At 67.2% G+C, this 225,671-nt stretch carries 216 protein-coding genes and 3 tRNA genes (1 of these 219 running past the window's edge); 89 read left to right on the top strand and 130 right to left on the bottom strand.

Annotated elements, in window-relative coordinates:
• On the bottom strand, positions 1-1,050 hold the 5' portion of the coding sequence (locus LOS78_RS12925) for an acyl-CoA synthetase (RefSeq protein WP_230378494.1). It extends 582 nt beyond the left edge of the window; 1,050 of the gene's 1,632 nt are visible here — the first part of the coding sequence; it begins with the start codon at positions 1,048-1,050; its stop codon lies beyond the left edge, outside the window.
• A gap of 188 nt (positions 1,051-1,238) precedes the next feature.
• On the opposite strand from LOS78_RS12925, the gene LOS78_RS12920 reads away from it, so the two are divergent.
• The 18 genes from LOS78_RS12920 to LOS78_RS12835 all read left to right on the top strand — a co-directional run bounded on the left by LOS78_RS12920 (position 1,239) and on the right by LOS78_RS12835 (position 18,974).
• Positions 1,239-2,627, top strand: coding sequence for an efflux RND transporter periplasmic adaptor subunit (locus tag LOS78_RS12920; RefSeq protein WP_371824723.1), 1,389 nt, complete (start codon positions 1,239-1,241; stop codon positions 2,625-2,627).
• 37 nt (positions 2,628-2,664) lie between these two features.
• Positions 2,665-5,787 carry an efflux RND transporter permease subunit gene (locus tag LOS78_RS12915; protein ID WP_230378493.1) on the top strand — a complete coding sequence of 1,041 codons (3,123 nt, stop codon included), beginning with the start codon at positions 2,665-2,667 and terminating at the stop codon, positions 5,785-5,787.
• Between the two features lie 121 nt (positions 5,788-5,908).
• Positions 5,909-7,306, top strand: coding sequence for a LapD/MoxY N-terminal periplasmic domain-containing protein (locus LOS78_RS12910; protein ID WP_230378492.1), 1,398 nt, complete (start codon positions 5,909-5,911; stop codon positions 7,304-7,306).
• The gene (locus LOS78_RS12905) at positions 7,303-7,977 is read left to right on the top strand and encodes a response regulator transcription factor (protein WP_230378491.1); all 675 of its coding nucleotides are present in this window, start codon (positions 7,303-7,305) and stop codon (positions 7,975-7,977) included. Before LOS78_RS12910 ends, LOS78_RS12905 begins: the two co-directional genes overlap by 4 nt.
• 3 nt (positions 7,978-7,980) lie before the next feature.
• Positions 7,981-9,267 carry a helix-turn-helix transcriptional regulator gene (locus LOS78_RS12900; protein ID WP_230378490.1) on the top strand — a complete coding sequence of 429 codons (1,287 nt, stop codon included), beginning with the start codon at positions 7,981-7,983 and terminating at the stop codon, positions 9,265-9,267.
• Positions 9,268-9,325: 58 nt separating this feature from the next.
• Positions 9,326-9,688 carry a response regulator transcription factor gene (locus LOS78_RS12895; RefSeq protein WP_028712126.1) on the top strand — a complete coding sequence of 121 codons (363 nt, stop codon included), beginning with the start codon at positions 9,326-9,328 and terminating at the stop codon, positions 9,686-9,688.
• Positions 9,689-9,696: 8 nt separating this feature from the next.
• Positions 9,697-9,939: a hypothetical protein gene (locus tag LOS78_RS12890; RefSeq protein WP_036698152.1), complete on the top strand. Its 243-nt coding sequence runs from the start codon at positions 9,697-9,699 to the stop codon at positions 9,937-9,939.
• The gene (locus LOS78_RS12885) at positions 9,929-12,586 is read left to right on the top strand and encodes an ATP-binding protein (protein WP_230378489.1); all 2,658 of its coding nucleotides are present in this window, start codon (positions 9,929-9,931) and stop codon (positions 12,584-12,586) included. The genes LOS78_RS12890 and LOS78_RS12885 overlap by 11 nt, the downstream gene beginning before the upstream one ends.
• 179 nt (positions 12,587-12,765) lie before the next feature.
• Positions 12,766-13,827: a FliM/FliN family flagellar motor switch protein gene (locus LOS78_RS12880; protein WP_230378488.1), complete on the top strand. Its 1,062-nt coding sequence runs from the start codon at positions 12,766-12,768 to the stop codon at positions 13,825-13,827.
• Positions 13,828-14,011: 184 nt separating this feature from the next.
• A complete protein-coding gene (gene infA / locus LOS78_RS12875; protein WP_010397442.1) occupies positions 14,012-14,230 on the top strand; it encodes a translation initiation factor IF-1 in 219 nt (72 codons plus the stop codon).
• Between the two features lie 43 nt (positions 14,231-14,273).
• Positions 14,274-14,900, top strand: a complete 627-nt coding sequence (locus LOS78_RS12870) for a nucleoside triphosphate pyrophosphatase (protein ID WP_230378487.1) — start codon at positions 14,274-14,276, stop codon at positions 14,898-14,900.
• Positions 14,897-15,958, top strand: a complete 1,062-nt coding sequence (locus LOS78_RS12865; protein WP_230378486.1) for a ribonuclease E/G — start codon at positions 14,897-14,899, stop codon at positions 15,956-15,958. Before LOS78_RS12870 ends, LOS78_RS12865 begins: the two co-directional genes overlap by 4 nt.
• Complete coding sequence (locus LOS78_RS12860; protein ID WP_084637785.1) at positions 15,955-16,104, top strand: DNA gyrase inhibitor YacG; 150 nt, start codon at positions 15,955-15,957, stop codon at positions 16,102-16,104. Before LOS78_RS12865 ends, LOS78_RS12860 begins: the two co-directional genes overlap by 4 nt.
• A 76-nt stretch (positions 16,105-16,180) precedes the next feature.
• Positions 16,181-16,256: transfer RNA gene (locus LOS78_RS12855), tRNA-Phe, on the top strand.
• Positions 16,257-16,605: 349 nt separating this feature from the next.
• Entirely contained in the window at positions 16,606-16,872 is a 267-nt protein-coding gene (locus LOS78_RS12850) for a hypothetical protein (protein ID WP_230378485.1), read from the top strand.
• Positions 16,873-16,888: 16 nt separating this feature from the next.
• Positions 16,889-16,980, top strand: a tRNA-Ile gene (locus LOS78_RS12845).
• A gap of 18 nt (positions 16,981-16,998) precedes the next feature.
• On the top strand, positions 16,999-18,507 hold the full coding sequence (locus LOS78_RS12840; protein WP_230378484.1) for an AAA family ATPase: 1,509 nt from the start codon (positions 16,999-17,001) through the stop codon (positions 18,505-18,507).
• Between the two features lie 14 nt (positions 18,508-18,521).
• The gene (locus LOS78_RS12835) at positions 18,522-18,974 is read left to right on the top strand and encodes a hypothetical protein (protein WP_230378483.1); all 453 of its coding nucleotides are present in this window, start codon (positions 18,522-18,524) and stop codon (positions 18,972-18,974) included.
• 402 nt (positions 18,975-19,376) lie between these two features.
• Here the strand turns inward: LOS78_RS12835 and LOS78_RS12830 are convergent, their stop codons facing one another.
• From LOS78_RS12830 to LOS78_RS12820, 3 genes are read right to left on the bottom strand one after another with little or no spacing between them, the layout of a single operon-like run.
• On the bottom strand, positions 19,377-19,688 hold the full coding sequence (locus LOS78_RS12830; protein ID WP_230378482.1) for a hypothetical protein: 312 nt from the start codon (positions 19,686-19,688) through the stop codon (positions 19,377-19,379).
• Positions 19,685-19,927, bottom strand: a complete 243-nt coding sequence (locus LOS78_RS12825) for a hypothetical protein (protein WP_230378481.1) — start codon at positions 19,925-19,927, stop codon at positions 19,685-19,687. Before LOS78_RS12825 ends, LOS78_RS12830 begins: the two co-directional genes overlap by 4 nt.
• A 5-nt stretch (positions 19,928-19,932) precedes the next feature.
• The gene (locus LOS78_RS12820) at positions 19,933-20,514 is read right to left on the bottom strand and encodes an N-acetylmuramoyl-L-alanine amidase (protein ID WP_230378480.1); all 582 of its coding nucleotides are present in this window, start codon (positions 20,512-20,514) and stop codon (positions 19,933-19,935) included.
• Positions 20,515-20,887: 373 nt separating this feature from the next.
• Between LOS78_RS12820 and LOS78_RS12815 the strand changes: the two genes are divergently transcribed.
• Together LOS78_RS12815 and LOS78_RS12810 are read left to right on the top strand one after the other, a co-directional pair.
• Complete coding sequence (locus LOS78_RS12815) at positions 20,888-21,514, top strand: hypothetical protein (protein ID WP_230378479.1); 627 nt, start codon at positions 20,888-20,890, stop codon at positions 21,512-21,514.
• A gap of 74 nt (positions 21,515-21,588) precedes the next feature.
• Positions 21,589-23,037, top strand: a complete 1,449-nt coding sequence (locus LOS78_RS12810) for an AAA family ATPase (protein ID WP_230378478.1) — start codon at positions 21,589-21,591, stop codon at positions 23,035-23,037.
• Positions 23,038-23,092: 55 nt separating this feature from the next.
• Here the strand turns inward: LOS78_RS12810 and LOS78_RS12805 are convergent, their stop codons facing one another.
• The 18 genes from LOS78_RS12805 to LOS78_RS12720 all read right to left on the bottom strand — a co-directional run bounded on the left by LOS78_RS12805 (position 23,093) and on the right by LOS78_RS12720 (position 40,470).
• Positions 23,093-24,001: a hypothetical protein gene (locus tag LOS78_RS12805; protein ID WP_230378477.1), complete on the bottom strand. Its 909-nt coding sequence runs from the start codon at positions 23,999-24,001 to the stop codon at positions 23,093-23,095.
• A gap of 1 nt (position 24,002) precedes the next feature.
• Positions 24,003-24,950: a hypothetical protein gene (locus LOS78_RS12800; protein ID WP_230378476.1), complete on the bottom strand. Its 948-nt coding sequence runs from the start codon at positions 24,948-24,950 to the stop codon at positions 24,003-24,005.
• The gene (locus LOS78_RS12795) at positions 24,947-27,022 is read right to left on the bottom strand and encodes a hypothetical protein (RefSeq protein ID WP_230378475.1); all 2,076 of its coding nucleotides are present in this window, start codon (positions 27,020-27,022) and stop codon (positions 24,947-24,949) included. Before LOS78_RS12795 ends, LOS78_RS12800 begins: the two co-directional genes overlap by 4 nt.
• On the bottom strand, positions 27,022-27,609 hold the full coding sequence (locus LOS78_RS12790; RefSeq protein ID WP_230378474.1) for a hypothetical protein: 588 nt from the start codon (positions 27,607-27,609) through the stop codon (positions 27,022-27,024). The genes LOS78_RS12795 and LOS78_RS12790 overlap by 1 nt, the downstream gene beginning before the upstream one ends.
• Complete coding sequence (locus tag LOS78_RS12785) at positions 27,606-29,858, bottom strand: hypothetical protein (RefSeq protein WP_230378473.1); 2,253 nt, start codon at positions 29,856-29,858, stop codon at positions 27,606-27,608. The genes LOS78_RS12790 and LOS78_RS12785 overlap by 4 nt, the downstream gene beginning before the upstream one ends.
• Positions 29,855-30,001 (bottom strand): hypothetical protein, encoded by a 147-nt coding sequence (locus tag LOS78_RS12780; RefSeq protein WP_230378472.1) that lies wholly within the window; start codon positions 29,999-30,001, stop codon positions 29,855-29,857. The genes LOS78_RS12785 and LOS78_RS12780 overlap by 4 nt, the downstream gene beginning before the upstream one ends.
• Positions 30,002-30,057: 56 nt before the next feature.
• Positions 30,058-30,534 carry a hypothetical protein gene (locus LOS78_RS12775; protein ID WP_230378471.1) on the bottom strand — a complete coding sequence of 159 codons (477 nt, stop codon included), beginning with the start codon at positions 30,532-30,534 and terminating at the stop codon, positions 30,058-30,060.
• A gap of 67 nt (positions 30,535-30,601) precedes the next feature.
• Positions 30,602-31,342, bottom strand: a complete 741-nt coding sequence (locus LOS78_RS12770) for a hypothetical protein (RefSeq protein WP_230378470.1) — start codon at positions 31,340-31,342, stop codon at positions 30,602-30,604.
• A complete protein-coding gene (locus LOS78_RS12765; RefSeq protein WP_230378469.1) occupies positions 31,339-31,767 on the bottom strand; it encodes a hypothetical protein in 429 nt (142 codons plus the stop codon). Before LOS78_RS12765 ends, LOS78_RS12770 begins: the two co-directional genes overlap by 4 nt.
• A 224-nt stretch (positions 31,768-31,991) precedes the next feature.
• Positions 31,992-32,339 carry a hypothetical protein gene (locus tag LOS78_RS12760; RefSeq protein WP_230378468.1) on the bottom strand — a complete coding sequence of 116 codons (348 nt, stop codon included), beginning with the start codon at positions 32,337-32,339 and terminating at the stop codon, positions 31,992-31,994.
• Entirely contained in the window at positions 32,339-33,412 is a 1,074-nt protein-coding gene (locus LOS78_RS12755; RefSeq protein ID WP_230378467.1) for a hypothetical protein, read from the bottom strand. Before LOS78_RS12755 ends, LOS78_RS12760 begins: the two co-directional genes overlap by 1 nt.
• Before the next feature lie 462 nt (positions 33,413-33,874).
• On the bottom strand, positions 33,875-34,189 hold the full coding sequence (locus LOS78_RS12750) for a hypothetical protein (RefSeq protein WP_230378466.1): 315 nt from the start codon (positions 34,187-34,189) through the stop codon (positions 33,875-33,877).
• Positions 34,190-34,268: 79 nt separating this feature from the next.
• Entirely contained in the window at positions 34,269-34,613 is a 345-nt protein-coding gene (locus LOS78_RS12745; protein ID WP_230378465.1) for a DUF2190 family protein, read from the bottom strand.
• 81 nt (positions 34,614-34,694) lie between these two features.
• Positions 34,695-36,899 (bottom strand): Mu-like prophage major head subunit gpT family protein, encoded by a 2,205-nt coding sequence (locus tag LOS78_RS12740; RefSeq protein WP_230378464.1) that lies wholly within the window; start codon positions 36,897-36,899, stop codon positions 34,695-34,697.
• A gap of 74 nt (positions 36,900-36,973) precedes the next feature.
• Positions 36,974-38,455 (bottom strand): phage portal protein, encoded by a 1,482-nt coding sequence (locus tag LOS78_RS12735; protein ID WP_230378463.1) that lies wholly within the window; start codon positions 38,453-38,455, stop codon positions 36,974-36,976.
• A 1-nt stretch (position 38,456) separates the two neighbouring features.
• Positions 38,457-38,957 carry a hypothetical protein gene (locus tag LOS78_RS12730; protein ID WP_230378462.1) on the bottom strand — a complete coding sequence of 167 codons (501 nt, stop codon included), beginning with the start codon at positions 38,955-38,957 and terminating at the stop codon, positions 38,457-38,459.
• Complete coding sequence (locus LOS78_RS12725; RefSeq protein ID WP_230378461.1) at positions 38,957-39,199, bottom strand: phage head-tail joining protein; 243 nt, start codon at positions 39,197-39,199, stop codon at positions 38,957-38,959. The genes LOS78_RS12730 and LOS78_RS12725 overlap by 1 nt, the downstream gene beginning before the upstream one ends.
• Before the next feature lie 119 nt (positions 39,200-39,318).
• The gene (locus LOS78_RS12720) at positions 39,319-40,470 is read right to left on the bottom strand and encodes a hypothetical protein (RefSeq protein WP_230378460.1); all 1,152 of its coding nucleotides are present in this window, start codon (positions 40,468-40,470) and stop codon (positions 39,319-39,321) included.
• A gap of 258 nt (positions 40,471-40,728) precedes the next feature.
• Here LOS78_RS12720 and LOS78_RS12715 point away from each other — a divergent pair, with 258 nt between their 5' ends.
• A complete protein-coding gene (locus LOS78_RS12715) occupies positions 40,729-41,499 on the top strand; it encodes a hypothetical protein (RefSeq protein ID WP_230378459.1) in 771 nt (256 codons plus the stop codon).
• A 9-nt stretch (positions 41,500-41,508) separates the two neighbouring features.
• Here LOS78_RS12715 and LOS78_RS12710 read toward each other — a convergent pair whose 3' ends face one another.
• The 5 genes from LOS78_RS12710 to LOS78_RS12690 form a co-directional block, all read right to left on the bottom strand.
• Complete coding sequence (locus LOS78_RS12710) at positions 41,509-43,614, bottom strand: phage terminase large subunit family protein (protein ID WP_230378458.1); 2,106 nt, start codon at positions 43,612-43,614, stop codon at positions 41,509-41,511.
• Positions 43,598-44,242, bottom strand: coding sequence for a helix-turn-helix domain-containing protein (locus tag LOS78_RS12705; RefSeq protein WP_230378457.1), 645 nt, complete (start codon positions 44,240-44,242; stop codon positions 43,598-43,600). Before LOS78_RS12705 ends, LOS78_RS12710 begins: the two co-directional genes overlap by 17 nt.
• Positions 44,243-44,634: 392 nt before the next feature.
• Positions 44,635-45,459, bottom strand: coding sequence for an abortive infection family protein (locus LOS78_RS12700; protein ID WP_230378456.1), 825 nt, complete (start codon positions 45,457-45,459; stop codon positions 44,635-44,637).
• 54 nt (positions 45,460-45,513) lie between these two features.
• Complete coding sequence (locus LOS78_RS12695; RefSeq protein ID WP_230378455.1) at positions 45,514-46,170, bottom strand: hypothetical protein; 657 nt, start codon at positions 46,168-46,170, stop codon at positions 45,514-45,516.
• 542 nt (positions 46,171-46,712) lie between these two features.
• A protein-coding gene (locus LOS78_RS12690) for an IS5 family transposase (RefSeq protein ID WP_085999836.1) occupies positions 46,713-47,494 on the bottom strand; the annotation gives its coding sequence in 2 pieces (ribosomal slippage) (positions 46,713-47,152 and positions 47,152-47,494; 783 coding nt in all).
• Positions 47,495-48,435: 941 nt separating this feature from the next.
• Between LOS78_RS12690 and LOS78_RS12685 the strand changes: the two genes are divergently transcribed.
• From LOS78_RS12685 to LOS78_RS12670, 4 genes are all read left to right on the top strand, one after another.
• Complete coding sequence (locus LOS78_RS12685; RefSeq protein ID WP_230378454.1) at positions 48,436-48,765, top strand: hypothetical protein; 330 nt, start codon at positions 48,436-48,438, stop codon at positions 48,763-48,765.
• A 279-nt stretch (positions 48,766-49,044) separates the two neighbouring features.
• Positions 49,045-49,548 carry a hypothetical protein gene (locus LOS78_RS12680; protein ID WP_230378453.1) on the top strand — a complete coding sequence of 168 codons (504 nt, stop codon included), beginning with the start codon at positions 49,045-49,047 and terminating at the stop codon, positions 49,546-49,548.
• A gap of 33 nt (positions 49,549-49,581) precedes the next feature.
• Positions 49,582-49,986, top strand: coding sequence for a hypothetical protein (locus LOS78_RS12675; protein WP_230378452.1), 405 nt, complete (start codon positions 49,582-49,584; stop codon positions 49,984-49,986).
• Positions 49,987-50,320: 334 nt separating this feature from the next.
• Positions 50,321-50,590, top strand: coding sequence for a hypothetical protein (locus tag LOS78_RS12670; RefSeq protein ID WP_230378451.1), 270 nt, complete (start codon positions 50,321-50,323; stop codon positions 50,588-50,590).
• Between the two features lie 43 nt (positions 50,591-50,633).
• Here the strand turns inward: LOS78_RS12670 and LOS78_RS12665 are convergent, their stop codons facing one another.
• Positions 50,634-51,167: a hypothetical protein gene (locus LOS78_RS12665; RefSeq protein ID WP_230378450.1), complete on the bottom strand. Its 534-nt coding sequence runs from the start codon at positions 51,165-51,167 to the stop codon at positions 50,634-50,636.
• Positions 51,168-51,232: 65 nt separating this feature from the next.
• Between LOS78_RS12665 and LOS78_RS12660 the strand changes: the two genes are divergently transcribed.
• Positions 51,233-51,829 (top strand): hypothetical protein, encoded by a 597-nt coding sequence (locus LOS78_RS12660; RefSeq protein WP_230378449.1) that lies wholly within the window; start codon positions 51,233-51,235, stop codon positions 51,827-51,829.
• On the opposite strand, the gene LOS78_RS12655 is transcribed toward LOS78_RS12660, so the two are convergent.
• Entirely contained in the window at positions 51,826-53,079 is a 1,254-nt protein-coding gene (locus LOS78_RS12655) for a DNA methyltransferase (RefSeq protein ID WP_230378448.1), read from the bottom strand. The genes LOS78_RS12660 and LOS78_RS12655 overlap by 4 nt on opposite strands.
• 417 nt (positions 53,080-53,496) lie before the next feature.
• Here LOS78_RS12655 and LOS78_RS12650 point away from each other — a divergent pair, with 417 nt between their 5' ends.
• Positions 53,497-53,772: a hypothetical protein gene (locus LOS78_RS12650; protein WP_230378447.1), complete on the top strand. Its 276-nt coding sequence runs from the start codon at positions 53,497-53,499 to the stop codon at positions 53,770-53,772.
• Between the two features lie 7 nt (positions 53,773-53,779).
• On the top strand, positions 53,780-54,262 hold the full coding sequence (locus tag LOS78_RS12645) for an RRP1 family protein (RefSeq protein WP_230378446.1): 483 nt from the start codon (positions 53,780-53,782) through the stop codon (positions 54,260-54,262).
• Here the strand turns inward: LOS78_RS12645 and LOS78_RS12640 are convergent.
• The 4 genes from LOS78_RS12640 to LOS78_RS12625 all read right to left on the bottom strand — a co-directional run bounded on the left by LOS78_RS12640 (position 54,249) and on the right by LOS78_RS12625 (position 58,549).
• On the bottom strand, positions 54,249-55,580 hold the full coding sequence (locus LOS78_RS12640; RefSeq protein WP_230378445.1) for an integrase family protein: 1,332 nt from the start codon (positions 55,578-55,580) through the stop codon (positions 54,249-54,251). The two genes, LOS78_RS12645 and LOS78_RS12640, sit on opposite strands and share 14 nt — an antisense overlap.
• A gap of 549 nt (positions 55,581-56,129) precedes the next feature.
• Positions 56,130-56,720: a DUF1176 domain-containing protein gene (locus tag LOS78_RS12635; RefSeq protein ID WP_230378444.1), complete on the bottom strand. Its 591-nt coding sequence runs from the start codon at positions 56,718-56,720 to the stop codon at positions 56,130-56,132.
• A 123-nt stretch (positions 56,721-56,843) separates the two neighbouring features.
• Positions 56,844-58,052: a Hint domain-containing protein gene (locus tag LOS78_RS12630; protein ID WP_230378443.1), complete on the bottom strand. Its 1,209-nt coding sequence runs from the start codon at positions 58,050-58,052 to the stop codon at positions 56,844-56,846.
• 413 nt (positions 58,053-58,465) lie between these two features.
• A tRNA-Tyr gene (locus tag LOS78_RS12625) sits at positions 58,466-58,549 on the bottom strand.
• A 164-nt stretch (positions 58,550-58,713) separates the two neighbouring features.
• Here LOS78_RS12625 and rlmB point away from each other — a divergent pair.
• The 3 genes from rlmB to LOS78_RS12610 all read left to right on the top strand — a co-directional run bounded on the left by rlmB (position 58,714) and on the right by LOS78_RS12610 (position 60,660).
• Positions 58,714-59,511: a 23S rRNA (guanosine(2251)-2'-O)-methyltransferase RlmB gene (rlmB, locus tag LOS78_RS12620; RefSeq protein WP_230378442.1), complete on the top strand. Its 798-nt coding sequence runs from the start codon at positions 58,714-58,716 to the stop codon at positions 59,509-59,511.
• 153 nt (positions 59,512-59,664) lie between these two features.
• On the top strand, positions 59,665-60,024 hold the full coding sequence (locus LOS78_RS12615) for a YHS domain-containing (seleno)protein (protein ID WP_230378441.1): 360 nt from the start codon (positions 59,665-59,667) through the stop codon (positions 60,022-60,024).
• 183 nt (positions 60,025-60,207) lie between these two features.
• On the top strand, positions 60,208-60,660 hold the full coding sequence (locus tag LOS78_RS12610; protein ID WP_028712150.1) for a CoA-binding protein: 453 nt from the start codon (positions 60,208-60,210) through the stop codon (positions 60,658-60,660).
• A gap of 71 nt (positions 60,661-60,731) precedes the next feature.
• Here LOS78_RS12610 and LOS78_RS12605 read toward each other — a convergent pair whose 3' ends face one another.
• Positions 60,732-61,751 carry a ribose-phosphate pyrophosphokinase gene (locus tag LOS78_RS12605; protein ID WP_230378440.1) on the bottom strand — a complete coding sequence of 340 codons (1,020 nt, stop codon included), beginning with the start codon at positions 61,749-61,751 and terminating at the stop codon, positions 60,732-60,734.
• 81 nt (positions 61,752-61,832) lie between these two features.
• On the opposite strand from LOS78_RS12605, the gene LOS78_RS12600 reads away from it, so the two are divergent.
• A complete protein-coding gene (locus tag LOS78_RS12600) occupies positions 61,833-62,432 on the top strand; it encodes a 2-hydroxychromene-2-carboxylate isomerase (protein WP_230378439.1) in 600 nt (199 codons plus the stop codon).
• Entirely contained in the window at positions 62,429-63,199 is a 771-nt protein-coding gene (locus LOS78_RS12595; protein WP_028716621.1) for an alpha/beta fold hydrolase, read from the top strand. Before LOS78_RS12600 ends, LOS78_RS12595 begins: the two co-directional genes overlap by 4 nt.
• 8 nt (positions 63,200-63,207) lie before the next feature.
• On the opposite strand, the gene LOS78_RS12590 is transcribed toward LOS78_RS12595, so the two are convergent.
• The 7 genes from LOS78_RS12590 to LOS78_RS12560 form a co-directional block, all read right to left on the bottom strand.
• The gene (locus tag LOS78_RS12590; protein ID WP_230378438.1) at positions 63,208-63,558 is read right to left on the bottom strand and encodes an H-type lectin domain-containing protein; all 351 of its coding nucleotides are present in this window, start codon (positions 63,556-63,558) and stop codon (positions 63,208-63,210) included.
• A 96-nt stretch (positions 63,559-63,654) separates the two neighbouring features.
• Positions 63,655-64,101 carry a F0F1 ATP synthase subunit epsilon gene (locus tag LOS78_RS12585; RefSeq protein ID WP_028712155.1) on the bottom strand — a complete coding sequence of 149 codons (447 nt, stop codon included), beginning with the start codon at positions 64,099-64,101 and terminating at the stop codon, positions 63,655-63,657.
• Between the two features lie 9 nt (positions 64,102-64,110).
• Positions 64,111-65,535, bottom strand: coding sequence for a F0F1 ATP synthase subunit beta (gene atpD / locus LOS78_RS12580; protein WP_028716622.1), 1,425 nt, complete (start codon positions 65,533-65,535; stop codon positions 64,111-64,113).
• A 17-nt stretch (positions 65,536-65,552) separates the two neighbouring features.
• Positions 65,553-66,425 carry a F0F1 ATP synthase subunit gamma gene (locus LOS78_RS12575; RefSeq protein ID WP_028712157.1) on the bottom strand — a complete coding sequence of 291 codons (873 nt, stop codon included), beginning with the start codon at positions 66,423-66,425 and terminating at the stop codon, positions 65,553-65,555.
• A gap of 12 nt (positions 66,426-66,437) precedes the next feature.
• Positions 66,438-67,973, bottom strand: coding sequence for a F0F1 ATP synthase subunit alpha (atpA, locus tag LOS78_RS12570; protein ID WP_028712158.1), 1,536 nt, complete (start codon positions 67,971-67,973; stop codon positions 66,438-66,440).
• Positions 67,973-68,533: a F0F1 ATP synthase subunit delta gene (locus LOS78_RS12565; RefSeq protein WP_198021811.1), complete on the bottom strand. Its 561-nt coding sequence runs from the start codon at positions 68,531-68,533 to the stop codon at positions 67,973-67,975. The genes atpA and LOS78_RS12565 overlap by 1 nt, the downstream gene beginning before the upstream one ends.
• A gap of 438 nt (positions 68,534-68,971) precedes the next feature.
• Positions 68,972-69,754, bottom strand: coding sequence for a methyltransferase domain-containing protein (locus LOS78_RS12560; RefSeq protein ID WP_230378437.1), 783 nt, complete (start codon positions 69,752-69,754; stop codon positions 68,972-68,974).
• Positions 69,755-69,805: 51 nt separating this feature from the next.
• Between LOS78_RS12560 and gloB the strand changes: the two genes are divergently transcribed.
• Positions 69,806-70,552, top strand: coding sequence for a hydroxyacylglutathione hydrolase (gloB, locus tag LOS78_RS12555; RefSeq protein WP_028712161.1), 747 nt, complete (start codon positions 69,806-69,808; stop codon positions 70,550-70,552).
• Between the two features lie 262 nt (positions 70,553-70,814).
• Positions 70,815-73,136 carry an ATP-dependent Clp protease ATP-binding subunit ClpA gene (gene clpA, locus LOS78_RS12550; protein ID WP_028712162.1) on the top strand — a complete coding sequence of 774 codons (2,322 nt, stop codon included), beginning with the start codon at positions 70,815-70,817 and terminating at the stop codon, positions 73,134-73,136.
• Positions 73,137-73,298: 162 nt separating this feature from the next.
• On the opposite strand, the gene mfd is transcribed toward clpA, so the two are convergent.
• Together mfd and LOS78_RS12540 are read right to left on the bottom strand one after the other, a co-directional pair.
• Positions 73,299-76,763, bottom strand: coding sequence for a transcription-repair coupling factor (gene mfd / locus LOS78_RS12545; RefSeq protein WP_230378436.1), 3,465 nt, complete (start codon positions 76,761-76,763; stop codon positions 73,299-73,301).
• A 42-nt stretch (positions 76,764-76,805) separates the two neighbouring features.
• Positions 76,806-77,372, bottom strand: a complete 567-nt coding sequence (locus LOS78_RS12540; protein ID WP_230378435.1) for a hypothetical protein — start codon at positions 77,370-77,372, stop codon at positions 76,806-76,808.
• Positions 77,373-77,533: 161 nt separating this feature from the next.
• On the opposite strand from LOS78_RS12540, the gene hemB reads away from it, so the two are divergent.
• Both hemB and LOS78_RS12530 read left to right on the top strand, forming a co-directional pair.
• Positions 77,534-78,532 carry a porphobilinogen synthase gene (hemB, locus tag LOS78_RS12535; RefSeq protein WP_230378434.1) on the top strand — a complete coding sequence of 333 codons (999 nt, stop codon included), beginning with the start codon at positions 77,534-77,536 and terminating at the stop codon, positions 78,530-78,532.
• Positions 78,533-78,620: 88 nt separating this feature from the next.
• Positions 78,621-79,190, top strand: coding sequence for a YSC84-related protein (locus LOS78_RS12530; protein WP_198019317.1), 570 nt, complete (start codon positions 78,621-78,623; stop codon positions 79,188-79,190).
• 58 nt (positions 79,191-79,248) lie between these two features.
• Here LOS78_RS12530 and LOS78_RS12525 read toward each other — a convergent pair whose 3' ends face one another.
• Positions 79,249-79,896: a lytic transglycosylase domain-containing protein gene (locus LOS78_RS12525; protein ID WP_028712167.1), complete on the bottom strand. Its 648-nt coding sequence runs from the start codon at positions 79,894-79,896 to the stop codon at positions 79,249-79,251.
• A gap of 214 nt (positions 79,897-80,110) precedes the next feature.
• On the opposite strand from LOS78_RS12525, the gene ssb reads away from it, so the two are divergent.
• The gene (gene ssb / locus LOS78_RS12520) at positions 80,111-80,611 is read left to right on the top strand and encodes a single-stranded DNA-binding protein (protein WP_028712168.1); all 501 of its coding nucleotides are present in this window, start codon (positions 80,111-80,113) and stop codon (positions 80,609-80,611) included.
• Positions 80,612-80,670: 59 nt separating this feature from the next.
• Here ssb and LOS78_RS12515 read toward each other — a convergent pair whose 3' ends face one another.
• The 8 genes from LOS78_RS12515 to LOS78_RS12480 all read right to left on the bottom strand — a co-directional run bounded on the left by LOS78_RS12515 (position 80,671) and on the right by LOS78_RS12480 (position 88,775).
• Positions 80,671-81,441, bottom strand: a complete 771-nt coding sequence (locus tag LOS78_RS12515; RefSeq protein ID WP_230378433.1) for a FadR/GntR family transcriptional regulator — start codon at positions 81,439-81,441, stop codon at positions 80,671-80,673.
• A gap of 8 nt (positions 81,442-81,449) precedes the next feature.
• Positions 81,450-82,934 (bottom strand): M81 family metallopeptidase, encoded by a 1,485-nt coding sequence (locus LOS78_RS12510; RefSeq protein WP_230378432.1) that lies wholly within the window; start codon positions 82,932-82,934, stop codon positions 81,450-81,452.
• Positions 82,931-84,190, bottom strand: a complete 1,260-nt coding sequence (locus LOS78_RS12505) for a Zn-dependent hydrolase (RefSeq protein ID WP_230378431.1) — start codon at positions 84,188-84,190, stop codon at positions 82,931-82,933. The genes LOS78_RS12510 and LOS78_RS12505 overlap by 4 nt, the downstream gene beginning before the upstream one ends.
• Before the next feature lie 9 nt (positions 84,191-84,199).
• Complete coding sequence (locus tag LOS78_RS12500; protein WP_028712172.1) at positions 84,200-84,904, bottom strand: ABC transporter ATP-binding protein; 705 nt, start codon at positions 84,902-84,904, stop codon at positions 84,200-84,202.
• Complete coding sequence (locus LOS78_RS12495; protein WP_230378430.1) at positions 84,901-85,668, bottom strand: ABC transporter ATP-binding protein; 768 nt, start codon at positions 85,666-85,668, stop codon at positions 84,901-84,903. Before LOS78_RS12495 ends, LOS78_RS12500 begins: the two co-directional genes overlap by 4 nt.
• Before the next feature lies 1 nt (position 85,669).
• Complete coding sequence (locus LOS78_RS12490) at positions 85,670-86,641, bottom strand: branched-chain amino acid ABC transporter permease (protein ID WP_230378429.1); 972 nt, start codon at positions 86,639-86,641, stop codon at positions 85,670-85,672.
• A 2-nt stretch (positions 86,642-86,643) separates the two neighbouring features.
• Complete coding sequence (locus tag LOS78_RS12485; RefSeq protein ID WP_082657992.1) at positions 86,644-87,498, bottom strand: branched-chain amino acid ABC transporter permease; 855 nt, start codon at positions 87,496-87,498, stop codon at positions 86,644-86,646.
• 65 nt (positions 87,499-87,563) lie between these two features.
• Positions 87,564-88,775 (bottom strand): ABC transporter substrate-binding protein, encoded by a 1,212-nt coding sequence (locus LOS78_RS12480; RefSeq protein ID WP_028712176.1) that lies wholly within the window; start codon positions 88,773-88,775, stop codon positions 87,564-87,566.
• 329 nt (positions 88,776-89,104) lie between these two features.
• On the opposite strand from LOS78_RS12480, the gene tpa reads away from it, so the two are divergent.
• Together tpa and LOS78_RS12470 are read left to right on the top strand one after the other, a co-directional pair.
• Positions 89,105-90,484: a hypotaurine--pyruvate aminotransferase Tpa gene (gene tpa, locus LOS78_RS12475; protein ID WP_230378428.1), complete on the top strand. Its 1,380-nt coding sequence runs from the start codon at positions 89,105-89,107 to the stop codon at positions 90,482-90,484.
• A gap of 62 nt (positions 90,485-90,546) precedes the next feature.
• Positions 90,547-92,013, top strand: a complete 1,467-nt coding sequence (locus tag LOS78_RS12470; RefSeq protein ID WP_028716626.1) for a PLP-dependent aminotransferase family protein — start codon at positions 90,547-90,549, stop codon at positions 92,011-92,013.
• Positions 92,014-92,041: 28 nt separating this feature from the next.
• On the opposite strand, the gene LOS78_RS12465 is transcribed toward LOS78_RS12470, so the two are convergent.
• Entirely contained in the window at positions 92,042-93,370 is a 1,329-nt protein-coding gene (locus LOS78_RS12465) for an MFS transporter (RefSeq protein ID WP_230378427.1), read from the bottom strand.
• A 231-nt stretch (positions 93,371-93,601) separates the two neighbouring features.
• Here LOS78_RS12465 and cyoA point away from each other — a divergent pair, with 231 nt between their 5' ends.
• The 5 genes from cyoA to LOS78_RS12440 are packed head-to-tail and all read left to right on the top strand — an operon-like array spanning position 93,602 to position 98,535.
• Positions 93,602-94,804: a ubiquinol oxidase subunit II gene (cyoA, locus tag LOS78_RS12460; RefSeq protein WP_230378426.1), complete on the top strand. Its 1,203-nt coding sequence runs from the start codon at positions 93,602-93,604 to the stop codon at positions 94,802-94,804.
• 13 nt (positions 94,805-94,817) lie between these two features.
• The gene (gene cyoB, locus LOS78_RS12455; RefSeq protein ID WP_028712181.1) at positions 94,818-96,824 is read left to right on the top strand and encodes a cytochrome o ubiquinol oxidase subunit I; all 2,007 of its coding nucleotides are present in this window, start codon (positions 94,818-94,820) and stop codon (positions 96,822-96,824) included.
• A 3-nt stretch (positions 96,825-96,827) separates the two neighbouring features.
• A complete protein-coding gene (cyoC, locus tag LOS78_RS12450) occupies positions 96,828-97,445 on the top strand; it encodes a cytochrome o ubiquinol oxidase subunit III (protein ID WP_230378425.1) in 618 nt (205 codons plus the stop codon).
• Positions 97,445-97,825 carry a cytochrome o ubiquinol oxidase subunit IV gene (gene cyoD, locus LOS78_RS12445; protein ID WP_028712183.1) on the top strand — a complete coding sequence of 127 codons (381 nt, stop codon included), beginning with the start codon at positions 97,445-97,447 and terminating at the stop codon, positions 97,823-97,825. The genes cyoC and cyoD overlap by 1 nt, the downstream gene beginning before the upstream one ends.
• Entirely contained in the window at positions 97,822-98,535 is a 714-nt protein-coding gene (locus LOS78_RS12440) for an SURF1 family protein (RefSeq protein WP_230378424.1), read from the top strand. The genes cyoD and LOS78_RS12440 overlap by 4 nt, the downstream gene beginning before the upstream one ends.
• 76 nt (positions 98,536-98,611) lie before the next feature.
• Here the strand turns inward: LOS78_RS12440 and LOS78_RS12435 are convergent, their stop codons facing one another.
• Positions 98,612-100,267: an acyl-CoA dehydrogenase family protein gene (locus tag LOS78_RS12435; protein ID WP_230378517.1), complete on the bottom strand. Its 1,656-nt coding sequence runs from the start codon at positions 100,265-100,267 to the stop codon at positions 98,612-98,614.
• A 144-nt stretch (positions 100,268-100,411) separates the two neighbouring features.
• Here LOS78_RS12435 and LOS78_RS12430 point away from each other — a divergent pair, with 144 nt between their 5' ends.
• From LOS78_RS12430 to LOS78_RS12410, 5 genes are read left to right on the top strand one after another with little or no spacing between them, the layout of a single operon-like run.
• Positions 100,412-101,206 carry a sulfite exporter TauE/SafE family protein gene (locus LOS78_RS12430; RefSeq protein ID WP_230378423.1) on the top strand — a complete coding sequence of 265 codons (795 nt, stop codon included), beginning with the start codon at positions 100,412-100,414 and terminating at the stop codon, positions 101,204-101,206.
• 27 nt (positions 101,207-101,233) lie between these two features.
• Positions 101,234-102,382: a succinyl-diaminopimelate desuccinylase gene (dapE, locus tag LOS78_RS12425; RefSeq protein ID WP_156929433.1), complete on the top strand. Its 1,149-nt coding sequence runs from the start codon at positions 101,234-101,236 to the stop codon at positions 102,380-102,382.
• Entirely contained in the window at positions 102,379-102,795 is a 417-nt protein-coding gene (locus LOS78_RS12420) for a GNAT family N-acetyltransferase (protein ID WP_230378422.1), read from the top strand. The genes dapE and LOS78_RS12420 overlap by 4 nt, the downstream gene beginning before the upstream one ends.
• The gene (locus LOS78_RS12415) at positions 102,795-103,310 is read left to right on the top strand and encodes a hypothetical protein (RefSeq protein ID WP_230378421.1); all 516 of its coding nucleotides are present in this window, start codon (positions 102,795-102,797) and stop codon (positions 103,308-103,310) included. Before LOS78_RS12420 ends, LOS78_RS12415 begins: the two co-directional genes overlap by 1 nt.
• A gap of 49 nt (positions 103,311-103,359) precedes the next feature.
• Positions 103,360-104,739 (top strand): glutamate--cysteine ligase, encoded by a 1,380-nt coding sequence (locus LOS78_RS12410; RefSeq protein WP_230378420.1) that lies wholly within the window; start codon positions 103,360-103,362, stop codon positions 104,737-104,739.
• Positions 104,740-104,799: 60 nt separating this feature from the next.
• On the opposite strand, the gene LOS78_RS12405 is transcribed toward LOS78_RS12410, so the two are convergent.
• The 6 genes from LOS78_RS12405 to LOS78_RS12380 form a co-directional block, all read right to left on the bottom strand.
• Complete coding sequence (locus LOS78_RS12405) at positions 104,800-105,222, bottom strand: DUF2852 domain-containing protein (RefSeq protein WP_230378419.1); 423 nt, start codon at positions 105,220-105,222, stop codon at positions 104,800-104,802.
• Between the two features lie 128 nt (positions 105,223-105,350).
• Positions 105,351-105,962, bottom strand: coding sequence for a TetR/AcrR family transcriptional regulator (locus LOS78_RS12400; RefSeq protein WP_230378418.1), 612 nt, complete (start codon positions 105,960-105,962; stop codon positions 105,351-105,353).
• A 9-nt stretch (positions 105,963-105,971) separates the two neighbouring features.
• On the bottom strand, positions 105,972-106,262 hold the full coding sequence (locus LOS78_RS12395) for an HPr family phosphocarrier protein (protein ID WP_028712192.1): 291 nt from the start codon (positions 106,260-106,262) through the stop codon (positions 105,972-105,974).
• Positions 106,259-106,684: a PTS sugar transporter subunit IIA gene (locus LOS78_RS12390; protein ID WP_028712193.1), complete on the bottom strand. Its 426-nt coding sequence runs from the start codon at positions 106,682-106,684 to the stop codon at positions 106,259-106,261. The genes LOS78_RS12395 and LOS78_RS12390 overlap by 4 nt, the downstream gene beginning before the upstream one ends.
• A 24-nt stretch (positions 106,685-106,708) precedes the next feature.
• A complete protein-coding gene (rapZ, locus tag LOS78_RS12385) occupies positions 106,709-107,668 on the bottom strand; it encodes an RNase adapter RapZ (protein ID WP_028712194.1) in 960 nt (319 codons plus the stop codon).
• An 8-nt stretch (positions 107,669-107,676) separates the two neighbouring features.
• On the bottom strand, positions 107,677-108,105 hold the full coding sequence (locus LOS78_RS12380) for an HPr kinase/phosphorylase (RefSeq protein WP_230378417.1): 429 nt from the start codon (positions 108,103-108,105) through the stop codon (positions 107,677-107,679).
• A gap of 232 nt (positions 108,106-108,337) precedes the next feature.
• Between LOS78_RS12380 and LOS78_RS12375 the strand changes: the two genes are divergently transcribed.
• Positions 108,338-109,936 carry a phosphoenolpyruvate carboxykinase gene (locus tag LOS78_RS12375; RefSeq protein ID WP_230378416.1) on the top strand — a complete coding sequence of 533 codons (1,599 nt, stop codon included), beginning with the start codon at positions 108,338-108,340 and terminating at the stop codon, positions 109,934-109,936.
• Between the two features lie 214 nt (positions 109,937-110,150).
• Here the strand turns inward: LOS78_RS12375 and rnr are convergent, their stop codons facing one another.
• From rnr to purC, 9 genes are all read right to left on the bottom strand, one after another.
• Positions 110,151-112,415: a ribonuclease R gene (gene rnr / locus LOS78_RS12370; protein ID WP_230378415.1), complete on the bottom strand. Its 2,265-nt coding sequence runs from the start codon at positions 112,413-112,415 to the stop codon at positions 110,151-110,153.
• A 44-nt stretch (positions 112,416-112,459) separates the two neighbouring features.
• Positions 112,460-112,681 carry a formate dehydrogenase subunit delta gene (locus LOS78_RS12365; RefSeq protein WP_036697700.1) on the bottom strand — a complete coding sequence of 74 codons (222 nt, stop codon included), beginning with the start codon at positions 112,679-112,681 and terminating at the stop codon, positions 112,460-112,462.
• Between the two features lie 6 nt (positions 112,682-112,687).
• Complete coding sequence (gene fdhD, locus LOS78_RS12360; protein ID WP_028712198.1) at positions 112,688-113,503, bottom strand: formate dehydrogenase accessory sulfurtransferase FdhD; 816 nt, start codon at positions 113,501-113,503, stop codon at positions 112,688-112,690.
• A gap of 4 nt (positions 113,504-113,507) precedes the next feature.
• Entirely contained in the window at positions 113,508-116,387 is a 2,880-nt protein-coding gene (gene fdhF, locus LOS78_RS12355) for a formate dehydrogenase subunit alpha (protein WP_230378414.1), read from the bottom strand.
• On the bottom strand, positions 116,384-117,910 hold the full coding sequence (locus LOS78_RS12350) for an NADH-ubiquinone oxidoreductase-F iron-sulfur binding region domain-containing protein (RefSeq protein WP_230378413.1): 1,527 nt from the start codon (positions 117,908-117,910) through the stop codon (positions 116,384-116,386). The genes fdhF and LOS78_RS12350 overlap by 4 nt, the downstream gene beginning before the upstream one ends.
• Positions 117,907-118,386 carry a formate dehydrogenase subunit gamma gene (locus LOS78_RS12345; protein WP_028716634.1) on the bottom strand — a complete coding sequence of 160 codons (480 nt, stop codon included), beginning with the start codon at positions 118,384-118,386 and terminating at the stop codon, positions 117,907-117,909. Before LOS78_RS12345 ends, LOS78_RS12350 begins: the two co-directional genes overlap by 4 nt.
• A gap of 75 nt (positions 118,387-118,461) precedes the next feature.
• Positions 118,462-119,334 (bottom strand): LysR family transcriptional regulator, encoded by an 873-nt coding sequence (locus tag LOS78_RS12340; RefSeq protein WP_230378412.1) that lies wholly within the window; start codon positions 119,332-119,334, stop codon positions 118,462-118,464.
• Positions 119,335-119,433: 99 nt separating this feature from the next.
• Entirely contained in the window at positions 119,434-119,673 is a 240-nt protein-coding gene (purS, locus tag LOS78_RS12335; RefSeq protein WP_024843653.1) for a phosphoribosylformylglycinamidine synthase subunit PurS, read from the bottom strand.
• Positions 119,674-119,684: 11 nt separating this feature from the next.
• Positions 119,685-120,449: a phosphoribosylaminoimidazolesuccinocarboxamide synthase gene (gene purC / locus LOS78_RS12330; RefSeq protein WP_028716635.1), complete on the bottom strand. Its 765-nt coding sequence runs from the start codon at positions 120,447-120,449 to the stop codon at positions 119,685-119,687.
• A gap of 147 nt (positions 120,450-120,596) precedes the next feature.
• On the opposite strand from purC, the gene LOS78_RS12325 reads away from it, so the two are divergent.
• The gene (locus LOS78_RS12325) at positions 120,597-120,911 is read left to right on the top strand and encodes a DUF1476 domain-containing protein (protein ID WP_028712203.1); all 315 of its coding nucleotides are present in this window, start codon (positions 120,597-120,599) and stop codon (positions 120,909-120,911) included.
• 39 nt (positions 120,912-120,950) lie between these two features.
• Here the strand turns inward: LOS78_RS12325 and LOS78_RS12320 are convergent, their stop codons facing one another.
• Genes LOS78_RS12320 through LOS78_RS12310 form a run of 3 tightly spaced genes read right to left on the bottom strand, consistent with a single transcriptional unit; the run spans position 120,951 to position 123,229 of the window.
• On the bottom strand, positions 120,951-122,288 hold the full coding sequence (locus tag LOS78_RS12320; RefSeq protein ID WP_230378411.1) for an MATE family efflux transporter: 1,338 nt from the start codon (positions 122,286-122,288) through the stop codon (positions 120,951-120,953).
• Complete coding sequence (locus tag LOS78_RS12315; protein ID WP_028712205.1) at positions 122,281-122,784, bottom strand: PaaI family thioesterase; 504 nt, start codon at positions 122,782-122,784, stop codon at positions 122,281-122,283. Before LOS78_RS12315 ends, LOS78_RS12320 begins: the two co-directional genes overlap by 8 nt.
• A gap of 1 nt (position 122,785) precedes the next feature.
• Positions 122,786-123,229, bottom strand: a complete 444-nt coding sequence (locus tag LOS78_RS12310) for a PaaI family thioesterase (RefSeq protein WP_028712206.1) — start codon at positions 123,227-123,229, stop codon at positions 122,786-122,788.
• A gap of 128 nt (positions 123,230-123,357) precedes the next feature.
• Here LOS78_RS12310 and LOS78_RS12305 point away from each other — a divergent pair, with 128 nt between their 5' ends.
• The 6 genes from LOS78_RS12305 (at position 123,358) to LOS78_RS12280 (ending at position 130,372) form a co-directional block, all read left to right on the top strand.
• A complete protein-coding gene (locus tag LOS78_RS12305) occupies positions 123,358-123,783 on the top strand; it encodes a MerR family DNA-binding transcriptional regulator (RefSeq protein WP_036697707.1) in 426 nt (141 codons plus the stop codon).
• 80 nt (positions 123,784-123,863) lie between these two features.
• On the top strand, positions 123,864-124,253 hold the full coding sequence (locus tag LOS78_RS12300) for a MerR family DNA-binding transcriptional regulator (protein ID WP_230378410.1): 390 nt from the start codon (positions 123,864-123,866) through the stop codon (positions 124,251-124,253).
• Between the two features lie 24 nt (positions 124,254-124,277).
• The gene (locus tag LOS78_RS12295) at positions 124,278-126,056 is read left to right on the top strand and encodes an acyl-CoA dehydrogenase C-terminal domain-containing protein (RefSeq protein ID WP_230378409.1); all 1,779 of its coding nucleotides are present in this window, start codon (positions 124,278-124,280) and stop codon (positions 126,054-126,056) included.
• 277 nt (positions 126,057-126,333) lie between these two features.
• Complete coding sequence (locus LOS78_RS12290; protein WP_230378408.1) at positions 126,334-126,975, top strand: glutathione S-transferase family protein; 642 nt, start codon at positions 126,334-126,336, stop codon at positions 126,973-126,975.
• A complete protein-coding gene (locus LOS78_RS12285; RefSeq protein ID WP_230378407.1) occupies positions 126,972-128,183 on the top strand; it encodes an acetyl-CoA C-acetyltransferase in 1,212 nt (403 codons plus the stop codon). Before LOS78_RS12290 ends, LOS78_RS12285 begins: the two co-directional genes overlap by 4 nt.
• Before the next feature lie 11 nt (positions 128,184-128,194).
• Positions 128,195-130,372 (top strand): 3-hydroxyacyl-CoA dehydrogenase NAD-binding domain-containing protein, encoded by a 2,178-nt coding sequence (locus tag LOS78_RS12280; protein WP_230378406.1) that lies wholly within the window; start codon positions 128,195-128,197, stop codon positions 130,370-130,372.
• 159 nt (positions 130,373-130,531) lie between these two features.
• On the opposite strand, the gene LOS78_RS12275 is transcribed toward LOS78_RS12280, so the two are convergent.
• Together LOS78_RS12275 and nth are read right to left on the bottom strand one after the other, a co-directional pair.
• A complete protein-coding gene (locus LOS78_RS12275) occupies positions 130,532-131,539 on the bottom strand; it encodes an adenosine kinase (protein WP_230378405.1) in 1,008 nt (335 codons plus the stop codon).
• Positions 131,536-132,204 (bottom strand): endonuclease III, encoded by a 669-nt coding sequence (gene nth / locus LOS78_RS12270; RefSeq protein WP_230378404.1) that lies wholly within the window; start codon positions 132,202-132,204, stop codon positions 131,536-131,538. The genes LOS78_RS12275 and nth overlap by 4 nt, the downstream gene beginning before the upstream one ends.
• Positions 132,205-132,305: 101 nt before the next feature.
• Here nth and LOS78_RS12265 point away from each other — a divergent pair, with 101 nt between their 5' ends.
• Both LOS78_RS12265 and LOS78_RS12260 read left to right on the top strand, forming a co-directional pair.
• Positions 132,306-132,902, top strand: coding sequence for a methylated-DNA--[protein]-cysteine S-methyltransferase (locus LOS78_RS12265; protein WP_230378403.1), 597 nt, complete (start codon positions 132,306-132,308; stop codon positions 132,900-132,902).
• A 162-nt stretch (positions 132,903-133,064) separates the two neighbouring features.
• Positions 133,065-133,712 carry an OmpA family protein gene (locus tag LOS78_RS12260; RefSeq protein WP_028712215.1) on the top strand — a complete coding sequence of 216 codons (648 nt, stop codon included), beginning with the start codon at positions 133,065-133,067 and terminating at the stop codon, positions 133,710-133,712.
• 216 nt (positions 133,713-133,928) lie between these two features.
• Here the strand turns inward: LOS78_RS12260 and LOS78_RS12255 are convergent, their stop codons facing one another.
• The 5 genes from LOS78_RS12255 to LOS78_RS12235 all read right to left on the bottom strand — a co-directional run bounded on the left by LOS78_RS12255 (position 133,929) and on the right by LOS78_RS12235 (position 136,602).
• Positions 133,929-134,483, bottom strand: coding sequence for a F0F1 ATP synthase subunit B (locus LOS78_RS12255; RefSeq protein ID WP_028712216.1), 555 nt, complete (start codon positions 134,481-134,483; stop codon positions 133,929-133,931).
• Complete coding sequence (locus tag LOS78_RS12250) at positions 134,480-135,142, bottom strand: F0F1 ATP synthase subunit B' (protein ID WP_028712217.1); 663 nt, start codon at positions 135,140-135,142, stop codon at positions 134,480-134,482. The genes LOS78_RS12255 and LOS78_RS12250 overlap by 4 nt, the downstream gene beginning before the upstream one ends.
• Before the next feature lie 77 nt (positions 135,143-135,219).
• Positions 135,220-135,453, bottom strand: coding sequence for a F0F1 ATP synthase subunit C (locus LOS78_RS12245; RefSeq protein ID WP_010394077.1), 234 nt, complete (start codon positions 135,451-135,453; stop codon positions 135,220-135,222).
• Positions 135,454-135,511: 58 nt separating this feature from the next.
• The gene (locus LOS78_RS12240) at positions 135,512-136,258 is read right to left on the bottom strand and encodes a F0F1 ATP synthase subunit A (RefSeq protein WP_230378402.1); all 747 of its coding nucleotides are present in this window, start codon (positions 136,256-136,258) and stop codon (positions 135,512-135,514) included.
• 2 nt (positions 136,259-136,260) lie between these two features.
• A complete protein-coding gene (locus LOS78_RS12235) occupies positions 136,261-136,602 on the bottom strand; it encodes an AtpZ/AtpI family protein (RefSeq protein WP_028712219.1) in 342 nt (113 codons plus the stop codon).
• A gap of 186 nt (positions 136,603-136,788) precedes the next feature.
• Between LOS78_RS12235 and LOS78_RS12230 the strand changes: the two genes are divergently transcribed.
• Positions 136,789-137,145: a helix-turn-helix transcriptional regulator gene (locus LOS78_RS12230; RefSeq protein WP_028712220.1), complete on the top strand. Its 357-nt coding sequence runs from the start codon at positions 136,789-136,791 to the stop codon at positions 137,143-137,145.
• Positions 137,146-137,290: 145 nt separating this feature from the next.
• Positions 137,291-138,421 carry a Hint domain-containing protein gene (locus LOS78_RS12225; RefSeq protein WP_230378401.1) on the top strand — a complete coding sequence of 377 codons (1,131 nt, stop codon included), beginning with the start codon at positions 137,291-137,293 and terminating at the stop codon, positions 138,419-138,421.
• Positions 138,422-138,511: 90 nt separating this feature from the next.
• On the opposite strand, the gene LOS78_RS12220 is transcribed toward LOS78_RS12225, so the two are convergent.
• Positions 138,512-140,113 (bottom strand): bifunctional UDP-sugar hydrolase/5'-nucleotidase, encoded by a 1,602-nt coding sequence (locus tag LOS78_RS12220; protein ID WP_230378400.1) that lies wholly within the window; start codon positions 140,111-140,113, stop codon positions 138,512-138,514.
• Between the two features lie 117 nt (positions 140,114-140,230).
• On the opposite strand from LOS78_RS12220, the gene LOS78_RS12215 reads away from it, so the two are divergent.
• Together LOS78_RS12215 and LOS78_RS12210 are read left to right on the top strand one after the other, a co-directional pair.
• Positions 140,231-140,563, top strand: a complete 333-nt coding sequence (locus LOS78_RS12215) for a DUF952 domain-containing protein (protein ID WP_230378399.1) — start codon at positions 140,231-140,233, stop codon at positions 140,561-140,563.
• Positions 140,560-141,618 (top strand): quinone-dependent dihydroorotate dehydrogenase, encoded by a 1,059-nt coding sequence (locus LOS78_RS12210; RefSeq protein WP_230378398.1) that lies wholly within the window; start codon positions 140,560-140,562, stop codon positions 141,616-141,618. The genes LOS78_RS12215 and LOS78_RS12210 overlap by 4 nt, the downstream gene beginning before the upstream one ends.
• Here LOS78_RS12210 and cysE read toward each other — a convergent pair.
• The 21 genes from cysE to fabF all read right to left on the bottom strand — a co-directional run bounded on the left by cysE (position 141,615) and on the right by fabF (position 159,849).
• Entirely contained in the window at positions 141,615-142,454 is an 840-nt protein-coding gene (gene cysE, locus LOS78_RS12205; protein WP_028712225.1) for a serine O-acetyltransferase, read from the bottom strand. The genes LOS78_RS12210 and cysE overlap by 4 nt on opposite strands.
• Positions 142,455-142,517: 63 nt before the next feature.
• Positions 142,518-143,240, bottom strand: a complete 723-nt coding sequence (locus tag LOS78_RS12200) for a DUF2793 domain-containing protein (RefSeq protein ID WP_028712226.1) — start codon at positions 143,238-143,240, stop codon at positions 142,518-142,520.
• On the bottom strand, positions 143,233-147,123 hold the full coding sequence (locus tag LOS78_RS12195; protein ID WP_230378397.1) for a glycoside hydrolase/phage tail family protein: 3,891 nt from the start codon (positions 147,121-147,123) through the stop codon (positions 143,233-143,235). The genes LOS78_RS12200 and LOS78_RS12195 overlap by 8 nt, the downstream gene beginning before the upstream one ends.
• An 18-nt stretch (positions 147,124-147,141) precedes the next feature.
• Positions 147,142-147,579 (bottom strand): NlpC/P60 family protein, encoded by a 438-nt coding sequence (locus LOS78_RS12190; protein ID WP_230378396.1) that lies wholly within the window; start codon positions 147,577-147,579, stop codon positions 147,142-147,144.
• Positions 147,576-148,394 carry a DUF2163 domain-containing protein gene (locus LOS78_RS12185; protein ID WP_230378395.1) on the bottom strand — a complete coding sequence of 273 codons (819 nt, stop codon included), beginning with the start codon at positions 148,392-148,394 and terminating at the stop codon, positions 147,576-147,578. The genes LOS78_RS12190 and LOS78_RS12185 overlap by 4 nt, the downstream gene beginning before the upstream one ends.
• A complete protein-coding gene (locus LOS78_RS12180) occupies positions 148,391-149,023 on the bottom strand; it encodes a DUF2460 domain-containing protein (protein WP_230378394.1) in 633 nt (210 codons plus the stop codon). The genes LOS78_RS12185 and LOS78_RS12180 overlap by 4 nt, the downstream gene beginning before the upstream one ends.
• Before the next feature lie 3 nt (positions 149,024-149,026).
• On the bottom strand, positions 149,027-149,689 hold the full coding sequence (locus LOS78_RS12175; RefSeq protein WP_230378393.1) for a phage tail tape measure protein: 663 nt from the start codon (positions 149,687-149,689) through the stop codon (positions 149,027-149,029).
• Between the two features lie 24 nt (positions 149,690-149,713).
• A complete protein-coding gene (locus tag LOS78_RS12170; protein WP_036760250.1) occupies positions 149,714-149,923 on the bottom strand; it encodes a phage tail assembly chaperone in 210 nt (69 codons plus the stop codon).
• The gene (locus tag LOS78_RS12165) at positions 149,920-150,237 is read right to left on the bottom strand and encodes a gene transfer agent family protein (protein WP_036760252.1); all 318 of its coding nucleotides are present in this window, start codon (positions 150,235-150,237) and stop codon (positions 149,920-149,922) included. The genes LOS78_RS12170 and LOS78_RS12165 overlap by 4 nt, the downstream gene beginning before the upstream one ends.
• Position 150,238: 1 nt before the next feature.
• The gene (locus LOS78_RS12160) at positions 150,239-150,652 is read right to left on the bottom strand and encodes a phage major tail protein, TP901-1 family (protein ID WP_024843686.1); all 414 of its coding nucleotides are present in this window, start codon (positions 150,650-150,652) and stop codon (positions 150,239-150,241) included.
• 12 nt (positions 150,653-150,664) lie between these two features.
• Positions 150,665-151,084: a DUF3168 domain-containing protein gene (locus LOS78_RS12155; protein WP_230378392.1), complete on the bottom strand. Its 420-nt coding sequence runs from the start codon at positions 151,082-151,084 to the stop codon at positions 150,665-150,667.
• Positions 151,081-151,431 carry a head-tail adaptor protein gene (locus tag LOS78_RS12150; protein ID WP_230378391.1) on the bottom strand — a complete coding sequence of 117 codons (351 nt, stop codon included), beginning with the start codon at positions 151,429-151,431 and terminating at the stop codon, positions 151,081-151,083. The genes LOS78_RS12155 and LOS78_RS12150 overlap by 4 nt, the downstream gene beginning before the upstream one ends.
• Positions 151,428-152,045, bottom strand: a complete 618-nt coding sequence (locus LOS78_RS12145; protein ID WP_230378390.1) for a hypothetical protein — start codon at positions 152,043-152,045, stop codon at positions 151,428-151,430. Before LOS78_RS12145 ends, LOS78_RS12150 begins: the two co-directional genes overlap by 4 nt.
• 136 nt (positions 152,046-152,181) lie before the next feature.
• A complete protein-coding gene (locus tag LOS78_RS12140; protein WP_230378389.1) occupies positions 152,182-153,348 on the bottom strand; it encodes a phage major capsid protein in 1,167 nt (388 codons plus the stop codon).
• A 22-nt stretch (positions 153,349-153,370) separates the two neighbouring features.
• The gene (locus LOS78_RS12135; RefSeq protein WP_230378388.1) at positions 153,371-153,928 is read right to left on the bottom strand and encodes an HK97 family phage prohead protease; all 558 of its coding nucleotides are present in this window, start codon (positions 153,926-153,928) and stop codon (positions 153,371-153,373) included.
• Positions 153,909-154,142 carry a hypothetical protein gene (locus LOS78_RS12130; protein ID WP_019352420.1) on the bottom strand — a complete coding sequence of 78 codons (234 nt, stop codon included), beginning with the start codon at positions 154,140-154,142 and terminating at the stop codon, positions 153,909-153,911. The genes LOS78_RS12135 and LOS78_RS12130 overlap by 20 nt, the downstream gene beginning before the upstream one ends.
• 1 nt (position 154,143) lies before the next feature.
• Positions 154,144-155,325: a phage portal protein gene (locus LOS78_RS12125; protein ID WP_230378387.1), complete on the bottom strand. Its 1,182-nt coding sequence runs from the start codon at positions 155,323-155,325 to the stop codon at positions 154,144-154,146.
• Between the two features lie 118 nt (positions 155,326-155,443).
• The gene (locus LOS78_RS12120; RefSeq protein ID WP_230378386.1) at positions 155,444-156,835 is read right to left on the bottom strand and encodes a DNA-packaging protein; all 1,392 of its coding nucleotides are present in this window, start codon (positions 156,833-156,835) and stop codon (positions 155,444-155,446) included.
• A complete protein-coding gene (locus tag LOS78_RS12115) occupies positions 156,735-157,022 on the bottom strand; it encodes a hypothetical protein (RefSeq protein ID WP_036697761.1) in 288 nt (95 codons plus the stop codon). Before LOS78_RS12115 ends, LOS78_RS12120 begins: the two co-directional genes overlap by 101 nt.
• 389 nt (positions 157,023-157,411) lie before the next feature.
• Positions 157,412-158,590 carry an endolytic transglycosylase MltG gene (mltG, locus tag LOS78_RS12110; RefSeq protein WP_230378385.1) on the bottom strand — a complete coding sequence of 393 codons (1,179 nt, stop codon included), beginning with the start codon at positions 158,588-158,590 and terminating at the stop codon, positions 157,412-157,414.
• Entirely contained in the window at positions 158,587-159,849 is a 1,263-nt protein-coding gene (fabF, locus tag LOS78_RS12105; RefSeq protein ID WP_028712243.1) for a beta-ketoacyl-ACP synthase II, read from the bottom strand. Before fabF ends, mltG begins: the two co-directional genes overlap by 4 nt.
• A gap of 249 nt (positions 159,850-160,098) precedes the next feature.
• Between fabF and LOS78_RS12100 the strand changes: the two genes are divergently transcribed.
• The 5 genes from LOS78_RS12100 (at position 160,099) to LOS78_RS12080 (ending at position 165,968) form a co-directional block, all read left to right on the top strand.
• Entirely contained in the window at positions 160,099-161,274 is a 1,176-nt protein-coding gene (locus tag LOS78_RS12100; RefSeq protein ID WP_028712244.1) for a toxic anion resistance protein, read from the top strand.
• Complete coding sequence (locus tag LOS78_RS12095) at positions 161,271-162,302, top strand: DUF2927 domain-containing protein (RefSeq protein WP_028712245.1); 1,032 nt, start codon at positions 161,271-161,273, stop codon at positions 162,300-162,302. The genes LOS78_RS12100 and LOS78_RS12095 overlap by 4 nt, the downstream gene beginning before the upstream one ends.
• A gap of 278 nt (positions 162,303-162,580) precedes the next feature.
• Positions 162,581-163,711, top strand: coding sequence for an SPFH domain-containing protein (locus LOS78_RS12090; protein ID WP_028712246.1), 1,131 nt, complete (start codon positions 162,581-162,583; stop codon positions 163,709-163,711).
• Between the two features lie 9 nt (positions 163,712-163,720).
• Positions 163,721-165,028 carry a zinc ribbon domain-containing protein gene (locus LOS78_RS12085; RefSeq protein WP_230378384.1) on the top strand — a complete coding sequence of 436 codons (1,308 nt, stop codon included), beginning with the start codon at positions 163,721-163,723 and terminating at the stop codon, positions 165,026-165,028.
• 19 nt (positions 165,029-165,047) lie between these two features.
• Positions 165,048-165,968: a carbohydrate kinase gene (locus LOS78_RS12080; protein WP_230378383.1), complete on the top strand. Its 921-nt coding sequence runs from the start codon at positions 165,048-165,050 to the stop codon at positions 165,966-165,968.
• A gap of 266 nt (positions 165,969-166,234) precedes the next feature.
• Here the strand turns inward: LOS78_RS12080 and hflX are convergent, their stop codons facing one another.
• From hflX to dusB, 9 genes are all read right to left on the bottom strand, one after another.
• Positions 166,235-167,542, bottom strand: a complete 1,308-nt coding sequence (gene hflX, locus LOS78_RS12075) for a GTPase HflX (protein ID WP_230378382.1) — start codon at positions 167,540-167,542, stop codon at positions 166,235-166,237.
• Entirely contained in the window at positions 167,543-167,776 is a 234-nt protein-coding gene (gene hfq, locus LOS78_RS12070; RefSeq protein ID WP_017999735.1) for an RNA chaperone Hfq, read from the bottom strand.
• 75 nt (positions 167,777-167,851) lie between these two features.
• Entirely contained in the window at positions 167,852-169,474 is a 1,623-nt protein-coding gene (locus tag LOS78_RS12065; protein WP_028712250.1) for a potassium transporter TrkG, read from the bottom strand.
• 9 nt (positions 169,475-169,483) lie between these two features.
• A complete protein-coding gene (gene trkA / locus LOS78_RS12060) occupies positions 169,484-170,860 on the bottom strand; it encodes a Trk system potassium transporter TrkA (protein WP_028712251.1) in 1,377 nt (458 codons plus the stop codon).
• Between the two features lie 360 nt (positions 170,861-171,220).
• Complete coding sequence (locus LOS78_RS12055; protein ID WP_230378381.1) at positions 171,221-172,609, bottom strand: sigma-54 dependent transcriptional regulator; 1,389 nt, start codon at positions 172,607-172,609, stop codon at positions 171,221-171,223.
• Positions 172,606-174,864: an ATP-binding protein gene (locus tag LOS78_RS12050; protein WP_371824725.1), complete on the bottom strand. Its 2,259-nt coding sequence runs from the start codon at positions 174,862-174,864 to the stop codon at positions 172,606-172,608. Before LOS78_RS12050 ends, LOS78_RS12055 begins: the two co-directional genes overlap by 4 nt.
• Before the next feature lie 85 nt (positions 174,865-174,949).
• Complete coding sequence (locus tag LOS78_RS12045; RefSeq protein WP_028712254.1) at positions 174,950-176,428, bottom strand: sigma-54 dependent transcriptional regulator; 1,479 nt, start codon at positions 176,426-176,428, stop codon at positions 174,950-174,952.
• 9 nt (positions 176,429-176,437) lie between these two features.
• Positions 176,438-177,595 (bottom strand): nitrogen regulation protein NR(II), encoded by a 1,158-nt coding sequence (locus LOS78_RS12040; protein ID WP_036697727.1) that lies wholly within the window; start codon positions 177,593-177,595, stop codon positions 176,438-176,440.
• Complete coding sequence (gene dusB, locus LOS78_RS12035) at positions 177,592-178,641, bottom strand: tRNA dihydrouridine synthase DusB (RefSeq protein ID WP_230378380.1); 1,050 nt, start codon at positions 178,639-178,641, stop codon at positions 177,592-177,594. The genes LOS78_RS12040 and dusB overlap by 4 nt, the downstream gene beginning before the upstream one ends.
• 228 nt (positions 178,642-178,869) lie before the next feature.
• Here dusB and LOS78_RS12030 point away from each other — a divergent pair, with 228 nt between their 5' ends.
• The 4 genes from LOS78_RS12030 to LOS78_RS12015 all read left to right on the top strand — a co-directional run bounded on the left by LOS78_RS12030 (position 178,870) and on the right by LOS78_RS12015 (position 184,236).
• Positions 178,870-180,252 (top strand): L-serine ammonia-lyase, encoded by a 1,383-nt coding sequence (locus LOS78_RS12030; RefSeq protein ID WP_230378379.1) that lies wholly within the window; start codon positions 178,870-178,872, stop codon positions 180,250-180,252.
• Between the two features lie 127 nt (positions 180,253-180,379).
• The gene (locus LOS78_RS12025; RefSeq protein WP_230378378.1) at positions 180,380-181,297 is read left to right on the top strand and encodes a hypothetical protein; all 918 of its coding nucleotides are present in this window, start codon (positions 180,380-180,382) and stop codon (positions 181,295-181,297) included.
• 93 nt (positions 181,298-181,390) lie between these two features.
• Positions 181,391-183,595: a YjbH domain-containing protein gene (locus tag LOS78_RS12020; protein WP_230378377.1), complete on the top strand. Its 2,205-nt coding sequence runs from the start codon at positions 181,391-181,393 to the stop codon at positions 183,593-183,595.
• The gene (locus LOS78_RS12015) at positions 183,592-184,236 is read left to right on the top strand and encodes a YjbF family lipoprotein (RefSeq protein ID WP_036697730.1); all 645 of its coding nucleotides are present in this window, start codon (positions 183,592-183,594) and stop codon (positions 184,234-184,236) included. The genes LOS78_RS12020 and LOS78_RS12015 overlap by 4 nt, the downstream gene beginning before the upstream one ends.
• A gap of 388 nt (positions 184,237-184,624) precedes the next feature.
• On the opposite strand, the gene LOS78_RS12010 is transcribed toward LOS78_RS12015, so the two are convergent.
• The 4 genes from LOS78_RS12010 to LOS78_RS11995 all read right to left on the bottom strand — a co-directional run bounded on the left by LOS78_RS12010 (position 184,625) and on the right by LOS78_RS11995 (position 187,105).
• A complete protein-coding gene (locus LOS78_RS12010) occupies positions 184,625-184,849 on the bottom strand; it encodes a hypothetical protein (protein WP_371255972.1) in 225 nt (74 codons plus the stop codon).
• 214 nt (positions 184,850-185,063) lie between these two features.
• Positions 185,064-185,846, bottom strand: coding sequence for a metal ABC transporter permease (locus tag LOS78_RS12005; RefSeq protein ID WP_230378376.1), 783 nt, complete (start codon positions 185,844-185,846; stop codon positions 185,064-185,066).
• Positions 185,847-185,852: 6 nt separating this feature from the next.
• The gene (locus LOS78_RS12000) at positions 185,853-186,614 is read right to left on the bottom strand and encodes a metal ABC transporter ATP-binding protein (protein ID WP_230378375.1); all 762 of its coding nucleotides are present in this window, start codon (positions 186,612-186,614) and stop codon (positions 185,853-185,855) included.
• Positions 186,611-187,105 carry a Fur family transcriptional regulator gene (locus tag LOS78_RS11995; protein WP_028712264.1) on the bottom strand — a complete coding sequence of 165 codons (495 nt, stop codon included), beginning with the start codon at positions 187,103-187,105 and terminating at the stop codon, positions 186,611-186,613. Before LOS78_RS11995 ends, LOS78_RS12000 begins: the two co-directional genes overlap by 4 nt.
• A gap of 80 nt (positions 187,106-187,185) precedes the next feature.
• Here LOS78_RS11995 and LOS78_RS11990 point away from each other — a divergent pair, with 80 nt between their 5' ends.
• Both LOS78_RS11990 and hemP read left to right on the top strand, forming a co-directional pair.
• Positions 187,186-188,232, top strand: a complete 1,047-nt coding sequence (locus LOS78_RS11990; protein WP_230378374.1) for a zinc ABC transporter substrate-binding protein — start codon at positions 187,186-187,188, stop codon at positions 188,230-188,232.
• Positions 188,233-188,400: 168 nt separating this feature from the next.
• Positions 188,401-188,577, top strand: a complete 177-nt coding sequence (gene hemP, locus LOS78_RS11985; RefSeq protein ID WP_084637789.1) for a hemin uptake protein HemP — start codon at positions 188,401-188,403, stop codon at positions 188,575-188,577.
• Between the two features lie 142 nt (positions 188,578-188,719).
• On the opposite strand, the gene LOS78_RS11980 is transcribed toward hemP, so the two are convergent.
• Positions 188,720-190,081 (bottom strand): pseudouridine synthase, encoded by a 1,362-nt coding sequence (locus tag LOS78_RS11980; RefSeq protein WP_230378373.1) that lies wholly within the window; start codon positions 190,079-190,081, stop codon positions 188,720-188,722.
• Positions 190,082-190,310: 229 nt separating this feature from the next.
• On the opposite strand from LOS78_RS11980, the gene LOS78_RS11975 reads away from it, so the two are divergent.
• On the top strand, positions 190,311-190,760 hold the full coding sequence (locus LOS78_RS11975) for a nucleoside deaminase (protein ID WP_230378372.1): 450 nt from the start codon (positions 190,311-190,313) through the stop codon (positions 190,758-190,760).
• A 95-nt stretch (positions 190,761-190,855) separates the two neighbouring features.
• On the top strand, positions 190,856-194,290 hold the full coding sequence (locus LOS78_RS11970) for a pyruvate carboxylase (RefSeq protein ID WP_230378371.1): 3,435 nt from the start codon (positions 190,856-190,858) through the stop codon (positions 194,288-194,290).
• Between the two features lie 104 nt (positions 194,291-194,394).
• On the opposite strand, the gene LOS78_RS11965 is transcribed toward LOS78_RS11970, so the two are convergent.
• From LOS78_RS11965 to LOS78_RS11945, 5 genes are all read right to left on the bottom strand, one after another.
• Entirely contained in the window at positions 194,395-195,366 is a 972-nt protein-coding gene (locus LOS78_RS11965) for a tripartite tricarboxylate transporter substrate binding protein (RefSeq protein WP_230378370.1), read from the bottom strand.
• 202 nt (positions 195,367-195,568) lie between these two features.
• The gene (locus LOS78_RS11960; protein WP_230378369.1) at positions 195,569-196,504 is read right to left on the bottom strand and encodes a tripartite tricarboxylate transporter substrate binding protein; all 936 of its coding nucleotides are present in this window, start codon (positions 196,502-196,504) and stop codon (positions 195,569-195,571) included.
• A gap of 159 nt (positions 196,505-196,663) precedes the next feature.
• Complete coding sequence (locus LOS78_RS11955; protein ID WP_230378368.1) at positions 196,664-198,190, bottom strand: tripartite tricarboxylate transporter permease; 1,527 nt, start codon at positions 198,188-198,190, stop codon at positions 196,664-196,666.
• Positions 198,191-198,195: 5 nt separating this feature from the next.
• Complete coding sequence (locus tag LOS78_RS11950; RefSeq protein WP_230378515.1) at positions 198,196-198,702, bottom strand: tripartite tricarboxylate transporter TctB family protein; 507 nt, start codon at positions 198,700-198,702, stop codon at positions 198,196-198,198.
• Positions 198,703-198,928: 226 nt separating this feature from the next.
• Positions 198,929-201,247, bottom strand: coding sequence for a molybdopterin-dependent oxidoreductase (locus LOS78_RS11945; RefSeq protein ID WP_230378367.1), 2,319 nt, complete (start codon positions 201,245-201,247; stop codon positions 198,929-198,931).
• A 280-nt stretch (positions 201,248-201,527) separates the two neighbouring features.
• Here LOS78_RS11945 and LOS78_RS11940 point away from each other — a divergent pair, with 280 nt between their 5' ends.
• From LOS78_RS11940 to LOS78_RS11920, 4 genes are all read left to right on the top strand, one after another.
• Positions 201,528-202,220: an RraA family protein gene (locus LOS78_RS11940; protein WP_230378366.1), complete on the top strand. Its 693-nt coding sequence runs from the start codon at positions 201,528-201,530 to the stop codon at positions 202,218-202,220.
• Positions 202,221-202,242: 22 nt separating this feature from the next.
• Positions 202,243-203,013: an HpcH/HpaI aldolase/citrate lyase family protein gene (locus tag LOS78_RS11935; protein ID WP_230378365.1), complete on the top strand. Its 771-nt coding sequence runs from the start codon at positions 202,243-202,245 to the stop codon at positions 203,011-203,013.
• Positions 203,014-203,138: 125 nt separating this feature from the next.
• Positions 203,139-203,831 (top strand): GntR family transcriptional regulator, encoded by a 693-nt coding sequence (locus tag LOS78_RS11930; RefSeq protein ID WP_230378364.1) that lies wholly within the window; start codon positions 203,139-203,141, stop codon positions 203,829-203,831.
• Between the two features lie 197 nt (positions 203,832-204,028).
• Entirely contained in the window at positions 204,029-204,946 is a 918-nt protein-coding gene (locus tag LOS78_RS11920) for a LysR substrate-binding domain-containing protein (RefSeq protein WP_084648076.1), read from the top strand.
• Positions 204,947-204,995: 49 nt separating this feature from the next.
• On the opposite strand, the gene LOS78_RS11915 is transcribed toward LOS78_RS11920, so the two are convergent.
• Positions 204,996-205,781: an HpcH/HpaI aldolase/citrate lyase family protein gene (locus LOS78_RS11915; RefSeq protein ID WP_230378363.1), complete on the bottom strand. Its 786-nt coding sequence runs from the start codon at positions 205,779-205,781 to the stop codon at positions 204,996-204,998.
• A 343-nt stretch (positions 205,782-206,124) separates the two neighbouring features.
• On the opposite strand from LOS78_RS11915, the gene LOS78_RS11910 reads away from it, so the two are divergent.
• Positions 206,125-207,111: a tripartite tricarboxylate transporter substrate binding protein gene (locus LOS78_RS11910; RefSeq protein ID WP_230378362.1), complete on the top strand. Its 987-nt coding sequence runs from the start codon at positions 206,125-206,127 to the stop codon at positions 207,109-207,111.
• A 77-nt stretch (positions 207,112-207,188) separates the two neighbouring features.
• Here the strand turns inward: LOS78_RS11910 and LOS78_RS11905 are convergent, their stop codons facing one another.
• Positions 207,189-208,928, bottom strand: coding sequence for a GMC family oxidoreductase (locus LOS78_RS11905; RefSeq protein ID WP_230378361.1), 1,740 nt, complete (start codon positions 208,926-208,928; stop codon positions 207,189-207,191).
• A 151-nt stretch (positions 208,929-209,079) separates the two neighbouring features.
• Here LOS78_RS11905 and LOS78_RS11900 point away from each other — a divergent pair, with 151 nt between their 5' ends.
• The gene (locus LOS78_RS11900) at positions 209,080-210,030 is read left to right on the top strand and encodes a LysR family transcriptional regulator (protein ID WP_230378360.1); all 951 of its coding nucleotides are present in this window, start codon (positions 209,080-209,082) and stop codon (positions 210,028-210,030) included.
• Between the two features lie 54 nt (positions 210,031-210,084).
• On the opposite strand, the gene LOS78_RS11895 is transcribed toward LOS78_RS11900, so the two are convergent.
• From LOS78_RS11895 to LOS78_RS11875, 5 genes are read right to left on the bottom strand one after another with little or no spacing between them, the layout of a single operon-like run.
• On the bottom strand, positions 210,085-210,942 hold the full coding sequence (locus tag LOS78_RS11895) for an EamA family transporter (protein WP_230378359.1): 858 nt from the start codon (positions 210,940-210,942) through the stop codon (positions 210,085-210,087).
• A 42-nt stretch (positions 210,943-210,984) separates the two neighbouring features.
• Positions 210,985-211,653: a TetR/AcrR family transcriptional regulator gene (locus LOS78_RS11890; RefSeq protein WP_198021806.1), complete on the bottom strand. Its 669-nt coding sequence runs from the start codon at positions 211,651-211,653 to the stop codon at positions 210,985-210,987.
• A gap of 32 nt (positions 211,654-211,685) precedes the next feature.
• Positions 211,686-212,531: a sugar phosphate isomerase/epimerase gene (locus tag LOS78_RS11885; RefSeq protein ID WP_230378358.1), complete on the bottom strand. Its 846-nt coding sequence runs from the start codon at positions 212,529-212,531 to the stop codon at positions 211,686-211,688.
• The gene (locus LOS78_RS11880) at positions 212,531-214,267 is read right to left on the bottom strand and encodes a hydantoinase B/oxoprolinase family protein (RefSeq protein WP_230378357.1); all 1,737 of its coding nucleotides are present in this window, start codon (positions 214,265-214,267) and stop codon (positions 212,531-212,533) included. The genes LOS78_RS11885 and LOS78_RS11880 overlap by 1 nt, the downstream gene beginning before the upstream one ends.
• A gap of 11 nt (positions 214,268-214,278) precedes the next feature.
• A complete protein-coding gene (locus LOS78_RS11875) occupies positions 214,279-216,363 on the bottom strand; it encodes a hydantoinase/oxoprolinase family protein (protein WP_230378356.1) in 2,085 nt (694 codons plus the stop codon).
• 220 nt (positions 216,364-216,583) lie between these two features.
• Here LOS78_RS11875 and LOS78_RS11870 point away from each other — a divergent pair, with 220 nt between their 5' ends.
• The 6 genes from LOS78_RS11870 to LOS78_RS11845 all read left to right on the top strand — a co-directional run bounded on the left by LOS78_RS11870 (position 216,584) and on the right by LOS78_RS11845 (position 222,558).
• The gene (locus tag LOS78_RS11870) at positions 216,584-217,564 is read left to right on the top strand and encodes an ABC transporter substrate-binding protein (RefSeq protein ID WP_230378355.1); all 981 of its coding nucleotides are present in this window, start codon (positions 216,584-216,586) and stop codon (positions 217,562-217,564) included.
• 10 nt (positions 217,565-217,574) lie between these two features.
• Positions 217,575-218,372, top strand: coding sequence for an ABC transporter ATP-binding protein (locus tag LOS78_RS11865; RefSeq protein WP_230378354.1), 798 nt, complete (start codon positions 217,575-217,577; stop codon positions 218,370-218,372).
• Positions 218,369-219,160 (top strand): ABC transporter permease, encoded by a 792-nt coding sequence (locus LOS78_RS11860; protein WP_230378353.1) that lies wholly within the window; start codon positions 218,369-218,371, stop codon positions 219,158-219,160. The genes LOS78_RS11865 and LOS78_RS11860 overlap by 4 nt, the downstream gene beginning before the upstream one ends.
• A gap of 51 nt (positions 219,161-219,211) precedes the next feature.
• Complete coding sequence (locus LOS78_RS11855) at positions 219,212-220,300, top strand: phosphotransferase (protein WP_230378352.1); 1,089 nt, start codon at positions 219,212-219,214, stop codon at positions 220,298-220,300.
• Positions 220,297-221,643, top strand: a complete 1,347-nt coding sequence (locus LOS78_RS11850) for an aspartate aminotransferase family protein (RefSeq protein WP_230378351.1) — start codon at positions 220,297-220,299, stop codon at positions 221,641-221,643. The genes LOS78_RS11855 and LOS78_RS11850 overlap by 4 nt, the downstream gene beginning before the upstream one ends.
• Before the next feature lie 126 nt (positions 221,644-221,769).
• Entirely contained in the window at positions 221,770-222,558 is a 789-nt protein-coding gene (locus LOS78_RS11845; protein ID WP_230378350.1) for a shikimate dehydrogenase, read from the top strand.
• 34 nt (positions 222,559-222,592) lie between these two features.
• Here LOS78_RS11845 and LOS78_RS11840 read toward each other — a convergent pair whose 3' ends face one another.
• The 3 genes from LOS78_RS11840 to LOS78_RS11830 form a co-directional block, all read right to left on the bottom strand.
• Positions 222,593-223,606 carry an Ldh family oxidoreductase gene (locus LOS78_RS11840; protein WP_230378349.1) on the bottom strand — a complete coding sequence of 338 codons (1,014 nt, stop codon included), beginning with the start codon at positions 223,604-223,606 and terminating at the stop codon, positions 222,593-222,595.
• Positions 223,607-223,621: 15 nt separating this feature from the next.
• Positions 223,622-224,587, bottom strand: coding sequence for a proline racemase family protein (locus tag LOS78_RS11835; RefSeq protein WP_230378348.1), 966 nt, complete (start codon positions 224,585-224,587; stop codon positions 223,622-223,624).
• A 284-nt stretch (positions 224,588-224,871) separates the two neighbouring features.
• Complete coding sequence (locus tag LOS78_RS11830; RefSeq protein ID WP_230378347.1) at positions 224,872-225,579, bottom strand: GntR family transcriptional regulator; 708 nt, start codon at positions 225,577-225,579, stop codon at positions 224,872-224,874.
• Positions 225,580-225,671: the final 92 nt, after the last annotated feature.

Below are 225,671 nucleotides of genomic sequence, written 5' to 3'. Positions count from 1 at the left end.
GCGGGCGTCCCATTCCTCCTTCCAGGCGCAGACCACCGAGGGGCCGTAGGTCTCGGTCAGGCCGTAGACATGGGTGACCGAGATGCCCATGGCCTCCATCGCCGCGATCACTGCGGCGGGCGGCGCGGCGCCGGCGGTCATCACCCTGATCTCGTGGTCGAAGTCCTTCATCTCGTCCGGGGCGTTCGCCAGCATGTTCAGCACGATCGGCGCGCCGCAGAAATGCGTCACCTTCTCGTCGCGGATCAGCCGCCAGATCGGCTCGGCCCGGACGGCGCGCAGGCAGATGCAGACCCCGGCATTGGCGGCGATGCTCCAGGGAAAGCACCAGCCGTTGCAGTGGAACATCGGCAGCGTCCACAGGTAGCGCGCATGGTGCGGCATGCCCCAGGACACGATGTTGGCCATGGCGTTCAGCGCCGCGCCGCGATGGTGATAGACCACGCCCTTGGGATCGCCCGTCGTGCCCGAGGTATAGTTCAGCGAGATGGCGTCCCATTCGTCCTCCGGCATCTGCCAGTCGTATTCCGGATCGCCCTCGGCCAGCAGCTCGTCATAGGTCAGGCTGCCGACCCGGTATCCGCCCGCGAAGGACGGGTCGAGGATGTCGACGACCAGGATCTCGCGGCCGCGCGCGATCTTGACGGCGCGGTCGGCGAGCTCGGCGAATTCGGGATCCACCAGCAGCACCTTCGCCTCGCCATGCATCAGGATGAAGGCCACCGCCTCGGCGTCCAGCCGGGTGTTGATGGCGTTCAGCACCGCGCCGGTCATCGGCACGCTGAAATGGCTCTCGAACATCTCGGGGATGTTGGCGGCCAGGATCGCGACCGTGTCACCCTTGCCGATGCCGCGGCCGGCCAGCGCGCCGGCCACGCGGCGGCAGCGGGCATAGGTCTCGGCCCAGCTGCGGCGCACGCCCTCGTGCACCACGGCCAGCGCGTCGGGATAGACATGCGCCGTCCGCTCCAGATAGCGCAGCGGCGACAGCTGCTCGTAATTGGCCGGGCAGATGTCCAGCCCCTGGCTGTAGATGTCATAGCTGGGCATGATCGGTTCCCCCTTTTCGTCCGGCGCGGGCCCCCGCGCCACTCCGCGGGCGAGACTATGCAGTCATCCGGCGCTTTGCCATGGCTATCGGCCGCGATGCGACGATGGGGCGCGAAGCGATTTGGGGATTGATCATCCGGACCTAAACTGTTCGTTATGCTTCGTCAGCACATCTCCGGAGCACAACGATGTTCGCGCTATCGCGCCGCTTGGCGATTACCGTGATCCTCCCGCTCGCGGCGGGGCTCTGTCCCGCGGCCGCGATGGCGCAGGACCCGTCGCAGATGCCGCCCCCGCCCGTGACCGTGGTGACGCTGCACGCGCAGGACGTGGCCCTGACCACCACCCTGCCCGGCCGGGTCACCGCCTCGGCCGAGGCCGAGGTGCGGCCGCAGGTCAACGGCATCGTCACCGAGCGCCTGTTCGAGGAAGGCAGCCACGTGCAGATCGGCGCCCCGCTGTTCCGCATCGACGCGACCACCTATCAGGCGGCGGTGGCACAGGCCGAGGCCGCCGTGGCCCAGGCCCGCGCCCAGGCCGAGGCGGCGCGCCGCGAAGCCGAGCGCGTCGGCGCCCTGCGCGACCGCCGCGTCGCCAGCGAAAGCTCGACCGACAATGCCATCGCGGCGCGCGACGCCGCCGAGGCCGCGGTCAAGGTCGCCGAGGCGCAGCTGCAGACCGCCCGCATCGAGCTGGACCGCACCACGATCCGCGCCGAGCTGGACGGCGAGATCGGCCTGGCGCAGACCAGCCAGGGCGCGCTGGTGACCGCAAGCCAGCAGACGCCGCTTGCCGTGATCCGCAAGCTCGACCCGGTGCATGTGGACGTGACGCAATCGGCGGCCGAGCTCATCCGCTTTCGCCGCGAGATGGCGGCGCAGGACGCCGCGGGCCAGCCGGACCGCAAGGTGACGCTGCGCCTGGCCGACGGCACCGAATTCGACCAGGAGGGGACACTGACCGCCGCCGAGCCCTATGTGAACGAGACGACCGGCGTGGTGACGCTGCGGCTGTCCTTCGCCAATCCCGACCGCACCCTGCTGCCGGGCATGTATGTGCAGGCGGTGGTGCAGCAGGCGACGGCGCGCAACGTGGTGCTGGCCCCGCAAGAGGGCGTCACCCGCGACCGGCGCGGCCAGCCCATCGCGCTGGTGGTCAATGCCGAGAACGTGGTCGAAAGCCGCGCGCTGACCATCCTGCAGGATCTGGGCAACAAATGGGTGGTCAGCGACGGGCTGGCCGACGGCGACCGCATCGTCGTCGAGGGCCTGCAGAAGATCGGCCCCGGCATGACCGTCGCCCCCGAAGAACGCCAGGCCGGCGCAGAGGCCCCCGCAGAAGGCGCCGCAGCAGAGGGTGAATCCGCCGCGGACGCGGACGCGGCCCCAGAGGCAGGGGCCGAGCCGGGCGCAGAAGGCGCCGATGCGCCGCCGGCGGCGCAAGCCGGGGATGCGGGACAGGCCGCCGCGCAACCGGAAGCCGAGTCCGCGGCCCAGCCGCCGGCCTCCGGGACCGAAGCCGAATCCGCGGCCGCCGCGCCGGGCGAACAGGCCGAAACCGGGCAGCCGGCGGACTGACCCCGAACGCCGCGAGGGAACAGCACAGGAACAGCACATGGCCCGCTTCTTCATCGACCGTCCGGTCTTTGCCTGGGTGATCTCGATCCTCATCATGGGGCTCGGGCTCCTGTCGATCGCGTCCCTGCCGGTGGCGCAATATCCGCAGATCGCGCCGCCCTCGGTCACCATCCGCGCCACCTATCCGGGCGCCTCGGCCGACACGGTGGCCAATACCGTCACCCAGATCATCGAGCAGCAGATGACCGGGCTGGACGGGCTGCGCTATTTCTCGTCCAGCTCGACCTCGGCCGGGACCTCGACCACGACTCTGACCTTCGAGACCGGCACCGATCCCGACATCGCCCAGGTGCAGGTGCAGAACAAGCTGGCCCAGGCCACCGCGCTTCTGCCCGAGCCGGTGCAGCGCCAGGGCATCACGGTCGAGAAATCCGCCTCGGGCTTCCTGATGGTCATCGGCCTGACCTCGACCGACAACCGCTACGAGCAGGTGGACCTGGCCGACTATCTGATCTCGAACCTCGTGAACGACCTTTCGCGGGTCGAAGGCGTGGGCTCGGTGCAGGTCTTCGGCGCGCAATACGCCATGCGCATCTGGCTCGATCCCTCGAAGCTCGCCGCCTACGAGCTGACGCCCTCGGACGTGGTGGCGGCGGTCTCGTCCGAGAACGCGCAGATCTCGGCCGGCTCCTTCGGCAGCCAGCCGGCGCCGCAGGGGCAGATGCTGAACGCCACCATCACCGCGCAATCGCTGCTGTCCACGCCCGAGGATTTCGAGCAGATCGTGCTGCGCGCCGAACAGGACGGCGGGCTGATCCTGCTCAAGGACGTGGCCCGGGTCGAGATCGGCGCCGAGGACTACATGACCAATGCCCGCTACAACGGCCAGCCGGCCTCGGGCCTGGCGATCAGCCTGGCCTCGGGGGCGAACGCGCTGGACACGGCGGAGCGGGTCAAGGACCGGATGGAGGAATTCGCCCGCTTCTTCCCCGAGGGCATGGATTACGTGATCCCCTTCGACACCACCCCCTTCGTGCTGATCTCGATCGAAGAGGTGGTCAAGACGCTGATCGAGGCCATCGTGCTGGTGTTCTTCGTCATGCTGCTGTTCCTGCAGAACTGGCGCGCGACGCTGATCCCGACGCTGGCGGTGCCGGTGGTGCTGCTGGGCACCTTCGGCGTGCTGGCGGCGCTTGGCTTCACCATCAACACGCTGACCATGCTGGCCATGGTGCTGGCCATCGGCCTGCTGGTGGACGACGCCATCGTCGTGGTCGAGAACGTCGAGCGCATCATGGAGGAGGAAGGGCTGGAGCCGCGCGAGGCGACGCGCAAGTCCATGGGCCAGATCACCGGCGCGCTGATCGGCATCGCGCTGGTGCTTTCGGCGGTCTTCGTGCCGATGGCCTTCTTCGGCGGCTCGACCGGGGTGATCTACAAGCAGTTCGCCATCACCATCGCCTCGGCCATGGGCCTGTCGGTGCTGGTGGCGCTGACGCTGACGCCGGCGCTCTGCGCCACGCTGCTGAAGAACGAGCACGGCCACAAGACCCGCGGCTTCTTCGGCCTGTTCAACCGCGGCTTCGACCGCACCATGCAGGGCTATGGCAATTCGGTGAACTGGCTGATCCGCCGGCCGCTGCGGATGATGCTGATCTATCTGTGCATCGGCGCGGCCATGGTCTTCCTGTTCCTGCGCACCCCCACCGGCTTCCTGCCCGACGAGGACCAGGGCATCATGTTCGTGCTGGTGCAGGGCCCGACCGGCGCCACGACCGAGCGCACCGATGCGGTGATCGACCAGATCCAGCAGTATTTCGCGGCAAACGAATCCGAGAACGTCGAGTCCTTCTTCGGCGTCTCGGGCTTCAGCTTCGCCGGATCGGGCCAGAACATGGGCATCGCCTTCCTGCGGCTCAAGGACTGGGACGAGCGGCCGCGCGCCGACCAGTCGGTGCAGGCCATCGCCGGGCGCGCCTTCCCGGCGCTGATGGGCATCCGCGACGCCATGGTCTTTCCCATCGTGCCGCCCTCGGTGATCGAGCTGGGCAACGTCTCGGGCTTCGACTTCTACCTGCAGGCCCGCGCCGGGCAGGCGCATGAGCAATTGCTGGACGCCCGCAACCAGTTGCTGGGCATGTCCGGTCAGGACGACCGCATCGCCTCGGCGCGTCCCAACGGGCTGGAGGATGCGGCGCAATACAATCTCGACGTCGACTGGCGCAAGGCGGGCGCGATGGGGGTCTCGGCCACCGATGTGGGCAGCCTGCTCTCGGTCGCCTGGGCGGGGCGCTACGTGAACGACTTCATCGACCGCGGTCGCATCAAGCGCGTCTATGTGCAGGGCGAATCCGAATCCCGCGCCGTGCCGACCGATATCGACAAGTGGCGGGTGCGGAACAGTTCGGGCGGGCTGGTGCCCTTCTCGAACTTCGCCGAGGGACGCTGGAGCTACGGGCCGCAGGGCCTGGACCGCTATAACGGCGTGCCGGCCATGCAGATCCAGGGCAGCCCGGCGCCGGGCGTCTCCTCCGGCCAGGCCATGGCGGCGGTCGAAGAACTGGCGGCGCAGCTGCCGGCGGGCTTCGCCGTGGCCTGGACCGGGCTCTCGCTCGAGGAGCAGCAGGCCGGCAACCAGACCATGCTGCTCTATGGCCTGTCGCTGGCGGTGGTGTTCCTGTGCCTGGCGGCGCTTTACGAAAGCTGGTCGATCCCCTTCGCGGTCATGCTGGCCATGCCCATCGGCGTGCTGGGCGCGCTGGTCGGGGCCTGGCTGGGCGGCTTCGACAACGGCGTGTTCTTCCAGGTCGGCCTGCTGACGGTGATCGGCCTGACCGGCAAGAACGCCATCCTGATCGTCGAATTCGCCCGCGAACAGGCCGAGATGGGCAAGCCGCTTTATGCCGCGGTGGTCGAGGCGGCGCGGCAGCGGTTCCGGCCGATCATCATGACCTCGGTCGCCTTCTCGCTGGGCGTGCTGCCGCTGGTGCTGTCGACGGGCGCCGGCGCAAACGGCCGCAACACCATCGGCGCCACGGTGCTGGGCGGCACGGTCGCGGCCACGGTGCTGGGGGTGCTGTTCGTGCCGCTGTTCTTCGTGCTGGTGCGGCGCGCGCTCGGCCGGCCCGAGGCGCCCGAGCCCGCCGGCTCGCGCGCCTGAACCGGAAGGGGGCGGGATGCCGCGCCCCGCCCCTTTCGCATGGCGCATCGCGCCCGCTTGCCCCGCCCCCATCCGCGTCCTAGTCTTTCCCCGAGGGGCCGCCGCGGCGGCAGGGAGGATCATGGACGCAACCGGCCATATCGCGGCTGTGGGGGACGCGCCGGCCCGACGCGGGCGCGGCGTGGCGCTGCGGTCGCTGGCGCTTGGCGGCTCGGCGCTGGCCTGGCTTGCCATGGTCGCCATCGTCGCCTCGGTGCTGATCCTGAACGCCCGCGGCTCGGTCCGGGACGAGACCGGATCGGCCTTCCGGCTGGCCAATGCCTTCGCCACCCTGCACCTGCCCACCGCCTTCGAGCGGCGCGACATGATGGCCGAGGCCGCCCGCATCGCCGCCGAGATCGAGGCGCAGCGCCACCTGTCCGCCGAGCTGCGCGATGCCGGGGGCCGGCCGGTCGCGCTGGCCCTGCCGCCGCGCCTGCCGCCCGAGCGGGTGCCGGAATGGTTCGCGGGGCTGATCCGCCCCGAGCCGCTGCGCGAGATGATCGCCGTCGCGCAATATCCCAACGTGCTGGGCGTGCTGGAGATCCGCACCGACCCGCAGGACGAGATCGCCGAGGCCTGGGAGAATTCCCGGCTGATCCTGCCGCTGCTGGCGGCGACGGCGCTGGCGGCGATCGGCGTGACCATGGCCATCACCGCGCTGGTGCTGCGCCGGCTCGGCCTGCTGGGCGCGGCGCTCGACCGGATGCGGGCGGGCGATCTGGACCACCCCGCGCCGCAGACCGGGCTGGCAGAGCTGGCGGTGCTGACCGACGGCGTGAACGCGCTGGCCGCGCATCTGGCCGAGGAACGGGCCCGCAACCGCCAGCTGCAGGGCCGGATGCTGACCCTGGCCGAGGCCGAGCGCGCCCGCATCGCCAGCGACCTGCATGACGGCATCGGCCCGCAGCTTTTCGCGCTGCAGGCGGCGGCGGGCCAGGCCGGCCGCGCCGCCGGGGCCGCGCGCGACCCGGCGCTGGCCGAAGCGCTTTCCGCCGTCGCCCGCCACGCGCAGGCGATCCGGCAAAGCGCCCGCGCCGCCATCGACGACCTGCGCCTGGCCCCGGCCGAGGACACAAGCCTGCCCGAGATGCTGCAGGAATTGCTGGTCGAGTTCGCCGAGATCGCGCCCGATACCGCCATCGCGCTGGACTGCCCGCCCGATCTGCCCGAGCCGGGCGAGGCCGGACGGATCGCACTTTACCGCTTCGTGCGGGAAAGCGTGCTCAACGCGTTGCGCCATGCCGCGCCCGGCGCGATCCGGATCCGGCTTGCATGCAAGGACGGGGGCATCGCCGCCCGGATCGGCGACGATGGCGGCGGCCCCGCCGCCGCGGGCCGCCCCGGGCTGGGCCAGACCGGGATGCGCGACCGCGCCAGCGCGCTTGGCGGGCGCTACCTGCCGCCCCGGCGCGAAGGGGGCTGGACCCTCACCGAATTCCACCTGCCCTGCCCGCCCGACCAAGGAACAGCCCGATGACCGCCACCGCCCCCTGCTTGACCCCGCCGCTGCGCGTGCTGATCGTGGACGACCACCCGGTGGTGGCGGAAGGCTGGGAATGGATCACCCGCGGCCGGCTGGATTGCGAGGTGATCGCCGCCGCCACGCCCTCGCAGGGCTGGCGGGCCTGGCGACGCCAGGCGCCGGACGTGATCGTCGTGGACCTGACCATGGGCGAGACCAGGCTGGCCGGGCTGCGGCTGATCGAGCGTCTGCGCGCCGCCGGGGCCAGCCAGCCGATCCTGGTCTTCACCATGCATCGCAGCCCGATCATCGCGCGGCGGGCGCTGCAGGCCGGCTGCAACGGCATCACCATGAAGGACTCGCCCTCGGAGGAGATCTGCGAGGCGCTGCGCGCGGTGGCGGGCGGCGGCGACTACGTCCCGGCCGATCTCGCGCGCCGCATCGCCCTGCTGGAGCGGCCCGGCGCCGCGCCGCCGCGCCCGCGCCTGACCCCGCGCGAGCTCGACATCCTGCGCGCCATCGCCGAGGGGCTCAGCTATCGAGAGATCGCCGAGCGGGCGAATATCAGCTACAAGACGGTGTCGAACGTCAGCCAGACGCTGAAGGACAAGCTGTCGGCGCAAAGCTTCGCCGATCTGGTCGTCAAGGCGATCCGCCATCTGGAGGAGACCCGCGACGGGATCTGAGCCATGCCACGTTCCTTGCCCCGCCACCCCGTCGCCCGGCCGCTGATCGGCACCCGCATCCGCGAGCGCCGGCTGTCGCTCGGCCGGCGCCAGACCGAGGTGGCGCGGCGGGCCGAAATCTCGGCCGCCTATCTGAACCTCATCGAGCACAACCGCCGCCCGGTCGGAGAAGAGCTGCTGTCGCGGCTGGCCGAGGCGCTGGAGATCGACGCGACCGAACTGGCCTCGGACCGCGAGGAGGCGCTGATCGGCGCGCTGCGCGAGGCGGCGGCGCGCGCCGCCGAACAGCCCGGCGCCCCGGTCGAGCTGGACCAGATCGCCGAATTCGCCGCCCGGTTTCCCGGCTGGGCCTCGGCCCTGGCCGGGACGACGCGCCGCGCCGACGCGCTGGAGCGGCGGCTGGTCGCGCTGTCGGACCGCATGACCCGCGACCCCTATCTGCTGGCGACGCTGCACGAGGTGCAATCGGCGGTGACGGCGCTGCGCTCGACCGCCTCGATCCTGGCCGAGACGCCCGAGATCGAGCCGGAATGGCGCGACCGCTTCCACGCCAACCTGGACACGGACAGCCAGCGCCTGTCGCGAACGGCGCAGTCGCTGGTCGCCTATCTCGACAGTTTCGAGGACGAGGCGGTGCCGATGTCGCCGCAGGAGGAGGTCGAGGCTTGGATCGCCGCCGGCCAACCCGAGCCCGGCGAGGCGGCGGAGCTCGTCTCGGACGCGGCGCGGGTCATCGCGCAGGAGCTCTTGACGGCACAGGCGCGCGACCGCGCCGCCCTGCCCGACGCGGCGCTGGCGGCGGTGGTGGACGAGGCGGGCGAGGCGGCCTGCGACCCGGCGCTGGTCGCCGCGCGGCTGGGCCGGCCGCTGGATCTGGTGCTGCGCCGGCTGGGCATGCTGCGCCCCGGCCCCTGGGCGCAGGCCGGGCTGATCGTCTGCGACGGTTCGGGCGCGCCGCTGTTCCGCCAGGCCGCGCCGGGCTTCGAACTGCCGCGCCCGGGCGAGGGCTGCGCGCTCTGGCCGCTGTTCGAGGCGCTGGCCCAGCCGCAGCTGCCGGTGGCCCGGCTGATCGAGACCACGAACGGCAACCGTTTCGCCGCCTGGGCCGTGGCCGAACGCCTGCTGCCGATGGGCTTCGACGGCCCGGCGCTCAGCCGCGCGCAGATGCTGGTCCGCCCCGCCGCCAGCCGCGACCCCCGCCCGGCGCTGGGGGTGGGGCCGGCCTGCCGGATCTGCCCGCGCCCGGCCTGCGCGGCCCGGCACGAGCCCTCGATCCTGGGGCCGGTCTGATTTTGACAACGCCCCCGCCCCCCGCCATGATCGCCGCAAAGCTTCAGGAGTGCCGCCCGTGACCGCAACCGTCGATGTGCTGCTGATCGAGGACGAACCCAGCATTGCCGAAGCGGTCCGCTTCATCCTGTCGCGCGAGGGCTGGCGATGCGAGCAATGGCCCGAAGGCAACGGCGCCCTTCAGCGCATCCGCGCCCTGGCGCCGCGGCTGGTGATCCTGGACCTGATGCTGCCCGGCCGCAGCGGCGCCGAGGTGCTGGCCGATCTGCGCGCCGATCCCGGGCTGGCGGCGCTGCCGGTGCTGCTGCTGACGGCGCGCGGCATCGCCAACCTGCCCGAGGGTGCCGACCGCATCCTGGCCAAGCCCTTCGCCAATGCCGATCTGCGCGCCGCCGTGCGCGAGCTGCTCGGCCCGGAATGAGAGCGCGGATGCGCCGCCTGTTCCTGGGCCGGGACGCCTATCGCAAGCGGCGGCTGGGCGATGCCACCCGCGTCCTGCCGGTGCTGTTCGCGCTGCTGGCCGTGCTGCCGCCGATGTGGCTGCCGCAATATTTCAGCTATGCCCGCGGTGCGGTCTGGCTGGCCGCCAGCTGGGCGCTGACCATCGCCGTCACCGCCGCGCTGCATGGCGCGATCGGGGGCGGAGGGGCGGAGGACGAGGATGACGCCTGAAACCCTCGGCGCCGCCTCGGTCGCCTATGTCGCGCTGATGTTCCTTCTGGCCCATGCCGCCGACCGCGCCGCCGCGGCCGGCCGCTGGCGCTGGATGAACCGCCCGGCGATCTATACGCTGTCGCTGTCGGTCTATTGCTCGGCCTGGACCTTCTACGGCGCCGTGGGCTACGCCACCCGCTCGGGTCTGGAATTCCTGACCATCTACCTGGGCCCCGGCATCGTCTTCGCCGGCGCCTGGTGGGGCCTGCGGCGGCTGGTCCGCGTGGCGCGGCTGCATCGCGTGACCTCGATCGCCGACCTGATCTCCAGCCGGTTCGGCAAATCCGCCGGGCTGGCGGCGCTGGTGACGCTGATCGGGGTGCTGGCCTCGACCCCCTATATCGCGCTGCAGCTGCAGTCGGTCTCGATGGCGCTCTCGGCCTTTGCCGTGCCGGGCCATCCGCTGCCCGGCAACGTCGCGCTGTGGGTGGCGCTGGGGCTGGCCGCCTTCGCCATCCTGTTCGGCACCCGCCACCTGGCCGCCAACGAGCGCCATCACGGCGTCATCATGGCCATCGCGGTCGAGGCGGTGGTCAAGCTCGCCGCCTTCGTCGCGGTCGGGGCCTATGTGCTCTGGGGCATCGCCGACGGGCCTGCCGACGTGCTGGCGCGCATCGACCGCATGGCGGTCTCGGCCGGGGGAGAGGGCTGGCTGATCCGGCCCGACCGCTGGTTCGCGCTGATCATGCTTTCGGGCGCGGCGGTCATGGTGCTGCCGCGCATGTTCCACGTCCTGGTGGTCGAGGCCAGCGACGAGGACCGGCTGCGCCAGGCCGGCTGGGCCTTTCCCGCCTATCTGGCCGCCATGTCCTTTCTGGTGCTGCCCATCGCGGTGGTCGGCGCGGACCTGCTGCCCCGGGGCTCGAATCCCGATCTCTACGTGCTGGCCCTGCCCCTGTCGCAGGGGCGCGACACCTTGGCGGCGCTGGTGTTCCTGGGCGGCTTTTCCTCGGCCATGTCCATGGTGGTGGTCAGCGCCATCGCGCTGTCGACGATGATGGCGAACCATTGGCTGGTGCCGCTGTGGCTGTGGCTGCGCCAGGCGGCGCTGTCCGAGCCGGCCGCGGCGCGCGAGGATCTGGGCGCGCTGATGCTGAACGCGCGGCGGCTGGCCATCGTCTCGGTGATCGGCGCCGGCTGGCTCTATCACCGCAGCACCGGCGGCACCACGGCGCTGGCGGCGATGGGCACGGTCGCCTTCTCGGGCATGGCGCAGGTGCTGCCGGCCATGGTGGCGGGGCTGATCTGGCGCGGCGCCACCCGGCGCGGCGCCATCGCCGGCATCCTCGCCGGGGCGCTGATCTGGGGGCGGATGATCTTCCTGCCCTCGCTGGGGCTGGCCGCGCCGCCGGCGATGCCGGCCGGGATCGACCCTTTCGCCGGGGCGGTGCTGCTGGCGCTGGCGGTCAACCTTCTGCTCATGACCATGATTTCGCTGATGGACTTCCCCGATCCGACCGAGCGGCTGCAGGCGCTGTCCTTCGTCCATGCCATCGCGCCCGACGCCTCGGCCAGCGAGGCCGGCGCCGCCGTGCAGGCCGAGGCGCTGCTGACGCTGGCCGGGCGGATCTGGGGCAACGAACATGCGCTCGACGTGTTCCGCCGGGCGGCCGAGGACCAGGGGAAATCCGGCTATCTTCCCGACCTGACCCCGCGCTTCCTCGCCGATTACGAACGCCATCTGGCCGGCACGGTCGGCGCGGCGACGGCCTCGGCCCTGATGACCCGCGTGGGCGGGCGCGGCGGCGTCACCGTGGCCGAACTCATGGAGGTCGCGGACGAGGCGAGCCGGGCGCGCGAGGACAACCGCCGCTTGGAGCAGACCTCGTCAGAACTGGCAAGAACCGCCGCCATGCTGCGGGAAAGCAACGAAAAACTGACCGCGCTGTCCGAGCAGAAGGATGCGTTCCTCGGCCAGATCAGCCATGAGCTTCGCACGCCGATGACCTCGATCCGCGCCTTTTCCGAGATCCTGATGGAGCCGGACCTGCCGGCCGAGGATCGCGCCCGCTTCGCCGGCATCATCCAGGACGAGGCCGGGCGCATGACCCGGCTGCTGGACGATCTGCTGGACATCTCGGTGCTGGAATCCGGCCGCGCGCAGCTCAAGCCCGGCGTCGCCAACCTGCACGACCTGATCGAGCGGGCGCTGGCCGCGGCCGGGGCGAATGCCGCGGGGCGCGATTTCGCCATCCGCCGCAACCCCCTGGCCGAGCATCTGCCGGTCATCACCGACCCGGACCGGCTGTTGCAGGTGCTGATCAACGTCATCGCGAATGCGCGGAAATATTGCGACGCCGCAGAGCCGGCCATCCGCATCGACGCCCGCCGCACGGCGAGCGGCGGGACCGAGATCGACATTCACGACAACGGATCGGGCATCGGCCCGGAAGACCGGGCGCTGATCTTCGAGAAATTCGCCCGGCTGGACGATCCGTCGCGCGCCGGAGGCGCCGGGCTGGGCCTGGCGATCTGCAAGGAAATCATGGGCTTCCTGGGCGGTTCGATCAGCTATCTGCCGGGCCAGGGCGGCGCCTGTTTCCGCATCGCCCTGCCGCCGCGACCGCCGCGCCGGGCGGAAAATCCGGAAAATGCCGCGGGTTAAACCTTTCCGCAACCAGTCCGTGCCATCCTGCGCCAAAGGCAGTATCGATTCGGTCGGGTATGGAAAGCGCAGCAACGGAACAGGCGGGCGGCCCGGAACATGCCGGGACGGGACGGAACGGACCCGCGACGGCGGCATCCGGCCGGGTCCTGCGCCGCTGGATCGCGGAACGGGAAAGAATGCGCGACGTCCCGGCCGGGCAGCCGCAGGCCAGCGCCGGATTCCGGCTGGAACGTGCCGCCGCCACCGCCCTCGCCCGCGCGGCCGAGAAACAGGCACGCCTGCCGGTCTTTGTCGAAAGGATCGAACTGGCGCGCATGACCCTCTCCGAATTGCCCGAGCTTTTGCCGGAACGCGCCCTGCTTGCGGTGGTGCAGGGGCGCGGCGACGCCCTGGGCGTGGTCGCCATCTGCCCCGGCCTGCTGGCATCGCTGATCGAGATGCAGGCCATCGGCCGCGTGACGTCGCGCCCGGCGCCGCCGCGAAAGCCCACGCGGACCGATGCGACGATCTCGGCCGATTTCGTGAATGCGCTGTTGGCCGAACTGGCCCGGGAATGCGCGGCGCGGGACGGCTGCCCCGATTTCGGCGCCTTTCGCTATGCCACCTATATGGACGACCCGCGCCCGCTGGCGCTGATGCTGGAGGATGGCGAGATGACGCGCCTGACCTTCCGGTTCCGCATCGGTCCCGGCGGGCAGCGCGACGGCACGGTGACCATCGCCCTGCCGGCCGAAGCGGGAATGCTGGCGGGGCCGCCGCCCTCTTCCGGGATGGACCCGATACAGCCGCCGGAGCGGGCCGCCGGGCCGCATCCCGCCAAGGCGTCGCTGGCCGAGGCGGTGCAGGCCGCGCCGATCCGGCTGGCCGGCATCCTCTGCCGCCGCAGGCTCAGCCTGCACCAGCTGCGCGGCCTGACGCCCGGATCGCTGCTGCCCCTGCCGCAGAACGTGCTGGACGAGGCCAGGGTGGAAACGGTTCGGGGCCAATTGCTCGCCCGCGGGCGGCTGGGGGAAAAGGACGGCTTCCACGCCATCCGGCTGCGCGATATCGGCAGCGGGCCGGCGGCCGCCGCGCCCTCCGGGACGCCCGGCGAGGCGGGCTTCGCCTCGCCGCCCGCCGGCCCGCTGCCGATCTTGCCGATCCTGCCGGACCAGGCCGAACCGCCGCTCGCCGATCTTGGCCATCCGGATGCCTTTCGCGCGCTGGATCCTTCCGCGCCGGCGGCCAGGGCGGGCTGAATGTCCTGCCTTGCCCACGCGCGGACCGTCGCAATCCCGCAACTTTTCCACGATATTAACCGCCGCAATGCGCCATCAAGCCGCAGAAACCCCGGCCAAGTCCAGATTCCCCTTGAAAAACGCCCCGTCTGGACGCATGTAGCTTGCGCCCGCTGCAGCGCGGGTCACCCCTACAGGAGAGAACATGGCCAAGGAAGAAATGCTCGAATTTCCCGGCGTCGTGAAGGAACTCCTGCCGAATGCGACATTCCGGGTCGAGCTAGAAAACGGCCATGAGATCATCGCACATATGGCAGGAAAGATGCGCAAGAACCGCATCCGCGTCCTCGCCGGCGACAAGGTTCAGGTGGAAATGAACACCTACGACCTCACGAAGGGGCGGATCAATTACCGCTTCAAGTAAGACCGCCGGCAATCCGGACCGCGACCCGACGGCGCCGGATGTCATGCCGGATGCGACAGGACGCCCCGCATCCCTGGCGGCAGAGAGGGAGAGGGTGCCGGCCTTGGTCCTCGGCTCGGCCAGTCCGCGCCGGCTTGAGCTGCTGGCCCAGATCGGCATCGTGCCCGACCGCATCCTGCCGGCCGAAATCGACGAAACCCCGCTGCGCGGCGAAAGCCCGCGCGACTATGCCCGGCGCATGGCACGCGAAAAGGCAGCGGCCCTGGCCGGCCGCGCCGAGGGGGCGATTCTCTGCGCCGACACGGTGGTGGTCGCGGGCCGCAGAATCCTGGACAAGCCCGCCGATGCGGCCGAGGCGCGGCGGCACCTGCGGCTGCTCTCCGGGCGTCGGCACCGGGTGCTGACCGCGGTCGCGCTGGCCCATGGCAGCCGGCTGCGCGAGCGCCTGGTGGAAACCGTCATCCGCTTCCGCCCGCTGACCACCACACAGATCGAACATTACATCGCCACCGGCGAATGGCAGGGCAAGGCGGGCGCCTATGCCATCCAGGGCCATGCCTCGGCCTTCGCGGCCTGGATGCAGGGCTCTTACAGCGGGGTGGTCGGCCTGCCGCTGGCCGAAACCGCAGCCCTGCTCGAGGCGGTGGGAATTCGGGGGAAACCGGTATGAGGGGACGCCAGATCGTCCTGGGGCAGCTGTCTGGCCGCGCTGCTGCGGCGCTGATGCAGGACGGCAGGCTTGAGGATCTGATCATCGATCCGGCCGGCGCCACGCCCCTGGCACCGGGCGCGATCTGCCGCGCGCGGGTCGACCGGCTGGTCAAGGGACAGGGCGGCGTCTTCCTGCGCCTGCCCGAAGGCGCGCGCGGCTTCCTGCGCGACCGCGGCGGGCTGCGCGAGGGGCAGACCCTGCTCGTGCAGGTCAGCGGCAGCGCCGAGGAGGGCAAGGCGGTGCCGGTTTCCGCCCGGCTGAACTTCCGCGGCCGGCATGTCATCGTGACGCCCGGCGCGCCCGGCGTGAACGTCTCGCGCCGGATTCGCGACGATGCGCTGCGCGACCTGCTGGTGCGGCTGGGCGAAGCCGCGCTGGCCGGCCGGAGCGATCCGCCCGGCATCGTCTTCCGCAGCATTGCGGCCACCGCCCCGGACGACGAGATCGCCGCCGAGCTGGGGCAGATTCTGGACCTGGCGCAGGCGATCCTGGCGGATCGCGAAGGCGGGCCGGAACTTCTGCTCGACGCGCCCGAACCTGCCGACCAGGCCTGGCAGGACTGGGCCGATCCGCCGCCGGACAGCATCGAGGACGGCGCCGATGCCTTCGAGGCGACCGGCGCGGAGGCGGCGGTGCAGCAGATGCTGCAGCCGCGGGTCGAACTGGGCGGCGGCGCCTGGGCCGAGATCGAGGCGCTGCGCGCGCTGGTGGCCGTCGACGTCAATACCGGCAGCGACCATTCGCCGGCGGCGGGGCTCAAGGCCAATATCGCCCTGGCCCGCGATCTGCCGCGCCAGTTGCGGCTGCGCGGCCTGGGCGGCCAGATCGTGGTGGATTTCGCCCCGATGCCCAAGCGCGACCGCGGCACGCTGGAACAGACCCTGCGCGCCGCCTTCCGCTCGGAATCGGCCGAAACGGTGCTGATCGGCTGGACGGCGATGGGGCTTTACGAGATCAGCCGCAAGCGTGACCGCATGCCGCTGGCGCGGCTGCTGACGGCGGAGGACCGGCGATGAAATGCCCGATCTGCGGAAAACCCGCTTCGGATCGCTACCGGCCGTTTTGCTCGCGCCGCTGCGCGGATGTCGACCTGGCACGCTGGTTTCGCGGCGATTACCGCATTCCCGGCGAGCCGGTTCCCGAGAGTGACGGGGAAGAGTGAAAATTTCATTTTTGGCTCTGGACACCGGCCCGGAGCTGCCATAACAACGCGCCAGTCCGAAGCAAGATGCTCCGGCGCCCGGATAGCTCAGTTGGTAGAGCAGCGGATTGAAAATCCGCGTGTCGGTGGTTCGAATCCGCCTCCGGGCACCATTTTTCCCTAGAGAAAACAGGTGGTTGCCAGGTCCTCCTTGGCATGCGCACTGGACCCGTCCCGGTCGGGGACACTTTGGGGACACTGACCCCTTCCGCACATGATCTAGCTGCTACTAGCCCCTCTTCGCTGGGCCACGGCTTGCCGTGGCGAGAGAATAGATTCCTCGAAAAAAGCTGTTGACCTTTTCCGGGCTCCGAATCATTATCCGGCCCATGACCTACTCGCTGATCATACGCTCGATATCCTGACCCCGCTCCGGCGGCACGGATGACGTGCGTATCGAAATCAGCTCTGAAGATAGCGCCCCTTTTTGATTGGCTATCATCAGAAGGAAGGTCTCAGCCTATGTCGTGGAATCCTCATGCGGCCGCCGCTCTGGTGGCATTTCCGGACGTCTTTGCTTCCCCCTCCGCGTATGGCTTCGGTATCGATTTTGCCGACCCAATCACCGGTAAACACCTGCTCTATGCAGCGGACTTCCTGGACGGCGGTGTCCAAAACGCATGCATCCCGCCCCTGACGATCACGTCCGCCCGCGAAGTTGGCGGCTCCCTTGAGTTGACGATCCGCCTTGCGGTGCCGATCACGATCGACGTCCCCGCGGCGGAATAATTGCCAAACTTTCTCCGGGAGCCAGCACCGGTGTGCGGCTGGGGTTTATACCCCCGGGTGCGCCAGATCAGCGTAGACGGGCCGGTTCGACTCCGGCGGCTCCTACCAAAAAAATGAGCAAAATCAATGGAAAATCGTTTTAACGGGCTGCCCGAGTGGGCGCTCCGCGTCGGCGGTCGCATTCTTTTCGGGGAGCATCCGGCCTACGCGACGATGGAGCGGCTGGAGGTTGAGTTTGCGCCAAACAATATCCGCCGCATCTCCGCGGCGATGGCGGATCTACGACTCGAACTGCACCACGCCCACGCCCGACAGATCGCGCTCATCCAGAGCGACGGCCAATGCATGGACTACGCTCAGCAGCTCGTCCGCTGGACTGCACTCGAGACCGCCGCCGCCGCAGAGGCGGAGTATCATCGTATCTGCCGCGGACTCCGCGACGACGGCATCGATCCGCGCGTTCTCGCCGCGGAATGCCGGCGCACCGTCCTCGTGCAACTGTCTAGGAACGGGATCTTCGCGGACGATGGGCAGCCCCTGCCGGGCACAGAGGAGGCGCGCGCTCGGGCACTGACGTCAGCTCATGTCGCAGCGTATTACGATCATGACAAGCCGCAAGACCAGGCGCTGAGCAATCTATTGCAATCGCGCGCATCGGAAAAAGAAAAGGAGAAACAGGAACAGGCGGCAAAGGACGACGGTCTGCTGAGCTGGCTCGACGACGAGCATTTCGGAAAAACTATCTCTGACGAGCCCGGCCTCGGCGAGGTAATTCCTGGCGATATTCCGACCGTTCGCATTTACAAGGCGACGCAAAAATTCTCGCGCGTCGATGATGCTCGAAAACAAACATCTGACGATCTCGAAAAGAAATTGGAGTTGCGCGGCGTTGCAACGGAAAGCGAAGCTACAGAGGCAATTTCAATTGCCTATGAGGAGCACCCCTGGTTTGCGGAACCGCTGGATTATATTTGGAAGCGCCGCCAGGACGCAATCGAAGATGGACGGCCCTGGTTTCAAATCCCGCCGATCCTGATTTGGGGTCCGCCCGGTTGCGGCAAAACACATTTCCTTTCTAGGCTCGCTGAACTGAGCGGCGTTGAATATCGCCGCCTCGATTTTTCAAGCGTCGAGGGCGGCATGTCGATCGCGGGGACCGACGCACGCTGGAGCAACTCGCGGCCCGGCGCGATTGTCGAAACTATCGCCCAGACCGGCTGCGCCAACCCGCTGTTTTTCATCGATGAAATCGAAAAGGCGAAAAAGAATAGCGGGGCGTCGGACCCGCATCATGCGCTTCTTCCGCTGCTCCAGCGCGACACCGCACGGACTTTTTTTGATCAATCGCTTGGTGCCCAGGTCGATCTGTCTTTCGTGAGCTACGCATTTGCGGCGAATGAAATCTGGCAAATCCCCGCCCCGCTGCTTGATCGCGTTCGAGTTTTTGAGGTCCGTTATCCGCGAGGGAAACATCTGCGCGATTTGATCGAAAAGCGGCTGATCAAATGCGGCGCATCGGAAGAGGTGATCGATAAAGTCCATGCCGAAATCGAGGCCGGGCGGCATACGTTGCGCGTTCTGGATCGTGTTGAAATGAGGCTGCGCGAGGTAATGCGCCAGCCCGTGCTTAATTAAAGGAGAGCTCGCAAATGGCGAAAGTTTTTCGCTTTTCCGCCGAATGGCTCATCCGCATTGCAATCGCGGCTGTCGCAGCCTGGTGGGCGTATGAATCCACCGCCCCGTTCTGGGACGACTTTATGCGAGTGATGGACGGTGCATCTCCCCAGCATCCGTTCCGGAACTGGCCGCTGCTGCTGGATGCCCTGAAATGGCTGGCGTCCCAGACGATCGCCGTGAGCATCGGAGCGATCGCCCTAGGGCATCCTGCCCTGTCGGTGCTATACCTGATCGCGGGCAGCCTGCTGATCCAGCTGCCGCTCCTTCTCGTGACCGCGATTTTCTGCGCCGGGATCCTGGGTCTGCTTATGCTCTTCGGTAACGTCGGCCTTCTGCTGCTCGTGATCGCTACCGCGGCGAGCGTGGCGGTGCTCTACGGCACGATTTTCATCGCCATCGGACTTTTTTATGATGCGGAATGGTGAGCGCAATTGTCCCACACAGGTTACACTAACCGGCTTAATGTCCCCCATAAGGGACATCAGCCCCGCGAAAGCGGGGCTTTGTCATTCCTGGGCGATGGTCAGCGCATCATGGCACTGCCGCCATCCGCTCATAGCCTCCGCCCGGCTGGCCGCCAGATCTCGATACGTCGCACCCTCGACAAGCCGCGCCCGACCATCTGGATCCGGGCATGTGATTTCAATCCGCGGCAGCGGCCCTTCCTCAACCTCACCACCCCCACACCCCGCCAGAGCCAGCAGCGCCACCGCCAAAAACTTCCACCCCATCCCACTTCCTTTTTTCAAAGAATCCTGGCCCGAGAGGGCCATCTCAAAGCCGGCCCGCGCCGGCTCTGGAAATCTCAACGCGCCCTCGGGGCGCTCTCATCTATCGAGCAGCTCACCCGGAAGCGGCTGATCGAGGCACGCATCAGCGGCCGCCCTGATCCGGTCCAGGGTATCCGAATACTCCGCCGCCGCGGCCTCCCTGGACGCGATCAGAGCCTCAGCCTGAATCCGGATCCGCTCCGCACCGGCAGCGGCCGACGAGGCCCGGGCCTCAGCCGCGGCCAGCCCGGCGGCCAGCGCCGCATTGTCCGCGCGCAGTGTCATTACGTAGACCGCCGCCGCCGCGATCAGAGCGGCCAGGAGGACCGACCCGGAAAGGCCGCGATTGATCCAAAGCCAGTTGATCATTGATCCGGACTCCGGGTTCGCCCCTGGACGAAGGCCCGGTAATCCAGATGCCCGGTGCCGGAGTAGACGCCCAGCAGGCCCGCGATCAGCATGCACATCGACGGCACCACGACCGCGGCCTCGCCGGTGTATATCGACAGCAAAATCGAACCCCAGGCCGCACCCGTATTCAGGGACACGAGCCGCTTAGTAAACGTCCGCTTGCCTGCATCCGTCTTATTTTCCTGCCCTTTCTGCATCCGGATCACCCCTTTACGCCGAGTAGTTTCCGGATCATGCCGAAAATCGACGGTTTATTGACCGCGCTTTTCGAGCCGAAAGCCGCGGCGGGCTGGGCCGGATTCCTGGTTGCGGAGGCTGCTCGGATAAAGTGGTCGCGGGCCTCAGGATACCAGTCTGGGACGGAGAACCCGGGGCACGCTTTGGCGGCATATTGATTGTGCCCGCTGATCTTCGCGATCTTCGCGCGCTTCTTGATGCTCTCGATCAGCTGAACGAGCGCGTCTTCTTGGGCGACGGTGTAATGCTCGTGAAAATCGTCTGCGGCGCTGGAGCCGTGCCCGCCAATCAGGCAGATGCCGATCGAGCCCGTGTTGTGGCCCGCGACATGCGCGCCCGGCGTGCCCTCGGGACGCCCTGGCGCGACCTTGCCATCGCGATCGATGATCCAGTGATACCCGATATCAGACCACCCGTTATCGCGGACGTGCCAGCGCCGGATCTCCGTCACTTTTGCGGCCAGCGGCTTGCCGGCCATCCAGCCCGGCCTGGTCGCGGCGCAGTGTATGATGATCTCGTCGACCGCCGTTTTGCCATGCATGAGCATCGAGCACCCTCTCTATATACGCGCGCGCCTACGTGTGCGCGCACGCGCGCGAGGGGCGGCAGGATCTGGATGGGGCCAGAGTAGCGCCTGACGAATCATCGAGACGCGGCCAGCGGAAGGGCTGAGCGACGCCAGAGAGAGTTCTCCGGATTTTAGTTCTCGCTCTGTTCCGTTTGGCCGCGCAGCCTCGTCTGCCGACCCGTGCCAGTGCCTAAAAAGCAGGCATCATCTCAGCCATCACGCGCATGTTACTGATTTTTCTACATAAAGTATTTCGCAAACCACATTTTTCATTATAGGGTGAGGATGGGTCGGTGTATTCTGATTCTATCAAAGGCGATCTGGTCGCCGCGCGATAGACGAGACCGACACCATGCACACTACCATCGACTTTTTTGATTTGCTGCTCGACGCGGACGCTGTCAGCGATGTGCCGGCTCGCGTCTACGATCGCATGATGCGCGACATCCAGATCCTCGCGGATCGCCTGGGCGCGTCGTCTGACGCCCGGCGCCTGGTCGCGTGGCTCGACGGTGATCGCCAGCGCTACGGCGATCTGATCGATGTCGCGCTGTCTACCGCCGAGACCGCATCGCTGACCAGCTTCCGCCGCCCCGGCGAGCTGTGGCGGATGGAGATCGTCGAGGAGCACACCGCTGCTGGCTGCGCGCTGACAGCGGCGATGCATCATCTCCGCGCCCTGCTGCTCGCCAGGCCATATCTGCAGTCATCGATTTATCGCGCAAATATCCCCGCTGATCTCAAGCGCGCCCTCGCGATCCTCGTCCTGTCCCTTGACGCAGCCCCGGCGCACATCCAGCCCGCCCTCGCGATCACGGCCGGGCTCGGCCGCACCGGCGATCCGGTGGGTGACGCACAGCTGGCCGCGGAGGAGCTTTTCGCGGCTCACGAGTGGCCGCCGCTGCCCGATCTGGGCCCCAGCAAAGAATCTAGCGGAGAACCGCACCCGCCGCCGGCTGAGCTTTTCGCGCTCAGCTAACCCCAACCCCCAGCCTCAACCAAACCCACAATCACCCGGCGCATGATCGCGACCGGGGCCGAAGGAAGCATGCCATGACTACCCAGGACCTCAATTTCGACGACGCCACGCCCGTCAAAACCGCGACCGCCGTCCCCGTGGACATTATCGCGCAGCAGCGCGCCGCCGGCATGCCGTCGGCGCTCCTCTCGATGCAGGTCGACCCGGTCGCCATCGCCGCCGGTCAGGTCAGGCCGCAGCGCTATCTTGACGGCATGGTGATCGCGGAGGGCACTACGAATCTCATCGGTTTCGACGGCGGCGCGGGTAAATCGACGTCGATCCGCCACGCCGGCATCAAAGCGGCCGCAACCGGACTTTTCGATATGCTCGGGGAGCGTCAGCACGATAAGCCGCTCCGCGTTGCCCTGCTTTTTGGCGAGGAGACGGGCGAGCAGATCAGTCAGTCGATCATGTCCATTCCTGGCGCTTATGAGCATTATATGACCGCTATCAAAACGGGCCGGCTTTTGATTGTCTCTATGCTCGACTATATGGAGCGGGCGGAGCGCCCTGAGTCTATTTTCGACAAAGAGGGCAGGCTGACGCCGACGGGCGTCACGATTCTCCAGGATCTGGCCGACTTCCGGCCCGATCTCGTTGTCTTTGACACGTTGGGCTCGATGTCTGACAGCGAGTATTTGGACAGTCTGTCGCCGCGGAATACGCTCAACATCTTGAATGGGTTCTGCGCCCGGAACAGGTGCACCGCAATCGCCTACTTGCATCTCACGAAAGACGCGGGCGGCAAATTCGGACCGGAATCAAGCCCGGGCGAGCTGCTGGCGCTGTCGCGCGGCTCGGCGCAGCTGAAAAACGTCACGAGGTCCCTTATTGTCGCGACCAGGGCGCCGGCCGGGATGTATCCGGGCATTCAGGTCGCAGCCGGCGATGAGGTCTGGATCGGCACGACCAAATGCAATCTTCAGAATGCGAAATACAATAACCAGTTTTTCCCCATCGTCCGCGATAGCGCGCGCATGATCATGACCGCCTACGGCGCCGGCAAGGCCCTGGCGGATGAAGCCGATCTGGCGAGCAAGGCTGCGTTCAAAACGCTCTGCGACTATCTCCCGCACCTGATCCGCGCCGCGTCAGAGGCGTGCAAACCGTTCCCTGTGTCGAAGCGGAACCGGTTCTCTTTGCAGACGATGCTGACCGGCCCGATGTCTGGTATTTTTGGGGATCTTCGGCTCAGTGACGGACTTATCACGAGCGCGCTCGAGGCTCTTCTGCGCGTCGGCAAAATCGTCGAATGCAGCGACACGCGGGCCGCGGGCGCGATGGTCTACTGTGTGCCTGGCGGCAATTTCGCGGATCCGGCGGGCTATCGTGCGCTGACCGGGGAGGAGCTGAAGATCCGGAAGGGGGACTATCCGGTGGACGAGCTGCGCGATCGCATGCACGAGCTCCACGATGCCGCGCAGCGGGGCGAGCCGATACAGACTGCAGGTGCTGCGGCGGACGACGACACGCCGTTCTGATCGTCGCACGGTCCCGAAGCCAGCCCGCCCCGCCCCTGCCTGGCCGGGGCGGGTATCAGATTTTTCGGATGATGTCCGCGAACGTGGTCCCGCCCGCCGCGGCGCGCCACATCGCGATCTCGTAGACCGCCACTTTCCGCGCCCTGCTGACGCCGAGCGAGTGGATCCAGGGACGCCGCATCTCGATGTTGGTCACGTCGTGCGAGATCTGCCGTCCGAGCATTTCGTGATCCTCGATCGCGGTCGACCATTTGCCGCTGCCGGCGCTCATGTTTGCGTCGACATACGGCCAGCCGGACCATCCCGTCGTTATCAGCGGGCCGGGGATCGAGATGTCCACGCCAACGTCCATATCTGTCGGGGCTTCGACGATCAGCCGGCCGGACAGGTGGATCGCGCCATCCGGCGGCAGGGTAGACGCGCACAGCTCATCTACATGATCTCGCAGAGATACGTCCGGACTCGGCATCGGCATGATCGATATAGATGCGCCACTGGCCCCGCCGTCTCCGGGGTCGACGAAGGCCGAGGCCGGGATCAGGGCGACTGGATGCTGCATAAGCGACCAGGTGCCCCCGTCCGCCAGCACCTGCAACGGGCGCATCGAGTTGAGCTCGACTGTCGATCGCTGGACGCCGGCCGCCTCAAGGGCCCGGATGGTCTGTGTTGGGACGGCACGCTTCGGGACGTATTCCGGAACGGTCGATGCGATCTTCGGTGCCTGGCTTTCGGCGCTGTATCGCACCGATCCGGATTGCCGCACCGGATCCGGTGCGATTTTCACGCCGGACAGCCGCCGGCGGACCTGCTTTATCCGCTCGATCTCGAGGCGCTGCATTGCGCTGCCAAGCGCGTTGATCGTCATTTCTCGTCGCTTTTCACGGGATTCAGACCCCAGCCCGCCTTTGATGACGATCTTTTCCCTGGCCGCTCGGGCCAGGATTTTTTTCTCGTCCGTGCTCATGTCATCTGATCCTTGTCACGATGAGGCGCCACGACCCGCCATCAACTGAATAGAACATAAGCTCGAAAATCGCTGTCGATGATGCGTCGACTACTCCGGGATCCGGCGCGACCATTTCGAGCTCCGGCTCCTCGACGCTGTCCGGCGCGGTGTGCCGGAGCTCCGGAACGATCATGCCGCTATCTCCCCACTGCGACGGGTGGGGCGCGATCCGGACCCGGCCAACGCGGGCCTCGTCGCCAGAATACGGCCCGGCCCATTCCATCGCCAGCATCGTCGCGCCGGAAGCGGCGGCCGCCGCAGAAAAGAGGCTTCGGACATCCGTCTGGCCGGGGAGGCCGCGGAAAATGGCGCGGGCCTCCAGGGCGTAGCTGTTGTGCATGCCCTGGTTCGGCAGCCGCTGCCGGGTCGGGGAGGATTCTGTCAGAAGACATGTTGCATCGTATTCGATGTCGTCGCCATCCGTATCCTCGTCACCGTCATCTTCGAGCTTCGGCCCTTTGATATACCGATTGATCGTCGGCTTCGGGTCCGGCAACCGGAATCCGGCGAGGCTCTCATCCAGGACGGCAACCGGCGACGAGAATACATCCCATATCGTGCCGTAAGGCTGCAAGGGGCGCAGGGAATTAAGGGAGATCCCGGCGGCGACAACGCCATGAATCGCGTTGTCCCGCTCGATCGGGATCGGCTTGATTTCCTTCCGCTTGTCCTCCGTCTCGAGCGGCTTGGCGGAGATTACCCCGGTAAAAGTCTGGCGAAATGTCCTCTTCGGGGCGCTGGATTTTTGCGGATGGTAGATGCCGAGCGTGCCAAGCCGGGCCACGGAATCCCAATCCGATCCGGTAATAACGCCATCAAAAGACTGGTAAATCTTCCGCTTCGATGCCGATGAATCCGGGAGCGCGATATTTTTGATGGGGCCGTCCGGGCCGATCCATGCGGTCATAGTTTGATCCCCTGCGGAAGTTTGAGTTGAAATGGGGCCAGGGCGATCTCTGTCGGTGCGAGATCGTCATAATCGACAGGGGTCAGGTCCAAGAACTCGACTTCGATGCCGGTCTTCGACACGGAGCTCTCGGGATTCGCGATCGGGCTGGTCTCCGTCGATGCGCCCAGCTCCGCGGCCTGCGAAGGGGCGGCGTCGATCATCGCGAAACGGGTGACGAGCGCCATCGCGTCGTCATTTTGCACGGCGCTGATCGCGGTCGTTGATGCGATGGAAACATCACCATCAATGTCGATTGTCGATGTATCCATCGTCGCCGCGTTGCCGGTGCCGGTGCTGATCGGGCAGGCAAGGACGAGCTGGCCGGGCGCGGACTGGCCGATCTGAATATCCCAACCAATAATTTTTCCGACGACCATCCCGCCCGGCAGCCGGGTGTCGTAGACGCGGACCCGGTCGCGGAGGGTGAGATCGAGGATGTGCGTCGCTGGGATGTCGATCCGGAGCCACACGCAATGGGCGCGCTCGATTGCGATGCGCGCCGCATAGCGGGCGACCGCCTCGACTATGTCTCTGCAGCTCTCCCGGAACTGTCCGCCAGAGCGGAAGACCGAGGAGGAAACGCCCCTGCGGGCGATCTGTCTCATCGTGTAGCGTCCGGTTTTGTAGGACAAGATCCGTGTCGAACGGGCGCGCCGCTCGCCGTCGGACATATAGAGGGTTTCTTCGACTTTTTCCGTTCGGCCGGAATATTCGCCGATGCCGGTCTCGACGGTGACAGTGAGAATTTCGCGCCTCGGCTGCGTTGCGCGGACCGCGCAATCCAGAACGATGTCATCGATCCGGTGCTTGTGAATGTCGACAGTCTCAGCCGGCGTGACCACACAGCTCTGCGCATCGACTTTTCGTGCCGTCGTATAGACGGTGACCTTTTCCGCGAGCTCCGTCGTCTCCATCGTCGCGCCCAGCAGCTCATAGCCGCCGTCGAGCGTGATCTTTTGCAGCGAATTCCTCAGCTCTTCGGGGGTGTATGTTGCCCGGTTGTCCGGCGAGACGGTGTCGAATTGCTGGCCAATATCGACTTGGCCCCAAGCCATCTCTTCAAACGCCACCTCGAGATTCGCGGCCACTGTCGAGACCGGCGTGGAGTTGATCGAGATGTCCATGCCGAGAATCTGCGACTGGCCTGCCGCTGCGCCCTCGCCGTAAATTGTAAGCGCCGGCGCGGCGGACCCGGCGATCGGGTCGAAGGTCGGGATGAGGCTGCGCCGGTCGTGATAGACGTCATCCAGGATATAGGCCTGCGCCCGACGTTCCACGCTTTCGTCGAGCAGTTCGACGGGGACCTCCGCATCGCGAGTCGCATACAAATCATCGACAAGCTCGACGTGATTGTGCCTGCGACACATCAGCTCGACGCTGACCGTCTGCCCGGCCAGGGCGATCGGGAATCCCGTGATTGTGCCGCGGGCGATCTCTTTCAGGGTGCCGTTGTGCTCGATCGACAGGATTCCGGACATCGGCCCGGACAGAAGCCCGCCTTCAGGATAGCGGCAGTCAAGCGTGATGATGGCGCATTCGCCGCGCGCGTGGCTGACCCGGGCCTCGAAAATCTCGAGATCCTCGACGGCATGAACGGCCGGATTGAAGGCAATGCCAACGTCGGAAACGCGTGCGAAATACATCATCCCAAGCTGACCGCTCGACGTGCCGCCCGGCGTGCCGGAATCGCCTCCGCCCGGTTCCGGATCGGGGTCCGGCTCCGGATCAGGGTCAGGATCGGGGTTTGGTTCGGGATCGGGGTCATCGCTGGATGACACCGCGACGGTCACTGTGATGTCGCCGCTGTATGAGCCGTCCCAGATTTTCACGCCATGATACGCACCATCGAAGGTGAACGTCTTCGAGCTCTCGGCGTTCGCGCTACCGACAATCCGACCGCTCCCATCATCTATGTAGTAGATCCACACGGGCCTGTCTGAGCTGATGGTCACGGTGTCGCCGCCGGACAGCGTCCGGATTTCAAGCGATCCGCCAAGCGCTATGGTGTATGTCGTAGTCGTGATTGACATCAGATCTCCTCGATCGACAAGGACCACCTGGAATCCGCCAGGCGCTCATCGCTATCCACGGACCAGTCTATGACCGCGCAAGCGAGGACGGCGCGGTAGCGGACTGCATAGACCGCTTCCGGGAAGGTCACGACCGGCCGAGTCCGGAGCTGGCTTGTCCGCGACGACGACTGAACCACACGCAACGACGACCGGTCCGGCGGCTGCGCGACAGGCATGATGGTCCGCCCATCATATGCCGTGCCGGATACGGCGATTGCTGCGCGAGGCAGCTCTACGGCTGTCGACGGGGTGCGGACGGAGATCCGGAAGGGCTCCGGCGTGATGCACTCGATGTAATCGCCCGGCATCAGTCCCTGGATCGCCGGCGGGATCATTCCGGATCCGGTGATCTGCACCGCATACTTCTGGAACACTGCGCGAGCGAGATTCACGAGATCCGCATTGACAGTCCGGCGCAGGTCCGACGCGCCGCTGATGGGGCTGACAGATACCGAGATATCGCCGTCGGACCCCGGCGGCAACTCGATGCCGCTCAGCCGCAGAGAGGTCACTTTCGGGCGGATATCGTAAATCAGGCTGCTCATGAGCGGGCTCTCGTTGCTGCAGATGTGGCGCGGCTCAGCTGACTGATCGCGTCGGGCGACCCGGAAAATCCGGGAATCTCTTCGCCGCTCGGGATCTGAATGATGACCGGCGTTTGCGCGGCGGTGGGGGTCACGCCCGCATCTCGCAGCGCACGCTCCATTTCGGCACCGATATCCGGAATCTGCGGATTTATCGCGTCGGACATTTCGGCGGACAGGCCGGAGACCAGCAGCATGTCGGACAGCGACTGGCGACCCGCCGCGTCCAGATCGACCCCGCTGACAGTCAGCTCCGCACCGATCTGCACGGTGCCTGACGGATCAACGGACCACCCGAATTCACGCATGCCTTGGGCATATCCGGCGGCAAGAAGCGAGGGGTCGGCCCCCTCCATGATTTTGTTTAGATCGTCGCGGGCGCCATCTAAATCGACATCCATGCCGACGAGTCCGGCCATCCAGTTTGCGACCTTGAATCCGGTTTGTTCGTCAGGGCGATTGTCCAGAAACGCCTGCATGTATGCGGCCGCCGCGGCCTGGCCGTGCTCCGCTGCTATCTCTTCGGCGCGCGCGGACACGACTTCGAAGCCCGCTTCCAGATCTGCCGACGATTTTGCCAGCCAGCCGGCCGTTGCGCCGGGTGCGAGCGCAATCGCGCCCCCGACCAGCGAACCGGCGGCAACCCCGGCGCCGCCAGCGACCACGCTGGACGCGCCCATGCGCGACAGATAGCCGTCAACGCCCAAGCCCGCGCTTATGAATCCGGTCCTGGCCGCGGTTGCGAGTCCGGCCCCGAGCGCGCCAACGCCGCCCGCCGCCAGTCGCCCGGCTCCGGAAAGCAGCCCGAGCCTCGTCACCAGCCCGGCCAGCCCCCCGCTCAGCTTGAGAACGCCGGCGGTCAGCGTGAGGACGCTGCCCGCGACCGTCGCGATCGTGCCAGAAAAGAGGACGAGCCCGGCGATGATCGCCCCGGTCGCGAAATAATTGTCGATGCCGGTCAGAGACTCGAGCATCTTATTCGACCACTCAATGAACGCTTTCAGGTGCGGCCAGACCTTCTCTTTCAGGACGCCCCCGAACTCCGCGAGTTCGGCCATTACTTGCGTGGTGATCTGGCTTAGCTCCTCGAAAAACGACAATGTCGACTGCAGCCAGGGTGCGTCCGTCTCGCCAGTTGTCATGTAGTCCATAACGTCGATCAGGCCATTTTTCAGGGCGACGGCCAGCTCGACAACGCGCTCCATCCAGCGCGTCAGCGGAGTATCCTCGCTGATCTCCGAACCGGAGACGACATTGAGGATTTGCTCGCCAATCTCTGAGAAAAGAGACCCGACGACGCCGTTGAAATCTGCAAATGCCTGACCCAGCAGCCCGATCCTGTCGCGATTGGCGATAGCGAAGTCGGCGAACTTCTGATTGCTCTCCGTTAATGTCGGGTAAAGCTCGCGGGCAAATGCCATCTTCAAGCCGAAAATCGCCGCCTCGCGCACCTCCATCGATCTCTGGAATGCAAATGCGGCCGCGTAGTCATCCTCTTGTATGTTCGCCAGGAGATCATAATAGTCGATCAGCCCCTCGAGCTGATCAGACCCCGCCTCAAGCAGACCGGCGATTTGAGCGGCCCCGCTCCGACCAATGAGCGGTGTAAACTTCTCCATCACCTCGTCGACCGTAGTCCCGGCCATCTGAAGTCGATTGATCGTCGCTAGCAGCATGTCGTCGGCACCGAGTGACCGGCCGCTCCAGCGCAACTCGTCCGGATCAAACTCGAAAAGATCCTGGTATTCAGAGCCGATATTGTGCAACGCTTCTACCGTCGCCTCGTCGTAGTCCCGAACTTTTCGGGCGACATCGAGCAAGGATTCACCGAGCGACATCACGTCCGAAAGCCCGTTCAACCCGCCAGCTTTGACCGCGAACGCGAAGCCGCCGAGATTGTTTGCGGAGACCGATCCCAGCTTATTCGCCCCATCGTGTAGGGCCTGCAGCTCACCCGCGACGTCGGTTGCAATTTCTTTCGATTTACCAAGCGCCGCACTGAACGCCGCAAGGCCGGCCCCGCCAATCGCAGCGGTAGCTAGGCCGATTTTGCCGATCGTGGCGGCGACATCGCGCAGCTGCGGCAGGTCATCGACCATCGGCGCGCTCGTGCGGTCAGATTCTTGACGCACCTTTCCGATTGCGCGGGCAACCGCATCTTCGCCCTCGACACCAAATTTAACGGCAATATCAGCGTTCTTACCGCTCATCTGGACATCTCCCCGGCGAACCTCTCGAAGGCGCGTTTGTCAGCGTTGACGCCGACTCTGGCCGCCATTGCGCCGATCAGCAGATCCGCGCGTTTCTCATCAGCGATGATACGCGACACAGCGACGAGCTCGCGCGGCGACATGCGCCATGCTTGCTCCGGCGGATATCCCGCCCTGATCGCAGCTTGGACAAGCCGGGCTAGGGTCGCATCAAATCCGCCATGTCGGCGACGTCCGGAACCGGCGCGGCCGGCTTCGCCGGGCTCTTCCGGCTCTTCGTTCCCGCGCCTGGCTCGGCCTGCTGCGGCAGCAGGCGCTCCGCCGCGGCGAAAAAATCCCGACCACCCTCGGGCAGAGAAATTTCCTTAACTTTTTCGATGACGATCATCTGATCTGCGGCGGGGAGATTTCTGGCCGCGGCGATTCCGTCCGGTCCGCGAAGGCCGCAGGCATAGGAAACCAGATACGGTATCGCGTCCGGAAGCTCCTGAGCAAGCCGAACCATCTCGCCCGGGCCGGCCGGCCTATCACTGAAAATCGCCCGGATTCCCGGAAAGATCAAAAACATCTGGGCGATGTCGCCCGCGCCGAGGCGATAGACGCGGACCTTGCCGACGCTCAGCTCCGCGTGGAATTCCAGCGGGGCGATGTCGAGAAGAGAGACGATGTCGGACATAATGTGACTCCGGATCCGGAATGGGGGTGGCGGCGCGGCCCCGGAAGGCGGGGCCGCTGGTTACGGATCAGGCTTCGTCGTCGAGCAGCATCTCGTAGCCGATCGGGTGGGTCTCATCGCCGACCGGATACGCGGTGCCGGTCAAGTTCACGATCTGGATATCGGATGCCGAGATGTAGGACCGAGCGCCGGACGGGCGCAGCTCGACATCATGCAGCACGACCAAGACGCGGACCCCCTCAGCGTTCGTGCCGCGATAGATCAAGGTGCCCCGGATGCCGGTTCCGGATGCGATGCCAGTCGCCCAGCGATCCGAGATTTCCGGGATGTCGTAGGTGAGCTCCAGGCCGGACGTCAGTGCCTCGAAAAACCCTGAAGCCGGGTCGACTTTGTAGTCGACGCCCTCCACTGCCGGAACCCCGGACTTATCCACATCGAGGTTCCGGATGCCGTATCCGTCGAGCTTGTAGATTCCGGGCTCGGAGACGGACAGGGTTTTGCCGGTCTCAGCCTCCTGCGAATAAGTCTCCGACTTGCCCATCACCGCAGCGGCGCGGGCAAGGTCTGACAGCTGCGCCAGGCCCATCGTGACGGTGACCTTGATCTGATCGATGAGCTTTTTGGACAGCGTTTTAACGCTGTATTCGTTTGAATATCGCTCAGTCTCGGTCACTTCGACGTTGATGTCGAGATTGTCCATGTCGCCGAGTCGGAAAAACAGCCCAGAAACGCTATCGCGGGGGCGAAAATGCGCGACGCCCTTGCCGATCGTGTAAAGGCCGTCAAGCGGGGTAAGAATCGTGCTCATGCGGCGGAGCCTTTCATGCTGTCGATGTGATCGATGACGTAGGTGATGGCGGTGAGGCACTGCGTTTGCTCAGCCTCGGAAAATGCCTGGGATGCGGCGGTGGGGGCCAGCGCCGGAGCGCCATCGTTCAGAGCCAGCTCGATCGCCCTGGCCAGCTCGTCCCCGCGCTCCGCCGCCTCCTGTCCGTCTCCGGGCTTGCGGGTCAGCACCAGAATCTCGATGGTAGTGGCGCGAAAAACCGGCATTCCGGGTCGCATCTCGCCGGTGCCCGGCCCGCGGCGCAGCGTCTCTTGTGGCGCATAGATGATGATCGCCTCATCCTCGCCCTTCCGGAGATCCCGCGCGCGAGAGACATAGACCGGCGGCCCGATCGGATCGAGCAACGCCTTGATATTATTTTTTATTTCGGTGCGCGGGTGTGTCATGGGGGCATACTATCAAGGCGCGCGACCAGGCGGCGCGGTGCGCGGCGCGCTTTCAGAGCTGGCCGAGGCCGGCACTTGAGATGGCCCTCGCGGGCCAGGATTCATGGAGAAAAAAGAGGGTGGAGTTTTTTAGGGGGGTGGTGAGAAAGTGGAGGTGTCAGCGCCTGCGGAAAAGCTTCAGCTTTTGAAGAATCCGGGGGTGTGGGGGCAGAGCCCCCGATTGATCAGTCATCCAGCGCGCAGCGACATTTGACCATAGCGCGCCCGTCATCGCGGATTTCTACCAGGCGTCGCGTTTTGCCGTCGATCTCGACAATCGCATCATGCAAGTCGGATTCCGGATCAGTGACCCCGGCGGCTATCAGATCTTGCCGCCGCAGATCGAGACGCGGCCAGGCGTCGCGCTGCGAGACATAGTCCCCGATCTGCTGTTCGACGTGGTCCGGCCGCCAGATGCCCGGAACGGTGACCTCGCGCCCATCGGTGAGCCGGAGCGCGCGCGGCGCGCCCCAGATTTCCGCGAAGATTCCGGACATGTGCGCAAACATTTCGTCAAACGGCGGCTGGGTCATCAGAGCGCCTCGATGTTGAGCTGCATGCCCAGCATCGCTTCGACGGTCGTCGCCAGGTCGCTGATGTCGACAGAGCGGATCACGGGCGAAGCGGTCTCGACGCGATCGGTGTCGATGTGAGCGATCTCCGATTCCCCGTCGATCAGTCCCAGTCGGGCGCGGTAAGGCGTGTCGACTTGGCCCTGCGTCGTCCGCAGCGTCAACCTCGCAGCGTAAACTTCGCCGGTCGTCACCGCACCGGAATCGATGTCGCGGATGACGCTTGATCCGGACGCGACGGTCACCCCGGTGCCCGACGGATTGCCGAGTCCAGCGGGGTAGACGGTATCGACGGCCAGCGGCCCCATCCCCGCCAGGGCTTCTTCCGGCGAATATGAATATGCGATCACGTCGGAAAAGCTGGGGTTCGATGCGGCTGTCGTGTGAGTCCCCGAGAATGCAAAATACTCGATCCTGTCGACGGACTGACCGGCTACCGGCGCCACGCGATCGCGGTTGATCGTCGCGTCGATCTCGAGCTGACCGTCGATATAAAGCAGGATCCGCGCGTCCGCGGTCGACAGATCGGCGACCAACTCGACGTGGTAGAGCTGCGATGAGGTCGTGAGAGCCGTCGCGCTAGTGCCGACGACAAGCGTCGACATCAGCGCCGATGCGGTGCCGTCAGTCTGCACCGCGTGACACAGCTCGACCTGCCGGCCGGAAGACAAACGGAGCGACAAAAGGTCAGCAACATCAGTGCCTTTGAAATACGAACCGGCGGAAAACGTCCCGTTGACATCGCGATAAACCGCCGCCCTGGCGAGCGATCCGGCGGCAAAAAATGCGGGCGTATTGCCGACGGAGGTCCCGCGAATCCGGAACTGGACTCCGAATTTCTGGGTGGACTCTGGCAGGATCGAGGCAATGGCCGCCATCCCGCTGCCAAGCCCGGGACGGAAAGACGGACCGCTCGCGCGGCCAAGGGTGGTCATCGCGATGCGGCCGGCAGAAGCGGGGAGGGACCAGCGCGCAGACATATCTGTGTCCGCTGCATAGTCGTGGAGGCCGTCATAAAAGGTGATGTCGGGCATCTGAGATAGTCTCCGATTTATATCGACTGAGTGACGCAGCTCAGAGCCGCGTAGCGTGTGACGTGAGAGCCAGTCCGACGGCTCGCCACAGCGTGGACTTGAGCGACATTCGGCTGCGCGGCGCCGGTCTCGATGCGGTGCAGGCGGTCAACGCCGACCGTGCCGATTGTCGTCGGGCCGCCCGCGACGCGAGCGACGGCCTCAGTCCGCGCGGAGCGGAAGACCGCTTTTTCCGCTCCGATCTCGCGGGTAAACGCGATGGACGGCCGGGCTCTGGTGGCCCTGACGCCCTGCTGGGCGACGATCCGAGATCCGGCAATCCGAACCCTCGGCGCTCCGGATGCCTGGGCGGCCACGGCGTCGAGCGCGGCCATCCGGAACTGCGCGGGGCCGCCAACCGGCGCGGGTGCGGCGGTGCTGAGCAAGATTCCCAGGAGCGTGGTGGGGCGGACAAGCATCGGATCAGCTCAACGGCACAACATAGACGTCCGCCGCGGAATCGACCGGATAGACGGACACCGGCCCATCGAGCAGCATCAAATGCACCGGCAGCCCCGCCGCGATATAGATCGACCCGGCCATCTGACCTGCCGCCTGGCCGTCGCCGCGCAGCATGATCGGCGCCGTAGCGGTGATCATGTAGGCCCCCGCGGGAAGGCTTCCGGATGCAGTGGCGATCCCGGCCTCAGCCGCGATGCGCGTTCCGGATGCCCAATCGAGCGAGACGATCGGCAAGGGCTCCATATTGAGAGTCTGGGCGGCCTTGTAGCGTTTCATGGGGCTGTCTCCGGATGCGGGCTGGTGGTTGCCTGCCCGGAATCCGGACAGGCTAAGGGCGTGGGGATCGGACTCCGGATCAGGCGCCCAGCTTGACGTTGACGCCGGCCAGTGCGCCGTCGGTAACGCCGGCGGTCACAGCGATACCCACGCGCGGATAAGCGGTCGGGGCCTCCTCGCCGTCATCAGCGGCGGTGGTCAGGGTCTGACCGTCGAGATAGATCACATCGCCAACGGCAACGTCGGCCTCAGCGGCGACGGAGACGGCATAGACGCCATCCGTAACGATCGCGACAGACTCGCCTTCGAGCGCGGCGGTCTGCGTGTAACCGACGAGGGCACCGATCGCGACCAGCTCGCCGCTCTCGACATCGCGGGGCGCGGTGATGGTGATCACACTGCCAGCCTGCACATAATGTTTCATGGGGATTTCTCCGGATATTTCGGGGGATTCAGGATGAAGGTCCGGACCCCGAGTTGCTCGGGATCCGGAATTCCGGGTTCGTTACGCGCCGGTGCCGGTCGACTTCACGAAGCCGCGCCAGCCGGTCGGGTGGGCGCCCGCAAAGGTGCGAGCCCGGTAGCTGAGGCCGTCGACCAGGTGATCCGGAATTTCTTCCACACGGACCCCCTCATAGCCGCGCAGATCGGCCAGCTCGATTGCGTCGCCGTAATTCGGATCGGCGGCGACCATCCACTCTTCGCCCTCAAGGAACGGGTCCACGATGAGCTCAAGCGAGCTCGCGAACGGGTTCACGGCACCAGTCACGGCGGCCATGATCGGGCTGATGAGCTGCTGCGCCTCGGTCTCCAGATCCGGACCAACGACAACGTATTTCGGAGTCAAGTTCATCGGCTCGCCATCCAGATCGCGGACTTTGCGGAGCGCGGTGCGGGCCTTCGAAAGCCCCTCGACGGTGAGCTGATCGTTGATCAGGTTGCCGCGGGAAGCATGGAAGAGCGGCTTGTTGTCGGCAAGTTTCGCCCCGAAAGCTTCGCGAACCTTCTTGTTGCGCAGCGTGATGCCCTTCGCCGCGGCGCCGCGGATTGCGGTGTCCAGGAGGCGCAAGTCGTCGTTGATCAGCGCTTCGAAAGTCAGGCGCAGGACCCTGCCGAACTTGGCGATCCTGAACGAGCCGGCATCCGTGACAACGCTGCCCGCTTCGTATTCCGCGCCTTCCACGGTTTCCTTCAGCTCGGGGAATCCGCCGATCGAGTAGGTATCCACAGGCCGGAAATCGGAGACCAACGTTTCGTGGATCAGAGGCTGCAGCGGCATTTCGAGCGATGCGAAAATTTCGCGAACGCGACGCTCGATCGCCACGCTAGCCGCGGAGGTGAACGAGAAGTCGGAGCTGGAGTGCGAACCGGAACGCAGCACCATCGAGAGCACTTCGCGATCCGAACGGCCGCGGGCGGTCGAGCCGAGCGAGCGGCGGGCAAGGTCGATCATCCGCAGGCCGCGCAGGGCGCCAGCGTCCTTGTCGGCGCCCGGAGTTCCGGACAGCAGTCCGAACACCGCGGCCTCGGCCTGGCGCTGCGTGGTCTCGCGCTCATCCCGGATGATGCGGGCGCCAGAGCCGATGCGGCCGGGCGAGCGCTGGACCAGGGCGGTCCGGACGGCGGACTGGAGAGCGCGGGCATCGAGGCCATGACGACGAGCGATGCGGGTGAGAGTCGCGGAGCGCGCGGATTTTTTCCGGGTTTCCTCCTCATCCTCAGCATCCGCTGCGGCCTGCTCCTCCGGGGTCAGCTCCTCCTCATCGCCATCGGCGCGAGCCTCTTCATCCGACACGACATCGGCAACGGCTTCAGCGACGGCTTCGGTGACGATGGCGTCGACCTCGGCGGCCGGGACCAGCTCCTCGTCGCCATCGGCACGACCGGCACGAGCACGACCCTTGCCGCGGCCGCGACCGCGGGCAGCTTCGCCGCTGATCTCGTCCTCGATCTCCTCGACGGCGATCTCCGCAGCGTCCTCCGCGACCACCTCAGCGGCTTCGACGACCGCAGTTTCGATCGCGGCGAGCTGCTCCTCGGTCAGATCTTCCTCAACCTCGGCGGCCACGGCATCCACAGCGGCCTCGACCGCGTTGCGGAATTTGCGGCTGCGGACCGTCTTCGGGGCGGTCTTGGCCTTCAGATTGCGTTTGTTTTTCATGGATTTGCCTTTCTTGTCGGCGGGCTGGGTGGTAGTCCGCCGGGACATCTTGTCGGCGGGGGTGGAGCGGACCCGCGCGTGCGGGTCTGCCGGAACTGAAACCAATGAAATCTCGGCCGGCTGCCAGCGCGTGACCGTCTGAGTGACGATTCCGTCGTCATCGACGGCCTCGCTGGCCTCCTGGATCGCGTAGCCGACGCTGACCGAGCGCAGGACTCCGGCCTTCAGGTCCTCGACGATTCCGGAATGCTTGGGGTCGACGCTCAGCCGGATCGTCGCATATGCGCGACCATCCTCAATGCGATGCGCAACGACGGTCCCGATCGGAAGCGGCCCCCATGCGTCGTGCTGGATCAGAAAATTGACGGATCCGGAATCCAGACGGGTGACATCGATCGATGCATCGTCGACCCGGAGCACCTCGAAATATCCGTATCTGTCGACCGGGGTCTCCGTCGCATAGATGACCTCGATCGTGCCGGCATCCTCGTCATACGACGTAGCGGCGCGCGCGGTCCGGGTCTGCGTTTTGGGACGTTTCGCTTTCATGCGGAGGTCTTCCGGGTTGCTGTTTGGGTGATAATAAGGCGGCGGAATCAGGGGCGGCGCGGTGCGCGGCGAGGTCAGTCGGGTTCCGGATTTCCGGGCAACGATGCCCCGGAATCGTCCTCCGCGTTCTGCGCGGCGATGAGCGTGGCGGTCAGATCCAGGCTGCCAAATTTCAATGGCATCCCGGAAGCGGACAGCTCGGCCAACTTCTGGCCCTGCTCTTTGAGCGCGGCCCACATATCATCCGGATCGTATCCCCGGCGAAGCCATGCCTCTTCCAGCGGAAGCAGGCCGGCGGCCAGTTCGGACAGCTCCGCCGCGATTTCCTTCGCGGGCTCCATCGACTCCCGGGCGGGCGGGACCATGCGGACGGCGACGTCCACGTCCCGCATTTCGTTGATCTCGTAAACGTCCCGGAATTCCCGCTCGATCCGGAGCAAGACCGGATAGATGGTATGAGCGCGCAGGCTATCGATACTGCGCCGGAAGTCGGTCTCGCCGAGTTTTCCGGACGAGTAATTGAATCCGGTCACGTCGCCGGAAATGTGGTAATAAAGCACCCCGTAGCCTACGGCGACCGCCTCGATCGTTTTCCTGATGTGATCAGTAAAACCGCCGCTTTGCGACGGTGTGGCCATGGTGGGCTCATAGCCCGGAGGCAAGACGGTGACTGATCCGGGGACCAGCACCTCGGGGACCGCGTCATCTGAATCCTCATTCGGATCGATCTCACCCAAGAGTCCCTTTGCGCCGTCCTCTGATTCCGGCACTCTCAAGAAGACCCCGAAGGCCGCCTGCGTCCTGGCGCGCGCGAGCTCAGAGACGAAAAGGCTGTCGCCCTGGTGCAGCCGCTCCAACGCGGCGGCGCCGCGCGGGATTCCGCGGATCTGGTCCGGATAGCGGCGCTCAAGCATCAAGATGCAGCGGCTGGCCGGAATGAATTCTGTCTCCCAGTTTCCGGGTAGCGTGCTATCCATGGACGCGCGCACATGATAACCGACCACCCGGCCATCCGGATCGACTTCGACGCCCTGCTGAACCTCGTTGCCGGGGTGCCGGGCCGGGGCCCAGGTGTCGATCTGCTCCGGATCGATGATCTGTATCGTGAGCTCCAGGCGCCCGGTTTCCGGATTCTCGACATGCCGGAAAACCCACAGGACATCGCCGCCCGAAAAAAGCGTCTCGGCGGCAGTCGCCTGCAAGTCGTAAAGCGTCTGCGTGCCGCGATGATCGCAATCCGACGAACCCGCCCAGGCGTTCAGGGCGGCGCGATATTCCGGATCGCCAGCCACCCGATACCGGATGCCGGACCCCACGGAATGGTCGGTAAGCGTCCGGACAGCGCGGACGCCGTAGGGGGTATTCATGGCGTTATCGCGCGCGCGGGCGCGGACTTTCGGCAGATCGCCAAAGGCCCGCTCCATACCGCCGATCGGATTCCAGCCACCCTCCGTCCCCGGAATTGTGGGTGCGCGCAGGTAACGCCTGGACAGTCCACGGCCGGCGCGGCGGGATTTGGCGGGCTTCTTTTTGCGCAGGAAATCGAAAACGCCCATGTCAGAAGACCTCCACAGACGCCCGCGGCGCCACGAATTTTCGGTGATATTCAGTGAGTAGCAGTGCTTCCGCGCGGCCGTCGTCCTTCGCACGGCTCAGCATGTCGGCGGCATCCGGGAAAATGTCGCGGGCCATTTTGAGGCTCTCGCGTTTGTCCTGCGACAGGCCGAGCGCGGGTTTCCAAACCGCGGGGCGCACTAGCGTCAGCCGGCGCTCGTGCCCGGAGTAAAGCTGAGCGGCCGTCATCACGGAGCCGAAGCCTGCAGCGAAGCGCCAAAGCGATGCACGGCCTTCACCGCCCCGCGGCTCGACATGCTCGAGAACGACCAGGCCGGGATTCCATGAACAAAGAATGTCATGGACCGCGCGGCCATCGGGAACGGCACGACCGTCAATGAAGGTCTCGACGGGCATGTCATCAAGCCCGATGACAGACATGTCGTCGAGATCGACGAGCGCCAGGGCGCCTTTGAGGCCGGGGTCAATAGCGGCGATGATCATCAGCGCACTCGCATCACGATGCGCCGGGGGCGCGGGCGGAAACGCTGGCGGCCCGGAAGGCCCAGCTCGGCCCGCAGCTCGTCGATCGCCCGGCGCATTTCATCGCGGGACACGTATTTGATCTGATCGCCGGCATAGCTGACGTATTCGACGCCGCGGTAATATGCGGCCTCCAACGCGGCCAAGTAGCCGCGCTTTTGCTCATTGGTCAGAAGACCTGGGGGGGTGCCATTTGCGCTCATGCCCCAGATTCTACGGGGCAAATTAAAAGGGAGGCGCGGTGCGCGGAGCGGGAGCGGGATGCGGCTGGCGAGGCAGGCCTCGCGCAGCTCTGCCTCGTCATCGAGCTCCAGCTCGCGGATTACTCTGCCGCGTAGGCGGTTTCGGGGCGATATTCCCCCGGATGGCGGTAGGCATCGGCAGCAATGCGGCGCTCGATGTCCTCGCGGATACGGACCGGCTTGAGTGCGGTCGACACCAGCACCTCGCGGAGCACATCAGTGTGCGTCCGCAGTCCGCCGCCAGGGGGCTCGTAACGCAGGTAAAGACCCTCGATCTGGTCGAGCCGGGACATGATCTTGTGCGCCGTGAGCATGCCGGGGGCCGCGTTCGCGGTGCTGATGATGACTCGGGCGATCGGAACGCCGGTTTCGATCAAGCCGCGGATCAGCCGCGCGGCGGTCTCCTCAGCGCCGGAGCTGACCGCGATATAGCCGCGCAGGGGGTCCTGCGGATTGATCAGGTCATGCGCCAGGGCGTCGGGCAGACTGTCGACAATAACGACGCTCGTCGCGAGATGCAGACCGCACGTGATCGAGATGCCTGCGCGGCCACCGCGGAGCTTGTAGACGCGGCCATTCTCACGGCGAGTTTCGTATCCGACAAGCTCGGGCTGGCCGTCGTCCCGAAGGAGGATCTCGGGGATGCGTGCGGAGTCCTCGCTTGAGACGGAGAATGACTCGGCGAATTTTGCGCCGATGTGCGTGATCCCGGCGTCGCGGAACGCGGGCGGAATGGAGAAGCCCGGGTGCCAGATCTCCGCCCCGGCGACATATTTCTGATGGACCTGATCAGGGGTCAGGTGCCCGATCTGCTGAGAGCTGTCTGCGACAGCCCTTTTGAGAGCCGCCGCGGCGGCGGAAGGTGGATTCTTGGAAAGAGAAGGAATGGAGGCAGGGGAGGTGTCGTCGTCGAAGTTGATGGCGGTGTCAGCGGCGGTGGTGGTGGGTTTGGTGGCGGGGGTGCGCAGCAGATCGTCGGCGCGGATCAAAGCGGCGGGAAAAGAGAGGGAAGGTTCGAGGGCACGGATAAAGATGATGAGGTTTCCAGTCTTACCGGTCCCGAAATCCTTGATCAGCCAATCGCCGCCCCGCCCGGCGAAGACGCTCAGGTCCTTCCGCCCAGGGGAGGACCAGCGGTTCGATTTGGGCGCGCTGAGCGTCCAGCCAAGGGCGATCAAGGCCGGCGCCGGGTCGCGCGTGGTGATGTCGGTCGGGTCAATTCTGCGGGTCATGTCGGTCATCCTTGTTGCGTTTCTGATGGCCGTTCTAGCCCTTCACGAATCATCATGACTCCGCTTTTTGTAAAAGGGAACAACGAGTTATCCGGATTTTCTGGATGCGAAAAATTATGACCGCCGGAATAATATCCGGCGGCCCTGATATTGCTGGGTTTTCCCGGCTCGTTTTCTCAACAAACTTTTTTCAATGAAGCTGAAGCGTGAACGTGGTTATGGTGGATAAGGTCCGAACACAGGTAACCGGAGCGGGTTTTGTCTATCATCGAGCAGCTGACAAATGCGCCTGCAGGGCGCTGTATCCACGATCAGGTCAGGGCGCGCTTGACCGGTAGGGCGCTGTATTGCGGCATCAATGCTTGGAATTTCCTGATCAGGGCAGAGGCCGTAAAACACGTCCCGACGGTCTCATACTTCTGCGCATCCCACTCGACGGAAGAAGCCGTGGCCGCATTCCTTTGGTCAGCTCGCGCGCATGGATACAAGGATCTGGCGAAAGATATCAGCCCACGCGATCACAAGCATAAGGCGGTGGTGTCAGAGTTTGCGAGCATGATCGCTGACGAGGCTGGGCGCGCCGGTATCAGCTTTACGTATCACCCAAAAAAGGATGACCTGTTCGCGCGAGTGAAGATTGAGGGGGAGTTTCAGTATCGGCACCTGAATTTGGGGCTGATCTCCTATAACAAGGATGAGGGGGATACTGATCCAGACGCCGCCGAGGGCGCGTTCATGTCAACCTATCCTGGCGACATTGAAATGGTCCGAGCACTGGAACGGAAAGCTGATTTCCGAAATCAGGCGCTGTATGCCGGAAAAGAGGGGGCCCCATCCATGACGCCGGAGGCGCTGGAGCGCCAGCTCCGGTATCATGGCGTCATCACTCTCGGCCTTCTCTGGGCTGCCTCTGACATGTCGCGGCACGATGGTGAGCGGGTTCCATTCGTCGTCCAGTCGCTCGGAGCGATGAATCGGATATGCCAGCGAATGAGCAAGAAGAGATGCTCATCGTCGAATGATGGCTGAGGTGATGGATCAGCGGCCCCAAAAAGCCTTTGCCGCTGCTGAAGACTTCCGGACGATCTTTTTGCGGGGCCGGATCGGGGCTGCCTGCGCGGGTGCTGCGCCGGTAACTATAGGCTGGTCATCACCACCTGCGGATGGCTGCGGAGCCGGGATCGCGGCGGCCGGTGCGGACTGGACGCGGCGAGCAATACCAGGGACGGCGAGTTTCAAGCCCTCCCAAGCCGCCTTGGCATAGACCCTCGCGTCCAACGCTTCGGTCCGAGCCCCGTCGTAACGTGGCTTCCAGCGCGATTTCCGACGGCCGGACTTGTCGTAGCTGTATGACCGCTTTTCGTTTGTGACCTGTTCGAACCATGCTGCCGGCCTGTCCGCGGGGACGTGCATAAAGCCTGGGCCGGGCTGCGTCTTCGACACGCAGGTCGCCACCCAGTCCTTGGCCGCCTGGACGCCAACGAGATGGAGCTTCGCTCCATTCCTGATCGTTGGCGCGGACGCCGTCCAGATCGGCTGCCTGTGGGTCGCCTCTGATGCGCCCTTAACGGCCCAGATGCGGCGGCGGGTGCGAGCGCCAGCGAAGGCGGTCACGGCGTCAATGATGCTACCGTCGCCTCCGCCATTATCCCCGCCGGTGTCGATGCATGCGGCCTGGGCTCGGATAGTGCGACCATCCTCCGTTCGATACTCCTTCAGTAGAATATCATCGAGAACCGCCCATGCGCCGCCCTCGGTGGGGTCGCCAGGGATGACGTGATATGCCACGGACCACGTCTCATCGCCCTGGCCAAACGCAACGATCTCACATTCCAGTCGCCCGTTTCCACGGCTGCCCATCGGCTGGACATCGACGCCGGCGACGATCACGAGGGCACCGGCAGGAAGGAGATCCCAGGCTGGCTCGACCCGCGCCGCGAATTGCGTAGGGTCAACCTCGGCGAGCTGGTCCTCGTGCTCCTCCCAGCTCTCGCCCAGGCGGTTGTTGACGAAGGTCTTCAGCTTTGCCTTGTCGCCCTGGCAATCGAGAAAATCACGGACAACGGCCTCCAGGGACCACCCGGGATTGTATCCGATCCACCCCCAGAAACCCGCGCGCGTAACGGGGACAGCGCGACGGCCACAATGCTTGCACATAGCGCGCCCCTCGCCATTCCACAGCCGCTCGGTCTCTGGGGACTGGAGTTCGCCACAGCATTCGAACGGCTTTGTCTGGCGCCAGACGATCGCGCCTTTCGTCGTCAGCAGGCGGATTCTATCCGCCTCAGCCCAGGGCTGTTCGCAATGCTCGCATTCATAATGTGCGATCTCCGGACGAATCCGGCCTTCCGCGTCCTTGAATTTCACCCGCTTCCATTTCAGGTAGTCCATCTCGCCGCAGCATGGGCATGCGATATACGGCTTCCGCATGTCGCTCTTCTGATACTCCAGTTCGATCCGCGATTTACCGCGGATAGTTGGAGTGCTGACTAGGACAAGCTTTTCGCGACCCTTGAACTGGGTTGCGCGCGACGACGCCAGGGCGACCGGATCGCCATCGACGGTCTCGGCGCAGTCGTCGAGTTCGTCGACGAGGACGACTTTCGCGGACCTGTTGCGCAGATTCGCGGTGCTGCCGATCGTCATGAGCTCCAAGAACCCGCCAGCGAACCGTTTGAGCCCCTTTGTGAACCGTTCGTTCTTCGTTTCAAGGGCCTTGGCACCGCCCCAAAGGGCAGCCAATTCCGGCGTATTTACGATCATCGGATCGATCTTTTGCGTGACCGTCGTGTCGATCGTATCCTGCCCGGATGAGTAGAAAAGCATGGGGCACGGGTCGAGATGCATGTGGTAGCCGACAGCCGTTTCCAGGGATGTGGTCTTCATTAGCTGTGCGCCGGCCATCACGATGATGGCACGGATTGACGGATCAGATATTGCGCGCATCGGTCCGCGACCGATCTCGAAGTTCGAGGTCTTCCAGCGACCCGGGATGGCTGAGGACTCCGTGGGAACAATACGGTATTCATCCGCCCATTCGTCCGCCGTGAGCCTGGGCGGAGGCTGGTAAGCGCGAGCGCATTTTGCGGCAATGGCGCGACGGAGGATGTCAGCCGGGGCGACCAGGTCAAGCATCGTCGTCATAGTCGTCCTCGCCGTCAACCGGATCGTCGTCATCAAGATCCAGGTGGTCGTGTATCGATGCGTGCGGATTGCCGCCGGCCTTCTCGATTGCCGCAGCTGCAGATGAGATGGTCGTCATCGCGGCGGAGATCTCGTCGTCGATCATGCGCTTGACAGCGGCCGGGTCCGTTTCAGCGGCCACAGTGATGGACAGGCGGGATCCGATTGGCATCAGGGACGAGCGGACGCGCTGGTTCTGGTCGTCCCAGACATCGGCAATCAGGTCGACCGGGATGAGCGTCCCGATTTCCCGGCACGCATCGGCGCGCCTCTTGATCGCGCGGTAGTGCCAGTCCATCGCTTTAGCTCGTCCCTCGTGATACGTCTCGCCGTCCGCCAGCCCGGCTTCTTCGAGCGCCTGCGCCTCGCGCCACGCAATCAGATCCCTGATGCGGACCCTGGCCGGATTCGTTCGGCCCTGTCCGCCGGCGATGTGTGGAGCGCCAGCCTCGATCCAGTTCCTGATCGTCTGTGCGGTGATACCGATCGCATCGGCCGCATCGCGCACTGTCATAGTGCCGTCCGGCAAAACGGTGACGACCTTCGTTTGGCCGTCGGGATTGCGCTGGCGCGTGGGCTGTCTCGCCATTTTCGTGCTCCAAACAAACCAAAATTTTTCGATTCACAGGTGGAAACAAAGTGACCTGGGCAAAACCACCTCAATACCCCTATGCCCCCTGGGAGGACCCGTAAAAATTTCCAGGAATTTTGGTATCTTACGGGCCAATTATGGCCGGGGCGACAGGCATGCAGCAGGCTCTGTGGTCGCGGAAATGGAGCCAACAAGCTCCGCGACATCGCGAGCAAATGCTGGCGCGAGCGCCGGAACCACAGATAACGTCACGACGACTGCACAGATAGCGATGCATAGCAGAAAGGTCGCGAAGCAGATCTCAATGAAACGGTCCATGGTGGGACTCCTTTGGCTGGGTCTCCTCCATGATATCCGAGCTCCGAGACCCCCGGCGCGGTGGCCTGATGCTACTCGATCAGTTCCAGGACATAAGCGGCAACGGTATGCGCGGAGTGGATGGCCAGTCGGGCATGGCGCGGCTTGATGGTGATGTTCTGCCGCTGCTCCTCCGACCGACCATGAGCGCCGCTCTTATTGTTCCTGAGGTGCGCGATTCCGTCGACGATGCTGTGCAATCCCGATGCGATCTTCTTCAGGTCTTTGTTGTCCCAGTCCGCTGCCCGAAGCCCAATCTGTTCCGCCGAGAGCTTCCATAGGTCACCCAGGGTGTCGCCGCTCTTATAGGTGACCTTCTTATGATCGAGGTAGGCCTTCAACGTGGCCTCCAGGACATTCCCCGCATATTGCGCGGCCTGATGAGGATCCTGCTCGATCATCGTGAAAGCACGCTTGATCTCGATATCGACCGAAGCGAGGCCGTGCTTCTTCACGTTCTCATCGAGCGATAGTGTCGGCACGGCCCCGCCCTTGGTGATCGTGCCGCCGGGAATGAATGTCAGACCATTGGCGGACAAGGCCTCGCGGACCCGCTGCTTTTCGGCATCCAGCTTCTGGACCTGTTCGCTCTCACCAGACCAGTAAGACCGGTTCTCGACCTCCATCGAAAAGAAATCATCAAGGATCGCGCCGAGCACCCTGAGCGGCTCCGAGGTAAGCTGGTTCGTCTGGCGAAGCCACGACTGCACCTTCACGGATTTACTGCCCTCAGGCACTGGATCAGGAGCGCCTGACATCTGAAATAGCGACGTGAGGCCTGCCACGGTGTAACGGTCGGGAAATATCTGACTCAGAAGGCCGATAATGGGTGTCGGGATTCGCTCGGGCGGATGCATCGGATTTACTCACATGGCAGTGTCCGTCACAGACTATATAGCCGGGCTGCGAAATCAAAGCCGGTTGGCGGGGTGGTTAGCCTGGATCTGCAGATGCCGCTCGAGCATCGGGCCGCCGAGGCGGCGCCACTCTTTGCGGATCCCGAATATTTCCCGATAGCGGCGCGTCTGCGTGAAGACGGTGAGCCGCTGCAGCGGTTTTGACGGGTCCTTGGGCCTGTGGAAAAGCCCGGCTTTCGTGTAGGCTCCGCGGGGTCGGCCGAAGAAATACTGCCCGATCTCCCTCGTGGCGGTCCTCTTGCCGGGTATGACGTGCTTAGCGGCAAGCAGCTTCGCCCGCTCCGCCGGTGACCACCGCCATTTCTTGCCCAGGTTGCCGAATTTCGCTTCTTTGACGCGCGCGTGGATTGGGGTGTGGATCCGCTCCGCGCGCTCCCCGAACTCCCCCGGCCCCAGGTAGCGCGCCTGGATCCGATTGAAACGCAATGAGGAGGTCAGATCTTCATACGATGCCGCTTTATAGAGCACCGCGGACGGCTTCGACGTGAAGGGCGTGGGCCGGTCGATGACCCTCTTCATGATGTCGGGAGTTGCCGCCCTCAGTTCCTTCGCAGTGTCGTTCAGGCTGTTCCGAGCGACCCTTTTGATTTTGCTGGGAGCCACGCGGAGGCGGCGTTCGAGCGCCCCGGTATCAATGCGGACGGTCGCCATCAGCGGATCCGCCAGTCGATGTCACCGCGGCGACAGGGGCGGCACATGCGGACGCCAGAGTGCGCGGAAATGATGGGGCGGGAGCAGCACAGGCAGGGGCGGATGCGGGCGGCGGAAAGGCCACCGGAGGCGCGGAGATCGGAGAGATCAGCGGCTGATGCATGAGCGTCGCCCAGTGACGCGGACAGCCCTGCAGAGCCGCCCATGGGCACACCAATGTCGGCGGCCAAGCGGGCAGCAGGGAGGCCCTGGAGGCGGCGCTGGAGGACGGCGGCAGGCAGGTGCGGGGACAGCTGAAGCCGGATGACCGGGGCGTCGAGAGCGGGGGGGTCGGTGTGCTGCATGATGGGGGCAGCGTAGCGCGGGCGGGCCGGGCGGGGCGCGGCGAGGCCAGGGCAACTGGCGCGGGTATATAGGGGTATAGCGGAGGAAAAGGCAGTCGAAAGGGTGGACCGGGCTGATCTGCGTCAGCAAGATCAGAGCCGGGACAGCCCTTTCGACTAGACTTTTTCGTCCCATCTATTGATGTGAGGAGTCTTAGGTCATGTTGACAAATGGCGGAGCCAGAGCCTGATGCAGGCGACGTCGACGAAGCCAAGGAAGCTTTCGGCGGTTTTGTCGTAGCGGGTTGCAAGGCGGCGGCTATTTTTCAGCTTGTTGAAGCAGCGCTCGACCATGTTGCGCAGGGTGTAGATGGTCATGTCGACAGCCTTGCGCACCCTTCGGTTCCTTCGCATCGGTATCATGGGCAGGGCGTTGCGGCTCTCGATGTCTTCCCGAATTTTATCAGAGTCATAGCCCCTGTCGGCGACCAGAACTGCTGGTTGCGGCAGGTTGTCGGCCATCACCATATCATAGCCGGTGTAGTCGGAATCCTGCCCCGGCGTGATCTCGGTCCTCATCGGGAGGCCTGCGCCGTTGACGCGGAGATGGATCTTGGTCGAGAAGCCACCTCTCGAACGGCCAAGAGCCTCTTTCGGAGTCCCCCTTTTGCGCCCGCCGCATGATGATGGGCGCGGATCACAGTGCTATCAACCATCTGGAGCTTGTCTGGCGCGATCCCAGCGTGGTTCAGCGCATCCAGGATATCCTCCCACAGTCCCGCCAAAGTCCAGCGGCGGAACTGACGGTAGACCGAGGACCACTTGCCAAACTCTTCGGGCAGATCGCGCCATGGCGCACCAGTCCTTGCGATCCAGAATATACCATTCAGAACAAGACGATGGTCCGCAGGTTTCCGCCCGTTAGGGTGCCGGACGGCACGAATGAAGCCCTCGAAGAAGGTCCACTCATCGTCGGATATCAGGTTGCGTGCCAAGTTCATCTCCCACGTAGAGATGAGCTTGAATCATAGGACGACTGCCAGAGGAATCCCTTTTGTCAACACGACCTAGATCTTAAGATTCTTTTTCTTAAGATCTTAAACCCCTTCCCCTTCATGTCCCGGCTCTGATCTTGCTGACGCAGATCAGCCCGGTCCCTTCGTTGAAGGGTTTAAGAGTTATCTTAAGAGCTAGTGACCGATTCGGCCTTTTCAAGGGGTCACGGCCAAATATTTTTATCCCTGCAAGTGTTTTTTCATCCGATCGGGCATTTTAGTTGCATGAATGCAACACGTGTCCCGATCAGGGGGCCGCAAGCGGCAATGAAGCCGGCTGACGCCGGCAGGATTCTAGGAGAAAAAAGGCGGGAAGAATTCACCCCAGAATCGTCATCAAAAAGAACCCACCTTCATCACCAGCAGCAGCAAAAGCAAAAGCAACCTTTCCTTTTCATCACCACGCCAAAAAGCCTCCTCCATCTCTTTATTTCATAGAATCCTAAAGGCCCGTTAGGGCCATCATTGCCGGCCTCGGCCGGCCCCCTCATCTCCCGAACCATCTCGAACTTTCCAGAGGCCCGCCAGGGCCTCCCTCGCGCGCAGGCCCGCGCGCGCACGCACATAGAGCACCGTCTCCGCACCGCGCCTCCCTTCGCCGCGGTGCCATAGCATGCCAGCGACCGCACCAGCCCGCCGGAGCCCGCGCCGCATGCCCGCCTACCGTTTGCCACGGATCACCCCCGACGCCCGCCAGGCCGCCCTGCGCGCCCTGGACGCTGCCCTGACGGCCAACCCGGCGCCCGGTCCATCCCGCCCGCCAGTGCCTCTATCCGCCGTCGAGCTGCTGGAGCTGTCGATCATCGACGACGCCCTCGACCATCTCCTCGCCCCTCAGCTCCCCCGCTAACCGCCCTGGCCACCACCCCCGATCACGAGCCCCAAGCATGCCCCAGCCACCCCAGCCATCCCGCCGCCTTTCCGATGCTGAGGTCGAGGCCCTGGTCGAGCGCGTCGCAGCCCGTGCCGCCCGCGAGGCGTCCGCCCGCGCCGCCCGGGAGGCCGTGGACGACGTCTTCCGGAGCCTCGGCCTCGATGTGCGCGACCCCTCGGATCTCGTCAGCTGGCACGCAGACAGGCAGTGGACGCGCGCCGCCCGAGAAGGCTCCAGCCGCTTGGGATTATCTGTCAAGACCACGGTCATCGGGTCCCTCGTGACCGCCGTGCTGGCCCTGATCTGGTCTGCCCTTCAAAACGGCCCTCCTGGCGCCCCCTGACTCTCCCTGGTCGCAAACGCCACCCGCCCAAAATCCATAAAATTCCCTCCCTCGAACGAGATCTCCACATTCCCGCCCCGGAGCCTCACCCGCCCCAATCTGCCAGCCTTCGCGCCCGTTCCCTCCGTAGAGGGAAAGATATGGATTTCTCCCTCTAGGAAATACTTAGTCCTTGTTTTTGTTGACTAATTTTGCGATTTTGCTTTGTGACCCGGTTCAGTCGGGCTATATTGATCTCATAGCAGCGGGACTGGCCCGCAGCACCCCAGGAGATCGAAAATGACCATCCAGACCCCCATCACCCCGGCCCCCACCGAGCTCGAGATCATCATGGAGCAGATCGAGACGCAGCAGCGCCGCTCCGCCGCGCTCATGGCGCTGAGCGACGGCATCCGCGACCTGAAAATCGCGCCCCTCAAAGCCGCCAAGGGGGACCCTGAAGCGGAGCGGCTCGTCTCCGACACGCTCCGCGCGCTCGTGCCCGCCTTGAATCCGATCGACATCGACATCATCAATGACGCACGCGAGCATCGCGACTATATCAATCTCTGCAATATCGCCCGTGACGCGCGCCATCGCTCCGAGCATATCGACGCGGAGATCATCGATCGCCTGCAGTGCCGCGCAGCGGCAATCAAGAGGCGCGCCGAGGCCCGCGGTGCCGACGCATACCGCGCCAGGATGGCCGATCGCAAAACCGCCTACACCAAAGCCTACGAAGCCGCGATGAAACTCACCCCCTCGCGGCGCCGCCAGCTGGCTGAGGCCCTCCTGGACAGCTGACCAGACCAACCCCCAGAACAGAAGGCCCCTGCCATGACCATGATGACCCCCATCGACACGCCTCCCGCCACCGCCATCCCGCAAACCGCCTTCCAGGCCGACGAAAAGCTGACCGCTTTTGCCGCGGTCGCCGGTGAGATGCTCGCCGACGCCGCCCAGGCGTTGGACACCGCCGCCGGTGCCCCGGCCTCGGTCGCCGCAGGGCTGCGCAGACAGGCCCGGATGCGGATCTCCGGGGTCTCGCTGCTGATCGAGGACATCGCGCATCTGATGCCGCACGACCATGTCACGCAGCTGATCACTGACCTCGGCGCGCTCATCGATGTCCAGTCCGTCTCGCCGGATCAGGTCAGGCTGTCGGCGGACATGGTCGACGCGCTCATCGAAATGGAGCTCTACCAGCTCCGCCTTGGCACCATCTATTCGCGTTATGCCTGACTGCCTTTCCCACCGCGCCGCCCTTCCTGGGTGGCGCATATGATTCAAGGATGGCGCGGGTCAGCAGCGCGCCCTGGTGCAGCCTCATGGCACCCTCCGTTGTTGATCACTGCTGCCCCTTTCCCGGCTCGGGGGTGATAGAGCCGGGACAGTTTTCCCCGGCCGTGCGGGGCCCGATCTCCAGATCAGGATAGCGCGGATGCAGATTAGCGGGTCGTGCTGCAGTCATGATCAACGCCCGCAGCCATGGTCGGCGCCTCCTTCGCTGATGACATGGTCGTCGATGCCGGGGCCGACGAGACCCGCCCTGGCCATAATACCGAGGAGATGTGAGATGGATGAGCGCGAGATTACGGATGATCCGACAGTCAGTGACGGGTTCAGAAACGCCGTTGCCGGCATGATCGCCCTCAAGCGCGACGGCGCGACGGACGACGAAATCGATAATCAGATCAAGGTCATCGCGGTGCGCGCACATGAGGCTCACGATCGCATGGGCATCACACTGACCGAGAGCAGCCGGCGTATGCAATTGCGCATCATCGACAGCGATGAAACTGAGGTCGGTTACGACTGGCTCGTGTGGCTCGATAAAGTCCACTGACCCGCCGCCAGCCCAGAGGCCCCGTGCGGGGCCTATCGATGTTTCAGGTTCTATCGACGCCCATGCTATCGGCGGCAATTTTTGAATCCAGGTCGGGGTATTGTATGTCCGGAACCAGGTTCTTCAGGAAGCGCGCCCTGGAGACCTTGGCGTTGGCGCCCAGCTGTCCGGCAGCATGCCAGCGAAGCACATTCTGCACCGGAACGACATAAACGTCCATGTCCGGAAACTGCATGATATCTGTCAGTATGAAGCCCTTCACCCCGCCGAGTTTCGCTTGGAAACCTTCCTCGTTGAACTTCCGTCCAGAGCCCACCTGATTTGAAGGGTTAAAATAAACGCCTCCTCCGGTGATCGAGCGGACTTCCCACATCCCGCCGGTCGGGTCGAGTAGGTCATATCCTGCACCCTCAGAGGGGGCTAGTTGCCAGCCTGGATGATCCCATTTCAGCCGGCGTTCGATGATGAACGAGACCCTTCGCCCGTCCATGAAATATTCCCGAACGTCCTCGACCTTGACGCGCATCGCGCGGGCCAGCTCCTGTTCGTTCCACGATATTCGAAACTTGTTCTTCAAGTGTGCCTCCTGCATGTCTACTGCAGGGATGGCACGTCGCGGACCGATTCATCAAGGAGGACATCTTGACCACGTTCGCTGAATATTTCGTCGAGGCCCTTGAGCGCGAGGGCGTCGATGCTCAAGAGCTGATACGGGCTTGGACACAAGAGGAGCGTGACCAAGTCACCAACAAGATCAGGAGCGCGATCGATCTATCCGGTGTTATCGGAAAGCAAATACCTGATTTCAAAGGAACAAATCAATCAAAGGGCAATCAGGCGGCCGATTTCCTCTTCGGTGCAATCGCTGGACATATGGGGAACTCGGGAAAGATTGCGACCGCGCCGGGTAAGGGTTACCCGGACATGATATTTTCGCTCGATGGTGCTTCCTTCTGCATGGAGTTTAAAGCCACATCTGCTTGGAAGGCAGGGGATAGCAATCGACGGGTGCTGACCAGTTCGACCTCTAAGCTGCGCTCTTTAATCCAGGAAGCGCATGTCGGGAACCCACCCGCACATTTCATATGCACGGTCCTCTATTCCGACAACGATGCAGTGGTTACCGGCGTCAGACTGGATTTCCTGGAGCCGGATACGCCAGTGAATATCAGGCTCGAGGCTTCAACATCCCAGAAGCTGCTATCTGAGGGCGCTCACACCATCGTTCTCATGCCCTAATGCCGGCGAAGAATGACGATCCGGTTCGTATTTGTGCCCTTCGAACCGTTATCCACGCCCCAGCAGTTCGCCGTCTTCGTGAACTCCTGATCGTTGATCATCACCCCTAGCCTATCGAACGGAAGGCCCTCCGCGGCCCTCCAAACAAGCTTTTCGAGCAACACCTTCCCGTTGCGAACCTCTCCCACTTCGAACGCGACATGCCCGCCCGAACGAAGGATGCGGGCCTGCTCCGCGAGGACGTTGTGGACCATCTCTGTCCAGGATTCCTCGGTGCGATGCATTGCGATCTTCACGTCTTCGGGGTCGATCCCCGCGAACCAGCAGCGGAGCCAGTTGTCGAGAGCATATTGCACGATGTCCAGGAACGGCGGCGACGTAACGACCAGGTCCACTGCACCGTCAGCGATACCGGGCGTATCCCATGCTGCCCCCACATGCAGAGAATGCCGCACCTGCGAGGGTGCTTGGCCATCTTTGAGGAGTGTTCGCGTCTTCTTCGACACCACCTTCGCGATATCGCGGGGTGGCGGCGTAACGCCCAGCTTCTCGTTGATCTTCAGTTGGGCCTTCACGCTGACCGCTTGGTTCGGCGGCATAGAACGACCAGAGAAAAAACCAGGGGAATGGCCGGACAAGCGGTTGATCGACACCATACGAATCCAGTCTGCAACAGGATCCGGCCTGTCCGAATTGATCGGGGCCCTCTCATCGATCCAGTCTCGCAAGGCTTCGAGGCCGGCCAGCGTGGACGGATGATAGAAGGCCAGAAGGTCATCACGCCGGATTTCACCCGATCCGTAGTCGACAGACCGAAGCGCCTCATCCACAGACCTCTGATTGATCGGCGCGAGCCGCGGCCTGGTCAGCAGAACAGACAGCGGATTGATGTCGTTTCCGAAAGCTTGGCGGCCCATGAGTGCCGCCTGCACGGGCGTGGTTCCGCGCCCCATGAACGGATCATGCACCACATCACCAGGCCGGGTTAGCCGCTCAATGAAGAACTCGGGAAGTTGGGCTTTGAAGCACGCGCGATAGCTGATTTCGTGAATGCTGTGCGCTTGCCGCTGCCCTGCAGTCCAAAATTCGTTCACAAAGTATGGGATATCGTCGACGATGTCGCGCGCCGTCTTCCTTCCAAACTGGTCGAACTCAGCCACATCGTCGATGAAATCCTCAAGCACTCGCTCGGAAAGCGGTGCAATCAGGGCGGCGGCCTGCGGCTCATCGAAGAGAGAGAGCTGGTTCATGGTCACTCCTGCAGCGCGTTACCGGGCTAACTATATGTTGAGGCAGCTGCAGGCGCAAACCCTGCCGGGAGGATCGGCAAGAGTTTTCCGGATTTTTGTTCTACGATCGTTCTTACTCAAGGCGATCCTGCCGCCCAACTTACGGCAGACTTGAGTCTCACGGTTTTGTTACCCGCAAGCCCCGACTGAATGTTTGCACCTATCCTTTTTCCGGCCCGCCTCCGGCACCTCCCGAAACGCCCAGCATTTCCGGGTTTCCGCCGGCCCCGCGATGCCCGCGTCATCGGATAAAGTATTTCCTAACCCATTGATAGATATAGATGTTACACCTTAAAGTTGTTGAGCCGGCGGTGCCGGAGGGGTATCTTTAAGTCATCGAGGGCGGCAATGGCGCCGCCCAGAATTAGGATGACACACATGACCACCGCGCATATCGAGACTGCTGATCTGGCGACCATGGCAAAGCAGCTCTTGGATCGCCCTGATGTCTATACTGCCAAGGTCTGGCAGGACCGCCGCATCTATGTCGGCCTCACGGGCTACGACCCGTCTTGGGCAGGCGATCGTAACCTCAAGATGTATTACGATCCCAAGCTCGGCTGGATGTATGAGGGATTCAAGGGGCTGATGTCGCAGGGGTTCCGCGCATCCTTTGCGAGTTTCTGCGCCGATTTCCAGCCCAAGGGTCGGTAACGCCACCATGCTCCCCGATCTCCTCCGGCACTACAACAGCTCCACCAGGCCCGCGGCCTTCGCGGCCTGGGCGGAGAGCCTGCCGCGCACGAAAGCCGCCGGATCCGCGTTCTGGTCGGCGGCGGTCGCCGAATGGTCCGGCTTCGACCGCATCGACCACTATCGCATGTGCAAGCTTTTCCGAAGGTTCCGTTCAAGCCGCCCGGCGTCCCTCATCGAGCGCCTTCCAGATAAAATCCGGATTTATCGCGGACAGGACGCCGGCGATGCCTTCGGCTTGGCCTGGTCCACCGACAGGACGATCGCGGAAGGCTTCGCGGAAGGGCACCGCGGTTTCGTTCATGATGATCCCTACGTCTACGAAATCACCGTGTCCAAGGAGGAGGTCGCATTCTGCTGCGATAACAGGGGAGAGGCCGAGATCGTCCTGCTGCGCGTGACCCCGGACATGGTCCGCGAGGCTATCGACGGTGCGCTCAGCTACGACTGATCTGATCATAGATCTCTGCGAGCCGTTCGAGCGCCTTGCGCTGCGGATCCTCGACGATTCCGGACAGGTCGATATCCGCCAAATATGCATTGATCGCCCGGCTCGATTCTTCCCGCCGGTGGTCCGTTCGGTGGCCCAGGATCCGGTCGATAGTAGAGAGCTCCACTTCACCCGCCCGCATGATCGTCGCAGCGGTCCGCCGGAGATCGTGCCGGTGCCAGCCGGATGTCCCGGATTCCCGCATGATAGCTGACGTGATCCGGGTCCAGTTCCCGAGCTCGGTGCCGGCCTGACCCGGGAAAATCAGGTCATTAGGACCCCGACCGAGATATTCCGGAATCTCATCGAGGAGCGCGATCACCGAATCCGGGATCGGCAGGAGCTGCGACCGGGCCCCGCCGCGGACGGATTTGACGGACGGCTTGAACCAAGTTTTTGCGTCAAAATCGATATGCTGCCACCTCGCCGCGCAGACTTCCGACAATCGGGCACCCGTCAGCATGATAAATCTCAGCGCAATCGGCCGGACGTCAAAGTCCGGATGCGCCTTCATTTTCAGTGATTCCGGGGCCGGATAGACAAGGAGAGGCCAGATTTTCTTGATTTCGTCGACGCTCAGCGCCCGATCCCGCGTCCCTGAAATTTCCTCGTCATCCGCCGCCGGATCCAGCGTGTCCTTTATATCTGCTACGTCCAGCGACGGACGCCGGCGCTTGCCCGCGACCCGGAATCGGCCGCGACCCGCAGCCCAGTCCAGGACCGGCATCAGGTAGGCCCTGGCTTTCGAGACCTGCCCGTTCGCCGTCACGGCTCCGGATTTTGGCTCGTAAGTCAGCATTGCATCCGCGAAATCCTCATCCGGAATCTCGCTCACACGGGTGCCGAGCAATCCGGAAAACACAGTCCGGATCCGCTTCCGAGCTTCAGAATCCATGCCTCGCTTCGTCCTGGCCCAAATTGCCTTGCCGGCGCCGGGTCCGGATTCGTATTCTGCGATCAGCTCGCCCAATGTCGGGTCGCCCGACCGAGCCGTGGCCGCCTCGCGCTTTGCGGCGTTGAGGTTGCCCGATGCACCTCGGATCTCCGACAGGACCGCCGCCGCCCGGACACGGGCGTCCCGAAGCGACATGTCCGGGTAAGTGCCGATCGTGATCCTCTGCTTCGCGCCATCTGCAGCCGTCCCGCGCACGGCCCAGCTCTTCGCTCCGGCCGGTGTAACGCGCAAAGACAAGCCCGGCGCCCTGGCATCAGGGAAGTCCGTCCTGGCCTCGACAACCAAACGTCGGATCATGTGATCGGTGAGATCGACCTTCGCCACGTCCTGCCCCTTCAGCTCGTCATTCTTGCCGGCAGCATACTGGGGACACCGCGGGGACACCAGATCACGCCGGACTTTGTCCCCAAAATAGCCACTCGCCGTCCAACCCGGCACGGCATGGCGCTTGACACGATGCGATCCGCACCTGTAGCGCCTTGATTAGAAGTATATTTTTCACCCTCTAGAGAGAGTCCTCCGGATTTCTCATTCCACAGCATGAACGCGAAGGCAGGATTGAAAATCCGCGTGTCGGTGGTTCGAATCCGCCTCCGGGCACCATTTCTCCAGAATATCGCAACAGTCCGATGGGCCGGTGATGGCCTCCGGCGTCGTCCATCGGCAGACGCCACCGGTCGCCCAGCTCTGCGGCTTGTCCCCCTGTGCGCCCGGGCCCGAGCAGTTGGGAAGGCGGTTGCCGCGTACCCGGATACGTGCTCCCGGCGGGGGACCCCTCGTTCCCACGACAGTCGGGACGGTGCGAAAAGCGGTAGAGGGTGCTTCGTGAAAGGCGCAATTCGAAGCGCGGGCACACCCCTGCCCCGGCCGGTCTTACAGGCCGCAACCCGCCATCGCCGCGCGGATCGCCGCGCCGGAACCGGACAGCGAAAAGCGGACGCGCCCGCGGTCGTCCGAAATCTCGACCGCATTTCCGGACAGCAGGGCGCGGAGCAAGGCAGAATCCCTGGCCGCACTGGTATAGCGCATGCCGCCCCTGCTGATGAATTGCGGCCGGAACGAGGTTCCGTCAACGCGAATGGCAAGCGAGCGGCCCGAGCCGGCCATTCCCTCGACGGCCAGGATGCCGCTCTCGCCGCGCTTGCACATGTAGCTCAGCGAATGGCGCCCGGATTCGATGCCGGCGTACCGCCCCTGGCCGCCGCCGGCCACGCCGCTGACCCAGGCCGGGCCGGACGGCCACTGGCGGGAGGGCGCGGCCTGTCCGCCGGGGACCTGGCCCTTGCCCTCGCAGATCTCGGCCACGCAGGCGTGATAGGCCGGGCTTGAGGCGGGGCCATGGTGGAACAGGCATTGGTTGACGCAAAGCTGCCCGGCATCCATCTGCGCCCGGGCGGGGCCGCCATGCAAGAGCGCCGCAGCGCCGATCGTCGAAAAGGCTAGCAAACAGAACCGGCGCAACATCGACCCTTCCTTTCCGTTCAGGGGGTTGCCTCCATTCTGCTGGCGCCCGGTGCCCTGTCAATCGGGCAAGCGCGCCGGGACGGTCCGGCACGGGCCGCGGCATGCGCCGCAGCCCGTCCTGGTTCAGTGCTGCACCAGCGGCCGGCCATGCTGGGCATGGCGGACGGCCAGCTTGCGCGATTGCCGGCCCGAAGGCAGATGCCGCGCCGTTTCCGGCGTGAAACCGGCATCGCGCAGCATCGGGAACAGGGTGAAGATCTCCTCCCGGGCCGCGCGGCCCACCGATTTCAGCGCCTGCGCCCCGGTATAGAGCGATTCGGTCGCCGCACCGTTCGAGTTCACGACCTCATGCCGGTCGAAGAGGATGTGGAAATACTCGATCTCGGTCAGGTCTTCGGCGATATCGACGCCTTCGACCTGCAGAAGCTGCTTGGCCGCCACCAGAACCTCCATGGCACCGAACATCTTCATCGCGATCTTCGAACGCACCAGCACGCGATGCTGCGGCGACACCAGCAGGTCGGTCGAGGGGGTGTTGCGGCCCAGGGCGCCGGCCCGGATGCGGATCGCGCGCAATTTGGGCTGCGCCCGCAGACTGGCCGCATTCAGCCTGACCGAGCCGATCCAGCGGACGGGCTGCAGGCCGTTGTCGCGGGTCACCACCATGTCGCCCAGCTTCAGCTCCTCGACCGGAACGAAGCCCTTGTCGGTCTCGATCAGGGTGCCGGCGACGAAGCAGAACACCTCGTCATCGGTCAGCGTCAGCGTGCCGTTGACGTCGTGATTCATGGTCACGACAACACCGTTCGCGGTGTTCTGGAGCAGGTCGGCCGACTGAAGAACCAGCGGCCCGAGCAGCGGCCCGACCGCGGCGGCAAGCTGATCGGCGATCCCCGAGATCGGCCCGGTCACCGAAATCGGCCCGAGAACGGGCAAGGTGAGGCTGGCGGTCACCGCAAGATGGTCGTCGTCCAGCGGCTCTTCGCTGATGAAGTAATAGGTGCCATCGGCCTCCATCAGGTGGCCGCTGATCGGATTGACCTGCAGGCTGACGGTGGCCACGCCGGGGATGCCCACGCTGGCCGCGGCATTCGCCACCGTGGCCGAGCCCTGATAGGTACCGGGAGCGGTCAGCGGATTGCCGGTATCGTCCACCGGGGTCAGGTTGTCGCCGGCGCTGAGCGTCGTCGCGCTGGTGGCATCGACGTCATATTGCGCGAATTCCTGCGAGCTCTCGAAGGCGTTGAGCAGCGAGGTGTTCGGCACGAAGGCGATCTCGCCATCGAGCCCCACCGTGATCAAACTGGGGGGAATTTCCGTGAAATAGGGCATAGGATAAACCTTGTTACAGACCTGCAGCAATTGCGGTCGATTGGGTTGACGAGTTCGCGCCACCCCTGCGGTGGGGAATGGCGTGACTGCGGCACAAGGAAAAAGGAAACCAGGCAACCCGCTATCAACTTATGCGCGATTCGATCTTTTCACGCAAACGTTAACCCATCGCGGCGCGCATTTTTTTTGCCCGCCCGTTCAGCCGGTTCTTAGGGTATTTTTCACGGATATCGAGGACCCGGCCTTGGGCCGGCGCAGGGCGCTCGACCCTGCTATGCAACCATTGCGCGAGGGCGATGGCTGCAGAGGCGCGGTCGTGGGCCGTGGCGGAAACGCACGGCGGCGCATCGCGGTCAGCGATCCGTCATCCGGCCTCGACTGGTCTCACCATCCGGTTCCGGGGATTGGGAAAATGGTGGGCGACCCTGGAATCGAACCAGGCATGGGTCTCCCCGGCGGAGTTACAGTCCGCTGCCGCACCTTGCAGCACGTCGCCCGCCGAACGCTCTCGGCGTGGAGGGGTGATTATCCCGCCCGCTCGGGGGCGTCAAGCGGGATGCGGCCAGAATCTTGCGCTTTCTGGGCCGGGCGGCGCGGCGGCCGGAAAACTTGCATTCGGCCGCGATTTCTGCGCAGTCGGAACCATAACCGGGAATCCGACATGGCCGAAAAACCGCAGAAGACCAAGAAGCCCGCCTGGGTCATCGACAAGGAACGCGCCCGCCGCGCCGCCGCGGCCGAAACCGTCTGGCTGTTCGGCCTGCACGCCGTGCGCGACGCGCTGGCCAATCCGCGGCGCGAGAAGCTGCGGCTGGTCGTGACCCGCAACGCGCTGGACCGCCTCGGCCCCCTGCCCGAGGGGCTTGAAGCCGAGATCGCGGATGCCCGCAGCTTCGACCGAACCGTGCCGCTGCCGCCGGAAAGCGTGCATCAGGGCGCGGCGCTGGAGGTGAAGCCGCTGAAATGGGACAGCCTGGCCGATCTGGCGCTGTCGGGCCCGGGGCGACCGCTGCTGGTGGCGCTGGACCGGGTGACCGACCCGCATAATGTCGGCGCCATCCTGCGCTCGGCCGAGGTGTTCGGCGCGCGCGCGGTCATCGCCCCGGCGCGCCACTCGGCGCCCGAGACCGGGGCGCTGGCCAAGACCGCCTCGGGCGCGCTGGAGCGGCAGCCCTATCTGCGGGTCACCAATCTGGCCGAGGCGCTGATCGAACTGCAGGCCATGGGCTATGTGGTGCTGGGGCTGGACGGCACCGGCACCGAGGCCCTGCCCGAGGGGCTGCGCGAACTGGCGGGCCGGCCGCTCTGCCTGGTGCTGGGGGCCGAGGGCCCCGGCCTGCGCGAGCGCACCCGAGAAATCTGCGATCGCATCCTGCGGATTCCCTTCGCCGCGGATTTCGGCTCGCTCAACGTCTCGAACGCGGCGGCGGTGGCGCTCTATGCCGCATCACAGAGCTGAGCGCGGCCATCACATCGGCGCTAGAAATCGCCCGGCCGGGTTGAGAATCGGCCATGGCTTTGCCAGATCGAAGGCATCGCCCCTCACCCCAGCGCCGCCATGATTCGACCGTTTCTCGCCAGCCTGCTGCTCGCCTTGCCCGTTTCCGGGGCAATGGCGCAGAATTGGGCCCTCGACGGCATGGATCCGGTTTCCTACGGGACCGAGAACGCCGCGGTGCCGGGGCGCACCGACCTGGTCACGGTCTGGCGCGGCCAGGCCTGGCATTTCGCCAGCGAGCATAACCGCAATCTTTTCGAAGCCAATCCAAAGGCTTACGCCCCAGGCTTGGGCGGCCTTTGCGTGGTCGCCCTGTCCGAGGGCCGGTCAGAGCCGGGCAATCCGCGCCATTTCGTGGTGATCGGCCAGCGCACCTATCTGCTGCGCTCGGAACAGGCACGTGAGCGGCTTCTTGCCGATCCGCAGCAAATCCTGATGCGCGCCAAGGCCGTCTGGTCGCGCATGAACCCCTGAAACTCACTTTTTTGCGATGGGGGTGGAACTTTTTGGCCACGGTTCCCATTTATTTACCGGACATGACCACGGAACGGTCATGTTCAGATCACTGTCCCTCGTTCCGCGACTTGCGCCCGGCCAGACCACTGGACCGGGCGCTTTTTCCATGCCACTTTCGGTTGAGATCTGGGGGAGGATCATATGAGCCTGGCAATACTTCGCGATATCGGCACCTCGCCGGTCGATGACGACATTGCGCGCATCGCCCGCACGGCGCGCTGCATCGCCATCGTCGGCCTGTCGCCGAACGAGGCCCGACCATCCTGGGGCGTCGCCCGTTACCTGAAATCGCAGGGCTACCGCATCATCCCGGTCAATCCGGGCCATGCCGGCAGCACCATCCTGGACGAAAGGGTCTATCCCGACCTGCGGGCGATTCCGCCCGAAACCGGGGTGGACATGGTGGACATCTTCCGCCGCCCCGAGGCGGTGCCGGCCATCGTCGAGCAAGCCATGGGCCACCTGCCCCGGCTGGGCACGATCTGGATGCAGCTTGGCATCCGCCACCCGATTGCCGCCAGCCGCGCCCGCGCCCGCGGCCTGACGGTGATCGAGGACCGCTGCCCCAAGATCGAATTCCCGCGCTTTCTCTAGCGCGGCCCGAAGCGCATGAAAAAGGCCCCGGGACCTTTGGGATCCGGGGCCTTGCCTTGTCCGGGTTGCGGTCAGACGCCGGAATAGAGCCCTTCGTAGATCGGCCCCAGCGTATCGACCTCGAAAAGCGAGCTGACCGAGGTGCCGTTCCAGATGTTCAGGATCGCCTGGGCGAACATCGGCGCGGTCGGCACGATGCGGATGTTCGAGGCGGATTTCACCTTCTCGGTCGGCTCGATGGAATCGGTGATCACCAGCGATTTCATCACCGAGCCCTGCACCCGCTCGACCGCCGGGCCGGAAAGGACGCCGTGGGTGATATAGGCATGCACCTCGGTCGCGCCGTGCTCGGTCAGCACCTGCGCCGCCTTGCACAGCGTGCCGGCGGTATCGCAGATGTCGTCGACGATGATGCAGGTCTTGCCGGTCACGTCGCCGATCACCGTCATCTCGGCCACCTCGCCCGGCTTCTCGCGGCGCTTGTCGACGATGGCCAAGGGCGCGCCGATGCGCTGCGCCAGTTCCCGCGCCCGCGCCACGCCGCCCACATCGGGCGAGATCACCATCAGATCGGACAGCCGCTCGCGGAAATGATGCTTGATGTCCAGGGCAAAGACCGGCGCGGCATAGAGGTTGTCCACCGGAATATCGAAAAAGCCCTGGATCTGCGCCGCATGCAGGTCCAGCGTCAGCACCCGGTCCACCCCCGCCTCGGTCAGCAGGTTGGCGACCAGCTTGGCGCTGATCGGCGTGCGGGCCTTGGCGCGGCGGTCCTGGCGGGCATAGCCGAAATAGGGGATCACCGCGGTGATGCGCGCCGCCGACGAACGCTTCAGCGCGTCGGTCATGATCAGCAGCTCCATCAGGTTGTCATTGGCCGGGTTCGAGGTCGGCTGGATGATGAACATGTCCTCGCCGCGGACGTTCTCATAGACCTCGACGAAGATCTCCTGATCGTTGAAACGCTCGACCCGCGCCTCGACGGGGGCGACATTCATCCCGCGATGCATCGACATGCGGCGGGCGATGGCATTGGCCAGAGGCCGGTTCGCATTCCCCGCGATGAGCTTCGGTTCGGTCATGGCCGGCATGGGCTTTCCCTGTCTGGATTCGTGCGATTGCACCCCGCTTAGCACCGGGCTAGCCTGCCCGCAAACCCCGGAGGCACACCCATGGCGCATATCGACTATTACTTCGGCACACCCAGCCCCTGGGCCTATCTGGCCGGCGACCGGCTCGAACGGGTCGCCGCGGGCCACGGCGCGACGATCACCTACAAGCCGGTGGATCTGCTGCAGCTTTTCGACCGCACCGGCGGCGTGCGGCCGGCGAACCGCCACCCCTCGCGGATGGAATACCGCGCGCAGGAGCTGCGGCGCTGGTCCGAGCATCTGGGCATGCCCCTGAAGCTGAAGCCCGCCTTCTGGCCGGTGAACCCGGCGCCCTCCTCCTATGCCATCATCGCCGCGCAACAGGCCGGCGGCGGCGACCTGCCGGGGCTGGTGCAGGGCTTCCTGCGCGCGGTCTGGGCCGAGGATGCCGACATCGCCGACGACGCGGTGATCCGCGACAGGCTCGCCGCCGCCGGCTTCGATCCCGAGCTTGCCAACAAGGGCCTGTTTGTCGGGGCCGAGACCTTCGGCCGCAACCTCGAAGAGGCGGTCGAGGCCGGCGTCTTCGGCTCGCCCTTCTATGTGGTGCGCGAAAGCGGCGAGCGTTTCTGGGGCCAGGACCGGCTGGATTTCCTCGACCGGCACCTGGAAAGCCTGTGAGCGCGCTGCATCTGAGGCGCTGGCCGGGGCACGAGGACCGCCCGGCCCTGGCGCTGCATTGCATGATGGGCAATGCCCGCTATTGGCGGCCCATCGCCGCGGATCTGCACGACCGCGTGCAGATCGCCGCACCCGACCTGCCCGGCCATGGCCAGAGCCCCGACTGGGCCGGCGGGCCGCCCGATTACCATACCTTCGTGACCCGCGAGGCGGCGTCGCTGATCGACCGGCCGCTGGACCTGATCGGGCACAGCATGGGCGCCACCGTCGCGCTGCGCATCGCCGTGGCGGCACCCGAGGCGGTGCGCAGCCTGACCCTGATCGAGCCGGTGCTGTTCGCCGCCGCGCCCGAGGCCATGAACGACGCGCTGCTGGACGATATCGCGGCGCGGCTTGCCGCCGGCGCGGATGCCGAGGCGGCCGAGGCTTTCCTGGCCATCTGGGGCGGGCTCGACTGGCAATCGCAGACCCCCGCGGGCAAGGCGCGTCTGGCGCGGCAGATCCATCTGGTCCAGGCCAGCAACGAGGCGCTGCGCCAGGATACCGCCAATATCCTGCGCGAGGGCGGGCTGGAGGCCATCGACGCGCCGGTGCTGATCGTCATGGGCGAGGAATCGCCGCCGGTGATCCCGGCAATCGCCGACGCGCTGGCGGCCCGCCTGCCGGATGTCGGGCGCGCCCGCGTTCCGGGGGCCGGCCACATGCTGCCGATCACCCATCCCCGGCAGGTGGCCGAGCTGATCGGGCTGAATCTGGACCGCGCCTGAGCGGCGGATCATTCCAGATCCCAGTCCTCTTCATGCCGGACCGGGCCGACGGCCATCCAGCTGGCCCGCACCCGCGCCACGCGGGTGTCGCCCCAGGTGCGGAACTGCAGCGCGAAACCCTGCCGGGTGATGTTCACCGCCTGGATGTCGGCGCGCTGGTTGGCGTTGCGGTCGATGTCCCACATGCTCAGCGAGACATGCACCACCGGCGGCTCGGCGAAGCTTTCGTCAAAGCGCACGTCCTGGGTTTCGACCCGCGGGCCGTGGCCGGTCCACATCGGCCCGCCGCTCTCGAAGGCCGAAAACATCTCGGCCGAGCCCTGGGCGACGCCCACGGCGAAATGTCCAAAACGTCTCAAGGCGCGCTCCTCCCTTCGCACCATGAAATTCCACGGCAGCGGATAAATAAAGCCCCGGGAAAACCGGGGCTTATTATCCTTTTAGTCAATATCCAGCTAATGCGGGAAATTGGCCTGGTTCGGGTCCAGCCCGATATGGGTGCCAAGCGCCTCCATGTCGGCCAGCAGCTTGACCGCGGCGGCGACCAGCTCCTCTCCGGCGGATTCGCGTTCCTTGGCGGCCTGAACGCGACGATGGGCCTGGGCCATCATCTCGTTGAAGACCTCCTGGGTCATCTCGGCGCGGGGATGCCCGCGTTCGGCCAGCAGGGTGACGGAGTCGTTGTTGATCTCGGCGAAGCCGCCGGTCACCGCGAATTCCGTCTCGGACCCGTCGCCTGCCACCACGGTCACCAGACCGGGGCGCAGGTTGACGATGGCCGGCGCATGGCCGGGCATCGCCGTCAGGTCGCCCTCGGCGCCGGGCAGGCGCACCTCGCGCACCGGGACGGAAACCAGGTTCCGTTCCGGCGAGACGAGGTCGAACTGCATCGTGTCGGCCATGTCGCCTCCTTACGCCGCGTCAGCGGCGAGACGCTGAGCCTTGGCTTTCACTTCCTCGATGCCGCCGACCATGTAGAAGGCCGCTTCCGGCAGGTGGTCGTATTCGCCGGCCACCACCGCCTTGAACGAGCGGATCGTGTCCTCCAGCGGCACCTGCACGCCGTCCGAGCCGGTGAAGACCTTGGCCACGTCGAAGGGCTGCGACAGGAAGCGCTGGATCTTGCGGGCGCGGGCCACGGTCAGCTTGTCCTCTTCCGACAGCTCGTCCATGCCGAGAATGGCGATGATGTCCTGCAGCGACTTGTATTTCTGCAGGATGCCCTGGACGTCGCGGGCGACCTGGTAATGCTCTTCGCCGACGATGGCCGGATCGAGGATCCGCGAGGTCGAGTCGAGCGGGTCAACCGCCGGATAGATGCCAAGCTCCGAGATCGCGCGCGACAGCACGGTCGTGGCGTCGAGGTGCGCGAAGGAGGTCGCCGGCGCCGGGTCGGTCAGGTCGTCGGCCGGAACGTAGATCGCCTGCACCGAGGTGATCGAGCCGGCCTTGGTCGAGGTGATGCGTTCCTGCAGCGCGCCCATGTCGGTGGCCAGCGTCGGCTGGTAGCCCACGGCCGAGGGGATGCGGCCCAGAAGCGCCGACACCTCGGAACCGGCCTGGGTGAAGCGGAAGATGTTGTCGACGAAGAACAGAACGTCGGTGCCCGACTGGTCGCGGAACTGTTCGGCCAGGGTCAGGCCGGTCAGCGCCACGCGCATCCGCGCCCCGGGAGGCTCGTTCATCTGGCCATAGACCAGCGCCACCTGCGATTGCGACAGGTTGTCGGGCTTGATGACGCCCGATTCCACCATCTCGTGGTAAAGGTCGTTGCCTTCGCGGGTCCGCTCGCCCACGCCGGCAAAGACCGAATAGCCCGAATGCACCTTGGCGATGTTGTTGATCAGTTCCATGATCAGAACCGTCTTGCCGACGCCGGCGCCGCCGAACAGGCCGATCTTGCCGCCCTTGGAATAGGGGGCCAGCAGGTCGATGACCTTGATGCCGGTGACCAGGATCTCGGACGCGGTCGCCTGGGCGGCGAAATCCGGGGCCGGCTGGTGGATGGCGCGGGTCTCGGACGCCTCGACCGGGCCGCCTTCATCGACCGGCTCGCCGACGACGTTCAGGATGCGGCCCAGGGTCGCATCGCCGACCGGAACCATGATCGGGCCGCCGGTATCCTTCACCGGCAGGCCGCGGACCAGACCTTCGGTCGCGTCCATGGCGATGGTGCGGACGGTGTTCTCGCCCAGGTGCTGGGCCACTTCCAGCACCAGGCGCTTGCCGTTGTTCTCGGTTTCCAGAGCGTTCAGAATCGCGGGAAGCTGGCCGTCGAACTGCACGTCGACGACGGCGCCGATCACCTGCGTGATTTTTCCATTGGCCTCTGCCATGTCTCTACCTCTACGTGTCAGAGCGCCTCTGCGCCCGAGATGATTTCAATCAGTTCCTTGGTGATCGCGGCCTGACGCGAGCGGTTGTATTCCGTCGTCAGCCTGTCGATCATGTCGCCGGCGTTGCGCGTGGCGTTGTCCATGGCGGTCATCCGCGCGCCCTGTTCCGAGGCCGCGTTCTCCAGCAGCGCCGCAAAGACCTGCGTCGCCACCGAGCGCGGCAGCAGGTCGTTCAGGATCGCGTGCTCGTCCGGTTCGTAGTCATAGAGCGCCGAGGCCTCGGCCTCGCCCTCCTCGACCACGGCGGGGATGATCTGCCGGGCGGTCGGAACCTGGCTGATGACGGATTCGAAGCGGTTGTAGAACAGCGTCGCCACGTCGAACCCGCCGGCGTCGAACCGGTCGAGAATCTCGTCGGCGATGGCGCGCGCATTGTCATAGCCGATGCGCTTGACCTCGCTCATGTCGACGTGATGGACGAAGAGCTCGCCATATTCGCGCTTGAGCTGCTCGCGGCCCTTCTTGCCGACGGTCAGGATCGACACCTGCTTGCCCTGCGCCTGCAGGTCCTGCAGGCGCTGGCGGGCGAGCTTGACGATGGACGAGTTGAACCCGCCCGCAAGCCCGCGCTCCGAGGTCATCACCACCAGCAGGTGACGGCGGTCCTCGCCGGTCCCCGCCAGCAGCCGCGGCGCCAGGTCCGAGCCCGCCGCCGCAGCGGTCAGCCCGGCCATCACCGAGGCCATCCGGTCGGCATAGGGGCGCGCGGCCTCCGCCGCTTCCTGCGCGCGGCGCAGTTTCGCGGCGGCGACCATCTGCATCGCCTTGGTGATCTTGCGCGTGTTCTTGACGCTGCCGATCCGGTTCTTGAGATCCTTGAGGCTGGGCATCTATCCCTCCCCTCAGGCGTAGGTCTTGGCGTAGCCGTCCAGCGCTGCCTTGATCGCATCCTCAAGCTCGCCCGCCACCTTGCGGTCGTTCCTGGTCATGTCCTCAAGCAGATCGGCCTTCTGGTTGCGCAGATACTGGATCAGCCCCTGCTCCCACTTGGTCACGTCGCGGACCGGGATGCCGTCCAGATAGCCCTTGGTGCCGGCATAGATGACGATGACGATCTCGGCATTGGTCAGCGGCGAGTATTGCGGCTGCTTCATCAGCTCGGTCAGGCGGGCGCCGCGGTTCAGGAGCTTCTGCGTCGCGGCGTCGAGGTCCGAGCCGAACTGCGCGAAGGCCGCCATCTCGCGATACTGGGCCAGTTCCAGCTTGACCGGGCCGGCGACGGATTTCATCGCCTTGGTCTGGGCGGCCGAGCCGACGCGCGACACCGACAGGCCGGTGTTCACGGCCGGGCGGATGCCCTGGAAGAACAGTTCTGTTTCCAGGAAGATCTGGCCGTCGGTGATCGAGATCACGTTGGTCGGGATATAGGCCGACACGTCGCCCGCCTGGGTCTCGATGATCGGCAGCGCGGTCAGCGAGCCGCCGCCATTGGCCTCGTTCAGCTTGGCCGAACGCTCCAGCAGGCGCGAATGCAGGTAGAATACGTCGCCCGGATAGGCCTCGCGCCCCGGCGGGCGGCGCAGCAGCAGCGACATCTGGCGATAGGCCACGGCCTGTTTCGACAGGTCGTCATAGATGATCAGCGCATCCATGCCGTTGTCGCGGAAATACTCGCCCATGGCGGTCGCCGAATAGGGCGCCAGATACTGCATCGGCGCCGGGTCCGAGGCGGTCGCGGCCACGACGGTGGTGTAGGCCATGGCGCCGGTCTCTTCCAGCTTCTTCACCAGCTGGGCCACGGTCGAGCGCTTCTGGCCGACGGCGACATAGATGCAGTGCAGGGTCTTCATGCCATCGGCCTCGCGGCCGTTGTAGTTCGCCTGGTTCAGGATGGTGTCCAGCGCGATGGCGGTCTTGCCGGTCTGGCGGTCGCCGATGATCAGCTCGCGCTGGCCGCGGCCGACCGGGATCATGGCGTCCACCGATTTCAGGCCGGTCGCCATCGGCTCGTGCACCGATTTGCGCGGCATGATGCCAGGGGCCTTGACGTCGGCGATGCGGCGCTCCGAGGCGTTCAGCGGGCCCTTGCCGTCGATCGGGTTGCCAAGCGCATCCACGACGCGGCCCAGCAGCTCCTTGCCGGCGGGAACCTCCACGATGGCGCCGGTCCGCTTGACGGTGTCGCCTTCCTTGATGTCGCGGTCGTCGCCGAAGATCACGACGCCGACGTTGTCGGTTTCAAGGTTCAGCACCATGCCGCGGATGCCGCCCGGGAATTCGACCATCTCGCCGGCCTGAACCTTGTCCAGGCCATAGACGCGGGCGATGCCGTCACCGACGGACAGCACCTGCCCGACCTCGGCCACCTCGGCGTCCTGACCGAAATTCTTGATCTGATCCTTGAGGATGGCCGAGATTTCGGCTGCCTGGATTCCCATTATCCGACCTCTTTCATAGCATTCTGGAGGGAGGCGAGCTTCGAGCGGATCGAGCTGTCGATCATCTGCGAGCCCAGTTTGACGATCATGCCGCCGATGAGGCTTTCATCGACGCGCGCGTTCAGTTTGACCTTCTTGCCCGATTTCGCGGCCAGCGTGTCCGCAAGGCGGGTCTTCTGTTCGTCGCTCAGCGCCTGGGCGCTGACCACGTCGGCGGTGACTTCGCCCTTGGCGTCGGCGATCAGGCCGCGCAGCTTGGCCACGAACTGCGGCAGGGCGAACAGCCGGCGGTTCCGGGCCATCAGGCGCAGCGTGTTGGCCAGCTCGGCCGACAGGCCCATGCGCCCGGCCAGTGCGCCGATCGCGGCCTCCTGCTGCTGACGGTCGTAAAGGGGCGAGACGGTCAGAGCGCGCAGATCCTCGCTGGCGTCAAAGGCCGAGGCCAGATCGTCGATCTGGGCGGAGAGGGCGTCGAGGCCGCCCGAGTCCCGAACCAGATCGAACAGGGCCTGCGCGTAACGCCCGGCGATATCAGCGGAAATCGAAGCGGAATTGGCCACGGTCATCCTTCCGGTTAGCGCAAGCTCCGCTGGCGGGCCGGCTGGCGGGCCGGTCTGTCGCGGAGCGCGGGTCAAGGGTCGGCCCTAGCATGGATCGGGCTGAGGCCTTCCCGAAATCTGCGGCGTCTCTAGCAGGTGATTTTCCCTGCCGCAACCGCCTTGAACACGGAAATATGAGGCTTTGCGACCCTTGGCGGAGCGGCGCGGCGACCGATTGCGCAAACATGCGGCCCACCCCGCCCTTCGCGCGCGCGAACAGATTCCCTTTTTCCCATCCCGTCGTGTCCGAAAGGCACCGAGGCGGGCCCGCGCAGCTGCGCCTCGGCGCGCCGCAGCCGCCGGAACCGGGCCCGCGGCCCGGCCGGCGCGCGAACAGGATTCGCCGCCCCCTGCCCAACCCCCCGGGATTCGCCCGGAACCCGAGCAGCGCCGGCCCCGTCAGCCGGGATCCCGGGCCGTGCGTCCTGCGCCCTGCCCCGCCGGCCGCGGCCGGGCGATCCCCTCCAGAACGTCGAGCGGGCTTGGCACGCTGACACGCCGTCCGGGCCCGACCGGCGCCTGCACCTGCTTGGAAAACTCGGTCAGCACCACCCCCGCCACCAGCACCTGGCTGATGCGCAGGCCGGCCCGCTCCCACATCTGCGCGCTTTTCAGCCAGAAGCGGCGGTCCGAGGGCGGGATGTAGAGCGCCGCGCCCGTGCGTTCGGTGACGAAGCCGGCGGCGCGCGCCTGCACCTCGAGCTGGCCCGCCGTATAGCTGCGGCCAAGGCCGAAGGGCGTGGACTCGGACCGTGCCCAGAGCCCGGCCCGGTTCGGCACCATGGCCAGCATCCGCCCCCCCGGCCCCAAGACACGCCAGGCCTCGTCCAGCAGCACCGCCGGATGGTCCGCCGTCTCCAGCGCATGCAGCAGCACCAGCCGGTCGACGCTGCCGGTATCCAGCGGCCAGGCCGTCTCCTCGCACAGCACCGAGCAGTTCGGCATCCCGGCCGGCCAGGCCATCACCCCCTGCGGCCCCGGCATCAGCGAAACCACCCGCCGCGCCCGCGCCAGATAGGGCCGCATCAGCGGCGCGGCGAAGCCGAAGCCGGCGACCGTCATGCCCTGCGTCTGCTCCGGCGGCCACAGCGCCGTCAGCCGGTCGCGCAGCACGCGCTGCACCACCCGGCCCAGGGCGCGGGTGTAGTAGAATTTCCGCAGCTCGAACACGTCGTGATGCATTGCGCCTCCGGCCTCCCGGGGCCAGACTGCGGCAAAGAGAGGAGTTTGCCAATGCCGCTGGAGCTGGTTCCCGTCCGCTGCCTGACCGACAACTATGCCTGGCTGCTGCACGGAAACGGGCAGACGGCGCTGGTCGATGCGCCCGAGGCCGCGCCCATCCTGCAGGAGCTGCAGGCGCGTGGCTGGTCGCTGGACCAGATCGCGCTGACCCATCACCATGCCGACCACATCCAGGCCGTGCCCGAGCTGGTCGGGAAAACCGGCGCGCAGGTGATCGGCAATGCCGATGACGCCGCCCGCCTGCCGCCGCTGGACCGCCCGGTCCGCCCCGGCGAGCGTTTCGCCCTGTGCGGCGAGACGGCCGAGGTCCTCGACGTCTCCGGCCATACCGTCGGCCATGTCGCCTTCCACCTGCCGGGCTCGGCCATGGTCTTCACCGCCGACAGCCTGATGGCGCTCGGCTGCGGCCGGCTGTTCGAGGGCGATGCGGAAATGATGTGGGCCTCGCTGTCGCGGCTGAATGCGCTGCCGGCCGAGACGCTGGTCTGCTCGGGCCACGATTATTGCCGCGGCAATGGCGCCTTCGCCCTTTCGGTCGATCCCGACAATGCCGCGCTGCAGAAAAGACTGGCCGAAACCGCCTCGGGCGCCCGGCCCTGCGCGCCCTCGACCCTGGCCGAGGAACGGGCGACGAATCCCTTCCTGCGAGTCGCGGAACTTGCTGATTCCCTTGGATTGTCCGGGGAAACCGATGCCCGGGTCTTTGCCGAGCTGCGCGCCAGGAAGGACCGATTCTGAACCATTTCTGCAACGCGGCAAGATTATTCGGCGGCAGGCCGGCCCCGCGCGCGGCCGGTCGCCTGCGCCGGACCATCTGCTTGAAATCTGGCCACGGGGATATCACATCTGCCTCAACCGCGGGAAAATCCGCAGGCGTAAAAGCAAATACCGCTTGAATTGCGGCCAAATCCACCAAATCTTAACTGTATCGTGACAGTCTGGTCAGGTGGACCGCTAAATCTGGCGGCCCATACCGCCAGCCGACTGACAGGAGCTTGAAGTGCCGTCCTTTTCGACCTCGTTGGAACAGGCCATCCATGCCGCGCTTGCGCTGGCCAACGAACATCGCCATGAGCTTGCCACGCTCGAGCACCTGCTGCTCGCGCTGACGGAGGAGCCCGATGCCGTGAAGGTAATGCGGGCCTGCAATGTCGATCTGGACGAGTTGCGCCGGATGCTGGTCGAGTTCATCGAAGACGACCTTTCGACCCTCATCACCGATGTCGAGGGTTCCGAGGCCGTCCCCACCGCCGCATTCCAGCGCGTGATCCAGCGCGCCGCGATCCATGTCCAAAGCTCGGGGCGGACCGAGGTGACGGGGGCCAATGTCCTTGTCGCCATCTTCGCCGAGCGGGAATCGAACGCCGCCTTCTTCCTGCAAGAGCTGGACATGACCCGCTACGACGCGGTGAACTTCATCGCCCATGGCGTCGCCAAGAACCCGTCCTTCTCGGAAAACCGCCCGGTGCAGGGCTCCGAGCAGCAGGGCGAACAGGCCCAGGCCGAACAGGTGCAGGCCAAGGACGAATCCGCGCTGGCGAAATATTGCGTGAACCTGAACAAGAAGGCCTCCAAGGGCGATGTCGATCCGCTGATCGGCCGCGCCGACGAGGTCGAGCGCTGCATCCAGGTGCTCTGCCGCCGGCGCAAGAACAACCCGCTGCTGGTCGGCGATCCGGGGGTCGGCAAGACCGCCATCGCCGAGGGCCTGGCGCTCAAGATCACCCGCGGCGAGACGCCGGACGTGCTGGCCGGCTCGACCATCTTCTCGCTCGACATGGGCGCGCTGCTGGCCGGCACCCGCTATCGCGGCGATTTCGAGGAGCGGCTGAAAGCGGTGGTCAAGGAGCTGGAAGAGCATCCCGACGCCATCCTCTTCATAGACGAGATCCATACCGTGATCGGCGCCGGCGCCACCTCGGGCGGCGCCATGGACGCCTCGAACCTGCTGAAGCCGGCGCTGGCCGGCGGCAAGCTGCGCTGCATGGGCTCGACCACCTACAAGGAGTTCCGCCAGCATTTCGAAAAGGACCGCGCGCTGTCGCGCCGCTTCCAGAAGATCGACGTGAACGAGCCGACCGTGCCCGACACGATCAAGATCCTGATGGGGCTGAAGCCCAGCTTCGAAAAGCATCACGATCTGCGCTATACCAATGACGCGATCAAGATGGCGGTCGAGCTCTCGGCCCGCTACATCCACGACCGCAAGCTGCCCGACAAAGCCATCGACGTGATCGACGAGGCCGGCGCGGCGCAGCATCTGGTCAGCGAAAGCAAGCGCCGCAAGACCATCGGCCCGAAGGAGATCGAGGCCGTGGTGGCCAAGATCGCCCGCATCCCGCCGAAAAGCGTCTCCAAGGACGATGCGGCGGTGCTCAAGGACCTCGACGCGACGCTCAAGCGCCTGGTCTTCGGCCAGGATGCGGCGATCGAGGCGTTGTCCTCGGCGATCAAGCTGGCCCGGGCCGGACTGCGCGAGCCGGAAAAGCCGATCGGCAACTATCTCTTCGCCGGCCCCACCGGCGTCGGCAAGACCGAGGTCGCCAAGCAGCTGGCCGCGACCCTCGGCGTCGAGCTGCTGCGTTTCGACATGTCCGAATACATGGAGAAACATGCGGTCAGCCGGCTGATCGGCGCGCCTCCGGGCTATGTGGGCTTCGACCAGGGCGGGCTTCTGACCGACGGGGTGGACCAGCATCCGCATTGCGTGCTGCTGCTGGACGAGATCGAAAAGGCGCATCCGGATGTCTACAACATCCTGCTGCAGGTCATGGACCACGGCAAGCTCACCGACCATAACGGCCGCCAGGTGGATTTCCGCAACGTGATCCTGATCATGACCTCGAACGCGGGGGCGGCGGACCAGGCCAAGGCCGCCTTCGGCTTCGGCCGCGAGCGCCGCGAGGGCGAGGATACCGCCGCCATCGAGCGCACCTTCACGCCGGAATTCCGCAACCGGCTGGATGCGGTGATCAGCTTCGCGCCGCTCTCGCGCGAGATCATCGTCCAGGTGGTCGAGAAGTTCGTCCTCCAGCTCGAGGCGCAGCTGATCGACCGCGGCGTGCATATCGAGCTGACGCCGGAAGCCGCCGACTGGCTGGCCGAACGCGGCTATGACGAGAAGATGGGCGCCCGCCCGCTGGGCCGGGTGATCCAGGAATCGATCAAGAAACCGCTGGCCGAGGAACTTCTGTTCGGCCGCCTGACCAAGGGCGGCGTGGTCCGGGTGAGGATTGAGGACGACAAGCCCGTCTTCGACATCACCGGACCCGAAACGCCCAGGATCAGCAATTCCAAGCCGCCGCTGCTGACGGCGGACTGATACCGCCCAAAGCCTTTGGGGCGGCGCCTCGCGCGCCGCCTTTTTCTTGCGCATCCCGGCCGACCGCCTGCTTCTTTCTTGCCGAAATATCCCGGGGGTCCGGGGGCGGCGCCCCCGGTGCGGCGGAAAAAGCCCGCGCGGTCCGCCAAAGCCAGGCCGGCCTCAGCCCTTCGCCTTGCCTTCCTTGATCTTCGCCGCCAGTTCCTTGGCGATGGCGAAACTGCCCTTGATGCGGTCGGCATCCGTCGGCCAGTCGCGCAGGACGACGATCCGGTTGTCGGTGACCTTGGCCTGGCCGCGCTGGTCGTGGATGAACTCGACCAGCCCGGCCGGATTGGGGAACTTGTCGCCGTGGAACTGGATGGTCGCGCCCTTCGGCCCCGCGTCCAGCTTGGCGATGTTCGCGCGCTTGGCCATGGCCTTGATGCGGATGACCAGCAGAAGGGTGTTCACCTCGCGCGGCAGCGGGCCGAACCGGTCGATCAACTCGGCGGCGAAGCCTTCCAGCTCCACCTTTGTGGTCAGTTCGGCCAGCCGGCGATAAAGGCCCAGCCGCACGTCCAGGTCGGGCACATAGCTTTCGGGAATCGTCACCGGCACGCCCAGGTTCAGCTGCGGTGCCCATTCGTCCTCGGGCGTGCCCTCGATCTCGCCGGATTTCAGCTTGGCGATGGTCTCCTCCAGCATCTGCTGGTAAAGCTCGAAGCCCACCTCCTTGATATGGCCGGACTGTTCCTCGCCCAGCAGGTTCCCGGCGCCGCGCAGGTCCAGGTCCTGCGAGGCGAGGTTGAAGCCGGCGCCGAGGCTGTCGATGGAACCCAGGAACTTCAGCCGCCGCATCGCCTGGGGCGTCAGCGGCACGCGCGGCTTGGTGGTCAGGTAGCAATAGGCCCGGGTCTTGGAACGCCCCACCCGGCCGCGGATCTGGTAAAGCTGCGCCAGGCCGAACATGTCGGCGCGCCAGACCACCATGGTGTTCGCGGTCGGAATATCCAGCCCCGATTCCACGATGGTCGTCGCCAGCAGCACATCCGCCCCTCGGTCGTAAAAGGCGTTCATGCGCCGGTCCAGGTCGCCCGCCGCCAGCTGGCCATGGGCGACGATGGTGCTGACCTCGGGGACGTGTTCCTTCAGCCACTCCTCGACCTCGGGCAGGTCCGAGAGGCGCGGGACGACGAAGAAGCTCTGCCCGCCGCGATATTTCTCGCGCAGCAGCGCCTCGCGGATGGTCACGCTGTCGAACTCCGATACGTAGGTGCGGATCGACAGCCGGTCCACCGGCGGCGTGCCAATGATCGACAGGTCCCGCACCCCGGTCAGCGACAGTTGCAAGGTCCGCGGGATCGGCGTCGCGGTCAGGGTCAGGACGTGGATGTCGCTGCGCAGCTCCTTCAGCCGCTCCTTGTGGGCGACGCCGAAATGCTGCTCCTCATCGACGATCAGCAACCCGAGATTCTTGAACCGCACCTGCTTCGACAGCACGGCATGGGTGCCGACGACGATGTCGACCGTGCCCTCGGCCAGGCCCTTGCGGGTCTCGGCCGCGTCTTTCGCCGAGACGAAGCGCGACAGCGGCCGGACATTGATCGCGGTGCCGCGGAAGCGCTCGGCGAAGGTGCGGAAATGCTGGCGCGCCAGCAGCGTGGTCGGCGCCACCACCGCGACCTGCCGGCCCTGCGAGGCGGCGATGAAGGCGGCGCGCATGGCGACCTCGGTCTTGCCGAAGCCCACGTCGCCAACGACCAGCCGGTCCATCGGCCGGCCGGCGGCCAGATCCTCGGCCACGTCGGCGATGGCGCTGGCCTGGTCCTCGGTCTCGGCATAGGGAAAGCGGGCGGCGAAGCTTTCGATCTCGTGATGCTCGGGTTCCAGCACCGGGGCGGGCCGCAGCAGACGCTCGGCCGCGACGCGCATCAGCCGGTCGGCGATCAGCTTGATCCGTTCCTTCAGCCGCGCCTTGCGCGCCTGCCAGGCGCCGCCGCCCAGCTTGTCGAGCAGCCCCTCCTCATGCCCGTAGCGGCTGAGCAGCTCGATATTCTCGACCGGCAGGTAAAGCCGGTCGCCGCCGGCATATTCCAGCGCCACGCAATCATGCGGCACGCCAAGCGCCTTGACGGTTTCCAGCCCGGTATAGCGGCCGATGCCGTGCTCGACATGCACGACCAGGTCGCCGGGGGTCAGCGTGGTGGTGTCGCGCAGGAAATTCTCGGCCTTGCGGCGCCGTTTCGCGCCCCGGATCAGCCGGTCGCCCAGCACGTCCTGTTCCGAGATCACCGCAAGCGCGCCGGTCGCCGCGCCGTCCGAGGTGAAGCCCTCCTCCAGCGGCCAGACTGCCAGACCCAGCGCGCCGGGCTGGCCGGGCAGGTCGCGCAGGTCGGCGATGGGCTTGGCGCCCTTGATGCCCTCGTCCGCGATCAGCCCGGCAAGCCGTTCGCGCGCGCCTTCCGAGAAACTGGCGATCACCACCCGGCGCGAAGCTTGAAGGCTTCGAATATGATCGGCGAGCGCCTTGAAAAGGTTTCCCTTCTCGGCCTGCCGCTCGGGCGCGAAGCTACGACCGACCCGGCCGCCGGCATCCAGCACCCCGGGGCCGGGGGGCTGCGGCAGCACCGACAGGCGCAGCACCCGATGCGCGGCCAGCCAGCGCGACCATTCGGCCTCGTCCGGGAACATCTCGGCGGGCGGGACCGGGCGATAGACCGTGTCGGTGCCCCCCTTGCGGGCCAGCGCCTCACGCCGGGCCTCGAACTGTTCCGAGATCGTGTGCCAGCGCGCGTCGCGGACCTGGTCCAGATGGTCGTCGGCCACCACCGAGGCGTCGGGAAGGTAGTCGAACAGGCTTTCCAGCCGGGCATGGAACCAGGGCAGCCAATGCTCCATGCCCGCCATCTTGCGGCCGGCGCTGATGCCTTCGTAAAGCGGATCGTTGGCGGCGGCGCCGTATTCCACGCGGTAGTTCTGGCGAAAACGGGTGATGGCGGCTTCGTCCAGGATCACCTCGGACATGGGCGCAAGCTCGATCCGGTCGAGCTTTTCGATGGAACGCTGTGTTTCCGCGTCGAATCTGCGCGCGCCCTCTAACACGTCGCCGAACATGTCCAGCCGGATCGGCCCGGATTCGCCGGGCGGGAAGATGTCGATGATGCCGCCCCGGACCGCGAAATCGCCGGGCTCGGTCACGGTCGGGGCCTGGGAAAATCCCATGCGGGCCAGGAAGGCGCGCAACGCGGCCTCGTCCATGCGGTCGCCCACGGCGGCCGAGAATCCGGCGTCGCGCAGCGCCTCGCGCGCGGGCACGCGCTGCATCGCGGCCGACAGCGTGGTCAGCAGCACGAAGGGTCCCTTCAGCGCGCCATGCGCCAGCGCCGTCAGCACCGCCATGCGCGCCGCCATCACCCCGGCGGCGGGCGAGACCCGGTCATAGGGCGTGGTGTCCCAGGCCGGAAACTCCAGCACCGCGGCCGTTGGCGCGAAGAATCCCAGCGCCGCCCGCATCGCGGCCATGCGCCGGTCGTCGCGGGCGATGTGGATGACGGGATTGCCGCGAGCCAGTTCGCGCGCGACCAGCGCGGCGTCCATGCCTTCGGGCGCGCCGGACAGGATCAGGTGTTCGGGATGCGGTGCCATGCGCCCCGAGGTAAAGCCGGCACGGGCGAAGTCAAGACCGGTTCAGAACCCGAAGGGATGCGCGATCATCCAGACCGCGCCGTAGAAGGCGGTCAGCGCCACGGCCAGGATCGACATCGCCACGATCACCGCCCTGTGGCGGCGCATCAGCCGCGCGGCCTCGGCCCCGGCCTCGTTCACCGGCTGGCCGACCTCGGCGCGGGCCAGCACCGCGCGCAGCCGCCGCGCCAGCCGCAGTTCCAGCGCGAAAAGCAGTGCGAAGGGCAGGACCAGCAGCACCAGCGCCTGCGCCATCTCAAGCCCGTAGCCGAAGCCCAGGATGGCCAGCGTCGTCAGCAGGAACGAGCCCAGCCCCAGGAGGATCGCGCCTTCGCGCCGGTCGACGCGCCAGCGCGGCAGGGTCAGCGACAGCCAGTCGAGCAGCGTCAGCGCCGCCGGATCGTCCTCGGGGCCCGGCTCGGCGCCGATGGCCCCCGCGATCACGTCCGAGGGCACGCCGAGAATGCGTCGCCCCGCCATGGTCCAGGCCAGAGTCAGGATCACCCAGAACCAGATCGAGCCGAAGGATCGGCTGTCCAGCAGGGCGAGGATTCCCTCGGGTCGGAGCACGTCTTCTCCTTGCATCGGTTGCGACAGGCAAACTAACCGGGCGTGACGCAAAGGAAAACCACGATTTTCCACCACCGGCGGCGGAGGGCGCCACGGGGGTTGCACGCTGCCGGCCCAGGGTGCAGTTTCGGGTCCAGATCCCCGCAGCCACAGGCCCCGCCATGTCCCCGACCCCGATCGCCGCCCCCTTCCCCGCCGCCCGCCTGCGCCGGCTGCGCCGCACGCCGGCGCTGCGCGCCATGGTGACCGAGGTGAACCTGACCCCCGCCAACCTGATCTGGCCGATCTTCGTGACCGAGATCGCCGGCGGCGAGGGCGAGATCCCCTCGATGCCCGGGGTCGAGCGGCTGACGCTGGACGGCGCGAAGCGCGCCGCGGAAACCGCGATGCGGCTGGGCATCCCGGCGATCTGCATCTTTCCGCATTCCGATCCGGACCTGAAGACCGAGAGCTGCGAGCGCGCCTGGGACCCCGAGAACATCGGCAACCGCGCCATCCGCGCCATCAAGCAGGTCGCGCCCGAGCTGGCGGTGATGACCGACGTCGCGCTGGACCCCTATAACGCCAACGGCCATGACGGGCTGGTGCGCGACGGCGTGATCCTGAACGACGAGACGGTCGAGGCGCTCGGCCGCATGGCGCTGGTTCAGGCCGAGGCGGGGGCGGATATCCTGGGCCCCTCGGACATGATGGACGGGCGCATCGGCGCCTTGCGCGGCCTGCTGGAGGCGAACGGCCACAAGGACGTGGCGATCCTGTCCTATGCGGCGAAATTCGCCAGCGGCTTCTATGGCCCGTTCCGCGACGCGGTGGGCGCCTCGGGGCGGCTGGTGGGCGACAAGAAGACCTATCAGGTGAACCCGGCGAACCGCGAGGAGGCGATGCGCTGCGTCGCCCGCGACCTCTCCGAGGGCGCCGACATGGTCATGGTCAAGCCCGGCATGCCCTATCTGGACATCTGCCGCATGGTCAGGGACCAGTTCGCGGCGCCGACCTTCGCCTATCAGGTCAGCGGCGAATACGCGATGATCGAGGGCGCGATCCGCAACGGCTGGCTGTCGCGCGATGTGGTGGCCGAAAGCCTGCTCGCCTTCCGCCGCGCCGGCTGCGACGGCATCCTGACCTATTACGCGCCGCAGATCGCCGAAAGGCTGGCATGAGGGCGGGCGGTCCTTTATCATCGCCGCCTTGACAGGCGGGCCAGCCGCCGAACAGGAACGAGGGCGAAAGATGATGAATTCCAGAGGGATGAGCCGGCGCCTTGTGCTGCGGGGCGGCCTGCTGCTGGGCGGCGCGGCGCTGGGGCTTGCGGGCTGCTCGAACGCGGTCGGGCAGGACGCGCCCTCGCGGCTGGACGCGCGGGTGGATGCGACGCGGGACTTCCTGCTGCGCAGCTATCCCAATGTCGCGCCCATGGTGCAGAACGCCAAGGGCGTGCTTTACATGCCGCTGATGACCGAGGCGGGATTCGGCGTCGGCGGCGCCTACGGCCAGGGCGCGCTGCGCATCAACAACGTGACGGTGGACTATTATTCAGCGACCCAGGCCAGTGTCGGCCTGCAGATCGGCGCCCAGCAATATGCGCATGTGCTGATCTTCCAGACCGATGCGGCGCTGGCCGATTTCCGCAAGGCGCCCGGCTGGGTGGCCGAGGCCGGGGCCTATTACGCCCTGCCCGCCGGCGGCGTCTCGATGGGCACCGACACCATCACCTCGCAGCAGCCGGTGGTGGCGATGGTCTTCGGCCAGTCCGGGCTGATGGCCGGCGCCTCGATCGCCGGGACGAAATACACCCGCATCATCCCCTCGACCTTCTGAGGCCGCGGCCCGCAGCCGGAATCGGAAAGGCCGGGCGCCCTGCCCGGCCTTTTGTGCTTCAGCTGCCGTGGATGATGCGCACGTAGTTGCGCGTCTCGCGATAGGGCGGCACGCCGCCGTATTTCGCCACCGCCGCCGGCCCGGCGTTATAGGCCGCCAGGGCCAGCCGCCAGTTGCCGAAGGTGTTGTACATCATGCGCAGATAGCGCGCGCCGCCTTCCAGGTTCTGGATCGGGTCGTTCGGATCGACGCCCAGCTTGGCGGCGGTGCCCGGCATCAGCTGCGCCAGCCCCCGCGCGCCCTTGTGCGAGCGCGCCGAGGGGTTCCAGCCCGATTCCTGCTGCACCAGCCGCAGGAACAGGTCCTCGGGGATGCCGTGCTTTCGGGCCATGGCGCGGGCATGGGGCAGATACTGGCTGCGCCGGTTGCCGTTATAGGCGGGAACTGCGGTCGGCAGGTCCAGCTCGACCACGCTCTTGGTCGAGGTGCCGCCTGGGCGCAGCCGCGCCGATTGCTGGTATTGCCCGGCCAGGCGCGAATCCATCAGCCGGGTCTGGCGCTCGAACTGCGCCAGCCGCGACTTGCCGCTTTTCGCCTGCAGCCGCAGCCCATCGGCCGCGGCGGGAACGGCCAGCCCGGCCGAAATCGTCAGGGCCATCGCGGCCCGGCCAAACTGGCGCAGCATCGCCCGATTGCGTGAAAGCATCTCTGGTCCCTCATGCATGCCGTCGTCTTTTTTTGTGCGGCACTATAGCGCAAAGCCGGGCGGGCGCCGCAAGAGGATTCCTTGACGCGGCCGACGCCGGAATCTTCGGCGGATTTCCGCCGATATCCTCTTCCGCTCGCCGGCGCGCTACCTTAAGCAGGGCCTCCGCGCTACACCTCCGCGCAAGACAACCCCAACGAAAAGGACCCGCAGCATGGCAGGCAGCGTGAACAAGGTGATCCTGGTCGGCAATCTGGGTCAGGACCCGGAAGTCCGCACCTTCCCCAGCGGCGGCAAGGTTGCCAACCTGCGCATCGCGACGTCCGAAACCTGGAAGGACCGCAATACCGGCGAGCGGCGCGAGCGCACGGAATGGCATACGGTGGCGATCTATTCCGAGCCGCTGGTCCGCGTGGCCGAGCAATATCTGAAAAAGGGCTCCAAGGTTTATGTCGAGGGCCAGCTGGAAACCCGCAAATGGCAGGACCAGAGCGGCAACGACCGCTATTCGACCGAGGTCGCCCTGCGCCCCTTCCGCAGCGAGCTGCACATGCTTGACGGCCGCGGCGCCGGCGGCGGTGGCCGCGACGAGGGCTATGGCGGCGGCAGCTACGGGGGCGGCGGCTATGGCGGCGGCGCCTCCTCGGGCGGCAGCGCGTCCGGCGGCGGGCAGTCGCAGAACCGTCCCGAATTCGACGACGACATCCCGTTCTGATCGCGGATGCCAAATCCGGTCCCACGAATCCCGGCCCCTCGCGGCCGGGATTTTCCGTTTCAGAACCGGCTCAGCAGGTCCGAGCGGAACGAGGCATCCAGCCGGCGCATGTAGCTTTCGGCGCAGCACATGTGATCGTGCATGATCCGGGCGGCGGCATCGCCGTCCTCGGCGCGGAAGGCGGCCAGCAGCTGCCGGTGGCTTTCGATATTCGCCTCGCCGAAGATCTCGTGCTCGCGCATGCTTTCGCTGCGATAGCTGACCAGATCGCGCAGCATGCTGTTCAGGAAGCGGCACATGAAGACCAGGATCACGTTGTCCGAGGCCTCGCAGAGAATGTCGTGGAACTCGGTCTCGGCCCGGCGCACCACGGCGCGGTCCTGCGCCGCGTTCGCCGCTTCGCAAATGCGGATGTTCTCTTCCAGGCGGCGGAAATGCGCCTCGGTCAGCTTGCCGATGACGTTGCGGGCCAGGCTGACCTCCAGCGACTGGCGCAGCTCGTAGACCTGGGCGAAGTCGATCTTCTGGAAATGCAGGTATTGCCGCAGCTGCTGGGTGACGATGTCGATCGAGGCGGGCTGGATCTCGGGCCCGCCGTTCGGACCCGAGAGCATGCGCACCAGCCCCTCGACCTCCAGCGCCTTCAGCGCCTCGCGGATGGTGCCTTTCGAGCAGCCGTAATGCTCCATCAGCGCGCGCTCGTGCGGCAGGCGGTCGCCGGGCAGCAACCCGTCGCGGGCGATGCGGCGGCGGATGTCCTCGGCCACCTGGTCCGACAGCTTGATGCGGGTAAGCCTGCGTTCCTTGCCTGCCGGCGCGTCCTGATCCATGCGGTCCTTCAGCCTTGCCAGATTGTCCCGGGGTCCAGCGGATATATGGGCCGGGCGAGTTTTTTGAAAGCGAACAGATCGTAATCCGAAGCGGTTACGCCCGAGCTTGCGCATTCCACCACGGCTTGCGCAAGCGGCTCGAAGACCGGGCGGCAATACATGCGCGATTTCAGGTGCAGGAAGCGCGCCTGCGCGGCGTCGAGGCCCACACAGGAAAAACAGCCCAGGTCCAGCGGCTCGTGCGGCTGCTCGCAGATGACGATGCGGGCGGCGCCGGTGTCGAAGGCGGCGGCGCGGCCCATCGACAGCTCCTGCCCGTGATAGATCGGCCCGGAGACGCGATAGCATCCCTCCGACAGCGCCGCGACCCGGCCCGTCAGCCGCAGCGGCGGGCGCGGCGCGGGCAGTCCCTCGGCCGGGGTCTTGTTGCCCAGCCGGATCTCGACCTCGGCCCCCTCGCCCGCCGCGAAAAGCCGGGCCACGGTCTCGGGATCGGCAATCGGGCCGACCATGATCCCGTCATGGCCGGCGGCCAGCAGCGCCTCCAGCACGTCCATCACGTCGCAGCTGCCGCCCGACATGCAATTGTCGCCATGATCCAGCAGCAGCACCGGCGCCGAACCGTCCGCCAGTGCGGCGGCGCGGGCAATGGATTGCGCCAGAGGCTCCTCGGCATAGACATATTCGGCGCGCCGCCGCCATGCCTCGCGGCCCAGTTCCCGCGCGACCTCGCGGGCAAGCTCGGGCGTGTCGGCGACGGTGACGATGGACAGGCCGGTCTCGGCCAGGTCCGAGATCGGAAAGCCGCCGAAGACCGTCACCGCCTGCACGCCCGGCCGCGCCTCGGCCCGCCGCGCCAGCGCGATCAGGTCAGTCATGGCGCAATCGGTCGTGGTGTTCATGCACAGCGTCGCCGCCAGCATCGGCGGATGGCACAGCGCCATGGCCGGGCGCGCTGCGCCGGAGAGGAGCGGCTGGAACAGGCGCAGCACATGCTCGCCCGTCTCGACCATGTCCACATGCGGGTAGGTCTTGAAGCCGACGATCACGTCGCAATGCTCCAGCATCGCTTGGGTAATGTTGCCATGCAGGTCCAGCGCCACGCCGATGGGCACGCCCGGCGCGGCGGCGCGGACCCGGCGCAGAAGCTCGCCCTCGCCATCGTCATGGCTGCGGGTGACCATGGCGCCGTGCAGATCCAGCAGAATGCCGTCGCAACCCTTCTCGACCGCCGCGAGGATCGCCTGCGCCATGGCCTCGAAGGCCTCGTCCTCGACGGGCCCCGAGGGCATGGCATGGGCGATCAACGGCACCTCCACCGCGGCGCCGATGCGGCGGGCGAAGGCGTGGAAGGCGCCGATGGCGGCCGGATAGTTCCCGGCCGCGGCCAGCGCCTCCTCGCCCCATTTCGGGGCGAAGGCGGCCAGCGGCGTCTTGACGGGCGAGAAGCTGTTGGTCTCGTGGTTCAGCCGGGCCAGGACAAGGCGGGTCATGCGGCGGCCTCCTTGCGGGCCTCGGCCATGCGGCGGTCATAGTCCAGAACCGCCTCCAGCAGCACCTGCGCGCCGGCGGCGCATTCCTCGGGCTGGGTCGATTCCGCGGGATTGTGGCTCAGCCCGTCCTTGCACGGCACGAAGATCATCGTCGTCGGCGCCGCCGCTGCGGCATGGGCGGCGTCATGGCCGGCGCCCGAGATGATGTCGCGCGTCGCATAGCCCGCCGCCTGCGCCCCCGCCCTGACCGAGGCGATGCATTCGGCGTCGAAAACCACCGGCGCGGTGCGCGAGATCTGCTCCAGCCGGCTTTCCAGCCCGACCGCTTGGGCGGCATCCCGCACCAGTTCCTCGACCTCGGCCTGCATCCGATCCAGCACCGCGTCCGAAGGATGGCGCAGGTCGATGGTGGCGCGCACCTGGCCGGGGATCACGTTATGCGAATTCGGGGCGATTTCCAGAAAGCCGATGCTGCCCACCGCGTCCTCATACGCCTTGGCGATGCGGTCGATGCCCTCGATCACCCGCGCCATGCCCAGCAGCGCATTGCGGCGCATCCCCATCGGGGTCGAGCCGGTATGCGCCGCCGTGCCGGTCAGGGTCAGGTCGAACCAGCGCATCCCCTGGATGCCCTGCACCACGCCGATCTGCGCGCCCTCGGCCTCGAGGATCGGGCCCTGCTCGATATGCAGCTCGAACATGGCGCCGAAGCGGACCGACCCCGCCTTGGCCTCGCCGCGATAGCCGATGCGGTCGAGGCTGGCGCCGAAGCTGTCGCCGCGGGCGTCCACCCGCCCGTCGCCATAGTCGCGGCTGTAGACCCCGGCCCAGATGCCCGAGCCGAGCATGGCCGGCGAAAAGCGCGAGCCCTCCTCGTTGGTCCAGTTGACCAGCATCAAGGGCGCCTCGGTCTGGTAGCCGGCGGCGTCGAGCGTGCGCAGCACCTCAAGCCCGGCCAACACCCCCAGCACGCCGTCGAACTTGCCGCCCGTGGGCTGGGTATCCAGATGGCTGCCCATGGCGATGGCGGGCAGGTCCGCGCGGGCACCGGGACGGGTGGCGAACATGTTGCCGGCCTCGTCCACCACCATCTCCAGCCCCAGCGCGTCGCATTGGGCGCGCAGCCAGTCGCGCACGCGGCGATCCTCGTCCGAAAGCGTCAGGCGGGCGATGCCGCCATCGGGCGTGGCCCCGATCTGCGCCGTCTCCATCAGGCTGTCCCACAGCCGGGCAGCGTCTATATTCAGGTTGGACATGGGTTTTCCTTACGCCTTGACGCCCAGATAGCGGTCGATGGTCTCGGGGTCGCTGCGGAACTGCCCGGCCGTGGCGCAATGCACGATGCGGCCCAGTTCCAGGATGTAATGCCGGTCGGCAAGCTGGCTGCAGACGGCAAGGTTCTGCTCGACCAGCAGGATCGGCACGCCGGCCTCGCGGATCAGGCGGATCTGGGCGACGATCTCCTCGACGATGATCGGGGCGAGGCCCTCGACCGGCTCGTCCAGCATCAGCACCTTGGGGCCATTGAGCAGCGCCCGGGCGATCGAGAGCATCTGCTGCTCGCCCCCCGAAAGCTGGCCGCCGCCGTTCTTCCTGCGCTCCTCCAGCCGCGGGAAGATGCGGTAGATGTCGGCCAAAGCCCAAGGCGAGCCGCGGCGCGCGGCGATGCGCAGGTTCTCCTCGACGGTCAGCAGCTGGAAGATGCCGCGATCCTCGGGCACCAGCGACAGCCCCGCCGCGGCGATGCGATGCGCCGGCTGGCCGGTGACGTCGCGGCCGGCCAGTTCGACGCGCCCCTGACGCGGCGCGATCAGGCCCACGGCGGTCTTCAGCGTCGTGCTTTTGCCGGCGCCGTTGCGGCCCAGCAGGGTGACGATCTCGCCCGGCCCGACCTCCAGCGTGACGCCCTGCAGGATGTGGCTCTTGCCATAATAGGCGTGCAGGTCGGTCAGTTTCAGCGCGGCGGTCATGCGATGTCCCCCGTAATCATGTTGCCCAGATAGGCGCGCTGCACCTCGGGGTCGTCGCGGACCTGCGCGGGCGGACCCTCGACCAGCTTGCGGCCCAGCCGCATCACCGTGACCATGTCCGAGATGTTCATCACGATGCCCATGTTATGCTCGATGAACAGCACGGTATGGTCGCGGCCGAGGTCGCGGATCAGCTGTTTCATCGCCTCGATATCGTCGATGCCCATGCCGGAGGTCGGCTCGTCCAGCAGGATGACGCGCGGGCGCGCCGCCATGGCCATGCCGACCTCCAGCCGGCGCTGCTGGCCATGCGACAGCTCGCCCGCCAGCCGGCGTGCCACGCGGGCAAGCGCCAGACGCTCGATCACCTCATCGGCGATGGCCAGCGCCTCGGCATTGGCTTCCGCCCGCCGCCAGGGCGCCAGCGCCTGCCAGGGCGTCCGGCCCTGGGCGGCAAGGCGCAGGTTCTCGCGCAGGGCCAGGTTGGGAAACAGGCTTGTGACCTGAAACGAGCGCGCGATGCCAAGCCGCACCCGGTCGTCGTCCGAGGTGTCGGTGATGTCGCGCCCGTCCAGCTCGATCCGGCCCGAGGATGCCCGCACCCGCCCGGTCAGCGCGTGGAACAGCGTGGTCTTGCCCGCCCCGTTCGGCCCGATGATCGAATGGACCGAGTTGCGGCGGATCTGCAGGTCCACCTCGGCCAGCGCGTGGAAGGTGCCGTATTTGACCCCAAGGCCGCGGGTCTGCAAGGCGATGTCGGTCATCTCAATGCTCCTCGGCCGGGGTTTCGGGCGCGCGCTCGCGGCGGAAGGCCAGGTCGTAGCCCCGCTCGACCAGCCCCCAGAGCCCGCGCTGCAGGAACAGCGCCACCGTGACCAGCACCAGGCCCAGAAGCAGCAGCCAGCGCGGCCAGACGGTGGACAGCGCATCGGCCAGCAGCAGGTAGAACCCCGCCCCCAGCACCGAGCCGAAGAGGCTGGAGCTGCCGCCGATGATGGTCATGATCAGGATCAGCTCGCTGGTGTGGTATTCGATGTTCGACAAGGGCGCGACGCCGATCAGCATCGCGTGCAGCGCGCCGCCGAAGGCCGTGACCGCGCCCGAGATCGCGAAAGCCTCAAGCTTGAACAGCTTGGTCGGGAAGCCGATGGCGGCCGCCCGCCCCTCGTTCTCGCGGATCGCCAGCAGGGTGCGGCCGAAGGTCGATTGCGTGACCATGACCAGGATCGCAAAGACCGCCACGAAGCAGATGGCGACGAAGGTGTAATAGGACCAGGGCGCGTTCAGCGCCGTGCCGCCGACCGAGGGGCGCGGCACGCCCAGCAGCCCGTTGTCGCCGCCGGTCACGCCGCTGAACGTATAGGCGACGAAATAGAACAGCTGCGAAAAGGCCAGCGTCAGCATGACGAAATAGACCCCCTGCCGGCGGATCGACAGCCAGCCGACCAGCGTGGCCGCGGCCGCGCCCAGCACCGCCGCGCCGGCCAGCACCAGGGGCACCGGGACCTGCCAGCGCGTCAGGCAGATGCCCGCGACATAGGTGCCGATGCCGAAGAAGATGCCCTGCCCGAAGGACAGCAGGCCCGTATAGCCCAGCAGCAGGTTGCAGGCCGCGACGACCATGGCGAAGATCAGGATCTCGGTCGCGAGGATCCCGGATTTCAGGAACAGCGGCAGGACCAGCACGGTCAGCAGCGCCAGCGCCAGCTGCGCATAGGGTTTGTCCAGCGGGTTCATGCTCATGCCCTCCCCAACAGGCCGCGGGGCATCAGCGCGATGACCAGCGCCATGCCGACATAGATCATCAGCCGCGCGCCCTCGGGCCAGAGCGTGGTCATGACGCTTTGCACCACCCCGACCAGCAGGCCCGCGACCAGCGCGCCGGTATAGCTGCCCATGCCGCCGATCACGACGACGACGAAGGCCACCGACAGCGCCTCGATCCCCATGAAGGGCTCGACGCCGCGGATCGGCGCGGCCAGCGCGCCCGCAAGCCCGGCCAGCCCGGCGCCGAAACCGAAGACGGCGGTGTTGATGCGCAGCGTGTTGTAGCCCAGCAGCGCCATGTTCGCCGGCGACTCGGACCCGCCGCGCACGATGGCGCCCAGCCGCGTGCCCTCCAGCAGCCACCACAGCAGCCCGGCCAGAACGGCGGTGAAGCCGATGGTGAAGAGCCGGTATTGCGGATAGATGAAATCGCCCAGGATCACGACGCCCTGCAGCCCCTCAGGCGCCGGCACCGAGCCGCCCAGCGGCCCCCAGGCGATGATGACCAGTTCCTGCACGACCAGCGCCAGGCCGACCGTCACCAGGATGTGGAAGGTATGCGGCAGCTTGTAGATGCGATGCAGCAGCACCGCCTCGATCAGCGCGGCAAGGCCGGCGACGATCAGCGTGGCCAGCGGCATGGCGGCCCAGAAGCTGAAGCCGCGCATGGTCAGGTCATAGGTCAGATAGGCGCCCAGCAGGTAGAAGGCGCCATGGGCGAAGTTCACGAACTGCAACAGGCCGAAGATGACGCTGAGGCCGACGGCGAGCAGGAAATACAGCATCCCCAGACCGATGCCGTTCAGAACCTGGAAAAGGTAGATCACGGGCTTCTCCCTAAAACCGGGCGAAAAGGTCCCGCGCGACCGCAATCGCGCGGGGAGGCGGGGAATCAGGCGGGCATGGCGCAGCCGGCATCCTCTGGCGCAAGGAAGGATTTGCCGGCGCTGATGATCTCGGCGTAATCGTCCTTGTCGGCCATGTCGGCCTTGGCCTTGCCCTTGAGCAGGTAGTAGTCCTTGATGACCTGGTGGTCGGCGGCGCGGATCTCTTCCTCGCCGGTCAGGCCCTGGTATTTCAGCCCGTTCAGCGCCGCGGCGACGCCCGCCCCATCCGGCGAGCCGGCCTTGACCGCCGCCTCCAGCAGCAGTTTCGCGCAGATATAAGAACCGGCAAAGGAATAGTTCGGGTTGAAGCCGTGCTTTTCCTGCACCTTGGCGACCAGCTCGCGGTTCAGCGCCGAATCGGCGCCGTGCCAGTATTGCGCGCCGAAATAGACGCCTTCGCAGATATCCGGCCCCAGCGCCTCGAACTGCTCCAGCCCCGAGGCCCAGGCGACGACGATGGTCATGCGCTGCTTGAGGCCAAAGCTGACCGCCTGCCGCAGCGTGTCCGAGCTTTGCGCGCCGAAGTTCAGCAGCAAGAGCACGTCGGGCTGCGCGGCGATGGCATTGGTCAGGTAGCCGGAAAATTCCTTGTCGGTCAGCGAATGGTAGCTGTTGCCGACATGCTCGATGCCCTTTTCCGCGAACACATCCTTGGCGGCGTTCAGCAGCCCGTCGCCAAAGACATATTGCGGGGTGATCGTATACCATTTCTTGGCATCGGGCAGCGCGTCGATGATCGGGCGCACGGTTTCGTTGATGGCGCCATAGGTCGGCACCGACCAGCGGAAAGTGGCCTTATTGCAATCGACGCCGGTGATCTCGTCGGCGCCGGCGGTGGTCATGAAGGCGCCGCCGCCGCGCTCGACCTCCTTGCCCATGGCCAGCGATTCCGACGAGAGGATGCCGCCCGCGAACAGCTTCACCCCGTCCTGCGCCAGCGCATCCTGCACCTTGCGCACCGCGGTCGCGGGCTTTCCCTCGGTATCGAGGTCGAGGGTCGAGACCTGCACGCCATGCGCGGCCGCGACCTCTTCGGCGGCCATCACCGCGCCGATGGTGGCGAATTTGCCGTTGGCCGCGAAGGCGCCCGAGATCGGCACCGGCACGCCGATCTTCAGCGCCTCGCCCTGGGCAAGGGCGCGGGTGACAAGCCCCGGCGCGGCGAGCGAGGCCGCGGCCAGCGTGGATGTGGTCAGGAAACGGCGACGATTGAGCATGAGCAAACCCTGTTGTTGGCGTTGCATTGGTTCTTGGGAGGCAACTTTCAAAACTATACGGATAGATATGATTATCTGTCTATAAGCGGTCTCGCCTTGCGCTCTAAATATTTCAGTTTTAAATCAATCTGTTAACTGTTTCTGCGACGCAGCAATACTTTCGCATCCGCAAAAGCGGCCGCGTGGAAATGCGCGACAAGGGCCTGCCACCGCATCCGATTCGGCCCAGGCTCGCCAAACTGGCCCCATGTATTGGCACAATCTGGCTCTATCGCTTTGCCGCGTTCGGGCGCAGTCAGAAGAAAACCCCTTTGCGCAGGAGTCCGGCCATGACGCTCGATCTGAACCCCAACGACATGTCGCATGTGGTGGCCGCCGACCGCGCCCATGTCTGGCACCACCTCAGCCAGCACAAGCAGTATGAGACCATCGACCCGCGCGTCTTCGTCGAGGGCAAGGGCATGCGGCTGTGGGACGCCACCGGGCGCGAGTTCCTCGATGCCGTCTCGGGCGGCGTCTGGACCGTGAACGTGGGCTACGGCCGCGAAAGCATCGCCAATGCGATCCGCGACCAGCTGGTCAAGCTGAACTATTACGCAGGCGCCGCCGGCACCGTGCCGGGCGCCGTCTTCGCCCGAAAGCTGATCGAGAAGATGCCGGGCATGACCCGGGTCTATTACTCGAACTCGGGCTCCGAGGCGAACGAGAAGGTCTACAAGATGGTGCGCCAGATCGCGGCGCGCCACCATGGCGGCAAGAAATGGAAGATCCTCTATCGCGACCGCGACTATCACGGCACCACCATCGGCACGCTGGCGACCAGCGGCCAGGACCAGCGCGCCATCGCCTACGGTCCCTTCCCCGACGGCTTCGTGCGCGTGCCGCATTGCCTTGAATACCGCAAGCAATGGGACGTGGAAAACTATGGCGAGCGCGCCGCCGACGCCATCGAGGAGGTGATCCTGCGCGAAGGCCCCGATACCGTGGGTTGCCTCGTGCTGGAGCCGGTGACGGCCGGCGGCGGCGTCATCACCCCGCCCGAAGGCTATTGGCAACGCGTGCAGGAGATCTGCCGCAAATACGACATCCTGCTGCATATCGACGAGGTGGTCTGCGGGCTTGGCCGCACCGGCACCTGGTTCGGCTATCAGCAATACGGGATCGAGCCGGATTTCGTCACCATGGCCAAGGGCGTCGCCTCGGGCTATGCGGCGATCTCCTGCACCGTCACCACCGAACGCGTCTTCGAGATGTTCAAGGACGCGCCCGAGGACGGCATGAGCTTCTTCCGCGACATCTCGACCTTCGGCGGCTGCACCTCGGGGCCGGTGGCGGCGATCGAGAACATGCGCATCATCGAGGACGAGGGCCTGCTCGACAACACCGTCGCCATGGGCGAGCGCACGCTGGCGAACCTCAACGCGCTGATGGAAAAGCACAAGGTCATCGGCGACGTGCGCGGCAAGGGCCTGTTCTGCGGCGCCGAGCTGGTCTCGGACCGCGCCACGAAAGAGCCGATGGACGAGAAGAAGGTGCAGGCCGTCGTGGCTGACTGCCTTGCGCAGGGCGTCATCATCGGCGCGACCAACCGCTCGCTGCCCGGCTTCAACAACACGCTTTGCCTGTCGCCGGCGCTGATCGCCACGGCCGACGACATCGACCGCATCACCGATGCCATCGACAACGCCCTGACCAAGGTCTTTGCCTGACCCTTGATCCGCGGCGGCATTCGGGGAACTGATGGACCCCGTCAGCCGCCGCGGATCACCCCATGCCGATTCCCCCCGACGCCTTCTTCCTGGACCATGCCGCCGGCCTGCCCCTGCAGGTGCAGCTGCGCCGCCAGATCATCGCCGCGGTAACCGCCGGCCGCTTCCGCGCGGGCGAGAAACTGCCCTCGACCCGGGCGCTGGCCCGGCATCTGGGCGTGGCGCGGGTGACCGTGGCGCAGGCCTTCGCGGAGCTCGTCTCGACCGATTACCTGGCCAGCCGCGACCGCTCGGGCCATTACATCTCGGACGGCATCGAGCGGCGGCTGGAGGCCGAGCCCCCCGCCCCGGACACGCCGCGCTTCGACTGGGACAGCCAGCTGGAAGGCCGTTTCGCCCGCGCGGCCCGCACGGATCGCGAGCGCGACTGGCGCCGCTTCGCCTATCCCTTCGTCTATGGCCAGGCCGATCCGGCGCTGGTCGACCATGCCGCCTGGCGCGACTGCGCCATGCGCACCTTGGGCCGGCGCGAATTCGATTCCGTCACCGGCGATCTCTACGATGCCGACGACCCGGAGCTGGTCGATCACATCGCCCGCCAGATCCTGCCCCGGCGCGGCATCAGCGCCGGGCGCGACGAGATCCTGCTGACCATGGGGGCGCAGAACGCGCTGTGGCTGGTGGCGCAGCTGCTCTTGCGCCCCGGCACCTCCTGCGCGGTCGAGGATCCCTCCTATCCCGGCCAGCGCGAGATCCTGCTGGCCAGCCGCGCCCGCATCCTGCCGGTCCCGGTCGATGCGCGCGGCCTGCCGCCCGACGCCATCCCGCCCGGCATCGCCGCGGTCTTCACCACCGCCAGCCACCAATGCCCGACCAATTCCACCATGCCGCTGGCCCGGCGCAAGGAACTGCTGGCCCGCGCCCAGGCGCAGGGCTTCGCGGTGGTCGAGGACGATTACGAATTCGAGATGTCCTTCGCCGGCGCGCCTTCGCCCGCGCTCAAGGCCATCGACCGGGCCGGGGCGGTGATCTATATCGGCTCCTTCTCGAAATCGGTCTTTCCAGGCGTGCGGCTGGGCTATGTCGTGGCCGATCCCCGTTTCATCGCCGAGGCGCGGGCGCTGCGCGGCATGGTGCTGCGCCACCCGCCCGGCCACATGCAGCGCACGCTGGCGCATTTCCTGTCGCTGGGCCATTACGACGCGCAGGCCAACCGCATGCGCCGCGCCTATGCCCGGCGGCGCGAGGTGATGCTGGCCGCCATCGCGCGCGAGGGGCTGCGCCTCGCCTCGCCCGGGGCGACCGGCGGGTCGAGTTTCTGGCTGGCAACGCCCGAGGGGGTGGATTCGGCCGCGCTTGCGGCCCGGCTCAAGACGCGCGAGGTGCTGATCGAGCCGGGGGCGCCGTTCTTCGCCTCTCCCGGTCGCGGCAGCGGCTTCTATCGCCTCGCCTATTCCTCGATCTCGGCCGAGCGCATCCCCGAGGGCATCCGCCGCATCGGCGATGCGCTGCGCGAGATGGCGGGATAGGGGGGGCGCCGGCTCCGCCCGCCGGATCTCAGGTTCCGGCGTCGCGGAAATCCAGCCGGCCCGACAGCAGGATGGCGATGGTCGAGCAGACCGCGCCCGACAGCAGATACAGCCCCGCCGCCGGCAGGCCCAGCCAGGTCGAGAGCAGCAGCGCCGTCAGCGGCGCGAAGCCGGCGCCGAACATCCAGGCCAGGTCCGAGACGATGGCCGAGCCGGTATAGCGGTTGCGCGCCTCGAACAGCGAGGCGACCGCGCCCGAGCTTTGCCCGAAGCTGAGGCCCAGGATGAAGAAGCCGACGATCATGTAGACCACCTCGCCGGTCTTGCCCGCCGACAGCAGCAGCGGCGCGAGCACGGCGAAGCCGGCGATCAGCAGCGCCCCGATCAGCAGCAGGCGCCGCCGGCCGATGCGGTCGGCCAGCCAGCCCGACAGCAGGATGGCGGCGATGCCGCCGGTCGCGGCCACGGCCTCGATGATCAGGAAGCTCAGCAGCGTCTCGTTGGTGTAAAGAAAGATCCAGGACAGCGGATAGACCGTGACCATGTGGAACATGGCAAAGCTGGCCAGCGGCACGAAGATGCCGAGCAGGATGGCGCCGCCATCCTCGCGCAGGGTCCTGCCGATGCGGGTCGGCTGCAGCTCGCGCGATTCGAAGAGCTCGGCGAATTCCTCGGTGGCGACGATGCGCAGCCGCGCGAACAGCGCCACGACATTGACCGAGAAGGCGACGAAGAACGGATAGCGCCAGCCCCAGTCCAGGAAATCCTGCGCCGTCAGGTTGGCCGCCAGATAGGCGAAAAGCAGCGTGGCGACGATCAGCCCGATCGGCGCGCCCAGCTGCGGCACCATGGCGTAAAAGCCGCGGCGGCTGCGCGGCGCGGTCAGCGCCAGAAGCGCGGGCATGCCGTCCCAGGCCCCTCCCAGTGCCAGGCCCTGCGCGATGCGCAGCACGGCCAGGATGATCACGGCCCAGCCGCCGACATTCTCGTAGCTGGGGATCAGGCCCATGGCCACGGTGGCGGTCCCCATCAGGAACAGCGCCGCGGTCAGCTTGGTGACGCGGCCGTGGCGGCGGTCGATGCTCATGAACAGCGCGCTGCCCAGCGGCCGGGCGACGAAGGCCAGCGCCAGCAGCGCGAAGGACAACAGCGTCCCGGTCAGCGGATCGGTGAAGGGAAAGATCCGCTGCGGAAAGACGATCACCGAGGCGATGGCGAAGACGAAGAAATCGAAGAATTCCGAGGTGCGCCCGATGATGACGCCCACGGCGATATCCGAGGGCGAGACCTTGTGACGCCCCGGCGAGGCGGGCGATTGCGCGGCTTGCCCGGCGGGCATGGAGGAGGTTGTGCTCATGTTCCCGAAGAATCCGATCCGATCCAGATCCGCACCGCGCATGGACCAAGCCCGCCGCGGCATTTCCGTCCCTATTGCTGCCGCAAGCGGGGGGCAAAAAGCATACGGCAAATCGTCGCATACCGATTTGATCCAGGTCAAGGTAACTAACCTGATATCGTGCCGCGCATCCGCGACTCGGCCCCCTTTCCCGCCGTCTGCCTCGACGCTTCACGGACCTCGGATCGTTCCATGACCCATAAACGAACATTCGCCCGCCTGCCATGGCTTGCCCTTCTGCTTCCCCTTGCCGCCTGCAAGGCCGAGGTCCTGGCCCCGGCAGGCGACATCGCCGCGCGCCAGCGCGACCTTCTGGTGATCTCGACCCTGCTGATGCTGCTGATCATCGTGCCGGTGATGGTGCTGACCGTGGTCTTCGCCCGCCGCTACCGCGAAAGGAACAGGGACGCGGTCTACCGCCCGGACTGGGACCATTCGACCAAGCTGGAATTCGTCATCTGGGCGGCGCCGCTGCTGATCATCATCACCCTGGGCGCGCTGACCTGGGTCGGCACGCATCTTCTGGACCCCTACCGGCCGCTGGACCGCATCGCCTCTGACCGGCCGGTGACCGAAGAGCACAGGCCCCTGCCGGTGCAGGTGGTGGCGATGGACTGGAAATGGCTGTTCATCTATCCCGAGCAGGGCATCGCCTCGGTCAACGAGATGGCGGTGCCGGTGGATCGCCCGGTCGCGTTCACCCTGACCTCGACCTCGGTGATGAACGCCTTCTACATTCCGGCGATGGCCGGGATGATCTATGCCATGCCGGGGATGGAGACCAAGCTGAACGGCGTCTTCAACCATCCCGGCGAATACAAGGGCATCGCCTCGCATTACTCGGGGCACGGCTTTTCGGGCATGCATTTCAAGGCACTGGCCACCGACGAGGCGGGATTCGACGCCTGGGTCGAGAAGGCGCGGGCCTCGGGCGGCACGCTGGACCGCCCGCGCTACCTGGAACTGGAGGCGCCCAGCGAGAACGTGCCGCCGATGTCCTTCGCCGAGGTCGATCCGCAGCTGTTCCAGCGCATCGTCAACATGTGCGTCGAGCCGGGCAAGATCTGCATGGCCGAGATGATGGCGCTGGACGCGCAGGGCGGCACCGGGCTGGCCGGCACCATGAACATGACCCAGCTGACCTATGACAAGCATCAGCGCCGCGGCACCCGCGCGCCGGTGCTGGGCTGGGAGCCGTTCCAGGTCGCCTCGTTCTGCACGCCCGAGGATTCGGCGCTGATGTTCGGCCAATCGCCCGAGCTGGCCCGCGCGCCGCTGGACACGGCCCCGCTGCGCGGCCATGCGCTGGTGCCGCCGAAAGGGCCCTTCGCCCCTTCGCAAGACAATGCCGTCACGCTGCTGGACCCGACCGAGGGCCGGGCGCGGAACTTCTGATCGGACGCAAAGCATGGCTACCTTTTCCAACGAGACCACCTTTCTTCTCGGCCGGCTGAACTGGGACGCGATCCCGAAGGAGCCGATCGTCTGGGCCACCTTCGTCGTCGTCGCCCTGGGCGGCATCGCGCTGCTTGCGGCGCTGACGCGATACCGGCTCTGGGGCTGGCTCTGGCGCGAGTGGTTCACCTCGGTCGACCACAAGAAGATCGGCATCATGTATATCATCCTGGCGCTGATCATGTTCCTGCGCGGCTTTGCCGATGCGGTCATGATGCGGCTGCAGCAGGTCTGGGCCTTCGGCGGCTCCGAGGGCTACCTGAACGCGCATCACTACGACCAGATCTTCACGGCGCATGGCGTCATCATGATCTTCTTCGTGGCGATGCCCTTCATCACCGGGCTGATGAACTATGTCGTGCCGTTGCAGATCGGCGCGCGCGACGTGTCCTTCCCCTTCCTCAACAACTTCTCGTTCTGGATGACGGTGGGGGGTGCGGTCATCACCATGGCCTCGCTGTTTCTGGGCGAGTTCGCGCAGACCGGCTGGCTGGCCTTTCCGCCGCTGTCGGGCATCGGCTACAGCCCCTGGGTCGGGGTGGACTATTACATCTGGGGGCTTCAGGTCGCCGGCGTCGGCACCACGCTGTCGGGCATCAACCTGCTGGTGACGATCCTGAAGATGCGGGCGCCGGGCATGACCATGATGCGGATGCCGATCTTCACCTGGACCTCGTTCTGCGCCAATATCCTGATCGTCGCCTCGTTCCCGGTGCTGACCATGACGCTGATCCTGCTGACGCTGGACCGCTACGTGGGCACCAATTTCTTCACCAACGACCTTGGCGGCAATCCGATGATGTATATCAACCTCATCTGGATCTGGGGCCACCCCGAGGTCTATATCCTGATCCTGCCGCTGTTCGGCGTGTTTTCGGAAGTCACCTCGACCTTCTCGGGCAAGCGGCTGTTCGGCTATTCCTCGATGGTCTATGCCACCGTCTGCATCACGGTGCTGAGCTATCTGGTCTGGCTGCACCATTTCTTCACCATGGGCTCGGGCGCGTCGGTGAACTCGTTCTTCGGGATCACCACGATGATCATCTCGATCCCGACCGGGGCCAAGCTCTTCAACTGGCTCTTCACCATGTATCGCGGCCGCATCCGCTACGAGCTGCCGATGATGTGGACGGTGGCCTTCATGCTGACCTTCGTCGTGGGCGGCATGACCGGGGTGCTGCTGGCGGTGCCGCCTGCCGACTTCGTGCTGCACAACTCGCTGTTCCTGATTGCGCATTTCCACAACGTCATCATCGGCGGCGTGCTGTTCGGCCTGTTCGCGGCGATCAACTTCTGGTGGCCGAAGGCCTTCGGCTTCAAGCTCGATGTGTTCTGGGGCAAGGTCTCGTTCTGGTTCTGGGTCGTGGGCTTCTGGGTCGCGTTCATGCCGCTCTATATCCTGGGCCTGATGGGCGTGACCCGGCGGCTGCGCGTCTTCGACGATCCCGACCTGCGGATCTGGTTCGCCATCGCCGCCTTCGGCGCGGTGCTGATCGCGGCGGGCATCGCGGCCATGTTCGTGCAGTTCGGCGTCTCGATCCTGCGCCGCAACCGCCCGGACTATCGCGACGTCAGCGGCGATCCCTGGGACGGGCGGACGCTGGAATGGGCGACCTCCTCGCCGCCCCCGGCCTACAACTTCGCCTTCAGCCCGATCTCGCACGGGCTGGATACCTGGTGGGAGATGAAGCAGCAGGGCGCCGCCCGCCCGACCGCCGGCTTCATGCCCATCCACATGCCGAAGAACACCGGCACCGGCGTGATCCTGGCCGCGCTGGCGACCATCTGCGGCATGGCGCTGGTCTGGTATGTCTGGTGGCTGGCGGCGGCTAGTTTCCTGGGCATCATCGCCGTCGGGATCGCCCATACCTTCAACTACGACCGCGACTATTACATCCCCGCCTCGGAGATCGAGGCGACCGAGGATGCCCGGACGCGCCAGCTTGCGCAGGGGGTTTGAGAGATGAGCCACGCGACAACCGACACCATGCGCCAATACTGGGAGCTTGAGCCCCATCACCACCCCGAGGGCGCCTCGACCAGCCTGGGCTTCTGGGTCTACCTGATGAGCGACTGCCTGATGTTCGCGGTGCTCTTCGCGGTCTATGGCGTGCTGGGCACCAGCTTCGCCGCCGGGCCGGGACCGAAGGATCTGTTCGACCTGGAGCTGGTGGCGGTCAACACCGCCATGCTGCTTCTGTCCTCGATCACCTTCGGCTTCGCCATGCTGGCCATGGGCAAGGGCGACCAGCGCGGCACGCTGCGCTGGCTGGCGGTGACGCTGTTCTTCGGCCTGTGCTTCCTGGGCATCGAGCTTTACGAGTTCCACCACCTGATCCATATCGGCGCCGGGCCGCAGCGGTCCGGGTTCCTGTCGGCCTTCTTCACGCTGGTCGGCACGCATGGGCTGCACGTCACCTTCGGCTCGATCTGGCTGGTGACGCTGATGGTGCAGATCACCCGCACCGGGCTGATCCCGGCGAACCAGCGCCGCATGGTCTGCCTGTCGATGTTCTGGCACTTCCTCGACGTCATCTGGATCGGCGTCTTCACCTTCGTCTATCTGCTGGGGATGATCTGATGTCCGCCGAACACGCTCATGCGCATCACGACGATCACGGCCACGACCATGGCAGCCATGCCTCTTACCTCAAGGGGTTCCTGCTCTCGGTGATCCTGACCGCGATCCCCTTCGGCCTGGTCATGGCCGGCGGCTTCGAAAGCCGGGCGCTGACCGCCGTCACGGTGATCGGCTTCGCCGTGGTGCAGATCCTGGTCCACATGGTCTATTTCCTGCACATGAACGGCAGGCAGGAAGAGGGCTGGACCATGCTCTCGACCATCTTCACCGTGGTGGTGGTGGTCATCCTGCTGGCCGGCTCGCTCTGGGTCATGTATCACATGAACACCAACATGATGCCGCAGATGGACCATGAGCTGATGCAGGGCTTCGGTTCGTGACCCTGCGCCGGCTGGCGGCGCCGGCCGGGGCGCTGGCGGTGTTCCTGGCGCTGATGGCGCTGGGGGTCTGGCAGGTGCAGCGGCTGGCCTGGAAGACCGACCTGATCGCCCGGGTCGAGGCGCGTCTGGCCGAGCCGCCCGCCCCCGCCCCCGGACCTGCCGAATGGGCGGGGATGGACGCGCGCGATGCGGAATATCGCCGCATCGCGGTGACGGGAACCTATCGCGCGGACAGCGACACGCTGGTCAAGGCGGTGACGGAACGCGGCCCGGGTTTCTGGGTGATGACACCGATGCAGACCGCGCAGGGCTGGACCGTGCTGGTCAATCGCGGCTTCGTCGCGGATGCCGCCCGCGACGACCGCCCCCTGCCGGGCGGCGAGGTGACGGTGACGGGCCTTCTGCGCATGAGCCAGCCCGGCGGCGCCTTCCTGCGCGGCAACGACCCCGGGGCCGGGCGCTGGTATTCCCGCGACACGGCCGCCATCGCCGCGGCGCAGGGGCTGGGCCCGGTGGCGCCCTGGTTCCTCGACGCCGATGCCCAGGGCGACGGCGCGCAACCCACAGGCGGGTTGACCGTGATCCGTTTCCGCAACAGCCATCTGGGCTATGCGCTGACCTGGTTCTCGCTGGCGGCGCTATGGGCCGGCTGGCTTTTCTGGGCCTGGCGCCGGGGACGGCGGGACGACCGCGGCAGCGGCCGGTCCTGAACCCGCGCGCCGGCAGCGCGCCCTGCCCGGCCGGCGGCAGGGACAGCCGTCCCGCCGCAGAGCGGGGCCGTCGCGGTCAGTCCAGCAGCCTGCGCGCGATCACCTGGGCCTGGATCTCGGCCGCGCCCTCGAAAATGTTGAGGATGCGCGCATCGCACAGCACGCGGCTGATGGCATATTCCAGCGCGAAACCGTTGCCGCCGTGGATCTGCAAGGCATTGTCCGCCGCCGCCCATGCGACGCGGGCGCCCAGAAGCTTGGCCATCCCGGCCTCCAGGTCGCAGCGCCGGCCGTGGTCCTTTTCCCAGGCGCTGAAATAGGTCAGCTGCCGGGCGACCATGATCTCGACCGCCATCATGGCGAGCTTGTCGGCAACGCGCGGGAATTCGATCAGCGACTTGCCGAACTGCTTGCGGTCGATGGCATAGCGCATGCCGATCTCGGCCGCCGATTGCGCCACGCCCACGGCGCGGGCGGCGGTCTGGATGCGCGCCGATTCGAAGGTCTCCATCAGCTGCTTGAAGCCGCGCCCCGGCTCGCCGCCCAACAGGTTCTCGCCCTTGACGCGGAAGCCGTCGAAGCCGAGCTCGTATTCCTTCATGCCGCGATAGCCCAGGACCTCGATCTCGCCGCCGGTCATGCCGGGGGTCGGGAAGGGATCGTCGTCGGTGCCCGGTGTCTTTTCGGCCAGGAACATCGACAACCCGCGCCAGTCGGTGGTCTCGGGGTCGGTGCGGGCCAGGAGCGTCATGACATGCGTGCGCTGCGCATGGGTGATCCAGGTCTTGTTGCCGGTGACCACCCAGTCGTCGCCGTCCCTGACCGCGCGGGTGCGCAGGCTGCCCAGGTCGCTGCCGGTGTTCGGCTCGGTAAAGACCGCCGTCGACAGGATCTGACCCGAGGCGAGGCCCGGCAGCCATTTCGCTTTCTGCTCCTCGGTGCCGCCGCAGAGGATCAGCTCGGCCGCGATCTCGCTGCGGGTGCCGAGGCTGCCCACGCCGATATAGCCGCGCGACAATTCCTCGGTCACCACCACCATCGAGGCTTTCGAGAGGCCCAAGCCCCCGAATTCCTCGGGGATGGTCAGGCCGAAGACGCCGAGCTCGGCCAGTTCCTCGATGATCTCCATCGGGATCAGCTGGTCCTTCAGGTGCCATTCATGGGCGTTGGGGATCACCCGCTCCTCGGCATAGCGGCGGAACTGGTCGCGGATCATCTCCAGGTCCTCGTCCAGCCCGGTGGCCCCGAAGGTGGCGCGGCCCTGATTGTCCTGCATCAGCCGCGCCAGCTCGGCCCGTGCCGGCGCGGTGTTGCCGCGCATCAGCCCCGCCGCCGCCTCGCCCGGCTGCCAGTCGATCCCGAGGTCCGCAAGCCGGGCGAATTCCGTCTGGCTCATCGGGATGCCGCCGGCGATCTGGGTCAGGTATTCGCCCAGGCCGATCTGCAGGATCAGCGCCTCGGTCCGGCCCAGGCTGCCCGCCTCGGCCAGCCGCGCCGCCCAGCCGGTCAGCTGGCGAATCGATTCGACATAGGTGGCAAGCCAGGACAGCGCATGGGCGGCATGCTGATGCTGTTCCAGCAAGGCCGGCTGCGGCTTGCCCGAGGGGGCGACCAGCGCGCGCAGCGCCTCGGTGGCGCGCGATTGCAGGGTTTCAAGCTCCGGCAGGGCCGCGGCGGCAAGCGCCAGCAGGGCGGAGGGCGTATCGGCTGGCATCGGGGGCATCGGGGGCATGTCCTTCATGGCAGACTCCTTGTGCGGCGTTGCAGCATGACTAGCCGTTTCGCAACCGCAGCGCAACTATCATGCGAAATCCAGACGAAACGCGAACTAAAATGTCCCGCAGATTGCGCAAGAACGGCCCTTGCGGCGGGCGGCGTGGCGCAGCAACCTGCGGCCATGTTCGGCCTCGACCCCTTCCATTTCTGGACCGCCATCGCGATCACGCTGTTTTCCGGCTTCGTGAAGGGCGCCATCGGCTTTGCCATGCCGATGATCATGCTGGCGGCGCTGGGGTCCTTCCTGACCGCGCAGCAGGCGGTGGCGGCGGTGATCCTGCCGGTGCTGGTCACCAATATCCGCCAGGCGCTGCGCGGCGGCTGGCGGCCGGCCTGGCAGGCAAGCTGGGCCTATCGCTGGCATATCGGCATGGTGGTGCTGTTCATCCCGGTCAGCGCCTTCTTTGCCCCGCGGGTGCCGCAATGGCTGATGTATGCCATCATCGGCCTGCCGATCTCGGGTTTCGCACTGTGGCAGATCCTGGGCCGCAGCCTGGTCCTGCCGGTGCATCACCGCCGGCGCATGGAGATCGCGACCGGGGTCGTCGGCGGGCTGATCGGCGGCATCTCGGGCATCTGGGGGCCGCCGCTGCTGGTGCTGCTGCTGTCGCTGCATGCGCCCAAGCAGGAACAGATGCGGGTGCAGGGGGTGGTGTTCTTCCTGGGCGCGGCGGTGCTGACCGTCTCGCATCTGCAATCGGGGCTGCTGAACGCCCAGACCCTGCCGTTTTCGGCGATCCTCGTCGTCCCGGCGCTGGTCGGCATGGGGCTGGGCTATCTGGCGCATGACCGGCTGGACGCGGCGCGGTTCCGGCGCTGGACGCTGATCCTGCTGGCGCTGACCGGCGCCAACCTGCTGCGCCGCGCGCTGGAGCTTGCGGGTCCGGCGGTGTAACCACAGGCCAAAAGCGAAAGGCCCGCCATGACCCTGATCCCCGACCCCGCCCAACTGACCGCAAGGCTGATCCGCTGCGCCTCGGTCACGCCCGACGAGGGCGGCGCTTTGAGCCTGCTGATGACCGTGCTGGGCGCGGCGGGTTTCGAATGTCACCGCGTGGACCGCGAGGGGGTGCCGAACCTGTTCGCGCGCTGGGGGGCAAGGGGCGCGCGCAGCTTCGGCTTCAACGGCCATACCGACGTGGTGCCGCCCGGCGATCCGGCCAGCTGGACGCATCCGCCCTTTTCCGGGCACGAGCAGGACGGCTGGATCTGGGGCCGGGGCGCCACCGACATGAAATCCGGCGTCGCCGCCTTCGCCGCCGCCGCCATCGGTTTCGTGACCGAGACGCCGCCGCCGGACGGCGCGGTGATCCTGGCCATCACCGGCGACGAGGAGGGCCCCGGCAAGCACGGCACCCGCGCGCTGCTCGACTGGATGGCGGCGCGGGGCGAGCGGATGGATGTCTGCATCGTCGGCGAGCCCTCGAATCCCGACCGCATGGGCGAGATGATCAAGATCGGCCGGCGCGGCTCGATGACCCTGCAGATCGAGGCGCATGGCATCCAGGGCCACGCCGCCTATCCGCATCGCGCCCGCAACCCGCTGCACGCGCTGGTGCGGCTGCTGAACGAGCTGACCGAGACGCCGCTGGACGAGGGGACCGAGCATTTCGACCCTTCGGGCCTGCAGGTGACGACGGTGGATTGCGGCAACCCGGCCTCGAACGTGATCCCGGAACGGGCGCGGGCGGTGATCAACATCCGCTTCAACGACGCCCATAGCTCGGAGAGCCTCGACCGGATGATCCGCGCCCGCGCGGCGGCGATCTCGGCCGAGACCAGGGTGGATTTCGCCATCTCGACCGATGTGTCGGGCGAAAGCTTCCTGACCCGGCCCGGCCCCTTCGTCGATCTGGTCGCCGAGGTGGTGCAGGAGGAGACCGGGCTGATCCCCGTGCTCTCGACCTCGGGCGGCACCTCGGATGCGCGTTTCGTCAAGGATCATTGCCCGGTGCTTGAATTCGGGCTGGTCGGGCATTTCATGCATCAGGTGGACGAGCGCGTGCCGGCCGATCAGGTCCGCCAGCTTGCCCGGATCTATCGCCGCATCCTGGAGCGTTATTTCGCATGATCGAGAAGACCACCGACCTCGACACCTGCCGCGCCATCCGCCGCGAGGTCTTCATCGTCGAGCAGAACGTCCCCGAGGCCGAGGAATGGGACGGCCGCGACGACGCGGCGATCCACCTGCTGGCGCGGGATGACAGCGGCCGGGCCGTCGGCACCGCCCGCATCCTGGTCGAGGGCGCGACCGGCAAGATCGGCCGCGTCGCGGTGCTGAAACCGGCGCGCGGCACCGGGACCGGCGCGGCGCTGATCCGCGCGGCGCTGGACGAGCTGCGCGCCCTGCCCGGCGTCACCCGCGCCAAGCTGGGCGCCCAGACCCATGCCATCGGCTTTTACGAGAAGCTGGGCTTTGCCGCTTACGGCCCCGAATACGACGACGCCGGCATCCCGCATCGCGACATGGCGCTGGAGCTTTGATGATCCGCCCGGAACTGGCCGAGAAGCTGCGCCCCTGGGCCGAAACCGGCGCCGCGCTGGCCGCGACCGGGTTCGGGCTGTGGGTGTTCTCGCTGGGCGGCTGGATCCTGTGGCCCATCGGCGCGGTCATTGCCGCGGCCTCGGCGCTTTGGGCGCTGGACGCGCGGCGGCGGATGCGCTTCCGCCACGACACGCTCGGCCCCGGCATGGTCGAGCTGGACGAGGGCGCGATCCGCTACCTGTCGCCCAGCCGGCTGCTGGGCGGCGAGATCGCGCTGCGCGAGCTGGCCGAGATCCGGCTGATGCGGCTGAACGGCCGCCGGCACTGGCGGCTGAAAAGCGGCGACGGCCAGGCGCTGCTGATCCCCGTCGATGCGGCGGGGGCCGAGCATCTGGCCGGTGCCTTCGCCACGCTGCCGGGGATCGAGATGGGGCGCCTCGCCTCGGCGCTGGCGCCGGATGCGCCCGCGATCCAGACCGTTTGGACGAGGCCGGTTCGCGCCCGCTTGACTTGACGCGCCGCGCTTGCCACCTGTGGCACGCAAGGCAAACGAAAGGCCACCGATGTCCATTCCCCAACAGGGCGGCGGCCCGATCGAGCGTCCCGAACAACTGGCCGAGTATCTCGCCGCGGGCGAAAAACCGCGCGACGCCTGGCGCATCGGCACCGAGCACGAGAAATTCGGCTATCGCCATGCCGACCTGATGCCCCTGCCCTATGAGGCCGCGCCCGGCCAGCCCTCGGTCAAGGCCATGCTGGAGGGGTTGCAGAGCCGCTTCGGCTGGACCCCGGTGCTGGAGGCCGGCAACATCATCGGGCTGGAGCGGGACGGCGCCAATGTCAGCCTGGAGCCGGGCGGGCAGCTGGAACTCTCGGGCGCGCCGCTGGAGACCATCCACCAGACCTGCGACGAGGTGAACAGCCACCTGGCCGAGGTCAAGACCGTCGCCGACGAGCTGGGCGCGGGCTTCATCGGCCTGGGCGCCGCGCCGATCTGGACGCAGGAGCAGATGCCGATGATGCCCAAGGGGCGCTACCGGCTGATGACCGATTACATGGGCCGGGTCGGCACGCTGGGCACGCAGATGATGTATCGCACCTGCACCGTGCAGGTGAACCTCGACTTCGCCAGCGAAGCCGACATGGTGCAGAAGCTGCGCGTGGCCCTGGCCCTGCAGCCGGTGGCGAATGCGCTTTTCGCCAATTCGCCCTTCCTCGACGGCCAGCCGAACGGCTGGAAAAGCTGGCGCGCGCATATCTGGCAGAATCTCGACGCGGCGCGCACCGGCATGCTGCCCTTCGCCTTCGAGGACGGGTTCGGCTATGAGCGTTGGGTCGATTACGTGCTCGATGTGCCGATGTATTTCGTCTATCGCGACGGCAAATACATCGACGCGCTGGGGCAGAGCTTCCGCGATTTCCTGCAGGGCAAGCTGCCGGCGCTGCCGGGCGAGATCCCGACGCTGTCGGACTGGGCCGACCACCTGACCACGGTCTTCCCCGAGGCGCGGGTCAAGAAATTCATCGAGATGCGCGGCGCCGACGGCGGCCCCTGGCGGCGGCTTTGCGCCCTGCCGGCGCTCTGGGTGGGGCTGGTCTATGACCAGTCGGCGCTGGACGCGGCCTGGGACCTGGTCAAGGGCTGGGATGCCGAGACGCGCGAGGCCTGGCGGCGCGGCGCCGGGCTCAAGGCGCTGGATGCCGAGGTGAACGGCGTGAAGATGCGCGACCTAGCGCGCGAGGTGCTGGCGATCTCGGAAGCCGGGCTGAAGGCGCGGGCCCGCACCGGCTCGGGCGGACTGGTCCCGGACGAGACGCATTTCCTGAACGCGCTCAGGGAAAGCGTCGAGACGGGCAAGGTGCCCGCCGACGAGTTGCTGGAGAAATATCACGGCGAATGGGCGGGCGATCTCAGCCGCATCTACGCCGAGTATTCCTATTGACCAAGGGCCGGGTGATCCCCGGCCCTTTTCGCATCACGTTCGCATCACGCCTGCGCCGGTTCACGCCTGCGGCGCGGGGGGCTGCGGCTGGCTGCGGCCCTGCATGAACTGGTCGAACTCGGCCTTGTCCTTGGCTTCGCGCAGCTTCTGCAGGAAGTCGAGGAATTCGCGATGCTCGTCCTCCAGCCGCTTCAGCGTTTCCTCGCGATAGGCGTCAAAGGCGCTGTTGCCGGTCGGCGCGCCGAAACCGTGGCGATAATGGCGGCCGTGGTGATGATGGCGGTGGCGACAGGAAAACATGCGTTTGCTCCAGATCATGTAACCCAGGATGGCAAGGCCCAAGGGCCAGCAGGCGATGAAGGTCAGGATCATGGCGGCGATCCAGGCGCCCTTCCCGCGTTCGTCCAGCCAGTCCCGGATGCCGGCCAGTGCTGCGCCGATCCGGTCGAAGGCGGAGGGGCGCGGGGCGATGTCAGTGTTCATTGCGGTCCCTTTCCGATGTGAATGTTAATCACATTTACATAGATGGAGCCGAGTCCGCCGGGTTCAAGGGAAGCGGCGAAAATTTTCTGCCGGATTTTCGGGTGGCGGGTTCGCCGGTCGGGCCGCGTTCAGTCGGGGATCACGCCCAGGCCGCGCAGATAGATCAGCGCGCCGCTTTCCAGCATGTCGGCCGGCGAGATGGGCGAGCGCGATCCGGGCTTGCCGCGGCCGAACAGCTCGACCACGCCGTGGCTCAGCGCCCAGATGTGGTCCGCGACCATGCCGGGCGGCGGGCGGCGCCCCGCGGGCAGCTGCGCGAACAGCGCCTCGGCGCCGCGCACCAGGATGCCGCGCGCCCGTTCCGAGGCCTGCGACAGCCCGGCATTGCCGGCGATCGAGATGCCGGATTCGAACATGGCGATGTAGAAGCCGCGCCGCTCGGCCGCGAAGCTCAGGTATTCCTGTCCCATGCGCAGGAAGGCGGTCAGCGGCCGCGGGCGCCCCTCGTCGAAGGCGGTCTCCAGCCTGTCGGCGAATTCCTCGAACCCTTGCCGGGCGACCTCTTCCAGCAGGTCCTCGCGGCCGGTGAAATGGCGATAGGGCGCGGCGGCGCTGACCCCGGCCAGCCGCGCGGCCTCGGCCAGGGTGAAGGCCTGCGGGCCGTTCTCCTCGATCAGCCGCACCGTGGCCTCGACAAGGGCCTGGCGCAGGTTGCCATGGTGATAGGAGGATCGGGCCATGTCCGGCCCTTACATGCCTTCGCCGAAATAGTCCCCGACCAGCGCGCTCAGCGCATCGGCCAGCTCGGCCGCCTGCGCGCCGCGCGTGGTGACGCGGATGGTGCTGCCGCGCGGCGCGGTCAGCATCAGCAGGCCCATGATCGAATCGCCCGAGACGCTCATCCCGTCCTTCTCGACGGTGGCCTGGGCGTCGAAACGCTCGACCGTCTCGACGAATTTCGCGCTGGCCCGCGCGTGCAGGCCCTTTTCGTTGATGATCGCCAATTCGCGGGTGACGGCCCCGTTGGTCATGTCATTCATGAAGCGGCACGGTTCGGGATGGGAAGCACATCGGCAGGCAGGACGTCATAGCTGTTGATGTACTTGCGTCCCGCATCCTTGGCCAGCGATACCGCATCCGCAACCGGCAGTTTGCGCGATTTGGCCAGCTTGACCAGCATCGGCAGGTTCGCCCCGTAGAGAATCGAGCGATTCCGCATCGCACAGGCCATCAGCGACAGGTTCGAGGGCGAGCCGCCGAACAGATCCGTCACCACCACCACGCCGTCGCCCGCATCCACCGCATCGGCGGCGGCGCAGATTTCGGCCTGCTTCTCGCCGCGATCATGGTTTTCCTCGATCGTCACGGCCTTGATCCCGGTCTGCGGCCCCACGACATGCTCGACCGCCGAGAGATATTCCCTGGCCAGCCCACCATGCGCCACGATGACAATTCCGATCAATTCGCCTCACCACGCACCAGCCGTTCACCCTTGCGCCAAAGCTGTGCGAGAGGCCCGAACAGGACCCTCATCCCCAGGTGCCGGCGCCTTTTCACGGCGTTCAAGTTCCCGATGTCTAATTGACACTTGCCAGCCTGCTTTCGCAAGCGCATCTGCCATTTTTTCCGCCATTGTGACAGAACGGTGTCGCCCCCCGGTGCAGCCGAAGCCGATCGCCAGGTGGGCCTTTCCCTCTTCCAGATGGGCAGGCAGGGCGAAAAGCACAAGATCCAGCACCTTGCGGAAGAACTCGTCGAACCGCGAATCGGCCATCACATATTGCTGAACCGGCGGGTCGCGGCCGTCCAGCGGCCGCAGTTCCGCCCGCCAATGGGGGTTGGCGAGGAATCGGCAGTCGAACATCATGTCCACGCCGCGCGGCACCCCGCGCTTGTAGGAATAGGACTGGACCGAGACGGTCAGCCGCCGCCCCGGCTCGGTCTCGAACCAGCGGGCCAGTTCCGCCTTCAGGTCATGCGGCGACAGGTCCGAGGTGTCGACCAGCACGTCGGCCCGGGCCCGGATGGGGGCGAGCATGTCGCGCTCGGCCCGGATGGCGTCCAGCGGCGAGCCCTCGGCCCGCAGCGGATGGCGACGGCGGGTTTCATTGAACCGTCGCAGAAGCTGTTCGGTCGTGCAGTCCAGGAACAGCACCTCGGGCGCGTATTCGGGCAGCCGGGTCAGCTTGTCGATCAGCTCGGTCAGGTTGGCGACGGAAAAGTCGCGGTTGCGGACATCCAGACCCAGCGCCAGCGGCACCGGCCGGGCCGGCCCGTCCAGCAGCCGCGGCACCAGCGACAGCGGCAGGTTGTCGATGGCCTCGTAGCCCAGATCCTCAAGCACGTTGATGGCCGTCGAGCGCCCAGCCCCGGACGGCCCGGTGATCAGCACCAGCCGCTGGGCCTGCTCGTCCTGACTGCCCAAGGGGCTTCTCGCCTCCGGCATGGTTCGGCCTACCTCTCGCGCAAATCCGTGTCCGCCCGTCCGGCCACAAGATATTGCAACAATGTTGACGCAAGATGAACACGGCCCGCGCCAAGGACAAGGGGCAAGGACCTGCCCATAAGGTCAAGGCGGCGGTCGGGCGGCAGGCGGTCCGGCTCGGGGCGCTCCAGATCGACCGCCAGCGCCAGTTCGACCGGCCCGTGCGGCACGGCATGCAGGATGCCGACGCCGCGCGCCTCGATGCGGCCGCGAATCGAATCGGGCGCATCGGCAATGACGGCGGCGCCCTCGCGGCGCAGCACGGTGCGGTCGTCCGCCACCAGCGCCGCGCCCAGGGCCATCATTTCAAGCGCCAGGCCGGATTTCCCCGATCCCGAAGGCCCCAGGATCAGCAGCCCCCTGCCCCGATGGGCAATGCAGGATGCATGCAGGATCATCGCGCGCGCCTCCGTTTCACCCCCGGCCGAATCGCCCCGATCCGCGATGCCGGGCCGGCTGTCCTTGTGGCGGATTCTTGCGGGCAAGGCCACGCTTCGGCAAATGATAGCGCTAACCGTCTCTGATTGCGCTAACCCTGTCCATAAGTGCGCTTTCGCCCGGGAAATGCCGTGTTATAGGACGCGCAACGGCCGGTTGCCGGCCCGGAATTCAAGCAGGAGCACAGGTGCCATGAGCGAACCGCGCGTCAATCCGAATTGCCGTCTCGAAGACCAGGGGATCACGGGGCTCGGCAATGTCCACTACAACCTGCTCGAACCGGCGCTGATCGAGGCGGCCATCCAGCGCGGCGAAGGCAAGCTGGGCCTTGGCGGCACCTTCCTGGTCTCGACCGGGGCCCATACCGGCCGCTCGCCCAAGGACAAACATGTCGTGCGCACCCCCGCGGTGGAAGACAGCATCTGGTGGGAAAACAACCGCCCGATGGAGCCCGAGGCCTTCGACCGGCTGCATGCCGACATGCTGGAACACATGAAGGGCAAGGACTATTTCGTTCAGGACCTCTACGGCGGCGCGGATCCTGCCCTGCGCCTCGACGTCCGGGTCGTGACCGAACTGGCCTGGCACGGGCTGTTCATCCGCAACCTGCTGCGCCGTCCCGAAGCGGCCGAGCTGGCCAGCTTCGCGCCGGAATTCACCATCATCAACTGCCCCTCGTTCAAGGCCGATCCGGCCCGCCACGGCTGCCGCTCGGAAACCGTGATCGCGCTGAATTTCGACAAGAAGCTGATCCTGATCGGCAATACCGCCTATGCCGGCGAGAACAAGAAATCGGTCTTCACGCTCTTGAACTACATCCTGCCGGAAAAGGGCGTGATGCCGATGCATTGCTCGGCCAACCACGCGCTCGGCAACCCGGACGACAGCGCCATCTTCTTCGGCCTCTCCGGCACCGGCAAGACCACGCTTTCGGCCGATCCCTCGCGCACGCTGGTCGGCGATGACGAGCATGGCTGGTCCGACACCGGCATCTTCAACTTCGAGGGCGGCTGCTACGCCAAGACCATCAACCTCTCGGCCGAGGCCGAGCCGGAGATCCACGCCACCTGCTACAAGTTCGGCACGGTGATCGAGAACATGGTCTACGACCCCGACACGCTGGAACTGGACTTCGAGGACAACTCGCTGACCGACAACATGCGCTGCGCCTATCCGCTGGAGCAGATCTCGAACGCCTCGCCGACCTCGCTGGGCGGCCAGCCGAAGAACGTGATCATGCTGACCTGCGACGCCTATGGCGTTCTGCCGCCGATCGCGCGGCTGACCCCGGCGCAGGCGATGTATCACTTCCTGTCGGGCTTCACCTCGAAGACGCCCGGCACCGAGGTCGGCGTGACCGAGCCGACGCCGACCTTCTCGACCTGCTTCGGCGCCCCCTTCATGCCGCGCCGCCCGGAAGTCTATGGCAAGCTGCTGCAGGAAAAGATCGCCAAGACCGGCGCGGCCTGCTGGCTGGTCAATACCGGCTGGACCGGCGGCGCCTTCGGCACCGGCAAGCGCATGCCGATCAAGGCCACCCGCGCCCTGCTGACCGCGGCGCTGGACGGCTCGCTGAACAACGCCCAGTTCCGCAAGGATCCGAATTTCGGCTTCGAGGTCCCGGTCTCGGTGCCCGGCGTCGAGGACCGGCTGCTCGACCCGCGCCAGACCTGGGCGGATGGTGCCGCCTATGACGCCCAGGCCCGCAAGCTGGTCGGCATGTTCAGCGACAATTTCGCGCAATATGCCGACAAGATCGACGACGACGTCCGCGCCGCCGCCATCGGCTGAAGCCTGACGGAGAGATGATGCGAAGGGCGGTCCCACGGGGCCGCCCTTTTCGCTTTCGGCACCGCCTAAGGGGGCTTTGCGCCCCCGCCGGCCTGCGGCCGACTCCCCCGCAGGATATTTGGGCAAGAAAGAAGCCCTGCATCCCTCGCGGCTTTCTCTGTTTTCCCAATACCCTGGGGGAGCGCGGAACGCGCGGGGGCAAAGCCCCCTCTTATCAATGTTGCCGCCGCACCCGCCGGCGCTTCTGCGCGCGCTTGATCTCGGCCAGCCGCGCCTGGGTGGCGCGCTTGCGCATCGGTCCCTTGCCGCGCCCGCCGCCTGACCCTTGCGGCAGCGGCCGGCCCTCGACTTCCAGCAGTTCCAGCATCAGCCCGCCGGTCAGCGGCACCGCCTCGGTCAGCCGCACGGTCACGCGCTGGCCGATGCCGACTTCCAGGCCGGTCTCGGAGCCCATCAGCACCTGCGCATCCGGGTCGTAATGGAAATATTCCCGGCCGATCTCTCGGATCGGCAAGAGCCCGTCCGCCCCGGTCTCGTCCAGCCGCACGAAGGCGCCGAATTTCTGCACGCCGCTGATGCGGCCGGTGAACTCGGCCCCCACCCGGTCGGCCAGATAGGCGGCGAGATAGCGGTCGGTGGTGTCGCGTTCCGCCGCCATCGAGCGCCGCTCGGTCTCGGATATATGCTGCGCGGTATCCGAGAGCATCTCGATATCCTGCGCCGACAGCCCGTCATCGCCCCATTTATGGCCCATGATCAGCGCACGATGCACGATCAGGTCGGAATAGCGCCGGATCGGCGAGGTGAAATGCGCATAGGAGCGCAGGGCCAGCCCGAAATGGCCGAAATTCTCGGGGTTGTAATAGGCCTGCTGCATCGAGCGCAGCGCCGTCATGTTGATCAGCTCATCGAATTCCGAACCCTCGGCCTGTTCCAGCAGCCGGTTCAGGTGGCGCGTCTGCAAGACCTGGCCCTTGGCGAGCGTGAATCCCGAAGCCTCGGCCACTTCGCGCAGCGCGTCGAGCTTTTCCACCGTCGGCTCCTCGTGTACGCGATAGAGCAGCGGCCGGCGCAGCCGTTCCAGTTCCTCGGCGGCGGCGACATTGGCCAGCACCATGAATTCCTCGATCAGCCGGTGCGCATCGTAGCGTTCGCGGAAGTTGACCGATTTCACCCTTCCGTCGGCGGTCAGTACGATCCTGCGCTCGGGCAGGTCCAGCTCTAGCGGCTGGCGGCGCGCTCGCGCGGCCCTCAGCAGCCCGTAGGCATGCCAGAGCGGCCGGATCGCCGGCTCGACCAGCGGCGCGGTCTGCTCGTCGGGATTGCCGTCCGCCGCCGCCTGCGCCTGTTCATAGGCCAGGCTCGCGGCCGAGCGGATCATGCCGCGATGGAAGCTGTGGCCGGTCTTGTTGCCCTGCGCGTCCAGCCGCATCCTGACCGCGATCACCGGCCGGTCCACGCCCTGATGCAGCGAGCACAGGTCGCTCGACAGGATGTCGGGCAGCATCGGCACCACCCGGTCGGGGAAATAGGTGGAATTGCCGCGATTGCGCGCCTCGCGGTCCAGGGCCGAGCCGGGGCGGACGTAATGCGCCACATCGGCGATGGCGACCCAGACCGTGGCGCCGCCATCCTCATGCGTCTCGGCGGCGACGGCATCGTCGCGGTCGCGGGCATCCGAGGGGTCGATGGTGATGAAGGGCAGGTGGCGCAGGTCCTCGCGGTTCTTCATCGTCGCGGGACGGGCGGCATCGGCCTCGGCGATCGCCTCATCGGGGAAATCGTCGGGAATGCCGTGCTGGTGGATGGCGATCAGGCTGACGGCCCTGGGCGCCGAGGGGTCGCCCAGCCGCTCGACGATCCGCGCCAGCGGCAGGCCCAGGCGGCCGCGCGGGCCGACCTGCTCGGCCTCGACCAGCTCGCCGCTTTTCGCGCCATGGGCATCGCCGGGGCGCACCTGCCATTCCTTGTCCTGGCCCTTGTCGATGGGCAGGATGCGGCCGCCCGCCTCGGGCCCGCCGGTGGCCGCGCGGAAGATGCCGACGATGCGGTGCTGCACCGTGCCGATGCGGCGGATCAGCCTGGCCTGATAGTCGTGATCCTCGCCCCGGGTCTCGATCAGCCGGGCCAGGATGCGCTCGCCCGGCGCCACGGCGGGATCGGATTTCAGCGCCGCGTAAAGGATGCGCGGCATCGGCCCCTCGCCCTGCCATTCCAAGGGCCTGGCGAAGATGTCGCCGTCGCGGTCGGGCGGCAGCAATTGCAGCACCGTCACCGGCGGCAGCCGCTCGGCATCGTGGTAATGGCGGCGGCGGCGTTCCAGCAGGCCCTCGGCCTCCAGCTCTTTCAGAAGCCGCTTCAGCTCGATGCGCTCGGCGCCCTTGATGCCGAAGGCTTTCGCGATGTCGCGCTTGGCGGTGGCGTCCGGATGGGCGGACACCCAGTCGAGAATCTCTTGACGGGAAGGTAGCTGTGCCATGCCGTCACGCTAGCATGCTGCCGGACGGGGCGGCAGGGGCAAAATCAGGCGGCGGGCAGGCGGACGAAGGCCGCGGCCTCGCGCACCACCGGGTCGGCCTCGGCCCCGGCGCGGATCTGGTCCACGAAATCCTGCCGCATCCGCGGCGACCAGGAATCGTTGATATGCGCGGCCACCGCCTCGGGCGCCGGCCGGTCGGGCTGGCTGGTGAAGAACTGCGCCATCTGCGTGGCCATGCGGATCAGCTTGGAATGGTCGTGGGACATGTCGCCTCAGCTTCCGGCAATGCGCCGGGGGTGGGTGTAAAGATCGAAGCTCGCCTGCCGGGCGCGGGCGATCAGGGTGATGCCGGCGCGCTCGGCCCAGCCGAGCGCCAGCGCCGTCGGCGCGCTGGCACCGATCAGGATCGGGGCGCCGATGCGGGCGGCCTTCTGCACCAGATCGACCGACAGGCGCGAGGACATGACCACGGCGCCCTGCCCCGCCGCCAGCCCGGCCTGGGCCAAAGCCCCGGCCAGCTTGTCCAGCGCATTGTGGCGGCCGACATCCTCGCGCGTCACGGCGCGGGCGCCGTCCCAGAAGGCGGCGCCGTGGATGGCCGGGGTCCGGCGGCGCAGGACCTGGCCCTCGGACAGCGCGGCCATGGCGCGGGCCACGTCCTCGGGCGGCATCGACCAGTCCGAGGCGACCGGCACGATCCGGGGCAGCGCCGCCTCGATGCTGTCCACGCCGCAAAGCCCGCAGCCCACCGGGCCGACCATGCTGCGCCGCCGTTCGGCCAGCCGGGCGGCAAGGCCGGGGCGCAGCCACAGCCGCGCCTCGCGCGCCGGGAAGCCGCCGGCCTCGACCTCGGCCTCCTCGAAGCCCTCGACATCGCCGGGCGCGGCGATCAGCCCCTCGGTCAGGGCGAATCCCAGCGCGAAGTCGCGCAGGTCATGCGGCGTCGCCATCAGCACCGCCTGGCTCATGCCGTCGATGACGATGGCCACGGGGCATTCCTGCGGCGCCGGGGGCGGCTCGATGGGCCGCCAGCCGCCGCCCCGGCCTTCGCCGTCCCAGCGCAGCACGCCGGCCGTCACGTCCCGCATGCCGTCACTCGGCAGCGGTGGGCAGGATGCGGCGGGCGAGGTCGGAATGATGGCGATACTCCTCTTGCCATTCCGAGGGGCCGTTCGAGGGGCTGACCTGCACGGCCGTCACCTTGAACTCGGGGCAGTTGGTGGCCCAGTCGGAATTGTCCGTGGTCACCACATTGGCCTGAGTCGTCGGGTGATGGAAGGTCGTATAGACCACCCCCGGCGCCACCCGCTCGGTGATATGCGCCCGAAGCGAGGTGTCGCCCGAACGCGAGGCCACGCGCACCCAGTCGCCCTCGCGGATGCCGCGGTTCTCGGCGTCCGAGGGATGGATCTCCAGGATGTCCTCGGGGTGCCAGACGCTGTTGTCGGTCCGCCGGGTCTGCGCGCCGACATTGTATTGCGACAGGATCCGCCCCGTGGTCAGCAAGAGCGGGAAGCGCGCCCCGGTGCGTTCCTCGGTCGCGACATATTCGGTATGGACGAACTTGCCCTTGCCGCGCACGAAGCCGTCGATATGCATGACCGGCGTGCCCAGCGGCGCCTTGTCGTTGCAGGGCCATTGCACCGAACCCTCGCGGTCCAGCAGGTCGTAGCTGACCCCGGCGAAACTCGGCGTGGTCAGCGCGATCTCGGCCATGATCTCGCGCGGGTGGGTATAGGACCAGGCCGCGCCCATGCGGTTGGCCAGCAGCTGCGTGACCTCCCAGTCCTCGTAGCCGTTCTTCGGCGTCATGGCGCGGCGGACCATGTTGATGCGCCGCTCGGCATTGGTGAAGGTGCCGTTCTTTTCCAGGAAGCTGGAACCGGGCAGGAAGACATGCGCATAGTTCGCGGTCTCGTTCAGGAACAGGTCCTGCACGATGACGATGTCCATCGCCGACAGCGCCGAGGTGACGTGCCGGGTGTCGGGGTCGGATTGCACGATGTCCTCGCCCTGGCAGTAAAGCCCCTTGAAGCGGCCGGCCAGCGCCTCGTCGAACATGTTGGGGATGCGCAGGCCCGGCTCGGGCGACAGTTCGACGCCCCAGGCGCGTTCGTAGATCGCCCGCGCCTCGGGGTCCGAGACATGGCGATAGCCCGGATATTCATGCGGGAAGCTGCCCATGTCGCAGGAGCCCTGCACGTTGTTCTGGCCGCGCAGCGGGTTCACGCCGGTGCCGGTCCGGCCGATATTGCCGGTCATCATCGCCAGGTTGGCGATGGCCATCACCGTGGTCGAGCCCTGCGAATGCTCGGTCACGCCCAAGCCGTAATAGATGCTGGCGCGCGGCGCGGCCGCATAGGCACGGGCGGCCTTGCGGATCAGCTCGGCCGGGACCTTGGACAGTTTCTCGACCTCTTCCGGCGCATGGCGCGGGTCCATCAGGAACTCGGCATAGGCCAGGAACTCGTCCCAGTCGCAGCGTTCGCGAATGAAGGCCTCGTCATAGAGCTTCTCGGCCACGATCACCTGCGCCATGGCGGTCAGCACGGCGACATTGGTGCCGGGCCGCAGGGGCAGGTGCAGCCCCTCGCCCATATGCGGGGTCTTGAGCAGGTCGATCTGGCGCGGATCGAGAACGATCAGCCCGGCCCCCTCGCGCAGCCGCTTGCGCAGCCGGCTGGCAAAGACCGGATGGCCGTCGGTCGGGTTGGCGCCGATGATCAGCGCCAGATCGGTATCGTCGACCGAATCGAAGTCATGCGTGCCCGCCGAGGTGCCGAAGGTGGTCTTCAGCCCGTAGCCGGTCGGCGAATGGCAGACCCGGGCGCAGGTGTCGGTGTTGTTGTTGTGGAAGACGGCGCGCGCCAGCTTCTGCACCAGATAGGTTTCCTCGTTGGTGCAGCGCGACGAGGTGATGACGCCGATGGCATCGCGTCCGAAATCGTCCTGCGCCTGACGCAGCCGGGTGGCGGCGAAGTCCAGCGCCTCGTCCCAGCTGACCACGCGCCAGGGATCGGTGATCCGCTCGCGCAGCATGGGCTGGGTCTGGCGTTCGCGATGCGTGGCATAGCCCCAGGCGAAGCGGCCCTTGACGCAGCTGTGGCCGTGGTTCGCCTTGCCGTCCTTGCTGGGCACCATGCGCACCACCTCCTCGCCGCGCATATGCGCGTCGAAGGAACAGCCGACGCCGCAATAGGCGCAGGTCGTCTTGACGATATGCTCGGGCGTGCCGATCTCGATCACCTTGTTCTCGATCAGCGTCGCGGTCGGGCAGACCTGCACGCAGGCGCCGCAGCTGACGCAATCCGAGCTGAGGAAGCTGTCCGATTCCATCCCGGCCGAGACGCGGCTGTCGAAGCCCCGCCCCTCGATGGTCAGCGCGAAGGTGCCCTGCACCTCCTCGCAGGCCCTGACGCAGCGCGAGCAGACGATGCATTTCGCCGGGTCGAAGGTGAAATAGGGGTTCGACTGGTCCTTGGGCCGGTATTCCGGATTCGGCCCCTCGGCGTCGCGGCGGGCGAAATGGTTCGCGCCCGGCTCATAGCGCACCTCGCGCAGGCCCACGGCGCCGGCCATGTCCTGAAGCTCGCAATCGCCGTTGGCGGCGCAGGTCAGGCAGTCCAGCGGGTGGTCGCTGATGTAAAGCTCCATTACCCCCTTGCGGATCTGCGCGACCTCGTCGGTCTGGGTATGGACCACCATGCCCTCGGCCACCGGGGTCGTGCAGGATGCCGGCAGGCCGCGCATGCCCTCGATCTGCACCACGCAAAGCCGGCAGGAGCCGAAGGCTTCCAGATGATCGGTAGCGCAGAGCTTGGGCACCGAGATCCCGGCCACGGCAGCGGCGCGCATCACCGATGTCCCGGCGGGGACCGAAACCGGTATCCCGTCCACCAGCAGGTTCACGGTGACGTCGGACTTGACCGCCGGGGTGCCCATGTCGCGGTCGGGAATGATGAAATCTTTCATTCTGCGGCCTCCTTGCGCGGCTCTCGCCGCCCGCTGAAATCTTCGGGGAAATGGGTCAGCGCCGACATGACCGGGAAGGGCGCAAAGCCCCCCAGCGCGCAAAGCGAGCCCCATTTCATCGTGTTGCACAGATCCGTCAGGATCGGGATCCCCGTCTCGTCGCCCTGGGCGATGCGGTCGATGGTCTCGACGCCCCGGACCGAGCCGATGCGGCAGGGCGTGCATTTGCCGCAGCTTTCCACGGCGCAGAACTCCATGGCGAAGCGCGCCAGCTTCAGCATGTCGGCCGTGTCGTCGAAGACGGTGATGCCGGCATGGCCCAAGAGGCCCTCTTTCGTCGCCAGTTCCTCGTAGCCGAAGGGCACGTCGAAATTCCAATGCGGGATGTAGGAACCAAGCGGCCCGCCCACCTGCGCCGCCTTGACCGGCCGGCCCGAGGCGGTGCCGCCGCCGATCTCCTCGATGATCTGGCGCAGGCTCATGCCGAAGGCGGCCTCGAACAACCCGCCATATTTCACGTTGCCGGCGATCTGGATCGGGATCGTGCCCTTGGACCGCCCGATGCCCAGCTTGGCGTATTCCGCCCCGCCATGGGTCAGGATCCAGGGCACCGAGGCCAGCGAGATCACGTTGTTCACCACTGTCGGCCGGCCCAGGAAGCCCTCCAGCGCCGGGATCGGCGGCTTGGCGCGGACCACGCCGCGCTTGCCCTCCAGGCTGTTGAGCAGGCTGGTCTCCTCGCCGCAGACATAGGCGCCGGCGCCGACCCGCACCTCCATGTCATAGGCATGGTCTGATCCCAGCACCGACTGGCCCAGGATGCCGGCCTGCCGCGCCTTGCCGATGGCGGCCTCCATCAGCCGGATCGCGTCGGGATATTCGCTGCGGATATAGACATAGCCCTGCACCGCGCCCACGGCGATGCCGGCGATCGCCATGCCCTCGATCAGGACCAGCGGATCGCCTTCCATCAGCATGCGGTCGGCAAAGCTGCCCGAATCGCCCTCGTCGGCATTGCAGACGATGTATTTCCGCGGGGCCTTGGCGCCGGCCACGGTCTTCCACTTGATCCCGGTCGGGAACCCGGCGCCGCCCCGGCCGCGCAGCCCGGATTCGGTGACCTCCTCGACGATCTTCTCCGGCCCGATGCCGAGGGCGCGGCGCAGCCCGGCCAGCCCGCCATGCGCCTCGTATTCCTCGACCGACAGCGGGTCGATCACGCCGACGCGGGCGAAGGTCAGCCGGCTCTGCGCCTTCATCCAGGGCAATTCCTCGACCGGCCCCAGCGCCAGAGGATGCTCGCCGCCCGTGCGGATCGCCTCGGCGACCGAGGCCGCATCCTCGGGCCCGACCGGCCCGTAGCCGTGGCGCACGCCGTCGCGCTCGACCTCGACCAGCGGCTCAAGCCAGATCATGCCGCGGGTGCCGTTGCGGGTGACGGCGAATTCGCGCCCCAGCGTCTCGGCCACCGCGTCGGCACCCAGCGCCCTTGCGGCGGCATCCAGGGGAACCCAGACCCTCATGCGCCCGCCTCCGCCACCAGTTGCCGCACCTTGGCCAGATTCGCCCGGCCCAGCAGCCTGTCGCCGACCTGCGCCGAGGGCGCGCAGGCGCAAAGCCCCAGGCAGAACACCGGCTCCAGCGTCAGCCGCCCGTCCGGCGTGGTCTCGTGCCAGTCGATCCCCAGCGCGGCGCGCACCTCCTCGGCCAGCGCATCGGCGCCCATCGACTGGCAGGCCTCGGCCCGGCACAGCCGCAGCACATGCCGGCCCTGCGGATGGTCGCGGAAATCGTGATAGAAGCTGACGACGCCATGCACCTCGGCGCGGGTCATGCCCAGGGCGGCCGCCAGCACCGGCTGCGCCTCCTCGGGAACATGGCCCCATTCCGCCTGGATGTCGTGCAGGATGGGCAGAAGCGGCCCTTCGCGACCCTTGTGGGCGGCGATGATTTCGTCGAGACGCAGAAGGAAATCAGCGTCGGTCGCTGGTGAGGTCATGGCTAGGTGGTCCGGGCTCTGCTGTTTTGTCCAGACTAGAGACCGATGATAGACGAAACAATCGTGATATATCGTTTATCGATTGAAACTATCAATCGATGAGACGATGCGGATCAGCGCCTCGACCAGGGGCGGATGCGGTTCGCGCCGGGCGACGACCAGCCCCACCATATGCCCCTCGCCGGTCAGGTCGCGCGCGCGAACCCCTTCGGGCAGCGGCAGGCCGCGCGCCAGCGCCCGCGGCAGGATCGCCGCCCAGTCGCCGGTCGCCACATGCGACAGGATCGCCAGCATCGAGGTCGACTCGACCCGCGGCAGCGCATCCGCCCCGGCCTCGACCAGGTGGCGGGTGACGATGCGGCGGTTCTGCATGTCCGGGGTCAGCAGGCAGAGCGGCCGGGTGGCGGTCTCGGCCCAGTCCACCGGATCGCCCAGCTCGCTGCGGTCGATCAGGCAATAGGTCTCGCGATACAGCGGCAGGCTCTGCACCCGGCCCAGGGGCTCGCTGTCCAGATAGGTCACGCCGGCATCCAGCTCCAGCGCCTCGATCTGGTCGCGGATCTCGTCCGAGCTGCGCGACAGGATCGAGACCCCGGCATTGGGATGGCGGCTCAGGAAGGGCCCGGTCAACTCGGCGATGCGCGGCATGGCGGTGGGGATCACGCCGATGCGCAGCCGCCCCGACACGCCCTTGCGGCTGGCCTGCATCTCGGCCTGCATGGCGCGGGCATCGGCGACGATGCGCCGCGCCCAGCCCAGCACGCGCTCACCCTCGGGCGTCAGCCCCTGGAAACGCGAGCCGCGCCGCACCAGCTGCACGCCCAGCTGCTCCTCCAGCGCCCGGATGGCGGATGACAGCGTCGGCTGGGTGATACCCAGCGATTCGGCGGCGCGGCCGAAATGCTTCTCGCGCGCCAGGGCCATGAACATGGAAAGCTTGTCGATCACGGACCCGCCCTCCCCGCCCGGCCGGCCTTCTCCGTTTTCCAAATACCCCGCGGGGGTCCGGGGGCGCGAAGCCCCCGGCCCGGCGGATCATCCGGCGGATCAGACGATCTCGACCGCGTATTTCTCGATCACGGTATTGGCCAGCAGGCCCTCGCACATGCGCGCCACCTCGGCCTTGGCCGCCTCGGCATCCGATGCCGCCAGGTCCAGCTCGATCACCTTGCCCTGGCGCACGCCCGAGACCCCGGCAAAGCCCAGCCCGCCAAGCGCGTGCCGGATCGCCTCGCCCTGGGGGTCCAGAACGCCATCCTTCAGCATGATGGTGACACGGGCTTTCATCTGCGGGCCTCTCAGTTGATCAGGGTGGGTTTGGTCAGCGAGGTGGTGTTGGCGGGCATCAGGCCCAGCCGGCGCGCCACCTCGGTATAGGCATCGGTCAGGCTGCCCAGGTCGCGGCGGAACACGTCCTTGTCCAGCTTCTGCCCGGTCTTGACGTCCCAGAGCCGGCAGCTGTCGGGGCTGATCTCGTCGGCGACCACCAGCCGCATGAAATCGCCGTCCCAGATGCGGCCGACCTCGATCTTGAAGTCGATCAGCTTGATGCCGACGCCGAAGAACACGCCCGACAGGAAGTCGTTCACCCGCAGCGCCAGGCTGACGATGTCGTCCAGGTCCTGCTGGCTGGCCCAGCCGAAGGCGATGATGTATTCCTCGGACACGAAGGGATCGCCCAGCTCGTCGTTCTTGAAGCTGTATTCGACGATGGGGCGGGGCAGCGGCGTGCCCTCCTCCATGCCCAGCCGCTTGGCGATGGAACCGGCGGCGAAATTGCGCACGATCACTTCCAGCGGGATGATCTCGACCTGGCGCACCAGCTGCTCGCGCATGTTGATGCGGCGGATGAAGTGGTTCGGCACGCCGATATTGGTCAGCCCGGTCATGAAGAACTCGGACAGGCGGTTGTTCAGCACGCCCTTGCCCTCGATGGTGGCCTTCTTCTGGGCGTTGAAGGCGGTGGCGTCATCCTTGAAATACTGGATGAGCGTGCCGGGCTCGGTGCCTTCGTAAAGGATCTTGGCCTTGCCTTCGTAGATTTTCTTGCGCCTTGGTGCCATGCTGCGCGTCTCCCGTCCGCAAGGTGACAATCTTTATGCGGCTATAGGCCAGAAACGGGGTCAGGGGCAATACGGGCTTGCGATGGGGCGCGCGCAGGGGCATATCCTGCGCAATATCCACGGGATAATCCCAAGCCGGAGGCCGCCATGACCACATTTGACGACCGCGAGCGCGCGCATGAGGCGAAATTCGCCCATGATGCGGAACTGAACTTCAAGGCCGAGGCGCGCCGCAATCGGCTGCTGGGCGAATGGGCCGCCGGCCTGCTGGGCAAGACGGGCGACGAGGCCCGCGCCTATGCGCTGACCGTGGTCACCTCGGATTTCACCGAACCCGGCGACGAGGACGTGTTCCGCAAGCTGGCGGCCGACCTGGAAGGCAAGGCCGACGAGGAAGCCATCCGCGCCAAGATGGTCGAGCTGCGCGCCACCGCCCGCCAGCAGATCGTCGACGAGCTTTAAGCCCGGGACCGGCGCGCCGCCCCCGAGGGCGGCGCCCTTTCAGGCCGCGGCCGCCTCGACCCGGGGATAGAGCCGCCACATGGTCAGGCCGCGCAGCGCGTTGAGCGCCATCAGCGCCGCCCAGAGCCCGTGATTGCCGAAGGCCGGCGGCAGCAGCAGCACCAGAACGGCATAGATCCCGACCGAGACCAGCATGGCATTGCGCATCTCGCGCGTGCGGGTGGCGCCGATGAAGATGCCGTCCAGCATCCACGAGGCGATGCCGATCAGCGGCGCCGCGACCAGCCAGGACAGGAAGCGCCGCGCCTCGGCCCGCACCTCGGCCGAGGTGGTCAGCAGGTCGATGATCGCCGGCCCGCCCAGCAGGAACGCGGCCGAAAGCAGCCCCGCCCCCGCCACGCCCCAGGCCGAGGCCAGCCGTGCCGCCCGGCGCAGGCGGTCGCGCCGCCGCGCCCCCACCGCCTGACCGACCAGCGATTCGGCGGCAAAGGCGAAACCGTCCAGCCCGTAGGCGACGATCTCCAGGAATTGCAGCAGCACCTGGTTCGCGGCCAGGGTCACGTCGCCCTGCCCCGCGGCCAGGAACATGAAGGTGGTGAACGAGCCCTGCAGCAGGATCGAGCGGATCATGATGTCGCCATTGACCCGCGCCAGCTCCTCGATCCGGTTGCGGGCCAGCAGCCCGGCACGCTGCACGGCGGCGCGCAGGGCATGGCGGGCGAACCACAGCCCCAGCGCCAGCCCGGTCCACTCCGCGATCAGCGTCGCCACGGCGACGCCGGGCACCCCCCAGCCCAGCCCCAGCACGAACCACAGGTCCAGAAGGATGTTCAGCCCGTTCATCACCAGCTGCAGCACCAGCACCGCGCGGGTGCGCTCGATGGCGATCAGCCAGCCGGTCACGGCGTAAAGCGAGATGGCGGCGGGCGCCCCCCAGATGCGCAGCCCCAGATATTGGCGGGCCAGCGCCTCGACCTCGGCCGAGGCCGGGGCCAGCCGGAAGGCCCCCGCGAAAAGCAGCCCCTGCAGCAGGATGAAGACCAGCCCGGCCGCAAGCCCGATGGCCAGCGCCCGCAGCAGATGCGCACCGGCTTCGCCATCGTCCCCGGCGCCATGCGCCTGCGCCACCAGCCCCGAAGTGCCCATGCGCAGGAAGCCGAAGATCCAGTAGAGCGAGGCCAGGACCACCGCGCCAAGGCCGACCGCGCCGATGGGCGCCGCCTCGCCCAGCTGGCCGATGACGCCGGTATCCACCGCGCCCAGGATCGGGATCGTCGCGTTCGACAGCACCACCGGCAGGGCGATGGCCAGCACGCGGCGGTTCGAGATCTCGGCGGCCGCGCGCGCCCCGGGCTGGCCGGGCAGCGCCTCAACCATCCTGCGGCATCAGGAAATGCCCGGTCGCCTGCGCGAAAAGCTTCTGGCGCTGGTCCTGCCAGGCCTCGACATGCACGCTGGCATAGCGCCGGCCGGACCGCACCACCCGCGCCCGCGCATAGGCGTCGCGCGGCAGGCCGGACCGCAGATAGTCCACGGTGAAATCGATGGTCTTGGGCAGGCGCGGCAGGCTTTCGGGCACCGCGGCGTCGGGGGCGATGCGGCCCTGCTCCATGTCCTCCCAGATCGCGGTCCAGGTCAGCTCGACGATGGCGGTGACCTCCAGGAAGGCCGCGGTCACGCCGCCATGGATCGCGGGCAGCATCGGATTGCCGATCAGCTTCTGGTCGAAGGGCAGCACCGCGGTCAGCTCGTCGCCGCGCCGGTCGAAGGTGATGCCCAGCCAGCGGATATAGGGCACGCTGGTCACCAGCGCGTTCAGCGTGTTGTTGCGCCGCGTCTTGATGGCGTCGAGGGGTTCGTTGCGTCCGGCCATGTCAACGCTCGATGGTGAAGGCCCCGGTGGCCGAGGCCACGGGACGGGATTCGTCGTCATCCATCGCCCAGGCGCGCACGAAGGCGACCGAGCGGGTGATGTGATAGCAGCTCGCCTTGGCGCGGATGGTCTGGCCGGGCGTGGCGGCGCGCATGTAGTCGATGCGCAGGTCGATGGTCGCGGTCGAGCGCGCCCCGGTCGGATGCGCCATCACCGCCGCGCCGCTGCAGGTGTCCATCAACGCCGAGATCACCCCGCCATGGATCACCCCGTTGCGCGGATCGCCGACCAGGTCCTCGCGCCAGGGCAGCGATATTTCGGCCCCTTCGCCCGTCAGCTGGTCGAGATGCATGCCAAGCGCCCGGGCATGCGGGATCACCTCGATGAACTGGCGGGCGATCCGCCGGCGCTGCTCCTGCTCGTCCTCGTCCGATGCTCTGCTCATGGCGCGGGCTCCCTCGTTGGCTTGCTGCGGGATGGTAGCAGCCCGCGGCACGCAGGCAAGCCGCCGATGGTTGAGTTTGGACCGGCGCCGGGTTAGGCTGCAGCGCGTCCGAGGATAGAGTTCATCCGATGTCCGATAACGAATACATTGGCTTCAAGGAAATGTGCGCACGTTTCGACGTGACGCCGCGGACCCTGCGCTATTACGAATATATCGAGCTGCTCAGCCCCCGCAAGGAAGGCCGCTCGCGCTTCTACGGCCCGCGCGAGATCGCCCGGATGAAGCTGATCCTGCGCGGCCGCCGCTTCGGCTTCTCGCTCGAGGACATCCGGCAATGGCTGCTGATCTATGGCGAGAAGGGCACGCGCGAACAATACCGGGTCTGGATCGAACTGGCCGACCGCCAGCTCCAGGTGCTGCGCCAGCAGCGCGACGAGCTCGAAGCCTCGATGTCCGAGCTGCTGACGCTGCGCAACGAAACGGTCTCTCTTCTCGACGGCATGGGACCCGGCGAAAACGCCGCGGCGGCGAAAGGCGACCGAGCCGCGGACTGACGCCACGTCGCCCCTTACGCGAACGTCAACCTGTCCTATATTCCCCGTCACGCGACGGTGTCGAACAGGAGGGATTGGCCATGAGCGACGCGTTGATGACCATTCGCCAGATGTGCGACGCCTTCGACGTCACGCCGCGCACGCTGCGCTTTTACGAGTCCCGCGAATTGCTGTTTCCGCAGCGGCGCGGCCAGCACCGGCTTTACGGCCGCTCGGACCGCGCCCGCCTGACGCTGATCCTGCGCGGCAAGCGCTTCGGCTTCTCGCTCGAACAGATCCGCCAGCTGCTGGAGCTTTACGATCCGGCCGAACGCAACATCACCCAGACCGAGGCCGTCCTGGCCACCGCCCGCGAGCGGCTTGCCGACATGGAGCGGCAGCATCTCGAACTGGGCGAGGCCATCGCCGAACTGCGCGAGCAGATCGCCGAGGGCGAAGTCTCGCTGCAGAAACTGAAATCCGATGCCTGACGGCATATCCCCTGGGAGGGACCGATGACCACCTACTCCGCCCCTGTCCGCGACATGCAGTTCGTGCTGCATGACGTGCTCGAGATCTCGAAGCAGGATCTTCCGGGCTATGGCGAGCTCGACCGCGACTTCACCCGGGCCGTGCTGGAGGCGGCCGGCAAGCTGGCCTCCGAGGTGCTGGCGCCGCTGAACGCCGTCGGCGACCGCGAGGGCTGCAGGCTGGAAAACGGGGTGGTGCACACGCCCAGGGGCTTTCTCGAAGCCTTCGGGCAGATGCGCGAGGGCGGCTGGACCGCGCTCGATTGCGACCCGGACTATGGCGGCCAGGGCATGCCCTATGTGATCGGCCTGGCCGCGGGCGAGATGTTCTCGGCCTCGAACATGGCCTTCACCATGTATCAGGGCCTGACCCATGGCGCCTATTCCGCCATCCACGCCCATGGCACGGACCAGCAGAAGGCCACCTACCTGCCGAAGATGGTCAGCTGCGAATGGACCGGCACCATGAACCTGACCGAGCCCCATGCCGGCACCGACCTGGGCCTGCTGCGCACCAGGGCCGAGCCGCAGGAGGATGGCAGCTACCGGATCACCGGACAGAAGATCTTCATCTCGGCCGGCGACCACGACATGGCGCAGAACGTGATCCACCTGGTGCTGGCCAAGGCGCCGGGCGGCGGCGAGGGCACCAAGGGCATCTCGCTCTTCATCGTGCCGAAATTCCTGGTCAACGAGGACGGCTCCCTGGGCGAGCGCAACGCCGTCTCGGTCAGCAATCTCGAGGAAAAGATGGGCATTCACGGCAATGCCACCTGCGTGATGAACTATGACGGCGCGAAAGGCTGGCTGCTGGGAGAGCTGCACAAGGGCATGCGCGCCATGTTCACCATGATGAACGAGGCCCGGATCGGCGTCGGCCTGCAGGGCTATTCGGTGGCCGAGGCCGCCTATCAGAACGCCGTCGCCTATGCCCGCGACCGGCTGCAGGGCCGCGCCGTGACCGGGGACGAGAACCCCGCGGGACCGGCCGACCCGCTGATCGTGCATCCCGACATCCGCCGCAACCTGATGGACCAGAAAAGCTTCCTGGAAGGCGCGCGCGCGCTGGCCTTCTGGGGCGCGCATCTGATCGACCGCGCGGTGCTGGCCGAGGACAAGGAGGCGCACGACCTCGTCTCGCTGCTGACGCCGGTGATCAAGGGCTTCCTGACCGACAAGGGTTTCGAATCGGCGGTGCAGGCCCAGCAGGTCTTCGGCGGCCACGGCTATATCGAGGAACAGGGCATGTCGCAATTCGTCCGCGACGCGCGCATCGCCATGATCTACGAGGGCGCGAACGGCGTGCAGGCGCTGGATCTCGTGGGCCGCAAGCTGGCGGCCGAGGGCGGCAAGCCGATCATGGCCTTCTTCGAGCTGGTCAAGGCCGAGATCAAGGCGCATGAAGCCGACGAGACGCTGAAAGCGGGTTTCTGCGAACCGCTGAAGGCCGCCTCGAAGGACCTGCAGGCGGCAGCGATGTTCTTCATGGAGCAGGGCATGAAGAGCCCGAACGCGGCGCTGGCCGGCTCCTACGACTTCATGCATCTGTTCGGCCATGTGGCGCTGGGTCTGATGTGGACCCGCATGGCCGCCGCATCGCGCAAGGCTCTGAGCGAAGGCACGCAGGACGCCGCCTTCCACGAGACCAAGCTGGCGACGGGCCGCTATTACATGGCCCGGCAACTGTCGGCGACCGGGATGCATCTCGCCCGCATCCGTTCAGGCGCCGAGCCGGTGATGGCGCTGGATGCAACGCAGTTCTGAAATCAACGGCGGGAACGCCAGGAGGCAAGGCCGCATGGGTATTTGAAAAACAGAGAAAGCCGAAGGTGGGCTTCGAGGACCCGGCTCCGCCTGAGAGACAGGAGAGAAGCGGGGAACTCGAAGCGCCTTCTCTGTTTGCGGTCATCGGCTCCCCAGCCTGTACCGCGAGACCGACACTAGGACGGAAGCGTTAAGAAATCCCTAAAGCCTTCTTTGTTTCACAAATACCCATTCCCAAGTGTTCAACAGCCCGTCCCGAGCAGAAAAGGAAGCCCAGATGACCGCCCAGCTTCATTGTTTCGGAGAATCCGGCCATTCCTACAAGGTGGCCCTGATGATGCAGCTGACGGGCTATCCCTGGCACCCGGTCTTCGTGGATTTCTTCGGCGGCGCCACCCGCGGCGCCGAATACCAGGCGCTCAACGAGATGGGCGAGGCGCCGGTCTTCGTCGAGGACGGCCGCAGGCTGACCCAGTCGGGCGTCATCCTGCTGCATCTGGCCGAGAGGACCGGGCGCTTCCTGGATGGCGATCGCGACGAGATCCTGCGCTGGCTGTTCTGGGACAATCACAAGGGCTCGGCGCAATTCGGCGCGCTGCGCTTCCTGATGAACTTCCTGCCGCCCGAGAAGCGCCCGGCCGAGGTCATCGCCTGGCTGCAAGGGCGCTGCAGGGCGGCGCTGAAGACGCTGGACGGGCACCTGGCCGGCCGCGCCTGGCTGGCGGGCGAGGGACCGAGCATCGCCGACCTGTCCAGCTGCAGCTATCTCTATTACCCGGAGCCCTTCGGCTTCGACCGCGCCGAATGGCCCCATATCGACGCCTGGCTGGGCCGCATTCAGGCGCTGCCCGGCTGGAAACCCCCCTATGACCTGATGCCCGGCAACCCCGCGGACCGGGCCGCGAAGGAGGACGCATGACCGAAGCCTATATCTACGACGCCGCCCGCACCCCGCGCGGCAAGGGCCGCCCCGACGGCAGCCTGCACGAAGTCACCTCGGTCGCGCTTTCCGCCCGGCTGCTGAACGCCGTCAAGGAACGCAACGGGCTGACCGGCCATGCGGTCGAGGACGTGATCTGGGGCAATGTCACCCAGGTCAAGGAACAGGGCGGCTGCCTCGCCCGCTCGGCGGTGCTGGAATCCGACCTGGACGAAAGCATCCCCGGCCTCGCCATCAACCGCTTTTGCGCCTCGGGCATGGAGGCGGTGAACCTGGCCGCGAACCAGGTCCGGGGCGGCGCCGGCCAGGCCTATATCGCCGGGGGCGTCGAGATGATGGGCCGCGTCGCCATGGGCAGCGACGGCGCCGCCATCGCGGTCGATCCCAGCCTGACCTTCAAGACCTATTTCGTGCCGCAGGGCATCAGCGCCGACATCATCGCCACCGAATACGGCTTTTCCCGCGAAGAGGCCGATGCCCTGGCCGTCGAGAGCCAGCGCCGCGCCGCCATCGCCTGGGAGGAGGGTCGCTTCGCCAGGTCCATCGTGCCGGTCAGGGACCAGAACGGCCTGACCATCCTCGACCGCGACGAATACATGCGGCCCGGCACCACGCTGGAGGATCTGGCCAAGCTGAAGGCCAGCTTCAAGGAGATGGGCGAAACCATGCCCGGCTTCGACAAGGTGGCGATGCTGAAATACCCGCATCTGGACCATATCGAGCATATCCACCATGCCGGCAACAGCTCGGGCATCGTGGACGGTGCCGCCGCCGTGCTGATCGGCAATGCGGAATTCGGCAAGGCCCACGGGCTGAAGCCCCGCGCCCGCATCCGCGCCACCGCCAAGATCGGCACCGATCCGACGATCATGCTGACCGGCCCGGTGCCGGTGACGGAAAAGATTCTGCGCGATTCGGGAATGGCGATTTCCGACATCGACCTCTTCGAGGTGAACGAGGCCTTCGCCTCGGTCGTGCTGCGCTTCATGCAGGCCTTCCAGGTCGATCCCGGCGTGGTCAACGTCAACGGCGGCGCCATCGCGCTGGGTCACCCGCTGGGCGCAACCGGCGCCATCATCATCGGCACGCTGCTCGACGAGCTGGAGCGGCAGGACAAGACCGTGGGCCTCGCCACGCTCTGCATCGCGTCCGGCATGGGCGCGGCCACCATCATCGAGCGCGTCTGAGGGAGGGGAAGATGACCGATTTCACCATGGATAAGGGCGCCGACGGCGTCGCCATCATCACCTGGGACGTGCCGGGCAAGTCGATGAACGTGCTGTCGCTGGACGGTGCCGCCGAACTGAACACGCTGATCGACGATGCGCTGGCCGACGCGGCCGTGAAGGGCGTGGTCATCACCAGCGGCAAGAAGGATTTCGCCGCCGGCATGGACCTGAACGTCATCGCCGGCATGAAGCAGGGCGGCGCGCAGGCGGTGTTCGACGGCGTGATGACGCTGCATCACCTGCTGCGCAAGATCGAACTGGCGGGGATGGACCCCAAGACCAAGAAGGGCGGCAAGCCCGTCGCGGCCGCCCTGCCCGGCACCGCGCTGGGGATCGGGCTGGAACTGCCGCTGGCCACGCATCGCATCTTTGCCGCCGAGAACGCCAAGGCCAAGATCGGCCTGCCCGAGATCATGGTCGGCATCTTTCCCGGCGCCGGCGGCACCACCCGTCTGGTGCGCAAGCTGGGCGCGATGGGCGCGGCGCCCTTCCTGCTGGAAGGCAAGCTCAGCGACCCGGCCAGGGCCAAGTCCGCCGGGCTGATCGACGAGGTGGTGGCCGATCCGCTCGCCGCGGCCCGCGACTGGGTGCTGAAGGCCAGCGACGCCGATCTGGTCAAGCCCTGGGACGCCAAGGGCTACAAGATGCCGGGCGGAGAGCCCTATCACCCGGCCGGCTTCATGACCTTCGTCGGCGCCAGCGCCATGGTGCATGGCAAGACGCTCGGCGTCTATCCGGCGGCGAAGGCGCTGCTGAGCGCCGTCTACGAGGGCGCCATGGTGCCTTTCGACACGGCGCTGAAGATCGAGGCGCGCTGGTTCACCAAGGTGCTGATGAACCCCAGCTCGACCGCGATGATCCGCAGCCTCTTCATCAACAAGGAGGCGCTGGAAAAGGGCGCGAACCGCCCCGAAGCCCCCGATCAAAGCGTGAGGAAAGTCGGGATCCTCGGCGCCGGCATGATGGGCGCCGGCATCGCCTATGTCTCGGCCATGGCCGGGATCGAGGTGGTGCTGATCGATTCGACGCAAGAGGCGGCCGAGCGCGGCAAGTCCTATTCCACCGGCCTGCTCGACAAGGCGATCAGCCGCAGGAAATCCACCGAGGAGAAGAAGGCCGAGGTGCTTTCCCGCATCACGCCCACCACCGATTACGCCGCCCTGCAAGGCTGCGACCTGGTGGTCGAGGCGGTGTTCGAGGATCCCGCCGTCAAGGCCGAGGTCACGAAACGGGCTGAGGCGGTGATCCCGCAGGACGCGATCTTCGCCACCAACACCTCGACCCTGCCGATCACCGAACTGGCCAAGGCCAGCGCCCGCCCCGACCAGTTCATCGGCATCCACTTCTTCAGCCCCGTGGACAAGATGCTGCTGGTCGAGATCATCAAGGGCAAACAGACCGGCCCGCGCGCCGTGGCCAAGGCGCTGGATTTCGTGCGCCAGATCCGCAAGACCCCCATCGTGGTCAACGACGCGCGCTTCTTCTATGCCAACCGCTGCATCATCCCCTATATCAACGAGGGCATCCGCATGGTGGCCGAAGGGGTCAGCCCGGTGCTGATCGAGAACGCCGCCAAGATGATGGGCATGCCGCTGGGGCCGCTGCAACTGGTGGACGAGACCTCGATCGACCTCGGCGTCAAGATCGCCAAGGCGACGAAGGCCGCCATGGGCGACGCCTATCCGGACGAAGCGGTGGATGCGGTGATCTTCAAACTCGCCGACCAGGGCCGGCTGGGCCGCAAGACCAGGGCAGGCTTCTACGACTATGACGAGGGGGCCAAGCGCCAGGGCTTCTGGTCCGGCCTCGCGACCGAATGGCCGGAAGCGGACAGCCAGCCGGAACTGACCGAGATCCAGCACCGGCTGATGTTCGCGCAATCTCTGGAAGCGGTCCGGGCGCTCGAGGAAGGCGTGCTCGAGGACATCCGCGAAGGCGATGTCGGCGCCATCCTCGGCTGGGGCTTCGCGCCCTGGTCGGGCGGCCCCTTCGGCTGGCTCGACATGCTGGGCGCCCCGCGCGCGGTCGAGATCGCCGAAGATCTCACCGGGAAGTTCGGCCCGCGCTTCGCCCCGCCGCAGCTTCTGGCGGATATGGCGGCAAAAGGCGAAAGCTTCTACGGCAAGACCGCCCGCAAGGCGGCCTAGCCCGGAACCACCGGACAAGGCCGCCACCCCCGGCCTTGTCCGAAACGTCGCATGGGTATTTGGAAAACAGAGAAGGCGCATGCCGAGAGGCGCCGATCGCCTCGACCGCTCGGGCTTTCTCTGTTTCCTAAATACCCATGCTGCCCGCACCACTGGCGGCTAGATCAGCCCTTCGTTCCGAAAGGCCGCCAACAGATCGCTTTCCGGCCGGGCGCCGACATGGCTGATCACCTCGGCTGCCGCGATGCAGCCCATGTGCCCCGCCGCCGCCAGATCGGCGCCCACGGCCAGCCCGTAGATCAGCCCGGCGGCAAACTGGTCGCCCGCCCCGGTCGCATCCACCGGCACCACGCGATGCACCGGCGCCGTCACCCGCTCGCCCCCGCGGATCAGGATCGCATCCTCGCCCGAGCGGGTGCAGATCACCGTGCCGCAATCCGCCGCGGCCAGCCGCAGCGCCTCCTCCAGATCCTCGACCTGATAGAGCGATTGCCATTCGTGGACATTGCCGATGACGTAATCCATCGGCCCGGCCACCAGCCGGCGGAAATCGGCGCGGTGGCGGTCGACGCAGAACGGGTCGGACAGTGCGATCCCCGCCTGTCCGCCCGCCTTGTGGCAGGCCTCGGCCGCCTTGAGGAAGGCCGCCTTGCCGGCATCCTTGTCGAACAGATAGCCTTCCAGGAACAGCCAGCCGGCGCCGCTGAAGGTCGCGGGGTTCACGTCATCGGCCCCCAGCTCGGCCGAGATGCCCAGATAGGTGTTCATCGACCGCTCGCCGTCCGGCGTCACGAAGATGATCGAGCGCGAGGTCGGCGCCACCTCTCCCGCCACCGGCGGATTGACGAAGACCGTGCCCTGCGCCTCGGTCTGCTCGGCATAGCTCAGCCCCAGGGGATCGCCGGCCACCTTGCCGATGAAGGCGGTGCGCAGCCCCAGCATCCCCAGCCCCGCCAGCGTATTGGCGACCGAGCCGCCGGGCACCAGCCGCGCCTTGCCGGCCTGCGGATCGGCCGATTGCGCCGCCATCAGGAATTCGGACCGCTCGCGGTCGATCAGCTGCATGATGCCCTTTTCCACCTCCAGCCGCGCCAGCGTCGCATCCGAGGTCGGGGCGATCACGTCCATGACGGCATTGCCGATGCCGATCACATAGGGGGTGGTCATTCGGTCTTCTCCTCATAGGGGCACAGGTCTTCGATGGGGCAGATCCGGCAGCGCGGGCGCCGCGCCTGGCAGATATAGCGGCCGTGCAGGATCAGCCAGTGATGCGCGTTCTGCTGGAAAGGGACGGGGACGTTGTCCTCGATGGCGCGCTCGACCTCGGCGACGTCGCGGCCCGGCGCGATGCGGGTGCGGTTGCCGACCCGGAAGATATGCGTGTCGACCGCCTGCGCCGGGAAATGGAACACGCTGTTCAGCACCACATTCGCGGTCTTGCGCCCGACGCCGGGCAGGGTCATCAGCGCGGCGCGCGACTGCGGCACCTCGCCGCCATATTCCTCGACCAGCCGGCGCGACAGCGCGATGACATTCTTCGCCTTCTGCCGGTAAAGCCCGATGGTGCGGATCTCCTCGGTCAGCGCCTCAAGGCCCAGATCCAGCATCTGCTGCGGGGTGCCGACGCGCCGGAACAGCGATTTCGTCGCCTTGTTCACCCCGACATCGGTCGCCTGCGCCGACAGCGCCACCGCCACCAGCAGGGTGAAGGCGTTGGTGTATTCCAGCTCGGTCACCGGCTGCGGATTCGCCTCGCGGAACCGGGAAAAGATCTCGACCTGCGCCGCATAGGGCAAGGCCGGCGGAAGACGAAGGGAGATGCTGCGTGCCATGGCGCCCAGATGCCCTGCCCGGCGGTCCTGCGCAAGCATTCCCGCGTGGATTTGCCGCGAGACCGCGCTACTCTGCCACGGAAAGCAGTTGCGAGGCAAAGATGACACGGACGTTCTTCTCCTTCGCCCCGGTCGAGCACGGGCTGCGGGTCGCGATCAGCAGCCAGCCGGCCGACGATCTTGGCACGGTGTTGTGCCGCGGTCGCTTCCCGACACCGCTCGGCACGGTCGTCGCCTATGGCTCGGGCGGCGCGCTCTGGGCCCTGGGCTTCGCCGGACCGATGACCGAGGATCAGGTCGAGGCCGACCTGACCGCCCGCTTTCCCCGCGCCCGGACGGTCGAGGCGCCCGAGGCGCTGGCCCCGGCCATCCAGGCGCTGCTGAGCGGACGGGGCGAGATCGCGGTGCGGCTGACCGGCACCGCGTTCCAGCTGCAGGTCTGGCGGGCGCTGGCCCAGGTGCCGGCCGGGCAGGTGATCAGCTATGCCATGCTGGCCGAGCGCATCGGCCGGCCGAGGGCCCTGCGCGCCGTCGGCACGGCGGTCGGGCAGAACCCGGTCTCCTGGGCGATCCCCTGCCACCGCGTCACCCGCACCGGCGGCGCCATCGGCGGCTATCACTGGGGCGAGGCGGTCAAGCGCGCGCTGCTGGCGCGCGAAGGCGCGAGCATCGCGCCGCTCGCCATCGCCGCTTTGTGAGCCGAGGCGGGGAATTTTCCGTCTATTCCGGTGGAGTTGGCCCGGAACCCATGCCAATGTGGCCGCGTTTGGGCATCAGTCGCCGGCCTTCCGGAAACGGCAGGGCCGGCCGCGTCGCAAGGACAGGCGGCGGTGGATCGCCCTCAAAAGAAAGGTGAAAGAATGAAGACCCGTATTTCGCTGCTTCTCGCCTCTGCCGGCGTGATTGCCATCAGCGCCTGCGCGCCGACCGATCCTTCCGGCCAGCCCCAGCAAATGAGCCGCACCCAGCAGGGCGCCGTCGCGGGCGCGGTGGTGGGCGGCCTGATCGGCGCGGGCGAAAGCCGCTCGAACGCCGTCAAGGGCGCGATCATCGGCGCCACGGCGGGGGCCGTCGGCGGCTCGATCCTCGACCAGCAGCAGCGCGCGCTGCAGCAGTCGCTGAACAATCCCAACATCCGGGTGGTGAACCACGGCACGCACCTGTCGGTCATCATGCCCGAGACGACGCTTTTCGCCACCGATTCGGCGGCCGTGGGCGCGCAGGGGCAGAACGACCTCTACACCATCGCCCGCAACCTGAACCAATATCCGAACAGCCGCATCCAGGTGATCGGCCATACCGACAGCACCGGCTCGGCCGCCTATAACCAGGACCTGTCCGAACGCCGTGCACGCTCGGTCGCCGGCATCCTGACCGCTGGCGGCGTCTCGCAGAACCGCGTGACCACCGCCGGGCGCGGCGCCACCCAGCCGGTGGCCTCGAACGACACCGCGGCCGGGCGGGCGCAGAACCGCCGCGTGGAAATCCTGATCGTCCCGACCAACTGATCGCGGCCGGAAAGACGAGGCGCGGGCCGGCAGCCGCAAGGCTGTCGGCCTTTTGCTTTGCGCCCGCGACGGACGGAAAAGGCGGCGAACGGAAAAAGCGTCAGGTGGACTTCGGGTGGAAAAGCAAGGACCCCCGAAGCGTCTCCGCCCCAGGGGTCCGATCACTGTCCCGTGAGGATGCTCGACCGCACCCTTCTTCGTTCAAGCCTCGCGGCCTCAGTTCAGCCGGCGGGCCACTTCGTCGATGGCCTTGTCGATGCCTGCGGCACGCTGCTCGGCGGTCGCCTGTTTGCCCAGGATCTCGGCCGCGGCGGTGACCGCGGTCTGGATGGCCCGGTCGCGCACGGCGCGCACCGCCTCGGCCTCGGCGCTGGCGATCTGTTCCTCGGCCGCCTTCAGGCGCCGCTCGATCGAAAGCTGCAGCGCCTTCTTGGCCTTCTCGGCTTCCGAAACCGCCTCGCGCCGGGCATTGGCGACGATGTCGTCGGCCTGCGACTTCACCTCGCGCTGGCGGCGCTCGTAGCTCGCATAGATCTCCTGCGCTTCCTCGCGCAGGCGGCGGGCTTCGGCCAGGTCGTTGCGGATGCCTTCGGCCCGCTTGTCCAGAAGGCCGCCGACGATCTGCGGCACGCGGAAATAGACCAGAATGCCGACGAACAGCAGGAAGGCCAGCGTGACGATGAAGTCGGTATTGCGCAGCGAGAAGAACGGACCCGAGGCCGCCAGGGCCGGGCTCGCCATCAGGGCGAAGAGAACGCTCAGACGTTTCATTGCAGCGCCCCCTTCAGCCGCTGATCGACCGCGGTATCGACCAGACCCTGATCGACCTTGCCGCCGAAATTCTCCACCAGCGCCGCGGTCACCTCGCGGGCGACCATGCGTGCATCCTCGACGGCCGAGGCGCGGATCTCGCCAATGCGCTTTTCGGATTCCGCCGCGCGGGCGGCGATCTCCGCATCGGCATGGGCGATGGCGGCGTCGAGTTCCTTCTGGATCTCGGCCTTGTTGGCGGCGATGATCTTCTGGGCCTCGCCCCGGGCATCGGCCAGCGCCTTGTCATAGGCGGCCTCGGCCTCCTTGGCCTTCTGCTTGAACTCCTCGGCGGCCATCAGGTCGCCGGTGATGGCGCCCTGGCGGTCCGAGATGACGCCGCCGATGCGCGGCAGCGCGATCCGCGACAGCACCCAGTAGATCACGGCCAGGATGACCAGCAACCAGAAGATCTGGTTGCCGAAGGTCGTGAAATCCAGTTGCGGCATGCCGGGGGCGCTGGCGGCATGGCCAGCCGCGCCATGGGCTGCATCCGCTGCACCGGCCGCGGCATGGGCCGCATCGGCGCCATGGCCCGCCGCTTCGGCGGATTCGGTGATGACCACCGTTTCAGATTCTTCGACCACGACGGGCGCGGTCTGTTGCAACAGGCTGAACATATCCTACCCCATGCCGGTCGTTTCACAATCGGGTGGGCGCGTGACGCCCCCACCCAACCGCAAGGATGGCAAAAGGATCAGACTGCGAACAGCAGCAGCAGCGCGACCAGGAACGAGAAGATGCCCAGGGCTTCCGCGAAGGCCATGCCGATGAACAGCGTGGCGGTCTGCGAAGCGGCGGCCGACGGGTTGCGCAGGGCGCCCGCCAGGTAGTTGCCGGCAACATTGCCCACCCCCATGGCCGCACCGGCCATGCCGACGCAAGCCAGACCGGCGCCGAGATACTGTCCCAGTTGACCCAGATTTTCCATGTTCATGCTCCTTGAGGCTTTGGAAAGGGTTTTCGTTTTCAGACCTTGCGAGCTCGGCTCAGTGCGCCGGATGCAGCGCGTCCTTCAGATAGACGCAGGTCAGGATGGTGAAGACATAGGCCTGGATCAGCGCGACCAGCACCTCGAGCCCATACATGGCGGTGATGGCGACGACCGAAACCGGCGCGATGGCGGCGATGGCGGCGAAGGCGGCGAAGACCTTGATCACCGCATGGCCCGCCATGATGTTGCCGGCAAGACGGATCGAATGGCTGACCGGCCGCACGAAATACGAGATCAGCTCGATCACCGCCAGGATCGGGCGCAGCGCCAGCGGCGCCGAACTGACCCAGAACAGGCCCAGGAAATGCGCGCCGTTCTTGACGAAGCCCAGCACGGTGACGCCAAGGAAGACCAGAACCGCCAGCACCGCCGTGACCGCGATATGCGAGGTCGGGGAGAAGCTTTTCGGCAGCAGCGCCAGGAAGTTGGCGAACAGGATGAAGCAGAACAGCGTCATCACATAGGGGAAGTATTTCAGCCCGTCCTTGCCGGTCACGTCCTCGACCATCTTGCGGACCATGCCGTAGAGCAGCTCGGCGATGGACTGGACCCGGTTCGGCACGATGGCCCGGCCGCGGGTGCCAAAGACCAGCAGCGCGGTGATCGCCAGCGCAGCCAGCGCCATCCACAGCGTCGCGTTGGTCGGCGTATACCAGTTCACCGGCCCTTCGCCAAACAGCGGTTTGACGACGAACTGGTCCATCGGATGGAAAACCAGACCACCTGCTTCTTCTTCTGCCATCGTCATTCACCCTTGTCGTCGCCGGGACGCCCCGGTGTCTTGCCTATCTCGTTCGCGGTCCGCATCATGGTCTTGATGCCGGCCACCAGGCCCAGCAGCACGAAAACCACCATGAAGACCGGCCGCAGGCCGGTCAGATAGTCCAGCCCGAACCCGATCCCGAAGCCGATGGCCAGTCCCGCCACCAGCTCGGTCACCATGCGCCAGGCCATATTGGCCTGGCTGAAATGCTCTTCCCCGCGCGACGGGGCCTTGTCCGCCGCCTTCTTGCCCAGCCGGGCCTCCAGCGCGCGCAGCCGCTCCGCGTCCCGGGTCCGCGCGGCGTCATGGTCGTCCTCGGCCACGGCTCACACCCCCGTTATCGGTTGGCGCGGTGATAGGGACTCGCGCCCCCCGAGTCAAGCAAGCGACCGGATCAGTCAAGCTATTGAAAAGATTGAATACGTGAAAAGCCCGGCGCGACGGAAAACCCGGTCTTGCGGTCCGGGGCGCATCCGCCGCATATTCAACCGGCAAGTTAAGCAAAGCCGATGTCCGCTCAGCAACCCAGCCTCGACGCCATTTTCTCCGCTCTCGCCGACCCCACGCGGCGGGCGATCCTCGGCATGCTGCTCGAGGACGACATGGCGGTGACCGACGTGGCGGCGCCGTTCGAGGTCAGCCTGGCGGCGATCTCCAAGCATCTCGCCGTGCTGGCGGCCGCCGGGCTGATCCGGCAAGAGCGTCGCGGACGGATCATCTGGTGCAAACTGGAACCCGACGGGCTGCGCAGCGCGTCGGTGTGGATGCAGGGTTTCGGCCAGTTCGAACCCGTGGATCTGGACGATTTCGAGCGGTTCCTGCGCCAATCCCTGGCGCTGACAGATGGCGAAGAAGCCAAGGCCTGACCCCGATTGCCCGCGCAATAGCGACAAAAGTTGCGCAATCGCCACATATCGGCGGCATCTATAAAGACAAATCGTGCTTTTGTTGATAAATGCAAGGTTGCATTTAAACCAATATGCACAACCTTGAATTGCCAAAGGGGGATCCATGGAATACCGGATCATCACGGCGACCTTTGGAACCCAGGTCCCCAACGATCCCGGGGCCACCGGGTCGGACAAATACCTGCCCTTCCTGAACCGGCGCGACATCGACTTCTCGCAGGCCGACATGGCCGAGATCCGGATCGAGGACGACGACCCGGCCTTCGGCTATCTCTCGCGCGGCGGCTCGGGCAGCTTCTATGACGATCCGGGCAGCGAGGGCGGGCAGTCCCTGGCCGAAAGCGCCAGTTTCGGCCATGGCGCGGGCGCGCAGATGCTGGCCGCCGGCCAGCGCATCTCGCTCCAGGACGCCGCCATCCTGCGCGATGCCCAGGGCAACGAATTCTACGTTACCTTCCCCACCTATGTCGACTACGACATCACCGGCTATCCGATCGAGATCGGCGACCGCCATACCGTCCTGATCATCCCCAGGCAGCGCCAGGATGCCGACGGGCAGAGCCATTGGCCGCCATTCCGGCAGGACGCGCTTTACCAGTTCGTCGGCAGCTACAAGATCGGCATCGGCCAGACCTCCCTCCCCTACGACCAGACCGTCAAGGCACCGCCCTGCTTCACCCCCGGCACGCTGATCGAGACCGGCCTGGGCCCCCGCCCGGTCGAGACGCTGGCGGCAGGCGATCTGGTGCTGACCCGCGACCACGGGCTCCGGCCGCTGCGCTGGATCGGCGGCCCGCAGCTCGACGCCGCACGGCTGGACCTGCAGCCGAACCTCCGCCCGATCCTGATCGCAGGCGGCGCGCTGGGGCCGGGCCTGCCGGCGCACGACCTGGTCGTCTCGCCCCAGCATCGCATCCTGCTGCGCTCGGCCATCGCGCGGCGCATGTTCGGCACCGAGGAGATTCTGGTCGCCGCCCGGCAGCTGACCGCCCTGCCCGGCATCCGCCCGCTCCATCCCGCCGGGGGCGTGACCTACCTGCACCTGCTCTTCGACCGGCACGAGCTGGTGCTGTCGAACGGCTGCTGGACCGAGTCGCTGCTGACCGGCCCGCAGGCGCTGAGCGGCCTCTCATCCGCCGCGCGCCGAGAGATCTTCGCGCTGTTCCCGGGCTTCCCGACGGCGCGCCCACGCCCGCGCGCGTCCTGGCGACCGGGCGCGAGGGCCGCAGGCTGATCCAGCGCCACCTGAAGAACAGCCGCGCCTTCCTGCCGGCCTGATCCCGGAAAACGCAAGAAGCGCCGGGCACAAGGCCCGGCGCCGTCTTCATTTCACGGTGATGCGACCGTCCAGCTTCGGCGTAAAGCCCGGCCCCTGCCTGGCCAGGTATTCCGCCAGCACATCCGCCAGATCGGGCCCGAAATCATAGGCGTTCATCGCCTTCTCGGCAAAGACCCGGTAGCCGTCCCCTCCCGCGCGCATGTAATTCTGCGACACGACGCCATAGACCGCTGCGGGGTCGATCGGCACCCAGTCCGACCCGTCGCGCACCTGCACGTCGCTGATCCGGCTGCCGGCCGGGGCCGAGGGATCCAGCGCGTATTTCAGCCCCGCCACCTGGGCGAAGCGCCCCGCGCCCTCCTCGATCTGGCTCGCGCCGTTCTCCAGCGCCGCCACCACGTCCTCGCCCTTCAGCTGGAAGGTGGACAGGGTGTTCTGGAAAGGCAGGACCGAAAGCACGTCGCCCATCGTGACCTCCCCTGCCGGAATCGAGGCGCGCAAGCCGCCGCCGTTCTGGATCGCGATGGTGATGCCCTGGTCCTTGACGCGCGCCAGCATGGCGTCGGCGACCAGGCTTCCCATCTCGCATTCCCGTGCGCGGCACGATTCCCGGCTGCCGTCGATCGGCGCCGCGATCTCGGCCACGCGCTTCTGCTTGAGCTGCTCGATGGGCGCGCCCATCTCCTTGACCCGCGCCGCCAGCTTCTCGTCCGGCACGACCGAGCCGTCCAGCAGGATCGGCTGCCCCTCGGCCTTGACCAGCTTGCCGTCGTCGTCCCAGGTCAGCACCAGATGGCCCAGATACTTGCCATAGGCATAGGCCGTCGCCACCGGCACCTCGGCGCCGTCGGCGCCCTTGACCATAGTCGGATAAGGCCCGGCGGCACCCTCGAACTGTCCCAGCAGCGTATGGCTGTGCCCGCCGATGACCGCGTCCAGACCGGCCACCTCGGCCGCGAATTCCTGGTCGCGCTTGTAGCCGGAATGGGTCAGGGCAATGATCTTGTTCACGCCTTCCTCGGTCAGCTCCTGAACATCGGCCTTCAGGCTGTCCATGTCGTCCAGGAAGATCACCTTCTCGCCCGGCGAGGCGGTCTCGGGCGTGTCCATCGCCAGGGCCGAGACGATGCCGATCTTCTCGCCGCCGACCTCCAGCACCAGCACGTCGTCGATCTTGTCCTTCAGCTCGGGCGATTGCGACAGGTCCAGATTGCCCGAGACGATGGGGAACTTCGCCCCCTCGGCCAGGATTTGCAGCCCCTGCGGCCCGTCGTCGAATTCGTGATTGCCCACCGCCATGGCATCGAAGCCGATGGCGTTCATGAACTCGACCGTCTCCTTGCCCTTGTAGGTGGTATAGAACAGGCTGCCTTGATACTGGTCCCCGGCATCCAGCACGATCACGTTCTGCCCCTCGGCCTTCAGCCCGTCGCGCAACTCGCGGATCTTGGTGGCCAGACGCGCCACGCCGCCGAAACATTCGTCCTTCGCCTCGGCCTCGGCATCGCAGGTGCTGTCATAGGCGTTGATCGGCTCGATCCGGCTGTGGAAATCGTTGATATGCAGCACATGCAGCGTGTAATCCGCCTGCGCCGCGCCCGCAGACAGCGCGACGGCAGCCGCCGAAACCAGAAGCCAGCCCTTCATCTCCATCCCTCTCACCCCGAATGTCTGAACGAGGGGCAGATTGCGGGATGGCAGTGACGCCGTCAATTGACGAAGCCGTGGCTTGACGGCCCGCACGGCGCGGCGCATGAACCGGCCATGCTGGTTTACAAGATCTTTCGCGCGGCCGAGTTCCAGGCCTTCCAACGGCAGGGTCGCAGTGCCGGTGCGCCGGTGGACCTGCAGGACGGCTATATCCATCTCTCCACCGCCGCACAGCTGCCCGGCACGCTCGCGCGCCATTTCGCCGGACAGGAGGGGCTGCACCTGCTGGCGCTCGACGCCGAGACGCTGGCCCAGCTGCGCTGGGAACCCTCGCGCGGCGGCGACCTCTTCCCGCATCTCTATCGGGAGTTGCGCGCCGGAGATGTGCTCTGGAGCCGCCCCCTGCCCCTCGGACCCGACGGCCACGACACCGGAGACCTTGCATGAGCCCCATCGAGCGGCTGGGCCTTGCCGCGCTGCATCGCCTCGACCCGGAACGCGCGCATGATCTCTCGATCCTCGCGCTGCAACGCGGGCTCGTGCCGCTGCCCGGCAAGCCCGTCACCTCGGACCGGCTGCGCAGCCGCCTGGCCGGCCTCGACCTGCCGAACCCGGTCGGCCTCGCCGCCGGCTACGACAAGAACGCCCGCGCCCTGCCCGCGCTGATGCGTGCCGGCTTCGGCTTCGTCGAGGTGGGCGCCGCCACCCCGCGCCCGCAACCCGGCAACCCCAGGCCGCGCCTGTTCCGCCTGACCGAGGACCGCGCCATCATCAACCGCTTCGGCTTCAACAACGAAGGCGCGCCGGCCATCGCAGACCGGCTTGCCCGGCGCCCGGCGGGCATCCCGGTCGGGCTGAACATCGGCGCGAACAAGGACAGCGCCGACCGCAGCGCCGATTTCGCGCAGGTCGTGCGCCTTGCCGGTGCCCATGCCGATTTCCTGACCGTCAACGTCTCCTCGCCGAATACCGAGAGGCTGCGCGATCTTCAGGGACCCGAGGCCCTGTCAGCACTTCTGCAAGGGGTTCTGGCCGCGCGCGACGCGCTGCCGAACCGCCCGCCCGTGTTCATCAAGATCGCTCCCGATCTCGATGACGCCGCCCTGGCGGACATCGCCGCCGTGGCCCTCGCTGCCCCGGTCGATGCGATCATCGCCACCAACACCACGCTTTCGCGCGACGGGCTCGCTTCGCCCCATGCCGCGGAAGCCGGCGGCCTTTCCGGCGCGCCGCTCTTCGACCGCGCCACCCGCATCCTCGCCCGGCTCTACCGCGAGACGCAGGGCCGCCTGCCTCTGATCGGCGTCGGCGGCATCGGCTCGGCCGAGCAGGCCTGGCAGAAGCTGCGTGCCGGCGCCTCGGCCGTCCAGATCTATTCCGCGCTGATCTATCAGGGATTCTCGCTCGCCGCGCGGATCGCCCACGACCTTGACGAACGGCTCGCGCGCGAGAATGTCACGCTGGCCGAACTCACCGGCAGCGGCAACGCGGACTGGCCCTAGAACAGGTCCTCGTGACCCAGAAGCTGGTTCATCGTGTTCGACGGCTCCGAGCAGCCGGCGTCGCCCACGATCCGCGCCGGCACCCCGGCCACGGTCTTGCAGGGCGGCACCTCGGCCAACACCACCGAACCGGCGGCGATGCGCGAGTGATGCCCGACGCGGATATTGCCCAGCACCTTGGCACCGGCGCCGATCATCACGCCGTTGCCGATCTTGGGATGGCGGTCGCCGTCTTCCTTGCCGGTGCCGCCCAGCGTCACCGAATGCAGCATGGACACGTCGTTGCCCACCACCGCCGTCTCGCCGATGACGATGGAATGGGCATGGTCGATCATCACCCCGGTCCCGATGCGGGCGGCCGGATGAATATCCACCCCGAACACTTCCGAGCAGCGCATCTGCACGAAATAGGCCATGTCGCGGCGGCCCTGCTGCCACAGCCAATGACCGATGCGATAGGCCTGCAGCGCCTGGTAGCCCTTGAAGAACAGGATCGGCTGCATCAGCCGATGCGTGGCCGGGTCGCGGTCATAGACGGCCAGCAGGTCGGCCTGCGCCGCCGCCGACAGTTCCGGCGCACGGGCAAAGGCATCGTCGGCGATCTCGCGCAGGATCTGCTCGCTCATCTCGCGCGAGGCGAGCTTCAGCGAAAAGCGATAGGCCAGCGCCGCCTCGAAGGTCGCATGGTGTAGCAGCCCGGCATGGATCAGCGCGCCCAGCAGCGGCTCGTCGCGCACGGCGATCCGCGCCTCGCGCTGGATGCGCCCCCAGACCGAATCGCGTGGGGCGTCCCGAGCGTCGGAAAGCGGCTCGATCATGTCTTTCTGCAGGTTCATTCAGGCGCGCCCGTCAGTTTCATCCCCCGAGTCTAGCGGAAACCGACGGGCGCGAAAAGACTGTCAGTCCGGCAGCCGCAACTCCCACCAATGCAGCACGACGCGCACCCGGCCGCCGGTGAACTGCCCGCCTGTGGCGGTCAGCCGCAGCGGCACCGGCTCCCAGAAGGCGGTCGGAGGCGACAGCACCCCCCGCGCCCAGGAACCCTGCGCCTTGCCCAGCCCCTGCCCGAACCGGCCAAGACTCTGGGCATCGCCCGCCGTGCCCAGCGACCACGAGGCCGCGCTGCCGGTGATCGCCTGCAGCACCCGCGCCGTCGCCCCGATGACCAGCCCGCCCGGCGGAATGACCATCGCGGTCTCGAACCAGGCACCGCTGCCCAGCGTCACGTCCTCGGACAATTGCCGCGCCAGCAGGCCCGAGCCGTGCTGGCCCAGCGTGACCGCACCCGGCACCCAGACCGTGCCGTCATGGATCGCCACCACCCCCTGATCGGCGATGACCGCGCGCCGGCCATAGGCAGGCTGGACAAAGATCCAGCCGCCATTCGCGCCGATGGCCACCTTGCCGCCCTGCCCCTCCCAGGCATTGACCGCACCCGGCGGCACGGCCCAGCACATGCCGTCCACCACCGTCTCGGGCGGGGCGATGCGGGTCAGGCTCTGCAGCACCAGATCGACCTGCCCGTCCAGCCGCAGCAGGGCCTCGTTCACCGTGACATGTTTCTGCGCCTGCGCCGGCATCAGCAGCGGCAGGGCGCAATTGGCGGTCGTGTTCTCAGGCATCGATCATCCTCCTTGCATGGGGCCCGGCCCCGAACGTGTCTGAAAGCTGGGCGACCTCGATGGCAAAGCCGCCCCCGGCGATGGCCTGGGACCAGCTGTTCTCCGGCACCACCCAGCGCGGCTCCGCCACCACAGCCTCGGCAAGCACCAGCCCGTCGCGGACCAGCCGGGCCGAGTAACGCTCCTGCGCCTCGCCCAGCGGCACGTCCGGCCCGTCCCAGCCGTCGCCCTGCACCCGCGTGCGCCGGATCCAGGTCACGACCCGGCCGCGGACCTCCAGGTGACAGGGCGACAGCGGCCGCAGCCCGGCACCCCGGAACGCCGCGGCCACATGGCGATAGCTCGGGTCGTCCGGCGCACGCGTGGCCGGCCCGATGCGCCAATGCCGCAACTGGTTGCGGGCCGAGGGCGCCAGCTCCACCTGACGCGCCGCGCCGTCCAGCAGCACCACCACGCTGCCCGAGGGCCAGACCGCCGGCATGAAGGCATCCGTCCCCGCCTGCCCGCGCAGCCGGGTCGATATCTCCCACAGCCCGGCCGAGACCAGCCGCGCCTCGGCGAACTGCAAAAGCTCCCAGCCCTCGGCCGAACCGTCGCCGATCGCCAGCAGGTTGGCGCCCGCCATCAGCGCCTCGGGCGAGGCGGATTCCAGGGTGCCGCCCTTCATCCGGACCCGCAGCGCCGGCCCGCGATCCCAGACCCCGGGCCGCGCCGCCGAAAGCGGACCTTCGGTCCGCCCCATGATCGCCGGTTCGGCCAGCGTCATGTTCAGCCCGTATCCTCCCGCCTGCTCGGTCGAGACCCAGACCGCCGCCGCCCCCGGCCAGGGCGTCGCCGTCACCGCCAGATGCGGGGCATGCGGCGCCTCGTCTCCGCGCAAGAGCGGCAGGTCCAGAAACACCGGCCAGACCGGGATCGGCGGCACGAAGGGCCGCAGCGCGGCCTCGCCCTCGACCACGCGGGCCGGCCGATAGACCCCCGGCTCGACCCGCACCGCGTCCACGGTAATCGCGCCCGCCCGCTCGACCCGGTCGATGCGCCAGCGCCGCGCCCCGGCACCCGGCTCCGCCAGCCGCACCACATCCCCCGGCCCCAGATGCCCCAGCGAGGGCGGCAGGGCAAAGCGCACCCCGTCCCGTGCCACCGCCGTTTCCGACAGCCAGCGTTCCGCCAGCGCCCGCCCCTCGCCGCGCGTCAGCGCCATCGCCAATTCGCTGTCCGAGACCGCCAGGAACTCCGCCCCCGGCATCATCGTCTCGGCCGTGCGCGCGGCATAGTCGCCGCCCGCCTCGACATGGGTCAGCCGGATGCGGCCCACCATCTCGGCATCGGCGGCGCGCGAGACCTCGACCGCATCGACCTCCTCGGCCAGCGCCATGTCGTCGGGGCCCAGCTCGGCGTCGACCCGCGCGCCGCGCATGACGAAGCGCAGGACGCCGTCGCGCTCGACCGCATCGAAACCATGCGCCAGCATCAGCGGTTGCAAGGCCGCTCGGCCGCTCTCGGCCCCCGACAGCGCATAGCCGCGCACCAACCCCCGCAACCCCTCGGCGTCAAAGGCGCGCACCCCCGCCTCACGGCAGATCTCGGCCACCACATCGGCCAGCGGCACGGCGCCCGCGCGGCCGTTCAGCCAATGCCCGCGCTCCCATGCCGGGCCGTCCGACCACAGGTCGGTGCGCGCCGGGAAGGCCGGATAGGGCCGCGCATCCCAGCACCAGACATGCGCGCGGCCCATGTCGATCATCCGCCCCGCCCCGGTCCGGCCGAAGGCCGCGCGGGCCGGGTTGTTCGCCGGGTCCGACCAGAACTCGGTCATCGCCCGCACATAGGCCGCCTGGATCACGTCGTCGCGCCGCCCGTCCGAAAAATAGGGCAGCATCGATTCCGAGCTCATCGCGTCCAGGAACTTGTTGGGCTGGTTGGTGCCCTTGTCCAGCGCCGCGCAGCCCATCTCGGTGAACCAGACCGGTTTCGAGCGCGGCACCCATGCCGTCGGCTGCGCCAGCCGCACCCCGCCGATGCGGTCGTGATGCCGGTTCTGCCACCAGCCGCGGATATCCTTGTAGCGCCAGACCCAATGCTCGTGATGCGCGCCGTCGCGAATCTCGGTGCGCCGCTGCGCCTGCCGGTCGGCCTCGCTGGCGTAATACCAGTCGTAGCCCTCGCCCCCCGCGACATTGGCGCGCAGATAGGCCGGATCGTCGATGCGCCCCCAATGGGCATCCAGATGATCCTCGCCCTCGCGCCAGTCGGACAGCGGCATGTAATTGTCGATGCCGATGAAGTCGATATTTTCATCCGCCCAGAGCGGGTCGAGGTGGAAATGCACGTCGCCATTGCCGGGATGATGGCCGAAATACTCTGACCAATCAGCAGCATAGCCGATCTTGACCTCTTCACCCAGGGTGCCGCGCACATCCGCCGCCAGCCGCTTGAGCTGTGCGACGGCCGGAAAGGAATGGCCGGCCCCCATGATCGTCGTCAGGCCGATCATCTCGGAACCGATCAGAAAGGCGTCGATGCCGCCCGCCGCCGCGCAGAGATGCGCATAATGCAGGATGAAGCGGCGATAGGACCATTCCTCCGGCCCGCTATAGGTGATCGTCCGGCCATCGCGCGAAAAATCCCCCGCCTCGGCCGCGCCGAAGAACCGCGCCACCTCTGCCTCGGCCGCGGCCGTGCCGGCGGGACTGCCCGGGCGACCGGGCGCGATGCTGGTGGTGATCCGCCCGCGCCAGGGCATGACCGGCTGATGCGCCGCGCCGCTCCACGGATCGGGCCGGCCGTTGCCCGCCAGCTGCTCCATCAGGATGAAGGGATAGAACACCGCCTTGCGTCCGCTCTCGGCGATCGCCCGCAGCGCCTCGATCACCGAGCCGTCGGCCGGGGTGCCGCCATAGATCGGCCTGCCTTCCACCCGCGCCACCTCGGACGCGCCCTCGCGGCCGATGCCGCCCGCGCGCCAGGCCATCTCGCGCCCGTCGCGCGACAGGTCCTCGACCTTGGGCCGCACCGAGCACTCACCGACCCGCAGGTCGTCGCCGAACCAGGACACCACCAGCGAGACCGAGCCGACATTCGGCAATTCCCGGCCCAAGATCCGCATCGAGGCCAGGAAATCGGTCGGCGCCACGGCTGTGTTGTGATTGACCACCTGCGTCTCGCCCAGACCCAGGTCATAGCTGACCGCCGTGGTCGCCAGCGAATATTCCCCCGTGCCGGGAATCATGGCGACGGCCCGCACCTCGCGCGACAGACCCCGTCCCTGCTTCGCCGCCCGCGTCACCTCGAAGGACAGCTGCGGCACCCGGTTGCCCCAACGCTCCAGCGCCAGGTTCTCGAAGACGACATAGGCGATGCCGCGATAGGCCGGAGCCGCCTCGCCCTCCTGCGCGGCGATGGCCGGGTCGGGCAGCTGGTCCTCGTCGCCCGGATAGACGCGCATGTTCAGCTCGTCGGCCGGGATCTCCTCGCCATCCGCCCAGATGCGGCCCACGCCCAGGATCGGCCCCTCGCACAGCGCCAGCGCAAAGCTCAGCCGATAACCGATCTCGGTCACGCTGGGCCCCGCGCCCTTGCCGCCGCCATGCCTGCGCCGCGTCTCGACCAGAGGACCCGCCCAGATCGCATGGCCCGGCACCCGCATCTGTCCCCAAAGCCGCGGAATCGGCGTGCCCTCGCCCGCGGTCTGGATGCGCAGCCGGTCCACCCGCCCCGTCTCGACCGCCTTCGAGCCGCCGCCCAGCAGGCGCTGGTCGATGACCCGCCCCAGCGTCGCGCCCACGGCCCGGCCGATGACGGCGCCCGAAAGCCCCAGAACTGTGCCGCCAAAGCCCGCACCCAGCGATGCGCCCATCGCCGCCAGCAGAATCGTCGCCATTGCGCCCTCACCTTTCCCTCAAACCGGCGGAAACCGGAACCGTCCCGCGATCCGCGCCCGCCAGGGCGCCGAGAGCGGGCTTTCGACCACGCCATGCCGGTCATAGGCATGCACGAAGCTGGCCCGCTCGCCGGATTCCGCCACTATCCCCATATGCTTGGCGACCGCCCCGGCCCGCATGCGAAAGACCAGCACGTCGCCCGGTCGCTCGGCGGGCGCAGGCAGCAGGAACCGCGCCGCGCCGCCCAGCAGCAGTTCGACCCCGCCGACCTCGCCCCAGTCCGGCGTATAGGCCGGCATGGCCTCGGGCTCGGCGCCGAAGAACTCGCGCCAGATGCCGCGCACCAGCCCCAGGCAATCCGTCCCCGCCCCCCGGACCGAGCCCTGATGCACATAGGGCGTGCCGATCCAGGCCCGCGCCGCCGCCACCACCGCCGCTTCTGCCGCCGCGCTCATCGGTTCACCTTGGGCGCGATCAGCCAGTCCTCGGGCGGCAGATGCGGAAAGCCGCGGAAGTTCAGGTGGTTCAGGAACTTCATCCGGCAGGTCTCGCCCCGCTTGTCGCAGCCCGCGACCAGCCGCACCCGGTCCCCCGCCGCCGGCCGGATGCCCAGCGCCGTCCAAAGCTCGACCTCGCGCCGGGCGCCCGGCAGGACGGCATCCGCCTTGACCAGACCCGACAGCCCCGCGGCCGCGCCCGTCAGCACCACCAGCTGGCCATGCTCGAACCAGCGCGCATCATGCCCGGCCACGCCCGACAGCATAAGCCGTCCGCCCTCCTCCGAGACCACCGCCCCCTCGGCCGAATAGCCCGGACGCGTCAGGTCGAAGCGGCACTGTCCATCGCCCAGCGCCGCCGAGCAGCGGGGATGATAGACCCGCCCCTGCGCCTTGTTCAGGGGCTCGGACAGCCCGCGCAGCTCGGCCCGGAAGGCCGCGCCGCTGCGCACCACCTCGCCCAGATGGCCGCGAAAGATCAGCCGCCGGTTGGCGGTATCGGCCCAGTCCACCTCCCACAGCCGCACATCGGCCGCGTCCCAGCGCCCCGCCATCAGGTCGCGCTCGGTGATCGCCGCATCCGACAGCGCACCCACCGCCTCGCTGTTGTCGACCGACAGGCCCAGCCCCTGCACCACCGCCCGCGCGCTCAGCCCGCTGTCGGGGCGGAAGGCGATGCCCTCGAAGGACAGCGGCCGGTCGTGATCGGTGAATCCCAGAACCACCCCGTCCCGCCGCCGGACCGCCCAGGCCCGCGCAATCGTCTCGCTCATAGCCGCACCTCCACCACCGGCACCTGCGGCAGGTCGCCGGCCTGGAACGACGCGACCGAGACCGCGATGCGGTCGGTGTCGAAGCGCACCGGCACGTCGAACTCGAACCCCGCCGTGACCATGGCCCCGGCCTCGGGCGGCGCGGCAAAGCGCAAGACCCCCGTCGCCATGTCCACGGCGAAATCCACCCCGGCGCGCAGTTCGACATTGCCGACCCCGGCCAGCACCGTGCCCTCGACCGGCTTCGCCACCGGCCGCCAATAGCGCGCCGGCCCCGAGGCATAGGCCTTGCGCAGCGCAAATTCCCGCCGCACCCCGTCGCCCATGCCGATCTCCTGATCCAGGAAACTCACCGCCGCGCTTGGGGCGCAGGACTTGCAATCCGCCCAGTCCTTCCAGCGAAAGCCGTGCATCTGCCCGGCCCGCGCCTCGAAAAAGGCGATCAGCGCCGCCACATCGTCCAGCGAGCGCAGCCCCAGCCCGGCGTCATAGCGCCGCCGCGAATGCGCCCAGGGCGTGCGCCGCTCCTCGTGGCCGTTGGTCAGCGCGACGATTTCCGTCCGCCGCTCCGGCCCGCCGACCGAGCCGAAGGACAGGTTCGCCGGGAACCTGATCTCGTGAAATGCCATGGCTCACCCGTTCCTTTCCCCGCGCGCCAGCAGCCGGCCCATCTGGGCGGCGATCTGGCTCTGGCTGCGCTGGAACCCCGCCACGTCGGGGGTCGAGACGTTGAAGGTCACGCTGACCGGCCGCCCCCCGCCCTGGGCCGCGACCCCCAGCCGCCCGTCCGCGCCGCGGCGCAAGGGCATGATCGCCTCGGCCCCGGCCTCGCCCATCAGCCCGGTCGCGCCGCGCATCGGGAAATAGGTCGGCTGGCTCACCACGCCCCCCTTGGCAAAGGGCATCACCCGCCCCTGCGCGAAGGCGGCGCCATCCGCAAAGGGCAGCGCCGCCGAGACCATGCCGTTCACCCCCTGCGCGATCGCCCCGGCCAGCGCCTGCTCGATCGGCTTCATCGCCACGGCGAATGCGCTGTCGGCCATGCTGCGCGCGATGCCCTTCAGCGCGTCCGACAGCTTCATGCCGTCGAAGGCCAGCCCCGAGAACGCCCGGCGCAGCCCGCTGCCGATGCCCGATGTCAGCGTGCCCACCTCGCGGTTGGTATGGACCATCGAGGCCCGCAGCCGCGCCAGCTCAGCGTCGAACGCCGCCGCCAGCCGCGCGCTCTGCTCCAGCCCCCGGCCCAGCGCGGGACCGTCCTCGTCCAGCCGGTCCAATCCGTCCTTGTTCGCCATGACGGCGCCTCCTTTTCCCTCATGCTAACCGGCGGGCCGGTCGGGATAGCGCGCGACCAGCTCGGCCAGCCGGTCGCGCGTCATCGCCGCGCCCCGCGCCTCGACGCCCAGCATCAACGCCAGCTCGGCCGGGGTCAGCGCCCAGAACTCGGCCGGCGTCAGCCCCAGCCCGCCCAGCCGCGCCGGACCCAGGCCCATGCGCATCAGCCCCGGCCAGTCCAGCCCGCCGCTCATGCGCCCTCGATGCGAAAGGCCCGCGCCAGCAGCGCCGCCGCCGCATGGGCCGCGGCGACCGGCCCGCCGCGCAGGTCCGCCGAGGCCAGCGCGTCCATGCCGCCCGGCCAGCCGCCCGCCCGCAGGCCCGCGACCAGCACCGCCATCACGTCGCGGCTGGAAAACCGCCCGCCCTCGAAGCGCTCGACCAGCGCGATCATGCTTTCCGCGCCCAGCTCGGCCTCAAGCCCGGCCAGCGCGCCCAGCGTCAGCCGGGCGACATGGCGCCGCCCGTCCAGCCAGATCTCGACCTCGCCCGCCAGCGGATTGGCCATCTCAGAACGCGACGAAGCTGATCGCGCCCGCGCTTGCCATGGAAATCTCATAGGTCGCCTCGCCATTGTAACTGCCCGCATATTCCAGCGCCGTGATCTGGAACGGCCCCTCGACCGTGCCGAAATCCGGGATCACCACCTGGAAGCGCGGCACCTCGCCGTCAAAGAACACCTGCCGCGCGCGCTCGTCCGTGGTCCCGTCCCGGAACACCCCCGACCCCGAGATGCTGGCCGAGCGCACCCCCGCGCCCGCCAGCAGCTCGCGCCAGCGGCCCTCGCTCTCCAGGCTCGTCACGTCCACCGTCTCGGCATTGAAGCCCAGCCGGGTCGCCCGCAGCCCCGCCACGGTCTCGAAATGCCCGTCGCCGGTCATGTCCATCTTGATCAGCAGGTCGCGTCCGTTCTGCACCGCCATCACCGTCTCTCCTCAACCCAGGTCGATGCGCGCGCGAAAGGTCAGGTCGACCCGCCGCCCCGCGCCGTTTTCCGCCCGCCGCGCCCGGGCGCGCAGGAACCACAGCCCCGCCAGCCGGCCCCGGTGCAGCGCGATCTCGGCCGTCTCCAGCGCCTCGCTGACCGCGACCGCCGCCGCCTTGACCGCGCCGAAGCCGCCCGCCGCCTCGGCCCCCGACAGCACCGAGACGACGAAATCATGCACCGCTCCCGCCGCCGTCATGTCGCCCGCGTCCCGCACCTCCTCGGGGCCCAGCGAGACATAGGGGCCCGCCGGCGCCGCCACCGGCATCGCGTCATAGATCGCGTCGCCCACCAGTTCGTGCAGCGCCGCATCCTCGCGCAGCACCCGATAGACCGCCGCCTGCAGCGCGGCCGTTCCCAGATAGCTCATGCCAACGCCTCCTCTTTCGCGACGCAGACCAGCCAGCGCCCTTGCGGGTCGCTTTCGGCCACAGCCTCGATGCGGAAGCGCCGGGCATCCGCCCCCTCGCCCAGCCGCAGCCGCTGCTCGGGGCGCGGGCGGCGCGCATCGCCGGCGGGCGCCGCCCGGACGGTGATCCGCCAGGTCACGACGCTCTGCGCCCCCACCTCGGCGAAACGCTCAGCCCCCGCGCCCGACCGCATCTCGGCCCAGATCAGCCCGACCTCCTGCCAGGAGAGGGCAAAGCCGCCCATCCCGTCCGGCTCGCGGACCGGAGATTCGAGGACCAGCGGCACCGTCAGCCGCGGCGCGCTCATGCCCGGCCGCGCGGAGTGCCGCGCCCCCCCAACACCCGGACCAGGCGCCAGCGTTCGATCAGCGCGCTGACCCCGAAGGGCATCGCGCCCTGCGTGCCCTCGAAGCTTCGGTCCTCGTGATAGCGCGCGGCAAGCAGCAGCACCGCCTGCGCCAGATCAGGAGGCACCCGCGACCATGCGGTCCCGAAGCCGGCCAGGAAGGTGATGGAAACAGAACCGCCCGAAGGCACCGAGGGCAGGAAGGCCCCCACCGGCCTCAGCATCGGCCGCTGCACATCCGGCACCAGCCGGTAACGCGCCGGATCGACCAGCGTCACCGCACCCGCCGCGTCGGCGATCTCGACCCGCTCGACGGCCTCGACCGGGGCCAGCGGCAGCGGCTGGCCCATGGGGTCGCGCCATTCCTCCAGCCGCAGCCGGAACTGCCGGGCCAGCAGCACCTTGCCGGTGCGCGCCTCGATGGTGGCGATGGCCGCGCGCAGGAAACCCGCCAGCGCCGCGGTCTCGGCCGCGTCCTCGGTCATGCCGAAACCCGTTCCCAGCCGCAAATGGTCCCGCAACCCCGCGACGGGCAGCGCCTCGGTTGCGGGCGCCGTCACTTCCACAAGCATCATCTTCATCTCTCCCACTCGCAGGGGTGCCGCATCCTCTGGACGAAAAGGGGGCCGCGCATATCCGCCCTCGCGCGCGCGGACAGTGGCTTGCCGGTCCGGCGGACATTGCCCGCGCGGCCCCCGCTTCGGCCCTGGATCAGCCGAAGACCATCAGCTTGACGGCGCGAGCATCGGTGACGCCGCCCCCGACGCGCTTGGTGGCATAGAACAGCACATGCGGCTTGGCCGAGAAGGGATCGCGCAACACGCGCAGGTCCGGGCGCTCGACGATGGTATAGGCCGAGCGGAAATCGCCGAAGGCGATCGAGAACGAGCCGCGCGTGATGTCCGGCATGTCCTCGCAGACCAGAACCGGATAGCCCAGCAGCTGCGCCGGCTGCCCCATGGCCAGGCTGTCCGCCCACAGGAAGCGGCCATCCGCATCGCGCATCTTGCGCACCGCCGCGGCGGTCTTCGAGTTCATCAGGAAGCTGGCATTGGCCCGGTATTGCGCACCCAGCGCATAGACCAGGTCGATCAGCGCATTGGCCGGGTTATTGGCGGCAAAATCGCCGTCCCCGCCCGAAGGAATGGTGCCGATCTGCACATTGGTCGCCGTGCCGTTCGGCGCCTTGGTATGGGTCAGGAAGCCCTTGGGCTTGTTGACCCCGTCGCCATTGACGAAGGCCGTGGCCTCGGCGCGGGCGAATTTCTCGGCGATGCGGCCGGCCAGCCAGGTCTCGACGTCGAAGGCGCTGTCGTCCAGCAGCCGCTGGCTGGCCTTGGGCATGGCCGAAAGCTCGTGCACCGGGATCACCACCCGCTGCACGGTCGAGGTTCCGGTCTCGCCCTGGGTGCCGGCCTCGGTGGACCAGCCATGGGCGATATCGCCCATATCGACCAGCACCTCGTAGGTCGCCGATTCCACCGTCACCACATTGGCGACCCGGCGCAGCGAGGCGGTGACGTTCAGCGCCTCCTGCACCTGCAAGGCCACGGTCGGCGCCGCCAGGAAGCCGCCGTCGCTGGTGGTGGTCATCGCCTTGCCCTCCAGCGGCAGCCCGCGCAGCGCGCCGTCGTCGCCGTGGCGGATATAGGCGTCGAAGGCCTTCTGATGCGGCGCGCCCTGATCGGCCTCGGCCGACAGAGGGGCGCGGGCGCGGGAAATGGTCTTGCGGTCCAGCATGGTCATGCGTTCTTCCTGTGCTTCCAGTCGTTTCTGAATATCGGCGCGGAATGCCTTGAGCTCATTGACGAACCCCAGCATCTCGACCCCCAGCTCGCCGGGCATGTCCGCCCCGGCCGCGGCTTTCACCTCGGTCATGGTCCCCTCCATCTGGTGAAATTCACTCGGCGCGCAGCGCCCGCGTCGCGGCCCGGAAGGCCGCCGCCAATTCCAATGCGCCATCGGACTTGGGGCCCACCTTGGCCTCGGCCAGCATCGGGAAGGTGACCAGAGACACCTCCCACAGCTCGACCTCGGACAGAAGCCGCCGGCCCTTGCCGTCACGCTCGGCGCTCACGGTGCGATAGCCGATCGACAGCCCGTCGATGGCCCCGGCCTCGACCAGCGCCGCCGCCTCCCTCGCCTGGGCGATTTCGGGCAGAAGCCGCCCCTTGACCCAAAGCCCCTTCTCGTCCTCGCGGATCTCGTCCCAGACGCCGATGGGCTTGGCGGGATCGTGCTGCCACAGCATCCGCACCTTGTCCCCCCGCGCCACCAGCCGCTTCAGGCTGGCCGCATAGGCGCCCCGCACCACGATATCGCCGCCCTGGTCGGCCAGGCCGAACAGGCTGGCATAGCCCTCGATCCGCGTGCCATCGGCGACCAGAGAGCCCCCTTGCGCATATTTCAACTCCAGCCCGTAATCCTTTGAATTCACGTCAACCTCCTTTCGGCGCATATTCCAGGATCGACTGCACCGCCTGGGTCAGGATCACCGCGACGACGCCATAGACCGTCATCCACAGGCGCCGCTCCAGCCCCTCGATCAGCGCCTCGATCCGCTCCAGCCGCCGCTCCACCTGGCCGAATTGCAGCGCCATGATCCGCTCCTGCGTGTCGAAACGCTGGTCGTGCCAGTCGAAGGGCTCCTTCACGAAACGCGAGCCCTCCATCTCATTCCTCCGCCAGCGGCGGCAGCCCCAGCGCGGCGCGCTTCTCGGCCTCGGTCAGGAAGGCGGCGTCGCCGATACGCCGCCAATGGCTGTCGCGCTCCTCGGCCAGCGCCGGCACCTGGTCGGGATCGGCGCGCAGGTCGATCTCGGCCCCCAGATGCTCGGAAAGCCACCAGGCCACGGCGCTGGCCACGCGCGAGACCAGCGGCAGCACCGTCAGCCGGTAGAAGGCCCGATGCGCCTCGGCGTAATTGGCATAGGTCGCCTCGCCGGGAATGCCGATCAGCATCGGCGGCACCCCGAAGGCCTGCGCAATCTCCCGCGCCGCCGCCAGCTTCGTCTCGTGAAACTCCATGTCAGCGGGCGAGAACCCCATCGGCTTCCAGTCGAGCCCGCCCTCCAGCAGCATCGGCCGCCCGGCATTCCTCGCGCCCTGGTGGTGCATCTCCATCTCGGTCACCAGCCGGTCGTACTGGTCCGGCGACAGGCTGCCCTGCCCGTCCGCGCCCTTGTAGACGATGGCGCCGCTCGGCCTCGCCGCATTGTCCAGCAGCGCCTTCGACCAGCCGGATGCGCTGTTGTGCACATCCACCGCCACCGCCGCCGCCTGCATCGGCGACAGCCCGTAATGGTCGTCCAGCGGATGGAAGCTGCGGATGTGGCAGATCGGATCGGGACTGCCCGCCATGTCGAAGCGCATCTTGCGCCCGCCCACGCCATATTCATAGGCGACGGGCCAACCATCCGGCCCCGGCACCACCGCCATCCGGTCCGAGCGCAGCACATGCAACTCGCCCGGCAGCCCCCCGGCGCCCTCGCCCACCGCCTCCAGATAGCCGTTGCCGCTCAGCAGGATCTGCCCGAACAGCGCCTCGAACAGCTCGGCCCGGCCCTGGCCCGGATTGGGCCGGCGCAGCAGGTCCAGCACCGGATGCAGGTCATAGCGCCGCTCGCGATCCTGGCAGACCAGCGGCACGGCGGCGGCCGCCTCGGCGATCAGCCGCACGGCGCGAAACCCGACCGGATTGCCGACGAAGCCCGTCCGCGTCAGCGAAGCGGTGTCGCGCGGCGACCAGACCACCCGCCCCGAACCCGCCGCCAGCGCCACCACCTTGCCCGCGGCGCTTGCCTTCTTCTCGACCTCCGCGGGCGCAGCCCCCCGCCCGAACCAGGGAAATGCCATCGGTCCCTCCTGAATCTCCAATGAAAAAGGGCCGCTCGCGCGACCCTCCACGGACCCCCAACGGCCCTTCTTTCTTGCGTAAATATCCCGGGGTCCGGGGCAGAGCCCCGGTCCGGCGCTACAGCCCCCGCACCGCCGGCCGCCTCCAGGACGCCGCCGGTTCGATCACCAGCTCGTGGATCGCCCAGACCAGCGCATCCAGCCGGTCGGGCGAGCCGCGCCCGTCATAGCCCGCCACGGACATGCGGCACATCTGGTCCTCCAGCGCGCCCAGGCCGCGCAGGTGATGCACCCGACCCTGCTCGTAAAGCGCCGCCACCGGCTCGGCCCGCAGCCCCTTGCCGCGCCCGGCCCGCAAGGCCCGGAACGGCACCAGCGGATCGACCTGCCGGATCACGCTCTCGACCAGGTCGCCGCCCTGGTTGACCTCGGCCACCAGCCGCTCGGCGCCGTGCCGCTGCATCGCGGCGACGGCGGCCCGCGCCCAGTCCAGCGGCCCGCCCCGGACCGAGGCATCCTCCAGCACATAGGCCCGCCACTCCGTCACCGGCCCCTCGCTGACCACGCCGGCGACCACGATGCCGCATTCGTCCGAGGCCGCGCCCGAGCTCACCGCCGGATCGACCGCCACCACGATGCGCGACAGCCGCGGCGCCGCCTCCACCCGGCAACGCTCCAGCATCGGGGTCGTCCACAGCGCCCCCTCGACATCCTCAAGCAGCAAGCCCTCCAGTTCCTGCCGTCCCAGCCGGGTGCCGGCGTAGCGTGCCTCGACCTCGGCCAGGAAGCTCTCGGCCAGATAGGCGCGGTTGGCCTCGGTCGGCGCATGGGTGGTCACGGTCGAGGCATTGCCCAGGATCCGCTTCAGCACCGCGACGTTCTTCGGCGTGGTGGTCACCACCTGCTGCGGATGCTGCCCCAGCCGCAGCGCGAATTGCAGCATGTCCCAGGTCTCCTCGGCCTTCTTCCACTTCGCCAGCTCGTCGACCCAGGCCGCGTCGAATTGCGGCCCGCGCAGCGCCTCGGGCTCATGCGCCGAATAGAGCTGCGCGGTCGCACCATTGGGCCAGACCAGCCGCCGCCGCCCCGCCTCCCAGACCGGGCGGCGGTCCGGCGGAGAACAGGCCAGAATCCCCGACTCGCCGAACACCATCACGTCCCGCGCCTGATCGAAGGTCTCGGACACAAGCGCCACGCGCTGCGCCCGCCCGGGAGCGTCCGGGGTCGCCCCCTCGACCTGCGCGCGCACCCATTCGGACCCGGCGTGGGTCTTGCCCGCGCCGCGCCCGCCCATGATCACCCAGGTCTTCCAGTCGCCCTCGGGCGGCAGCTGATGCGGCAGCGCCCAGAACTCGAAAAGCCAGGGCAGCGCGGCCAGCGCATTGTCGCTGAGCCCGCCCAGGAAATCATCAACCTCCTGCGGCGCGGCGCAGGCAAGCCAGGCGGCGCCCGATCTCGTCTCGTGCCGCGACAAGGTCGAGTGCGCCTGCACCGACCTGTCCGGCAGCATCCTTGCGAAGCTTGTCAACCCTGCTCCTTTCCTCCAGCACCATCTGGGTCGCGGCCCGAAGGTCACGCACCAGCTTGCCGGATTCCTTCAACTCACCCGTCTCGCCTGCCTGGATCTTTTCCCGCAGCCGGGTCAGATCCGCCGCATAGGACCGAAACAGCCCGTCCGCGATGTCCAGCACGCTCATGTCGGGCGCCGTGGCGGCGCCGGGCACGAAAGGCCCTTCCGGCGCCTCCGGCCCCGGATCGAAACTCATGGTCATTCTTGATCGCCCTGCCCTCGTGTGCCTGTCCGCACGAGCGAGACATGAAAAAAGCGGCCCAAGGTCATCGACCCGGCCGCTTGCCCATCTCTCCCAGCATGGGTAATTTCTACTTCAGGGCGTTCGCTGAGCCAACGCAAAACCAAAGGTTGCATCGCCCAGCGCCGTTTTCCCCCGCAATAACAATCGATTGCCTCACGCAACACCGCAACGCACGCCCGGCGCAACACCCGCCGCCGGGGCACTGCCGTGCCTTCACCGTTTCCCAAATACTCAAAAAAAACCGGCCGGCCCGCGCCAAGGGCCGGCGCCGGTCAATCCCCCTGCACCGGGGAAAGCGGCTGCCCGCGTTGCCGCTCGATCTCGCGCCAGCGCGCGACGTTCTGGTTGTGCTCCTCCAGCGTGCGGGCAAAGGCGTGCCCGCCGGACCCGTCAGCGACGAAGAACACGTAATCCGTATCCTCGGGGTCCAGCGCCGCCGCGATGGCCGCCCGGCCGGGATTGGCGATCGGCGTCGGCGGCAACCCGTCGATCTGATAGGTGTTGTAGGGCGTCCGCCGCCGCAGTTCGGACCCCCGGATGCCGCGGTCCAGCACCCCCTTGCCGCCGGTGACGCCATAGATCACCGTCGGGTCGGTCTCCAGCCGCATGCCCTGCCGCAACCGGTTGACGAAGACGCTGGCCACCACCCGGCGCTCGTCCGGCACCCCGGTCTCCTTCTCGATGATCGAGGCCATGATCAGCGCCTCTTCCGGCGTCTCGTAGGGCAGATCCGGCTCGCGATTCTCCCAGGCCGCGGCCAGGAACGCCGCCTGCCGCCGCTCCATCTCGGCCAGTAGCCCGGCGCGCTCGGCGCCCTTCTCGACGTCATAGGTGTCGGGCGCCAGGATGCCCTCGTCGGGCACTTTCGAAACCTCGCCGCCCAGGAACCCGGCCTGCTTCAGCCCCTCGACCACCTGCCAGCTGGTGACGCCCTCGGCGACCGAGATGCGCAGCCGCGCGTCCGGCTTCGCTTCCGCCGCAACGATGACCTCGGGCGCCGGCTCGCTGGCGGGATTGTATTTCGCCTGCTCGGCAAAGACCCCGGTCTCGGCATCCATGTCGCGCAGGATCACCGAATTTTCCCGCACGCCGATGCGGAACACCACCTCGGTGCCGCAGGTGCTGGGACCGCCGGCGGTGATGACCCGGACGATCTCCTCCATGCTGGCCCCCGGCGGCATCAGATAGGAGCCGTATTTCAGATCGCGCGATTTCCCGGCATAATCGGCGCCCGCCCGGAACACATAGGCATTGGACACCACCCCCTGCTCGGCCAGCTGCTGGCTGACCGCGTTCAGGCTGGCGCCGGGGGCGACCCGGACGCAGGCGGCCACGGCGCTGGGACCGGGCTTGGTGTATTCGTGCTTGCCCCAGGCGATGGCCGCCGCGACCGCGATCAGGATCACGATCAGCAGCGTCAGGAAGTTCGACGCGATATGGCGCCAGATCATTCCTCGACCCGCCCCATCACCAGGCTGGCATTGGTGCCGCCGAAGCCGAAGCTGTTGGACAGCACGTAATCCACCTTGCGCCGCACGGCGGCATTGGCGGCCAGGTCGACCGGGGTCTCGCGCGCCGGATTGTCCAGGTTGATCGTCGGCGGGCAGATCTGGTCGCGCAGCGCCAGGATACAGAAGATCGCCTCGACCGCCCCCGCCGCGCCCAAGAGGTGCCCGATGCTCGACTTGGTCGAGGACATGACCACATCGCCCGCGGCCTCGCCCAGAAGCCGCTCGACCGCGCCCAGCTCGATCACGTCGGCCATGGTCGAGGTGCCATGCGCGTTGATATAGTCCAGGTCGCCCGGCGACAGGTTGGCGCGCTTCAAGGCATTGGTCATGCTGCGGAATCCGCCGTCGCCGTCCTCGCTGGGGGCGGTGATGTGATAGGCGTCGCCCGACAGGCCATAGCCCAGGATCTCGGCATAGATCTTCGCGCCGCGCGCCTTGGCGTGCTCGTATTCCTCCAGCACGACGACGCCGGCGCCCTCGCCCATGACAAAGCCGTCGCGGTCCTCGTCCCAGGGGCGGCTGGCAGCCTTGGGATCGTCCTCGCGCTTGGTCGACAGCGCCTTGCAGGCGTTGAAGCCGGCGATGCCGATCTCGCAGATCGGGCTTTCGGTGCCGCCCGCGACCATCACGTCGGCATCGCCCAGCATGATCAGCCGCGCCGCGTCGCCGATGGCATGGGCGCCGGTCGAGCAGGCCGTGACCACGGCATGGTTCGGCCCCTTGAAGCCGAACCGGATCGAGACCTGGCCCGAGACCAGGTTGATCAGCGCGCCGGGAATGAAGAAGGGGCTGACCCGCTTCGGCCCGCGCTCCTTGATCAGCACCGCCGTGTCGGCGATCGAGGACAGCCCGCCGATCCCCGAGCCGATCATCACCCCGGTGCGCTCGCGCTCGTCCTCGTTCGCGGGCTCCCAGCCGGAATCCTTCACCGCCTGCGCAGCGGCGGCCATGCCGTAAAGGATGAAGTCGTCGACCTTGCGCCGGTCCTTGGGCTCCATCCAGTCGTCGGGGTTGAAGCTGCCGCCCGTGCCGTCGCCGAACGGGATCTCGCAGGCATATTTCGTCGCCACATTCGCGGTGTCGAACCGGGTGATCGGTCCGGCGCCGGATTCTCCGGCCAGAAGCCTCGACCAGGTCTCCTCGACCCCCGAGGCCAGCGGCGTGACCATCCCCAGACCGGTGACGACAACTCTGCGCATGCACGGGCTCCCTTCGCAACGCTCAATCGGGCAGGTTCTACACGCGCGCCGCCCGCCGCGCAACGCAAAGCGGCCCTGGGCCGGCAAGCCGCCGCCCCACCGGTCCGGCGCCATTCGGGCAGGATGGCAACACCCCTGAAAGCAATGGGAACCGCACCTGCGGGCGCTCGTTGAACTCATCGGGAATCGGCCTATTCTGCGGCCGAGCCCCTCTCTTGCAGACGCTCCCATAGGAAAGGACGACGCCGGATGACCACGCAGACACAGGCCAGCGCCCAGGCCGCCCTGGACGAGATCCAGACCGTGACCGCGGTCGTCCTGCCCGAGCCCCCCGCAGCCGCCCCGAAACTGGCCGAGGCCGAGCCCGCCGTCGCCGAAGAGATCCGCAAGCGCATGGCCGAGGTGGACATCCGCGACTCCGGCTCGATCGTGCATTTCGGCGCCCGGGCCCAGAACGAGCTGCAGGAAATCAGCCAGGCCATGCTGGCCGACGTCAAGAACAAGGATGTGGGCCCGGCCGGCGAATCCCTGCGCGAGATCGTGACCACCATCCGCGGCTTCTCGGTCAGCGAGCTGGACGTGCGCCGCCAGCGCAGCTGGTGGGAGAAGCTTCTGGGCCGCGCCGCGCCCTTCGCCAAGTTCGTCGCCAATTACGAACAGGTGCAGGGCCAGATCGACCGCATCACCGCCGATCTCGATCAGCACCAGCACCGGCTCTTGAAGGACATCAAGTCGCTCGACCTGCTCTATGACCGCACGCTGAACTTCTATGACGAGCTCGCGCTCTACATCGCGGCGGGCGAGGAGAAGCTGGCCCAGATCGACCGCGACGAGATCCCCGCCAGGGAAGCGGCTGTCGAGGCCGCGGCCGAGAACGACAAGGTCATGGCCGCGCAGGAACTGCGCGACCTGCGCTCGGCCCGCGACGACCTGGAGCGCCGGGTGCACGACCTCAAGCTGACGCGGCAGGTGACCATGCAGTCGCTGCCCTCGATCCGGCTGGTGCAGGAAAACGACAAGTCCCTGGTCACAAAGATCAATTCCACGCTGGTCAACACCGTGCCGCTGTGGGAAACGCAGCTGGCGCAGGCCGTGACCATCCAGCGCAGCGCCGAGGCCGCCCGCGCGGTCAAGGAGGCGAACGACCTGACCAACGACCTTCTGACCGCCAACGCGAAGAACCTGCGCGAGGCCAATGCCCAGATCCGCACCCAGGTCGAGCGCGGCGTCTTCGACATCGAGGCGGTGCGCACCGCCAATGCCGAGCTGATCTCGACCATCGAGGACAGCCTGCGCATCGCCGACGAGGGCCGCACCCGCCGCGCCGCCGCCGAAGAGGACCTCAAGGCGATGGAGGCCGAGCTGCGCAAGACCCTCGCCTCGGCCAGCGCCCGATCCCCCAACCCAGCATCGACGCCATCGTGACCCTGCCTGCCCGTCCCTCCCTGCACCTGACCCTTGCGCTGGCCCTGCTGGCGCTGCTGGCCGCCTGCGCGCCCGAGCCCCCGGCCGAGGCCCCGCCGCCCCCGGTCGAGGCCCCGCCGCCGCCCGAGCGCCCCGAACCACCGCCGGTCGATCAGGCCGCGCTGCGCCGCGAACGCGCCGAAAGCGCCCGCGCCGCCACCGCGCGCGCCGAGGCCGCCGCCGCCTCGCCCGCCAGCCGCAACATGCGCGACTATCTCGCCGGCGTCGAGGAGGCGCTGATCGCCCGCGGCCGGCTGCGCACCGATCCCGGCACCGAGATCGCGCTGACCCCGGAAAAGCTGGCCGAGGATTTCATCGAGGTGGCGCTGCACGACGAATATGTGCGCGAGGGCGGCAAGCTGGTCTCGCGCCCGACGCCCGCGCCCTTGCGGCGCTGGCAGCAGCCGGTGCGGGTGCGGCTGGAATTCGGCGACTCGGTCGCCCCCGCCCAGCGGGCCCGCGACCGGGCCGAGATCGCCGGCTATGCCGCGCGGCTCCAGCGCATCACCGGCCATCCGGTCGCGCTGACCGGCGCCTCGGGCAATTTCAACGTGCTGATCCTGAACGAGGACGAGCGCCGCGCCATCGGCCCGCGCCTGTCCTCGCTGGTGCCCGGCATCCCGGCCGGCGACATCGCCGCGCTGCGCGACCTGGCGCCGCAGAACTATTGCACGGTCTTCGCCTATTCCAACGGCAACTCCCCGGCCTATGCCCAGGCCGTGGCGCTGATCCGGTCCGAGCTGCCGCCGCGCCTGCGCCGCTCCTGCATCCACGAGGAACTGGCGCAGGGCATGGGCCTGGCCAATGACAGCCCGCGCGTGCGTCCCTCGATCTTCAACGACGACGAGGAATTCGCCTATCTCACGCAGCATGACGAATTGCTGCTGAAGATCCTCTACGACCCCCGCCTGCGCCCCGGCATGACCGAGGCCGAGGCCCGCCCCATCGTGCTGCAGATCGCCCGCGAGCTGCTGGGAACCGAGGTGTGACAGGGCCCCGCCCCGCAGCGACCGGAACGCCAGGCCCAGCCAGGCCGCAATCCCCGCCAACAGGCGCAGAACTCGGTCGGGCGGGCGGTCCGGCGGCTTCGGCATGGCACATATCCGGGATCGGGGGCGGGGCGGCATTTCCGCCTGGCTATCACCCTTTCTTCAAGAAAAGATGAATCCGCGCCGCCATCGCCACCCTCTCCTCGCTTGACGAGCGGGGCGGCCTCGGCACTATCCTCAAGGGCAGCCCGCGGCCTCGCAACGAAAAAGGCAGACCCATGTCCCTGTTCAACATCCTCGGCGGCGAGTTCATCGAGATCATCGAATGGACCGACGACACCCGCGACACGATGGTCTATCGCTACCCGACCGTCGGCAAGGCGATCAAATACGGCGCCAAGCTGACCGTGCGCGAGGGCCAGGCCGCCGTCTTCATCCACGAGGGGCAGCTGGCGGACGTGTTCCAGCCCGGCCTCTACATGCTGGAAACCAACAACCTGCCGATCCTGACCCGGTTGCAGCACTGGGACCACGGCTTCCGTTCGCCCTTCAAGTCCGAGATCTATTTCGTCAACACCACCCGCTTCAACGACCTGAAATGGGGCACCAAGAACCCGGTCATCGCGCGGGATCCGGAATTCGGCCCGGTGCGCATCCGCGCCTTCGGCACCTATTCCATGCGCGTGACCGACCCCGGCCGCTTCATGACCGAGATCGTCGGCACCGACGGCGAATTCACCCGCGACGAGATCAGCTTCCAGCTGCGCAACATCATCGTGCAGGAATTCTCGCGCATGATCGCGGGCTCGGGCATCCCGGTGCTGGACATGGCGGCGAATACCGGCGATCTGGGCCAGATGGTCGCCAAGGCGATCGGCCCCACCGTCGCCGCCTATGGCCTGACCATCCCGGAATTCTACATCGAGAACATCAGCCTGCCCGACGAGGTGGAAAGGATGCTCGACAAGCGCACATCGATGGGCATCGTCGGCGACCTGAACCGCTTTGGCCAATACGCCGCATCCGAGGCGATGCTGAACGCCTCGAACCAGCCCGGCGGCATGGGTGCGGGAATGGGCGCGGGCATCGGCGCCGGGCTTGGCGCGGGCATGGGCGCCGCCATGGCGCAGCGCGGCCCCTGGGGCGCCGTGCCCCAGCAGCAGGCGCCGCAGACCCCGCCGCCGCTGCATCCCGAAACCGTCTGGCATATCGCCGTGAACGGCCAGGCCGACGGCCCCTATGGCCGCGCCCATCTCGGCCGCCTGGTGCGCGAAGGCGGCTTCACCCGCGAAACGCTGGTCTGGACCCCCGGCCAGGACGGCTGGAAACCGGCCGAGGAGGTCGCCGAACTCGCCCAGCTCTTCACCGTCGCGCCGCCGCCCCCGCCGCCGATCCCGAAGGCGGAGTAAGCCGCCGGAATGCCGACGCCGCCCTCGGAATACCGCTATCCTTGCGAGAATTGCGGCGCCAGCCTGGAATTCTCGCCCGGCCAGCAAAGCCTGGTCTGCCCCTATTGCGGGCATGAAAGCCATATCGGCCCCGGCCCCGCCCGCGCGCCCTCCCGCCAAAGCCAGCAGGGGCCATGGGGCGAAAGCGCCATCCTGCTCGACCCGGCGACCGGGCGGGCGCTGCAATGGGACGGCGGGCACAAGTCGCCGCAACTACAGGAATTGCCGCTGGAGCACGGGCTTTCGCTGGACCGGCACAGCGACCTGACCGAGACGGTGCGCACCCTCTCCTGCCCGAATTGCGGCGCCAAGGTCGAGATCACCAGCGACCGCCACGCCTCGGCCTGCCCGTTCTGCGCCACCGCCGTCGTCACCGACACCGGCGCGACGCGCCACATCAAGCCGCAGGGCGTGCTGCCCTTCGTCATCACCGAGGCGCAGGCGAAAGCCGCGCTCGAGGACTGGCTGCGCGGGCTGTGGTTCGCCCCCTCGGGCCTGACCGCCTATGCCCGGCGCGGCAAGAAGATGAGCGGGGTCTATTCGCCCTTCTGGACCTTCGACGCCGACACCGCCTCGCGCTACAGTGGCGCGCGCGGCGACTGGTATTACGAAACCGTCTACGTCACGCAGATGGTGAACGGCCGCCAGCAGCGGGTGGCGCGGCAGGTGCGCAAGACGCGCTGGACCCCGGTTTCGGGCCAGGTGGCACGGAATTTCGACGATGTGCTGGTGCTCGCCTCCAGCGCGCTGCCGCGCCGCATCACCGATGCGCTGACGCCCTGGGACCTGTCGCATCTGGTGCCCTACCAACCCGAATACCTGGCCGGCTTTCTGGCCGAGGGCTATACGATCCCGCTCGGCTCGGGTCATGGCATCGCCCGGCAGGAAATGGCCGGGGTGATCGCCATGGATGTGCGCCGCGCCATCGGCGGCAACGAGCAGCGCGTCACCGGCATCGAGACCCGCTTCGCGAACGAGACCTTCAAGCATATCCTGCTGCCGGTCTGGACCGCCGCCTATCGCTACAACGGCAAGAGCTATCGTTTCGTGGTCAACGGCCAGTCCGGCCGCGTGCAGGGCGAGCGGCCCTGGTCTGCCTGGAAGATCGCCCTTGCCGTGCTGCTGGCGCTGGCGCTGCTTCTGGCGGCGCTTTGGCTGAACGAGCGCGGCGGTTTCATCCGCTTCGGCGCCGCCGACCTGACGCCGGATATTTCCATCAGCGGCAGTTACCGCTATCAGGAGACAGGAGCGGACGGTCCCGCCGTCCGAAGCGGCTAAGAAACGGGAGGGGAAGCCGATGATCCTTTGCGCCGGGGAATCGCTGATCGACATGGTGCCCGAGGGCGCCCATTACCGGCCCCTGCCCGGGGGCGCGGTCTACAACACCGCCATCGCGCTTGGCCGCATGGGCATCGACACGGGCTATCTCTGGCCGATCTCGCGCGATACCTTCGGCGAGATGCTGCTGCGCCCGCTGGCCGAGGCGGGGGTGGATACCGGCCTTTGCCCGCGCAGCGACCGGCTGACCACGCTGGCCTTCGTGACCCTGACCGGGGGCGAGGCGCGCTATGCCTTCTACGACGAGGGCTCGGCCGGCCGGATGCTGGCGCCCGAGGACCTGCCCGAGATCCCCGACGCGGTCTCGGCGCTGTTCATCGGCGGCATCAGCCTGGTCCCCGATCCCTGCGGCACCGCCGTCGAGGCGCTGGTGGAACGCGTCCGCCACCGCATCCCGGTGATGCTGGACCCCAACATCCGCCCCTTCTTCATCGCCGACGAGACGGCCTATCGCGCCCGGCTCGACCGGCTGATCGGCATGGCCGACCTGGTCAAGCTCTCGGGCGACGACCTCGACTGGCTGATGCCGGGCGCAAGCTTCGAGGAGGCCGCCGCCGCGATCCTCGCACGCGGGCCGCGGGTGGTCTTCCAGACCGGCGGCTCGGCGGGAGCGCGGGCGCATTGGTCGGGCGAGCCGCTGGCCGCCCAGGCCCTGCGGGTCGAGGTCGCCGACACCATCGGCGCCGGCGACACCTTCAACGCCGGGGTGCTGGCCGCGCTCGACCGCGCGGGCGTGCTGACGCGCGAGGGGCTGGAGCGCCTGACGCCGGAGGCCGTCGCCCAGGCGCTGGCGCTCGGCACCCGGGCGGCGGCGATCACCGTCTCGCGCCCCGGCGCCAACCCGCCCTGGGCGCACGAGCTTTCCGCCCTGCCGGCCTGACCCCAGACGGGAAGCCTCGGCCCTAGCCGTTCCGTCGCGACATGGGTATTTGGAAAACAGAGAAGCCGCCTTTGCCCCAAACCGACCGGCAGGACGGAATTCGGACATTGGGGAAACCGTGAAAGCGAAGAGGCCGCGCCCTGCGGCCCGGCCTTGGCTTCTCTGTTTCCCAAATACCCAAATCGCAGCCGCTCAATCGGCACCGGCCGCGCCCGGCTCTTGCGGCCGCTGCCGTCTTTCAAAAGCCGCCCGCGCGACGGTGTCGGTCAAAGCGCCTCGAAGGCCGCCTTCTGCCGCTCCGTCCAGCGCAGGCGCAGATGCACGCCGTCCTCGGCCAGTTCCTCGGCCACCACCACGCCGCGCTCATGCAGCCAGGCCCGGCGCCGGCCGTCCGAATGCGGCAGCACCAGCTCGGCCTCCAGGCGCGGCTCGTCCAGCGCCTCGGCCAGCCGCGCCTCGATGGCGGCCAGCAATGCCTCCAGCCCCTCGCCAGACAGCGCCGAGATCGCCTGAACCCCCGCGGTCCGCGCATCGGTGCGCCGCAGCGCCGCGCGGGTTTCGGGCGAAAGCGCGTCGATCTTGTTCCAGACCTCGATCAGCGGCACGTCCTCCTCGACCCCCAGCGATTCGAGGATCTCGCCGACATCGCCCGCCTGTTCCTCGGTCTCGGGATGCGAGATGTCGCGGACGTGCAGGATCAGGTCGGCGGCCAGCACCTCTTCCAGCGTGGCGCGGAAGGCGGCGACCAGCTCATGCGGCAGGTCGCTGATGAAGCCCACGGTGTCGGACAGGATCACCCGGCGCCCGCCCGGCAGCACCATTTGCCGCATGGTCGGGTCCAGCGTGGCGAAAAGCTGGTCCTGGGCCAGGACCTCGGCCCCGGTCAGCCTGTTGAACAGCGTGGATTTCCCGGCATTGGTATAGCCGACCAGCGCCACGATCGGATAGGGCACCTTGGCGCGGGCCTTGCGATGCAGCTCGCGGGTCTTGACCACCCGCTCGAGCTGCCGGCGCAGGCGGATCACCTGCTCGTCGATGGCGCGGCGGTCGGCCTCGATCTGAGTCTCGCCGGGGCCGCCGACGAAGCCCAACCCGCCGCGCTGGCGTTCCAGGTGGGTCCAGGCCCGGACCAACCGGGTGCGCTGATAGGCCAGCGCCGCCAGTTCCACCTGCAACACGCCCTCGCGCGTCTGCGCCCGGTCGGCGAAGATTTCCAGGATCAGCCCGGTGCGGTCGAGGATCTTGACGCCCCATTCCTTTTCCAGGTTGCGTTGCTGCACCGGCGTCACCGGCCCGTCGATCAGCACCAGTTCCGCCCCCTCGCCTTCGGCGGCGGCCTGCAGGTGCTCGCCGATCTCCTCGCGCTTGCCCTTGGAGAACAGCATGCCCGGATCGGGATTGCGCAGCCGCGCCACTTCGGCCCCCGTCACCGCGATGGCGGGCAGCGCATGGGCGAGCGCCACGGCCTCTTCCAGCGCCAGCTCGGGCGAGCGGCGGGTGCGCGAATTGCCCAGATCGGGATGGATCACATAGGCGCGGGTCGGCCGCTCGCGGGTTTCCGAGGGCTCGGCCAATCAATCCTCGCCGTCATAGAGGCTGATCGGCTGCCCCGGCATGATGGTGGAAATGGCGTGCTTGTAGACCAGCTGCGACTGTCCGTCGCGGCGCAGGAGCACGCAGAAATTGTCGAACCAGGTGATGACACCCTGCAATTTCACACCATTGATAAGGAAAATCGTGACCGGGACCTTGCCCTTGCGCACATGGTTCAGAAAAGCGTCCTGGAGGTTCTGTTTGTCGCCGGCCATTCGGGGCACCTTGTTCTTATCGCTGGTTTTCAAGACTTAGGCGAGCGGGCAGCCGCTTGCAAGCATGTGTCCGCCCTAACGGCGCCAGTATTCGGGCGAGACCAGCGCCAGGATCGCCAGGGTCTCGACCCGGCCGACGATCATCGCACCGGCCAGCACCGCCTTGGTCAGCCCCGGCAGCCCGGCCCAGCCCGCCCAGGGCGCCCCCGCCATGCCGGCCGAGCCCTGGAAGGTCGGCGTCAGCGGAATCGCGCCGGCCAGCGGCCCGGTATTGGTCAGCGCCGCGATGGACAGGATCGTCGCCGAATCGAATTCGACCCGCTGCAGCGAGATCAGCATGACCGTCACCGCGATGGAGCTGGCGAAGAGCATGAAGAAGATGAAGGCGAGATAGGCGCCCTCGCGCCGCAGCCGCCGCGCCATCAGCCCGCCGCCCCCGACCGAGCTGGGATGCACGATCCGCTCCAGCTCGCGCTCGGAATGGCGCGCGAGGGCATAGACCCGCAGGAGCTTGACCCCGCCCGCCGTGGTGGCGACGCCGCCGCCCATCATCGCCAGCCCCGCCAGCATCAGCCCCGGCGAGCTGAGCCCCGACCAGTTGCGCGCCCCCTGCCATTCGACCGAGTTCCAGCCGGTGGTGGTCAGATAGCTCAGCCCGTTGAAGATCCCGCCCCAGGCGGCCGAAGCGGCGCTGTCCAGCGTGCCGAGCACCCCCATGCCGCCCTCGGGCGAGACGCCGATGGCGCCGGCGAAATGCCGCGCGAACAGCACGACCGAGACCAGCAGCACCACGCCGGCGGCCATCTGCAGCTCGGGATCCCCGGCCCAGCTCTCGCTGGCCCTGAGCTCGCCGCCGCCCGGCCAGAACCGGCGCGACAGCGCCGGGATCAGGAACAGGAAGATGACCACCTCGCCGGCGATGCCGCTGCCCTGCCCGGCCGGGCCGCCCACCGGGCTGATGCCGCTGGTCGACAGCGTGCCCATGGCACGGGTCAGCGCCACCAGACCGGTTTCGCCCAGCATCAGCAGCAGCATCCACATCAGCAGCGTCAGCCCGGCATAGACCGGCAGCACCACCCGCCCCGCCCGCATCACCCGATGCGCCGGATCGGCCAGCTCGGTCTGGAAGGCGGGATGGGTCAGCGGGGCCAGGGCGTCCGGGCCCTCGGCCGAGCGCGGCAGGCGCTCGAACCGCTCGCTGCGGCCATAGGGCGAGGACATGATCTCGAACCCGCCGACCCGCAGCGGCGCCAGCAGCGCGATGGCCGCGACCAGCATGAACAGCCCGCCCAGCCAGCCGACCAGCGCCCGCCACAGATGCAGCGGCGCCGGCAGCAGCTCGGGGGAATAAAGCGAGGCGCCGGTGGTGGTCAGGCAGGAGATCATCTCCCACCAGGCGTTGAAGAACCCGGTATCGGGCAGGGCCAGGGCGAAGGGCACCGCCAGCATGGCCGGCAGCAGCGCCATGGTGCCCAGCATGGTCAGAAGCACGCTGCGCGCCCGCGGCCCCTCGGGCGTGCCGGCGGTGGCGATGCCCAGGATCGCCGCCAGCAGCACGAACAGCCCCGCCGCGCCCAGGAAGATCGAGCCGATCTTGTGGCTGTCCTGCGCATGGGCGTAAAGCCCCGGCAGCACCATGGCCAGCGCCCCGATCCCCCCCAGGAGCACGATCAGCGGCAGGCGCAGCAGGAGCTTCATGCCGACGCCTCAGAAAAAGTCGATCGAGACCTGCAGCAGGCGCTCGACCTCGGGGATGTCGGAGGTCAGGGCGAAGATCACCACGATGTCGCCCTCCTCGATGCGCAGGTCGCCCGTCGGCTTGATCACGCGCTCGCCCTTGCGCACCGCGCCCATCAGCGCGCCTTCGGGGAATTCGATGTCGCGCACCGCCCGGCCGGCGATGGGCGAGGTGGACAGGACCTGCGCCTCGATCACCTCGGCCTCGGCATCGCCGATGGAATAGATGTCGCGCACCCGGCCGTGCCGGATATGGCGCAGGATGGTCGAGACGGTGCTGGCGCGCGGATTGATGAAGGCGTCGATGTCCAGCGGCTCCATCAGCGACATCAGCGTCGGATCGTTGACCAGCGAAATCGCCAGCTTGGCGCCGGCCTGCTTGGCGCGCACCGCGGCCAGGATATTGGTCTTGTCGTCGTCGGTGATGGCCAGCACCGCATCGGCGCGCGGCACGGCCGCCTCCTCCAGCAGCTCGGCCGAAAGCCCGTCGCCGTTCAGCACGATGGTGCGGTTCAGCGCGTCGGCCGCATCCTCGGCCCGGGCGCGGCTGCGCTCGATCAGCTTGACGCGGATGCGCTCGGGCCGCGCCTCCAGCGCCTGGGCCACGGCAAGGCCGACATTGCCGGCGCCGATGATGACCACGCTTTCCTGCTTGGCCATGGGCTTGCCGAAGATCTCCAGCGTGCGCGGCACGTCCTCGGCCAGGGTGAAGACATAGACCTGGTCGCCCTCGAACAGCTGGTCGCCCGGCTCGGGGGCGAAGAGCTTGCCGCCGCGCCGCACGCCGCTGACGATGGCGCTGAGGCTGATGAACATGTCGTTGAGCTGGCGCAGCGGCGTGTTCAGCACCGGGCTGTCCGGCTCCAGCAGGATGCCCAGCAGGTGCAGCCGGCCCTCGAGAAAGGTCTCGGCATCGAAGGTCGAGGGCGCCGAGAGCCGCTGGATCGCCGCCCGCGCCACCTCGCGCTCGGGGCTGATGACCACGTCGATGGGCAGGTGGTCGGTGCGGTAGAGATCGGAATAGATCGCATCCAGATAGGCCGAGCTGCGCAGCCGGGCGATCTTGCGCGGCACCTGGAAGACGGAATGCGCGACCTGGCAGGTGACCATGTTCACCTCGTCGGAATGGGTCGCGGCGATGATCAGGTCGGCGTCGCGCGCCCCGGCGCGGTCCAGCACGTCGGGATGGCTGGCAAAGCCGGTGACGCCCTGCACGTCCAGCGCATCGGTGGCGCGCCGGACCAGCTCGGCATTGGTGTCGATGATGGTGACGTCGTTCCGCTCGCCCGCCAGATGGCGCGCGATATGCCAGCCGACCTGCCCCGCCCCGCAGATGATGATCTTCATTCCGGCCCCGGTCCATGCCCTTCGTGAAGCGCGATCCTATCGCGCGGCGCGGGCGACGGATACAGCGAAAACATCAGGGCCACCCGTGCAGCCGCAGCGCCTGTCCCACCGCCGCATGAGTATTTGGAAACACCGCCGCATGAGTATTTGGAAAACGGTGAAGCGGTTAGGCTTTTCTTAACCTCGCCCCTGTAGACAGACCATGCGGTACAGGCTGGAGAGCCGATGACCGCAAACGGTGAAAGCGCCCCGGGTCGCCCTGGAGTGATCTGCAGAACTCCCGGTGATCCGGGGCGCAGCATCTGCCATTCACCGTTTTCCAAATACTCATGCGACCGCGCCACCGGCGCGGGTCCGCCGTCATTTCCCCATCAGCTCCTCCTCGACGCGCATCCCGCCGACGACGCCCAGCGACTTCAGCTTGCGGTGCAGGGCCGAGCGTTCCATGCCGACGAATTGCGCCGTGCGGCTGATATTGCCACCGAAGCGGTTGATCTGCGCCAGCAGGTATTCCCGCTCGAAGAGCTCGCGCGCCTCGCGCAGCGCCAGGCTGGTGATCTGCGGGCCAAGCGCCAGGGCCTCGCCGGTGCTGGCGCCGCCGTTCTGGGTTTCCAGCTCGGCGGGCTGGATCGGCCCGGTGCCGTCGCCCAGGATCAGCACCCGCTCGATCACGTTGCGCAGCTGGCGGATATTGCCCGGCCAGTTCATCGCCTGCAGCGCCGCGCAGGTTTCCTCGGGCAGGGCGCGCAGCGGCAGGCCCTGACCGGCATGGAAGCTCTCGATGAAATGTTCGGCCAGCATCGGGATGTCGTCGCGGCGGTCGGCCAGCGACGGCACCGGCACCGGCACCACGTTCAGCCGGTCGTAGAGTTCCTGGCGGAAGCGGCCGGCGGCGATCTCGGCCGCGAGGTCGCGGTTGGTCGAGGAAATCACCCGCAGGTCGACCCGCACCTTGTCGGTGCCGCCGGAACGCTGGAACTGCTGCTCGGTCAGCACCCGCAGGATCTTGGGCTGGGTGCCCAGCGGCATGTCCGCCACCTCGTCGAAATAGATCACCCCGCCATGCGCCTGCTCCAGCAGCCCCGGCTCGATGCCGCGCTCGGGGGTCTCGCGGCCGAAGAGCACCTCCTCCATGTGGTCGGGCTCGATGGTGGCGCAGGGCACGGTGACGAAGGGCTCGCGCGCCCGCGGGCTGTGGGCGTGGACATAGCGCGCGGCGATCTCCTTGCCCGCCCCCGGCTCGCCGGTCAGCATCACCCTGCCGTTCGATTTCGCCACCTTGTCGAGCTGTTCGCGCAGCCGGCGGAAGGGCGCGGAATTGCCCAGCATCTCGGAGGCCCGCGCCTCGCCGCGCTTGAGCGTCGAGTTCTCGCGCCGCAGCCGCGCCGTCTCCATGGCGCGGCGGATCACCACCAGCAGCTGGTCGATGTTGAAGGGCTTCTCGATGAAGTCGTAGGCGCCCTGCTTGATCGCCGCCACCGCGATCTCGATATTGCCGTGGCCCGAGATGATGACCACCGGCACGTCGGGATTGTTGCGCTTGACCTGCTTGAGGATGTCGATCCCGTCCATCTTGCTGTCCTTGAGCCAGATGTCGAGGATCATCAGCGCCGGCTCGGCCGCGTTCAGCTCGGCCACCGCCTGGTCGGAATTGGCGGCGAGGCGGGTCGAGAAGCCCTCGTCGCGCAGGATGTCGGAAATCAGCTCGCGGATGTCCCGCTCGTCATCGACAATCAGAATATCGCTCATTTGAATGCTTCCTGCTCGTGTTTGTGGCGGCGCGCGGACAGGCGCACCGGCTGGCGCTCGCGCGGCAGGCGGATCTCGGCCATGGCGCCGCGTCCTTCGGGGGCGTCGGTCAGCATCAGGCTGCCGCCGTGTTCCTCGACGATCTTCTTGACGATCGGCAGGCCGAGCCCGGTGCCGCCGGGTTTCATGGTGACATAGGGTTCGAAGAGCCGGGTGCGGTCCTGGGGCAGGCCCGGGCCGTTGTCGGTGATGCGGATGGTCACCGCATCGGGGGCCACGCGCAGCATGACCCGGACCTGCGGCTGCCAGCCCTCGGGCGGGTCGGCGCGCAGCTCGTCCAGCGCCTCGCCGGCGTTCTTCAGCAGGTTGGTGAAGACCTGCCGCATCATGCCGGCATCGGCATCGACGATCACCGGCTCGTCGGGGATATCCGAGACGAGAGCGCCCTGAAGCGCGTCGCGCTGCATCAGCTCGGCATCGCGCAGGAGCTTGGCGATGTCGGTTTCCTTGCGGTCGGGTTCCGGCATGCGGGCGAAGCGGCTGAACTCGTCGACGATGCGGCGCAGGTCGTTGGTCTGGCGGATGATGACCTCGGTATATTGCTCCAGGGCCTCGCGCTCCTCGCCGGCGATGGGGCCGAACTTGCGCTTCAGCCGCTCGGCCGAAAGCTGGATCGGGGTCAGCGGGTTCTTGATCTCATGCGCGACGCGGCGGGCGACGTCGCCCCAGGCCGCCATGCGCTGCGCCGACACGAGGTCGGTCACGTCGTCCAGCGCCACGACATAGCCTTCCAGCCCCCCGGCGGCGCCGCGGCGGATCGCCATGCGCACCAGCAGGCTTTCGACGCGGCCCTCTCGGGTCAGGCGGATCTCGTCCTGCACCGATTCGTTGACCGATTGCGACAGGCGCTCGAACAGCGGCGCGAATTCCGGCACCGCCTCGGACAGCAGCCGGTCATGCGCCGTCGCCGGATCGAGGCCCAGGAGCCGCGCCGCCGAACGGTTCAGGAAGTCGATCTCTCCCGCCGCATCGAGGCCGATCACCCCGGCGGTGACCGAAGAGAGCACGGAATCGAACAGCCGGCGCTGGTCGTCGGCGGCGCGGTAGCTCTCCACCAGCTCCTGGCGCTGCTGCTTCAATTGCCGGGTCATGCGGTTGAAGCTTTCGCCCAGGGTCTGGATCTCGTCGCCGGTGTCGGGGGCGGGGATCTGGAAGTCCAGATTGCCCTCGCCCACCTGTTCGGAGGCCTCGGCCAGCCGGCCGATGGGCCGCGACAGCCGGTCGGCGAACCACAGGCCCAGCCACATCGCCGCCGCCACCAGAAGCAGCGCAAAGCCCAGATAGAGCAGCGAGAACTCGAACAGCACCCGGCCGCGCTCCTGCTCCAGCCGCTGGTATTCGCCGACGGTCTGGCGGGTGTCGTCCAGAAGGCCCAGCAGGCTGCCGTCCACGTCGCGGGTGACGTAGAGATAGCGGTCGGCCAGCGGCGCCAGCGGCACCAGGGCGCGGAACTCGTTGTTCTGCCAGTCCTCGATCAGCACCAGCCCGCGGGTCGCCGCCTCGTCGAACTGGGCGGGGCCGGGCTGTTCATACCAGAACTGATAGCTGCGCTCGCCCCGGGCGCGGATGGTGCCGCGGCCGTCGATGATATAGGCCTCGCGCAGCCCGCGCTGGATCAGCGCCTGAAACTGGCCCAGCAGCAGCCGCAGCTCGCCGTCGTCCAGCATCGGGTTGCGCCGCGCCTCTTGCGTCAGCGCCCCGGCCAGCAGCTTGGCGTCATTGGTCAGGTCGCGGCGATGTTCGTCCTGATAGGCCTCGGCGGCCGCCAGCGAGGTCGAGACCACCTGCTGCACGCGGTTGGAGAACCAGCCCTCCAGGCCGATATTCACCGTCAGGCCGGCGAACAGCGCCACCAGCACCGTCGGCACCAGCGCGATGGTGGCGAAGACCCCCACCAGCCGCATGTGCAGCCGCGAGCCCGCCGCCGACTTGCGCCGCGCCGCGACGATCTGCGCCATGCGCGCCACGACAAGCCCGGTCAGCACGATCAGGTAGAGCAGATCGGCCAGCAGCACCAGCCGCAGCAGCGAACCGCCCGAAACGGCATTGGCGAAGGGCCCCATCACCGCGAAGGTCAGCCCCGCCAGCGCCGGACCCAGCAGCACCAGGCCAAGGGTCGCCGCATTGCGATAGAGCCGCAGGCGCCGCAACCGTGCGACGCGTTCCCATGTGCCCCTGGACAGCGTTCCCGCCACCTTGCCCGTCCTCACGGTTTCGCCGCTGTGTCCGCGGCCGTTCTGTGGCCGTTCAGCGACTCTCGCAAGGCCATCTGTGGCCATTTTACATCAGTTTGCGCCGCCGTGTCACCTCGATATTCAGGTCGGTCAGTTTCTTGCGCAGCGTATTGCGGTTGATGCCCAGAAGATCGGCACAACGCAGCTGGTTTCCGCCGGTGGCGTCCAGCGCGATCTCCAGAAGCGGCTTTTCGATCTCGCGCAGGATGCGGTCGTAAAGGCCGGGCGGCGGCAGGTCGTCGCCATGCAGGTCGAAATAGCGTTGCAGGTGCATTTCCACCGATTGCGCCAGCCGCATGTTCGCGGGCTCGCCCAGCGGATTGGCCGAAGCGGCCGCTGGGCCGGCGGCGGTCGCGGCGGCCGGCCGGGCGGCGGGCGCCGCCGCCGGGGCGGGCGGCACGATCGGGCTCGACTCGGCCAGCGCGGCGGCGGCCTCGGCCTCGGTGATCTCGGCCGCGGCGGCGGTCAGGGCCAGGCGGCGCATCAGGTTTTCCAGCTCGCGCACGTTGCCCGGGAAGGGATAGGCGCGGATGAGCGCCGTCGCGCCTTCGGACAGGCTGCGCTGCGGCAGGCCCTGGGCGGCGGCGCGGGCCAGCAGGTGCCGGGCCAGCGGCGGGATGTCGTCCACCCGCGCCCGCAGCGGCGGCACCGTCACCGTCACCCCCGCCAGCCGGTAATACAGGTCCGCCCGCAGCCGGCCCGAGGCCACGTCGGCCTGCGGGTCGGGCCCGGTGGTCGAGACCAGGCGCGGCATCAGGTTGCGGCCGGGACCGACCTCCCAGGCCTCGATCATGCCGATCAGCCGGGCCTGGGCGGCCGTGTCGAAGCCGGCCGGATCCTCGATCAGCAGCGTGCCGCCCTGCGCGCGCTCGGCGGCGCTGTGGATCGTCTCCTCGGACAGGTCGGCCGAGGTCAGCACCACGAAGCCCGCCTCGCGCCGGTCGGAAAGATCGTGGAACGAGCGCGCGACCACGGTCTTGCCCACCCCGGCCTCGCCCGCGATCATCACCGGCAGGTCGGCGTTGAGCACCCGCGCCACCATGCGGAACAGGTTCTGCATGGCCGGGGCATGGCCGATCAGCGGCAGGGCCGGATCGGCGCCGGATTCCGGCGCCGCGGCGGGGGCCGGGGCCGAAGCCGCCGCGGCCGGCTCGGACCTGCGCACGCGCGACAGCGCCTGCCCGGCCCGGGTCATCAGGTCGGGCAGGTCGAAGGGCTTGGGCAGATAGTCGAAGGCCGCCGCCTCGGTGGCGCGGATGGCGGTGACGATGGTGTTCTGGGCCGAGATCACGATCACCGGCAGGTCCGGCCGCGCCTTGCGGATCGCCGGGATCATGTCGATGCCGTTGCCGTCGGGCATCATCACGTCGGTGATGACCAGATCGCCCCGGCCCTCCTCGACCCAGCGCAGCAGCTGCGCCAGCGAGCCGGTGGCATGGACCCGGCAGCCGGCGCGGGTCAGGGCCTGGGTCAGCACCGTGCGGATGGTGCGGTCGTCGTCGGCGATCAGAACGGTGCCGTCCATGGGAAAACCTCAGGCTTTGGGCAGTGAAATGCGGAAAACGGTGCGACCGGGGCGGGATTCCAGCGCGATCCAGGCGCCGTGGTCGGTGATGATCTTGGACACCAGCGCAAGGCCGAGGCCGGTGCCGTTCTCGCGCCCCGAGACGAAGGGCTCGAAGACCTCGTCCAGGATGGCGTCCGGAATGCCGGGGCCGTCGTCCTCGATCTCGATCTGCAGGGGCAGGCTGCGGCCCTGCGGCTCGGCCTCGGTCGGGGCCAGGCGCAGGGTGCCGTCGTAGAAGCTGCGCAGGCGGATGCTGCCGCCCTGCCCCGCCCGGCCGATGGCCTCGGCGGCGTTCTTGACCAGGTTCAGGCAGACCTGCACCAGCTGGTCGGCATCGACCAGCGCCGGCGGCAGCGAGGGGTCGTAATCGGGCACGATGCGCAGCCCCTTGCCGAAGCCCACCGCGGCCGAGCGGCGCACCCGCTCGAGCACGTCGTGGATGTTGACCGCCGCCAGCCGCGGCGCCGAGGTGTCGCCGAAGCGTTCCACCTGGTCCAGCAATTCGACGATGCGGCGCGATTCCGCGACGATCAGGTCGGCAAGGTCGCGGTCCTCGGCCTTGAGGTTCATGCCGATCAGCTGCGCCGCGCCGCGGATGCCGGCCAGCGGGTTCTTGATTTCATGCGCCAGCATCTCGGCCATGCCGATGGCCGAGCGCGCGGCCGAGCGCGCCGCCTGCCCCTGCCCCAGCCGGCCGCCGCCATCGGCGGGCGCCAGCAGGATGACGGTGCCGCCCTCGGGGCTGGGGGCCTGGCCGGCATGGACGGTGGCGATGCGGTCGGTATGCCCGCCCGAGCGGTCGCCGATCTCGAAGCGCACCCCGGCGCGGTTCAGCGCCTCGTGCCCCTCGCGCATGCGCTCCAGGATCGCGCCCAGCCGCGGCACGATGCGCAGCCGCTTGCGCATCTCGGGCCCCTCCAGCGCCTGTCCCAGCGACGAGCGGCAGGAGATGTTCAGGAAAGCCTCGGCCAGGTCGTTCATCGCCGCGATGCGGCCCCGCGCGTCCAGGATGATCGCGGGCAGGGGAAGCGCCGACCAGTTCGGCCCGACCTCTGCCGGGACGAAGCCGCCGCCGGCTTCCATCTCGGGATCGGGCAGCATGTCGGACCTGGCCCGGGCTGTCATGAAGGCACCTCGGTCGCCTGGGCGTTGGCATGGACGGCATCGGCCAGCGCGGCATCGGCATCGCCGAAACCGGCGCGGATCGCGGCCAGCGCCGCCTCGGGCGTGGGCGCGCGCAGAAGCTCGGCGCGGTTCGGGGCGCCGTTCGCCTCGGCATACCAGCCCAGATGCTTGCGGGCGACGCGCAGGCCCAGCTCGCGCCCGTAAAGCGACAGGATGTCGTCGTAATGCTCGGCCACCGCCTCGGCCAGCGCCGCGCCTTGCGGCACCAGCGGCGCGGGCGTGTTCCACAATTCATGCGCGATCTGCGCCAGCTTCCAGGGCGCGCCCTGGGCGCCGCGGCCGACCATGACCGCATCGGCGCCCGATTGACACAGGGCGGCGCGGGCGCTGGCCGCGTCCACCACATCGCCATTGGCGACCAGCGGCGGCCGGCCCGGCAGGTTCGCCACCGCCCGGATCGCCGTCCAGTCGGCGCTGCCGGTATAGAACTGCGCCCGGGTGCGGCCGTGCACGGTCAGCATCCTGACCCCGGCCCCGGCGGCGCGGGCGGCCAGCTCGGGCGCATTCAGGCAATCCGCGTCCCAGCCCAGCCGCATCTTCAGCGTCACCGGCAACTCGGGCACGGCGGCGACCACTGCCTCGACCAGCCCCAGCGCGTGGTCGAGGTCGCGCATCAGCGCCGCCCCCGACAGCCCGCCGGTGACCTTCTTGGCCGGGCAGCCCATGTTGATGTCGACGATCCGCGCGCCCATGCCGGCGACGATTCGCGCGGTTTCCGCCATGGCCCCCGCCTCGCGCCCGGCGATCTGGACCGAGACCGGCAGCGCGCCCTCGGTCAGCGCCTTGGCGCGCACCGCGGCGCGGGTCGAGGGGCGCGGCGTCACCATCTCGGTCGAGGCGACCATCTCGCTGACCATCAGCCCGGCCCCGCCATGGCGCGCCACGGCGCGGCGGAAGGGCAGGTCGGTGATCCCGGCCATGGGCGCCAGGAAGACCGGCGGGCCGAGCCGCGTGGTGCCGAGGGTGATGGGTTCGGGCAATGTCATGGGAGAACTCGTATGCCAGCCGGCGGGAATGCGAAAGAATGCGGCGCATGCCCGGTCGGCAGGCGGTCCTGCCGCGGCGGGTTTTGCCGGTTTTTCGTGCTTGCTGCCTAAATAGGGGGCAGGCGCCGTTTCGTCAAATGTCGCGGAGCTTCAGGCCGGCTGTCGCAACCGCTCTGGCTTGCCGGCGGGTCCGCGGCTAGGCTTGCCGCGCCAGCCTGGGAGTCCGCGATGTTTCTTTCCGTCTTCGACATATTCAAGATCGGAGTCGGCCCGTCCTCGTCCCACACCATGGGGCCGATGGTGGCCGGAGGCCGCTTTCTGGACGCGCTGCGCGGGCAGCCGTTCCGCGCCCACGGGCTGCGCGCCAGCCTGCATGGCAGCCTGGCCTTTACCGGCAAGGGCCATGCCACCGACCGCGCCACCATCCTGGGCCTGGCAGGATTCCTGCCCGAAACCATGGATGCCGAAGCCGCAGAGGCGGCGCTGGAGAAGAACCGCGAGACGAAGGTCCTCTCGCCCCAGGGGCTGGGCGATCTGGCCTTCGACCCGGCGCGCGACCTGATCTTCGACTATGACCGCGCCCTGCCCGGCCATGCCAACGGCATGGTGCTGATGGCGACCGACGCGCAGGGCGACGTGATCTTCCGCGAGGTCTATTACTCGATCGGCGGCGGTTTCGTGATGACCGAGGCCGAGCTGGCGGCGCGCGGCGACGACACCCGCACCGATGCCTCGCCCAAGGTGCCCTTCCCCTTCGCCTCGGCCGCCGAGATGCTGGAAATGGCCGAAAAATCGGGCAAGTCCATCGCCCAGATGAAGCGCGAGAACGAGCGGGTCTTTCGCAGCGATGCCGAGATTTCCGCCGGCATCCGCCGCATCTGGCAGGTGATGCGCGACTGCATGGACCGGGGCCTTGAAGCCCGCGGCATCCTGCCCGGCGGCTTGTCGATCCGTCGCCGCGCCGCCGGCATCCGCGAGGCCCTGCGGGCCGAGGCCGGCATGAACCTGACCGCGCCGCATGTCATCAACGATTGGATGTCGATGTATGCCATGGCGGTGAACGAGGAGAACGCCGCCGGCGGCCAGGTGGTGACGGCGCCGACGAACGGCGCGGCGGGCGTGGTGCCGGCGGTGATCCGCTACTGGCTGGACCACGTTCCGGGCGCCTCCGAGCGTCAGCTGGACGAATTCCTGCTGACCGCCGCCGCCATCGGCGGGCTGATCAAGCACAATGCCAGCATCTCGGGCGCGGAATGCGGCTGCCAGGCCGAGGTCGGCTCGGCCTCGGCCATGGCGGCGGCGGGGATCTGCGCCGCGATGGGCGGCACCGTCACCCAGGTCGAGAACGCCGCCGAGATCGCGCTGGAGCATCACCTGGGCATGACCTGCGACCCGGTGAAGGGGCTGGTGCAGGTGCCCTGCATCGAGCGGAACGGCCTGGGCGCCATCAAGGCGGTCTCGGCGGCCAGCCTGGCGCTGCGCGGGGACGGCCAGCATTTCGTGCCGCTGGACGCCGCCATCGAGACCATGCGCCAGACCGGCCGCGACATGAGCGACAAATACAAGGAGACCTCGCTGGGCGGTCTGGCCGTCAACGTGCCGAACTGCTGAGCCGCGTGCGAAGAATCGCGCAAAACCCGGCTGTGGTGGCCCGCGGGGCCTGTCTGTGCTTGCCCAAGTCCCGGGCTTCCTGTAGCCAATCTGCATAAGCAAAACCCATGGAACCGGGACAGAGCAGATGAAATTCCGTTCGGCATTCGCCGTCCTCTCGATGACTGTGGCCCTTGCCGCCTGCGGCGACCTGCCCTTCCAGAAATCCGACGAGCCCGAGGCGCAGGGCCATTCCGGCCCGCCCAGCGTCTCGCCGCTGGAGCAGCCGATCGAGACCGGCAGCGAGGGCAAGCCCGTCGCCACCGCCGAGGCCAGCACCCTCAACACCGCCATGTTCCGCGCCGCCGGCGCCGGCTGGACCGTGACCGCGGACGACAAGATCGCCGTCTACGAGCGGCCGGGCGCGCGCTCGGTCGGCGTCACCGTGCGCCGCATGGTCTATGGCCGCGGCGTCGAGTTCATCGGCTCGATGAACGGCACGGTCTTCGCGCTGAACATCCAGGCGGCGGAATGCCGGGCGGGCGACCAGAAGACGCCCTTCACCGCGCGGCTGCGCGTCGGCAGCCAGCGGCTGAGCGGCTGCGCGGCGCCCACCGACAGCATGCCCAAGGCCCAGGTCCGCGCCTCCTCGGCGGCGCCGAAGCCCAAGGCCCAGCCGAAGCCGGCGGCGCCGGCGGCGAAACCCGCCGCGACCGAAGCCGAAACCCCGGCGACGGCACCGGCAGCGACCCCGGAGACGGGCCCGGCCACCGACACGCCCGCCACCACGACGCCCGCCACCCCGGCACCGGCAACCACGGCGCCCGAGACCATGCCGCCGGCCCCGACGACGAGCCCGGCCGCGCCCGCCGAGACGCCAGCCGCCGAGACGCCGGCCACCGAGACCCCGGCCACCGGCGCGGGCGCGAGCGAGACCCCGGCGGCGAGCCCCTCGACCCCGCCGGCGGCGGAAGCCCCGGCAGCCAGCGGCGGCGGGTCGGACGCGGCCAGCGGCGTTCCCGCTCCGGCGCTGATCCTGCCCGAGCCGCCCGCCCCCAGCGAATAAGCCGAAAGATCCGGGCGCCGCGCGGACAGGCTCCGCGCGGCGCCGGCCCACCCGCCGCCCCCGCTGCGGGCCACGACCTGAAAGGACCCGCCGATGCGCGCCCATTCGATCCCTACCCGCCGCCTGCTGGCCTCGACCGTGCCGGTGGCGCTTCTTCTGGGTCTCGGCACCAGCCCGGCCCATGCCGATCCGCTGATCGGCAGCCATTTCAACAGCTACGGCCTGCCGGGCGGCATCGACACCCCCAGCGCCGAGGTCCTGCCCGACGCCACGCTGGGCGCCACGCTGTCCTATTCCGACCTGGCGCGGCGCAACACCATGGTGTTCCAGGCCCTGCCCCGGCTGACCGTCGCGCTGCGCTATTCGCGGGTGGAAAGCACGAACGAGGCGCGCGGCTATATCTGGGACCGCAGCTTCGACCTGCGCTATCAGTTCCTGGACGAGGATCCGCATGGCTGGCGTCCGGCGGTGGCCGTCGGCCTGCAGGACTTCATGGGCACCGGCATTTACAGCGCCGAATACCTGGTGGCCACCAAGACGCTGACCCCGCGCCTGCGCGTCAGCGCCGGCCTGGGCTGGGGCCGGCTGGCCAGCACCGGCGGGATCGGCAGCCTTGGCGACCGCCCCGCCCCCGACGAGGGCGAGGGCGGCAAGCCCAATATCGACCAATGGTTCCGCGGCGAGATGGCGCCCTTCGTCAGCGCCAGCTGGCAGGCCACCGACAAGCTGACGCTCACCGCGGAATATTCCGGCGACGACTATGCCTGCGAGACCGGCGATGCCGAGAATTGCCGCCGCCCGATCTGGCTGGATGACAAGGACGCGCTGAAGAACCAGCTGAACCTGGGCTTCACCTATCAGCTGGGCGAGCATTACCAGCTGGGCGGCTATGCCCTGGGCGGCAAGCAGTTCGGGGTGCAGTTCAGCGTGGCGATGAACGCCCGGCAGGCGCCCTATCCCTCGGGGCTGGAAAAGGCCCCGGCCCCGGTCCGGCCGCGCCCGGCGCGGCAGGCCGATCCCGACGGCTGGTCGGGGGCCTGGTCGGCCGATCCGACCGCGCAGCCGGCGATCCAGAAGGCGCTGGGGGATGCCCTGGCCAAGGAAGGCCAGGTGCTGGAAAGCATGGCGCTGGATGCCAACCGGGCCGAGGTCCGCATCCGCAACAACCGCTATATCCAGCAGGCCGAGGCCGTCGGCCGCACGGCGCGGCTGATGAGCCGCGCCCTGCCGCCCTCGGTCGAGACGCTGGTGATCACCTCCTCCGAGGACGGGCTGCCGACCTCTTCGGTGGTGCTGCGCCGCTCGGATGTCGAGCGGCTGGAGAATACCGAGGCGGGGCAGATCGCCAATGCCGCGCAGCTGAGGGACGCCGATCCGCGCCCCGGCAACCTGGTGATGACCCCGGGCCTGTTCCCGCGCTTCAGCTGGGGCCTGAAGCCCTATCTGTCGACCTCGCTCTTCGACCCGGACGATCCGCTCCGCTACGAGATCGGCGCCGAGCTGTCCGGGGAATACGAGCTGACCCCGGGCCTGGTGCTGGCCGGATCGGTGCGCCAGCGCGTGCTGGGCACCACCAGGCAGGAAGCGCCCGGCGGCATGACCCCCGAGGAATACGAGGCGCTGGACAGCGATTACGACGAGAACGGCGTGCCGCGCGTGCGCTCGGACGGCCGGATGTATTCGGGCAACAAGAGCCCCTGGGTCTCCAGCCTGACGCTGGCCTGGTATGCCAAGCCGACCGAGACGGTCTATTCCCGCCTGACCGTGGGCCTGCTGGAGCGCGCCTATGGCGGCGTCTCGGGCGAGGTTCTGTGGTGGCCGGCCAATTCGCCGCTGGCCATCGGCGCCGAGATCAACCGGGTGAGGAAGCGCGATTTCCGCGACACCTTCGCCTTCCGCGACTACGAGACCACGACCGGCCATGTCTCGGCCTATTACGAATTCGGCAACGGCATCACCGCGCAGCTGGATGTCGGCAAGTATCTGGCCGGCGACAAGGGCGCCACGCTGACGCTCAGCCGCGAATTCGCCAATGGCTGGCGCATCGGCGGCTGGGTCACCAAGACCGACATGAGCACCGAGGATTTCGGCGAAGGCTCGTTCGACAAGGGCGTCTCGATCTCGATCCCGCTGGGCTGGGGCACCGGCGATCCCTCGCTGCGCCGCATCGGCGGCGACATCCGCTCGCTGTCGCGCGACGGCGGCTCGCGCCTGCGCGTCGGCGGCAGGCTTTACGACAAGGTCCGCGACAGCCACTCGGGCCAGCTTTACCAGGGTTGGGGGAGGTTCTGGCGATGACCCGGACGAAACGGATACTGCTGGGCGGCCTGCTGCTGGGCGCGCTGGCCGCCTGCGGCAACCAGAGCAACAACGATTCGGTCTTCGGCAAGCTGGCCCAGGCCGCCCGGCAGAGCGTGGCGCAGCGCAATGCCGAGCCCGCCCCGGCCCCCGACCCCTCGGCCATGGCGGCCGAGGCGCTGCGGGTCAATCCCGGCCCGCTGATCCTGGTCGGGCTGGAAAGCGCCGGCAGCACCCAGGTCATGGCCATGACCGGCGAGAATGCCGGCCGCCGCACCTACATGACCAAGAACGAGCAGGCGCTGATCCTGCGCAACGGCATGCTGGCCGGCACGCGCGGGCTGGGCAACGACCTCTCGGTGGCCGAGATGTCCGGCTCGGCCGCGCTGGTTCTGGCCGGCCGCAGCGGCGAGGCGCGGCGGGTGATGCGCTACTGGACCGGAGACGGGCTGGAGCGGCCGCTGCCCCTGGACTGCCGGGTCGGCCCCGGTCCCAAGCCCGGGGTGATGGTGGAACGCTGCCAGGGCTTCGGCCTGACCTTCGAGAACAGCTATCTGGTGCAGGGCGGACGCGCCACGGTTTCGCGCCAATGGATCGGGCCGGCGCTCGGCTATGTGACGATCCAGGAATTGCGGCCCTGACGCGGGCCGCAAGCCGCAAGCCCGAACCGCAGAGGCCCGCCACGCGCGGGCCTTTTCCTTTGCGGCGCTAAAAGGCGGAAGGCCGCGGCCGGAGCCTCTTCAGGACTGGCGCCGGAGCCTGAACCGGCCCCGCAGTGGCAGCCAAGCGCGTGGCCGCAGCCGGGGATCGCGATCCCGGCCCGCTCGCCGGCGCGCGCGGGCCTTTTCATTTGCCCCGATGCGGAGGAATGCCGAAGCCGGAGCTTCAGGGCTCGCGGCCGGGGTCTGGAACCGGCGCTGCAACCACCGCCGAGAGGCGTGGCCGGGACCGGCACCGGCCGAGGCCGGCGCATGAAAAAAGGGCTGACCCGAAAGGCCAGCCCTTTTATCGACGACTGTCGAACCGAAATTATTCGGCCGGGGTCGAGTCATCATCATCGTCATCATCCGACGCGATGGCGGCGATGACACCCAGCAGCAGCAGGGCCGGAACGACGAGGCCGGCATTGGTCGAAGCGGGTTTTTCGTCCACGACAACCGGCTCGACTTCGACGACCGGGGCAACATAGCCACCGGCGAGAGCGGTCGAGGCCGACAGGCCAAGGGCCAGGGCGAAGGTAGCGAATTTGGTCATGATCATGCTCCGTTCAGTACTTTGACGGCTGCCGATTCCGGCAACATCGCTGCGACAGTCGCATAATCCCAAGGACTTGGAAAGCGGTCTTGATCGGGAAAACATGCGCGTCACAGGCAACTGTTGCATATTAGCCAACACCCCTGGCGCTAGGCGGGATGCTGCCGCCGGACCGGCGGAAACCCGCGGGTTTCCGCCAGCGGCGAAATGCAGGTCATTTCCTGCAAAGCACTAAAGTAACAGCATAAATCGCCGCAGAAATCGCCACGATCGAGGGGCCGGCCGGCGTGTCCAGCCACAGGCTGGCCCAAAGCCCGCCCAGCACGGCCACCGCGCCGATGGCGGTGGCGGAACCCGCCATCTGCTCGGGCGTTGCCGAGAATCCGCGCGCCGCCGCGGCCGGCACGATCAGCATGGCCGAGATCAGCAGCGCGCCCACGATGCGAATCGCGATCGCCACCACCAGCGCCAGCGCCAGCGACAGGATCAGCCGCTCGCGCGCCGGGTCGATTCCCGCCGCCATGGCCAGCTCCTCGTTGACCGAGGCGGTCACCAGCCGCTGCCAGCGCCAGACCAGCAGGCCGAGGACCAGCCCGGCGCCGCCCCAGATCCAGGCCAGGTCGGCGCGGGTCACCGCCAGGATGTCGCCGAACAGGAAGGCGTCCAGCCCCACGCGCAGCGAAGGCACGAAGCTGACCGCCACCAGCCCCAGCGCCAGCGCGCTATGCGCCAGCACCCCCAGCACCGTGTCCATGGACTGGCCGCGCCCGGTCAGCTGCGCGACGATCAGCGCCATGGCGACGGCCACCGCCAGCGTGCCCAGATAGATCGGCAGCGAGAAGACGAAGCTCAGCGCCACGCCCAGGATCGCCGCATGCGCGGTCGAATCGCCGAAATAGGCCATTCGGCGCCAGACCACGAAGGACCCCAGCGCCCCGGTCGCCAGAACCAGGCCAAGCCCCGCCAGCACGGCGCGGGTCAGGAAATCGTCAAGCATGGGGCCTCAATGCGAATGGGCGCAGGCCGGGCCGTGGTGGCCCTCTGCGACATGGTCGTGGTCGTGATCGTGGTGATGCTGGTAAAGCGCCAGCGTGCCCTGCGATTCCGCGCCGAACATGGCGCGATAGGCGGGGGCGGCGCTGACCGCCTGCGGCGTGCCCTCGCAGCAGACATGGCCGTTGAGGCACACCACCCGGTCCGAGGCGCGCATGACCACCAGAAGGTCGTGGCTGACCATCAGCACGGCGGCGCGGGTCTCGGCCCGGACCTCCTCGATCAGCTTGTAGAAGGCGACGATGCCGGGCTGGTCCAGGCCCTGCGTCGGCTCGTCCAGCACCAGCAGCTGCGGGTCGCTGAGCAGGGCGCGGGCCAGAAGCACGCGCTGGAACTGCCCGCCCGACAGCTGGGTGATCTGCCGCCTCTCCAGCCCCGGCACGCCGGTCCGCTCCAGCGCCGCGGCGGCCTGGGCATCGCCCACCCGGCGCGGCAGGGACAGGAAGCGGCGCACGGTCATCGGCATGGCGCGCTCGATATGCACGCGCTGCGGGACATAGCCGATGCGCAGCCCCGGTGCCCGCTCGACCCGGCCCGAGGCCAGCGCGACATGGCCCAGAAGCGCCCGCACCAGCGTCGACTTGCCCGAGCCGTTCGGACCGACCACGGTGACGATCTCGGCCGGGCGGATCTGGAAATCGACATGGCTCAGCACCGGCAGGTCGCCGCCATGGCTGACCGACAGGTCGGCCGCGCGGATCAGCGCCGTCACAGGCCGGCCTCGGTGCAGCGGGCGCAAAGGCCCAGCAGCTCGACGGTGCTGCGCTCGATGCGGAAGCCCGAGGCGGCGGCAAGCCGGTCCAGCGCCGCGCGCAGCTCGGGCGCGTCGGCCTCGGCCACCTGCTCGCAGCCGCGGCAGATCAGGAAGGCGGGGGAATGGTCGCGCTCGGCCGACAGGCAGGCGGCATAGGCGTTCAGCCGCTGCACGCGATGCGCAAGCCCCTGCTCGACCAGGAAATCCAGCGCGCGATAGGCGACCGGGGGCTGCTTGCCGAACCCTTCGGCCGACAGCCGCTCCAGCACCTCGTAGGCGCCCATGGCGCGATGCGATTCCAGCAGGATCTCCAGCGCGCGGCGGCGCACCGGGGTCAGGCGCACGCCCTCGGCCTTGGCCTGGTCCTCGGCGCGGCGCAACACGGCGGCGGCGCAATGGGCATGGTCGTGCTCGTGGAACGGGTCGGGCGCGGCTTCGGGGTCGGACATGATGTTATATCGTTACATTTCTGCTTGACGGGTTACGATATAACATAAATAACCTGGGCGTTTCTGCAAGCGAGACCGCCATGAACCGATATTCTTTCCTTGTCCTTGCCGCCGCGCTTGGCGCGGGCGCCCTGCCCGCCCGGGCCGAGGTGCCGCGCGTGGTGACCGACATCGCCGTCACCGCCTCGCTCGTCCAGCAGGTGATGGGCGATCTGGGCCAGCCCGAGATCCTGCTGCAACCCGGCGGCGATCCGCACAGCTATCAGCTGCGCCCCAGCCAGGCCCGCAGCCTGCAGGAGGCCGGGCTGCTGGTCTGGGTCGGGCCCCAGCTGACCCCCTGGCTGCAACGGGCGACGACCAGCCTTGGCGCGCCGGACGAGGTCGTGACCCTGCTGGACCTGCCCGGCACGCATCGCCGCGACTATGGCGGCGGCGCGGACGACCACGACCACGACCACGACCACGACCACGACCACGACCACAACCACAACCACAACCACAACCACAACCACAACCACAACCACAACCACAACCACAACCACAACCACGACGATGGCGGCGCCGATCATGCCGGGGCGCAAGACGATCACGGCCATGACCACAGCGGCACCGATCCGCATGCCTGGCTGGACCCGGCCAATGGCCGGGCCTGGCTGGACGCCATCGCCGAAGCCCTGTCCCGCCGCGACCCGCAGAATGCCGCCACCTATGCCGCCAACGCCGCCAGGGCGGCCGAGGAGATCGCCGCGCTGGACGCAGAGCTCAAGCTCCGGCTGGCCCCGGCCAAGGGCCGGCGATTCGTGGTCTTCCACGACGCCTATGGCTATTTCACCGCGCATTATGGGCTGGAGCCGGCCATCGCCGTCAGCCTGGGCGATGCCTCCACCCCCTCGGCGGCGCGGCTCAAGGCGATTCGCGACGAGATCGCCGAAAAGGCCGCCATCTGCGCCTTTCCCGAGGCGAATCACGACCCGAGGCTGATCGCCGCCGTCACCGAGGGCAGCGCCGCCCGGCAGGGCGCGCCACTGGATCCCGAGGGCAGCGGCTCGGCCCCCGGACCGCAGCTCTATGCCGAGATCCTGCGCGGCATGGGCGAGGCGCTGGCGGACTGCCTGACGGACGGTTGAAGGGCCGGTGAAACGACACGAGAAAACCGGCAAGGCGGGCGCAAGGCCCGCCTTTTCTCTTTCATAACCGGCGGTTATCCGCGCGCAAAATTCCCGACTATTTTCCTTTGACATCCCTTAGGAAATTTGTCAGGCTACAATCACCGCGACAGAAACGAGGAACTGGACATGACCGCGACCCGCCCCGCCGAATTCACGCGTCCCGGCGTGACCGCCCTGCAGCGCCTTCCCGAATACGATGCCGAAATGCTGACCGCTGGCGGCAACCAGGCGCTGATCGTCCTGGGCGATCAGGTCTACAACCTGCGCATCACCCGCGCCGGCAAGCTTATCCTGACCAAGTGAAGAGCGAGGCGCGGCCCGGCCGGTCCGCATGAGGCCGGCGCGAGGCAGCCGCACCGGATGATCGCCGGAAGGCGGCAGAGCGCGCCGCGCATCGCATCGCCCCAAGGCCGCGCATTGCGCCCTCTGCCCCGAAACGGCGCGATCAGCCGCGCCGCGGGCCTTTTCCCTCTGGTCGCGCTCCCTTCCCGGGGGCGCGACTGGTTTTTGCAGGCCCCGGCCTCGCGCCGGGTTTCGCGCCGGGCTTGAAGGGACGGCCGGGCTTGCTCTCGCCCCGGGGCTTGAAACCGCCCTCGGGCTTGTCGCCGCGCGGCTTGAAGCCGCGCCCGCCCTCGGCGGCTTTCGCGCCGCCCTTGAAGCCGGGCTTGCCGCCGCGCGGCGGCCGGTCGCCGTCGCGCCGCGCCTCGTCGCGCGGTCCCTTGCCGAAGGGCTTGCGCGCGCCCTCGCGGGCCGGCTTGCCCTCGCTATCCGCACGCCGCGCGAAGGGTTTGCGATCGCCATCCTCACGCTTGGCGAAGGGACGCGCACCGTCTTCACGCCTGGCGAAGGGCTTGCGGTCGCCCTCGGCACGCCTGGCGAAGGGTTTGCGATCCCCCTCCTCGCGGCGGACAAAGGGCTTGCGGTCGCCCTCTTCGCGGCGGACAAAGGGCTTGCGATCCCCTTCGGCGCGCGGCTTGCGCGGCCGGGCATCGCCCTCGGCCGGCCTGGCGGCGCCCCGCTCCCGGAAGCTGCGCGGCTTTTCCTCGGTCTCGCCGGTCAACAGCCCGCCCAGCTGGTCGCGCAGCACCTTGCGCTTGACCTCGCGGACCTCGTTCTCCTCCAGCCCGGTCAGCTTGAAGGGGCCGTAGCCGATGCGGATCAGCCGGTTCACGATCAGCCCGACATGGGCCATGGCACGGCGGATCTCGCGGTTGCGACCCTCGCGGATGCCGACGGTCAGCCAGGCATTGGCGCCCTGCTGGCTGTCGAGGCTGATCTCCATCGGCGCGAAATCCTCGCCGTCGATGGTGACGCCGCGGCGCAAGGGCGCGAAGGTCAGGTCGTTGGGCTGGCCGTTCACCCGCACGCGATAGCGGCGCAGCCAGCCGGTGGTCGGCAGTTCCAGCCGGCGCTTGAGCTCGCCGTCATTGGTCAGCAGCAGCAGCCCCTCGGAATTCAGGTCCAGCCGGCCCACGGTCATCACCCGCGGCAGGTCGCGCGGCAGGGCGTCGAACACCGTCTGCCGCCCCTTCTCGTCCGAGGTCGAGGTGACGAGGCCCAGGGGCTTGTAATAGAGCCACAGCCGCGTCTCCTGCGGCTCGTCCAGCGGCTTGCCGTCGACGCGGATCCTGTCGGCGGGGGTCACGTCCAGCGCCGGGCTGTCGATCTTCTTGCCGTTCACCGTCACCCGGCCTTCCAGGATCATGCGCTCGGCCTCGCGGCGCGAGGCGACGCCGGCGCGGGCCATCACCTTGGCGATGCGGTCGGCCTGCGGATTCGGGGCGGTTTCGGGGCTGTCTTCGGTCATGGCGGTCTCCTGCGCATCGCTGCGGTGGCAAAGTCGGCAATCTACGGGCACGGCCGCGGAAAGGAAAGTGCGGAGTGGGGCTTTGCCCCCCCTCGTCGCTGCGCTCCTCACCCCCCAGGATATTTATGCAAGAAAGAAGCCGGGGCCGGAGGGGGGACGGCAGCCCCGGCTTCTTTCTTGCATAAATATCCATTCTTGCGGGACGCGGCACGGCGGGCCAGAAGGGGGCATGACATTCGCCTCTTGCATGCCCGCGGCCTTGGACGAAGCCCGCGCCGCCGCCCGGCGCGGCGAGGTGCCGGTCGGCGCGGTGCTGGTGGGCGCGGACGGGACCGTGCTGGCCCGCGCCGGCAACCGCACCCGCGAGATGCGCGACCCCACCGCCCATGCCGAGATCCTGGCGATCCGCGCCGCCTGCGCCGCCCTCGGGTCGGAACGGCTGCCGGGGGCGCGGCTCTGGGTGACGCTGGAACCCTGCCCGATGTGCGCCGCCGCCATTTCCGCGGCGCGGATCGCGGTGCTCTATTACGGTGCCGATGACCCGCGCATGGGCGGCGTGCGCCATGGCGCGCGGGTCTTCGACCATCCGCAATGCCACCACCGGCCAGAGATCGTGGACGGCATTTCGGCAGAAGAATCGCGCCGGCTGCTGCAAGAATTCTTTCGCGAACGCCGGTGAAATGAGAAAACCCGCGTCATGAAAACGTCGCGAAGGGTGCTTGCGCTGCACCGCAGCATGGATAGGATGCCCGCCGGGCGAACATGGGGGGACTGATGTTCCGAAAGATTCTTATTGCGAACCGTGGCGAGATTGCGATCCGCGTGATGCGGGCTGCGAACGAGCTTGGGAAGAAGACGGTTGCGGTCTATGCCGAGGAAGACAAGCTGAGCCTGCACCGCTTCAAGGCGGACGAGGCTTACCGCATCGGCGGCGGCCTGGGGCCGGTGGCGGCCTATCTGTCCATCCCCGAGATCATCCGCGTCGCGAAGGAATCCGGCGCCGATGCCATCCATCCGGGCTATGGGCTGCTCAGCGAGAACCCCGATTTCGTCGATGCCTGCACCGCGGCGGGGATCGCCTTCATCGGGCCGAGCGCCGACACCATGCGGGCGCTCGGCGACAAGGCCTCGGCGCGGCGCGTGGCGATCCAGGCCGGCGTGCCGGTGATCCCGGCCACCGAGGTGCTGGGCGAGGACATGGAGGCGATCAAGGCCGAGGCCGCCGAGATCGGCTATCCGCTGATGCTCAAGGCCAGCTGGGGCGGCGGCGGGCGCGGCATGCGGCCGATCATGGGCCCCGAGGAGCTGCCCGAGAAGGTGCGCGAGGGCCGGCGCGAGGCCGAGGCCGCCTTCGGCAACGGCGAGGGCTACCTGGAAAAGATGATCCTGCGCGCCCGCCATGTCGAGGTGCAGCTGCTGGGCGACGGTCATGGCGGGCTCTACCATCTTTATGAACGCGACTGCACCGTGCAGCGCCGCAACCAGAAGGTCGTGGAACGCGCCCCGGCGCCCTACCTGACCCCCGAACAGCGCGCCGAGGTCTGCGAGCTGGCGCTGAGGATCGGCCGCGCCGTCGGCTACCGCAACGCCGGCACCGTCGAGTTCCTGATGGATATGGACAGCCAGCAGTTCTACTTCATCGAGGTGAACCCGCGCGTCCAGGTCGAGCATACCGTGACCGAGGAGGTCACCGGTATCGACATCGTGCAAAGCCAGATCCTGATCGCCGAGGGCGCGACGCTGGCCGAGGCCACCGGCGTCGCCGCGCAGTCCGACGTGCATCTGAACGGCCACGCCCTGCAATGCCGGGTCACGACCGAGGATCCGCTGAACAACTTCATCCCGGATTACGGCCGCATCACCGCCTATCGCTCGGCCACCGGCAACGGCATCCGGCTGGACGGCGGCACCGCCTATTCCGGCGGCGTCATCACCCGCTATTACGATTCTCTGCTGGTCAAAGTCACGGCCCATGCCCAGACGCCCGAGAAGGCCATCGCGCGGATGGACCGGGCGCTGCGCGAGTTCCGGGTGCGCGGCGTGGCGACGAATATCGAATTCGTCATCAACCTCTTGAAGCACCCGACCTTCCTCGACGACAGCTATACGACCAAGTTCATCGACACCACGCCGGACCTGTTCGCGTTCCGCAAGCGCCGCGACCGGGCGACGAAGCTCCTGGTCTATATCGCCGACATCACCGTGAACGGCCATCCCGAGACCGCCGGCCGGCCGCTGCCGCCGGCCGAGGCGCGCATCCCGGTGCCGCCGCCCGCCAAGGCCGAGCCGGCGCCGGGGACAAGGCAGCTTCTGGAGGAACACGGGGCGAAAGCCGTCGCCGACTGGATGCTGGACCAGAAGCGGCTGCTGATCACCGACACCTCGATGCGCGACGGCCACCAGAGCTTGCTCGCGACGCGGATGCGGTCCATCGACATGATCCGGGTGGCGCCGGCCTATGCCGCGAACCTGCCCGGCCTCTTCTCGGTCGAATGCTGGGGCGGCGCGACCTTCGACGTCGCCTATCGCTTCCTGCAGGAATGCCCCTGGCAGCGGCTGCGCGACATCCGCGCCCGCATGCCCAACCTGATGACGCAGATGCTGCTGCGGGCTTCCAACGGCGTCGGCTACACCAACTATCCCGACAACGTGGTGCAGGAATTCGTCCGCCAGGCGGCGAAGACCGGGGTGGACGTGTTCCGGGTCTTCGACAGCCTGAACTGGGTCGAGAACATGCGCGTCGCCATGGATGCGGTGATCGAAAGCGGCAAGATCTGCGAGGGCACGATCTGCTATACCGGCGACCTGCTCGATCCGGCGCGCGCGAAATACGACCTGCACTATTACCTGAAGATGGCGCGCGAGCTGCGCGACGCCGGCGCGCATGTGCTGGGGCTGAAGGACATGGCGGGGCTGCTGAAGCCCGCCTCGGCCTCGATTCTGGTCCGCGCGCTGAAGGAGGAGATCGGCCTGCCGGTGCATTTCCACACCCATGACACCGGCGGCATTGCCGGCGCCTCGATCCTGGCCGCGGCCGAGGCCGGGGTGGATGCGGTGGACTGCGCCATGGACGCCTTTTCCGGCAATACCTCGCAGCCCTGCCTGGGCTCGGTGGTCGAGGCGCTGCGCCACACCGATCGCGACACCGGGCTGGATATCGAGGCGATCCGCCGGATCTCGAACTACTGGGAGGCGGTGCGCGAGCACTATGCCGCCTTCGAGAGCGGGTTGCAGGCCCCGGCCTCGGAGGTCTGGCTGCACGAGATGCCCGGCGGCCAGTTCACCAATCTCAAGGCCCAGGCGCGCTCGCTCGGCCTTGAGGACCGCTGGCACGAGGTCGCCCAGGCCTATGCCGAGGTGAACCGGATGTTCGGCGACATCGTCAAGGTCACGCCCAGTTCCAAGGTGGTGGGCGACATGGCGCTGATGATGGTGGCCCAGGGCCTGACCCGGGCGCAGGTCGAGGATCCGAATGTCGAGGTCTCCTTCCCCGATTCGGTCGTCGACATGATGAAGGGCAACCTGGGCCAGCCGCCCGGGGGCTGGCCCGCGGCCTTGCAGAAGAAGGTCCTGAAGGGCGAGGCGCCGCTGACCGCCCGCCCCGGCGCGGCCATGCCGCCGGTGGATATCGAGGCCACCCGCGCCGACCTGATCCGCCAGCTGGAAGGCAAGGCGGTCGATGACGAGGACCTGAACGGCTATCTGATGTATCCCAAGGTCTTCCTCGACTACATGGGCCGGCACCGGCAATACGGCCCGGTGCGGACGCTGCCGACGCGGACCTTCTTCTACGGCATGGAGCCGGGCGAGGAGATCGAGGCCGAGATCGACCCCGGCAAGACCTTGGAGATCCGGCTGCAGACCGTGGGCGAGACCGACGAGAAGGGCGAGGTCAAGGTCTTCTTCGAGCTGAACGGCCAGCCGCGGGTGATCCGGGTGCCGAACCGGCTGGTGAAATCGCAGACCGCCGCCCGTCCCAAGGCCGACCCCGCGAACGAGGGCCATCTCGGCGCCCCCATGCCCGGCGTCGTCGCCTCGGTCGCGGTGACGCAGGGGCAGAAGGTCAACCCCGGCGACCTGCTGCTGACCATCGAGGCGATGAAGATGGAAACCGGCATCCATGCCGACAAGCCAGGCGTGGTGAAAGCCCTCCACGTCAGGCCGGGAGAGCAGATCGACGCCAAGGATCTCATGGTCGAGATGGAGTGACGACAGGGGCGCCCAAGGGCGCCCCTTCCCGTCGCGAACCGGCCGGAGAACGAAACTCCGCCCGGCGGCTGGCCAGACGAGCCGCAGGACCGAAGCGGGCCGGTCTAACCGTGGGTTTGTCGGTAGATTTTACCGAACATGTCCCAGTCCTGCTGGACCCGCCTCTCGAAATCCTCGCCCTGCAGAAGCACGGTTTTCAGGCGCATGTCGGCAAGCCGCTGCTGAAGATTCTCGTTTTCGAGAATCCTGGCGAAGGCCTCTTCGAGCTGGACGACAATTTCCGCCGGAATCCCGACGGGGGCATGCAACCCGTTCCAAAACATCAGATCGTCCAGCCCTTCGATGCCCAACTCCCTGGAACTCGGCACATCCGGCAGAAAGGCCGACCGTTCGGCCCCGAATGTGCAAAGAGCGCCCAGGCTGTCCTCCTTCAGATAGGGTTCAGCCGAGGCCTCCGCGGCGACCGTCATGTTCACCCGGTCGGCCAGCAGGTCCGTCATGATCGGACCCGTCCCCGCATATTGGGCGGTGATGATCTGCGAACCGACCGCGCGCTGGAACATTTCGAAGGCAAGCTCATTGATCGAACCGATGCCGGGCGCGGCATTGGCAAAGGCCCGAGGATCCGCCTTCGACTGCGCGACGATGTCCTCAAGGCTCATATCCTTGAGCGCGGGACTGGTCAGAAGGATCAGCCGCCCCGTCGCAAACATGACGATATGCTTCAGATCCGTGACTGGGTTGACATCGGCATCCGTCGCACCATGGGGGGTGGCGACGATGAAGGAACTGTTCGACAACAACAGCGTATGGCCGTCCGGGGCAGCATTCTTGACGGCAGAATTCGCGATGGCCCCGTTGGCGCCGGGCTTGTTTTCGACGATCACCGGCGTTCCCAGAGCCTCGCTCAGATAGGGAGAGACCAAGCGGGCTACGGTGTCCGTCGCGCCTCCGGGAGCAAAGGCCACGACCAGGCGAATGGGCTTGCTGGGATAGGACGCGGCCAGGGCAGGCGCACCGATGGCCAGCCCTGCTGCGCAAACCAGACCCGATGCCATGAATTCCCGGCGGTTCATTTCAGATCCTGACATTCTTGTTCCTCCTGCTTCATGCCCGGGAAAAATCCGGCATGGAATTTCCGGCGGCGTTCCTGTTTTGCGAAGCCCATCGTAACGGTGCGCGATGTCCCGCCGCCCATTCGCCGGAAGGCAGGCAAGGACGGTCCGGCAGACATCGGCATTTCCGAAGGCACCGATGCCCGCACCCGGCACAAATGGATCACTGCTTGAGGCCCGCGCGCTCGATCACCTCGGCCCAGGTGCCGGCCTGCTTCTCGATGAAGTCCCGGGCCTCGTCCCCGGCGATACCCACCACCTCGGCACCCTCCTTTTCCATCGACGCAGCGAAATCGGGATCCTGGGTGCTGGCGACAAGTGCCTCGCTGAGCCGCGCGACGATCGCATCCTCCGTGCCCGAGGGAACCGCAAGCCCGAACCAGTTCGCGGCGGTGAAACCGGGCGCGACGGTCTCCGAGATCGTCGGCACGTCCGGCAGCAGCGGAGATCGCTCTTCGCCGCCATAGGCATAGATCTTCAGCAGCCCCTCCTTGTATTGCGGCAAGACGCCAGGCGCGCTGGACATGCTGAGATCGACGCGGTTGGCCATGATATCCACCATGACCGGGCCGCTGCCCTGATAGGGGACGTGGTTGGCCTTGGTGCCGGTCGCCTGAAGAAACATCTCGAACGCGATGTGGTTCAGGACCCCGTTGCCGGAACTGCCGTAAAAATACTTGCCCGGGTTCTCTTTCAACTCGGAGACCACCTCTTCGATGGTATTGGCCGGGTTGCCGGGGCTGCCATAGAGGAAGAAGGCCCCCGAAACCGCGATGCCCACCGGGGTCAGGTCGGTCTTGTAGTCATAGTTCAGATCGCGCCCCAAGGCCGGGGCGGTCACCAGCCCGCTGTCGTGATAAAGCACCGTATAGCCATCCGGGGCCGCGCGGGCGACGAACTCGTTCGCCAGCAGCCCGGCCGCCCCCGCGCGGTTCTCGACGATGACCGGGACTCCCAGCTCCTGCGACAGGCGGGGGGCAAGCTGCCGGGCGGACAAGTCGGCGATGGCGCCGGGGGCGAAGCCCACGATCAGGCGAATGGTCTGGGTCGGATAGTCGCCTTGAGCCTGAACCGGCGCGGCCACCGCAAGGGCAGCCATCACGGTTGCTGCAGCAGCGACGGTTCTTGCGGCCATGAAAACGGACCGGATCTTCATTGGTCTCTCCCTGTCTGGATTATCGGGTCGTTGCACCGGAGCCGGGGGTCGGATTCCGGCTCTGGCTTTTGAGTCACTGGCCTGCATGCGATGCCGGAGCGGTCAGAACTCTTCCTCGCCCACGGGCAGCAGGGGGGGCTGATGCCTGCGCCTGCGAATCGTGGTCACGACCATCAGCCCCATGACCAGAAGCGTTGCCACAAGCATGCCCAGGCTGATCGGCTGCGTCACGAAGACCGAGAAATCCCCGCGCGACAGGACCAGCGCGCGCCGAAGGTTTTCCTCCATCAGCGGTCCCAGGATGAACCCCAGGAGAAGCGGTGCCGGCGAATATTGCAAAGCCCGCATGGCAAAGCCCAGTATCCCGGCAACCAGCAGCAGGCCGACGTCGAAAGAGTTGAACATGACGCTGAGGACGCCGACGCAGACGAAGCCGATGACGGCGGGGAACATGTAGCTGAACGGGATCTGCAACAGGCGCACCCAGACCCCCACCATCGGAATGTTCAGCACCAGCAGCAGCAGGTTGCCGACCCAGAAGCTGGTGATGAGACCCCAGAACATCTGGGGGTGGTCGCGGATCAGGCCCGGCCCAGGCGCGATGCCGTGGATCATCAGCGCACCGAGCATCAGCGCCATCGTCGCGCTGCCGGGAATTCCCAGGGTCAGCGTGGGAATAAAGGACGCTTGCGCCGCGGCATTATTGGCCGATTCAGGTCCCGCGATCCCTTCGACCGCGCCCTTGCCGAACCGGCTCGGGTCCTTCGCGACCCTTTTCTCAAGCGCATAGGAAAGGAACGAGGCCACCGACAGCCCGGTGCCGGGCAGCGCGCCGAAGAACACGCCCAGTCCCGATCCGCGCAGTGTCGGACCCACGCTCCGCTTCACGTCCTCTTGCGTCGGAACCATCGAGCGGAGGGTGACGCGGCTTTGCCTGACATAGCCGTCGCCCTGCTGGATCGCGCTGATGATCTCGGGGAGACCGAACAGCCCCATTGCGATCGCCACGATGCTGAGCCCATCGTAAAGCGAGATCGAGCCGAACGTGAACCGGGCGATGCCGGTTTCGACATCGGCGCCCACCGTCCCCAGCAGTAGGCCAAGAACGATGGTACTGGCGCTCTTGACCGGCGGATCCTCCGTCATCGAGGATGCGGCGATCAGTCCCAGCAACATTGCCGAGAAGTAATCCGCAGGCCCGAAGGCCAGCGCGAATTGCGAGATGACCCCCGACAGAAGCGTGATCGCGACGATGCCGATGCTGCCGCCGACAAAGGAGGACAGCGCGCAGACCAGCAGCGCCACGCCCGCCCGGCCCTGACGCGCCATCGGGTTGCCGTCGAGGCAGGTGACTGCCGAGGAGGTCGTTCCCGGCAGGTTCAGCAGGATGGCCGCCGTCGAGCCGCCATATTCGGCGCCGTAGAAGATGCCCGCCAGCATGACCAGCGCATGGGTGGGCTCCAGGTAGAAGGTCACCGGCAGCATCATCGAAATCGCCGCCATCGCCCCGATGCCGGGCAGGACCCCGGTGAAGGTGCCCAGGAACACCCCGGCAAAGCAATACATCAGCGCCGCGGGGGTCATGGAGGTGGCAAAACCGGTCGCAAGGTTGGAGATCAGGTTTTCCATCGCGACTACCACCAGACCTTCAGAGGCATTCCAAGCCCCAGGATGAAGATCAGGACATTGAGCGCCGTCGTGACCGCGGCCACGACCAAGGTGGACTTCCAACTCACGTTGCGGTCAGCAAGACGCGCGAACACCGTCACCGCGAAGATCGTCACCACGAAGCCTGCGCGGTCGATCAGAAGCAGGAACAGAAGGATGCTTCCGAAAATGAACAAAGGCGGACGCCAGTTCAGCGGCTGCCTCTCTGCGGCAATTTCGCTGGGCAGGACGGCGCGCCGCCCCGTCGCCATGGTGATCAGCCCCAGGACGACGAAGATCACGCTGAGGATCCGGGGGAAATAGCCGGGCCCCATCTGGACCGAGGATCCGAAACTGTAGCCCGACGCGACATAAAGAGCGCCGAGGCCGATCAGGGACTGGATCGCGCCGCCTATCAGATGCGTGCGGTCCCATCTCATGACCAGTTGCGGGTCCGGCCTGGGATTTTTTGCGCCGTCTTGCTCGGCAATCATCAAGAGTTCCTCCCTCTTTTTCCGACCCCTGCCGGAGCGCCTGGCACCCTGGCCGGGCGGGCGGCCGGTGAATTCTGCGGCCCGGCCATGGGCTTGAAGCCATCCTGACGAGCCGGAATTATTCCCTTTCCTTCCGACGGCCGGACAGCCGGAACACGCTCCCGCGCCATTCGTTCACCAGGCCGACTATGGGCCCGGCCCGTTACATCAGCCAATTCAACTGATTTCAGGATGCCTGAAAGTTTTTGACCCCATCCGCTTCCCGATCGCATCCGCGGGCAGCCGCCGCCTGGGACCCCGCCTGCCGGAACTCGGGCGGCTCGAAGGCGGTGATGGCGGGGACCCGGTCGCGGAAGAGCTCGACCTCGACCAGGCAACTGTTGGCGCTTGGACCCTGTGCCAACCCGGAGGTGCCCGCATCGCGGGTCAGCACATTGGGATTGCCATGCTTTTCCAGAGGCATTTCGGCGGCGGGATCGTCGGGATCATACCACGCGCCGGTCGAAAGCTGCACGACGCCCGGCATCAGCGCGTCGGACAGGGTGACGCCCGCCAGACAGGCGCCCCGTCCGTTGAAAACCCGCACCACATCGCCCTCGCGGATTCCGCGCGCGGCGGCATCGCCCGGATGCATCCGCATCGGCTCGCGCCCCCGTATCTTGCTGGCGCGCGAATGGCTGCCGACGTCATACTGGCTGTGCAACCGCGTCCTGGGCTGGTTCGACAGCAGATGCAGGGGATAGTCGCGCGTCTTCTCCGAGCCCAGCCATTCCGACGGCTCCAGCCATGCCGGATGCGCCGGGCAATCCGCATAGCCGAAGCCTTCGATGACCGGGGAATGGATCTCGATCCGGCCCGAAGGCGTGCGCAGGGCATTCGCCTGCGGGTCCGCCCTGAATGCGGCCATCAAGGGGGGCTGTTCGGCAGCCTCGGACAGTTCCAGCGGCGCTCCCTGCCAGAAGGTGTCGAAATCGGGCATGTTGACGCCGGATGCCGCGGCCTCGTCGCAGGCAAGACCATAGAGATGGCGCAACCAGCCCTCTTCGTCGCGGCCCTCGGTAAAGGCGCGCCCGCATCCCAGCCGTTCGGCCAGGGCGGCAAAGACGTCGTAATCGGATCGCGCCTCGCCCGCCGGTTCGGCCAGTTTGTGCGAGGGCGAAATGAAGATGTCGCGCGACGAGCAGCCGATATCGTTGCGCTCCAGCGCGGTGGCGACGGGGAAGACGATATCCGCGTGCCGCGTGATCGGGTTCCACCAGGAATCATTGACGATCACCAGTTCGGGCTTCTGCCATGCCCTGCGCAGCCGGTTCAGATCCTGATGGTGGTGGAACGGGTTGCCGCCCGCCCAACAGATCGCGCGAATATCGGGATAGATGCGCGATTGGCCGTTATAGTCATAGGGTTCGCCCGGATGCAGCAGCATGTCGGCGATGCGGGCGACGGGAATGAATTCGTCCACGGGATTCCGGCCCTGTGGAAGCGAGGGCCATTTGACGGCCGCCGCCGGCGCGCCGATCCCGCCGACCGAGGCATAGCCGAAACCGTAGCCGCCGCCCGGCAGGCCGATCTGTCCCAGCATCGCGGCCAGCGTGATGGCCATCCAATAGGGCTGTTCGCCATGGTCGGCGCGTTGCAGCGACCAGGCCATCATGATCATCGTGCGGTGGCGCGGCATGGCGCGGGCAAGCGCGCGGATGCGGTCGGCCGGAACGCCGCAGATGGCCGCCGCCCATTCCGGGGTTTTCGGCGTGCCGTCGGTCCGGCCCAGAAGATAGGCCTCGAAGCGGTCGTATCCGGTGGCATGGCTGTCCAGAAAGGCCCGGTCATGCAGCCCTTCGCTGGCCAGCACATGGGCAAGCCCCAGCATCAGCGCCACATCGGTATTGGGCCGGATCGGCAGCCAGTCGACCTTGTGCGGCCCCTCGATATCGTCGCGGATGGGGCTGATATTGACCAGTCGGGCGCCGTTGCGCTCGGCCTCGGCGACCGAGCCGGGCAGGATATGGCGCAGCAGCCCGCCCGCGCTGACCTGTGCGTTCTTCGCGGGAATCCCCCCGAAGGTGATCAGCAGTTCGGTATGTCGGGCGATGTCGCGCAACAGCGTGTGATCCCTGGACAACCCCCGCGCATCCCCGGTGACATGCGGCAGGATGACATCCGCCGCCGCGAAACTGTAGTTCTGGACCGAGCGCGTATAGCCGCCCATCATGTTGAGGAAACGGTGGACCTGGCTTTGCGCATGGTGGAAGCGCCCGGCGCTGGACCAGCCGTAAGAGCCGCCGAAGATCGACCGATTGCCGTGTTCGTCCCTGATCCGGGCAAGATGGCTGGCGGCCAGGTCCAGCGCCTCGTCCCAGGACACCTCGACGAAAGGCTCGGCCCCGCGACCCGGCCCCGTTTTCCCTTCCAGAAAGGAGTGCCGGACCGCGGGCCTCAGGATCCTTGCCGGACTGTGCAGCGCGTCCAGCATCCCCTCGGCAATCGGCGAGGGATCGGGATCATCACCGGCCGGGGCCAGACGCGACGGCCGGCCATCGCGCATCTCGGCCCGGTAGATCCCCCTGTCACAGCAACAGGGCAGGAAACCAAGGGCATCGCAGGCTGATCGCCGCAGCTGTCGCCAGCCCGCCACCGGACATTTCCGCAGCGATAGCACGGCGCGCATCGCCGCCTTCGCAAAAAATTTCAACGCCCCTGAAATATGGTTCGACAGGGAATCGGAATTGGCTGAATGTTTTTCGCTCGCGCTGAATTTATTTGAGTTGTCTGATGCGGGGGGATTGCGGCACGACGGACAGCAGGAATTGATTTGGGCGCGAAATATGGTCAGGCATTTGACGACGGAATGGGATACCGAGGGATTCCTGCGCGAATTCGCCCCCCTGCCGCTGTCCTGCGTCGTGGACGCAATGTATCGCCTTGGCCTGCCCTGCAGCGTGATGGATCCCTCGATCCGCCAGATGGCCGGACCGCGCATCATCGGCTACGCCCGGACGCTTGGCCGCATTCCCCGTCCACGAAACGCCCCGGACGGGGACGAGGCCGCGCCCTGCGGAGCCAGCCTGGATGCAGTGGTGGATTCGCTCTCGTCGGGCGAGGTGCTGGTCATCGCGACCCAGAATGCCAGCCATATCGGCACTTTCGGCGACAACCTCGCCCTTCGCGCCATGGCGCTGGGGGCGGCGGGCGTCGTGACCGACGGCGCGATCCGCGATTCGGTCGAGATCGAGGCGCTCGGCTTCGGCACCTTTGCGGCAGGCCGCTCGCTCATCCCGTCCGAAGGCAACCTCGTCAGCGTCTCGGTCGATGAACCGGTGGTCTGCGGCGGCGTTCGGGTCCAGCCCGGCGATCTGATCCTGGGAGATACCGACGGCATCGTGGTCGTCGGCGAGAAGGACCTACGAATGGTCTGGATGCGCGCGGTCGAGATCTGCGACGCCGAGCAGGAAATGCAGGAAAGCCTGCGACAGGGGCTCTCCATGTCGGACGCCGCGTGCCGCTATCGCCTGCGCTGATGCACGAAGAAGGGGTCCCGAGATGATGATAGGCACCCAGCGCCTGCGCTCGAAGCTCGAAGCCGGAGAGCCCGCGCTGGGGACGATGATCAATTTCGACAGCCCCTGGTTCGTGGACATGCTGGCCCTGTCCGGCTTCGATTTCATCATGCTGGACGGCGAGCACGGCATCCTGAACCCGATGCAATGCGAGATCATGCTGCGCACCGCGCAGGCCGGCGGCATGAGCGTCCTGGCGCGCGCGCCGGGCGTGCCTCATGCGATCCAGCAATTCCTGGACATGGGCGCGGAGGGAGTCTTCGTGCCGCATATCCAGTCCGTGCAAGAGGCCGAGGCCGCCGGTGTCGCGATGCGATACCCGCCCAAGGGCAGCCGCGGGCTGACGACCATCACCCGCGTCGCGAATTACGGCATCGACATGGCACCGCGCGACTTCGTGGCGGCGTCCAATGCCCAGATCATTTGCGGCGCGATGGTCGAGACCATGGCCGGCATCGAGGCGGTCGACGCCATCGCCGCCTCGCCCGCCGTCGACGCCGTGCTTATCGGCTCGGGCGATCTGGCGGCCAGCATGGGCCGGCCCGGCGAACGCAAGCATCCCGAGGTGCTTGCCGCCACCCGAAAGGTCACCGAATGCGCCCGCGCCTATGGCAAATGGGTGGCCTGTTCGGCCTCGGATGCCGAAGGTGCACGTCAGGCTTTTGCCGATGGCGCGCATCTGGTGATCTCGCCCCCGATGGCGATGGTCGTGGGGGCGGGGCGGGATTTCGTCAGTCGTGCAAAGCAGGGCTGAAGGCGCCTCTTTTCCACGGATTCAGCATCTCCCCCTGAGAGGCGGCATCAGAATCGTTTGAATGCTGCTCAAAAATATTGTATGCAATATTTTGTCGAGTGAGCTGCATTCGGGAGGAGTCCAGGATGGTGCAAGCGGGAAACGGCCTGAAATTGCGGCGGCTTTCGACCCAGGAAAACGTCGCCCTGACGCTGCGCGACGCCATCATCGATGGCGCATTCGCCTTTGGCATGACGCTGAACGAAAAAGCCCTGTGCGAAAGCCTGGGGGTCAGCCGGACGCCGGTGCGCGAAGCCCTGATCGAGCTGCAAGGCCAGAACCTTGTCCAGATCGTCCCGTTTCGGGGCGCCTTCGTCTTTGACATGGACGAAGCCGAATTCGAGGAACTGGGCGACTATCGCGCGATTCTGGAAACCGCCGCGCTTCGGGCGGCGCTGAAATCGGATGCGGCAGGGCTCTGCGCGCAACTGAACGCCCTGCTGGAAGAGATGAAAGCCAGCATCGTCACCAGGAACGGCAAGGCTTACGGCGTTCTGGACACCAGCTTTCACGAAACCATCCTGTCCAGGTCCCGCAACCGGTTCCTGATCGAGGCCTATCGACGTGTCGGCGGCAGGCTTGCGGCTTTGCGCAACCGCATTCAGCACGACGCCGAAACCGTGATGGGATCGCTGAGAAAGCACGAGATGATCGTGCAGGCCAGCGAAGAGGGCGACGTGGACAAGGCAACCGCCCTGCTGGAATCCCATATCGCCAATGGCATGCGGTTCTTTTGCGAGCGGATGGGAAAGTTCCGGGCGAATGCCGCCCGCACATGAAAGCAGGGCCATGCAGCGAAAAATATTCCCTTGTCCCGATGTATTGAGACGGTTTCCTTCCCTTGATAAAGACGATCACTTCTGTCGTTATTACTCCGGAACAACCATCCTGACCGGCACCTCGCAGGGCCCTGGCCAGACTCACAGACAAGCGCGCGCACCATCTGCCGCGCCGCGCCGGCAAAGGAGAAACTGACATGACGACAAGCTTGCCATCGCTGACGGCAGTGCGTGCATTCGAGGCGGCCGCGCGTCACGAAAGCATCACCGAAGCCGCCAATGAGCTATGCGTGACTCCGGCGGCGGTGACACATCAGGTGCGGGCGCTGGAACGCTGGCTGGGCGTCGATCTTTTCATCCGCAAGGGCTCGGCCCTTTGCCTGACCCCGGCGGGCGAGACGTTCTTCGTCGGCTCCAACCAGGCCATCGACCTGATCCGGGCCGTGTCGCAAAAGGTCTCGACCCCGGACAATCGTGTCCGCCTGTCGGTGGTGGCGCCGCCCTCTTTCGCCGCGCAATGGCTGGTCCCCCGGATCGCAAGCTTCCAGTCGACGCGCAAGATCGAACTTTCCGTCTCGATCCGTCCGGTCACGTCGGAAAAAAGCTGGCGGACCAGCGATATCGGCATCGTTTGCAGCGCCGAGACCCCGCCCTTCCTGGAACGCCGCCCCTTCCTGGGCTACCGGATCATCGCCGTTTGCAGCCCCAAGCTGCTGACCGGCCCGAACGCGATCCGCAGCCTGTCCGACCTGCACAAGCACCCTCTGCTGCACGACGAAGGGCTGAAGCAGGTCGACGGCGTTGACTGGAACAGCTGGCTGCGCGGTGCCGGGCACGGCCCCATCGACACCAGCGACAGCATCCGCTTCAGCAACAACTTCACCGCCTATCGCTATGCCGCCGACGGACATGGCGTTGCGCTGGCCAAGGATGTGCTGGTCCAAAGCGAATTGGCACGCGGCGAACTGGTCAACCCGTTCGACTATTCCGACCGCAGCAAGCGAACCTACGATTTCGTCTGCACCTCGGCCAATTTCGACCTGAAGCCGGTCGCGCAATTCTGGGCCTGGCTTCAACGCGAAGCGGAGCATTCCGGGACGCTGGTGGCTGCATGAGTCCTGTCCCCGCCTGACGGCGACCAGCCGCCGGGCGGGAGGGTCTGGATCAACCCCCAGCCATGCCCTTGCGCGCGGCATCCACGAAATCGCTGCAGAAGCGCAGCAGATGCGGCAGCATGCCGGTCACCACGACCTTGTAGCCGCGCCGCGCGAATTTCGCCGCATCCTCCGAGGACTGAACGGCAATGGCGGTCGTCACGCCGTGACGCTTGCCGGCTTCCGCCACGCGGGTCACGGCGTCGTCCACCTTCATGGCGGTCTCGGGACCGTAGCCGATATTGGCGGCCAGATCGCCCGTGCCCATCAGCACCATGTCCAGCCCCTCGACTGCCATGATTTCGTCGATATTCTCGACCCCCCTCGGCGTTTCCACCAATACCGAAGTCAGGACATGCTCGTTCGCGCTCTGGATCACGCCGGGGCCGCTTCTGCGCGTGAAACCATGCGCCCGGGCATAGAAGGCCAGGCCCCGCACCCCGACCGGCGGATAATGCATTGCCTGAAAGATCCTTTGCACTTCCTCGGCCGTCTCGACCTGCGGCACCAGGATTCCATCCACACCCGCATCCAGCGAACGCATGATGAATTCGCCGCTGTATTCCGGCACCCTGACCATCACCGGCGCCCCCGCCGCATGGGCGGCGCGGGTCATATGGACCACGTCCGAGATGGTGATCGGCCCATGCTCGGCATCGATCACGACGAAATCGAAGCCGGAATAGGCTGCGACCTCGATCAGTTCCGGACTGGGTGCGGGGCAGAACGCTCCCAGAAGTTTCTCACCGTCCAGGATACGCCGGCGAAACCCGGTCCGTTCATTCCGACTGTTCATGTCAAGCCTCTGCGGTTGGAATTTGCTCCTATGGATCACCGTTCCTATAGATGATCCAAGTCAAATAAATTCAATAGAGGGAAGATTTATCCTCCGACTCCATGCTGCGAGCACTCCAGGCAATCCTGCTTTGAAAGATTTTCGCGACAAATAAATTTTGTCCCTGCCTGAGAATTTTTTCCATCCTTGGAAACGGACAGAAGTTAATATGCAAAAGATGCGAAAGGGGAACCGATTCATTCACTTGGAACCATGCTTTTCCAACTGAATGCGCATGAGTCCTGTTTCAAATAACCGGATAAGGCCCACCCCATGAAGCTTATCCATTACCGATGAGGAAACAATGACGGAAATTTCTCGGCGCGGCCTGATCGCCGGCAGCCTGGCCGCGGCCTGCCTGTCGGGGACAGGAATGGCTTTCGCCCAATCCTTCCCCTCGAAGCAGTTCACGCTGACATGCGGCTATACGCCCGGAGGGCTGGCCGATATCATCGCCCGTCTGGTTTCGGGCTATCTGGGCCACACCTTCCCCGGCCCGGCCATCGTCGAGAACAGGCCCGGGGCCAATGGCGCGCTTGGCTGGGAAGCGGTGGCGAAACAGCCGGCCGACGGCTATCATCTTCTGGCCTCGACCCAGTCGCAGATCGTGCTGCTGCCCGCGACCACGCCTTCGCTGAACCTCGATCCGATCAAGGGGCTCACGCATATCGGGTTGGTGGGCGAATCGCCCTATCTGCTGTGGGCCAGTTCCCGCTTCGCCGCCGAAACCTTCGACGATCTGATCCGGCTCGGGCAGGCTGGTGACGCACCCATCTTTTACGGCACCAGCGGCATCGGAGGGCAACAGCACCTCGCCTCCGAACTTCTGGCGCTGGAAACGGGGATCAAGATGGATGCGGTCCATTACAAGGGCGGCGGCGCGATGCTGCCCGACCTGATGAGCAACCGCGTTCAGCTGGGCTTCGCGACCCCGGCCCTGGCCATGGGCGCCTACAAGGAAGGGCACATACGGCCCCTGCTGTCGGTGGGCGATGCCGAAGACCCCAACTTCCCCGGCATTCCCGCCTCGACCGAGGTCGGGCTGCCGCGGATGAAAAGCCTGCTCGGCTGGTATGGCATGCAGGGGCCAGCGGGAATCCCCGACGACATCGCCGACGATCTGAACCGGATCATCCAGGATTGCGTGTCTGCGCCCGATATTCTCAAGGCGCTGGAACTCAACATGGTGAATCCGGTCAAGATCTCGCGCCAGGAATTCGCGGACAGGATCACCGAGGAATATGCCACGGTCCAGGAACTGGTGAGCGCGATCGGCTTTGCCACCGGATAAGCGGCCGCCCGACCGCGAGCCCTGTCCGCATATGGGGCAAATCAAAGGCCGAACTCCTGCCGGGGTTCGGCCTTCATTCATGCTGCCCGTATCTGCCATTCCCGCTTGATCCGGTCGGCCATCTTCTCGGCCGCCATCATCACCGGCACGAACATCCCGGCCCGCGGAATCTCGGGGAAGATGGAGGCGTCGATCACGCGCAGCCCCTCGGTCCCGCGTACCCGGCAATCGGGCGTCAGGACGGCATCCGGGTCGCCCTCCGCCCCCATGCGGCAGGTGCCGCAGACATGGTGGGACAGGTTGGCGTGGCGCCGGACGATCTGCTCCAGCCCCTCGGCGTCTTCGGCCAGCGCCCCGGGCTCGATGATGCCGGGCCCGAGGGCAAGCCTGCGGATCAGGCTGCTGGAAAACATGCCCCCGATGATCCCGGCCGCAACCGCATTGGCCGTATTGTGTTTCTGAAGCCTTGCGACCAGTTTCTGGTTCGGCGCAAAGACGGTATTGATGACGCCCCGCGCCTGCGCGCCGGCCAGCAGGCGCAGCGCAAGGGCCAGGCCGTCGCGCATGCGCAGGAAGTCATCGTCGTGACCCAGCAGCGCGAAGTCGATATCGATCTCGGAGGGCAGCCCCTGCCTCCCGGTTATCCGCACATGCCCGGCCGATTTCGGCTGGTAAAGCGCCAGCATCAGCGCGCCGATCTGCCGCCCCAGCGCGTGCCATGTCGTCCGGTTGATGGCCAGAAGCCCCATGTCATGCGGCATGCATCCCGGCCGTCCCGAGGACAGCCGCGCGCAAACCTGTCCGATGCTGCGGATATCGGCGCGCTGGCGCGAGGCATCGGGAAGATGGAAGGCGATGTCCAGCTTGGGGTGGTTCTTCAGCCCCTCGCCCACAGCCGGCAGGTCCACCCTGACCGGGATCCCCAGCTTTTTCAGGTGATCGGCCCGCCCGATCCCCGAGCGTTGCAGCAGTGCGGGCGTGAAGATCCCCCCGCAGGACAGGATCACCTCGCGCGCGAAGATCCGGGCCGTCCCGTCGGGCAGCGCCGCGCGAATGCCAGTCGCGCGCCGGCCCTCGAAGATCAACTCCCGCATCTCGGTATCCGGCAGGATGGTCAGGTTCCGGCGCTGACGGACCTCGGCAGTCAGATAGGCGGTCGAGGTCGGTATCCGGCGTTCCGGCAGATTGGCCATCGGCGGCGCGGCATAGCCATCCTCGAATTCGCCATTGTAGTCGTCCAGCCAGCGATAGCCCTGTTTCTGCAACGCACCGGCAAGATGCTCCGAAAACGGCGACCAGGCCGAGCGACGCTCGCGCCGGATCATCATCGGTCCGTCCGAGCCGTGAAGGGCGTTGTCGATATCCAGATCCGTCTCCAGCTTGCGGAAATAGGGCAGCACCTCCTGCCATCCCCAGCCGGCGGCCCCGGCTGCCGCCCAGCCGTCGTAATCCTCGGGCTGCCCCCGGAAGGCGAAGGAGCCGTTGATCGCCGAGCCGCCACCGATTCCCCTGCCCTGCGTGAACCGCTTCGTCCGCCGGGCCGGGGCGCTGCGCGCATGCACGGTGATGTCCGCGCTCAGCTCGGACCATGACCGGCCCGCCACCCCATAGGCGATTGGCAACGGGTCCAGAATGTCGGGATGCTCCTCGCCCGGGGGCAGATCGCCGCCCGCCTCGATCAGCGCGATATTCAGTGCCGCATCCTCGGAAAGACGGGCAGCCAGGATGCTGCCGGCGGCGCCCGCGCCCATGATCACGATGTCGAAGCGCGCGCCGTCGATATCGGCGGCGCGGATGGGTTGTCGGTTCGATCCCATGGGTTTCGGCCTCGCCTGACGTTCAACTGCGAAGCAGGCTCACTTCTCGCTGCCCGTTGGAAGGCAACATGGGGGCAATGCGTTATTATAACAATTGCATTTTTACCATAGATATATAACCAATAGGAATATCATAATTGGAGGAAATCGGATGGATTTCTCATTGCGCCAGATCGTCCATTTCCTTGCGGTCATGGAAACGTCGAGCTTTCTCAGGGCCTCGCTAACAGCGAATGTCACCCAGCCGGCGCTGAGCAAAAGCATCAAGACCCTTGAGGATCGGCTTGGTGTCACGCTGTTCGAGCGGCTTTCCCGCGGCGTGCGCCCCACCCCGCACGGTATCGCGTTCGAGCGTTACGCCCGGCGCATCCTGGTCGATGCCCGGCGCGCGGCGGCGGAAATGGGCGATGTGTCGGCAGGCGCTTCGGGGCGCATCATCGCCGGGATCGGCACGCCCTATGTCGAATCCGTGCAGGACGTCCTGGCGACCTTCCGCGACGGCTATCCCGATGCCCGGCTGGAGGTCATCACCGGCTTTGCCGGGCATCTGGGCAAGCTTCTGGCGGAAAACAGGATCGATATCGTGCTGGCGATGTATAACGGCATCCAGCAAGAGGATCGCCGGAACGAGCTTGCCTATGAGCATTGGTCGACGGACGGTTTCATCGGGATATGCCCTGCCGGCCACCCGGTCGAAAGCAGGAAGGTCGACCCCGAGGAGCTTGCCCGTTATCCTTGGGCGATGCCCTTGATCGAGCAATCCGCGATGAGCGCGCTGCGTAGCGTATTCTCCTCTGCCGGCATCCGCTTTCCGGTGGTTTCCCTTGCCACCGATTCCATCGAACTGCTGAAATATGCGGTCATCCGGCAATCCATGCTGAGTGTCGTGCCCGAATTTACCGCAGGCAGCCACGGTTTCGACGGCATCGGACGTTTCCGGATTCAAGGTTTCGACTTTCAACGAAACATCGGGATTGTCCGGCGGCGGGATTTCGATCTCTCCCCTCTGCACGAGCATTTCCTTGCCCTGACACGGCAGCGTTTCGTCGCTGAAAGCGCCTCACGCAGGGCAGCGATTGCTGCGGCTCCATCATCCTGCTGAAACATCCGCGGCCTTTGCGATGTCGGATTAACGCTGGCGCTGCGCCGCTCATGCCTAAGGGGGGCAGGCATTTTTCCCTACCGAAAGGCCGATGGACAGGAAGACCATCGCCACGCCCAGCACCTGCTGCGCATCCAGCGTCTCTTCCATGACGCCGATGCCAAGGGCCAGCGCCACGACGGGGCTGAGAAAGGCCAGCACGGAAACCCGGCTGCCCAGCCTCTGCACCCCGCCCACCCAAAGCCAATAGCCAAGGGCGGTTGCGAACAGCACCAGATAGCCCAGGCCCAAGGTGTTCCGCATGTCCCACTGCGCGGGCAGGCCCTCGACCAGCAAGGCAAAGGGCAGGATCAGGACGCCGCCGATCAGCAGCTGCCATGTCGTCATCTGCACCGGCGGCGCAAGATCGCGCCAGCGCTCCATCAGCACGATGCCGAGCGCCATGGACAATGCCGCGCCGATCCCGGCCAGCACGCCGGCCGGGTCGAAGGCGAGGCCGCCGTTCAGCACCATCAGCCCGACACCGGCCATGCCCAGCACCGCCAATCCCATCTGGCCCATCCTTGGCCGCCGTCCCAGCAGCGGCCAAGCCAGCAGCGCGACCAGCAGCGGCTGGCAGGCGGCCAGAGTCGCGGTGATCCCGCCCGGCAACCGCGCGGCGCTGATCAGCAGCAGCGCGAAGAACAAGCCGATATTGGTCAGCGCCAGGACGGTGACGGGAAACAGGATCCGAAGCGGCGGCAGGCGCCGGACCAGAAGCAGCATCAAGAGCCCGGCCGGCAGCGCCCGCAGGGCAGAGATCAGGATCGGGTGATCCGTCGGCAATGTCTGGACAAAGACGACATAGGTCGTGCCCCAAAGCATCGGCCCGATGGCGGTGCCGATGAAGCGGCCGGCATTCCGGTCAGCCATGCCAATCCTCGCGGTCGGATGATCCTTGCCGGCGCGCCGGGTTCAGCGCGCCAGTTCCGGCGTCCAGTCTCCGGGCTCGGGCTTGCGCGTCAGATAGCTGATCACCATGTCGACCAGATGCGCCTGGCGGTGCTCGATATTCTCGGGGGCGCTCAGTTTCCGGTTGAACAGCATCGACAGCGTGTGCCGGTTCGACAGGTAGAAATAGCCCAGGCCCGAGATCGAGATATACAGCTCGACCGGATCGACGCCCTTGCGGAATACGCCCTGCTCTTCGCCCTGGCGCAGGATCTCGCGCAGGTTTTCCGACAGCCGGTCATACATGCTGCGGATGATCGTGGACTTGGCGATATGCCGGGCGCGATAGAGGTTCTCGGTGTTCAGCATCACGATCACGTCGGGTTCTTCGACGAAGACCCGGAAGGTGTTCTCGCACAGCCGGATCATCGCGTTCAGCGGATCGAGCCCGTTGACCGGGACGTCGCTCTGCCGGCGGCGGAGCGTCTCGTAGGTGCGTTCGAGGATGCGGATATACAGATCCTCCTTGCCGCGGAAATAGTGGTAGAGCAGGTTCTTGCTGACCTTGGCCCGGGCCACGATGGCGTCCACGCGGGCCCCGTCATAGCCGCGGCGCGCGAATTCCGCCTGCGCTGCCGCCAGGATCTTTTCCTGCGTCCGGATCGCATCCCGGATAGCGGGTTTCTCCGCCATCTGCCCTCCCACCACTTCCATCGAAGGGCCGTTCAGCACGGCTCCCTCTGCCTTTCCGCCACGAAGGGCGCGCAACGCTCGACCGAAACGGCGACCGTTTCGTTGCCGTCGCGCAGCCACCAGTCGAACTTCGAGAACAGCTCGATCTCGAAGGGGCCGTCATAGCCGATCTCGTCGAGAAGCGCCTTGTAAGCCGCGAAGTCGACCACGCCGTCGCCGATCATGCCCCTGTCATGGTATACATCGCGGGTCGGCACAAGCCAGTCGCAGAGATGGAAGGTCAGGATATTTTCCGGCCCCGCCTCGCGCAGCCCCGGCATGAAGCCGGCGTCCCACCAGCAATGATAGGTATCGGCGACGATGCCCGTGCCCTCGCCCAGGCTGCGGCAAAGATCCAGGCAATGCGCGAAGCTGTTGAGGCAGCTGCGATCGGCGGCATACATCGGATGCAGGGGCTCGAGGCCAAGCTTGACCCCCACCTTGCGGGCATGGGGCAACAGCTCTTCCAGCGCCCCGATCACCCGCGACCGCGCCGCCGCCAGATCCTTCTCGCCCGTCGCCAGCCCGCCCGGCACGACGACCAGGCAAGGCGCACCGATCTCGGCGGCGGCATCCAGACGGCGGCGGTTTTCGTCAAGGGCGGCGGCAAAGCCGCCCTTGTCCGCGATATTGACCCAGGCGCTGGTGCAGAGGCAGGGCACGAACAGCCCCGCATCGCGGATCAGCCGGGCGCCCTGCCCGATCCCGGCGGCGTCCAGATACTCCATCCAGACCCCGATCCCGGCGACGCCCTGCCGGGCATAGCCGTTCACCGCCTGCTCGAGGGTCCAGTCCCGCGTGGTGATCTGGTTGATCGCAAAGCGGCGCAGATCGGGCATCAGACCATCTCCGGTTGCAGGTTGCGCAGTTCGGCCGTGGCCTTCTCGTCGATGCGGCCGTCCTCGATCACGACACGATAATGCTCGCGGGCGAAGGCCGGGGTGATCTTGCCGTCCAGCGCGTCCTCCAGCACCTGCTCCAGCGGGCGTTGCAGCGGGTCGCCATAGCCGCCGCCCCCGGCCTGTTCGTGTCGGATCACGTCGCCTTTTGCGACATTGCGCGTGACCTTGCTGTCCAGCAGTTCGAACGCGCCGCCGTTCAGGCTTAGCAGGTTGCGCGAGGGTGCTGCCGGATTGCCGCCGAACAGCCCATAGGGCCGATGCTCGTAGCGGTCGGCGCGCAGCTGCAGCACCGCATCCTCGGCCAGCAGGCGATACAGGCGCACCACGCCCAGGCCGCCCCGCTGCCTGCCCGCCCCGCAGGAATCGGTGCGCAGCGAATATTCCTCGATGCGGATCGGATAGGTCGATTCCATCAGCTCGACCGGCATGTTCGACATGTTCTGCGACGGGTTGGTGATCGCGTCGATGCCGTCCTTGGTGGCACGTGCACCCAGGGCGCCGTTGATCATGTCGACCATGACGAAGGGCTGGCGAGTGTCCTTGTCATAGCCGCCCAGGCAGACCACCGAGTTGCCGCCCTCGCCCGCCGCGGCGACGCGCGTCGGCACGATCTTGGCCAGCGCGCCCAGCACGGTATCGACCACGCGATAGCCGGTCAGGGCGCGCGCCGCCACCGGCGCCGGGAAATGCGGGTTCAGGAAGCAGCCCTTGGGGGCCGCGATGTCGATGGCGCGATACATGCCGGAATTGTTCGGCACCTCGCTGTCCAGCGTGCAGCGAATCGCCAGATAGGTCGCGGACTTCACGAAGGACAGAGTCGAGTTGATCGCGCCCTTGACCTGCGGCGCGCTGCCGGTGAAATCCACGTCCAGATGGTCGCCCTTGACGGTGATCGTCACCTTGATCGGGATCGGCGCCGGGTCGAAGCCGTCGCCGTCGATGTAATCGGTGAACTCGTAGCTTCCATCGGGCCATTTGGCGATCTCGTTGCGGGTTAGGCGCTCGCCGTAATCGAGGAAATCGGCCAGGAACCGGTTGAAGGTCGGCGCACCGTATTTGTCGACGATGCGCAGCAACTCGCGCTCGCCAAGCGCGCAGGTCGCCAGCTGCGCCTCAAGATCACCGATGACCAGGTCGGGCAGGCGCACATTGCGCTCGATGATCTGGAACACGATGTCGTTGCGGACCCCGCGATCATAAAGCTTCAGCGGCGGCAGGCGCAGCCCCTCCTGGAAGATCTCGGTCGAGTCGCTGGCATTCGAGCCGGGCACGCGGCCACCCACGTCGCAGTGGTGACAGATCACCACCGAAAAGCCGAGATGTTCGTCGCCGTGGAAGATCGGCTTGAACATGAAGATGTCGGGCAGGTGCATGCCGCCGTCATAGGGATCGTTGAAGATGATGACGTCGCCGGGATGCAGATCGCCCTGGAACCGCGCCAGCAGCGCCTCCATCGCGTCGGGAACGGCCCCCAGATGCAGCGCCACGGTCTTGGCCTGCGCCAGGATGCGGCCCTTGGCGTCGCACATGGTGGTCGAATAATCCAGCACGTCGCGGACGATGGGCGAACGCGCCGTCCGCATCACCGTATAGGCCATGTCGTCCACGATGGATTCGACGGCGCTTTTCAGCACGGCGAAGGTGATCGGGTCATTGGCGGAAATCTCGGCCATGGCTGCGCTCCTTACGAAAGACGGATGTGAAGGTTCAGGAAGTCGTCGCGCTCGACGGTGGCATCCGGCGGCACGACCACGGTCGAGTCGTTCGATTCCAGGACGACCGGGCCGGTCAGCCTGCGCGGCGAGCGGGTGCGGTCATAGACCGGGGTTTCGATCCAGCCGGCATCCTTGCCGAAATAGACCTTGCGCTGCGAGACAGGCCCCGCTTCTTCGTGATCCGGCGCCGAGAGCTTGCGGAAGTCCAGCCGCCCCTGCCGCAACCCGCGGCCGGTCATGCGGATGCCGACCACCTCGACCGCATCGGACGACACATAGCTGTAGATCGAGCGATAGGTCTCCAGGAAATCCTCGCGCACGCGGGCCGGATCGAAAGGCTCGGCGAAGGGAATCGCCAGCGACATTTCCTGGCCGCGGAAGCGCATGTTCGCCTCGGGCAGCAGTTCCATCGCCTCCTCCGGGATGCCTTCCTCGCGCAGGTTGGCGATGGCCTGCCGGCGCAGATCCTCGGTCGCCTCGGCAAGGCGCGCCAGATCGACATCCTCGACCACGCGGCCGATGGGGGCGGTGAAATAACGCTCGATATCGCCCGAAAGCATACCCATGGCGGTGAAGACGCCGGGGGTGGCCGGAATCAGCAGCTTGTCCATCGACAGGAGCGAGGCGATGGCGGCGGCATGCACGGGGCCCGAGCCGCCGATGGCGACCAGCGTGAAGTCGCGCGGGTCCACGCCGCGCTCGACGGTCACGGCACGGATGGCGCGGGCCATGTTGGCGTTCACCACCTCGCGGATGCCATAGGCGGCATCCTCGGCCTCAAGCCCCAGCGCATCGCCCAGCCGCGCCGCGATGGCGGCCGCCGAGGCGGCCTTGTCCAGATGCCGCGCCCCGCCGGCCAGCTCCTCGGGCAGATAGCCCAGCACGAGGTTCGCATCGGTCACCGTCGGCTGGTCGCCGCCAAGCCCGTAGCAGACCGGCCCCGGATCGGCCCCGGCCGAAACCGGGCCCACCCGGATCAGCCCGGCGCTGTCCAGCGCGGCGATCGAGCCGGCGCCGCTGCCCACCTCGGCCACGTCGACGGTCGGCACGCTCATCATGTAGCCGCCGGCCTTGATGAAGCGCGAGGGCGTCGAGATGCCGGCGCGGAATTCGTATTCGCTGACCCGGCTCAGCTCGCCGCCATTGACCAGCGTGGCCGAGGCGGTGGTGCCGCCCATGTCGAAGATGACCAGGTTTTCCTGCGCCAGCGCCTCGCCCAGGCGGGCGCCGCCGACCGCGCCGGCGGCCCGCCCCGAGGAGATGAAGAACACCGGCTTCTCGCAGGCGGTCTCGGCCGAGGCCAGCGCGCCGTTCGAGTTGCTGACCAGCAGCGGCGCGTTCACGCCCAGCCTTTTGATGCCGGTCTGCAGGCGCTCCAGATAGGCGGCCAGAACCGGGCCGACATAGGCGTTCACCACCGTGGTGCTGGTGCGTTCGTATTCCTTGGCCTCGGGCAGGACCGAGACCGAGGTGGTGACCTGGACCTTCGGGAACCGCGCGCGGATCAGTTCCTCGGCGCGCTGTTCGTGGACCGGATTGCGATAGCTGTTCAGGAAGCAGATGGCGATGGATTCCACCCCGGCCTCGACCAGCGCGGCGGCGGCGGCGACGACGCTCGCCTCGTCCAGGGGCGTGATGACGGTGCCGTCGGCGGCGATGCGTTCCTGCGCCTCAAGCCGGTAGCGGCGCGGGATCAGCGGAACGGGCTTGTCCCATTGCAGGTCAAACATGTTCGGCGTGCGCAGCCGGCCGATCTCCAGCACGTCGCGGAATCCCGCCGTGGTGATCAGCCCGGCACGGGCGCCGACCTTTTGCAGCAGGGTGTTCGAGCCGACGGTGGTGCCGTGCACGATCTCGCGCACATCGGCGACCGAGATGCCCGAATCCCGCACCAGGTCAGAGATGCCGGCGATCACCGCCTCCTCGGGCGCGGCGGGGGTCGAGGGCACCTTGGCGTGATAAAGCCGCCCGTCGCCTTCGATCATCACGAGATCGGTGAAGGTGCCGCCGATATCGACGCCGATTCGCGCAGTTCTGGTCGCTGAAGCCGTCATGATTCTCACCCTTATTGGACTAGTTGGTTAGTTTAGTAACATGCAGATTTCCGAACCGACAAGCGATTTTTTATTCCTTATATTTCAAGATATTAAAGTTTATTTTTTCCGAATACACCAAAGAAACTTGATTATAATTGGACTAGTGGTGCTATTAATACATTGGAAACAAGAACAGCCGCCGGCGATTCGCCGCAGGCCGCACAACAGGAGAGGACGAATGAGAAAGATGCAGATTTCGCCGTCAGCCGCCGTCGCCGCGCTGCTGATCCTTGCCGGGCCTGCCCTGGCGCAGGACAAGCTGACCGTGCGGCTGGACTTCTCGCCCTGGGGCAGTCACGCCGCCATGCACCTTGCGCAGCAACAGGGCTGGTTCGACGAGGCCGGGCTGGACGTGGACGTGCAGGACGGGCGCGGCTCGGGCAATACCTTGCAGCTGGTCAATGCCGGGCAGGCCGATGTCGGCCAGATCCAGCTGGGCCTGATCCCCGCGGCGCGTCAGGGCGGCGCCAAGGTCAAGGGTATCGCCGGCTGGGACCGCCGCACCGATCTTTGCGTGCTGGTCGACAAGGACGCGCCCATCGAGCAGATCGCGGATCTCAAGGGCAAGAAGGTGGTCGTCTTTGCCGCCAGCCCATGGACGCCCTATATCGACACCTTCCTCGCCGCGGGCGGTCTGGACCGCAACAACACCACCATCGAATTCGTCGATGCCTCGGCGCTGTGGGGCACCTATACCTCGGGGCGCGCGGACGCGATGATGTCCACCGTCGCCTCGGCCCTGCCCCTGGCCGAGGCGCAGCGGCCGTCCAAGTGCCTGACCTCGGATTCCGCCGATCTGTATTTCCCCAGCTACGGCCTTGTCGCCTCGGACGACACGATCGAGAACCGGGCGGATGCGCTGAAGAAACTGGCCGAGGTCCAGCAGCGCGCCTGGGCGGAAATCGCCAGGAATCCCGACCTGGGCGTCGAGGCGATGCTGGCCCAGCGCCCCGATGCCATGCTGAACCCGGACGTCCTGCGCGAACAGATCCGCCTGACCGTGGAATATTTCGACACGCCGGCGACCGAAGGCAAGCCGATCGGCTGGCAGGCGGACGAGGATTGGGAAGCCGCGCTGAAGGGCATGGAGCGCGCCGGCGTGGTCAACCCCGGCTGGCAGGTCGCCGATTATTTCACCAACGACCTGATCCCGGAATGAGGCGGTGAGCATGAACATGATGGCCGACACCACCCCCGACACCTATCTGCGCATCAGGGGCGCGGGCAAGACCTACCCGTCGCAGCACGGGCCCGTCGTTGCGCTCAGCGACATCAACCTGGACGTGCGCCCGGGCGAGTTCCTCAGCATCGTCGGGCCCAGCGGCTGCGGCAAGAGCACGCTGCTGAAATGCCTGGCCGGGCTGGAAAACATCACCTCGGGCGGCATCACCGTGTCCGGCAAGCCGCTGTCCGGCCCGCCGGATCGCATGGGCGTGGTGTTCCAGCGCGACGTCCTGCTGGACTGGCGCACCATCCTCGACAACGTGCTGTTGCAGGCCGAGTTCCTGGGCCATCCGCGCGAGCAATACCGCGAACGCGCCCTGCAGCTGCTGGAGCGCTTCGGGCTCAAGGGCTATGAAAAACGCCATCCCTGGGAGCTGTCGGGCGGCATGAGGCAGCGCGCCTCGATCTGCCGGGCGCTGCTTTGCGATCCCGACCTTCTGCTGATGGACGAGCCTTTCGGCGCGCTGGACGCGATGACCCGCGACGATCTGAACGTCGAACTGGCCCGGATGTGGCAGGAAACGAACAAGACGGTGATCTTCATCACCCATTCGATTTCCGAGGCGGTCTTCCTGGCCGACCGCGTGGTGATGATGTCGCGCACGCCCGGCCGCATTGTCGATGTGTTCGACGTGGACCTGCCCCGGCCGCGCCCGCTGTCGGTGCGCGAATCCGATGCCTTCGGCGTCTATGCCCAGCGTATCCGTCACCATTTCGCCGAATTGGGAGTGCTCAAGGAATGAAGAACAGCCTCATCGCGAAAATCATGCGGGACAACCGCTCGCTGGACATCGTCCTGGTGCTTCTGGGAACCATCCTGCTGTGGGAACTGGCCGTGCGGCTGTTCCATCCGCCGGCGATCATCCTGCCCGCCCCCTCGGCGATCTGGGCGGCCTTCATGCAAAGCCCCTGGGTGTTCATCCGCAACATGCTTTACACGCTGATGACCACCGGCCTGGCCTTTGCCATTTCCGTGGTGCTGGGCGTGGTCATGGCCGTCGGCATCGTGCAGTCGAAGTTCCTTGAACGCACGGTCTACACCCTGCTCATCGCCATCAACTCGGTTCCCAAGGTGGCGCTGGCGCCGCTGTTCGTGATCTGGCTGGGCACCGGCATGTCGTCGCAACTGGCGGTGGCGGTGATGCTGGCGATCTTTCCCATCGTCATCAACACGGTGCTGGGCCTGCGCTCGGTCGACCCGGACATGCTGAACCTCGGCAAGGCGACGCGGGCCTCGAAATTCGACATCATCTACAAGATCCGGGTGCCGAACGCCCTGCCCTCGCTGTTTTCCGGCATGAAGGTCGGCATCTCCTTCGCGCTGGTCGGCGCCATCGTCGGAGAGTTCGTCGCCGGCGGCCGCGGCCTGGGCTTCCTGGTCCTGACCGCACAGGGCCAGTTCGACACCACGCGGGTCTTCGTCTCGCTGGTGCTCTTGGGGGTGATGGGCACGATCCTGTTCTATGCCGTCGACGTGATGGAACGGATCGCCCTGCCCTGGCACAGCTCGCAACGCCAGCCAAACGCCTGAACCTTTGGGGGCGCCCGCCCCCTTTTTCCAAGCCGATCCGAAAGGCATTCCATGTCCTCAACCAACCTTCTGTCGGCAGGCGGTCTTGCCACGCCGTTCAGGTCGATCCCCGTCGAGGAGGCGCTGGCGGTGCTGGATGCGCATTATGGCGTGACCGGCACCCTGCAACGCCTGGACACCGAAAAGGACGACACCTTCCGGCTGGCCACGCCCAAGGGGGATCGCTTCATCGTCAAGGTCTCGAACCCCGACGAGGATCCTGCCGAACTGTCGCTGCAGACCGATCTGCTGGATCATCTGGCGCGCGTCGATCCCGGCCTGCCGGTGCCGCGCGTGATGCGCAACCGCGATGGCAAGGGCTTCTTCACCATCACCGACAGCCACGGCCAGCCGCGCATGGTGCGGATGCTGACCTATCTGGAGGGCACGCCGCTGGACCGGATCGCCTCGACCGCCGAGGAACGGGCCAGGGTCGGCGCCACCCTGGCACGGTTGCGGCTTGCCATGGCGGATTTCTCGCATCCGCATGACAGCCGAGAAATCGCCTGGGACGTCCAGCACCTGCCGAAGCTCGCCTTCCTGCTGGACGGCGTGGCCGATCCCGAACATCGCGCCATGCTGGCCGAAGGGATGGAACGCTTCCACCAGATCGAGAGCAGGCTGAAAGCCTGCCGCCGTCAGGTGCTGCACAACGATTTCAGCCGCTCCAACATCGTCATCGACCGAAACGATCCGGCTTTCGTCGCTGGCGTGATCGATTTCGGCGATGCGGTGCGCACCTATATCGTGATCGATCTTTCGACCGCGCTGCTCAATCAACTCGATCCCGAGGGCGGGCCGGCGATGTTCGATCATGGCCGCGACTTGCTGGGCGGCTATCTCTCGGTGGCCGACCTGACCCCGGACGAGCTGGAAGTCCTGCCGCATCTGATCATGGCCCGGGTCATCGCCCGCGCGCTGATCACGACATGGCGGGCCGGGCAATTCCCGGATAATGAGCCCTATATCATGCGAAACACCCATCAGGGCTGGAAGCAGCTGCACCAGTTTCTCAGCCTGCCGCTGGACGAAATCAGCCGGACATTCGCCCCAAGCGCCGCAAACGAGGCGGCCCGCACGACAGAGGAAGCACGGATATGAATGCGCAGGACAAGCCCCGGATCAACATCGGCATGGTGAACGGCTTCGACCCGGACAACATGGGCAACCTGGATCCGGCGATGCAGGATCTGATCCGCCGGCGCCGCCGCCTGCTGGGTCCCGCCTATCGCCTGATGTATGCCGATCCGGTGCAGATCAGCCGCGCCCTGGGCACCAGGCTGTGGGACCGCGACGGCAACGAATATCTGGACGCCTATAACAACGTCGTCTCGGTGGGTCATTGCAACCCGCGCGTGGTCGAGGCGGTGCATCGGCAGATGCAGACGCTCTGCACCCATACCCGTTATGTGCAGGACGAAATCCTGGAATTCGCCGAACAGATCGTGCCGAGTTTCGGCGAACCGATCGAACATATCATGTTCACCTGCACCGGCTCCGAGGCGAATGATCTGGCGCTGCGCATCGCCATGCACCAGACCGGGCGCAAGGGCATCGTCATCACCTCGGAAGCCTATACCGGCAATTCCCATCTGACGGCGGGCCTGTCGCCTTCGCTGGGCAGGAAAAGCCCGCTGGGGCAATGGGTGCGCCGCATATCCACACCCGACTCCTATCGCATGGACCCGTCCGAGATCGGCGCCCGACTGGCCCGGCAGGTCCGGCACGAGATCGACGAGTTGGAACGTCGCGGCGAAGGCATCGCCGCCTTCATCGCGGATTCGCTGTTCTCCTCGGATGGCATCTATGCCCATCCGACCGACATCCTCCAGCAGATTACCGAGGTCGTCCATGCCGCCGGCGGCGTGGTCATCGCCGACGAGGTGCAGGCGGGCTTCGGCCGTTCGGGCGACCGGCTCTGGGGGTTCCAGCGCCACGGCCAGGTGCCGGACATCGTCACCATGGGCAAGCCGATGGGCAACGGCTTTCCGGTCGCGGCGGTCGCGCTGCGCGGCGAGGTGGTCGAGCGTTTCGGCAACGAAATGCGCTATTTCAACACCTTCGGCGGCAATACCGTGGCCATCGCGGCGGCGCAGGCGACCTTCGACGTGATCCGCGACGACGGGTTGCAGGAAAACGCCGCCCGGATCGGCGCGATGATCCAGGACGGTTTCCGCCAGATTGCCAAGGAAGACGGGCGCATCGGCGATGTGCGCGGCGCGGGCCTCTATATCGGGGTCGAATTCGTCAGGGACCACGACAGCAAGGAACCGGATTCGGCGACGGCCCTGGCCGTGATCGACGGCCTGCGGCAGCGGCGGGTGCTGATCTCGGCGACCGGCCATCACGCCAATACCCTGAAGATCCGGCCGCCGCTGGTGTTCTCGGAAAGTGACGTGGACCGGCTGCTGACCGAAACCCGCAACGCACTGGCTGCGATCTGACCAAACGCGCCGGCGCGGGCAAGAGGCGCGCGCCGCCGCCGATCAAGGCATGCACAAACCAGCCGCGGAACCGGATTGCAGGGCCGGCGGCTGGCAGGATGAGCTCGCAGACAAAGGGACGGACGAATGATCACCGGCAAAACCCGGATCTTCTTCATGCTCGCGGACCCGATCCACCACGTCCGCACCCCCGAGGTGCTGAACCCGTTATTCAGGGCGCGGGGCATCGACGCAGTAATGGTGCCGGTTCATTACGCGCCGGCAGACTTCGCCGCCGCCTGGCAGGCGATGAAGCGGATGCGCAACCTGGGCGGCATGGTGGTCAGCGTGCCGCTGAAGGAACAGGTGGCAGAACTGGCCGATCGCGTCGGCGATGAAGCGATGGAGCTTGGCGCCGCGAACACCGTCCGCCGGGAAGAGGACGGCACCATAGTGGCCGAGAATTTCGATGGCCGCGGCTTCCTGCAAGGGCTGCTGCAGGGCGGTGCCGATGCCAGAGGACGCGAGGCGCTGCTTCTGGGCGCCGGCGGCGCCGGGCGCGCCATTGCCTTCGGCCTGGCCCGCAGCGGGGTGGCCTCGTTGCGGGTGCATGATCCCGACGTGGCCCGCGCGCAATCGCTGGCCGACAGGATCGCCGCAAGCTATCCGCAGCTGCGTGCCACCGCAGGGTCGAACGATCTGGAGGGGATCGAGCTGCTGGTCAATGCCTCGCCCTGCGGGCTGCACCCGGAAACCGATCCGGCGCCGGTCGATCTGTCCCGATTGCGCCCCGACATCCTTGTCGCCGACATCATCATGAAGCCGCGCGAAACCCCGCTGCTGCGCGCCGCGCAGGCGAAGGGCTGCCAGATCCGTTACGGCGCGCCGATGCTGGACAGCCAGCTTGAGCTGATGCTGCAATTCTTCGGCTACTGACCCGGACGGCACATGCCCGTCGGTCTCGATGTCGTCAGGCGAACAATTCCCGGATCGCGGGGGTTACGGGGATTCCCCGCCCGGCCGCTTCGGAACGCCGCCGGTAGCGGTGGTCGCCGGGCAAGCGCGTCATTCCCGCGTCGCGCAGCATCTGCACCAGCCCGGCGACGCGGCGGCCGAACTGATCGTTGCCGCCGCGTTGCGGATCCAGCACGATCAGCAACTGCCCGGTGCGCGGAATCTCGGCCCCCGGCGCCGAGGACATATCCACCTCATGCGAGAAGGGCCCGCCGGTCAGGGCCGAGGCGAGCAGCTCGACCATCAGGGACAACAGGGCGCCCTTGTGGCCGCCGAAGGGCAGGATGCCGCCCTCGTCCAGGATTTCCGCGGGGTCTTCCGTATCCCTGCCCTGCCGCCCGATCCCGGTGCCAAGAGGAACGCGCCGCCCTTCATCCCGCGCGATGCGCAGGTCGCCCTGCGACATGAACGAGGTGGCGAAATCCATCGCGATGGGCAGGCCGCCCTCGACCGGCGTGGCGAAGGCAATCGGATTGGTGCCGAAAACCGGCCGGGCGACGCCCCTCGGCATGACGGCCGGCCCTCCGGTCACCATGGTCAGGGCAACCAGCCCGGCATCGGCCCAGGGCTCGACATCGGGCCAGAGCGCGCTGAAATGATGCGAATTGCGCAGCGCGACGATCGCGGCGCCGCTTTCCCCGATCATGGCCCGGATGTCCTCGCTTGCGGCCTCCAGGGCCGGCTGGGCGAAGCCGTTCATGGCGTCGATGCGCAGATAGGATGCGCCGACACGAGCGATCTGCGGTTGCGCATGGCCGTCCACCCAGCCGCTGCGCAAGGTCGCAAGATAGCCGGGGATGCGAAACACGCCATGGCTGAAGGTGCCGTCGCGCTCGCACGCCGCGCAGTTCCGGGCAAGGATCGCCGCCACCTCTTCCGAGGCACCCGCCTCCTCCAGCAGGCTTCGCAGGCGCAGGACCAGCAGGTCGAACGGGATATGCGTGGCATTCGGGTCAAGGGCAAAGGTCATCATGTCATCTCTCGGTCAACCGTCGAACCAGGTGTCGGCAAGCGTGAAGCCCTCGGGATAGGGATCCGTCGGGTCGAGCCCCATCTGATAAAGGCCGGTGATCCAGGCCTGCCCGGCGATGGCGGGGATCACCGCATCGTATTGCGCAAGCCGGGTCAGCCCGTCGATCTGGCAGGTGAAGCGGCTGCCGGTGATCGATTCGTGGATGAAGGTCTCTCCCGGCTTGATCTCGCCGCGGGCATGCATCAGCGCCAGCCGCGCCGAAGAGCCGGTGCCGCAGGGCGAGCGGTCGCAGCGTCCGGGCGAGACGACGACCGTATTGCGCGCCACCAGGCAGCCGTTTTCGCGGCGAAGCGGCCCCATGAACTCGGTATTGGTGATCCCCGGCATGTCGGGGTTGCCGGGATAGGCGACAGGCAATTGCTCGACCGCCGCCGCCTTCAGGCGCTGACCCAGGTCGCAAAGGTCGCGGGCCTCGTGCGGTTCGATGGCAAAGCCCAGGTCGGCCGCCTCGACCATGGCGTCCCGGTGATAGCAGAAGGCGGGCTGGTTGACCAAGCGGACGCTCAACACCTTGCCGTCCCGGCATTCGCAACGGACCCGGATCAGCCCGGCGGGCGCCTCGAGCACCAGTTCGGTCACCGGCTCGACCATCGGCAGAATGCCGGTTTCCAGCAGGACGGTCGCCACGCAGATCGTGTTCGAGCCGGACATGGCCGGATATTCCGTCGTCTCGAGGATGACGTAGCCCATCGCCGCTTCCGGGTGGTTGGACGGCAGGATGATGTTGGCATTGTGCCAGACCGCACCGCGCGGCTCGAACAGCACCAGCTTGCGGATCTCGTCCAGGTTGCTTTCAAGCCAGAGCTTCTTGTCGAACATGGTCTGGCCGGGAACCTGCCCGATCCCTCCGGTGATCACCCGGCCGATCTCGCCCTCGCAATGGCTGTCGACGACGTTCAGGGTCCGCTTCCAGCGCATCTCGTCTCCTTTCAGGACAGGTTTCTGACGCGATCCGCAGCCGGGCCGCATGGTCGCCTTGCCGCGCGATGTCCCCCGCCCTGCACGGTTTGGCCCCGACCGGCGGCGATGCGAAAAGGTGGGTCAACTGCCGACTACGTGTCGCCAACAATATGTCGCCTGAATGTCGGCACCGTCAACGATTCTATGACGGCAACATGGAAATTCGCCCTCGCAGGAGCAGAACGGAAAAACCCGGCATCAGAATGCCGGGTCAGTCAGGCTCATCGCGGGAGATCGGGTGCCTACTTCCCGACGAAGGAGAAGTTCTGCGAATAGTTTTCCTTCATGAACTCGATGAAGTTGTCGCGGAACTGCCGGGTATGGGCATGGGCCAGCGCATCGGCCCGCTCGACATCCCGCGCCCGGATGGCCTCCAGCATCTCGGTATGCTCGTCCGTCAGCAGATAGCTGTCGTTGCTGCGCTCGATATAGTCGAAATGCAGGTGCAGCATGCGGCGGCCCTGATTCAGCAGCCGCTCGTAGAAGGCGGCCAGATAGGGATTTCGGCCGGCGGTGGCAATGGCCATGTGGAACTGCTTGTTCGCCTCGGACATCAGCAGGTGGTTGCCGCTCTTGACCGCCGCCTCGAACTCTTTCTGCCGCGCGGCAATGGCCTTCAGGTCGGCCTCGCTGCGCAATTCGGCGGCCAGGCGTGTGTTCATGCGCTGCGCCAAGTCCAGCGCCTCGACATATTTCGGAAAGCTCAGCACGTCGATCGGCGCCACGATGGTCGAGCGGTTCGACAGCGTCACCACCAGGTCGTCGCCCGACAGGCGGATCAGCGCCTCGCGGATGGGTGAGCGCGACATGCCGAATCGCTCGGCCAATGTCGTCTCGTCCAGAAGCGCCCCCGGCTCCAGAACCAGGGACAGAATCTCGTCGTGCAAGGTCTGGTAGACAAAGCGCCAGCCCGTCCCCTTGGCATGCCTGATCTCAGCTTCGTCGGCCAAACGCGTTCTCCTGCCGGTGTTTTATGCACCCGATGATAGGGCGACGGCGCCAGTGTTGTCGACACAAAGTTTTTATTGACGTGCCGTCATTG

Origin of the sequence: Paracoccus sp. MA (assembly GCF_020990385.1) — a bacterium.
Classification (GTDB): domain Bacteria; phylum Pseudomonadota; class Alphaproteobacteria; order Rhodobacterales; family Rhodobacteraceae; genus Paracoccus.
Note: the sequence above shows the minus strand (reverse complement) of the source record. Positions and strands in the feature narration are given on the sequence as shown.

Bases quoted from the DNA above. Each gene is read 5' to 3' on its own strand.
- LOS78_RS12880 (WP_230378488.1), top strand. From the start codon at position 12,766: ATGCGCGACGTCCCGGCCGGGCAGCCGCAGGCCAGCGCCGGATTCCGG.
- LOS78_RS12145 (WP_230378390.1), bottom strand. From the start codon at position 152,045: ATGATGCTTGTGGAAGTGACGGCGCCCGCAACCGAGGCGCTGCCCGTC.
- gloB (WP_028712161.1), top strand. From the start codon at position 69,806: ATGCCGCTGGAGCTGGTTCCCGTCCGCTGCCTGACCGACAACTATGCC.
- LOS78_RS12635 (WP_230378444.1), bottom strand. From the start codon at position 56,720: ATGTTGCGCCGGTTCTGTTTGCTAGCCTTTTCGACGATCGGCGCTGCG.
- LOS78_RS12290 (WP_230378408.1), top strand. From the start codon at position 126,334: ATGACCGCCCAGCTTCATTGTTTCGGAGAATCCGGCCATTCCTACAAG.
- LOS78_RS12775 (WP_230378471.1), bottom strand. From the start codon at position 30,534: ATGTCCGACATCGTCTCTCTTCTCGACATCGCCCCGCTGGAATTCCAC.
- LOS78_RS12420 (WP_230378422.1), top strand. From the start codon at position 102,379: ATGATCGAGAAGACCACCGACCTCGACACCTGCCGCGCCATCCGCCGC.
- LOS78_RS11895 (WP_230378359.1), bottom strand. From the start codon at position 210,942: ATGGCTGACCGGAATGCCGGCCGCTTCATCGGCACCGCCATCGGGCCG.
- LOS78_RS11905 (WP_230378361.1), bottom strand. From the start codon at position 208,928: ATGGGATCGAACCGACAACCCATCCGCGCCGCCGATATCGACGGCGCG.
- LOS78_RS12870 (WP_230378487.1), top strand. From the start codon at position 14,274: ATGCCGGATGCGACAGGACGCCCCGCATCCCTGGCGGCAGAGAGGGAG.
- LOS78_RS12380 (WP_230378417.1), bottom strand. From the start codon at position 108,105: ATGATCCTGCATGCATCCTGCATTGCCCATCGGGGCAGGGGGCTGCTG.
- LOS78_RS12275 (WP_230378405.1), bottom strand. From the start codon at position 131,539: ATGACCACCCCCTATGTGATCGGCATCGGCAATGCCGTCATGGACGTG.
- LOS78_RS12135 (WP_230378388.1), bottom strand. From the start codon at position 153,928: ATGCGCCGAAAGGAGGTTGACGTGAATTCAAAGGATTACGGGCTGGAG.
- trkA (WP_028712251.1), bottom strand. From the start codon at position 170,860: ATGAAGATCATCATCTGCGGGGCGGGGCAGGTCGGCTGGCATATCGCG.
- LOS78_RS11845 (WP_230378350.1), top strand. From the start codon at position 221,770: ATGATCACCGGCAAAACCCGGATCTTCTTCATGCTCGCGGACCCGATC.
- LOS78_RS12695 (WP_230378455.1), bottom strand. From the start codon at position 46,170: ATGGCGACCGTCCGCATTGATACCGGGGCGCTCGAACGCCGCCTCCGC.
- LOS78_RS11990 (WP_230378374.1), top strand. From the start codon at position 187,186: ATGAACCGATATTCTTTCCTTGTCCTTGCCGCCGCGCTTGGCGCGGGC.
- LOS78_RS12860 (WP_084637785.1), top strand. From the start codon at position 15,955: ATGAAATGCCCGATCTGCGGAAAACCCGCTTCGGATCGCTACCGGCCG.
- LOS78_RS11835 (WP_230378348.1), bottom strand. From the start codon at position 224,587: ATGCGCTGGAAGCGGACCCTGAACGTCGTCGACAGCCATTGCGAGGGC.
- cyoA (WP_230378426.1), top strand. From the start codon at position 93,602: ATGACCCATAAACGAACATTCGCCCGCCTGCCATGGCTTGCCCTTCTG.
- LOS78_RS12490 (WP_230378429.1), bottom strand. From the start codon at position 86,641: ATGAACCCGCTGGACAAACCCTATGCGCAGCTGGCGCTGGCGCTGCTG.
- LOS78_RS12600 (WP_230378439.1), top strand. From the start codon at position 61,833: ATGGCGCATATCGACTATTACTTCGGCACACCCAGCCCCTGGGCCTAT.
- LOS78_RS11880 (WP_230378357.1), bottom strand. From the start codon at position 214,267: ATGGCCGAGATTTCCGCCAATGACCCGATCACCTTCGCCGTGCTGAAA.
- LOS78_RS12700 (WP_230378456.1), bottom strand. From the start codon at position 45,459: ATGCATCCGCCCGAGCGAATCCCGACACCCATTATCGGCCTTCTGAGT.
- LOS78_RS12850 (WP_230378485.1), top strand. From the start codon at position 16,606: ATGTCGTGGAATCCTCATGCGGCCGCCGCTCTGGTGGCATTTCCGGAC.
- LOS78_RS12395 (WP_028712192.1), bottom strand. From the start codon at position 106,262: ATGAATGACATGACCAACGGGGCCGTCACCCGCGAATTGGCGATCATC.
- LOS78_RS12260 (WP_028712215.1), top strand. From the start codon at position 133,065: ATGAAGACCCGTATTTCGCTGCTTCTCGCCTCTGCCGGCGTGATTGCC.
- LOS78_RS12090 (WP_028712246.1), top strand. From the start codon at position 162,581: ATGTCCCTGTTCAACATCCTCGGCGGCGAGTTCATCGAGATCATCGAA.
- nth (WP_230378404.1), bottom strand. From the start codon at position 132,204: ATGGCACGCAGCATCTCCCTTCGTCTTCCGCCGGCCTTGCCCTATGCG.
- LOS78_RS11965 (WP_230378370.1), bottom strand. From the start codon at position 195,366: ATGAACCGCCGGGAATTCATGGCATCGGGTCTGGTTTGCGCAGCAGGG.
- LOS78_RS12115 (WP_036697761.1), bottom strand. From the start codon at position 157,022: ATGAGCGTGCTGGACATCGCGGACGGGCTGTTTCGGTCCTATGCGGCG.
- LOS78_RS12655 (WP_230378448.1), bottom strand. From the start codon at position 53,079: ATGAACCAGCTCTCTCTCTTCGATGAGCCGCAGGCCGCCGCCCTGATT.
- LOS78_RS12435 (WP_230378517.1), bottom strand. From the start codon at position 100,267: ATGCCCCCGATGCCCCCGATGCCAGCCGATACGCCCTCCGCCCTGCTG.
- LOS78_RS12190 (WP_230378396.1), bottom strand. From the start codon at position 147,579: ATGAGCGCGGCGGCAGAAGCGGCGGTGGTGGCGGCGGCGCGGGCCTGG.
- LOS78_RS12465 (WP_230378427.1), bottom strand. From the start codon at position 93,370: ATGAGCACAACCTCCTCCATGCCCGCCGGGCAAGCCGCGCAATCGCCC.
- purC (WP_028716635.1), bottom strand. From the start codon at position 120,449: ATGGCACCAAGGCGCAAGAAAATCTACGAAGGCAAGGCCAAGATCCTT.
- LOS78_RS12770 (WP_230378470.1), bottom strand. From the start codon at position 31,342: ATGAGCACGATTCTTACCCCGCTTGACGGCCTTTACACGATCGGCAAG.
- LOS78_RS12225 (WP_230378401.1), top strand. From the start codon at position 137,291: ATGGAATACCGGATCATCACGGCGACCTTTGGAACCCAGGTCCCCAAC.
- LOS78_RS12345 (WP_028716634.1), bottom strand. From the start codon at position 118,386: ATGACCTCACCAGCGACCGACGCTGATTTCCTTCTGCGTCTCGACGAA.
- LOS78_RS12610 (WP_028712150.1), top strand. From the start codon at position 60,208: ATGAGCCTGGCAATACTTCGCGATATCGGCACCTCGCCGGTCGATGAC.
- LOS78_RS12830 (WP_230378482.1), bottom strand. From the start codon at position 19,688: ATGATCAACTGGCTTTGGATCAATCGCGGCCTTTCCGGGTCGGTCCTC.
- LOS78_RS12910 (WP_230378492.1), top strand. From the start codon at position 5,909: ATGGACGCAACCGGCCATATCGCGGCTGTGGGGGACGCGCCGGCCCGA.
- LOS78_RS12755 (WP_230378467.1), bottom strand. From the start codon at position 33,412: ATGCCCGACATCACCTTTTATGACGGCCTCCACGACTATGCAGCGGAC.
- LOS78_RS12680 (WP_230378453.1), top strand. From the start codon at position 49,045: ATGACCATCCAGACCCCCATCACCCCGGCCCCCACCGAGCTCGAGATC.
- LOS78_RS12150 (WP_230378391.1), bottom strand. From the start codon at position 151,431: ATGAGCGCGCCGCGGCTGACGGTGCCGCTGGTCCTCGAATCTCCGGTC.
- LOS78_RS12040 (WP_036697727.1), bottom strand. From the start codon at position 177,595: ATGACAGCCCGGGCCAGGTCCGACATGCTGCCCGATCCCGAGATGGAA.
- LOS78_RS12530 (WP_198019317.1), top strand. From the start codon at position 78,621: ATGAGCCGGCGCCTTGTGCTGCGGGGCGGCCTGCTGCTGGGCGGCGCG.
- LOS78_RS11945 (WP_230378367.1), bottom strand. From the start codon at position 201,247: ATGCGCGATGGCCGGCCGTCGCGTCTGGCCCCGGCCGGTGATGATCCC.
- LOS78_RS12055 (WP_230378381.1), bottom strand. From the start codon at position 172,609: ATGAGCGATATTCTGATTGTCGATGACGAGCGGGACATCCGCGAGCTG.
- hfq (WP_017999735.1), bottom strand. From the start codon at position 167,776: ATGGCCGGCGACAAACAGAACCTCCAGGACGCTTTTCTGAACCATGTG.
- LOS78_RS12645 (WP_230378446.1), top strand. From the start codon at position 53,780: ATGCTCCCCGATCTCCTCCGGCACTACAACAGCTCCACCAGGCCCGCG.
- LOS78_RS12310 (WP_028712206.1), bottom strand. From the start codon at position 123,229: ATGAGCAGAGCATCGGACGAGGACGAGCAGGAGCAGCGCCGGCGGATC.
- LOS78_RS12920 (WP_371824723.1), top strand. From the start codon at position 1,239: ATGTTCGCGCTATCGCGCCGCTTGGCGATTACCGTGATCCTCCCGCTC.
- LOS78_RS12285 (WP_230378407.1), top strand. From the start codon at position 126,972: ATGACCGAAGCCTATATCTACGACGCCGCCCGCACCCCGCGCGGCAAG.
- LOS78_RS11885 (WP_230378358.1), bottom strand. From the start codon at position 212,531: ATGCCCGATCTGCGCCGCTTTGCGATCAACCAGATCACCACGCGGGAC.
- LOS78_RS12020 (WP_230378377.1), top strand. From the start codon at position 181,391: ATGCGCGCCCATTCGATCCCTACCCGCCGCCTGCTGGCCTCGACCGTG.
- LOS78_RS11910 (WP_230378362.1), top strand. From the start codon at position 206,125: ATGACGGAAATTTCTCGGCGCGGCCTGATCGCCGGCAGCCTGGCCGCG.
- LOS78_RS12030 (WP_230378379.1), top strand. From the start codon at position 178,870: ATGTTTCTTTCCGTCTTCGACATATTCAAGATCGGAGTCGGCCCGTCC.
- LOS78_RS12140 (WP_230378389.1), bottom strand. From the start codon at position 153,348: ATGACCGAGGTGAAAGCCGCGGCCGGGGCGGACATGCCCGGCGAGCTG.
- LOS78_RS12685 (WP_230378454.1), top strand. From the start codon at position 48,436: ATGCCCCAGCCACCCCAGCCATCCCGCCGCCTTTCCGATGCTGAGGTC.
- LOS78_RS12840 (WP_230378484.1), top strand. From the start codon at position 16,999: ATGGAAAATCGTTTTAACGGGCTGCCCGAGTGGGCGCTCCGCGTCGGC.
- LOS78_RS12780 (WP_230378472.1), bottom strand. From the start codon at position 30,001: ATGTCGCCGCGCGAGCTCGTCGCTGTGTCGCGTATCATCGCTGATGAG.
- LOS78_RS12195 (WP_230378397.1), bottom strand. From the start codon at position 147,123: ATGGCGACGATTCTGCTGGCGGCGATGGGCGCATCGCTGGGTGCGGGC.
- LOS78_RS11850 (WP_230378351.1), top strand. From the start codon at position 220,297: ATGAATGCGCAGGACAAGCCCCGGATCAACATCGGCATGGTGAACGGC.
- LOS78_RS12200 (WP_028712226.1), bottom strand. From the start codon at position 143,240: ATGCCTGAGAACACGACCGCCAATTGCGCCCTGCCGCTGCTGATGCCG.
- LOS78_RS11980 (WP_230378373.1), bottom strand. From the start codon at position 190,081: ATGACCGAAGACAGCCCCGAAACCGCCCCGAATCCGCAGGCCGACCGC.
- LOS78_RS12315 (WP_028712205.1), bottom strand. From the start codon at position 122,784: ATGGCCGGACGCAACGAACCCCTCGACGCCATCAAGACGCGGCGCAAC.
- LOS78_RS12415 (WP_230378421.1), top strand. From the start codon at position 102,795: ATGATCCGCCCGGAACTGGCCGAGAAGCTGCGCCCCTGGGCCGAAACC.
- rlmB (WP_230378442.1), top strand. From the start codon at position 58,714: ATGGCCGAAAAACCGCAGAAGACCAAGAAGCCCGCCTGGGTCATCGAC.
- LOS78_RS11865 (WP_230378354.1), top strand. From the start codon at position 217,575: ATGAACATGATGGCCGACACCACCCCCGACACCTATCTGCGCATCAGG.
- hemB (WP_230378434.1), top strand. From the start codon at position 77,534: ATGTCCCCGACCCCGATCGCCGCCCCCTTCCCCGCCGCCCGCCTGCGC.
- LOS78_RS12730 (WP_230378462.1), bottom strand. From the start codon at position 38,957: ATGATCATCGCCGCTATTGACCCCGGCCTCAAAGGCGCCCTGGCGCTC.
- LOS78_RS12230 (WP_028712220.1), top strand. From the start codon at position 136,789: ATGTCCGCTCAGCAACCCAGCCTCGACGCCATTTTCTCCGCTCTCGCC.
- mfd (WP_230378436.1), bottom strand. From the start codon at position 76,763: ATGGCACCGCATCCCGAACACCTGATCCTGTCCGGCGCGCCCGAAGGC.
- LOS78_RS12325 (WP_028712203.1), top strand. From the start codon at position 120,597: ATGACCACATTTGACGACCGCGAGCGCGCGCATGAGGCGAAATTCGCC.
- LOS78_RS12630 (WP_230378443.1), bottom strand. From the start codon at position 58,052: ATGCCCTATTTCACGGAAATTCCCCCCAGTTTGATCACGGTGGGGCTC.
- LOS78_RS12915 (WP_230378493.1), top strand. From the start codon at position 2,665: ATGGCCCGCTTCTTCATCGACCGTCCGGTCTTTGCCTGGGTGATCTCG.
- LOS78_RS12170 (WP_036760250.1), bottom strand. From the start codon at position 149,923: ATGAGCGGCGGGCTGGACTGGCCGGGGCTGATGCGCATGGGCCTGGGT.
- LOS78_RS11915 (WP_230378363.1), bottom strand. From the start codon at position 205,781: ATGAACAGTCGGAATGAACGGACCGGGTTTCGCCGGCGTATCCTGGAC.
- LOS78_RS12180 (WP_230378394.1), bottom strand. From the start codon at position 149,023: ATGGCATTTCACGAGATCAGGTTCCCGGCGAACCTGTCCTTCGGCTCG.
- dapE (WP_156929433.1), top strand. From the start codon at position 101,234: ATGACCCTGATCCCCGACCCCGCCCAACTGACCGCAAGGCTGATCCGC.
- LOS78_RS12785 (WP_230378473.1), bottom strand. From the start codon at position 29,858: ATGAGCGGTAAGAACGCTGATATTGCCGTTAAATTTGGTGTCGAGGGC.
- LOS78_RS11930 (WP_230378364.1), top strand. From the start codon at position 203,139: ATGGTGCAAGCGGGAAACGGCCTGAAATTGCGGCGGCTTTCGACCCAG.
- fdhD (WP_028712198.1), bottom strand. From the start codon at position 113,503: ATGCGGGACGTGACGGCCGGCGTGCTGCGCTGGGACGGCGAAGGCCGG.
- LOS78_RS12810 (WP_230378478.1), top strand. From the start codon at position 21,589: ATGACTACCCAGGACCTCAATTTCGACGACGCCACGCCCGTCAAAACC.
- LOS78_RS12525 (WP_028712167.1), bottom strand. From the start codon at position 79,896: ATGCTTTCACGCAATCGGGCGATGCTGCGCCAGTTTGGCCGGGCCGCG.
- LOS78_RS11860 (WP_230378353.1), top strand. From the start codon at position 218,369: ATGAAGAACAGCCTCATCGCGAAAATCATGCGGGACAACCGCTCGCTG.
- LOS78_RS12865 (WP_230378486.1), top strand. From the start codon at position 14,897: ATGAGGGGACGCCAGATCGTCCTGGGGCAGCTGTCTGGCCGCGCTGCT.
- LOS78_RS12890 (WP_036698152.1), top strand. From the start codon at position 9,697: ATGCGCCGCCTGTTCCTGGGCCGGGACGCCTATCGCAAGCGGCGGCTG.
- LOS78_RS12165 (WP_036760252.1), bottom strand. From the start codon at position 150,237: ATGGCCAATCCGCTGGCGGGCGAGGTCGAGATCTGGCTGGACGGGCGG.
- LOS78_RS12295 (WP_230378409.1), top strand. From the start codon at position 124,278: ATGACCACCTACTCCGCCCCTGTCCGCGACATGCAGTTCGTGCTGCAT.
- LOS78_RS12120 (WP_230378386.1), bottom strand. From the start codon at position 156,835: ATGCTGCCGGACAGGTCGGTGCAGGCGCACTCGACCTTGTCGCGGCAC.
- LOS78_RS12300 (WP_230378410.1), top strand. From the start codon at position 123,864: ATGAGCGACGCGTTGATGACCATTCGCCAGATGTGCGACGCCTTCGAC.
- LOS78_RS12100 (WP_028712244.1), top strand. From the start codon at position 160,099: ATGACCACGCAGACACAGGCCAGCGCCCAGGCCGCCCTGGACGAGATC.
- LOS78_RS12820 (WP_230378480.1), bottom strand. From the start codon at position 20,514: ATGCTCATGCATGGCAAAACGGCGGTCGACGAGATCATCATACACTGC.
- dusB (WP_230378380.1), bottom strand. From the start codon at position 178,641: ATGACATTGCCCGAACCCATCACCCTCGGCACCACGCGGCTCGGCCCG.
- LOS78_RS12010 (WP_371255972.1), bottom strand. From the start codon at position 184,849: ATGACCAAATTCGCTACCTTCGCCCTGGCCCTTGGCCTGTCGGCCTCG.
- LOS78_RS12765 (WP_230378469.1), bottom strand. From the start codon at position 31,767: ATGACACACCCGCGCACCGAAATAAAAAATAATATCAAGGCGTTGCTC.
- LOS78_RS12905 (WP_230378491.1), top strand. From the start codon at position 7,303: ATGACCGCCACCGCCCCCTGCTTGACCCCGCCGCTGCGCGTGCTGATC.
- LOS78_RS12560 (WP_230378437.1), bottom strand. From the start codon at position 69,754: ATGCATCACGACGTGTTCGAGCTGCGGAAATTCTACTACACCCGCGCC.
- LOS78_RS12065 (WP_028712250.1), bottom strand. From the start codon at position 169,474: ATGAAGCTCCTGCTGCGCCTGCCGCTGATCGTGCTCCTGGGGGGGATC.
- LOS78_RS12805 (WP_230378477.1), bottom strand. From the start codon at position 24,001: ATGAGCACGGACGAGAAAAAAATCCTGGCCCGAGCGGCCAGGGAAAAG.
- LOS78_RS12705 (WP_230378457.1), bottom strand. From the start codon at position 44,242: ATGGCGAGACAGCCCACGCGCCAGCGCAATCCCGACGGCCAAACGAAG.
- LOS78_RS12470 (WP_028716626.1), top strand. From the start codon at position 90,547: ATGCCGATTCCCCCCGACGCCTTCTTCCTGGACCATGCCGCCGGCCTG.
- LOS78_RS11900 (WP_230378360.1), top strand. From the start codon at position 209,080: ATGGATTTCTCATTGCGCCAGATCGTCCATTTCCTTGCGGTCATGGAA.
- fabF (WP_028712243.1), bottom strand. From the start codon at position 159,849: ATGCGCAGAGTTGTCGTCACCGGTCTGGGGATGGTCACGCCGCTGGCC.
- LOS78_RS12130 (WP_019352420.1), bottom strand. From the start codon at position 154,142: ATGGAGGGCTCGCGTTTCGTGAAGGAGCCCTTCGACTGGCACGACCAG.
- LOS78_RS12500 (WP_028712172.1), bottom strand. From the start codon at position 84,904: ATGACCGCCGCGCTGAAACTGACCGACCTGCACGCCTATTATGGCAAG.
- LOS78_RS12405 (WP_230378419.1), bottom strand. From the start codon at position 105,222: ATGAACACTGACATCGCCCCGCGCCCCTCCGCCTTCGACCGGATCGGC.
- LOS78_RS11890 (WP_198021806.1), bottom strand. From the start codon at position 211,653: ATGGCGGAGAAACCCGCTATCCGGGATGCGATCCGGACGCAGGAAAAG.
- LOS78_RS12575 (WP_028712157.1), bottom strand. From the start codon at position 66,425: ATGCCCAGCCTCAAGGATCTCAAGAACCGGATCGGCAGCGTCAAGAAC.
- cyoB (WP_028712181.1), top strand. From the start codon at position 94,818: ATGGCTACCTTTTCCAACGAGACCACCTTTCTTCTCGGCCGGCTGAAC.
- LOS78_RS11950 (WP_230378515.1), bottom strand. From the start codon at position 198,702: ATGATTGCCGAGCAAGACGGCGCAAAAAATCCCAGGCCGGACCCGCAA.
- LOS78_RS12835 (WP_230378483.1), top strand. From the start codon at position 18,522: ATGGCGAAAGTTTTTCGCTTTTCCGCCGAATGGCTCATCCGCATTGCA.
- LOS78_RS11935 (WP_230378365.1), top strand. From the start codon at position 202,243: ATGATGATAGGCACCCAGCGCCTGCGCTCGAAGCTCGAAGCCGGAGAG.
- LOS78_RS12800 (WP_230378476.1), bottom strand. From the start codon at position 24,950: ATGACCGCATGGATCGGCCCGGACGGCCCCATCAAAAATATCGCGCTC.
- LOS78_RS12720 (WP_230378460.1), bottom strand. From the start codon at position 40,470: ATGACCCGCAGAATTGACCCGACCGACATCACCACGCGCGACCCGGCG.
- LOS78_RS12735 (WP_230378463.1), bottom strand. From the start codon at position 38,455: ATGGGCGTTTTCGATTTCCTGCGCAAAAAGAAGCCCGCCAAATCCCGC.
- LOS78_RS12650 (WP_230378447.1), top strand. From the start codon at position 53,497: ATGACCACCGCGCATATCGAGACTGCTGATCTGGCGACCATGGCAAAG.
- LOS78_RS12740 (WP_230378464.1), bottom strand. From the start codon at position 36,899: ATGAAAGCGAAACGTCCCAAAACGCAGACCCGGACCGCGCGCGCCGCT.
- LOS78_RS12725 (WP_230378461.1), bottom strand. From the start codon at position 39,199: ATGAGCGCAAATGGCACCCCCCCAGGTCTTCTGACCAATGAGCAAAAG.
- LOS78_RS12885 (WP_230378489.1), top strand. From the start codon at position 9,929: ATGACGCCTGAAACCCTCGGCGCCGCCTCGGTCGCCTATGTCGCGCTG.
- LOS78_RS12125 (WP_230378387.1), bottom strand. From the start codon at position 155,325: ATGGCATTTCCCTGGTTCGGGCGGGGGGCTGCGCCCGCGGAGGTCGAG.
- LOS78_RS11920 (WP_084648076.1), top strand. From the start codon at position 204,029: ATGACGACAAGCTTGCCATCGCTGACGGCAGTGCGTGCATTCGAGGCG.
- atpA (WP_028712158.1), bottom strand. From the start codon at position 67,973: ATGGGAATCCAGGCAGCCGAAATCTCGGCCATCCTCAAGGATCAGATC.
- LOS78_RS11870 (WP_230378355.1), top strand. From the start codon at position 216,584: ATGAGAAAGATGCAGATTTCGCCGTCAGCCGCCGTCGCCGCGCTGCTG.
- LOS78_RS12045 (WP_028712254.1), bottom strand. From the start codon at position 176,428: ATGGACGGCACCGTTCTGATCGCCGACGACGACCGCACCATCCGCACG.
- LOS78_RS12255 (WP_028712216.1), bottom strand. From the start codon at position 134,483: ATGAAACGTCTGAGCGTTCTCTTCGCCCTGATGGCGAGCCCGGCCCTG.
- LOS78_RS12280 (WP_230378406.1), top strand. From the start codon at position 128,195: ATGACCGATTTCACCATGGATAAGGGCGCCGACGGCGTCGCCATCATC.
- ssb (WP_028712168.1), top strand. From the start codon at position 80,111: ATGGCAGGCAGCGTGAACAAGGTGATCCTGGTCGGCAATCTGGGTCAG.
- LOS78_RS12245 (WP_010394077.1), bottom strand. From the start codon at position 135,453: ATGGAAAATCTGGGTCAACTGGGACAGTATCTCGGCGCCGGTCTGGCT.
- LOS78_RS12080 (WP_230378383.1), top strand. From the start codon at position 165,048: ATGATCCTTTGCGCCGGGGAATCGCTGATCGACATGGTGCCCGAGGGC.
- LOS78_RS11855 (WP_230378352.1), top strand. From the start codon at position 219,212: ATGTCCTCAACCAACCTTCTGTCGGCAGGCGGTCTTGCCACGCCGTTC.
- LOS78_RS12365 (WP_036697700.1), bottom strand. From the start codon at position 112,681: ATGTCCCACGACCATTCCAAGCTGATCCGCATGGCCACGCAGATGGCG.
- LOS78_RS12815 (WP_230378479.1), top strand. From the start codon at position 20,888: ATGCACACTACCATCGACTTTTTTGATTTGCTGCTCGACGCGGACGCT.
- LOS78_RS12210 (WP_230378398.1), top strand. From the start codon at position 140,560: ATGAGCCCCATCGAGCGGCTGGGCCTTGCCGCGCTGCATCGCCTCGAC.
- LOS78_RS12005 (WP_230378376.1), bottom strand. From the start codon at position 185,846: ATGCTTGACGATTTCCTGACCCGCGCCGTGCTGGCGGGGCTTGGCCTG.
- LOS78_RS12375 (WP_230378416.1), top strand. From the start codon at position 108,338: ATGAGCGAACCGCGCGTCAATCCGAATTGCCGTCTCGAAGACCAGGGG.
- LOS78_RS11940 (WP_230378366.1), top strand. From the start codon at position 201,528: ATGGTCAGGCATTTGACGACGGAATGGGATACCGAGGGATTCCTGCGC.
- LOS78_RS12615 (WP_230378441.1), top strand. From the start codon at position 59,665: ATGGCGCAGAATTGGGCCCTCGACGGCATGGATCCGGTTTCCTACGGG.
- LOS78_RS12495 (WP_230378430.1), bottom strand. From the start codon at position 85,668: ATGACCGACATCGCCTTGCAGACCCGCGGCCTTGGGGTCAAATACGGC.
- LOS78_RS12790 (WP_230378474.1), bottom strand. From the start codon at position 27,609: ATGAGCAGCCTGATTTACGATATCCGCCCGAAAGTGACCTCTCTGCGG.
- LOS78_RS12265 (WP_230378403.1), top strand. From the start codon at position 132,306: ATGACACGGACGTTCTTCTCCTTCGCCCCGGTCGAGCACGGGCTGCGG.
- fdhF (WP_230378414.1), bottom strand. From the start codon at position 116,387: ATGAAAGATTTCATCATTCCCGACCGCGACATGGGCACCCCGGCGGTC.
- LOS78_RS12900 (WP_230378490.1), top strand. From the start codon at position 7,981: ATGCCACGTTCCTTGCCCCGCCACCCCGTCGCCCGGCCGCTGATCGGC.
- LOS78_RS12510 (WP_230378432.1), bottom strand. From the start codon at position 82,934: ATGACCCGCCTTGTCCTGGCCCGGCTGAACCACGAGACCAACAGCTTC.
- LOS78_RS12160 (WP_024843686.1), bottom strand. From the start codon at position 150,652: ATGGCGGTGCAGAACGGACGCGACCTGCTGATCAAGATGGACATGACC.
- LOS78_RS12320 (WP_230378411.1), bottom strand. From the start codon at position 122,288: ATGGTTGAGGCGCTGCCCGGCCAGCCCGGGGCGCGCGCGGCCGCCGAG.
- LOS78_RS12410 (WP_230378420.1), top strand. From the start codon at position 103,360: ATGTCCATTCCCCAACAGGGCGGCGGCCCGATCGAGCGTCCCGAACAA.
- LOS78_RS12155 (WP_230378392.1), bottom strand. From the start codon at position 151,084: ATGAGCTATCTGGGAACGGCCGCGCTGCAGGCGGCGGTCTATCGGGTG.
- LOS78_RS11840 (WP_230378349.1), bottom strand. From the start codon at position 223,606: ATGACCTTTGCCCTTGACCCGAATGCCACGCATATCCCGTTCGACCTG.
- LOS78_RS12515 (WP_230378433.1), bottom strand. From the start codon at position 81,441: ATGGATCAGGACGCGCCGGCAGGCAAGGAACGCAGGCTTACCCGCATC.
- LOS78_RS12305 (WP_036697707.1), top strand. From the start codon at position 123,358: ATGTCCGATAACGAATACATTGGCTTCAAGGAAATGTGCGCACGTTTC.
- purS (WP_024843653.1), bottom strand. From the start codon at position 119,673: ATGAAAGCCCGTGTCACCATCATGCTGAAGGATGGCGTTCTGGACCCC.
- rnr (WP_230378415.1), bottom strand. From the start codon at position 112,415: ATGGCACAGCTACCTTCCCGTCAAGAGATTCTCGACTGGGTGTCCGCC.
- LOS78_RS12215 (WP_230378399.1), top strand. From the start codon at position 140,231: ATGCTGGTTTACAAGATCTTTCGCGCGGCCGAGTTCCAGGCCTTCCAA.
- LOS78_RS11995 (WP_028712264.1), bottom strand. From the start codon at position 187,105: ATGTCCGACCCCGAAGCCGCGCCCGACCCGTTCCACGAGCACGACCAT.
- LOS78_RS12250 (WP_028712217.1), bottom strand. From the start codon at position 135,142: ATGTTCAGCCTGTTGCAACAGACCGCGCCCGTCGTGGTCGAAGAATCT.
- LOS78_RS12400 (WP_230378418.1), bottom strand. From the start codon at position 105,962: ATGGCCCGATCCTCCTATCACCATGGCAACCTGCGCCAGGCCCTTGTC.
- tpa (WP_230378428.1), top strand. From the start codon at position 89,105: ATGACGCTCGATCTGAACCCCAACGACATGTCGCATGTGGTGGCCGCC.
- LOS78_RS12795 (WP_230378475.1), bottom strand. From the start codon at position 27,022: ATGTCAATCACGACTACGACATACACCATAGCGCTTGGCGGATCGCTT.
- mltG (WP_230378385.1), bottom strand. From the start codon at position 158,590: ATGATCTGGCGCCATATCGCGTCGAACTTCCTGACGCTGCTGATCGTG.
- cyoC (WP_230378425.1), top strand. From the start codon at position 96,828: ATGAGCCACGCGACAACCGACACCATGCGCCAATACTGGGAGCTTGAG.
- LOS78_RS12825 (WP_230378481.1), bottom strand. From the start codon at position 19,927: ATGCAGAAAGGGCAGGAAAATAAGACGGATGCAGGCAAGCGGACGTTT.
- LOS78_RS12025 (WP_230378378.1), top strand. From the start codon at position 180,380: ATGAAATTCCGTTCGGCATTCGCCGTCCTCTCGATGACTGTGGCCCTT.
- LOS78_RS12710 (WP_230378458.1), bottom strand. From the start codon at position 43,614: ATGACGACGATGCTTGACCTGGTCGCCCCGGCTGACATCCTCCGTCGC.
- LOS78_RS12480 (WP_028712176.1), bottom strand. From the start codon at position 88,775: ATGCTCAATCGTCGCCGTTTCCTGACCACATCCACGCTGGCCGCGGCC.
- LOS78_RS12585 (WP_028712155.1), bottom strand. From the start codon at position 64,101: ATGGCCGACACGATGCAGTTCGACCTCGTCTCGCCGGAACGGAACCTG.
- LOS78_RS11875 (WP_230378356.1), bottom strand. From the start codon at position 216,363: ATGACGGCTTCAGCGACCAGAACTGCGCGAATCGGCGTCGATATCGGC.
- LOS78_RS12670 (WP_230378451.1), top strand. From the start codon at position 50,321: ATGGATGAGCGCGAGATTACGGATGATCCGACAGTCAGTGACGGGTTC.
- LOS78_RS12185 (WP_230378395.1), bottom strand. From the start codon at position 148,394: ATGAGCGAGACGATTGCGCGGGCCTGGGCGGTCCGGCGGCGGGACGGG.
- LOS78_RS12750 (WP_230378466.1), bottom strand. From the start codon at position 34,189: ATGAAACGCTACAAGGCCGCCCAGACTCTCAATATGGAGCCCTTGCCG.
- LOS78_RS11970 (WP_230378371.1), top strand. From the start codon at position 190,856: ATGTTCCGAAAGATTCTTATTGCGAACCGTGGCGAGATTGCGATCCGC.
- LOS78_RS12240 (WP_230378402.1), bottom strand. From the start codon at position 136,258: ATGGCAGAAGAAGAAGCAGGTGGTCTGGTTTTCCATCCGATGGACCAG.
- cyoD (WP_028712183.1), top strand. From the start codon at position 97,445: ATGTCCGCCGAACACGCTCATGCGCATCACGACGATCACGGCCACGAC.
- atpD (WP_028716622.1), bottom strand. From the start codon at position 65,535: ATGGCAGAGGCCAATGGAAAAATCACGCAGGTGATCGGCGCCGTCGTC.
- rapZ (WP_028712194.1), bottom strand. From the start codon at position 107,668: ATGCCGGAGGCGAGAAGCCCCTTGGGCAGTCAGGACGAGCAGGCCCAG.
- LOS78_RS12675 (WP_230378452.1), top strand. From the start codon at position 49,582: ATGACCATGATGACCCCCATCGACACGCCTCCCGCCACCGCCATCCCG.
- LOS78_RS11975 (WP_230378372.1), top strand. From the start codon at position 190,311: ATGACATTCGCCTCTTGCATGCCCGCGGCCTTGGACGAAGCCCGCGCC.
- LOS78_RS12350 (WP_230378413.1), bottom strand. From the start codon at position 117,910: ATGAGGGTCTGGGTTCCCCTGGATGCCGCCGCAAGGGCGCTGGGTGCC.
- LOS78_RS12085 (WP_230378384.1), top strand. From the start codon at position 163,721: ATGCCGACGCCGCCCTCGGAATACCGCTATCCTTGCGAGAATTGCGGC.
- LOS78_RS12015 (WP_036697730.1), top strand. From the start codon at position 183,592: ATGACCCGGACGAAACGGATACTGCTGGGCGGCCTGCTGCTGGGCGCG.
- LOS78_RS12605 (WP_230378440.1), bottom strand. From the start codon at position 61,751: ATGCCGGCCATGACCGAACCGAAGCTCATCGCGGGGAATGCGAACCGG.
- LOS78_RS11960 (WP_230378369.1), bottom strand. From the start codon at position 196,504: ATGGCTGCCCTTGCGGTGGCCGCGCCGGTTCAGGCTCAAGGCGACTAT.
- LOS78_RS12760 (WP_230378468.1), bottom strand. From the start codon at position 32,339: ATGACCCAGCCGCCGTTTGACGAAATGTTTGCGCACATGTCCGGAATC.
- LOS78_RS12745 (WP_230378465.1), bottom strand. From the start codon at position 34,613: ATGAAACATTATGTGCAGGCTGGCAGTGTGATCACCATCACCGCGCCC.
- infA (WP_010397442.1), top strand. From the start codon at position 14,012: ATGGCCAAGGAAGAAATGCTCGAATTTCCCGGCGTCGTGAAGGAACTC.
- LOS78_RS12220 (WP_230378400.1), bottom strand. From the start codon at position 140,113: ATGAAGGGCTGGCTTCTGGTTTCGGCGGCTGCCGTCGCGCTGTCTGCG.
- LOS78_RS11955 (WP_230378368.1), bottom strand. From the start codon at position 198,190: ATGGAAAACCTGATCTCCAACCTTGCGACCGGTTTTGCCACCTCCATG.
- cysE (WP_028712225.1), bottom strand. From the start codon at position 142,454: ATGAACCTGCAGAAAGACATGATCGAGCCGCTTTCCGACGCTCGGGAC.
- LOS78_RS12505 (WP_230378431.1), bottom strand. From the start codon at position 84,190: ATGTCCAACCTGAATATAGACGCTGCCCGGCTGTGGGACAGCCTGATG.
- LOS78_RS12175 (WP_230378393.1), bottom strand. From the start codon at position 149,689: ATGGCGAACAAGGACGGATTGGACCGGCTGGACGAGGACGGTCCCGCG.
- hemP (WP_084637789.1), top strand. From the start codon at position 188,401: ATGACCGCGACCCGCCCCGCCGAATTCACGCGTCCCGGCGTGACCGCC.